Here is a 230,686-nt window from a genome sequence, read left to right as displayed (position 1 = left end):
TGCCGGCGCGATCGCAACATTTCCGGTACCTTGGCACCCCGCCACGGCAAGCGACAGCATCAGAGTCAAACAAAGCTTTTTGAACATGTGCCCCCCAATGGCTCAGATCAAACCAATTCCACCCGGTAATTCTCCACCACCGTATTGGCGAGCAGCTTTTCGCAGGCATCCTTCAGCACCGCTTCGGCCTTGGCCTTGTCGGTGGCGCCAAGCTCGATATCGAACACCTTGCCCTGCCGGACGCTCGCCACCCCCTCGATGCCGAGCGATTTCAGCGCCCCTTCGATTGCCTTGCCCTGCGGGTCGAGGACGCCATTTTTCAAGGTTACGGTGACACGGGCTTTCATCAAATTGCTCCAGAACGGCGGGATGCCCTCGCATAAACGGGAATCGCCGCGCGCTCAAGAACGCAAAAGCCCTTTATCCCGCCCGATGCCGCAATTGTGCCACTGGAAACCGGCAGGCTGCGTGTTAGGTTGGACTTGAAGCCAAAGGAAACGATTGGAGACCGGTGTGGGGTCAGGCGAGACGAGATCAAAAGCCGCGGATTTGCTGCGCAAACTCGCCCTGCGCGCCCATGTCGTCCTGACTTTTGAGCGCCTGTGGCCGCTCTTCGTGACCCTGACCAGCTGCGCCGTGCTGTTCGTGACGCTGTCCTGGGCAGGGCTGTGGCTTGCCTTGCCGGCCTGGGGTCGCATCGCCGGGGTCGCCCTGTTCGCGCTTTCTATCCCTTTGATTTTTTACATTTTCCTGCGATCTGGGTGGCCGACCTATACTCAGGCGCTGCACCGCATCGACCGCGATTCTGAGATCCCGCATCGGCCGGCCAGCACGCTCTCCGACCAACTCGCGAATCGCACCGACGACCCGGCGACCGCTGCGCTCTGGGCGCTACACCAGCGGCGGATCGCGATCGCCGCACAAAATCTCACCTTGGCGCCCCCCTCACCGCGCATGGCGCACAAGGATCGCTATGCGTTCCGCGCAATCCTGTTCGTGGCCCTGGCCGCCTCGGCCTTCCTCGCGGGGCCGGAGAAAGTGGACCGGATCGCTGCCGCCTTCGACTGGAGCGGCGACGCCGCCACGGCGGCAAGTTTCCGCTTCGACGCTTGGATCGACCCACCGCTCTATACCGGCAAGGCGCCGATTCTTTTGAATGATAAGCAGAGCCAGGCTGGCGCCTTGAACGCGCCGCGGCACCTGCAGGCCCCCGAGGGCTCGATCCTGGTCATCCGCTCGTCCGAGGCAAACGGGCTGAATGTGAGCCCGAGCGGCGGCGCCGTGACGGCTGCGGCAAAACCGGCCGATGGCAAAGCCGCACCGGCGGGCGAATATCGCTATGTGCTGAAAAGCGACGCCAAGGTTGGTGTGAAGCACGGATTTTCGACCCTCGCCGATTACGACATCGAGGTCATTCCCGACCACCCGCCGACCATCACCTTGCTCGGAAAGCCGGTGCCCGACCTGCATGGCGGGCTGACCGTGCGCTATAAGACGAACGACGATTACGGTGTCGTCAGCGCCGAAGCGCGGTTCAAGAACCCGATCATCGGCAACCGCAAGATCACCGGGCGGACCCTGGTGGATCCGCCGAAAGCGGATCTGGCCCTGCCGTCGGCGCCGGGCGGGCTGGGCGACGGCGAAACCACGATCAATCTGACCGATCACCCATGGGCCGGCGCGCGGGTGACCATGGTGCTGGTGGCGCGCGACGATCCGGGCCAGGAAGGCCGCAGCGAAGAAGTCACGGTGCAATTGCCGCAGCGCACCTTCACCAATCCCTTGGCCAAGGCGCTTGTTGAGCAGCGGCGCAATCTGATCCTCGATCCCGACAACGCGGCCCATGTCGGCAAGGCGATCGCCACCCTGATGCTGGCCCCGCGGGAAATGGGCACGACCAGCAGCATCTATCTCGGCCTTGCGACGGCGCAAACCCGCCTCGACCATGCCAAGACCGATGCCGATTTGCGCGATGTGGCCGATTTCCTCTGGGCGATGGCGCTCGATCTAGAGGGCGATTCCACCTCCTCCGCACTGCAAAACCTGCGCGCGGCCGAACAGGCCTTGCGCGACGCGCTGCAGAACGGCGCCTCGGACGAGGAAATCAAGCAACTGATGAAACAGTTGCAGGACGCCATGGACGCCTATATCGCGGATCTGAACCGGCGTCAGGCGAATGGCGAGAAATTCGACGATTCCGAACTGAAGAAGCAGCAGATCATCACCCAGCAGGACTTGAAACGGCTGATGGACCGCCTGCAGGAATTGTCGCAATCGGGCAACCGGGTCGATGCGCAGCGCATGCTCGACCAGATGGAAAACATGCTCAACAATCTGCGCGCCGCCGGCCCCGGCGCGCCGGGCGACAATATGGATCGCAACATGAACGAGGCGATGAACGACCTCGACAAGATGCTGCATGATCAGGAGCAATTGCGCGACGACACCTATCGCCAGGGCCAGCGCAACCAGAACCGCCAGGGCATGGGGCAAAACCCGTTCGGCATGCCCAACGGGCAGACTCCCAACGGCCAGGGGCAGCAAGGCAAAGGCCCGAACGGCATGGCCGGCAATTCCGGCTCGTCGGGTCAGCAAAGCCTCGACCAGCGCCAGCAGGATCTGCAGCAGCGGCTCGATGACCTGAAACGCAGGATGAAGCAATTGGGGATGAAGGGCGTGCCCGATTTTGACGAGGCGCAAAAAGGCATGGGCGACGCCGAGAACGCGCTGAAGGGCGGACCGGGCAACGAGCGCCAGGCGCTCGATGCGGAAGGCCGCGCACTCGATGCTTTGCGGCGCGGCGCGCAGGCGCTGAACGACCAGATGGAAAAGCAGAGGGAAGGCCTGAAAGACGGGCCGAACGGCCAGGGACAGCAGAACCAGAGCGCGAACGGCATGGACGGGCAAGGCAAACCGACCGACCCGCTCGGCCGCACCTTCTCGAAAGACGACATGTCGCGCGGGGTCGCGACCGGCAACGGCAATACGAGCGTCGAAGCGACGCCGGCGCAGCGCGCCATGAAAATCATCGAGGAATTACGCAATCGCCTCGGCGACCGCAGCCGGGCGCAGGAGGAACTCGATTATCTTGAGCGGCTGATGCAGCCGTATTAAGGATGGTGGCGTACCGTCGGCAGGAAGCTTTGGCGGCGAACGATAAAAAAGGCTCTCAGTGTCCCTGTTTTCCGGCAACGGCATCGTCGCGCTCGCGGTCTTCGCGGTCTTCTGCGTCCTCGTGATGGGCTTCATCAACATGTTCCGCGGCGGCAGCGCCAATACGTCGCAAATGCTGATGCGCTGGCGCGTCACCCTGCAATTCATTGCGATCATCATCATCGCCCTCGTCATCATGTTCCGTAAAAGCTAGGGCGCGCTGCCATGGTCAAGCTCAACCGGATTTACACGCGCACCGGAGACAAAGGCACCACGGGCCTCGGCGATGGGCAGCGGCGCCCCAAATACGATGTACGGGTTGCGGCCTTCGGCACGGTGGACGAGGCCAACGCCGCGGTCGGACTGGCGCGATTGTCGGTGACGCCGCAGGTCGATGCGATGCTCGCACGCATCCAGAACGACCTCTTCGATCTCGGCGCCGATCTCTGCACGCCCGACACGGGCGCGAAACTCGAGTATGAGCCCTTGCGGATCATCGACGCGCAGGTCGAGCGGCTGGAGCGGGAAATCGATGAATTGAACGGCGAATTGAAGCCGTTGCGCTCGTTCGTCCTGCCCGGCGGATCGCCAGCGGCGGCGCATCTGCATCTCGCCCGCACGATCGCGCGGCGGGCCGAGCGGCTGATGGTCGAGCTTGCGGCGCGGGAGAACGAGACCGTGAGCGCGCCGGCGCTGAAATACATCAACCGCCTCTCGGATTTCCTTTTCGTCGCGTCTCGTTATGTCAACGACAAAGGCGCCAAGGATGTGCTGTGGGTGCCAGGGCAGAATCGGTAGCGAGCCCATTCCACCTTTGCACTTGATATTGCGGGAGAGCCGTTTCGCGCATCGCGGCCGCCTTTTCTCCTTCCTGGTTTTAGCACAGGTGTGCCGGCGCACAGGAAAGCCCCTCCATCCAGTATAGCAATTCGGCCTTGGCAAACCGGCAATCCGGATACTGGAGGGAAACGATGACAGCAGCGACTTTTCTCGTGCGGGCGCGGAGCTTGGTGGGTGACGCTGACAACTGGCGCGACAGCGCTGAAAAGGTCCTCTTCTGGGCGCAATGCTCGCTGCGGCAGCCCGGCGTCAATTGGTACAATGACCAAGCTTTTGCTCTCGTCGATCGCTGCTTCAAAATCAAGGAGCACACATTCGATTTCATGATCCGCAGAGACCTCGATGCCATCAAGGTCGTCTATCGCCAAATCGCGGATTTCTACGGGACAGTGAAGGGTGGAACGGAATATCTCAACGTCGGCCCCGCCATCCGCCCCAACGACATGGCCTACGCCAATGTCGGTGGCTGGGCAAAGAAGGATAAGACGGGCTTGACCTTTGTGCTGGCGCGCTGCGACAATCCGCCGACGGACGATGAGACGCTCACCGACATCATCATGCACGAGAGCGTGCATTTTGCTGGCGGCATCGATCATTTCAACATCGGCGGTGATCCAAATAATCCTGCTTACGGGACCAAAGTGTTCACACTCAACAATAAGCAGGCTTTAAAGAACGCTTCGACCTATTCCTATTTCGCTTATCTGGCCCGCATGCCTAACATCCAGTGGGCGACTGCAACCTAGGTCGTGGTGACGAAGAACAGCCGGTAGCCCTCGAGTTGCGAAAGCGCCTGCACCCGTGCGACATTGCGGGGCTGACTTCGGGGGCTCGATGTTTCTTCCACTGCATGACAACGTGCCGTTGCGCCATGTGCGCGAACCTTTCGCCAACTGGGTGCTGCTGGCGTTGAACGTTGCGGTTTATGCCTGGATCGCCAGCGGCTATGCCGGCAGCAATACGCAGATCGACATGTCTTTCGGCATCATTCCGTCGGTGCTGCTCAATCACGCCGATCTCACCGGCGCGACCCTGCAGATGTCGCCCAAATGGACGCTGCTGACCAGCCTGTTCGTCCATTATTCCTTCTGGCATCTCGCCGGTAACATGCTGTTTCTTTATGTCTTCGGCGACAATATCGAGGACGCCATGGGGCCGTGGCGCTATCTGTTGTTCTACGTCGCTTGCGGGATTTCGGCGGGCCTCTTTTATGCCTGGTGGGAACCCGATTCCGATGCCCCCCTGATTGGTGCCTCGGGCGCGATTGCCGGCATCGTCGCCGCCTATCTCGTCCTCTATCCGCGCGTGCACGTGCTCGGCCTCGTGTTCAACTGGCTGCCGCTGTCCATTCCCGCTTGGCTCTGCCTCGGCTTCTGGATGCTGTTACAACTCGCCGAGGCGGTTTTGGGCCACGGGGACGAGGTCGGCTGGTGGGCGCATGTCGGCGGCATTCTAGCGGGTGTCGCGTTGATCGGATTGTTCAAGTACCGCGATGTGCCACTGTTCAGCCCCGAGGACGAATAGGGCCCGAGCGCATCGGTTTTTTGCGTGAACCGCAGGGCTGATCCATGCGGCGCGCTCCGTTGACTTGCGCGCAAGGCCCCATTACGGATTCTCCGGTTTTAAGGTTTCAGCGCGACAGGGAGCGCCCGCAATGAAGATTCTGGTGCCCGTAAAACGGGTCGTCGATTACAATGTGAAAATCCGGGTGAAGCCCGACGGCTCCGGCGTCGAACTCGCCAATGTCAAAATGTCGATGAATCCGTTCGACGAAATCGCCGTCGAAGAGGCGCTGCGTCAGAAGGAAGCAGGCAAGGCAACGGAAGTCGTCGTCGTGTCGATCGGTCCGGCGCAAGCCTCCGAGACGCTGCGCACCGGCCTCGCCATGGGCGCCGACCGCGGCATTCTGGTCAAGACCGACGCGGCGGTCGAGCCGCTCGCCGTCGCCAAGATCCTCAAGGGCGTCGCGGAAGCCGAAGGCCCGGGCCTGATCATCCTCGGCAAACAGGCGATCGACGACGATTCCAACCAGACCGGCCAGATGCTGGCGGCTCTGCTCGGCTGGCCGCAGGGCACCTTCGCCTCCAAGGTCGTGATCGAGGGGAGCAGTGTGGAAGTGACCCGCGAGGTCGACGGTGGTTCTCAGACCGTGGCGCTGAAGGGCCCCGCGATCGTCACGACCGACCTGCGCCTGAACGAGCCGCGCTATGCCTCGCTGCCCAATATCATGAAGGCGAAGAAGAAGCCGATCGATGAGAAAACCCCGGCGGATTACGACGTCGATGTCACGCCGCGCCTGAAAGTGCTGAAGACCACCGAACCCGCGACCCGCAAGGCCGGCAAGAAAGTCGGCTCGGTCAGCGAACTCGTTGCAAGCCTCAAAGAAGCGGGAGTGATTTGAATATGGCGACCCTCCTCCTCGCGGAACACGCCAACGGCCATCTCAATGATGCGACCGCCAAGGCTTTGACCGCCGCCGCCCAACTCGGCGCGCCGGTGCATATCCTGGTCGTCGGCCAGACGATCGGCGACATCGCCGCAGCCGCCGGCAAGCTCGCCGGCGTCGAAAAGGTGCTCGCCGCCGATGACGCCGCCTACGCGCATGACCTGGCCGAGCCGGTCGCGGCGCTGATCGTCAGCCTCGCGCCCGCCTATGACGCGATCATTGCGCCGGCTACCGTTTCGGCCAAGAACATCATGCCGCGCGTCGCTGCCTTGCTCGACGTGATGCAGGTGTCGGAAATCACCAAGGTCGAGAGCGCCGACACGTTCGAGCGGCCGATTTACGCCGGCAATGCGATCCAGACCGTGCAGGCGACCGACGCCAAGAAGGTCATCACCGTGCGCACCGCCGCCTTCCCTTCGACGGCCGAAGGCGGCTCGGCTGCTGTCGAATCGGTTGCGGCGGCAGCGAATCCGGGCATTTCGGAGTTCAAGAGCGAGGCGGTGGCCAAGTCTGACCGTCCCGAACTGACCTCGGCCAAGATCATCATTTCCGGCGGCCGCGCCATGCAGAACGCCGAGAATTTCAAGACCTATATCGAGCCGGTCGCCGATAAGCTCGGCGCCGCCATGGGCGCGTCGCGCGCCGCGGTGGACGCGGGCTATGCCCCGAACGACTGGCAGGTCGGCCAGACCGGCAAGGTGGTCGCGCCCGATCTCTATATCGCGGTCGGCATTTCCGGCGCCATCCAGCACCTCGCCGGCATGAAGGATTCCAAGGTGATCGTCGCGATCAACAAGGACGAGGAAGCGCCGATCTTCCAGGTCGCCGATTATGGCCTCGTCGCGGACCTCTTCCAGGCCTTGCCGGAGCTGAACGAGGTCCTGAGCAAAGGCTAAACCAAGAAGATGAATGGACCGCGGCCGGGATGTCACGGTCCATTCAAGTTAAGGCTTTACGGGCTGCGAACATGCCGTATGATCGCGGCCCTATTCTTGTATTAAAAAAAGTTGGGTTGGCAGGTTTCCATGATCGGCGAGATTCGCAAAATTGGGGTGATCGGTGCGGGGCAAATGGGCAACGGCATCGCGCAAGTCTGCGCGGCGGCCGGCTTCGAGGTGCTGCTGAACGATCTCACCGAGGAAAAGATCAACGCCGGGCTTGCGACGATCAACGGCCACATGGCGCGCATGGTCGCGCGCGGCCAGATGACTGAAGACCATCGCAAGGATGCGCTGGCCCGCATCCAGCCGGCGGCGGGCTTTGCCGATTTCGGCGATGCCGACCTCATCATCGAGGCCGCGACCGAGAACGAAGGGGCCAAGCGCAAGATCTTCCAGGCTCTGTGCCCCAATTTGAAGCCGACCGCGGTGCTCGCGTCCAACACCTCCTCGATTTCGATCACCCGGCTTGCGTCGGTTTCGGACCGGCCGGAGCATTTCATCGGCATTCATTTCATGAATCCGGTGCCACGCATGCAATTGGTCGAGCTCATCCGCGGCATTGCGACCGAGGATGAAACCTTCGACGCCGCCAAGGCCTTCGTCGCCAAGCTCGGCAAGACCGTCACGGTCTCCGAGGATTTCCCGGCCTTCATCGTCAACCGCGTGCTGATGCCGATGATCAACGAGGCGATCTATACGCTCTACGAAGGTGTCGGTTCGGTCGATTCCATTGATACGGCCATGAAGCTCGGCGCCAATCATCCGATGGGGCCGCTGCAGCTCGCCGATTTCATCGGCCTCGACACCTGCCTCTCGGTCATGCAGGTGCTGCACGAAGGCCTCGCCGATTCCAAGTATCGGCCCTGTCCGCTGCTGGTGAAATATGTCGAAGCCGGCTGGCTGGGACGCAAAACCAACCGCGGTTTTTACGATTATCGTGGCGAGCACCCCGTTCCGACCCGCTAACATATTGATATTAATATAATAATCGCTCTATTAGTTTGTTCCCAAAAAATTTTCGACCCGCCGCCTCCAGCGCCCGGATAGCAAAGCCCGCACGATTACCTTCCTACCGCCGCCGCAGCCGCAGCTGCTGCGCGCCAATCAGATGGAGCGGACCATGGGGTTGAACCCTTATCTCTGAATAGAACAGATAGAGAACTTTGTCCAGATTTTTCCGCAACCGGCCCTATCATCCGCCTCACGATTCATTTCGCGGCGGCGCCTCGACGACCTCGCCATCTTCCTTCACGAATCGGCCGATATGGGGATTGGGCAGGATGTCGAGCACCGCTTCCGAGGGCCGGCAGAGCCGCACGCCTTTCGCCGTCACGACGATTGGCCGGTTGATCAGGATCGGATGCGCCATCATGAAATCCAGCAACTCGTCATCCGACCATTTCGGGTCGGCAAGGCCAAGCTCCGCATAGGGCGTGCCCTTCTCGCGCAGCAGCGCCCGCACGGGAATGCCCATGGCGGCGATCAAGTCCTTGAGGCGCGCACGGGTCGGCGGATTCTGCAAATATTCGATGACCACCGGGTCTTCGCCGGCTTGGCGGATCATCGCCAATGTGTTGCGCGACGTGCCGCAGGCGGGATTGTGATAGATAGTGATCGTCATGGCTTGGCCTCGGCGTTAAGCGGCTGGGTGGCGTCAGATTGCTCGCGTAAGAGCCATCCGGCAAAAGCGAGTGCGCAGAGAGCCCCGAGCAATTGCGCGGCGATGAAGCCCGGCAGATCGGCGGGCCGGATGCCGGCAAAAGTATTGGTAAAGGCACGTGCGATGGCGACTGCCGGGTTGGCAAAAGACGTCGAGGCCGTGAACCAATATGCGGCAGTGATGTAGAGCCCAACCAACCATGGCACGGACGCTCGCGCAAAACGGAGGGCGGCGAGAATCGTAAAAACCAAACCAAAAGTCGCGACCCATTCGGCGAACCATTGCGCGCCGCCGGTTCGGATTTTCGTCGAGGCATCGAGAAGCGGCAGCGCAAACATGACGTGCGCGGCAATTGTGCCGACAATGCCGCCGACGATCTGAGCCAAGGCGTACATGATCGCCTCTTGCGCCGAAAGCTCGCGCCTGAACGCAAAGACAAGCGAGACGGCCGGATTAAAGTGCGCGCCCGATATCGGCGCGAGAATGGTGATCAAAACGACAAGGATGGCCCCGGTCGGAAGCGTGTTGCCGAGCAGCGCCAGCGCCGTGTCCTGCGTCAACGACGACGCCATGATGCCGGAACCGACCACGGTTGCGACGAGTAGCCCGGTGCCGAGCGCTTCGGCGGCAAGGCGTTGAGGAAGGCTGAACATGCTGCTTAGCCCGCCTTTGCTGCAACTGAAGTGGACCCTTTCGAGCGACCGATCTCGATCAGCCGCCTGCCGAGCGACAGTTTATCGATGCTCTCGATCGGCAAACTAAGGAAAATCGAAATGCGATTCTTAAGGTAGCGGAAGGCGGCGTTGAACTCGGCTTCCTTTTCGATATCGGTGCCGTTGACGGCGGCCGGATCCTCGATGCCCCAATGGGCAGTCATGGGTTGTCCGGGCCAGACAGGGCAAGCTTCGCCGGCGGCATCGTCGCAGACCGTGAAGACGAAATCCATCGAGGGCGCGCCGGCTTGCGCAAATTCGTCCCAACTTTTGGAGCGAAAGCCATCCACCGGATAGTCGTATGCGCGCAAGACTTTGAGAGCCAAAGGATTGACGCCGCCCTTGGGCACGCTTCCGGCCGAGAAGGCGTTGAACCGCCCCGCACCATCCTTGCGCAGGATGGATTCCGCGAGGATGGAGCGTGCCGAATTGCCGGTACAAAGAAACAAGACATTGTAAGCTTTATCAGTCATGAGCGGCTCCTTGTGGCGGGCAACAGGGAACGAGGTCGGCAATCAGCGGAGCACATAGATCCGGGCGGCCGTGACAGCAATCATTCACGAGGAACACCATGACCTCGCGGAAGCGGGCAAGATCGGCTCGGTAGATAATCGAGCGGCTCTGCCGTTCGCCGGACACGAGACCGGCCCGAGTCAGAACGGCAAGATGCGTCGACATGGTGTTTTGCGGAACGGCCATGAGGCGTGCGAGTTCCCCAGCAGGCACCCCCTCCGGCTCCCGGCGCACCAATTCTCGAAACGTCTCCAGCCGGGTTGGCTGCGCGAGCGCTGAAAGAGCGGCAATTGCTTCAGATGAATCCATATATCCAGAATAACAGATATATTGATGAAAGCAATCTCTGTGTCGATATAGCTATGCGCTCGCCATCCAGCTTGCCTACTATTTCTGGACGGTGGCTGTGCATTGACGGGCGCTGATGTCTCTTCGTTGCGCCTTCGCCGCACCGTCTAAATCCGCACGCCCTGCGGCGCGGTGAAATGCTCATCCACCACATTGCCCGTGTTCCGCACGCCCGCCGGCTCCAGAATGAGCACCTCGGCTTCCTCATCCGCCGCGGTGCGGTGTTCGACCCCGCGCGGCACGACGATCCCCTCGCCCGGGCCCAATTCGGCGACATGGTCGCGAAATTCGACCCGGAAGCGGCCGCGCCAGACCAGGAACAATTCGTCAACATCGTCATGGTGATGCCACGGAAAGACGCCTTGCACTTTGACAAGCTTCAGCTCCTGGCCGTTCAGTCCGGCCACCACTTTGGGGCGCCAATGCTCTGAAAAAGAAGCGAATTTTTCCCTCAAGTCGAATTTGTGCATACAGATCTCCGTAACGCGGCTTTTTGCTCCGGCAACGGTGCTAAATATCTCACACGTCTTGCACAATTTGCAAAATGCCGAGCCGCCGCCTTCACAAAGCCGTCATCCTCCCTATACATTATGCGCAGCAGGTAAAGGTGATGCTGCGAATCACTTCGCGGCCTTGGGGAAGCGATTGTTGTGACGGTGCATGTCCAACCCATGGTACCGCCGGAAGCTTGTCCGGCCCTCGTGCTCAACGCCGACTTCAGGCCGCTGAGCTACTACCCGCTGTCGCTCTGGTCTTGGCAGGACGCGATCAAAGCGGTGTTCATGGATAGGGTGAACATCGTCTCAGAATACGACAGGCGGGTGCATAGTCCCACATTCGAAATGCGCCTGCCCTCGGTGGTCTCCCTAAAAACTTACGTCAAACCGTCCCGATTTCCCGCCTTCACCCGTTTCAACGTCTTCCTGCGCGACCGCTTCTCCTGCCAATATTGCGGCGCCAAACACGATCTCACCTTCGATCACGTCATCCCGCGGTCCAAAGGCGGGCTCACCACCTGGGAGAATGTGGTCGCCGCCTGCTCCCCCTGCAATTTGAGAAAAAGCGATTTATTGCCCGCCCAAGCGAAAATGTGGCCGGCCATCAGGCCCTACCAGCCCAGCGTCAACGACCTGCACCAGAACGGACGCTCCTTCCCGCCGAATTACCTGCACGACAGCTGGCTCGACTATCTCTACTGGGATTCGGAACTGGAGCCGTAGGGTGGCTCAATCCGCGGCACCATAGGTCGCCGCCACATAGATTTCGGCCAAAGCCTCGATCCCGGCCTGATCCTCGCGATCGAAGCGGCCCGGCAGCGGGCTATCGAGATCGATCACGCCCAGGATGCGGCCCTCGTGCTTGAGCGGTACGACGAGTTCGGAGCGGGACGCATCATCGCAGGCGATATGGCCCGGAAACGCGTGGACATCCTCGACCAGCATCGTTTCTCCACGCGCAACGGCCGTGCCGCACACGCCGCGGCCGATCGCGATGCGCACGCAGGCCGGTTTGCCCTGGAACGGGCCGAGCACCAATTCCTGCTCCGTGTGCAGAAAATAGAATCCCGCCCAGTTCAAATCCGGCACCATCTGCCAAATCAGCGCCGACATATTGGCGGCATTGGCGATGGCGTCCCGCTCCCCGTGCAGCAGCCCGCGCGCTTGCCCGGCGAGGTCGCGATAAAACGCCGGTTTGTCGTCGTGCTGGATCGCTGTCGCGCGAAAGGACATGTCGAAACGAAGCTCCGAAACCGCAATGCTCGCATCCGCCGATCATGCGACCGGCGGATGCGTTTTTCTTAACCGAATGCCTTGGCCATCACGCGCGTCAGGCGCGTGGCGAAGGCTGCGGCATCCGCCGGCTGGTCGCCGTCGAGAATGCGCGCCTCGTCCATCAGCAGCCAGGCGGCATCGCTGATAAACTCCTGATCCGCGCCCTCGCCAAGACGCTTCGACAATTGCGCGATCAGCGCATGGGTCGGATTGATTTCGAGCACTGGCTTAGCGGCGAAAATCTTGTCCTGGCTGCTCGCCAGAATGCGCTCGAGCTGGCGGTCGTAGCCTTGCTCGCCGGCGACCAGGCAGACCGGGCTTTCCGACAGGCGGTCGGAAATGCGCACGTCCGAGACCGCATCGCCCAGCGTCTCCTTGACGAAGCCGAGCAATTTACCGACATCCGCCTCGGAGCCAGAGCTTTCGGGCGCCTTTTCGCCCTCCTTCAGCGGCACGTTCTTGATGTCGGCCGCGCCTTGGGTGATCGACTTGAACGGCTTGCCCTCGAAGCCCGCCGCCGTCGTCACCCAGAAGGAATCGACCGGATCGGACAGGAGCAGCACCTCGATGCCGCGCGCGCGGAAGCCTTCCAATTGCGGGCTCGAGGCGAGGCGCTTCGCATCGTCGCCGGTCAGATAATAGATCGCGGTCTGATTCTCGCGCAGGTCCTTCACATATTGGTCGAGCGTGCGTTTCTCAGATCCGGCGGTCGTGGTGAAACGCGCGAGCTTGAACAATTGGTCGCGCTTCTCGGGGGCCTCATAGAGCCCTTCCTTCAGGACAGCGCCGAAATTGTCCCAGATGCCGGCGAATTTCTCCGGCTCGTGCTCGGCCAGCTTGGTGAGCTCCTGCAGCATGCGATTGGTAACGCCGGTGCGGATCGCGTTGAACACAGCGCTCTGCTGCACCATTTCGCGCGAGACATTGAGCGGCAGGTCGGCGGAATCGGCGACAAGGCGCACGAAGCGCAGCCAGCCGGGCAAGAGATCGGCATCCTGGCTGATCAGGACGCGCCGCACATAGAGCTTGGCGCGGCCCTTGCGCTGCGGATCGAACAGATCGAACGGGCGAGAGCCCGGAATGAAGGCGAGCACCGAATATTCATGCCGGCCTTCCGCGCGCCAATGGACGGTGAGCGCCGGCTCGTCGAACTGGCGCGCAAGCTCGCGATAGAATTCGGTATATTCTTCCGCCGTGATTTCGGATTTCGGTTTGGTCCAGAGCGCGACGCCGTCGATGATGCGGCGCGGTTCGGCGCCGGGCGCGTCAATGAGTTCCACCGGCACGGCGATGGCGCCCGAATGCTCGCGCACGATCCGCTCGACCGTATTGGGTTCGAGATAGGCATCCGACTGCGCATTGAGATGCAGGATCACCTTGGTGCCGCGATCGAGCGCTTCGATCGGGGCCAAGGCTTCGGTCTCATAGGTGCCCTGGCCGTCCGAGGTCCAGCGCCAAGCCTCGGTATAGCCGGCGCGGCGAGTTTCGACCACAACCTTATCCGCCACCATGAAGGCCGAGTAAAAGCCGATGCCAAACTGGCCGATGAGTTCAGCCCCCTTGGCGGCGTCCTCGGCCGAGAGCCGATCGAGAAAGGCGCGGGTGCCGGAACTCGCGATGGTGCCAAGCGCCATGACGAGATCGTCATGGCTCATGCCGATGCCGTTGTCGGTAACGGTGAGAAGCCGCGCCTCCTTGTCGAGGCTGACTGTGATGACGAAGGGCCCCTCGGCGGCAAGGCCCGGATTGGCCTGGGCTTCGTAGCGCAGCTTCTCGCAGGCATCGGCGCTGTTGGAGATGAGCTCACGCAGGAAAATGTCGCGGTCGGAATAGACGGAATGCACCATCAATTGCAGCAGCCGGGCGACATCGGCTTGAAAAGCATGGGATTTTGCGGCGGTCATGGTCGCGTCGGTCACGAAAAGGGCCTCGTTTGACGAAAGATCGGATGCGACCCGTCATATCGCGGCTGCGCGACGCAGTTTCAAGCCTCAAGAGGCGTGGAAGCGCATAAAAAAGGACCGATGCGAGCGGGGGCTCTGCATCGGTCCGCGTTGTCTCGCCTTCGAGTGGCACTGAAAAAGCTAATGTGCTTTTTCTTGGCTCAACGCCCTTCTTCGGAGGGGCTGGGGGGCTGACGAATTCCGAAGAAGAATAAACCTGCCTTCGAGACAACTTGAGGGCATATAGCTCCCGCACTGGGGCGGGTCCTTGACCAGAAAAGGGCAAAACTAAGGTATTTACATTTTCCCAAAAACATTTGCCTTCCTATGATCGGGGGCCATGCTTTCGGGGAGTTTGGCCCGCAAAACACTCTTGCTGGGAATCGCTCTTGGGTTCATGATGCCGTCATAAATCCTCGATCAGGAGGCGCTTTTGAGCGATCTTGAACCGCCGTATCAGGATGTCCGGTCAGGGCCGGACGGGGCGAGGAGCGATGTCATTACCCCCTTCCCCACCCAAACCACGACACAGACCACTTTCGACCGCCGCGAACTGAGTGAAATCCTCAATATTTACGGACGCATGGTTGCGGCCGGTGAGTGGCGCGACTACGCCATCGATTTTCATCGCGACAAGGCTGTCTTTTCCATATTCCGCCGCGCGTCCGAAGTACCGCTCTATCGGATCGAAAAAAATCCCGCCCTCACTCGCAAACAAGGTGCCTATTCGGTCATCGCCGCGACGGGCCTGATCCTGAAACGCGGGCCGGATTTGGCCCGCGTGCTGCGTGTGTTGGATAAGTCGTTGAAACTGGTGGTGAGCTGAACCGACGCTGGATCGAAGGAACGGAGCGCGGCCTTCCAGGCTGCGCTCCGTTCAGCGCCTTTACACCGCCACCTGCGCACCAAGCTCCACCACACGATCGGACGGAATCGCGAAGAAGTCCGTCGCCGTTGTCGCTTGCTTCGACAACAGGATGAACAATTTATCCTGCCACAGCGGCATGCCGGAGGTGGGCGACGTTTTCAACGTGCGGCGGCCCAAGAAGAAGCTCGTCGTCATGATATCGAACTTCACGCCCGATTTGCGCAAGGAGGCGAGCGCGACGGGGATGCGCGGGCTTTCCATATAGCCGAAATGCACGATGACGCGAGAAAACTCGTCCGAGAGCTTTTCCATCTCGAAGCGGTTTTTCGGCGCGACGCGCGGATAGTTTTCGGTCCGCACCGACATCAGCACATTGTGCTCGTGCAGAACTTTGTTGTGCTTGAGATTGTGCATCAGCGCGGAGGGCGCAGCATCCGTATCGCTGGTCATGAAAATCGCTGTGCCGCGCACGCGCGGCAGTTTGGAACTTTCCAATTGCCGGATGAGATCCGCGATGCGGGTCGAATCGCGGTGGGTCTTCTGCTCCAGAAGATGGGTGCCGCGCGTCCAGGTCCACATCACCACCATGGCACCGGCGGCGAGGCACAGCGGCACATAGCCGCCATCGAGCACTTTCACCAGATTGGCGGCGAGGAAGGCGAGGTCGATCGACAGGAAGAAGGCGATGAACAGAATCGCGCTCCACAGTGGCCAACGCCACAATTTCCAGACCACCACGAAGGCGAGCGAGGTCGTGACCACCATCGTGCCGGTGACCGCGATGCCATAGGCATTGGCAAGACTGTCGGAGGTCTTGAACTGCAGGACCAGGAAGACCACGCCGATCAGGATGAGCCAATTGATCCGCGGCACGAAGATCTGGCCCTCCTGCGCCGCCGACGTGTGCTGGATTTCCATGCGCGGCAAGAGGCCGAGTTGGATCGCCTGCCGCACCAGCGAGAAGGCGCCGGTGATCACCGCCTGGCTCGCGATCACGGTCGCGACCGTGGACAGGATCACCATCGGGATCAGGAGTTGCGTCGGCGCCATGACGTAGAACGGGTCCGCCGCCGCTTCGGGATGGGCGAGCACCATAGCGCCCTGGCCAAGGTAGTTGAGCAGCAGCGCCGGCAGAACGAACACCAGCCAGGCGAATTGAATGGGCGCACGGCCGAAATGGCCCATGTCGGCATAGAGCGCCTCGGCCCCCGTCACCGCCAGAAAGACCAGACCGAGGGTCACGAAGCCCGTCGCGCCATTGCCGAACAGGAAGCGCAGGCCGTAGAGCGGATTGAGCGCGAGCAGGATGCGCGGATTGTCATAGGCGATGTGATACAGACCCAGCAGCGCCAGAACCGTGAAGAACACGAACATGATCGGCCCGAAAAAGGCCGCCACCCGGGCCGTTCCGCTCTTTTGCACCGTGAACAACAGGATCAAAATGGCCAAAGTAATGAGGATAATGTAGGAACGGTCGAGATCCGGCGACACTTCGGTCAGCCCTTCGACCGCCGAGAGCACCGAAATCGCCGGCGTGATGATCGCATCGCCGGAAAACAGGGCCGCGCCCGCGACGCCCAGGAGAAAGATCGTGCGCCCCCGCTTGCCGAGCGCCTTTTGCGCCAGCGCCATCAGCGACAAGGTGCCGCCTTCGCCCTTGTTGTCGGCGAGCATCAGGAAGAACACATATTTGATCGTGACAGTGAAGACCAGCGCCCAGACCAGCAGCGACACGATGCCGATGACTTCCGTCTCCAGCACCCCGGTGTTCTTGGCGTGATCGAGCGCCGCCTTCATGGCATAGAGCGGGCTCGTGCCGATGTCGCCGTAAACGACGCCCATCGACCCCAGAACCAGCATCCAGAAGCTCGCCTTATGATGGCCGCCATGCTCGTGATGATCATGGCCGTTTTGGGAATGGTCGTGGGCGGGATGTTTGCCGGGTTTGGCGGCTTTGGCCGCGATCTCCATATTGCTGGCCGGAGTGACGGACGTCTGTTCGCCAGAATACGCCATATGTACCTGTCCTTCCCAGAGGGAAGCCTTCTGTGAACCCCAACTGCGCGGCAGTGGGCGCGCGGATATACTCCTATCGCAGTTGCGAGAAAAGGGGGTGCCCGAATTTCGTCGCATTCCCCGCAAGCATGCCAGATTGCGCAAAAGCCCCCTGGCTTTCCGCGCGCGACCGGTCCAAAAGACATTGGGGCGCTTTTAACCGTCAAAGTCAATGTCTAACAAATTATTCCTGCTGCCGCTGGTCATCGCCGCCGCGCTGTTCATGGAGAATATGGATTCGACCGTCATCGCCACGTCGCTGCCAGCGATCGCGGTCGACATCGGCGTCAATCCGATCTCTTTGAAACTGACCTTCACCGCCTATCTCTTGTCGCTCGCGGTCTTCGTGCCGATCAGCGGCTGGACCGCCGACCGCTTCGGCGCGCGGCTGGTGTTTCGCGCGGCCATCCTGGTTTTTACAATCGGTTCAATCGCTTGTGCTTTTTCGAGCACCCTGCCCGGCTTCGTTCTGGCGCGGACGGTGCAAGGCCTGGGCGGCGCCATGATGGTGCCGGTCGGCCGGCTCGTGATCCTGCGCTCGGTCCCCAAAAGCGACCTGGTGCGGGCGCTCTCCTATCTGACGATCCCGGCGCTGATCGGCCCGATCGTCGGCCCGCTGATCGGCGGCTATATCACCACCAATTTCCATTGGCGCTGGATCTTCTGGATCAACGTGCCCTTCGGCGTCGCCGCGCTCATCCTGGCGACAATTTTCCTGCCCGATCTGCGCGAGGACAACCCGCCGCCGCTCGACGCCAAAGGCTTCGTCCTCTCAGGAATCGGCCTCTCGACCTTCGTTTTCGGCCTCTCGACCATGGCCGAGCGCGACCTTCTGTCGCCCCCCGCGGTCGCCGGCCTCCTCGCCGTCGGCGCGGCCTTTCTCACTGCCTATGCCCAGCATGCCCGCGTGACGCCGCATCCGATCATCGATCTCTCGCTTCTCGCGGTCCCGACCTTCGGCACGTCGACCGTCGGCGGCTTCCTGTTCCGCACCGGCATTGGCGCCACGCCGTTTCTGCTGCCCTTGCTGCTGCAGCTCGGCTTCGGCCTTTCGGCGTTCCAATCGGGCGAAATCACCTTCGTGACCGCGGCCGGCGCGTTTCTGATGAAATTCACCGCCCAGCCAATTTTGCGTCGGATCGGTTTTCGCAAGGTACTCATCGTCAATGCGCTGGTCAGCTCGCTATTCCTCGGCGCGACGGCTTTGTTCACGCCGCAGACCTCCGTGCCGGTCATGCTCGGCGTGCTGTTTGCCGGCGGCTTCTTCCGGTCGCTTCAATTCACCAGCCTCAATGCCATCGCCTATGCCGAAATCGGCCAGGACCGGATGAGCAGCGCCACGAGTTTCGCCAGCGTGGTGCAGCAATTGTCGGGCGCGGTCGGCGTCGCCTTTGCCGCGCTGGTGCTCGAAATCACGCAATGGGCGCATGGTGGTGCGGCCCTCGGCATCGCCGATTTCGCGCCCGCCTTCGTGGCCGTCGCGCTGGTGTCGGCGGCCTCGGTGCTGTTCCACCGGCTGTTGCCGAAAAACGCCGGCGAGGAAATCTCCGGTCACCACAAGAAAGCCGGCACCGCATCGCTGCTGGCGATGCAGCGCGGCGAAGGCGGTGCGGATCGCCTCGAGCCTGCCGGCTCTGGGCCGGACGGGCACTGAGTTCGGAAGGGCGCAACCGGCCGCCGAAAGATAGCGGCTGGGTTTCGGCGCAGGGCGTTAGATCCGCCCCTCCAGCCCCTCCGCCTCCGGCCAGTATTTTTTGACGAGGGCCAGGAGGTCGATCAGGAAGTCGTCGCGGCGGCGCTCCAGCGCCTTGATGCCGCGGCCGGCGGCCTGGTGTTCGCAGCCGTCCGCGACCTTGTCGATCAGCTCGTCGGTGAGTTCGGGCGCCACCAGTTTCGTCCACGGCAGTTTCAGTGCCGGGCCGAATTGGTGCAGCATATGGCGCATGCCGCCTTCGCCACCGGCGAGGTGGAAGGTCAGGAACGTGCCCATCAGCGACCAGCGCAGGCCGCAGCCGTAGACGACCGCCGCGTCGATCTCCTCGGTCGTGGCGATGTCGTCATTCACCAGCCACAAGGCTTCGCGCCACAGCGCCTCCATCAGGCGGTCGGCGACGAAGCCTTCGATCTCGCGTTTCAAGGGCAACGGCCGCATGCCGATGGATTTGTAGAAGGCCTTGGCGCCTTCGATCGTCTGGGCGCTCGTCTTTTCGCCGCCGACGATTTCGACGAGCGGCAGGAGATAGACCGGGTTGAACGGATGGCCGACGACGAGCCGCTCAGGGTTCTGCATCTTGGCCGCGAGGCGGGTCGGCAGCAGGCCGGAGGTGGAGGAGGCGATGATCGCGCCGGGCTTGGCATGCGCATCGATGTCGTGAAGCAGGTTTTGCTTCAGTTCCTCACGCTCGGGGGCGTTCTCCTGAATGAAATCCGCATTGGCGATGGCGTCCGGCAAGGACGCGACGACGCGCAGCCGCTGTTCGCTGGCGCCCGGCGCGAGGCCCTGTTTGGTCAGGGCCGGCCACGCATTGGCGACCGCCGCACGAAGCTTGGCTTCGCCGTCGGGCGCCGGATCGAAGGCCACCACATCGAGCCCTGCCGCAAGGCAACGCGCCGCCCAGCCTGCACCGATCACGCCCACACCGACGATCGCCACCTGTTTCACCGCATCCGACATCTCGTTCTCCTCATTCGTTTCGTTTGATTTGGTTTATGCCGCCACATTCGGCGGCTGCGGCTTGGCGCCGGCATAGGCCATGGCAATGACGGCGATCAGAATGATCACGCCGCCGACCAGCGTCGCGTCGGTCGGTCGCTCGCCGAAGATCAGCCAGACCCAGATCGGCCCGAACACCGTTTCGGTCTGCGCCAGAACGGTTTGCCCAACCGCCGGCACATGCTGCGCGCCCCGCAGGAAGAAGCGAAAGCCCAAGCCCATCACGATGAAGCCGGCGGCGAAAGCCGCAAGGATTTGCGGCAGCGGCGGCAGCAGCGTGGTGCCGTGCGCAACACACATGGACGCCGCGAACAGCGCACCCATCACGCCATAGCCGAAAATCGACGGCAGAAAATCGAGCGTCTGTGCGGAGCGCATGCCGAGACTCGCCAAGGCGAAACCGACCGCGCACACAAAGGCGCAGATATTGCCGGCAAGATTGCCCGCCTCGATGCCGCCGCCCATGATTACGGCGAGGCCGATGAAGCCGAGGATCACCGCGCCGAGTTGCAAGCCGTTCAGCTTCTCGCCCAGCACGAAGCGTCCTAAGACCGCCGACAGAATGGGCGAACAGGATGACAGAAACAGTGCATTGGCCACCGTCGTCGTCTTCATCGCGACGATGAAGCAGGTCGCCGAAACCGCAAAGGCGAGGCTCACGAGAAGGCCCATCCAGCCGAGGTGGAAGAAGCGCATCACGATCGACCCGTGCCCCTGCAGCCGGTTGATCAGCACGAAGACGAGCGCCGTGCCGATGCAACGGTAGGTGAGGAACTGCCACGCATCGGTATCGGGCGCGAGATGGGTGAAGATGCCGGTAAAGCTCCATGTCAATCCGGCGGCGAGCACGAAGAGCGCGCCGATCAGATAGGCGTTGGCCGGAGCGCTGGTGTTTGCGGAGAGGCTCATCAGCGTCCCTTCCATTCCGGTGCGCGCTTTTCGGCGAAGGCGCGCGGGCCCTCCTGCGCATCTTCCGAGGTCAGCATCGCGTGATAGATGGGTGCTTCGCCGGCGAGCATGGCGGCATAGGTTTCGCGCACCGAGCGGCCTTCGCCGAGGCGTGCCACCGCCTTGCTGGTGCGGATGGCGAGCGGCGCATGCGCGGCAATCTGCGCCGCGAGCGCATGGGCCGTTTCAAGGAGCGAAGCGCGTGGCGCGACGCGATTGACGAGGCCGAAGCGATGCGCCTCCTGCGCGCCCATCCGCCGCCCGGTGAGCAGCATTTCCATCGCGATCGGCTGCGGCAGACGGCGTGGCAGGCGCTGCACGCCGCCGGATTCAGCGACGATCCCGAGCGTCACTTCGGGCAGCGCGAATTCCGCCTCTTCGGCCGCGACGATCAGATCGCAGGCCAAGGCAAGCTCGAACCCGCCGCCCAGAGCAAGGCCATTGACCGCCGCGATCACCGGCTTGTCGAGATCCCAAAATTCGGTGAGGCCGGCAAAACCGCCCGGCCCGAAGTCGGTATCGACAGCCTCCTGCGCCTTCAAGTCCCAACCGGCCGAAAAAAAGCGCTCGCCGCCGCCGGTGAGGATGGCGACACGCAAATCACAGTCATCCTGGAACGCGCGGAACACGTCATACAAAGCACGGCTGGTCGCGACATCGATCGCATTGGCCTTCGGCCGGTCGAGAACGACCTGCAGCACGCGGCCGTGACGCGAAATGTGGAGAGGATCAACCATCGTGCCCTCCATGCAGCCGGATCAGCGCATCGACCGCCACCGCACCGTCCGGCAAAGCCAGAAGCGGATTGACATCAAGTTCGACGAGATCGGCGAGATGCGCTTGCGCATAGGCGGCAATGCTTTCGATGGCGCCGACGAGCGCGTCGAAATCGGCCGCCGGCTTGCCGCGATAGCCGCGCAGCAGCGCTGCGATTTTCAAGCCTTGTAAGGCGCGCAGGATTTCGGCGCGAGAGGTCGGCAACAGCAGCGTTGCTGAGTCCTGCATCAGCTCGACGAGAACGCCGCCAGCACCGATGGTGAGCGCCTGGCCGAATTGCGCGTCACGGGTGACGCCGACGATCAGCTCGGCAACCGCGCCGCTCACCATGCGCTCGACCAACAGATGCGGTGCGAGATGCGCCATCTCTTTTGCGGCTGCGGCCACCTCCGCCGCTGAGTGCAGGTTGAGCCGCACGGCCCCCGCCTCGGTCTTGTGGGTGATGGTTTCGGACGACGCTTTGAGCACGACGGGAAGGCCAAGCGCAGCCGCCGCTTCGGCCGCTTCATGCGGCGCGACGATCCTGCGCTCGGGCGTGACGAGGCCAAAGGCGGCGAGCGCGTCCTTGGCGGCAGCTTCCGTCAGCGCAGCGGCATGCGCCGAATCCTGCTGCGGTGCCGGCCTGACGTCGATTTGCTCGGCGCGTGCCCAGGCCTCACCGACACCGGCGCTCAGACGAATGGCAGTCAACGCCTCATGAAAGCCGCTCAAAGGCACGATGCCGCACGCGAGCGCCTTATCGGCGACATGTTCGGGCAGCGACTCGGTCAGCGATGCGACCAGCCCGGCGCAGGCGCCGGTTTTGGCGCGCGCAGCCGCGAAGGCCTGCAAGGTGACATCCCAATCGCTGCTTTTGCAGCGATCCTCGCGCGGCAAATCGATGACGAGCAGATTGATGTCGTAACCCGCCTGCAGCATCGCGGTGAAACAGGCGGTGCTGGCGTCGAGATCGCCCCAGATATAGGTGTGATAATCGAGCGGATTGGCAACGCTCACCTTCGGCCCGAGCACGGCGGCGAGCTCGTCTTTTGCCTGCTGCGGCAGCGGCGGTGTCGTGAGCCCATAGGTCTCGGCGAGATCGGCGATCAGTGAGGCTTCGCCCCCCGAGCAGCTCATCGACGACAGCCGCCGCCCGGCCAGGGGACCGACGACATGCAGCAGCTTGAGCGTTTCCAAAAGGCTCGACAGATCCGGCGCGCGGGCGATGCCGAGCCGGGCGAAGAGAGCGTCGTAGAGCTTGTCGGGCCCGGCGAGCGAGGACGTGTGCGACATGGTCAGAGCCGCGCCCGCCTGCGAGCGGCCGGTCTTGACCACGACGATCGGAATGCGCTTCGCGCGGGCCGCTGCGGTCGCACGGGCGAAAGCGGCGACATCGCCGAGCCCTTCGAGGTGCAGCCCGATCGCGGTGACGCGCTCGTCCTGCAGCAGCGCCTCGATCCAATCGCTGATATCGCCCTTCGCCTTGTTGCCGACGGCGATGAGATAGGCGAGCGGCAGGCCGCGTTGCTGCATGGTGAGATTGAGGCCGATATTGCCCGATTGCGTGATGATGGCAACGCCGCGGTCGAGGCGCGTGCCGCCATGCTGATCGGGCCAAAGCGCGGCGCCGTCGAGATAATTCAGCAAACCGTAGCAATTGGGGCCGGCGAGCGCCATCGCGCCCGATTGCGCGACAAGCTTGTCCTGTAGGGCCGCGCCGGTCTCATCATATTCGGCAAAGCCCGACGCGTAGCAGACCGCACCGCCGGTGCCGCGCTGCGCGAGGTCAGCAATCGCGGCAACGCTGGCCTCACGCGGCACCGCGATGAAAGTGGCGTCGGGCGTGCCGGGAATGTCTGCGATCGAGGTGAAGCACGCGATGCCGTCCATCTCCTCGCGCTTCGGATTGACCGGCCAGATCGGACCGGAAAAGCCGATCCGCCGGCACTGACGCACCACCTCCTCGGCCTCGCGCCCGCCGATCACGGCGATACTGTGCGGCGCCAGAAGGCGGGAGAAATTGCTGCGCGTCATGAGTTCAGCATCCGAGCGGGCGCAGCATCGCGCGCGATATGATGTGCCGCTGAATCTCGCTCGTGCCGTCCCAGATGCGCTCGACCCGCGCATCGCGCCACCAGCGCTCGAGGGGCAGCGAATTCATCAGGCCCATGCCGCCGAAAATCTGCAAGGCCTTGTCGGTGACGCGCGCCAAGGTTTCGGAGGCGAACAGTTTCGCCATGGCGAAATCCTGATCGCCCGCGCGACCCTGGTCGAGCGCATGCGCCGCCGAGAGAGTGAGAAGATCCGCGGCCTCGATTTCTGTCGCCATATCGGCGAGCTGGAACGACACGCCCTGGAAACGGCCGATCTTGTCGCCGAACTGCTGCCGCGTCGCCGCCCAATCGAGCGCGGTGTCGAGCACGCGGCGGGCGCGGCCGACGCTGGTCGCGGCGACCGACAGGCGCGTCGCGCCGAGCCATTCGTTCATCAAGTCGAAGCCCTTGCCTTCTTCGCCCAGCAATTGCGATTCATGCACGACGCAATCGTCGAAATAGAGCTCGCATTGATGATAGCCGCGATGCGACACGCAGTGCGGGCCGCGGCGCATGGTGAATCCGGGCGTGCCCATATCGACAAGGAAGGACGAGATCTTCGCCTTGCGGCTCTTGGTATTCTCTTCGACGCCGGTCGCCGCGAACAGAATGACGAAATCCGCCTTGTCGGCATGGCTGATGAAATGCTTTGAGCCGTTGATGACATAGGTGTCGCCGCGCTTCTCGGCCCGCGTTTTCATCGCGCGCACATCCGATCCCGCGCCCGGTTCGGTCATCGCCAGGCAATCGTGCCGCGTGCCCTTGATGGAGGGAACGAGATAGCGTTCGATCTGCTCGCCCTTGCAACCGCGCAAGATGTTGCTCGGCCGCGCGACACACATATGCAGCGCATAACCGGCGCGGCCGAGTTCGCGCTCCAGCAGCGCGAAACTCAAGCCGTCGAGATCCGCGCCGCCATATTCGGCCGGCATGTTGGCGGCGTAGAGGCCGAGCGCGATCGCCTTGTCCTGGATCGATTGCGCCAAATCGGGCGGTATGTCGTCGAGTTGTTCGACGAGATCTTCGTGCGGATAAAGCTCGTTCTCGACGAAGCTGCGCACGGTCTCGACCAGCATCGTCTGTTCTTCGGTCAAGGGGAAACTCATGACCCTGTCCTTTTCAGCCCGATCGTCGTGCCGAGCATGGGATGACACGGCAAATGTGCATGCGCCGCCCGAATGGCGGCAAGGCGCGCGTAAAGATCTGGCGGCAATTTGCACGACCGGCCTTCACGCATATCCACATGCACGAGAACCTGCTCTGCCACAGCGAGTTCCGCGCCTGTCGCGCCATGTTGCATGCGATGGAAAATATGCAGGCGCTTCTCGTCGAGATCGACGAGTTCGAGCGTCAGGCGCAGCGGCTCGCCTTCCGACACCTCGGCGAGATTGCGGATGCGCGTATCGATCGTATAGAGCGAAAAGCCGCTGTCCCGATAGGCTTCGTCAATACCGAAGAAGCGAAAGAACGCGTCCGACGAATTGCCGAACACATAGAGATAGATGCTCTCGCTCATATGGCCGTTGTAATCGGTCCATTCGGGCACAACCGCGCATTCATAGAGCGCCAGCGGCGCTGGGATGGGTCGCGACGCGTCCCATCCTTGAAAGGCAATACCTTCGTAGGGCGAGGTGACGCGCGCAATCTCAGTCATGCAAAGCCATTTTCATCTCGCGCCGGATGGCGTGGTTGCGCTCTTGCTTGCTCAGCTCACTTCTGTTTCTTGAGCTGCAATTTCGCGCGCGCCTCGGCGGGGTTCAGCACGCGTGCGCCCATGCGCTCCAGGATTTCCTTGGCGCGCGTCACCAATTGGCCATTGGTGGCATGCACGCCGCGGTCGAGCCAGATATTGTCTTCGAGGCCGACGCGCACATTGCCGCCGAGCAGCGCGGCCTGCGCGACGAACGGCATCTGCATGCGGCCGATGGCGAAGGCCGCCCAATTGGCGCCATGCGGCAGATGATTGCGCATCGCGACAATGGCTTCGGTCGTCGCTTCCGCGCCCCACGGAATGCCCATGCACAATTGGAACATCGGCGGCGCGTCGATCAGCCCTTCGTTGATGAGCTGCTTGGCAAGCCAGATATGGCCGAGCTCGAAACATTCGATCTCGGGCTTCACGCCAACCGCCTGAATGCGTTTCGCCATGTCGCGCAAGAGGTCGGCGGTCGCGAGAAACGCGCCGTTGCCGAAATTGAGCGAGCCGCAATCGAGGGTGCAGATCTCGGGGCGCATTTCCTCGACATGCGCGACGCGTTCGGCCGCATTGGCCATATCGGTGCCCGGACCGCCGGTTGCGGGATGGTCCGGATCGAAGAAGAAGTCGCCGCCCATGCCGGCCGTGACATTGATGACCACATCGACGCCGGACTCGCGGATGTAATTGATCGTCTCTCGATAAAGCGCCGGATCGCGCGCGGCCTTGCCGGTCTTGGGGTCACGCACATGCAGATGGGCGATGGCCGCGCCGGCGTGCGCCGCCTCGATGGCGGCGTCCGCGATCTGTCGCGGCGTTACCGGAATGGCCGGATGCTTGCCGACTGTGTCGCCCGCGCCGGTCACGGCACAGGAGATAATAACCTCGTGATTCATCGCACTCCCCGAAACTGATTATGCGATGATGTTAGGGGCGCCGACGCCCCTCTTTTGATCGCAGGCGACATTCCGATGTCTAGGAGCGACAGTATTAAACTTGGCCGAATTAAACCTCACCAAGCGCTTCGCGCCGGTGACGGTCGAGCTCGGCGCTGTAACGACGCAGGAGATGCTTCTCGCTGACGAGGCCAATGACGAGGTGGGTGTCGAGATCGTCGACCACCACCAGCATGTCGGTCTCCAGCCGGTCGAATTCGAGCGCCGCCTCCTTGGCATTCATGCCGGGGGTCAACATCTCATGCGGGTGCTCGGCGAGATCGATCACGACGATCGCATCGCCCGCGCTGTCATATTCGGGATTGTGCGCCGCCGCCACGTCGATCAGCCCGGCATAGCTGCCCGAATCGTCCACCGCGACGACAACCCGCTCGGTGCCGAGCGGGAAGCGGCCACGGAACTGATCGAGGCGCATGTCATGCCGCACGGTGAGCGGATCGTGCCGCATGAGCTTGTCGACCGTGAGCGAGCGGATCCAGCCGACGTCATGGGCGCTGCGGATGCTCTCGCCGCGCAAGTGAAAGCGCCAGGTCGCGAAGGAATAGCCGAAGGTGGCGCGCGCGGTGACCGACGAAGCAAGCACGCCAAGCATGACGATGCCGCTGATATTGAGGCTGCCGGTCGATTCGAGCGCCAGCAGGATCATCGTCAGCGGCGCACCGATGACCGCGGCCGCCATCGACCCCATCGCGACGGCGACAAAGAGCGAAACCGCGTGGCCGCTCGAATAGCCGAGTGCCATGAGCAGCAGCGCGAACAATTTGCCGACCAGGCCGCCGATAAACAGCGAGGCGAAGAACAGGCCGCCGCGAAAGCCGGCGCCGATCGAAATGGCGGAGGCGAGGACCTTGCACACGAGGACGATGAGCAGGGCCCACCAGATCTGTTCCGTGTGGCCCAGAAGATGCAGCGCGCCATGGCCGGCCGACAGGGCTTGCGGCGACACGAGGCCAAGGAGGCCGACGAGGGCGCTGCCGACCACGGGGCGCACCTCCGCCGGCAGCCATGGCTGGCGCGCGGCGCGCTCGAAATAGGTGACGAGCTGCATCACCAAAACGCCGATGCCGGCGCAGATGACCCCGAGGATCAAGGCGAAAGGATAGTCGGCAAGATCGATATCAGGCACGCTGATCGCCACGATGAACCCTTGCGTCCCCAGAATCTGCGCGATCAGATTGCCGGTAAAGGCAGCGACTGCGATCGGCGCGAGCGTCGCGATCGTATAGACGCCCATGACTAGTTCGAACGCATAGGCCGACCCGGCGAGGGGAGCGCCGAAGGCGGCGGCAATCGCCCCCGCGGCGCCACAGCCGACAAGGGTGCGCAAATCGGCGCGGCGGATGCCGAGGTAGCGCCCGAGCCACGAGGCGACGCCGGAACCGATCTGGGTGTAGCCAGCCTCCAGGCCGACCGACATGCCGAAGCCGTTGGAAATGATGTTCTGGCCAACCAGCGCCGCGCTTTCGGCGAGCGACATGCGGCCGCCGTGTAGGGCATTGGCTTCGATCGGGTCGACCGGCACGCGGTCGCGCCATTTCTGATAGAGCTTGATGCTGACGCCGGCGCAGATGCCCCCGAGCACCGGCCCGCCGACCGTCGCGATCGGGCTGATTCCCGGCATACCGCTCACCCCGGTGAAGCTGCGGGCATTGAACAGAGCAAAATGCATGAAATGGGTGATGCCGGTGACGATGCTGACGATCACGCCGGCGCAGAGCCCGATGACGGCGGCGAGCAGGGTCAGGCCGAGTTCGTGATTGCGGATGAACAGGCGCAGCCGCACGAGCTGGTGCCGCAGCCAATCGGCCTCGCGCGTAAATCGCCCGCCCAGTTCCTCGGAAGGGGCGACGGTCGGAAAGGCATCGGGTGCGGACTGTGACGACATCGGGTTCAACATGCAAAAGCGGACCGCAATGCGCCGTTTATGCAGCGCATCTCAACTTACCGCCAATTTCTAAACGACTCTTTCTGAACCGTTGCCGTACCCGATCAATTATTTTGACTTATTTTGTAACAATCGGGCGTAGACCTCGAGGGTCGAGGCGCACATCTGCTCGAGCGAGAACAGGGATTCCACATGGATGCGGGCGCGATAGGCCATCGCCTCGCGCATGGACGCTCCGAGACCGAGGGCCCTCTGGATGGCCTCGGCCAAAGCGGTTGCATCGCCCGGCGGCACCCGCCAGCCGGTGCGCTGTTCGTCTGGCACTTCCGGCGGCGCCAGGACGGTTTCGGGCATGGCGCCGAGGTCGGACACGACCACGGGCACGCCCATGGCCTGCGCCTCGGCCGAGGTCCGCCCGAAGGCTTCCGGCTCGGTGGACGGCACCACGACCACGGCGGCGGCCATATAGGCGGCGGGCATATCGGCGCAATGGCCGATCCTTTTGACGATGCCGGTCAGCCCGCCCTTGGCGATGAGCTGGTCGAGTTCCTTGGCATAGCCCGTGCGGCCCTGCTCGTCGCCGGCGAGGATGAAATGTACCCCGCTCAAGCCTTGGCGCATCAATTGTTCGGCGGCGGCGATCAGGACGCGCTGGCCTTTCCAGCCCGTGAGTCGGCCCGGCAACAGCACGATGCGCTCGCCCTCCGCGCCCCAGGCCTTGCGCAGGTTCGCCACCCGCTGCGGATCGACCGCCGTCGGGCGGAAAGCGCGGAAATCCGTGCCGCGATGGATGATGACGGTGCGCGCCGCCGCTTGCGGATAGTTCCGGGCGATCAGGCTCGCCGTATAGGCGGAATTGGCGATGACCGCATCGCCGCGCGCCATGACGGAATTATACCGTAATTTCAGGCTCGATTTGCCGGAATAAGCGCCATGATAGGTGGTCACGAAGGGCGTGCCGGTGCGCCGCACCGCGCCGAGCGCGACCCAGGCCGGCGCACGCGACCGGGCATGCAGGATATCGACGCCCTCCTGCCGGATAAGATGCATCAATTTGCGCACGTTGAGCGCCATGGCGATCGGATTTTTCGATTTGGCCGGAAACGGCAACCAGGTTCCGCCCTTGGCCTGCAATTCGCTCACGAGCCGTCCGCCAGTGCTGGCGACCAGTGCCCGGGCGCCGACTTCGGCGAGGGCCGCCGCCATATCGACCGTGGTGCGCTCGGCGCCGCCGGCGTCGAGCGCTGGAATGATCTGCAAAATCGTCCGTCCCGCCAAAGTGGCCCGCACATCGGCGACCGACAGAGTGGCCGGCCGGCTGGGTTCTGGGTCGTGGGCAAGATCGAACGATGACACGGGCGGAATGGCACCTGATGCGAGGGCTGCTAACATGATGTCCAAATTATCGGCATAAATCTAAATATTTCATGTCGCCGATGCGCAATCCTTCCACGCGCGGGCCTGCGTGGACTTGCAAGGCGCCTTTGGCTTAACATCATTTTACCAACATATGCAGGGCGGGGCAGAGGATGGTCGATCGTACGGACACGCAAACGCCGCAGGCAGCGACATCGCGCAAACGCGGATCGCGCTGGATTTTCGCGCTGTTGCGGGTTGCCTTCGTGGTGCTCGCCGCCTGGCTCGCCTGGTATACTGCCGGGCATTGGAACCGCTGGACCGGCGCGGCGCGGCTCGAATCCACCGACGATTCCTACGTCACCGGCGACGTGACGCCGCTGTCGGCCCGCGTGTCCGGCTATATCGCCAGCGTGGCGGTGCAGGATTACCAGACCGTGCACAAAGGCGATTTGATCGCCGAAATCGACCCGTCCGATTACAAGGCGCAACTTGCGCTGGCTGAGGCCAATCTTGCCGCCGCGCAAGCGAGCCTTGCCAATCTTGCCAACCAGAAATTGGTGCAAAACGCGCTGATCCGCCAGGCCAGCGCCAATATCCAGGCAGTCGAGGCCGATGTGCAGCGCTATGAGCTCGAGGACGAGCGGCAGCACAACCTGCTCAAGACCGGGGTCGCCGGCACGCAGCAATCGGTCGAACAGGCCGATGCCAATGCCAAGCGCTCGCTCGCCCAAAAGAGCCTGAACGAAGCACAGCTCGACCAGCAAAAGGCCCTGCTCGCCAGTCTCGACACCCAGCAAAAGGAGATCGAGGCCCAGATCGAGGCGGCGCAGGCGCAAGTGACGCTGGCCACCAACAATCTGAACTATACGCGCATCGTTGCGCCGGTCGACGGCACCGTCGGCCAAAGGCAGGTGCGGCCGGGGCAGTTCGTCAACGTCGGCACCCAGGTGATCGCCGTGGTGCCGCTGCCCAATATCTGGGTGATCGCCAATTACAAGGAGACCCAGATCACCCATATGCGGCCGGGGCAAAACGCGCGGATCACGGTCGACGCCTATCCCGATCTCGCGCTCACCGGTCATGTCGAAAGCTGGTCGCCGGCAACGGGCAGCACTTTCGCCCTGCTGCCCGCCGACAATTCGACCGGCAATTTCACCAAAGTCGTGCAGCGCGTGCCGGTGAAGGTCGTGCTCGACCCCCATCCGGCACTGGGCACGCTGGTGCGCCCGGGCCTCTCGGTCGAGGCGACCATCGACACCAGCACCGGACCGGATGACGGCGCCGCTGCGGCCAAGCCATGATCCGCCCGCTCGCGCCCATCTCGTCCGCCGGCGCGGCGCTACATGGCGTCGCCGAGGCGCATCCGCGGCTCAGCGCCGACACATTGCGCCCCTATATCGGCATTCTGGGCGTCCTGTTCGGCGCGATCATGTCGACGCTGGGCAGCCGCGTCACCAGCTTCGGCATTGCCGATTTGCGCGGCGGCCTGCATTTCAGCTTCGACGAAGGCGCCTGGATGACCACGAGCTTCGGCATCGGCCAGATGCTGATCGGTGTCGCCTGCCCCTATCTCGGCGCGATTTTCGGCGTGCGGCGCGTTCTGCTACAGGGCATTCTGCTCTTCTTCACCGCCAGCCTGCTGGCGCCGCTCTCGCCCAATCTCAGCGCGTTTCTCGTTGCCCAATTTCTCTGCGGCGTCGGGTCGGGCACGTTCATCCCGCTGACCATCAGCTTCATCGCCCGCAGCCTGCCGACCCGGCTGATCGCTTACGGCATTGCCGTCTATGCGATGAATTCCGAATTGTCGCAGAATGTCGCGGCCTCGCTCGAAGGCTGGTATTCCGACCACCTCTCCTGGCGCTGGATCGACTGGCAATATTGCCTCATGATGCCGCTGATGTTCGCTTGCGTGTGGTACGGCATTCCGCGCGAGGACATCAAAACCGAATTGCGCGCGCAGCTCGACTGGCCGGGCATCGTCTATGCCGGCCTTGGCTTCAGCCTGCTTTACGCCGGCCTCGACCAGGGCAATCGGCTCGATTGGACCAATAATGGCCTGGTGAGCGGCCTCCTGCTGTCGGGCGGCCTCGTCACGCTCGCCTTCGTCGTTCGCGAATTGTGGGTGACGCACAGGCCGTTCCTCAACCTGCGGCTGCTGCTGCAGCATGATCTCGTGTTCATCTTGATCATTCTCGCAGGCTTTCGCTTCATCATCCTCTCGACCGCCTATATCATCCCGAACTACCTGCAGAGTGTGCAGAATTTCCGCGAATTGCAGGTCGGTTCCGTCCTGCTGTGGATCGCCTTGCCGCAATTGGTGATCGTCCTGCCGCTTGGCTATTTGCTGAGCCGGGTCAGCGGCCGCTGGATCCTATGTTTCGGGACCGCGATGGTCGGCACCGCCTGCCTGATGGCGACGCAACTGACCAGCGCCTGGGCGACGAATGATTTCCTGACCTCGCAGATCATCCAGGCCATCGGCCAATCTTTCGCGCTCACCGCGCTCGTCTGGCTCGCCGTTCAGGCGATCAGCCCGGCCGACGCGCTGACCATCGGCACATTGCTGCAGGTGAGCCGCATGTTTGGCGGCGAAATCGGTACCGCCTTTATGCAGACCTTCGTGCGGGTGCGCGAGCAGGTGCATTCCAACCTGATCGGCCTGCATGTCGACGGGCTCGCGAGCCTCACCGCCGACCGCCTGGCCGCCTATCGCGCCGCGCTCGCGACCCACACCGCCGATCTCGTCGTCACGACGGAACGCGCAACCGGCCTGCTCGCCCAGGCGATCGCCAAACAGGCGGCGGTGCTCTCCTATATCGATGGTTTCCAGGCGGCGGCGGTTGGTGCGCTGATGTGCATGATATTGGCCGTGGCGTTGCCGAGTCCCGAGAAGACACGGGCATGAAAAAGGCGGCGAGCTCGCGCCGCCGCCTCTCTTACCTATCGCAGTGAAGCCGCGCTTATGCTGCCTTCTGCTTCGGCGCGATCAGGCGGCGGTTGAGCAGCACTTCGGCGATCTGCACCGCGTTCAGCGCCGCGCCCTTGCGCAGATTGTCCGACACGCACCAGAAGCTGAGGCCGTTCTCGACGGTCGCGTCCTCGCGGATGCGGGAAATATAGGTCGCGTCCTCGCCGGCCGATTCATGCGGCGTGATGTAGCCGCCGTTTTCGCGCTTGTCGATGACGAGACAGCCGGGCGCCTCGCGCAGGATGTCGCGCGCCTCGTCGGCGGTGATCGGATTTTCGAATTCCACATTCACCGCTTCGGAATGGCCGATGAACACCGGCACGCGCACGCAGGTGGCGGTCAGCTTGATCTTGGGATCCAAGATCTTCTTGGTCTCCGCCATCATCTTCCACTCTTCCTTCGTGTACCCGTCTTCCATGAACACGTCGATGTGCGGAATGACGTTGAAGGCGATGCGCTTGGTGAACTTCTTGGTCTCGACCGTGTCGGAGACGAAGACGGCGCGGGTCTGGGCGAACAATTCGTCCATGCCTTCCTTGCCGGCGCCCGACACCGATTGATAGGTCGAAACCACGACGCGCTTGATCTTGGCGACATCGTGCAGCGGCTTCAGCGCCACGACGAGTTGCGCGGTCGAGCAATTCGGATTGGCGATGATGTTCTTCTTGGTGAAGCCGGCGACCGCATCAGCATTCACTTCCGGCACGATCAGCGGCACGTCGGCGTCATAGCGCCAGGCCGAGGAATTATCGATGACGACGCAGCCCTGCGCGCCGATCTTGGGCGAGAACTGCTTCGAAACTTCTCCGCCCGCCGACATCAGGCAGATGTCGGTATCGGAAAAGTCGTAATTTTCGAGAACTTTGCACTTGAGCGTCTTGTCGCCGAAGGACACTTCCGTGCCCAGAGAGCGCGAGGAGGCGAGCGGCACCACTTCGCTGACCGGAAACCGGCGCTCGGCCAGGATATCCAGCATTTCACGGCCCACGTTCCCAGTGGCGCCGGCAATTGCGACCTTAAAACCCATGATGTGAAGTCCTTCAATACGAGGCGAGAGCCCCTGGTCTCCCCCGGCGGTCCGATCCTTAAGGCCTGATATCCTTTAAGGATTTTGCCCTCTCATCCACCGGAGGAGGGCCCGGACATGAGGACAAACGTCAGCGCAGCGTGCCGCCCGTTTTGGGCGTCGCCTTTTTAGCCGTCGGTTTGGTCGTCATGACAAAACGCATCGTCTGCCCGAAAAGCAAAGGAAGTGGGCCTCCAGAAGCATGATTTAAGGTGAAGTGTCAATAGGCGTCCCGGCGGCGCCCGCCGGGTGTCGGCTTCCGCTCCGCTCTATCACTCGCCCACTTCGACGATCATCTCGACCTCCACGGCACTGTTGAACGGAAGTCCGGCCATGCCGACGGCCGAGCGCGCGTGCCTGCCCGCATCACCGAAGACATCCACCATCAAATCGGAAAACCCGTTGATGACCTTCGGCTGATCGCCAAACCCTTCGGCCGAGTTCACCATGCCGAAGACCTTGACCACGCGTTTCACGCGATCGAGGCTGCCGAGCGCGACACGCACTTTCGCCAGCATGACCAATGCAACCTGGTGTGCCGTGTCATACCCTTCTTGCACGGAGAGGTCCTTGCCCACTTTTCCTTTGTACTTCCAGTCGGCGCCGGCCGTGTTGCCCGAAAGGAACAACAGATTGCCGACCCTGACCGCATCGACATAATTGGCGACCGGAGGCGGCACGACCGGCAGCGTGATACCGAGTTCCTTCAGCCGCGCCTCGGCGGACGGCGGGCTCTGCGCCATGGCGCCCACCGAAGCCGCAATCCACATCACGAATGCAAGCGCGCAGGCGCCCAGGCCTGAGGTAAGTCTCATCGTGCCGAGAACATGACTCATCATCGCCTCCCAAGAAACGTTCACAGCTTCCAGTGATGGCAAGAGCGCCCCGGCAGCCTTTGTCGCGCCCCATTCCCCGAGCTTCGGCACGCTGCCGTTAGAAGCTGCGACGATCGAATTTACACTGCCGGTGCCGGCGCATGAAGGGGCCGGCAGCTAACAAGTAAGAACTAATCCGGCCACCCGGCGGTTTGAGGCAAAGCGCACGCGCTTCGCGGCCACGTCGAATCTCGCGACGCGAGAATGCGCGAGCTAATCTTCTTCCTTCGCACACCCCTGCAAAAAAACCTGAACGCACCGGCGCGCGCGGGCGATGATTTCCTCCCTCGTCGGCGCCGGCGCGTGCCGCAGCATGGCGGCGCGCTGCGGCTCCATCACCATCATGCCGCGCAGCATCCCCGCCGCCTCGTGCGGGTCGTCGAGCCGGATCGAACCGAGTTCGCAATTTTTGCGCAAGTAGCGCTCCACCGCCTCGTAGGTCCTGTCGATGGCCAACGCATAGAAACTGGTCGCGAGTTCGGGGAATCGGTCGCTTTCGGCGATCACCAGCTTCAAAATGGCGATCGTGTCGCTGGATAGGGTCAGCATGCCGAACTCGATCATGATGCGCTCAAGCCCGGCCGCGACATCCTGCCCCTTCGTTCCTTCTGAATCCGCCGCCAGCATGAATTGCTCGATGCGGTCCACGACCGAAATCTGAAACAGATCGGCCTTGGTCGGCACCAGGCGGTAAAGGGTCTTTTTCGAAATGCCGGCGCTTTTCGCCACATTGTCCATACTGGTTCTGGCATAGCCCTGCGCCATGAACTCGGCCCGCGCCGCGTCGGCGATGAGGTGGCGGGTATCGTGATCGGAGCGGACCTGGGGACGTCCGCGCGACCGTTTTTCCCTTGTGTCGGCCAGCGTCATCATTTTCTGAACTCCCCTCTTGACAACATCACTTTACGCGATATTTTGGAAAACATCAAGTTTCCTATTTCAGGGCAACGCCGAAAATCGTCCCTGGGGAGTATGAAAATGACCCGGCATCCTGGTTCCCTGGAGATCGATCGCGCCATCTCTGCAACAGAGGCGCTCGGCAGCGCTTTGACGGAAAGCAAATCGCCCGTCCTGCCGGCCGCGGCTCACGCCGCTGCACCGGCGGCAAAAAAGCACGTTCTGCGCCGGCTGCTCTTGGTGTGCGTCGGTTTGGGCGCGCTTGCCGCCGCCGGTGTTTACGCCCGCGACTATTGGACGGTCGGCCGCTTCCAGATCGAGACCGACGACGCCTATGTGCAGGCCGACACGACCACGATCGCCCCGAAAGTGCCTGGCTATATCGCGCAGGTTCTGGTCGGCGACAACGAGCCGGTGAAGGCCGGCGCGGTTCTCGCCCGGATCGACGATCGCGACTATAAAGTCGCGCTGCAGCAGGCCGAAGCCGATGTCGCCGCCGCCAAGGCCGCCATCGCCAGCAAGCAAGCCGCGCTGGAGACGCAAGCTTCCGTGATCGATTCGGCCAAAGCCACGGTGGCGGTCGATGCGGCCAACGAGACATTCGCCGAACAGGACGACAAGCGCTATTCGGGTCTGGCGAATGCCGGCATCGGCGCGGTGCGCGATGCCCAGTCGGCCGTTTCGCGCGTCGCGGCGGCCCACGCCAGCGTAGAGCGCGACCAGGCCTCCCTGACTTCGGCGACCAAGCAGGTCGACCAGCTCAAGGCCGAACTCGCCCAGGCGCAAGCCTCGCTCGCCCGCGCGCAAGCAGCCGAAGACCAGGCCAAGTTGAACTTGAGCTACACCAATATCGTCGCGCCGGTTGACGGCGTCGTCGGCAACCGCACCCTGCGCACCGGACAATATGTGCAGGCCGGTACGCAATTGATGTCGGTGGTGCCGGTCTCTGCAGCCTATATCGAGGCCAACTATAAAGAAACGCAATTGACCGACGTGCACCCGGGCCAACCGGTCGACATTCGCGTCGACATGTTCCCCGACCGCGTCTATCACGGCCGTGTCGACAGCCTCTCGCCGGCGAGCGGCCAGAGCTTTGCTCTGCTGCCCCCGGACAATGCGACCGGCAACTTCACCAAAGTGGTGCAGCGCATCCCGGTCAAGATCACACTGGACGATCTCAGCGCGGCCGATTTGCGCCCCGGCATGTCGGTGATCCCGAGCATCGACACGAAAGCCTCCGCGGCGACAAAGACCGTGCAGGCGAACGTCAAACAGAACGATCTTTAGCATCGATAAGGACTGCGGCCACTAAGGCCGCAGGTCCAGTTGCTGCTTCGGGCTGCGGAATAGCCGCCGCCTCAGGGAGGACATCTCATGTCCACGCAACAGAGCGAAGGCGCCAGCCTCAAAAATTGGATCGCGGTTCTCGCCGGCATGATCGGCGCGTTCATGGCGGTGTTGAATATTCAGATCACCAATGCCTCGCTGCTCGACATAGAAGGCGGCATCGGCACGGGCGTCGACAATGGCGCCTGGATCTCGACCTCCTACCTCATCGGCGAAATCATCGTCATCCCGCTCAGCGATTATTTGAGCCGGGTCTTCTCGTTTCGCCGGTATCTGCTCGTCAATGCGATCCTGTTCGCGCTGTTCTCGATCTCTTGCGCCTTCGCCCGCGATCTGCCGACCATGATCGCGCTGCGCGGCCTGCAGGGTTTTGCTGGCGGCGTCCTCATTCCCATGGCCTTCACCATGGTCCTGACCAAGCTGCCGAAACCGCAGCAGCCGATCGGCCTCGCCATTTTCGCGCTGTCAGCCACATTCGCGCCGGCCATCGGCCCGACGATCGGCGGCTTCATGACCGAAAATTACGGCTGGCAGACCATTTTCTTCATCAATACGGTGCCCAGCATCGCGATGGTGACGGCGCTGTGGTTGACACTTGACCGCGAGCCGATGCGCCTTGACCGGCTGCGCGACGGCGATTGGCTCGGCATCGCGACAATGGCTGTCGGCCTCGCCGCCCTGCAGACCGTGCTGGAGGAAGGCAACAAGGACGATTGGTTCGCCTCGCCCTTCATCCTACGGCTTGCGATCATCGCCGCCGTCTTTCTCAGCGCCTTCATCGCGATCGAATTGCGCGTGGCGAAACCTTTGGTCAATCTGCGGCTGATGAAACAGCGCAACTTCGCCATCGGCATCATCGCCAATGTCCTTGTCGGCTTTGCGCTCTATGGCTCGGTCTATGTGCTGCCGCAATATCTCGGCCAGGTGCAGCATTACAACGCCGAGGACATCGGCAAAGTGCTCGCCTGGACCGGCCTGCCGCAACTCGTGCTCATCCCCCTGGTGCCGATGCTGATGAAGCGCTTCGACGTGCGCTATCTCGCCGCCGTCGGCATCGCCATCTTCGCCGTGAGCTGTTTCATGAATACCACCTTGTCGCTCGACTCGGCCGGAGACCAGTTCTTCATCCCGAACATCGTGCGCGCGCTCGGCCAGGCCGTCGTGTTGGCCCCGGTCAGCGCCGTCACGATCGCCGGCATCGCGCCGAGCGACGCGGGTGCGGCATCGGGCCTTTCGAACATGCTGCGCAACCTGGGCGGCGCGGTCGGCACCGCGACGCTGGCAACCCTGCTCACCAAGCGCGAGCAATTCCATTCCAATATCATCGGCCAGTCCATCACCCTGACGAATGAGATCGTGCGCCAGCGCATCGACCAGATGACCGCCTATTTCATGGCCCATGGCGTGTCGGATCAGGCTGCCGCGACCCACCAGGCGATTGTCGCGCTCGGCAGTTCTGTGAAGCGCCAGGCCCTGATCATGGGCTTCAGCGACACGTTTGCCGTGATCGGCATGCTGCTCGCGCTCGCCGCCATCGTGGTGCTGTTCGCGCGGAAGGTCGCGTCCGGATCCGGCGCCGCCGGGGCGCACTGAACGGACGGGACCGGAAGCGGCGCGCGACCCGCCGCACGCGGCCTGAGGTCGCGTGCGGCGGATTAGCCATGAGTGAGCTACCTCTCTCGACATTTGCCCGCTGATCCGAATTAATGGAGGGCGACGGAGGCGCCGCAGAACGGTGCACGGGACAGAAGGAAACGTCGCATGGCTATCGCACGGCAAGTGATCACCTCATTGCAGAGAGACGGCACCGATATGCTCGGAACGCGCGGCGTCGCGATCAAGATCGCCGACGACAGCATCGTGTCGGGATCGCTGCTGACGGTCGAGAGCAATCATTTCTGCGTCCTGAAATCGCGCGGCGCGGTGCTGAACGTCTATGAGACCGGGCAATATGCGCTGACGACACCCGACAAGCCGCTGATCGGCTCGATCGTGCAGGGCTTTTTCGGTGGCACCTCGCCCTGGGTCTTCGAGGTGATCTATATCAACCGCGCCAAGCTCCTGGTGCGCAATTCCGGCATCGCCACCAGCGCCGAAATGGCGGAAATGGCCTATCAGGTGGATTATTACATCCATGTCGACACGAAGGAGGCAGCGCTCGACCTCATCACGCACCTGCCCTTCAACGGCAATGTGATCGACACGAACGAAATCGCGGCCTATGCCGGCCCCGCCATCGAGCAGGCGATCAACCAGGTGGTGCAAGTCACCAAAATGGAACATATCAACGAACGCATCAACGATATCCGCGAAGGGGTGAAGGCGCATCTCGCCGACTTCCTGAAGATCTACGGCATTATGCTGAACGATCTCAAAGTGCTGATCCTGCCGAAGGACGAGCGCATGCGCGAACTGATCTCATTGCAGGCGCTCGGCCTCACGCCCATCGAGGCCGTGCGCTATTATCTCGCCTTGCGCATGGCGGAAAAGGGCCTGGTCTCCGCACCCAACGCCGCGGCGGGCCTGCCGTTCTCGATCGGCGCGCAACCGATCGGCACCATCGGGCTTGGTCCCGACGCCGGGCTTTCGGGGGCGAAAGGCGGGTCATGAGCGCGTCCGCCTTCTATGACGCCGGCGCGCTGAAGCAGCTTGCGATCAACCTCTTCTATGGTTGGGGCTACAACTTCTACCGCACGGAAAATCAATTGCGCGCCGACGACCTAATGATCCGCGCCAAGGTCGGCTGGCTGCTTGGCCAGGCGCGCGCCAGCGTCGAGAGCGCGGAAAGTGCGTACCGGCACCAGTTTCTGCCGCCGCCGACGCGCGCCCAGCCTTTTCCCGACGCGAGCGCGGTGTCCGGCGCCCAGGCCCTCGAGCGCCTGTCCAAAACCATTGGCAGCCTCGAGGGGCAGATTCGCGCGCAGCCCGTGCCGGAAAACGACCGGATGATGCAACGCTACCGCCAGGAAGCGCAGGCCCTGGCGGCGCTCGCCGCCTGTGACGAACGGCTGGTCGGCCAGGCCGAAACGCTTCGCGCCCTGCTCGACGGCCGCGCGGGTGTGTGGATCATCGAATCGGAACCGGAGATCGCCGACGGGCTGAAGGCGATCAGCGAGACGCTGCGCAACCGGCAGGCTGTGCTGCAGGTGTGATGCATTCCAAATGTTGAACATTCGCCCCTTCGCCGCATCGGACATTGACGCGCTCGCCGCACTCATTGCCGAAATGCAGGATCATTACGGCGTCTTCTGCCCGCCCTTGCCGCAGATCGCGAACGGCCTTCGCCGCCTTCCCGACGGGGTCGAAATTCTGATGGCGGAGACGGATAGCATGATCGGTTTTGCCGCCTTCGCGACGGTCTTTCCCGGCCCGGGCATACGGGCGGGTCTCTTCCTGAAAGAGCTGTATGTGGCGAAGGCGGCACGCGGCACTGGCGTTGGGAGGGCACTGATGCGCGCGCTCGCGGCGCTCGCCCTCGAGCGCGAGCTTGGGCGCATCGACTGGACGGCCGATGCGAAAGACCACGCCCTGAATACGTTTTACGAGAGCCTCGGCGCGCGCGCCATGCCGGAAAAGGTCTTCTTCCGCCTGGCGAGCGACGATCTTGCCGCCTGCGCCGCCCAATCCCACCTGGTCTCGACAAAGGCGGAATGACGGCACTCTTATCGGCCGGTCGGGACCGGCACAGTCACCTCGTCCTTGACCAGTTCGATGGCGACAAAGGAATGGGTCTGCTGAATATTGGGGAGCCGGCCGATATGGTCGCCTAGAACGGCGCGATAATGCGCGACGTCCTTGGTCCGCACCTTGAGCATATAGTCGAAATTGCCCGCCACCATGTAGCAGCACTGGATTTCGGGAATGCGGCGTATCGCGTCGTTGAAGCGCTCGAGCGCATCGTCGCCGGTCTTGTCCAGGGTGACAAGGACGATCACCACATGGCCGCAATCGAGAAGCTCGGGATCGAGATCCGCCCGGTAGCCGCGAATGACCCCGGCATTTTCGAGGCGCTTCACCCGTTCGGTGCAAGGCGTCTTCGTCAGGCTGACGCGATCCGCCAATTCGACCATCGCCATACGCCCATCCGCCTGCAATTCGGCGAGAATACGCCGATCGATCCGATCCATTTCAAGTCTCCGCCACACTAATTTCCTAGAATAACCCCCTTTTTTAGGAATTTCATCTCTTCTTGGATGCGCTTCCCGGCACCGCCCAAAACGTCCCCCTTCCCAAAATTTGTGCTATGCAGCAAAATAAGCTGAAATGCATGATTTAAGAGGGATGGGACGATGAGCGAAACAGGGACGATCCGGGACAAGCCGTGGATTTTCCGCACCTATGCGGGCCACTCGACCGCCGACGAGTCCAACAAGCTCTACCGCGCCAATCTCGCCAAGGGGCAAACCGGCCTCTCCATCGCCTTCGACCTGCCGACCCAGACGGGATATGATTCCGACTCTGCTCTTGCCCGCGGCGAAGTCGGCAAAGTGGGCGTGCCGATCTCGCATTTGGGCGATATGCGCGCGCTGTTCCGCGACATTCCGATCGCCGAGATGAACACCTCGATGACGATCAACGCGACGGCGCCCTGGCTGCTCGCGCTCTATATCGCCGCCGCCGATGAGCAAGGCGCACCGCGCGCGAAACTTAACGGCACGACGCAGAACGACATCATCAAGGAATATCTCTCGCGCGGCACCTATGTCTTCCCGCCTGCGCCCTCCATGCGGCTGATCAAGGACGTGATTCTGTTCACGACCAAGGAACTGCCGAAATGGAATCCGATGAATGTGTGCTCGTACCATCTGCAGGAAGCAGGCGCGACACCGGTGCAGGAATTGGCCTACGCGCTTGCGACCGCGATCGCCGTGCTCGACACGATCAAGGCCGCGGGCGATGCCTCGTCGCCCGCGTTGGGCGATGTGGCGCAGCGCATATCCTTCTTCGTCAATGCCGGCATGCGCTTCGTCACCGAACTATGCAAGATGCGCGCCTTCACCGAATTATGGGACGAAATTCTCAGCTCGCGTTACGGCGTCGCGGACGAAAAGCAACGTCGCTTCCGCTATGGCGTGCAGGTGAATTCGCTCGGCCTCACCGAGCAGCAGCCGGAGAACAACGTCTATCGCATCCTCATCGAAATGCTCGCGGTCGTGCTGTCGAAAAACGCCCGCGCCCGCGCCGTGCAATTGCCGGCCTGGAACGAGGCGCTCGGCCTGCCGCGCCCGTTCGATCAGCAATGGTCGCTGCGCATGCAGCAGATCATGGCCTATGAAACGGACCTGCTCGAATATGGCGACATTTTCGACGGCAGCACCGAGATCATGCGCAAGGTCGATGAGCTCAAAGAGCAAGCGCGCGCCGAACTCGCGGCCATCGATGCGATGGGCGGCGCGATCGCGGCGATCGAAACCGGCTATATGAAATCGAAGCTGGTGGAATCGAACACGCAGCGCCTGGAGAACATCGAACGCGGTGCGCAAGTGGTCGTCGGCGTCAACCGTTTTATCGACTCTGAACCCTCGCCGCTCACGGCCGGCGAAGGCGCGATCATGGTCGTGCCGGAACATGTCGAAGCCGAGCAGATCGCGCGGCTCGACGACTGGCGCAAAGCGCGCGACCAGGCGGCGGTGAGCGCGGCGCTCGCCGATCTGCGCGACGCGGCGCGCTCCAACCGCAACATCATGGAGCCGTCGATTGCGGCGGCCAAAGCCGGCGTCACCACCGGCGAGTGGGGCGCCGTGCTGCGCGATGTGTTCGGCGAGTTCCGCGCGCCGACCGGCGTCGGCCGCAGCGCGCGGCAGGTGGCGGACGGCCTCGACGATGTGCGCGCCGAAGTCGAGCGCGTCTCGAAGAAGCTAGGCCGCCGCGTGAAGTTTCTCGTCGGCAAGCCCGGCCTCGACGGCCATTCCAACGGAGCCGAGCAGATCGCCGTGCGCGCCCGCGACGCGGGCATGGAAGTCGTCTATGAAGGCATCCGCCTCACCCCGGCGGAAATCGTCAACGCGGCGCTGGAAGAAGGCGTGCATTGCGTCGGCCTGTCGATTCTGTCGGGCTCGCACGTGCCGCTCGTCAAAGACGTGATGGCGCGGATGAAGGCTGAAGGACTCGACGACGTGCCCGTGGTAATCGGCGGCATCATTCCGCCGGAGGATGCGAAAGTGTTGAAGGAAGCCGGCGTCGCGGCAGTCTACACACCGAAGGATTATGAATTGAACACGATCATGGCGGATATCGTGCGGATCGTGGAGGCGCGAGCTTGATGCGCGTCCAGCAAATCCGAGGCATTTTTCATGTCCACGCGGGCGGCTTGCTTGCAGAGTCCGACACGGATTCATGTCAAACATTCCGCCTTGACTTCCCGCACTCAACTCGCCAGTTAGAGGCCTCTTTCCGGCCGTTCTGGTCATTCATTTAAAGGCGTTGCATGCCCTCTTATCTCGATTTTGAACGGCCCATTGCGGAGCTGGATGCGAAAGTCGATGAATTGCGCGCCGTTGCGGCCAAGGGCGGGGCGGTCGGGATCGGGGAGGAACTGACCCGGCTCGAAGCGAAAAACGCCAAGGCCCTCAAGGACCTCTATGCCCAGCTCACCCCCTGGCAGAAGACGCAAGTTGCCCGCCACCCGGAGCGGCCGCATTTCACCAATTACCTTGCCCGCCTGATCAGCGATTTCACCCCGCTCGCCGGCGACCGTGCCTTTGCCGAGGACGAGGCGGTGATCGGCGGCTTCGGCCGGTTCGCGGGTCAATCGGTCTGCGTGATCGGCCAGGAGAAGGGCCACGACACCGAAAGCCGCCTGCGGCACAATTTCGGCATGGCCCGGCCGGAGGGCTACCGCAAGGCTATCCGCTTGATGGAACTCGCCAATCGGTTCGGCATTCCGGTTCTCTCCTTCGTCGACACAGCGGGCGCCTTCCCGGGTGTCGATGCCGAGGAGCGCGGCCAGGCCGAGGCGATCGCCCGCTCCATCGACGCCTGTCTGATGCTGGACGTGCCCAATGTCGCGGTGGTGATCGGCGAAGGCGGCTCGGGCGGCGCCATCGCCATCGCAAGCTGCAACAAGGTGCTGATGCTGGAACACGCCATCTACACGGTGGCATCGCCCGAGGCCTCGGCCTCGATCCTGTGGCGCGATTCCGCCCGGGCCCAGGACGCCGCGACCAATATGAAGATCACCGCCCAGGACCTTTTGAAATTCGGCATCATCGACGCCATCATCCCGGAGCCGATCGGCGGCGCGCACCGCGATCCCGAGGCCATGCTGGCCGCAACCGGCAAGGCGATTTCGGGCGCTTTCGCCGATCTTGCCCATCTCCCGCCCGCAGAATTGCGCGAAGCGCGGGCCGAGAAATTCCTGAAAATGGGCAGAAAATAGGCAGTCTGGCCTTTGCCGAAGACATCCGCCGCAAAATCGTCTAAATTAACGATAAGTAGAGTGTGGGGCTTTACGCGATCCCTTAACGGTTTGTTCACCGTGCCGCCAAATTGAGTCCGGCCGCAGTAAGGGCTGCGTAACCATGTGAGCTATAAATCATAACGAGATGTCCGGCCCGATGCTGGGCACGGACAATAAGAGCTTGGGATTTATAAAGTCATGCGGACATCCAACCTTTTGCGGACGCTCGGTGGTCTTCTCGTCGCTGTGTCCCTTTCGGCGCTTGTTGCCGGTTGCGACGATGACGATGTGAATGGGCGCGCCTATAAAGCGATCTCGCCCGAAACCCTGCAGCTCATGTCCGAAAAAGGCACGAACCAGAACGCCCCCGTGCTGATCCGCACCTATAAGCAGGAAGCGGAGTTCGAAATCTGGAAGATGAAATCGGACGGGCAATATACGCTGTTGAAGACCTATCCAATGTGCCGCTGGTCCGGCCAGCTCGGTCCCAAGACCCGCGAGGGCGACCGTCAGGTGCCGGAAGGCTTCTATACGATCACCCCTGGGCAGATGAACCCCAATTCCAATTACTACCTGTCGTTCAACGTCGGCTACCCCAATGCCTATGACCGGGCGCACGGCGCCTCGGGCGGCCTGATCATGGTGCACGGCGCCTGCTCCTCGGCGGGCTGCTTCTCGATGACCGACCGGCAGATCGGCGAGATTTACGCCATCGTGCGCGAGGGCTTCAACGGCGGCCAGAAAGCCGTGCAGATGCAATCCTATCCGTTCCACATGTCGGCGGAAAATCTGGCCAAGCACCGTAGCGATCCGAATATCGCCTTCTGGAAGCAGCTCAAGAACGGCAGCGACCATTTTGAGGTGACGAAGCAGGAGCCGAGCGTCGGCGTCTGCGGCAAGCATTACGTCTTCGACGCGACCCCGGCCGGCGGCATGGACGCCAGTAGCCCCTGCCCGGACTTGAGGACCAATGAAGAAGAGGAAGCAGCGGTTGCCGCCAAGGCCACGCGCGACGATCAGCAGGTCGCCGAACTCGTGCAGCGCGGCGTGAAGGCGGTCGAGTACGTCTATTCCGACGGCGGCCAGAACCCCTATTTCCGCGACCTGCATCAGGATCACGGCATGGAGGTGAGCCGGACCGAGGCTTTGGCCGCGGAACCGACCGAAATCGTGCTGGATGACAGCAGTAAGCCGCAATCGCCCGTCGTGCAGGTTGCCGCCAACAAGACCGATGCCGTGATCGCCGCCAAGGAGACCGGCGGCAAGCCCACCACTCCTTCGGTTGCAGCCCCAGCCCCGGCTCCGACCCCGGTCGTTGCCGTGGCGACGACGCCGGCCGCTCCGGCCCAGGCGCCGGTTATGGCGAGCGCGACGGCCTACGCCCCAGTCGATACGGTGCCGGCCAAGGCTGAGACACCCTTCTACAAGCGCTGGCTGGGCTTGAACGACGACACGACCTCGGCCCTGCCGGTTCCGGCGCAACAGCCTGCAGCCACGGCTGAGGCGCCGGCCACAGCCCCCGTGCCGACCGTCACGCACAAAACCGCGCAACTCGCCGCAAAGCCCGTCGCCAAAGCGAAGCCCAAGCTGCAAAAGCCGGCAGTGGTGCCACAGGCCGACAAGCCGCAGGCCAGCCTGACCCGGCGCAAGCAGCCCGCCGGCAAGATGCTCGCGGGTGGCGCAACCACCCCGACGGTCGCCGTGGGGTTCAACGCTCAGGACGCGCAATAAGCGTCTTGGCAATTATCCGATAAAGCGAGCGCGGCCTCAGGGGACTGAAGCCGCGCTTTTGTTTTGCGGATCCTGTTGTTCAAGACAAAGAAAAACCCCGGACAAAGCCGGGGCTCTTCAATCGCGCTAGGCGATCGCGATCATTCGCAGACGCGCACCACGCGATAGCCGGCGAAATTGCCATAGCCGTCATAGACTGGCGTCCGGGCCGGATGGCACGGGCCATCATAATAATAGCCAGGGCCGGGGCCATAATAGGGACGCGAATTTGCAATGGCGCTACCCACGACCAACCCGCCGAGCACGCCCGCAGCGATAGCCGGGCCACCCCATCCCCAGCCGCCGTGGCGCCACCAAGCGGCCGCCGGCGTTGCGCTCATGGTCAGCGCGGTGATCAAGGTCAGACCGGCAAGGCCGCCGGCGAGGCTCTTCTTGAGGGTCAATGCCATAGTGGGTCTCCAATTTCTCAGAACTTGCACGAGACGTGCCGAAGGTTCGCGCAAGTCTCTAACTTAGCCACCATATTAAGCGGACGCACTGAACCCAACCTGAATGAAATATGGCGGGATTGGGGTATTTGCACCAATCCCACAGAAAGAGACAGGTTAGGGATTACAAACGGTTAATACCAACGGCCACGAGGGTGACCGTTGGTTCCTTACTTCATTTTTCACCTTTTCAAGGCCCTAGCGAAAAATAATGAAGAGCGGTCCAAAGGTCGCCGCTAGCGACCTTGGGTATAAGCTCCCCGGTTAAACCAGCGCACCGTGACAATGTTTGAACTTCTTGCCCGAACCGCAGGGACAAGGCTCGTTGCGCCCGACGCGGCCCCAGCTTGACGGATCGTCCGGATCGCGCAAGGCGGGCGGCGCGGGCGCAAATTCGCCTGCCAGCGCCGGCGCGGCAACCGCGAGCGCCGAGAAATCGCTTGACGCGACACTGGCATTGAGCCGCGCCAACTGCTCGTCATCCTCGCCGGTCTGCGGGTCGAAATGATGCGCCTCCATGGCCGGCGCGGAATTTTCCGGCGCCTGGAACATCACTTCGACACGCATCAGATGGCCCGTCACGGTCTGATGCCAATGGTCGATCAGGCTCTTGAACAATTCGAAGGCTTCGGACTTGTATTCGTTCAGCGGGTCGCGCTGGGCGAGGCCACGCCAGCCGATCACCTGGCGCAAATGGTCCAGTGTGATGAGATGCTCGCGCCATAATTGGTCGAGCACCTGCAGGATCACCTGCTTCTCGACATAGCGCATCACGTCCGGCGTGTTCTTCTCGACCCGTGCCGCATAGGCGTCGTCGGACGACTTGGTCAGGCGCTCGATCATTTCCTCGTCGGCAATGCCTTCTTCCTTGGCCCAATCGGCCACCGGCACGTCGAGATTGAGGAAGTTCCGTACCTGATCGTGCAGACCGGTCACGTCCCAGGCATCCGGATACGCGCCTTCGGGAATATGTTTCATGACCAAATCGTCGACGACGTCGTGCCGCATGTCGTGCACCGACTCCTCGAGCGAGTCCTGCGCCATCATCTTGCGGCGGTCTTCGAAAATGACCTTGCGCTGGTCATTCATCACGTCGTCGTATTTGAGAATGTTCTTGCGAATGTCGAAGTTGCGCGCTTCGACTTTCTGCTGCGCCTTTTCCAGCGCCTTGTTGATCCAGGGATGGACGATAGGCTCGTCTTCCTTCAAGCCGAATTTCTGCAGCATCGAATCCATGCGCTCGGAGCCGAAAATGCGCATCAGATCGTCCTGCAGCGACAGGAAGAATTTCGAGCGGCCGGGGTCGCCCTGACGGCCGCCGCGACCGCGCAACTGATTGTCGATGCGGCGGCTCTCGTGCCGCTCAGTGCCAATGATATAGAGACCGCCCGCGGCGAGCGCCTTTTCCTTGAAGCCGGCCACTTCAGCGCGGATCGCCTGCTCTTTCTGCTGCCGCGCCGCCGGATCCTCGATGCCGGCACATTCGGCGGCGATGCGCATCTCGACGTTGCCGCCGAGCTGAATGTCGGTGCCGCGGCCAGCCATATTGGTAGCGACCGTGATTGCGCCCGGCACGCCGGCTTCGGCCACGATATAGGCTTCCTGCTCGTGGAAACGGGCGTTCAGCACGGCAAATTGCTTCGCCGAGACGCCGGACCGTGCGCCGGCATAGAGCTTGTCGATCGCGCCGGGCTGCTCGAAATCGATCTGCTTGAAGCCTTGCGTCTTCAGGAATTCCGCCAGCGCTTCCGATTTCTCGATCGACGTCGTGCCGACGAGCATCGGCTGCATCTCGGTGGCCGCCTCTTGGATTTCCTTGACGATCGCTTTGAGCTTTTCCTTCTCGGTGCGATAGACTTCATCATGCTCGTCGATGCGCTGCACCGGCCGGTTGGTCGGGATTTCGACCACGTCGAGCTTGTAGATCTCGGCGAATTCATTGGCCTCCGTCGCCGCCGTACCGGTCATGCCGGCGAGCTTCGCGTAGAGGCGGAAATAATTCTGGAAGGTGATGGAGGCGAGCGTCACGTTTTCTGGCTGCACCGCCACATGTTCCTTGGCCTCCAGCGCCTGATGCAGGCCTTCCGAATAGCGACGTCCGCGCATCATGCGGCCGGAGAATTCGTCGATGATGATCACCTCGCCGTCCTTGACGATGTAATCCTTGTCGCGTTGGAACAACTTGTGCGCTTTCAGCGCCTGCTGCACGTGGTGCACGAGCGTCGCATTCGCCGCCTCATAGAGCGAGCCCTCGGTGAGGATATTCGCCTCGCGCAGCAATTGTTCGATATGCTCGTTGCCGACCTCGGTGAGATGGACGCTGCGCTGTTTTTCGTCGATCTCGAAATCTTCCTTCACCAGCACCGGGATGAACTTGTCGATGGAATTGTACAGGTCGGACTTGTCGTCGGACGGGCCGGAAATGATCAGTGGCGTGCGCGCTTCGTCGACCAGAATCGAGTCCACTTCGTCGACGATGGCGAAGGCGTGGCCGCGCTGCACCATCTGCGCCAACTCGTATTTCATGTTGTCGCGCAGATAGTCGAAGCCGAATTCGTTGTTCGTGCCGTAGGTGATGTCGGCCGCATAGGCCTGGCGGCGCTGATCGTCGTCGAGCCCGTGCACGATGACGCCGACGCTGAGGCCGAGGAAATTGTAGATCCGGCCCATCCATTCGGCGTCGCGGCGAGCGAGGTAGTCGTTGACTGTCACCACATGGACGCCCTTGCCGTTGAGGGCGTTGAGATAGGTCGCGAGGGTCGCGACCAGCGTCTTGCCTTCACCGGTGCGCATTTCGGCGATCGCGCCTTCATGCAGCACCACGCCGCCGATCATCTGGACATCGAAATGGCGCTGGCCGAGCGTGCGCTTGGCCGCCTCGCGCACGGTTGCGAAAGCGGGGGCAAGAATGTCGTCGAGCGTCTTGCCCGACTCAAGCATGTTGCGGAATTCTTGGGTGCGCGCCTTGAGCTGTTCGTCGGTCAGGGACGAGACTTCCGGCTCAAGCGCCGCAATGGCGGCGACTTTCGGCCGGTAGGTTTTGAGGCGGCGGTCGTTTGCGGAGCCGAATATTTTCTTTGCCAGAGCGCCAAACATCAAAAAACCCTTCGATATCGCCAGAAAACCGCAAAACCGGGCAACTGGTGTTCAGGTTCCCGGCGCGCCCCGTCTCGGCGAACCTGCTACGGACGGACAGCCCGCAGGTCCCGCTCGTTCAGCGTGAAAACCCGCAAAAGCCGGCCAAAATGCCGCGTGACATGTAGGATTGCCCCCCTCCCTTGTCAATGCGAGGAGACGACAAAGGGCGAAATGCCAAAAAGGACCGCCGCTTTTGGGGCGGTGGTCCTCCGGGAGCCTCGAAGGCCGCGGGTCGTTCGAGAATATTACTGCAAATCCAACGCGTTGGTCATGTCATTGACCGCCGCGTCGCGCGTGCCGAGCGGTACCAGGCCGTACCGCGTCTCGATCAGTTTCAGGATCGAGGTCGTGTCGTATTCGGTGTGATCGACGAAGCCTTTCTTGGCGAGCGGCGAAATCAGCAAGGTCGGGATGCGCGTGCCCGGGCCCCATTTGTCGGTCTTGGGCGGCGCGACATGATCCCAAAGACCGCCGTTTTCGTCATAGGTGACGATGATCACGCTGTCGTTCCAAGCCGGGGTCGCTTGGATTTTCTCGATCAAATCAACGACATGCTGGTCACCGTCGAGCACGTTGGCATAGCCGTTGTGCTCGTTCAGTTCGCCGATCGGCTTATAAAAGACAACCTGCGGCAGGGTATTGTTGCGAATATCGTTCACCAGGTCGAGGTAATCCTTCAAATGGGCGGCGCGGCCCGGCGTGCCGTCACCGTAATTCTTGAAATAGGCGAACGGCTGGTGGTGGAACTGGAACAAAGGCGCCGGATGGCCGGCCACCGCGTCGTTCCAGCCACCCGAATACCAGGCCCAGGACACGTTCTTTTCCGACAGCCGGTCGCCGATGTTCGGCATGTCCTGCGGCGGCACCAACTGGCTCTTGTCGGCATCGAATTTCGCCGGATGCGGCTGGTAGACTGAGAACGAGGTATTGACCGCGTATCCGTCGGGCGTCACCTGGCCGTCCGAGATCAGGTTGCCCTTGTCGTCGAGCTTGGCGACGAATTTATCTGGCGCATTGTCCCAGCGCGGCGAGCAGGCGCAGACCAGCCAGAAATGGTTCAGGAACGACCCGCCGAAGGCGGCGTGGAAGAAATTGTCCATCAGGACATATTGCTTCGCATAATTCCACAGCGGCAATTTCGAGCCGTCGTAATAATTCATGACGAGACTTGAGGCGTCGGAATAGGCGACATATTTGTCCATCTTGCCGCCGTCGATCTGCAATTGCTCATTATAGAAGCGGTGGACGAGATCGCCGGTCTTTTCCTCCACCGAGACGATATCGTTGACCTTGAAGGGGCCGTTGGGCAGATCGGCAGGAAAGCGCGGGTCGGGCTTGGGCGGGTTGGTGCTCGTATCGAGCACCGGCGGCAATTTGTCATAGGGCTTGCCGTCTTTATCCACCTGGGTCGCCGCTGCGCCGGCATTGGCGAGGCCGTTCGCGCCCGGAAACAAACCATAGAGATTGTCGAAGGCGCGATTCTCCAGATAGAAGACGATGATATGGCCAACTTTCTCTATCCCCGGCTTGGGAGCGACGGGGGTCTGCGCCAGGGCCGTCGAGGCGAGCAGGGAGCTGAGGCCAAACAGAGCGGCAAGTCTTGTCACTTTCATCGGCTGTCCTTTCGGCCCGCGACCAGGAACGGGCGCATGGTGGATAAAATTTAACCAAAATCGTGAGGCATAAGAATCTAACGTATTCCGGGTTGCCCTAGAACCGTCAATCGGTCAGTTTACGCGCCGACTCAAGATCCCCCATGCTGCTGGCGCGAAACGCCGGCCGACCCTGGAGCTAGTTCGTATGTCGCAAGTTTCTAACGCATTCATGACGTCCGCCAGCCGTAAGATTCTCGTCGGTGCGGCTTTTGCCGTCGTGGCCTTTGGCACCCTGTCGCCCGCCTCGGCAAAAGTGTTGGCCAAAGTGAATGGCGTGGAGATCACCGATGAGGACGTGGCGACCGCCGAAACGGAACTGGGGAGCAGCCTGCCCTCGAGCCTGGATGGGGCCGAGAAAGACAAATACGTGCTCGAATACCTTATCGACGCGAAAATCATGGTGCAGAAGGCCGAGGAACAAAAGCTCGGCGACACGCCGGAATTCGCCCGCGCGCTGGCTTATTACCGGGAAAAGATTTTGACCGACAAATTGATGGCCGACATTGCCAAGACGGCCGTTACCGACGAGGCGATGAAGAAAGTCTATGACGAGGCCGCCGCGAAGATGAAGCCGCAGGAAGAAATTCATGCGCGCCACATTCTCGTGGCCACCGAGGACGAAGCCAAGGCCGCGCTGAAGCGCATTCAGGCCGGCGAGGATTTCGCCAAGATCGCTGACGAACTGTCCAAGGACCCGAGCGGGAATGGCGGCGATCTTGGCTGGTTCACCAAGGATAAGATGGTGCCGGAATTCGGCGAGGCGGCATTCAAGCTCGACAAGGGGCAGGTGTCGGAGCCGGTGCACAGCAACTTCGGCTGGCATATCATCAAGGTCGAAGACAAGCGGATGACCAAGTTCCCAGCCTTCGAGGACGTGAAGGACCAGGTCGCCCGCTATGTCGCGCAAAAGGCGCAACAGGACGCCGTTGCCGACATGCGCAAGAACGCCAAGGTCGAACGTTTCGATGCTCCGCCCGCGCCGGCCGACAATACGGCCCCTGCCCCCGCGGCTCCCGCCAAGCCGTGACGCGCCCGCGCGTTCTCGTCGCCACTTTCGGCGCGGCACATGGCATTCGCGGCGAGGTCAGGGTGAAGAGTTTCACCGCTGATCCCGCCGCTTTCGCCACTTATGGACCGCTGCAGGCCGAAGGCGGCACGCAGATGTTCGAGATCGCCGGCGCCCGGCCGCTCAAGGACGATCTGTTCATCGTCCGCATCAAGGACGTGAACGACCGCACCGCCGCCGAGGCGCTCAACGGCACCGGCCTCACGGTGGCGCGCGAACTTTTGCCGCCCGCGCAGGCGGGTGAATATTACTATTCCGATCTCGTTGGCCTGAAAGCCGTGACGGACGATGGCGCGGCGATCGGCACGGTCGTCGCCGTGCAGAATTACGGCGCCGGCGACATTCTCGAAATCAAACCTGAGGCGGGCGGCGACACGCTGCTGCTGCCGTTCCTGGACGCAGTTGTCCGCTCCGTCGACCTCGACGCGGGCAGGATCGTCCTGAACTTGCCGCAAGAGGTTGCGGGGGAGCCTGACGCCTCTCATTCATAAGGCGGGCCGGCAAATCGTATCGAGGCCGGCCGGATTGCCTGTTGGACGTTTATTGCCTATGCGCAGGAGATGACCAGATCGATCCTCTCCCCGCGAGCGCCGACATGACGGATACGCCGGCTTGGGCCGTCACGCTCTTCACGCTCTATCCCGACATGTTTCCCGGACCGCTTGGCCAATCGCTTTCCGGCGATGCGCTGGCGCGCGGGCTCTGGTCGCTGGAAACGCGCAACATTCGCGACCATGGCCTTGGCCGTCACCGCGCCGTGGACGATACGCCGGCTGGCGGCGGGCCCGGCATGGTGATCCGCGCCGACGTGCTGGCGGCGAGCTTGGATGCTGGCCTTTCGGCCGATGATACGCGGCCGCGCCTGCTGATGAGCCCGCGCGGCAAGCCTTTGACCCAGGAGCGCGTGCGCAGCTTGAGCGAAGGGCCTGGTGTCGTCCTGATCTGCGGCCGGTTCGAAGGCGTCGACGAACGGGTCATCGAAGCGCGCGGGCTCGAGGAAGTGTCGATCGGCGATTACATCCTCTCGGGCGGCGAAATCGCCTCGATCGTGCTGCTCGACGCCTGCGTGCGCCTGTTGCCGGGCGTGATGGGCAAATTGGAATCGGGCTCGGAAGAAAGCTTCGAAAACGGCCTGCTCGAATATCCGCATTACACCCGCCCGCGCGAATGGGAAGGACGCACCATTCCCGACGTGCTGCTGTCGGGCGATCACGCGAAGATCGCGCGCTGGCGGCGCGAACAGGCGGAAGCGATCACGCAGACCCGGCGGCCGGATTTGCTTAAGCGCTAAAGAGCATAACGATGTTGACGCGTGTCAGACCCGTCACATCCCGCCGCCGCCATTGCGCAATGTCACCGTATCGAAAATCGTCTTCGGCGCCCCAAGCACCTGGCCCGCCGCGTCGAGAACGAATCCGCCGACGCTCGTGGGCGCATTCGATTTCTCCTGCACGCCATTGAGCTGCCGGCCGATGTTCTGGATGATCGCCGGCGACTCGGCAAATTTCGAATGGTTGAGCGCATCGTTCGAATCGACCTTGGTCATGTCGATGACAATCATGCCCGCCTGTTGAATGGCCTTTTGCGCTTGCGGATTGTCGATCACCGCGGCCCCGGCACGCACCCGTCCGGCGAGGCGTTCGGAAACTTGCAGTGCGTAATCGTTGCGCGAGACTAGCATCACGATCGGCGGCTTGCGCGGGCCGATCAGGAATATGTCCTTGCGAAACACATCCAAATCGACGTCGGGAGACGCGAGAATGACTTGGCCCAGCTTGCCGCCGAATTCCACGTCGCCGCGAATCCGTGCCTGCCGCAGCATCTCGACCGTGAGCCAATTACCCATGGAATGCGCGAGCAGGTTGATCTTCTTCACGCCCGGAGTCGCCGCCAGCACGTGGATCGTGTGTTCGAGCTGATCGCGCGAATAGGTCGAGCTTTCGCGATCATACAGATAACCGGACAATTCGCCCTGCGAGGGCCAGGAGAACAGCACCGAGGCGCCGCGATAACCTGAATCGTTGGTGATCTGCGCCATCCGGAACACGGCTTCCTGATGGGTCGTGTTATAGCCGTGAATGAAGACCAAAACCTCGCCGCTCTTGCCGAGATGCTTCGTGACCTCGGCGCGAAACTCCGCCTCGCTCAGGTCCCGATTCTGCGTCGTGACGAAATTGCGGCTCGGATCTCCCGGCAATTCCTCGGGCGCCTCGAGCGCGCCGTCCTTGTGATTGGGCGGGATCGACACATCGACCTTCTGAAACAGCAGCCCGTCGCCGCGCTTGGTCGAGAAGGCGTCGGTGGCCGGATCAAATTCGCGCGTGGTCGCGACGATCACGTCGACCTGTTTGGCCTGCGGATCCGTCTGCGCCACGGGAGTGAGAATGCCTGGCGGCGGCCGCCCGCCGCACGCGGATAGGATCAGGCACAGCGCCAAAGCCGGCGCGGCGATCAAAGCCCGCCACCCGCATCCGCGACCTGAAGTTTTCCCGTTCTGCGCGATCACATCTGCCCCCAGAGAGGGGGAGGATTGCGATGATCGCAGCCAAAGTCAATCGTCTTTGGCAGAACCGCGGCTCGGCTGCGGCCGTTATGCCACATGTGCTGCGCTTCGTGCCGTCTTGCAAAAATAGCAGGCGCGCGATATCGCTTTTTGCTGTATGAAGGCGGTCCCTCGATCAAAGAGGGTCTCATGTTCACGCGCTCGCGCCAACCTGGAGGGTCGAATGGTAAATTTGCTTTCGTTCATTCACCCGGCGACCGGTTGGCTCATGGGTTTGTCGCGCTGAGTTTTCGTCTTTCGCTTCCTTAAATTTCGCGTCCATCGCCGCGTTTTCGTCGCCTTGATCCGCCAGTTTGCATTTGCGCCGCTGGCTGATGGACGCTCCGCCTCTTGGATTCGCCATGTTTGCCTTTTTTGAAAAACTGATCGACCCATTTGCGCCGCACGACGAGTCGATGCCGCCGCGAAAACTGGTGCCCTTCATCCTGCGCTACGCCAAACCGGTGTGGCGGCAGGTGCTGTGGCTCATGCTCATCGGCTTGATCGTCTCGCTCATCGAAGTCGCATTGCAGCAAGGAATCGGCCGTCTCGTCGACGCATTGAACGGCACCAATCCGTCGCGTGTTTTTGCCGACCATCTGTTGATCATCATCGGCGGGGCAATCGTTCTCGTCGGCCTGCGGCCGTTCGCGTCCTTCCTGCACGATGCATTCGTGGGACAGGCCTTCACGGCCGGCCTCACCAACCGCATCCGCTGGCAGAATCACCGCTACGTGCAACGGCAATCGGTGAACTTCTTCGCCAATGATTTTGCCGGCCGCATCGCCTCGCGCATCGTGCAGACGGGGCCGGCGGTGCGCGAGACCGTGGTCAAGTGCGTCGACGCATTCTGGTTCGTCGGCATCTATTCGGTCAGCGCCACCGTCATCTGCTTCAGCATCGACTATCGCCTCGCGATTCCGATGATCTTTTGGAACATCGGCTTCGTGTCGGTGCTGCGGTATTTCGTGCCCAAGATCGGTGCCTGTTCGGTCAACGTCTCGCATATGCGCTCGTTGCTGACCGGACGCGTCGTCGATGGCTACACCAATATTCAGACCGTAAAACTCTTTGCCTCGCCCGAGCGCGAAGACAATTACGTGCGCGAAGCTCTGGTGCGCCACACCGGCTACCTGAAGGCCGAAATGCGGCTGATCTCGTTGCTCAACCTGAGCATCAATCTGTTGAACGGCGTCATGATCTTCGCCACCGGCACGCTCGCCATCTGGTTCTGGTCGAACGCGCAGATCAGCGTCGGCACGGTTGCGATCGCGTGCGGCCTGACCTTGCGCGTCAGCAACATGTCGAGCTGGATCATGTGGGAGGCGATCAACATCTTCGACAATCTGGGCCAGATCCAGGAAGGCATGGAGACGATCTCCAAACCCAACGAATTGATCGACAGGTCCGGCGCAATCGAGCTTGCCGCGCCCCGCGGCGAAATCCGCTTCGAGCATGTGCGCTTCCACTATGGCAAGAAGGGCGGCGTGATCGATGATCTGTCGCTCATCATCCGCCCGGGCGAGAAGGTCGGATTGGTCGGGCGTTCGGGTGCGGGCAAATCGACCATCGTCAATTTGCTGTTGCGCTTCTACGATGTGGAGCGAGGCCGTGTGCTGATCGACGGGCAGAATATTGCCGATGTGACGCAACATTCGCTGCGCCAGCGCATCGGCCTCGTGACGCAGGACACGAGCCTGCTGCACCGCTCGATCACCGAGAACATCCGCTACGGCCAGCCCGAAGCGACGATGGAACGGGTCAAGGCGGCGGCGCGCCAGGCGCATGCGCACGAGTTCATCCAGACGCTCACCGACCCGTACGGCAATGTGGGCTATGAGGCGCAAGTGGGCGAGCGCGGGGTCAAGCTTTCGGGCGGCCAGCGCCAGCGGATCGCGATCGCCCGCGTGCTCCTCAAGGACGCGCCGATCTTGGTGCTGGACGAGGCGACCTCGGCGCTCGATTCGGAAGTCGAAGCCGCGATCCAAGAGAGCCTCTATGCGCTGATGAAGGGCAAGACGGTGATCGCCATCGCCCATCGCCTGTCGACCATCGCCGCCATGGACCGGCTGATCGTCATGGACCAGGGCGAGATCGTCGAAATGGGCACGCACGACGAACTGCTGCGCCGGGACGGCCTCTACGCCGGCCTGTGGCGCCGCCAGTCGGGCGGGTTCCTGGATTTGGAGGCGGCGGAGTAGAGGGCGGTGCCGATTGGGTGCAGGCACGGCGGCGAGGCGGAAGGCGGCACCAGACTTTCCGCCTCGGGCCGTGCGGAGCGTGGCGCAACAATCCGGCCAACATAGCCGCCCTCATTTGTGAGGCAGATTACGAAGCGGGTGGCGAGATGGCGCTTAAATGCGGCTTGCGTCAGCAATATCTGGCTGGGCGAGTCCGTCATGACCGATGCAGTGTCCAACTTGCGCAAGTGGTTAAGTTCGCCTCCCGCGGCGCATCAGCGCGACGAGAATCGTGACACACGCCGGTGGCTTATGAACGAGCAGCTACAGAGCGTGGAATGGGTCGCGAGTTGGATGGCGTTACTGCTATTCGCGGTCGTCGCAGTTTATAGTCTCGCTGTGGGCGGTAGCGATCCATCGATGGGCTATTCGTGGCGCGCATTCTACGTATTCGGGGTTTTCGTCGCGGCCGGCGTGGCCGGTGTCATATTTGGCGGATTTATGGGTTTTATATTCGGCATCCCGCGCATCTTGCGACAGGGTTACGATCAAACTCCGAAGACCTCTGGCACCGAACCGAGCGGCACAGGCAGCCAGGGCAACAACAATCGCGCGCTACCAGCCTTTGCGGGAAACACCAATCTCGAAGAGATTTCCGACTGGCTGACCAAAATCATCGTAGGCTTAGGCCTCACCCAGGCCCTCAACATATATCATGAAGTGTTGACGCAGGCGTCCGCATTCCAACACAGCGCAATGCAAGGTGTCCCCGGCGCCAGCGCCTTCTTGCTTATTATCGCGACCTCGACACTGGTCGGAGGATTCCTATTTTTCTACCTCGAAACACGCACGCGCGTCATGCTCTTGTTATCGGACTCCGATGCCGCACTATCCTCCTTCGCCGTCGATCAGAAATCCGTCGACTTATCTCTCGATGCACCAATCGGCACTGACCATGTGGTCGAGGCGAACCCATCGACCCCGCCCATTCCGGCTAAAGCCCTGTCCGACGCCGATAAGAAATTACTGGATATTCCTTTCAACGATTTGAATTCTGACGTGGAATTTGCAGCCTGGGCCGGAGCGCAGGCGAGAGCCAGGAACTATCAGGCTGCCATTCGCGCCATTCTCGAGGCCATTGGGCGCGATAGCGGCAATCGCAGATATCTCATCATGCTTGGGGAAATCCGCCTGCAACAGGGCAACGCGCAGGCGGCGGTCGACGCTTATTCCGAGGCGAGCGACAAATATCCCGATGATCCCGGCATTCTGAGACGGGAAATGTATGCGTCGCTTTATGTGCCCGCTCCCACAGGTTTCGAGCGCGCACTGCAAATAGCGAGCAAACTTCAAAAAATCGACCCGCGTTCTCCTGATCCCATGGTGCAGGTGTGGCTTGCCGCCGCCTATGGGCAACAGTTTACCTGGCTGGAACAAAACAATGGGAGCGATGCGGATAAGTCGCAGGCGCGAGAACACGCGCTTGCCGCCGTACGCGAGGCGATCGGCACGCAGCAGAACGCAGGTGGCTCGATCCGAGCCTTGCTTCGCGGAATGCTCGATTCTTCGCACCCCGACGCCGCGCCCGGAGACGATGACCTGAAGTCTTTTGCCAGCGATCAAGAGTTTCGGAATCTCATCTTCGGACCCTAAATTCTTGGCGCCGCGATATCGCGCGACAATTGACTTGCAGCCGCGAGGCCTTGCCGTTCGGGCGCGGGCAAATCGACGATCGTCAATTTGCTGTTGCGCTTCTAAGACGTGGAGCGGGGCCACGTGCTGATCGATGGGCAGAATATTGCCGACGTGACGCAACATTCGCTGCGGCAGCGCGCCAGGCCCATGCGCATGACTTCATCCAGACGCTCACCGGCCCTTACGACAACGTGGGCTATGGTGCGCAAGTGGGCGGGCGCGGCGCGAAGCTCTCGGGCGGCCAGCGCCAGCGCATCGCGATCGCGCGCGTGCTTTTGAAGGACGCGCCGATCCTGGTGCTGGACGAAGCGACCTCGGCGCTCGATTCGGAAGTCGAAGCCGCGATCCAGGAAAGCCTCTATGCGCTGATGAAAGGCAAGACGGTGATCGCCATCGCCCATCGCCTCTCGACCATCGCCGCCATGGACCGGCTGATCGTCATGGACCAGGGCGAGATCGTCGAAATGGGCACCCACGACGAATTGCTGCGCCGGGACGGCCTCTACGCCGGCCTGTGGCGGCGCCAGTCGGGCGGGTTCCTGGATCTCGAAGCAGCGGAATAATCGGCCGGGGCACGCGCCCCGGCCGATCACCGCAAATCGACCTAAAATGAAGGACGCGTCTTGAACCGATTCCCCCATCACGTTCGACGCGCATTCACACTTACTTTGCCTGTTGCCGCTATCTCATATGGGACGCAACATGATGAGGCGTCCATGGAAACCATGCTCTATCAACCGGTCAAAGCCTATCTCGAAGGCTTGGGCTTTCAAGTGAAAGGCGAGATCGGCGGTTGCGATCTCGTTGGGTTGAATGGCGACGATCCACCCGTGGTGGTGATTGGCGAGTTGAAACTCAGCTTCAATCTCGAACTCGTGCTGCAAGGCATTCACCGCGCGACGGCCGGCGATGAAATCTGGCTCGCGGCGTGTCTATCGGCTCGCGGCAAGGGACGCGAGGCCGATGCCCGTTTTCGTAATCTATGCCGACGCCTCGGCTTTGGCATGCTCGGAGTGGATGCGCAGGGCGGCGTCCATGTGCTGGTGAGCCCGCAAGCGCCAAGCCCGCGCCGCAACCCCAAGCTGCGCTCAAAGCTCGTGAAGGAGCATCAAAAACGCCGGGGCGACCCGACCCAAGGCGGCAGCACGCGCGAACCGGTCATGACCGCCTATCGCCAACAGGCACTCGCCTGCGCTGGCGCCCTCGCCACCGGGCCACAGCGATTGCGCGATCTCAAAGCCCAGGTCCCCATCGCCGCCTCGATCGTCGGCAGCAATTTCTATGGCTGGTTTGAGCGGGTAGAGCGCGGCATCTATACCCTTACCGACGCTGGCCAGGCCGCTCTCAAGCGGTGGCCGGAGGAGACGCCACCAGCGCCAAAGGTGCGTCGAGAGGCGAAGCACAACGCAAAAAGAACCTCCGCCACGCGTGCTGTCCTAGTCTGAGGAGGATCCATCAGAGACAGACGGCAATCGTGTCCGCGCCGCGCGGCGGCCAAATCGCTCCAGCGCGAACTCCACGAACATGCGGATCTTGGCGGTCGGGCGCCGGTGCCGGAATGTCATCAGATGCATGGGCTTGGGCGTCGGCAGGTAATCGGCCAGGATCGGGATGAGCCGGCCCGCCGCCACGTCGCCGTTCAGCAGCACTTCCGGCTGCATAATGATGCCAAGGCCACTCAAGGCCGCGGTCCGCAACGCCTCGCCATTGTTGATGGACATGGCCAGCGACACCGGCACATGGATCATCCCGTCCGGCCCCCGCAATCGCCATTCACGGCTTGCGATCGGATGGGCGAGGCCAAGGCAAGTGTGGTGTGAAAGGTCCGTGGGATGGAGCGGCGTGCCCCGCTTCGCAAAATAATCGGGCGACGCGCAGATGATCGAGGCATAGGGATCGAGGGGCCGGGCGATCAGCGCGGAATCCGGCAGATCGCCAATGCGGAAGGCGATATCGAAGTCCTCGTTCACGAGATCGGCGAGCCGGTCGCTCACGACGAGATCGACAGAAACGGTCGGATACTTTGCAATGAACTCGGCGCAGGCCGGGGTCAGGGCATGCACGCCGAAGGACACTTGCGATACGATTTTCAGCCGCCCTTTCGGTATCGCTTGCAGATCGGCGACGTCAAGTTGCGCATCCGTCACCTCGGCCAAGATCTTCTTGCAGCGCTCGTAATAGAGACGGCCGGCCTCGGTCAGGCTCTGCCGCCGCGTCGTCCGATTGAGCAATTTCGTGCCGAGGCGATCCTCGAGGGAACGCACATGGGTGCCAACCATCGTCCCGGTGAGGCGAAGCTCCTGCGCGGCCGCAGCGAAACTGCCCCGCTCGACGGCTTTGACGAAGACCGAGATGCTTTCAAGCTGACCCATAATTGGCAGGTTTTATTTGGCAAAGATCGAAAATAATCGGTCTTTATCAGAAAATAGCTCTCATTCACAAGTCGGACCGCGGCCGTGAACGGCCAAGTGAACAGGAGCCGAATATGTTTGTCTCAAACCCGGAATTGCGTGCACGGGGTCTCGCGGTCTTCGAAGAGCTTTTTGGCGGCGAAGCCATGGCGGCGGTCAAGCGCGATATGGACGGGGTCTGCCCCGATTTCATCGACATGACCATCGAATGGGCCATGGGCGGCATCACCGCCCGTCCCGGCCTCGATCTCATCACCCGCGAACTCGTCGTCATTGCCTCTTGCGTGACGCTTGGCCACACGGTCACTCAATTGCGCGCCCACACCCAGGCGGCGCTCGAGGCCGGCGCGACGAAGGAGCAGATCGTCGAGGCGATCCTGCAAATCCAATTCTATGCCGGCGGCGCCTCGGTCCGGAATGCGCTTGCCAATGTGAAGGACATCCTGCAGGCGGCGGCGTGAGGCGAGGCCAACGGCCCGCGTTTCGCGCAGGAGAATTGCGTTCGCCGGCCTTTGCGCCGGCGGGCGAGCTTTGCTAAAAGGGCGCCAGACAGGTTTTTCGTGAAGCTCGGAACAAAAATGGACAAGTTCACCACCATCACCGGCGTCGCCGCGCCGCTCAAGATCATGAACGTCGACACCGACATGATCATCCCGAAGCAATATCTCAAGACGATCGCCCGCACCGGCCTCGGCAAGGGTCTGTTCGCTGAGATGCGCTACAATGAAGATGGCGGCGAGAACAAGGATTTCGTGCTGAACAAGCCCGGCTACCGGCACGCCCAGATCCTGGTGGCGGAAGACAATTTCGGCTGCGGCTCGTCGCGCGAACACGCGCCCTGGGCGCTGCTCGATTTCGGCATCCGCTGCGTCATTTCGACCAGCTTCGCCGACATTTTCTTCAACAATTGCTTCAAGAACGGCATCCTGCCGATCCGCGTGTCGCCGGAAGACCTCGCCAAGCTCATGGACGATGCCGACCGCGGCTCCAATGCGACGATCACGATTGATCTCGAAAACCAGGAGATCCGCGGGCCGGACGGCGGCACGGTGAAGTTCGACGTCGATGCCTTCCGCAAACATTGCCTGATGGAAGGGCTCGACGACATCGGCCTCACCATGGTCAAGAGCAAGGCGATCGACACCTATGAGGCGAAGGCCGCCAACGAGCGGCCCTGGCTGTAAGACGAGGCTGTTCTAAGCCTCTTTTAACCATATTATTGCCTCATGGGGTCTGAAGATTCGCCCCATGAGGATAAGTATGTCCGCCCGCACCGTCCGTCTCTCCGCCTTGGCCGCGGTCGTCCTTTTTGCGGCGAGCACACCAGCGCTCGCGGATTTCGATTCCTGCCTTGCCTCGCTCCGCCCGGCCGCGCTGGCGAGCGGCGTCTCGGCGGAAACTTTTGACGGTGCGACGAGCGGCCTTGAGCCCGACATGAAGGTGCTCGACTTCCTCGATTATCAGCCGGAATTCAAGGCGGAGATCTGGCAATATCTCGCTGCGGCGGTGGACGACGAGAAGATTGCCGACGGCCAAGCCGAGATGCGGCAGTGGAGTTCGGCCTTGAGCGCCGCCGAAAGCCGCTTCGGCGTCGACCGCTATATCATCGCCGCCTTCTGGGGCATGGAATCGGATTATGGCCGCTCGATGGGCAAGCGGCCCCTGGTGCGCTCGCTCGCGACCCTGTCCTGCTTCGGCCGCCGCCAGGCCTATTTCCGGGGCGAGTTCAACGCGACACTGAAGATTCTGGAGAGCGGCGACATCGCCGCGGACCGGCTCAACGGCTCCTGGGCCGGCGCCTTCGGCCAGACCCAATTCATGCCATCGAGCTTCCTGAAACTCGCCGTCGACATGGAAGGCAATGGCCGCCGCGACATCGTCGATTCGGTGCCTGACGCGCTAGGCTCGACCGCGAATTTTATGCACCGCGCCGGCTGGGAGCCCGGCATGACATGGGGGTTCGAGGTGATCCTGCCGGCCTCCTATTCGGGTCCAAGCGGCCGCTCAGCGAAAAAGCCGGCGTCCTTCTGGGAGGGACACGGGCTTCGGCGCGCCGACGGCCGCTCGCTGGGCTCGGGCGAATATGGCCTGTTTCTGCCCATGGGGCGTGAGGGGCCGGCCTTTCTCGTCACGCGCAATTTCGATGCGATCTACCATTACAACAATGCCGATTCCTACGCGCTCGGTGTCGCCCTTCTGTCCGACCGCCTGCGCGGCGGCGGTCCGCTCGTGACCCCCTGGCCCACCGACGATCGCGGCCTGTCGCGCGAGGAGCTGAAACAGGTGCAGGCGCTGCTCAACCAGCACGGCTACGACGTGGGTGACCCGGACGGCGCGATTGGCACGAAGTCGCGCGAGGCCATCGCCGATTTCCAATCGCGGCACGGCCTGGACCGCAACGGCCAGGCCACCGGCAAATTGCTCGACGCGCTGCGGGCGAACTAGAAACTGAAGATGATAAACGTCAACATCGGCGTGATCGCGAACACACGCGGCGTCACCGCAACGTGATTGGCCCGTGACGACCATTTCCATTTAATGTGCGCTCAAGATCGTTGAGCGAGGCTCGTATGTTGTGTTTCATGAACATCCGAAAAGAGCTGCGGCGCGTGTGGTTGGGTGTCGGCGGCAGCGCGCTCCTCGCGGCCGCGTTTTTTGCGCCTTATGTGCAGGCCGGTGACGCACCGCGTGCCGTAGTCGAACTCTTTACCAGCCAGGGCTGTTCCTCGTGTCCGCCGGCCGACCGTCTGATGGGCGAATTGGCCAAGAACCCGCAATATGTCGCCATGTCCTGGCCGGTGGATTATTGGGACTATATGGGCTGGAAGGATACGCTCGCCTCGCCCTTGTTCACGGGCCGCCAGAAAGCCTATGCCGAGGCGCGCGGCGACGGGCAGATCTACACGCCGCAAGCGGTCATCGACGGGCTGACCCATGTGGTCGGCTCGGATTCGGGCGCCATCCAATCCGCCGGCACAGCGCTGCAAGGCCAGCACGGCGCGTTGAGTGTCGCGATGACGCTGAGTGAGACCCCGAACGGCCTGCACGTGATGGTCGCGGGCGCGACAGCCGAAAGCGGCACTAGCGCGAGCCTCTGGTTGCTGCACATCACGAAATCGAAAGCCGTGGCGATCGGGCGCGGCGAGAACAGCGGCCACACCGTCACGTACACGAATGTCGTGCGCGCGTTCGCGAAAATCGGCGATTGGACCGGGGCACCGGCAAGCTACACGATTCCAGCGGCGCAGCTCAAAGCGCCCGACGCGGAAGGCTATGTGCTGCTGCTGCAAGCCGGCGCGCCGACAAGCCCCGGCGTCATTCTCGCGGCGGCAAAGAGCGCGAATTTGTGAGGCTGGATTCCCTTCTCCCGCAGCGGAGCTGGGGGAGAAGGTAGCAAGCTACGCCTCATCCTCTTTCAATTCATGCTTCATCAGCAGCGGCACCTGCGTCATCATGAAGAGAAAGATCAGGATCGGCACACCCGGGAATTTGAAATAGATCCAGTAATTCTTGGTGAAATGATCGCGCCAGATCACTTCGTTGAGCAGCGCGAGCGTGAGGAAGAACAGGCCCCAGCGCAGCGTCAATTTGCGCCAGCCCGCCACATCCAAATTCAACGCGCCATCGAAGAGAACCGGCAGCAGCACTTTGCCGAACCCAAGGCCGCCGAGCAGAAAGCCGCTGAACAAGAGATAGATGATCGTGACCTTGATCTTGATGAATTTCGCATCGTGCAGGAACAGCGTGAGGCCGCCGAAAAGCCCGACCATGATCGCCGTCACCCACAACATCACCGGCGTGCGGCGGAAGACGAAATAGCTCGCGGCGAGCGCAACGGCGGTTGCGATCATCAAGACGGATGTTGCGATGAACATCTCGGGCCGATCGCCGATGTAGAGGCTCGGCGGCAAGACCGCGCGGAACAACGCCGGCTTGTTATAGGCCAGCAGGAACAGGGCCAACGGACCGTAATCGATCAGAAGCTTGACGCCGGTATTCGATTTGCCTGCCGTGACGCTCACATCACTCATACCTTAAAGCCCTGCAATGGCCTGCGCGAAGTCGCGCGCCTCGAACGGTTCGAGATCGTCCGCCGTCTCGCCGACGCCGATGAAATGGATCGGCAGCTTGAACTTGTCGGCGATCGCCACAAGAATGCCGCCGCGTGCCGTGCCGTCGAGCTTGGTCATCACGAGGCCGGTCACGCCCGCGACCTTGCCGAAGATTTCGACCTGGTTCAGTGCGTTTTGACCCACTGTCGCGTCGAGCACCAGAAGCACCGCATGCGGCGCTTGCGGATCGACCTTCTTCATCACGCGGATGATCTTCTCGAGCTCCGCCATCAGCTCGGCGCGGTTCTGCAGCCGGCCGGCGGTGTCCATGATCACCACATCGGCGTCGTTGGCGCGCGCTTCGCTCACCGCCTCGAACGCCAGACTTGCGGCGTCCGAGCCTTGTGGACGCATGGTGACGGCCGCGCCGGTGCGCTCGCCCCACATGTGCAATTGCTCGATCGCCGCCGCGCGGAACGTGTCGCCGGCGGCAAGCTGCACCTTGCGGCCCTCGGCGCGGAATTTGGCCGACAATTTGCCGATCGTCGTTGTCTTGCCGGCGCCGTTCACGCCGACCACCAGGATGACGAAGGGCTTTTTCGCCGTGTCGATCACGAAGGGCTTTGCCACCGGTTCCAGCGTGCGCTGCACCTCGTCGGCGAGTAGGCTTTTGACCTCCTGCGGGTCGATCTGCTTGTCGTAGCGGTTCTTGCCGATGAGGCCCGTGATGCGGCTCGCCGTCGCGACACCGAGATCCGCCTGGATCAGCACGTCCTCCAGATCCTCCAGCGTCGTCGCATCGAGCTTGCGCTTGGTGAAAATGTCGGAAATGCCTTGGCTGATCGCCGAGCTGGACCGCGAAAGGCCGGCGCGCAGCCGCTGCAGCCAGGAGCGCTTGGGCGGGGCCGGGGGTGGCGGAGGCGATGGGGGCGCGGCTTCGGCTTCAGCGGCGGGTGCAGGCGCGGGCTTTTCGCCGCGGCCGAACATGCGGCCGAAGAAGCCGGGCTTCTTTTGGGTCTCTAGGGGATCGGACATGTCGGCCTTGAGATAAGCGCTTTTTCGCGATCGCACAATGGTATGCTAGACGAACGCATGACCGAAGAAGACCTCCTCGCCCGCCTGATTTACCGCGACGGGCTCATGCTCATCCTCAACAAGCCGTTCGGCATCCCCGTCCATCGCGGGCCGAAGGGCGGCGAATTCCTGGAGGGCGCGTTCCATCATTTGCGCTTCGGCCTGCCGCGCAACCCGGCGCTCGCCCATCGGCTCGACAAGGACACGTCCGGCTGCCTGGTGCTGGGGCGGCACCATAAGGCCTTGGAAAAGCTCGGTGTTCTGTTCAAGGCCGGCAGTATCGACAAGACCTATTGGGCGGTGGTCGAGGGTGGGCCGGCGGAGGCGCAGGGCCTGATCGACTTGGCCTTGGTGCGGCGGGACGCGACGCGCGGCTGGTGGATGAAGGTGGACCCGCTCGGCGCCCCGTCGCAGACCCGGTGGACGGTGCTCGGCCGCGCCGACGGGCTGACATGGCTCGCATTGGAGCCCCTCACCGGCCGCACCCACCAATTACGGGTCCATTGCCAGGCCATGGGCTGGCCGATCCTGGGCGACCCGATTTACGGCACCGCCCCACGTGACGGCGGCCCCGGCCTCCACCTGCACGCGCGGGCGATCGCGGTGCCGCTCTATAAGAACAAGGACCCGATTCAAGCCGAAGCGCCGCCGCCGGAGCACATGCTGGCGCACCTCGCGGCCCTGGGCTTTGCAGGGGACCCGCCACCCCGTGAACAGGCATAATACTCTGAAATGATTAGAAAATATTTTCTATCAGTTCGTTCCCAAAAATCGTTCACACCTTAACGTTGCAGCTTTTCTTCCAGCATCGCCTTCACCTGCGGCCATTCGTCGTCGATGATGCTGTAGCGCACCGAATTGCGCTTGCGGCCATCGGGCATGATGCGCTCGTGCCGGATAATACCCTCCTCCTTGGCCCCGATGCGCAGGATCGCCGCACGGGACTTTTCGTTCAATTCGTCGGTGGTGAATTGCACCCGCACGCTGCGCAAGGTCTCGAACGCATAGGTCAGCAGCAGATATTTCGCCTCCGTGTTGGCGCCGGTGCGCTGCATCGACGCACTCAGCCACGTATGGCCGATCTCCAATTTGCGGTTTTGGCGGTCGATTTTCCAAAAGCGCGTGCTGCCGACCGGCGCGCCGGTCGCGCGGTTCAAAATGACGAACGGCATGACCGTGCCCGCCCGTCTGCCATGCAACGCAATCGCAAGGTAATCGGCTACCGTGTCCGGCCCTGGGACAACGGTCACCTTGAGCTCCCACAGAGTCCCGTCAGCCGCAGCCTGCAGCAGGCTGGGCGCATCGTTTTCCGTCATGGGCCTGAGTGCGACGATGGCGCCATGCAAGGTCGGTTGAACGAGATCGGAAGAAGCGTTGGCCATGGAATCCATCAAATGTTCTTATTACGTTCTTATCACAGAGCAGACATCCCGTCCAGCCGCCCGGCGGCGGGCGCAGGGCTCCGAACTCAGATTAACAAAATGTAAAATCGCTGCATGAGCATGACCAAAAGCGACGTCGGACAATCTTCAGATGCATGGCTGGTGCCGAAAATCGCAATGGTCCGTGAGCAACGGCTCCAATTTTGGCCAAGGTCAGAATCAAAGCGTCGCTAATATTTAGTGCCTCCTAACCTGTGTACGGAGCCCTGGGTCGAGACCGCGATCGGCAGCTATAAAGCCTTGATCGGCTGGCGACTGCGCGCCTGGCCGTTTCCTGCGCCGCAGGTCGAGGGTGCCATCGGGTGTAATGTACTCAACCGCATGCTGGCATGCGCCCGTCCGAAATCCGCTTGCCGGATCGTGAAGTTTGCATAGGCGACATCATCAAAGACCAAATCGTGCCCAGCAGCGCACCCGTACAACAACGCCCTGTGTCGTAGGCCATCACGACGATATCGTGCTGGCGGTAACAGCCGGGCAGTCATGCCTAGCAGACCAAGTCAGCTCAGCAACTTACGCCTCACCCCCATCAACGTCTGGGAATATATACGGCGTGGAAGAATTGGCATTGCATCGCTGTCTATCCGCTTCGCCCTCGATAGATCCCTGCTTCGCCCACCTCTTGATCCCGAAATCCGGCGGATAGGGGCGACTGCCCGGCTTGAGCGCCATCGATTTCAAATCCCTATCACCACGGGCAATCGCGTCGCGCTTCTTGTTGTCATACATGTCGATGACCATGTCCATTTGTCCGATGGAGGCTTTGGCTGCGCAAACATGGAAGCGCGCCAACATGTAATGCGCAGCCGCCGCAAGGCTTGAGTCCAACGACGCTCCCGGCTGGGCGCGCCGCTTGCCTACCAACACCTTGTTCCAGGCGATACAAGCTTCGCCGCAGCAGCGATTCTCATCGCCGCCGAGCGTCGCATATTCGGTACCTTTGTCGCCATTCTTGATGGCTGCTCGTGCCTGATCCAGGGCCTTGATTATTTCGGCACGCACCTCGCTGTCCACGAGCCTCGTACATCCGAGAAACACGCGGCCATCATTCACCTGGTTGTCGTCGTTCAGGCCAAAATCACTAATCTCGCGCTTCTCAATAACCGTTACAGCGAATTTCAGGCGTCGCCACGAAATGTCACCAAGACGTCCCTGGTTTTGAATGAGATTGGCCGCGGAGATGAGTTTCGCGCGATCGAGGCCGCTCAGTTCATCCAAAACAGGCAGCATATCGAACATCGCCAGGCGGAAAAGCGGCGTTAGTACCGGCGCCCAATCTTCGAATACCCAGGCTTTCTTGACTTCTATAACGGCATCACGAAATTGCTTGCGATCAATTTCACCCATGGTGAGCCTCCAGAATACCAGATCGGTGAGACAAAAACCGGCTTGCTTGCGTGTTGCGCCAATCCATCGACCCAGGAGCGTTGCGCCCAGACGCAGCATCGCGGCGTTGAAATGATTTGAGCGTGCGTGCCTCGACAGCCGCAAACTGCCGCTCCCCCGCGGCAGTCGTCACGCTAATCGGCATCACTATCTCATTGAGTTTTCAAATGCGGCACTTCCAAGTTGTACTCGCGACAAAAGTGACCGTCTATTCGTCTCTTTTGGGGGGGCGTCATGACCGGACTTGACCCGGTCTCCACGTCTTTACCGAACTCCGGGTGCAGGAAGAAAGAAAGAGGCTCCTTTACATTTTGTTAATCTCAGTTCGCAGCCCCGGCAGCGGGCGGCGGCATTGACCGCAGGCGATGCGGTTCGGTTACGCACCGACAATTCCGCAGCCCACAAGGTCCAAAATTCAGAGAATTTTTTTGCAAAATGTGAGATTGTTCACAAAATGCCCTCCTTTGATTCCGCCTGGTCTCCTGAGGAAATGCCACGGATGCAGGACACGCAAACGAACAGCGCCGCTGCAAAAAAGATCGATCCCGCTGCCGCCGACGTCACGGACCGTTCTGGCCGGTACGCTTCCGCGATGGCGGAATTGGTCGGCGTCGTGCAGGAACTCTCCCTGGCCCGCGACCTTGCCGGGGTCATGGCCATCGTGCGGCGCGCGGCGCGGGACCTGACTGGCGCGGACGGCGCCACTTTCGTCCTGAAAGATGGGGACGAATGCTACTACGCCGAGGAAAATGCCATCAGCCCGCTCTGGAAGGGCTCCCGCTTTCCGCTGGAGACCTGCGTCAGCGGCTGGGTCATGATGAACCGGCAATCCACGGTGATTGAGAACATATTTCAGGATCCGCGCGTTCCGGTCGATGCCTATCGCCCGACCTTCGTGCGCAGCATGGCCATGGTTCCGATCCGCACGCGCGATCCCCTTGGCGCAATCGGCAATTATTGGGCCAAAGTTTACCGCCCGCCGGCGGAGCAGATCGCCATTCTGCAGGCGCTGGCCGACACGACCGCCGTCGCCATGGAACATGTGCAATTGTTCGCCGAGTTGGAACAACGGGTGGACCACCGGACGGCTGAATTGGCCGAAGCCAATCGCCAACTGCACCACGAAGTGCAGGAACGCAAGAAGGCGGAGGAAGAGGTCCGCCGCCTTTCCCTGACCGACGACCTGACGGGACTGCACAACCGGCGCGGGTTCATGACGTTCGGCGAACACGATTTCCGCGTCGCGGCCCGGTCGCGGCAGCCGGTCATGATGCTGTTTGCGGATTTGGACGGTCTCAAGCGCGTGAACGACACGTTCGGGCACCAGGCCGGGGACCGGCTGATCAGAGGTGGCGCGAGAGCGCTCAGAGCCAGCTTCCGCGCGACCGACACCGTCGCCCGCCTGGGCGGGGACGAATTCGCCGTGCTGGTGACGAATTACGAAGGCGGGATCGAACAGCTGCGCAGCCGCCTGCAGGCGAATATCGAACGGATCAGCCGGGAAGAGAATATCGATTTGGCGATGAGCATCGGGATCGTCGCGTGCACCTGGGACGGCGTGCACTCGTTCGAAGGGTTGTTGCAGAGAGCGGACGAAGTTATGTATCTCGAAAAGAACAAGAAAAAACTTTAGGGTCTGGCCGAGCCGAGATCACGACGTCAATCAGCGCGCTGTTCGCCGCGGAACGTCATCCCGCTTCAAAGATCTGTGGCATAATAATCAGCGCCACGCCGTTGCCTCCGATGTCGCGGCAATGTAGCAAGCGGTCTTCGAATCAGCGTCAGGAACATGTCCGCTTCGCGCCCACCCTATCCACTTGCGATCGCTTCGCCTCCGAAGCAGACGTTGCAATACGCGGCTGCGGCGCCGTTCCCCGCATCGAGCCCAATGTTGCTCCCTCCTGCGGCAACTTGTCGTCTAATTGTCACAAAACTCGCCAACTAATCACGGCCAACATCTACGGGGCCAGCATGGACTACTTCAGGCGCTTTACCTTTCTGTTCGCGACACCAAACTTCGAGGCCGACGATCTCGAAGGGATCCGGTACAACCAGATCATCGAAGAAATCGAGCGGTCGGGCTTCGAGGTCGTCAAGGCCCGCAAGCTCGAAGACGCCGAAATTGCGGTCAAGACCGACGCCGCCATCGGCTGCATGGTGGTCGACTGGGGCAAGAAGGGGCTGGAAGGCAAGACAGCTTCGCTGATCAATCTCATGCGACGGCGCGGCCTCGACTTCCCGATCCTTCTGCTGATCCGGCGCAAGCGCTTCGAGGACGTGCCGGTCGAGGTGCTCGACTTCATCGACGGCTACATCTTCCTGTCGGAAGAAACGCCGCCCTTCATTGCCAAGAGCCTGATCAGCCGGCTGAAGCAATATGCCGAGACGCTGAAGACGCCGTTCTTCGGCGCGCTGGTCGATTATGCCGAGGAAGGCAACCATCTGTGGACCTGCCCGGGCCACAACGGCGGCGTGTTCTACAGCCGCAGCCCGATCGGCCGCGTCTTCATGGAGCATCTGGGCGAGTCCGTCTTCCGCGACGACCTCGACAATTCGGTGCTCGATTTGGGCGACCTTTTGACCCATGAAGGGCCAGCCCTGAAGGCGCAGAAGGAAGCGGCACAGATCTTCGGCGCGGAAAAGACCTATTTCGTCCTGAACGGCACTTCGACTTCCAACAAGGTGGTGCTCGCCGCGTTGGTCACCGACGACGACCTCGTGCTGTTCGACCGCAACAATCATAAGGCCGCGCATCACGGCGCGCTGCTGATCTCCGGCGGCATTCCGATCTATATCCCGACGGCCCGCAATGCTTGGGGCCTCATCGGCCCGATGCGCTGGGACACGTTCGACGAGACGGCCCTGCGCGAGCGCATCCGCACCAATCCCCTCGTCAAGGACCCGGACGCCTGGAAGAAGCCGCGCCCGTTCCGCGTCGCCGTCGTCGAGCAATGCACCTATGACGGGACGATCCACAATGCGCAGATGATCCTCGATCGCATCGGACACCTGTGCGAATATATCCTGTTCGACGAAGCTTGGGCCGGCTTCATGAAATTCCACCCGCTCTATGCGGGTCGCTTCGCGATGGGTCTCTCGAACCTCGGGCCCGATTCGCCGGGCATTATCGCGACCCAATCGACGCACAAGCAATTGGCCAGCTTCTCGCAAGCGTCGCAGATTCACATCAAGGACCGGCATATCAAGGGCCAGAAGCGCCGCGTCGAGCACCGGCGCTTCAACGAGAGCTTCATGCAATATGCCTCGACCTCGCCGTTCTATCCGCTGTTCGCGTCGCTCGACGTCGGCGCGCAGATGATGAAGGGGCGCTCCGGCGAAGTGCTGTGGGACGATACGATCCGGCTCGGCATCGAATTGCGCAAGAAGATCCGGGCCGTCCGCCGCGAATTCGAGGAGCGCGAGACCCGGCCCGAGCGGCGCTGGTTCTTCGAGCCCTTCGTGCCGGACCGGGTGACGATTTCGGACGCCTCGCACGAAGGCGCGGTCCACGACGTCGCCTGGGAGATGGTTGCAACCGACCAGCTTGCGAGCAATCCGACCTATTGGCAATTCGCGCCCGACGCGGGTTGGCACGGCTTCACCCAGATGGAGCCGGGCTTCGCCATGACCGACCCCAACAAGCTGACCCTGCTGACGCCGGGCTTCGATCGCGAGACCGGCACCTATGCCGACCACGGCATCCCCGCCCCGGTCGTCGCCCAGTTCCTGCGCGAGAACCGGATCGTCGCCGAAAAGAACGACCTCAACTCGCTCCTGTTCCTGCTGACGCCGGGCGTCGAGGCCAGCAAGGCCGGCACGCTGATCAGCGGGCTCGTCGCGTTCAAGAAGCTGCACGACGACAATGCGTTGCTGGAAGAGGCGATCCCAGAATTCTATCGGCGCCGGCCGGGTCGTTATGCCGGCGTGCGGTTGCGCGATCTGTGCGGCGACATGCACCGCTTCTTCCGCGATCACGACATCAGCGGCCTGCAGGCCAGGCAGTTTTCGGCCGAGCACCTGCCGGAAATGGCGATGTCGCCGCATGATGCGGCGCGCTGCCTCGTGCGCAACGACGTCGATTATCTGCCGATCGACGCCATTGCGGGCCGTATCGCCGCGACGCCCTTCGTCGTCTATCCGCCCGGCATCGCCACCATCGTCCCTGGCGAGCGGATCACCGATCGGGCGAAACCGATGATCGCCTATCTGCAGATGTTCGAAGCGTGCTTCAACACGTTCCCCGGCTTCGACGTGGAAATCCAGGGCCTCTATCGCGAGACCGATTCGACTGGAAAGGTGCGATTGTTTACTTACGTCGTCAGCGAACAAATACAGGGTTGAGGATCGCGACGACAAATGGACACCGAACTACCTATCCTCATCCGCCCCTCGCGGGATACCGATGTCGAGCCGATGCTCGCCATCTATCGCCACCATATCCGCCGCGGCATCGAAGCCCATGTCGCGGACATGGGGGCGCCGCAACCAGACGACCTGCGCGACCGGCGCAAGAACCTGCGCGACCGCAAGCTGCCGCATCTCGTGGCGACCCGCGGCGGTATGGTCGTCGGCTATGCTTATGTCGTGTTGTTCCGCAAACGCCCGGCCTACCGGTTCACGGTGAAGCACTCGATCTATGTGCATCACGACCACTTGGGGCGCGGCGTCGGAAGGTTGCTGATGCAGGAACTGATCGGCGCCTGCGCCGCCGCCGGATTCCGGCAAATGATCGGCTATATCGATGCCGAGAACAAGGCGTCGCTGGGGCTGCACGAAAGCTTCGGCTTCGCCCGGGTCGGGCTCCTGCCGGGCGTGGCCTATCGCTACGGCAAATGGTCGGACAGCGTCATGGTCCAGCGCTCGCTCGGCCCCGGCGCGACCTCACCGATCGGGCCGAACGTGTAGAGCATCTTCTTAACCGAAAAGTCGCGCAACTTTTCTGGAAAATGCTCTAACTACGCGGCCACATGCGGCGCGCCGATCAGCGGGCCCGCCTCGAGTGCATTCACGCGCAGGGTGCGGTTTTGATTATTTTTGCTGGAGCGGATCTGTTCAACTCAAATCGCCTCCACTTGCTCATCAGCGGCCTGTATCTCCTCACTGCCGGCGCTGATGAGATAAGCATGGAAATGATGCGGAAAAATGCGAATAACTTTTCCAGATTTGCCTTCGTGTGGCCCTGCGACTACCCGCAGATCTACGCCTTCGCGAAAGCGGAGCTTATCTAACGCTGCCTGCTCTAGCGCCCGCTTCCAAATGGCCTCATGCCGCACATATTCATCCGACCCCCATCCAAACAACGCCCGTGATATTATCCATGATCGCCGCAAAGGTTCGACGGCGGCGGCGGCCTGCCCATCGTTCAATAAAGTTTCGCCCACAGAGCAAAGCCTCTGCATGTCCGCATGTAGCTTTTCATCATCAAAAGTATAAGAAAAATCGACCCAGTCGGAGATGTACCCCTCGGGACTCCGCACGCAAAATTCCATTCGACGCCATGAAACTGGACCATCTACCTCAGTACTGGCCGCAAGTTCCAGATAATCGCCGAAACAAATGTTTGGTTGCTGCCAAATATTGCTGGCGTCCGGAGCACCGTTAGTCGGGGCACCTTTGACACGATGCGCAATTGTAACACCCGGGGCAAAGTGGCTACCCGTGAAAATCAAACCCGCGTGATAACCTCGATGGAGTCCACCTTCGCTATACGCGAGTAGCGACCATGTTACCCGATCCAAAATAGGCTTATGCCGCATGCTGCAATGATAGCCGCGAAGAGCAATCTCAGTGGCGTTATGAAAAGGAACTCGGCCGGGCTGTTTTGGCACTAATGTTGTCCTAACAACATGTAGCCATCGGATGTCGCGAGCGGCTACTATGTTGAGCATCGCCTGCGAAGCCTCTGCTTGTTTACTCAAAGATATCAATTGCTCTTGGAGGTGTTCTCTCTCTGTTTGCAGGCGACGGCACTCCTCGACCAATTTCCTGATCGTTACCTCGTCTGGAACAGGCATCGGCTTGGAAAAAAAATCGATATCCGAGAATCCAAATGCACTAGCGAGCGCGCGCCTAGTGTCGACACTGCTCGGCTGACCGTCTTCCACACGCTGAATTGTCCTTACATTAAGGCGGGATATTTCAGCGAGCGTCTCTTGAGACCAGCCATTTGCTTCGCGCTGCGCCCTTACAAAGTTGGCGATTTCTGCAATGGTAAGCGGCCGCGCGTGATCATCGATGGCTTCCGAATGTCTTGGGCCCTCATCGGAGTTCATTGTCGTACCTTTCACCGAATCGTTTTCGTGCCCAAATTTGATGCGATTCGAAATAAAGATCCACGACAACGACCCGACAGTGTCATCAACCTATTGATTAATCTAAAATTTCAACTTCCTCTAGATGGCGCGGCTCTCACGGCCGGAGGTAGATACTAGATGCGCCACAGGAGCTCCCAATAATTTGCCGTTTCGCAGTGACAAGATTTGTGTCAACAACAACTCGCCGGCCTGCGCCTCTTGCACCTGGACCGGCGTGAAATCCTCCATGCGGCCCGTGCCACCGCGCTCCATCAGCACCGCCACCGTGCGGCCGACCTGGGCGGCAAGATGCCGGCCCATCGCCGCCTCGCCCTGGGCGCGCAGGCGGCTGGCCCGCTCCTTGATCAAGGGGCGCGGCACTTGCGGCATTTTGGCGGCCGGCGTGCCGCGGCGCGGCGAATAGGGGAAGACGTGCAGGTGGGTGAGGCCGCACTCATCAATTAGCGCCAGCGATTGCGCGAACATCTCCTCGCTCTCGGTCGGAAAACCGGCGATGAGATCGGCGCCGAAGACGATATCGGGCCGCAATTTACGGATCCGCTCGCAAAAGCGCACCGCATCGGCGCGGCTGTGCCTGCGCTTCATGCGCTTCAGGATCAGATCGTCGCCCGCCTGCAGCGAGAGATGCAGATGCGGCATCATGCGCGCATCGTTTGCCAGCGCATCGATGAGATCGTCATCGGCCTCGACCGAATCGATCGAGGAGATGCGCAGCCGCTGCAGGTGCGGCACCTGCCGCAGGATATGTTTGACCAGACGGCCGAGTTTCGGCGCGCCCGGCAGATCGGCGCCATAGGAGGTGATGTCGATACCGGTGAGCACGACCTCGCGGTAGCCGCGCTCGACCAATCGCGCGATTTGCGTCACTGCATCGCCCATCGGCACCGAGCGCGAATTGCCGCGGCCGAACGGAATGACGCAGAAGGTGCAGCGATGATCGCAGCCCGTCTGCACCTGCACGAAAGCTCGGGTATGGCCGTCGAACCCTTCCAAGAACGGCGCGGCGGTTTCCCGCACAGCCATGATGTCGTTCACCCGCACACGCTCTTGCGTGTCCGTGCCGAAATCGCGGGCCCAGGTCTCCGGCTTGAGTTTCACGTCGTTGCCGATCACCTGCGCGACTTCCGGCATGGCGGCAAATGTTTCGGGCTCGGATTGCGCGGCGCAGCCGGTGACGATGATCTGCGCTTGCGGCTGGTCGCGGTGCGCGCGGCGGATAGCTTGTTTTGCCTGCCGCACCGCCTCGGCGGTGACGGCGCAGGTATTGATGACCACGAGATCGTCGCGCCCGTGGGCCTCGAGCGCCTGCCGGATCGTTTCCGTCTCGATCATATTGACACGGCAGCCGAAGCCCTGCACCGCGGGAGCGCGCGGCGCGCTCACACCATTTCGTCCGCAAACAGGGCGGGATCGAACGTGCCCTCGAATTCGAGTTCGACCGGGCCGGTCATCATCACATGGTCGTCGGCACGCCAGTCGATGAGAAGATCGCCGCCGGGCAGCGTCACGCGCACTTCGCGTCCCGTGACGCCGTTGCGCGCCGCCGAGACCGCCGCGGCACAGGCCGCCGAACCGCAGGCGCGGGTCAAGCCGACGCCGCGTTCCCAGACCTTCAGGACGATATGGTCGCGGCTCACCACATGGGCGAGCGAGATATTGGCCTTTTGCGGAAAGATCGGATCGTGTTCGAGCTTCGGGCCGAAGGCGGAGAGATCATAGGCTTCGACATCCTCGACCCAGAAAATCGCGTGCGGATTGCCCATATTGGCGACGGACGGATTTTGCAAAATCTTGCCGCCGATCGGGCCGCAAGTCAGATCGATCGCCTTTGCGTCGGGCTCGGGCCGGCTCAGCGGGATCTGCTGCCACTCGAAGCGCGGCAGGCCCATGTCGACGGTGAAGGACCAATCTCCCTCGCGGGCGCATTCGAGCAGGCCGGCGACCGTCTCGACCGCAAAAGCGCGGGTTTGCGTGCCGGGCGTCATCACCCAGGCGACGCAGCGCGTGCCATTGCCGCAGGCTTCGGCTTCCGAGCCGTCGATGTTGTAAATCTTGACGAAAGCCTCGGCGCCCGGGGTACGGGAATCGTGGATCACCATCAATTGATCGAACAGGAGTCCCGGCCCGCGGCCGATGGCGCGCGCCTCATGCGGCGCAACGGTGAGATTGGTGCCACGCAAATCGAGCACGACAATTTCGTTACCGGCACCATTCATCTTGTAAAACGGGCGGCCCGCGAGCGGACTGGACATGTTAAAACCTATTCGAACGCGACATGTGCGAAGGGGATATGGCGCGTCTATAGCGGATTTCCAAGGCGAGGACCAGTTTGACGCGGACCTCGAACCGGGCCGCCCCTTGGCTTTCCGATGCAAAAAGGTCAAATAGATATGAGAGATTCGTCCGTGGGGCGCGGTGGATTAAGGAATTTGGAGCTTACTGATGGCCTTTGTCACATCGCTCAAGCAAATCGGCCGCATGGCCATTCTCGGCCTGTGCTTGAGCCTCGCCGCCCCAATCGCCCAGGCACAAACGACGACCGATAATCCGGCCGCCACCCCTGCGACGCCGGCTCCCGCGACACCAGCCCCCGCCGCGCCCGCAACCCCGCCGGCGGCGGCCACGACGACGCCTCCTGCCCAGCCGACCCCGGCCCCGCCGGTGACGATCGCGCCGACGACGCCGAACGATTCGGCCAAAGTGCCGCAGCAGCCCGCAGAAGATCCGAACAAGGCTGCGAGCGACGCCTCGGCCGTGCAAAGCATCACCATGGCCGAGCAGCCGATGGCCTATGTCTCCGGCTCGGCCACCTGGGACGAGGGCTACACCAAGCTGCAGGACGGCTTCAAGCAGGTACGTGGCGAACTCGACAAGGCGGGCTTGAAAGCGATCGGCCGGCCGATGGCCCTCTTCCTCGACACCGACGACAAAGGCTTCCGCTACGAGGCGCTGATCCTGCTCGAATCGGCGCCCGAGGGCAAAACCGAACTGTCGCCGGACGTGAAGATCGGCAAGACGCCGGCCGGCAAGGTGCTGAAATTCCAGCACCACGGCGCCTATGACGAAATCAGCTCGACCTACGAGGCGATCGCCGCCTATCTCGACGAGAAAGATCTCGAAGCGCAGAACCTACTGATCGAGGAATATGTCAACGACGTCAGCGGCTCGGACGACGTCAATCTGGACGTGAATATTTACGTTTATATTAAGTAGCGGCCGGTTGTTCCCTTCTCCCACAGCGATGCTGTGGGAGAAGGTGCCGAGCAAATCGAGCGGATGAGGGCGATGCGACCGGGCGAGCGGCTCCGGTGCAAGATAGCCCGCAATCGCAGATACTTTAACCCATATTTCCCCTTCCCGCAGTGCGGCGTCGAGTTTTGCCGCCACGCCCACAAACGACATCGCCGGTGTTTGGGCAACGGCCTCGAGCAGCGCTTCGACTCGGTCTGCGGCCTCACGCCCAGCGCGCAACGCGGTCGAATAGCCGATCTCTTTAGCGGCAGCATCCCAACGCGCCTGATGCGCCGCAAAATCGGTCTCAGCTTTCGCGCGGGCAGCGAGCATCCTCTGAGCCAACGTTCGGCCCTTCGCGAAGCGCCTTAACTTGGATATTTCGGTTGAGCGGTTGATCGCTAAGGCATCGAGGCTCTGAATTGAATGCGCCAATGGGTTGTGGGTCATTTCACTTCGAGCCTTGGGCCAACCCGCACAGGCGTATCACGCTTGCCAAATTCGTAGCGCGGCAGGTGGTCGGCAATTTCGATCCACGGGAGCTGCTCGTCGGCTCGGACGTGCATCGTAGGGGCCACCTCGTTCGGATCATCGAGAGTGCAGGCATAGACAGCCAGTTCGCTCTTGTTCTCATACGAGATCGGCGCTCCGCACCGCCCGCAGTGGCCGCGTTCGACACCAGGCGAGGAAACATAAATCACAGGCTTTCCACTCGTGTATCGGAACGACGTCCTGTCGACGACGATATAAGTGACGAACGAACTCGACGTGTGCCGCCGACAGCTTTCGCAGTGGCAGTGCCCCGTTTCGAGAGGCGGGCCGCGGAATTCATAGCGGACATCACCGCACATGCAGCGGCCAGTGGTCACGTCATCTTTGGCTGAATTCATTTTGCCACTCCCTCCACTCACGCATTTTAGCGAAGTTTGGTCGAGCATAGCACCGTGAGGGCCGAAGCATAATGCGGGTTTAATAGTCACCCAGCCGCCTCTCCCTCAGCCGTCATGCATATGAACTTGGCCTTGGCCAAGTTCATCATTCTTGATGATCAAACTGGGTATACCCGGTTTGATATATGCCACTTTACCCCGCAGCTCCGCCTCGGCACAAGGAAATACCGGGCAGTCACTCCGGCACGTCGAACACGCCGCCCGGCCGGCGCACCTGAAACAGCTCCTTTGCGAGGCCTGCCGCGGCAAGCGCGCGCTGGAGATCGCGCGGCGGCGTGTCGATCGCCTCGTCGGTCAGCGGAAACGTGCCCCAATGGTGCGCCAGCGCGAATCGCGCGCCGCAATCCTGGAAAATTCGCACCGCCTCGGCCGGATTGACATGCAGGTCGCGCATCAGCACGCGCGGCTCGTATGCCCCAATCGGCAAAATCGCGAGGCGCAGGTCGCCGAAACGCGCGCCGATCTCGCGGAACAGCGCACCGTCGTGATAGGCGGTATCGCCGATATAATAGATCGCGCCCGCCGGCGTCTCGATCACGAAAGCCGCCCAGAGCGCCATGCGCCGGTCGTTGAACCAGCGCGCCGACCAATGATAGGACGGCGCGAGATGCACGCGCACATCGTCGGACAAGGGCAGAATTGTGCCCCAATCATGCGCTTCCGCGCGCACAGCCGCATCGCGGCGATGCAAAATCACGTCATTGCCGAGCCCGGTGATGATCCGCGCGGCGGGATGGCGCGCGCGCAACGCCTGCAGGGTCGCGACATCCATGTGATCGTAATGATTGTGGCTGACGAAAATCGCATCGAGCGGCGGCAGATCCTCCATCGCAATGCCCGGCGCGTTGACGCGTTTGGGGCCGGCGAAGCGGAACGGACTGGCGCGCTCCGACCACACCGGATCGAACAGCAGATTGAGCTCCTGCGTCTGCACGAGCACGCTGGCATGGCCGATATAGCTGACACGCAAGGCCCCGCCCTCGACGCAGCGCGGTGGCCGATCGACGGCGGCCGGCGCCTCGCGCGGCCAGGGGTTTTTGCGCCGATTGAGCCGCCATTTCAACAACTCGCGCTTGCGCAGCAAGCGAATGCGCTGGCCGGGCGTGAAAAAGCGGATACCGTCGAAATGATCGGTTACGGGGCCGGAATAGTAGGGGTTCGAAATTGTTCGAGAACGGGCCACGGATGCAAATCTCACAAAATTCGATTCTTCTGACCTCTCATATAGATCTTATAGCCAGGGACCCAAATACAAGTTTCTTTCGACGGCAACTTGGCACTTCTTGACGCGTTGCGTTGGCAACTATCACCTTAACGCAGCTGCCCAAAATGTGGAGCCGGATATAAGTGTAGCGATCAGCGTTTCCGCCTTGAGAGATCTCTTTCCGCCGGGGCTTAAGAAGTTTTTTTTGCAGTTCGAATACGGTCGAGCGCCTGCTGAATATGGGGCTGACTGCATAGTTGGTGGTATCGTTGAGCACGGAATTGCGCTCCGCCAAACTGATCTCGCCGAGCAAAAAGATAACCTCTAAAAGATCCAAGTTGATTATAAAATTCTTCGATTTCCTGAGCTATTCGCTCCAAGGTACCAAGCTCATAGACAAATTGCTTTTGTCTAAAAGTGCTCATGGCTAGTGGGTCGTGATCAACGGCTGCAGTGAACGCGATAAAATCAACTTGGGATACCCAAATAATGTCGTTTGGGATGGCGACAGATACACCGAAGCACCCATGTGCAAGATCGTTTCGTTCTTTTTCAAGTGACGCTCGACGCGCCATGTGCGCGGCAAACAACTCATAATCCCTGTCTTCAAGGACTGTCTTTGCTGCGGCGTCTAGCGCGTCACTTTGGGCTCGGCTGCTTTTTAAAGAGGCGAAGACGGCGGCGGCGGCTGGAATATTTGTGCCCATAAGCTCGGCCAGAAGCCTAGCGCATTGAATTTCAATATCCGCCCATGCGGTAATGATTCTTGCGATTATCGCTGCAGCACGCGGTCGATCTTCTACATATCCAACGCCGAATGTAGCGTGTGCCTTCGAATGCGACTTTAGAAGTGGCTTTCTGGATGAATTGGAAATTGGCACGCGAGGAGGACGACCGCCGTCCACATTTTCGCTAGCCTGAACCGATTTCATGGACGTCGCCGGATACAACGCTTCATGCGCGCAGTACGGGCATCCGACACTGATTTCACCGTCTCCGCTGATCTTTGGTGGATTCTGCCCGTTTGTGACGTCGTCGAGTAAATGGATTTGGCGACCGCATCCGCCACATGTGACGGTGAAGTACCAGCTCCCGGCAAATATCGGATCGCGCCTGTAAAGTCCGTATGACATGGTGAACGAACCACAACGAATAGCATCGCCGGATGCGCAATCATCCGACACAAATCAGTGGTCGCGATCTGAACGCGCCTTTAACGCGGCAGTCAAGTCGGGGGCCGAAGCATAAGAGCGCACCGGTCCCAAAGCCGAACGCCCCGCCTCGCGAGCGAGGGCGCGTCCATAAAAGCAAGACTCGGCATTAGCCATTCAGTGCACGGCCTGCACCTGAACGACACCCTTGTTCAAGAAACACGCCTTGTCGAACAATTTCAAATCGAGAGGATTCGGCAAGCGGACGTCGCGCAAATCGGGAAGCTGTTTCTTCGACGCCTCAAACGCGCGATCGATTTGTGCGATGAAGACGAGGATGAGGCCGCGCTCGCGGGCAAAGTCCCTCAGTGCACGGATTTGCGTCTCGAGCGCGGGCGTGTCGCGTTTCTGATCGAGCAGTTGCAGATAATCGACGATGGCGAGCGTGCCGCGCGGCGCCGATGCCAGGGTCAGCATGATGTAATCCGCGCTGATGGCGTCGGAGCAATCCGCAGTGAACAGCAGATTGCCTTGCATCGTCCCGGCGCCGATGGCCCGCAACCGTTCCTGCACGTCCTTCGCGGTATATTCCAGAGTGAAGAACACGCCGCGCCGGCCGGTTTTCGCGGCCTCCAACGCGAGTTCCAGGCTGAGCAGCGTCTTGCCCTGGCCGGGTCGGGCACCCAGTAGCACCATGTCGCCATGGGCGAGATGCGAAAGCAATTGATTGGCCGGCGAGTGTTTGGATGCTTTGGCCGCGAGCACGCTCCAGCCGCTCTGGCCTTCCTCCGCGGCAATCTGATCGAGTGCGGCGTGCAGGGGGATATTTTCGGTGCGGGAAACGCGCTTGGCTTGGCGCTTCAAACGGGAGATGGGCGCGGATAGTTTCATGAAAACCTCCTATCGCGAGCCATTTTTGCAACCCCTCCTTATGCCGCGGGCTCGAACAGTCGGTCTGATCGCTCAATCGTCCTGCAGGAAACATGCTTTCCCGAATGGAGGGGGGAGGCGTGGACGGCGCCGGGGTTGGATCATATCGTGATTCGGCTGAAACTGGAATTGCACGGGACCGACGGGCTCCAGGATCAGGACCTGAGCATGCGGCCTTAGGGGCGGCTTTTCCTTGACTCCGCCCCCCAACCCGCCTAAAAGCCGCGCAACTCTCTCAACCGAGTGTCCATTGCTAGCCGCCGACGTGGCCCCATGAGGCCAGCGGTCCCCGCCCGACAGCGATATTCGCCCTCGGGCGCGCTTTGCTTTGGATATGCGGTTTGAGGTTAGAGCAATTTTCCGTTCTTCCAAAACCGGGAAATTTCTCTAAGTTATTGTTTTGTCGCATTTTCTTAACCGAAAAGTCGAACAACTTTTCTGGAAAATGCTCAACAAATTGGAGCACCGCCATGTTCGAGGGCCTTTCCGAAAAGCTCTCTGGCATATTCGATAGTCTGACCCGCCGCGGCGCTCTCACCGAGAACGACGTGAATGCGGCCATGCGCGAAATCCGCCGGGCCTTGCTCGAGGCGGACGTCGCGCTCGACGTCGTGCGCTCCTTCACCGACAAGGTGCGCGAGCGGGCGATCGGCGCCAATGTCGTCAAATCGGTCACGCCCGGCCAGATGGTCGTGAAGATCGTCAACGACGTGCTGGTCGAAACCCTCGGCGCCGATGCCGATCCGATCAATCTCGACGCCAATCCGCCGGTCGCGATCATGATGGTCGGCCTGCAGGGCGCCGGTAAGACGACCACCACCGCCAAAATCGCCAAGCGCCTGACCGACCGCTTCAAGAAGCGCGTGCTCATGGCCTCGCTCGACGTGAAGCGCCCGGCCGCGCAGGAACAGCTCGCCGTGCTCGGCCGCCAGACCGGCATCGACACGCTCCCCATCGTCGCCGGCCAGACGCCGGTGCAGATCGCCCGCCGCGCCGAGGAGACCGCGCGTCTGCAGGGCTATGACGTGGTGATGCTCGACACCGCCGGCCGCACCCATATCGACGAGCCGCTGATGGTCGAGATGGCGGAAATCAAGGCCGTCGGTCGGCCGCACGAGATCCTGCTCGTCGCCGACAGCCTGACCGGCCAGGACGCGGTCAATCTCGCCAAAAGCTTCGACGACCGCGTCGGCATCACCGGCATCGTGCTGACCCGCGTCGACGGCGACGGCCGCGGCGGCGCCGCGCTCTCGATGCGCGCCGTCACCGGCAAGCCGATCAAGCTGATCGGCACGGGTGAAAAGATCGATGCGCTCGAGGATTTCCATCCGGCGCGCATCGCCAACCGCATTCTCGGCATGGGCGACATCGTCTCGCTGGTCGAAAAGGCGGCGGCGACGCTGGACGCGGAAAAGGCGCAGAAAATCGCCGAGCGGATGCGCAAGGGCAAGTTCGACCTCGCCGACATGGCGGAACAGCTCGCGCAGATGGAAAAACTCGGCGGTCTTGGCGGCGTGATGGGCATGCTGCCCGGCATCGCCAAGATGAAGGAGCAGCTCGCCAAGGTCGACGACAAAGTCATCAAGCGCCAGCGCGCCATCATCCTGTCGATGACGCCGGAAGAGCGCCGCAACCCCGACGTCCTGAAAGCCTCGCGCAAGAAGCGCATCGCGGCCGGTTCCGGCATGAAGGTCGAGGACGTCAACAAGCTCCTGAAGCAGCACCGCCAGATGGCCGATATGATGAAGGCGCTCGGCGGCGCGAAAAAAGGCCCGCTCGCCAATATGGCGCGCGCCTTCGGCCTCGGCAGCGGCATGCCGCAGCCGACCCCGGAACAGCTCGAAGCCTTGCAACAGCAGATGGGCGGCAAAATGCCCGACATGCCGAAGCTCCCCGACGCACCGCCGCCCGGCGCGTTCGCGCCGAAGCCCGGCCTGCCGGGTTTGGGCACAAGCAAACTCCCCGGCCTTGGCGGTCTGCCTGGCCTCGGCGGGTTCAACCCGTTCGGCAAGAAGAAGTGAGGTGCCGGTGATTACCTGCCATCTGCGCTATGTGATCGATCCGTATAAATTGGCGGAGTTCGAAGCTTACGCCAAAATGTGGATTCCGCTGGTCAGTCGCCTTGGCGGCGAACACCACGGCTATTTTCTGCCCGCCGAAGGCGCCAACAATATCGCCTTCGCTTTGTTCAGTTTTCCGAGTTTGGCGGCTTACGAAACGTACCGTCAGAATATGGCAAATGACCCTGAGTGTCAGGCCGCATTTGCATTTGCCGAAAGCAACCGCTGCATCGTGAGCTACGAGCGCTCATTCCTGCGGCCTGTCCTCCAGTAATCTCTTATCGAAAGGAAAATACATGTCCCTGAAAATTCGTCTCTCCCGCGGCGGCGCCAAGAAGCGTCCATTCTACCGCGTCGTTGTCGCCGACTCGCGCATGCCGCGCGACGGCCGCTTCATCGAGAAGCTCGGCACCTTTGACCCGCTGAAGGCCAAGGAAGATGCGGCGCGCCTCGTGCTCGACGTGGAAAAGGCCAAGGAATGGATCGCCAAGGGCGCCCAGCCGACCGACCGCGTCACCCGCCTGCTCGACGACCTCGGCGTGTTGAAGCGCGAAGCCCGCAACAATCCGGAAAAGGCCAAGCCGAAGAAGAAGGCGCAGGAGCGCGCGGCTGCGGCGGCCAAGGCGGCGGAAGCTGCTGCGTAAACAACAGCCAGGTCAGCTCTCAAAGCTCAAAAAAATGCCCGCTGAACAGCGGGCATTTTCGTTATGGCAACGTCTTCGCGCTTAGACGAAGAAGGCGAAGCGGATGACGAACAGGACAGCGACCAGACCGGTTGCCAGATGCAGCTCACGCGGCCGGCCCGTCAGCGCTTTCATAACCGCATAGCTGATGAAGCCGAAGGCGAGGCCGTTGGCGATCGAATAGGTGAAGGGCATCATCAGGGCGGTCAGCGCGGACGGCGCCGCCTCGGTAATGTCCTGCCAATCGATCTCAAGGAGTTCGCGCATCATCAGACAGGCGACATAGAGCAGCGCAGGCGCGGTCGCATAGACCGGCACGGCCCCCGCCAGCGGCGAGAAGAACAACGAGGCGAGGAACAGCACGCCGACGACGACGGCCGTCAATCCGGTGCGCCCACCGGACTGCACGCCCGACACGCTCTCCACATAGGCGGTCGTGCTGCTGGTCCCGAGCAAGGAGCCGGCGACGATCGCGCTGCTGTCGGCGAGCAGGGCCTTGCCGAGATTGTTCGGCTTGTCGTCGGCGATCAGGCCGGCGCGCTTGGCGACGCCGATCAGCGTCCCCGTGGCGTCGAACACTTCGACCAGCACGAAGACCAGGATCACGTTCAGCCATCCGCCATGCAGCGCGCCGGGAATGTCGAGTTGCAGGAAGGTCGGCAGAATGCTCGGCGGCGGCGAGACGATGCCGCCGAACGTGCTGACGCCGACAATCATCGACAGCACGGTGATGAGCAGAATGCCGATCAGGATCGCGCCGCGTACTTTCAGTGTGTCGAGCGCGGCGATCACGAAGAAGCCGAGGATGGCGAGCAGCGTGCCGGGCTGGTTGAGCTTGCCGAGTGTCACCAAGGTCGCCTGGTTGCCGACGATGATGCCGGAGCTCTTCAGCGCGATAATGCCAAGAAACATGCCGATACCGGCTGCAATCGCACTTCGCATAGAATGCGGAATGCCGGCGACCAGCCAGCGGCGCACGCCTGTCACGGTCAGAACGAGAAATACGCTGCCGGAGATGAAGACCGCGCCCAAGGCCTGCTGCCAGGTAAAGCCCATGGCGCCGACGACACCGAAGGCGAAGAAGGCGTTGAGGCCCATGCCGGGCGCCATGCCGATCGGCCAATTGGCAAACAGGCCCATGATCAGCGATCCGGTTGCGGCGGCAAGACAGGTCGCCACGAACACCGCATTCCGGTCCATGCCGGTCGACGACAGGATCTCCGGATTGACGAAGATGATATAGGCCATGGTCAGGAAGGTCGTGATCCCCGCGATCATCTCCGTCCGGACCGATGTCCCCTGTTCCTTCAGTTTGAAAACTGCCTCCAGCACGTCGCTTCTCCTCCCTCGGTTCCGAGTGAGCCGCGCCCATCCGCGCGAACGACCGTGCCCGCAAGCTCATGCAGCCTGCGCGTCTCGGTGATCGCTGTGCTTGGCGTTGCTCCCCAAATCATTGGCCGACAGGCCATTCCGGTGCGCCTTGCAATTGCGGCGGCTGTATTTTCCGGACCCGTCCATGACAGGCAGGCAAGCTTGGGGCGATCGGTCGCTTTGCACAAGCGTCCAGACGCCCATGCGGCGTTGAAGGTCTTTCAAAGGAATTTGGAAAGCGGCGGGCGACGGGGCAGCCGGTGATTTTCATTTTCCATGCGAAAATCCTTCGTCTCCCGCGCGTCTATTCCTTGCCCCCGATTTGGGGAATAAACTTTTCCATTGCGCAATCGAACCAGTAGGGAGGCTCGTTTGACTGAGACGCAAGCACAAGGATTGGACGCGTCGCGCCCGGAGGACGGGCATCTCGGCATTTTCGCTAACCTTGCCTATGGCTTTCAGCACGTTCTGACCATGTATGGCGGCATTGTCGCCGTCCCGCTCATTCTGGGCCAGGCCGCCGGCCTCTCGCCCGCCGACATCGGGCTCCTGATCACCGCATCGCTCTTTGCCGGCGGTCTGGCCACGATCCTGCAGACGATCGGTATTCCTTTCTTCGGTTGCCAATTACCACTGGTGCAAGGCGTTTCCTTCGCCGGCGTCGCCACCATGACGACGATCGTCGCTGCAAAGGACGGCGGCGGCTTGCCGGCGGTGCTGGGCGCGGTGATGCTGGCATCACTCTGCGGCTTGCTGATCACGCCGGTCTTTTCGCGCGTCATCAAGTTCTTCCCGCCGCTCGTCACCGGCATCGTCATCACTACGATCGGCCTGACACTAATGCCGGTCGCCGCCCGCTGGGCGATGGGCGGCAACAACAACGCGCCAGGGTTTGGCAGCGTCGCCAATATCGGCCTCGCCGGGATGACCCTGGCGTTCGTTCTCATCCTGAGCAAGGTCGGCAGCGCCGCCATCTCGCGCCTGTCGATTTTGCTATCCATGATCATCGGCACGATCATCGCCACATTTCTCGGCATGGCCGATTTCTCCAAGATAACTGAGGGACCGATCTTCGCGCTGCCGACGCTGTTTCACTTCGGCCTGCCGAGCTTCGGTGCGGCCGCCACGATCTCCATGGTGATCGTCATCATCGTCACCTTGGTGGAAACCTCGGCCGACATTCTCGCGATCGGCGAAATCATCGGCACGAAAGTGGATTCGCATCGGCTCGGCGACGGCTTGCGCGCCGACATGCTCTCCAGCCTGATCGCGCCGATCTTCGGCTCGTTCACCCAAAGCGCCTTCGCGCAAAATGTCGGCCTTGTCGCCGTGACCGGCGTGAAAAGCCGCTATGTCGTCGCCTGCGCCGGCCTGATTTTGGTGACGCTCGGCCTGCTGCCTGTCATGGGCCGGGTGATCGCGGCGGTGCCCGCTTCGGTTCTCGGCGGTGCGGGGCTCGTTCTGTTCGGCACGGTGGCGGCGAGCGGCATCCGGTCGCTGTCGAAGGTCGAATATGCCAACAACATGAATCTCGTGATCGTCGCGACCTCGCTCGGCTTCGGCATGATCCCGATTGCCGCGCCGCAATTCTACGAACATTTCCCCGCCTGGTTCAGCACGATCTTCCATTCCGGCATCAGCTCGGCGGCCATCATGGCGATTGCGCTGAACCTGCTGTTCAACCATCTCAAACTCGGCAATTCCGACCAGCAATCGGTGTTCGTCGCGGCCTCGGAACGCATCCTGCGCTACCAGGACGTGGCCGGCTTGCACGAGGGCGATTATTTCCTTGACGGCCAGCTCTACGACGCGAAGGGCAAGCCGGTGCAGATCGTGCACGACGCACACTGAGACGACGGATCCGACGCGAAACGACAGGACGCGATCAGAATTGTGGCGGCTGCCCTTCGGACAAGGGCAAGCCGCCACATGCTTTTGTAGCCTGATCCTGACGTCTCTTCCAGAGCGGGCGTAGCTAGGCCGGCGCGCCTTCCCCTTGCCGGCCGTCGCCCTATTTCCTCCCGGACCGCATTTCCGTTCACGATCCGCGACGGGCGCCCTCACACAGAGCCATATGGGCGCGTCAAAATTTGGCTTGGCATCGTCATTCAATTTCAATAAAGTAATTCTATAAAATATATAATATTATATCACAGCGCCATTCAACTGAATGGCGACGCGACAGATTTGCCAAAGGAGCCAGGCACTTGAGGTATTCGACAGGGATCCGCCAACTCGCCGCATCGACCGCCCTCTTGGGTGCACTGGCTCTCGCCGCAACCGTCGCCCGCGCGGAGGACGCGCCGGTCAAGGGCGGCACGCTGATCTATCTGGAGCAGCAGCCGCACACCAATCTCTACCCGCCGGCCGGCGGCTTTTATCCGAACGGCGGCGTGCTCAATCAGATCACCGACAAGCTGACCTATCAGGACCCGAAAACCCTCAAGATCGAGCCGTGGATCGCCGAATCCTGGACGGTGAATGCGGATGACACCGAATATACGTTCAAGATCCGCGACGGCGTGACCTTCTCGGACGGAACCCCGCTCGACGCCAATGCAGTGGCGAAAAACTACGACACGTTCGGCCTCGGCAATCCGGCCCTCAAGCTGCCCGTCTCGGAAGTGATCAACAATTACGATCACAGCGAAGTCATCGATTCCCGCACGGTGAAATTCACTTTCAAGAGGCCCTCGCCGGGCTTTCTGCAGGGCACGTCGGTGATCGGCTCGGGCCTCGTCTCGCTCGCGACCCTCGCGCGGCCGTTCGACGAGCTTGGCAAGGCGACCAACATCGTCGGCTCCGGGCCTTTCGTGGTCAGCAACGAGACCCTGGGCAAGGAACTCGACCTGAAAGCGCGCAAGGATTATGCCTGGGGGCCGAAAACGCTGGCGCATCAGGGCCCGGCCTATCTCGACGGCATCAAATACATCATCACGCCGGAGGACAGCGTGCGGATCGGCTCATTGCTTGCAGGCCAGGCCGATTTCATGCGCCAGTTGCAGGCCTATGACGAGAAGCAGGTTTCGGCGCAGGATTTCCCGATCTATGCCGCGCCGACGCGCGGCGTGAACGACGGTGTCGCCTTCCGCCCCGATAACGCGCTCGTCGCGGACCTGCGCGTGCGCCAGGCTTTGCTACATGCAACCGACGCCAAGGAAATCGTCGCTACCCTGTTCTCGGCCAATTATCCGCAAGCGACCTCGGTCATCTCGTCCAAAGCGGCCGGCTATGTCGATCTCTCGGCGAAGCTCGCCTATGATCCGGACGCCGCGAAGAAATTGCTGGACGATGCCGGATGGGCCCTTGGACCCGACGGCCTGCGGCACAAAGACGGAGAAACCCTGTCGCTGAGATTGTATGAATCGCCGCCACAGCCACAGAACAAGGCCGTGCTGCAATTGCTCGGCCAGCAATGGGCGAAGGTCGGTGTCAAGGTGAACGTGCTGCCGGGCAACGCCGCAAGCGCGGTCACCGATAATCTCGACCCCCAAAAAACGCCTGCGGTCGTGGTGGAAGTCGGTCGCGCCGACCCTGACGTCATCAAGAGCCAATTCTATCCGAAGAACCGCGACGTGCTGCTGCAAAAGGACGGCCAAAGCGCGAAGGTGCAAAACTTCATCGACCCGACCCTGAACGGCCATCTTGAGGCTGTCGCAGCAGAGACCGACAGCGCTAAGCGCCTCGCCGATGCCGGCACCGCGCAGAACTATCTGATCGACCAAGCCTATGTGGTGCCGATTTTCGAAGAGCCGCAGGTCTTTGCCGGCGCGCCCTATACGAAAGGCATCGCCTTCGAAGCCGTGGGCCGGCCGAGTTTTTATAGCGTCTGGCTCGACAAGCATTGAGACGTGAAAAACCTTCTCCTGCGCGATGACGCGCGAGAAGGGTTCGCTCCGTTGGCGTAACCCCGTCTGCCGCGCGCAGACCGATACGAGAACCGCGATGTTGCATTATGTGGCAAGCAGATTTGGGCAGGCGCTGTTCGTGCTGTGGGCGGCGTTCACCGTTTCCTTCATCCTGCTGCAGGCGATGCCGGGCGATGCGATCATGATCAAGTTTCAAAATCCGGATCTCGGCTTGAGCCCCGAGCAGATCGCTGCCATCCGCGCCTCCTATGGGGCCGATAGCCCGTTGTGGCAGCAATATCTGCACGCGATCGGCAATATCATGACCGGCAACTTAGGCTATTCGATTCAAGACGGCGTGCCGGTCAGCGAACAACTTGCCACGAACCTCCCCGTCACCTTGCGCCTGACCGCTCTCAGCTTTCTCCTCGCGGTGATTTTCGCCCTCGCCATTGCCTTTGCAGCCCATCTGACCGAATGGGCGTGGCTGCGCTCGACCCTCGCCGCGCTGCCGGCGCTGTTCACCTCGATCCCGTCCTTCTGGCTCGGCATCATCCTCATCCAGATCGTATCCTTCCGCCTGAAGCTCATTCCGGTCATCAATCCGGGCGAATGGCAGGGCTTGATCCTCCCCGTCCTCACCGTCGCCGTGCCGATTTCGGCGCCGCTCGCGCAAATTCTGCTGCGCAGTATCGATGACGTGAAGGCGCAGCCCTTCGTGGCGGTGGCGCGCGCCAAGGGTGCTTCGCATAGCCGCGTGTTGTGGCGGCATATCGCGCGCAATGCCATTCTCCCCGCCCTCACCATCGCGGGCATTCTGCTTGGGCGGCTGCTCGTCACCGCCATCGTCACCGAAACGGTCTTCGGCCTCGACGGCCTCGGCACATTGACCGCGAAAGCAGTGCTGAACGAAGACACATCGGTGCTGCAGGCGATCGTCCTGCTGTCAGCTTTGGCTTTCGTTCTCATCAATCTCCTCGTCGATGTGATTTTTCCGCTGCTCGATCCGCGCCTCGGCCGGAAGATCGGAGCGACGCCATGAGCGTGTTGCAAAGCGATCTTCGCGCGCCGGCCTTTCGGCGCCCAAGACTTCAGCCTGGTTTGATTCTTGCCTGGCTCGTCGTTGCCATCGTGGCGCTGTGGGCCATCGTGCCTTGGGCTTTCACGCCCTATAGCGGCACGGAAGGAATCGCCGGCCAGCAGCTTCTGCCACCGAGCGTGGCGCACCCGCTCGGCACGGATCAAATCGGTCGCGATGTTTTGGCCCGCATCATCTACGGCGCCGTTCACTCACTCGCCGGCGCTTTTCTTGCGGTTGCGGTAGGATCGATTTTCGGCACGCTGCTCGGCCTTCTCGCGGGCTCGCTCAACAATCGCATCGACGACGCGATCATGCGGCTGGTTGACGTGCTCCTGGCCATCCCCGACCTGCTGCTCGCCATGAGCCTCATCATCTTTCTCGGATTTGGCACCCTTCAAGTCGCACTCGCAGTCGGTGCAACCTCGATCGCCCATTTCGCCCGCCTCGCGCGCTCGGAAGTCATGCGCGTGCGGCGCAGCGATTATGTTGAGGCTGCGTTCGGCAGCGGCGGCACGTTCGGCAAAGTATTGTGGCGGCACGTGCTGCCCAATTCCCTTACCGCCGTGATCGCCTATGCGGCGTTGCAATTCGGCACGGCGATCATCCTGACCGCGACCTTGGGCTTTCTCGGCTATGGCGCGCCGCCGCCGACGCCCGAGTGGGGCCTCTTGGTGGCGGAAGGGCGCAACTACATCTCGACGGCCTGGTGGCTGACGACCTTTCCAGGCATTGCTATCGTGTTGCTCGTGCTGTCCGCAAACCGGATAAGCCAATCCATGCGCAAGAGGACGGCATGAGTAACAACGCGACAACACCACGCCCGCCGCTGCTGGAAGTGAGCGATCTGGCTGTTTCCTACCGCAGCGACGAAAACGATACGCAGGTCGTGCGCGGCGTATCCTTCGCCATCCAGCCCGGCGAGATCGTCGCGCTGGTCGGCGAATCCGGATCTGGCAAGACCACGACGGCGCAAGCGATCATCGGCCTCTTGCCGAGCAACGGCCGCCTCGACCGCGGCACGATTCGCCTGAACGGCAACGATATTTCCCGCCTGCCGCAACGAGAGCTCAATGCCATCCGCGGCGCGCGCATCAGCCTCATTCCGCAGGATCCGGCAAGTTCGCTCAATCCCGTCGTGCCGATCGGCAAGCAGATCGCCGAAATCATGCAGATCCACGAACGGGCGCGCTCGGCCGTCGTCGAAGCGCAAGTGGTGAAACTGCTCGCGCGCGTCGGGTTGTCGCAGCCCGAATTGCGCGCCAAACAATTTCCGCATGAGCTTTCGGGCGGCATGCGCCAGCGCGTCCTGATCGCCATCGCCATTGCCATGCGGCCGGCGCTGATCATCGCGGACGAACCGACGAGCGCGCTCGACGTCACCGTGCAAAAGCGCATTCTCGATCTCATCGACGATCTGCGACGCGCCTATGGCACGGCGGTTCTTCTCGTTACCCACGATCTCGGCGTTGCCGCCGACCGGGCCGACCGCCTGATCGTGCTGCAAAATGGCGAGATTCGCGAGCAAGGCGCAACCGGCGCGATCATCGCCGCGCCGTACAGCGCCTATACTGAACAATTGCTCGCCGATGCGCCGTCGCTCGCCCGCGCCGTCAACCGCCCGCCGCGCCCGCCCGTGTCGCAAACGGCCGGTAATGCGATCATCGTCGAGCATCTGGTGCAAGACTTCGTCGTCGAGCGGCGTCGGGCCTTTCGCGCGGTGGACGATGTATCGCTCACCGTGCGCAGCGGCACGACCCACGCCATCGTCGGCGAATCGGGCTCGGGCAAAACGACGATCGCGCGCAATGTCGTCGGCCTGCTGAAGCCGACCGCAGGGCGCATTCTCGTCGACGGCACGGACTGGACCAGTTTGCGGGGCGAAGCGTTGCGCCAGTTCCGGCGCAAGATTCAACTCGTCTATCAGAACCCTTACAATTCCCTCGATCCGCGCCAGACGATTTTTCAGATCATCGAGGAACCGCTTTTGAATTTCGCTCTCGGCGACAAGGCCGAGCGGGAGCGCAAAGTGGCCGGGCTCATCGAGCGCGTCGGTCTTCCTTCAAGCCTCCACAATCGTACGCCGCTTGCCCTGTCGGGCGGTCAGCGCCAGCGCGTCGCCATTGCCCGCGCACTCGTGCTCGAACCACAAATCCTCGTGCTCGACGAAGCGGTATCGGCGCTCGACGTGACCGTACAGGCACAAATCCTCACTTTGCTCGACGAATTGCAGCGCGCGCTCGGCCTCACCTATCTCTTCGTTTCGCATGATCTCGCGGTCGTGCGCCAGATCGCCGATACGGTTTCGGTCCTGCACAACGGGCGTGTGATGGAAAGCGGCAAGGTCGAGGACGTATTCGCCCATCCCGCAAGCCCTTATACGCGCACGCTGCTCGAAGCGATTCCCGGACAATCCTTCAGAGCGCCCGCGGCGCCCGGCGAAGGCCCGTCTCTGATGGCGTTTGAACACGGCTCAACCGCAAAGGCCTATACGTTATGAGCGCCAAACGACTTGGTTTTTTCACGCGGCTTCTCGATGACGTGGATGCGCAGGAGCGCTACCGCCTCGCCACGGAGCAGATCGTCACCGCGGAACGATTCGGCTTCGACAGCGCGTGGGTCGCGCAGCATCATTTTGATGCGGATGAGGGCGGGCTACCCGCACCGCTGGTGTTTCTGGCGCAGGTCGCGGCGCAAACCTCGCGCATTCGCCTCGGCACCGGCATCATCACGCTGCCGCTCGAAAATCCCGTACGCGTCGCCGAAGACACGGCCGTGCTCGATCTTCTGTCCGGTGGGCGGCTCGAGGTCGGCATGGGCACGGGAGGCACGCCGTCCGCCTTCACCGCCTTCGGTCTCGACAGCGCGCAGCGGTCGGAGATTTTCGGCGCGCATTTGCGCATCGTGCTCGACTCTTGGACCGGCCGGCCGCTCGGCGGCGCGAACGGCCCACGCCTCTATCCCGCCGCGCCGCATCTGATCGACCGGGTGTGGCAGGCGACGTTTTCTGCAGCGGGCGGTGCGCGCGCCGGTGTCGCCGGCGACGGTTTGATGCTGTCGCGCACCCAGCCGCGCGGCCAGGACGCGCCGCAGGCCACCCTTGCCGATCTGCAAAACCCGATCATCGATGCCTATCTCGCCGCGCTGCCGCCCGGGCGGGCGCCGCGCATAGTGGCGTCGCGCAGCGTGTTTGTCGCCGACAGCCGGGCCGAGGCCCGGCGCTACGCCGAGATCGGCCTCAGGCGCATCGCGGCTCGTTTTGCCGCGATGGGCCAGATCATGCCTGGCGACACGCTCGACGATTTCATCGCTGGCATGGATGTGCATCTCGGCACGCCAGACGAGGTGATCGAGTCGCTTGCAACCGACAAAACCCTGTCCCGCGTGACCGACCTCGTCTTCCAGGTTCATTCGGTCGACCCGCCGCATCCCCTGATCCTGCGGTCGATCGAACTCGCCGCCCGCAAGGTCGCCCCGGCCCTCGGCTGGCCTGGTCCAAGCCCAACAACCCCTGCACCGCACGTCGCGCTCCCCGAGAAGGAAACCGCATGAGTGAACCCATTGCCGATGTGATCGACCATCTGACCGGCATCGCCGCGGACTCGCGGCTCGACGCGATCCGGCGCCACCGGCCCGAGGCGCGCGAGAACGCACAAAAGAGCTATCTCGCGTTGTTCGAACCGCGGGACGCGGGCACGCTCGCGTTGCGCGAGCGCTTCGCCGTCGCGACCTTCGTCGCCGGCTTGCACGGCGCGGACGATATTGCCGCCTTCTACCGCGACGGGCTGCTGCATCATAGCGCGGCGCCAGAATTCGCCGATCTGATCGACCGCGAAGCTGTGCGCGGCACCGCACAGGGACCTTATGGCCATTATCCCTCCGGGCCGCTTGTCCGCGAGAACAAGAACGGCCCGCACTATCGGGTCCTGCCGACGCACCAGGCACTCCTCGGCGCGCGCCTGGCCGCCGCACTCGAACACGCGCATCTGCTGGTGTTTCATCCGCGCGATGCGAAGGCCGCGTCGCTCCACGCGCTGCTCGACGTCAAATTTTCCGAAAATGACATCGTCACATTGTCGCAGCTCGTGAGCTTCTTGAGCTTTCAAATTCGCGTCGTAGCCGGATTGCGGGCCCTTCGCGCAGCGTAAGGATGAAGGAGGCAGAAATGGCAAAGGTTGCACCTCGCAAGGTCGTCGCCGACACGGAGCCCGTGGCCTTCACGCAAGACGAACTCGGCTGGGAGCCGTGGCTCGAACCGTTGCAGGAATCCGATTTGACCGACCGCCATTGGGCCGGCCTCGTCGATGCGTCACGGGCCAAATCGGCCTATTTCATGCTGCTCGCCCGCGACCCGGATATTTTGCAGGCGCGCACCAAAACCGACAAGGACATTTTCTACAATCCGAAAGCCGGACTGCCGCGCGCCGAGCGCGAACTTGCGGCAACGGCGACGTCGCGCTTCAACGGCTGCATCTTCTGCGCGTCAGTGCATGCGCGTTTCGCCACGCAATTCTCGAAGCGCAGCGAGGATGTGCAGCGCCTGCTGGACGAAGGCGTCGGCGCGCCGATCGATGGACGGTGGGACGCGATTGTCGCGGCAGCCGTGGCGCTTTCGGCGACACCTTCAACATTCGGCTCGGACCATGTCCGGCGCTTGCGCGACGCCGGCCTCGATGGCGACGCCATCAGCGACGTGATTCACAGTGCGGCGTTTTTCAACTGGGCCAACCGGCTGATGCTGTCGCTCGGCGTGCCGAAGATCAAGCACGCGTGACACGCATACCAGGGCGGCGCCAAGCCTGCGCATCCATTGCGCATCGGATCGTCGCCCAGGGGGACTGGAAATCGTGGCCGGGCGCGCCAGAATCCTGATCAAACGAGCGAGCACGGAGGAGGCTGTCGTGGGAAAGGCTATGAGACATGAGCCGACAAGACGAGCATTCGATCGCTTGGGCCCTTGGCCGAAATTAACATTGGCAACTTTGATCGATCTGGGCCTCAGCGACGAAAATATTGCACGCTATTTGGCAATTCAAGGAACATGCGTCACCGATTTTCGTAAGAAATACGGCACGTCGGCCGACATTCTGATCGCGGAGCGACCGGAACCGTTGTGCTGGCATTAAGGTCTGGCGAGGCGATGCAAAGGCCGCCCGTCGGCTTTGCTCATGGCACTTATCGCCGTGGAAGCTCCAGAGGGCTTGACCCGAGCAAGAGCTCTCAACCGTCGCTACCCGCTTCAAGACGTATCGCACCATAACCGTTCGTGCGATTCAGCTACCTCCGCGACGATAATCGGCTTCGCTCGATCTACCCGTCGATCAATTTGCGCCATTGTTTCAGGAAGGCCTCGCGTTTGGCCTGGTCCAAATAGACGAGGAGATCGATGTTCATGGCGATGGGCCTGAGCGCAGACGCGTCGACAGGAACGGAAATATCGGGGAATTGCAGCCCATCCCGCACCCGGCCCAGGCCGTCATGGGCAAGCCGCGTCTGCCCGTCCTCCGAAAGCAGATAGTCCAGGAAACGCTTGGCCGCCTCTTGATTGCGCGAGGCTTTTGAGATGAGCGCAACCCGGGACATCAGCAACGTATAGTCGCTCGGCCACACGACCCCCAGATTGGGGTCATGCTGCATCCGCTTCATGGCATAGGAGCCGAGCACATTGTAGGCGATCAGCACGCGGCCGGACGACACGTCGTCGATCATGCCGGCGGAAGTCGGATAGAGCCTCACTTTGCAATGGCCCATGGCCGCGACGAGATCCCAGGTTCGCGCGGTGACGGCGAGGTCTTGCGTGACGAACAGGAGGCCCGTGTCGCTGACCTGCGGATCGTAGGTGCCGACCTTGCCGCGGAAGAGCGCCTGATTTTGGTCGAGCGCCTCCGTCAACTCTGCATGGCTGTGCGGAACCTGCGCTTCGCTCAGGAGCCGCTTGTTGTAGACGATCACCACGGGCTCGGCGGTGATGCCGTAGGCGATGTCTTTCCAGTTCAGCTGCGGCGGCAGGTGGTCGAGTTCGGAAGGCTCGTATTGCAGCGCATAGCCGTCGTTGGCCAGTTTGATCTGCCGATCCATGGCCGAACTCCAGATGATGTCCGGCATTTTCTCCGGGGCCTTGCGCCGAATCATGGCATTGTAAAGCGGGCCGGTTTTCACCTCGAGATATTTGACCGCGATGTCCGGATTGAGATGGGTAAAGCCGGTCAGAACGTCACGGACCCGCGCCAGCGGCGCCTGCGCATAGACTGTCAGCGTGGTCGTGGCATTGGCGGTCACAAGCGAGGGCGCGATCCGCTCCTGGGCGGTGGCACGGGGCGCAAGAAACAGCACCAGCATTATCAGGACGAATATGCTGCTGGTACGGCGAACGAGGGACATTTCCGGGTTCGGCGTTTCCATCCGGCAACCATTCTTGAAGCACATGGGAGATGTGATAATTTCCCATTTCATTTGTCAACACCACCGGTACGGGCGGGCGCGTTGCGGATTTTAATGATTGAGGACGATTCCTCGTTGGTGTCGGGCGTGCGAAAGGCCCTCGCCCCCGAAGGATTCGCCATCGACTGGGAGGAGGATGGCGCGCACGCGTTCGACGTGGCGATCCCCGAGGATTATGGCGTCATCGTCATCGATCTGGCGCTGCCGGGCCAGGGCGGCGACGAGGTGCTGCGGCAATTGCGCCGCCGCGGATCGAATGTTCCGGTTCTGATTCTCACCTCGACACAATTGACCAGCGAAAAGGTACGCTGCCTCAATCTCGGCGCCGACGATTATTTGACCAAGCCGTTCGAGATCGACGAGTTCGAAGCGAGGTTGCGCGCCTTGGCGCGCCGGAAGACAGGGAAGTTGGCTCCGATCCTGACCTGCGGCCCCCTGATGCTCGACACAGCCGCCTCCGGCGCAACCCTCCACGGAATCCCGCTTGCGCTGCGACGGCGTGAACTGGCGGTTCTCGCCGTTCTGATGGCCCATGCCGGGAAGCTTGTGCGCAAAGAACGGCTGATCTCGGAAATCTTCGGTTTCGACGAGCCCGTCGCGCCGAATGCGGTCGAGCTTTATGTGGGACGCTTGCGGCAGAAGCTGGGTCCGGACGGGCCTAAAATCCGGACGATCAGGGGCTTGGGCTATCTTTTGGAGACGAAGTGACGCGCCGTTCGACCTCTCTTCGGCGCGCCCTGCTGGTCAAACTGCTCTTTCCGACCAGCGCGCTGGCGATTGTCCTCGGCGCGGGCGGCGCGCTTTTGATCAACCGGACGGTCGAGGCGGCGCATGATCGCGTTCTCGATGGTTCGGTCCGCGCGATCGCCGAACGCGTCGCGGTCGAGGATGACGACATCGTCGTCGATCTGCCCGCGATCGCACTGCGCATGCTCGAAACCCCGGCAGCAGACAGCATTTACTACCGCGTCTCCTATCAGGGCAAACCGGTCACCGGTTATACCGACCTTCCGAGCATGAACGTGACGGCCATCGAACCTGGGACGGTCGGTTACGCCGATCTCACCTATTTGGGGCGCTCCATTCGCCTCGCCGCCCTGCCCGTCCTCATCTACGGAAAGCCGGGACCCATCGTCATCGAAGTCGCCGAGACCCGGCTGGCGCGCCGGGAAACGGAACGCCAGCTCTACATGGCCCTGGCCGGGTTGGAAGCCCTTCTCATCCTGACCGCCGCAATCTTCGGCTGGTTCGCGGTCGAGCGCGGGTTGAGCCCGCTCGCCGCCCTCAGCCACGAGATCGATGCGCGCGGCGTCGGCATGAACGTAGATTTGCAGCCCTTGGACACAAGCGAGATCCCGGATGAGGTCATGTCGCCGGTTCGGGCGATCAATCTCCTGTTCGGCAGATTGGATCGCGCCTTTCAGCTCGTCCGCGATTTTACTGCCAATGCGTCGCATCAGATGAAGACGCCGTTGGCCTCCCTGTGGGTGCATTTGCGGCTGCTGCAGCGCCCCGGCCTGCAGCAAGAGACAGCGACGCAGGCCATTACCGAAATCGAGCGGTCGGCGATTCATCTGGAGCGTCTCATCACCCAGCTCATCGCGCTCGCCCGCGCGGACCAGGTAGCTGTCACCCATGAAGACACGCACAGTTCGCGCACCAACCTGGCCGATGTCGCGGCGGACGTGGTGGCTCAGCTCTCGCCGATTGCGGCGCAGCGGGACGTCGATCTCGATTTTCAGGCCGAGCAGAGCGAAACCGATGTGGCGGCGAATGCCGGCATGATCCATGAGATCCTGCTCAATCTGGTCGACAATGCGATCCGCTATAACGAGGCGGGAGGACGGGTTTCGATCCGGGTCTCGAACGCCGGCGATTGGCGCTCCGTGGCCGTCATTGACGACGGGCCTGGGATTCCGCCGGAGATGCGCGCACGCGTCTTCGACCGCTTCTATCGCATCCCGTCCAAAGGCAAGGCGTCGGGTGCCGGTCTCGGCCTTTCCATCGCCCTGCTGCTGGCCGAACAAAACGGGGGAACCCTGACGCTGGCCGACGGCGAAGGCGGCAAGGGCCTGACGGCATTGCTGCGCTTCCCCCTGGAAGCCGCGCACCCGCCAGCGTGACGCCGTAAAGCGCACAGCGTACGGCCATCTGGCGACCACCGCTCCGTGACAGCGTTTTGACAGGTTGATGGTTTATTTTCCCGACGATCAAACGAGAGCGGCCCGAATGGGCGCCGCTCGGCGCCGACATGACCGCTTCGTCCCTGAGATGAGAGGGATCGCAGACGGGGGCTCGGGCAACAGAGGGAGGAGAAGCCGATGGCAGAGGGAGCGCCTGCGCTTGGTGGGGTAACGTTTGAGGGGGTGAGCAAAAGGTTCGTGTCGCCGGTGGGCGAGACCATGACCGCCTTGCGCGATGTGACCCTCGAGATCCGGCCGGGCCAATTCTGCGCCATCGTCGGGCCGACGGGTTGCGGCAAGTCGACCACCTTGACCATGGCGGCGGGGCTCGAGCGTCCGAGCGAGGGGCGCGTCAGCGTCTCCGGCCAGCCGGTCAACGGCATCACCAAGGGCACGAGCTTCATGTTCCAGCAGGACGCGCTGCTGCCCTGGCGCTCGGTTGTCGCCAATGTCGCCCTCGGGCCGATCTTCAACAAAGTGCCGCTCAAGGACGCGCTCGCCATGGCGCGCGATTGGATGCGCACCGTCGGCCTCGCCGGCTTCGAGAACCATTATCCGCACCAGCTCTCGGGCGGCATGCGCAAGCGCGCGAGCCTCGCCGCGGCGCTCATCAACAAGCCCACGATGCTGCTGATGGACGAGCCCTTCTCGGCGCTCGACGTGCAGACCCGCGCCATCATGTCGAACGAATTATTGTCGCTGTGGGAAAAGACCCGGCCGTCCGTGCTGTTCGTCACCCACGACCTCGAGGAAGCGATCGGCCTTGCCGACAAGGTGGTGGTGATCACCGCCGGTCCCGGCACGGTCAAGGCGGTGTTCGACATCGATCTGCCGCGCCCGCGCGGCCCGCTGCAGGAAATCCGGTTCACGCCGCGCTTTCTCGAATTGCACCATCAGATCTGGGAGGCCTTGCGCGACGAGGTGCAGCGCACCTATGCCCGCCAATCGGCTCCCGCCGCCGCAGGGAAGGCAAAGCCATGAGCGAGATCACCTCATCCGCACCCGCCGCGAAAAGCCCGGCGCAAAGCCGGCGCCAGAAGGTGCTGATCGGCCAGGTGGCCGTGTTCGTGCTCTGGATGGCGACCTGGCAGATCCTCTCCTATTTCGAAGTGATCGATCCGTTCATTTCCGCCTCGCCGAGCAGCGTCGTGGTGCGCCTCGTCGATTGGCTTATCAACGGCACGGCGCTCGGCTCGTTCTGGTACCAGGTGCTGGTGACCCTGTGGGAGGCGGCGGTCGGCTTCGTGCTCGGGGTCGTCGGCGGCGTGTTCTTCGGCATTCTGCTCGGCCAGATCGACTATCTCGCCGACGTGTTCAACCCCTACATCAAGTTCTTCAACGCGGTGCCGCGCATCGTGCTCGGCTCGATCTTCGTCATGTGGCTCGGTCTCGGCCTGCCGGCCAAGGCGCTGCTGGCGGCGGTGCTGGTGTTCTTCGTGGTGTTCTTCAACGCCTTCCAGGGGGCGCGCAGCGTCGATCCGAACCTCGTCAACAACATCCGCATCCTGGGCGGCTCGCGGCTCGATGTGGTGCGCAATGTCGTGCTGCCGTCGGCGCTGACCTGGATCATCGCCAGCCTGCATGTGGCGCTCGGCCTTGCCATCGTCGGCGCCATCGTCGGCGAGATCCTGGGGGCGCAGCATGGCCTCGGACTGCTGATCAAGTTCTCGCAGAACAATTTCGACTCGCCGGGCGTCTATGGCTGCATGTTCGTGATCGGCGCCATCGTGCTGAGCGTCGAGGCGATCATGGCGCGGGTCGAGAAGCGGCTGCTGGCCTGGCAGAAGCCGAAATCCTCGAACGCCGCGCAGGACGCTTGAGAGGCAGAAGAGTTTTTATCCCGCCGCGGCATCCAAGAAGCCGCCGCGGCTCAGGTTCAATGTGGAGGAACGAGAAAGATGAAACAGGATTTTCGCAATTGGCTGTTCGGCGCCGCGGCCGTGGCCGCGCTTGGCACCGGCCTGATGGGCGCGGCGCAGGCCGCGGACCTCAAAGTGTCGATGATGGTCGGCGGCATCGATAAGCAGATCTATCTGCCCTATCAGCTGGCGCAGAACCTCGGCTTCTTCAAGAAGCACGGCATCGAGATGGAACTGTCGACGGAGAACGACGCGGTCGGCGCGGAAGACGCGATGATCTCGGGCCAGGTCGACATGGCCGGCGCCTGGTACAATCACACGATCGACTTCCAGCTGAAGGGCAAGAAGGTCGTCGACATCATCCAATTGTCGGGCGCGCCGGGCGAGCGGGAAATGTGCGCCAAGGATTCGAACGTCAAGACGCCGGCGGATTGGAAGGGCAAGACGGTGGGCGTGACCGACATCGGCTCGGGCACCGACGCGCTGACCCTCTATCTCGCCGCGCGCAGCGACGTGACCTCGGACCAGTTCAGCCGGCTCGGGGTCGGCGCCGGGGCGACGCTGATCGCCGGCCTGCAGCACGGCCAGATCGTCTGCGGCATGACCACGCAGCCGACCGTGACGGCGATCGAGAAGAAGGGCATCGGCTATTCGGCCTTCGACCTTGCCACCACCGAGGGCACGAAGAAATGGCTCGGCGGCACCTGGCCGACCGCCTCGATCATCGTGCGCGCCGATTGGGTGGAAAAGCATCCCGAAGAGACCCAGCGGGTGGTGACCGCCATGGTCGAGACGATGCACTGGATCGCGACCCACAGCGCCGCCGACATTGCCGACAACATGCCGAAGGACTTCGTCAGCAACCAGCTCATCACCAAGCAGGATTACATCGACGCGCTGACCAAGGACAAGGACCAGTTCCTGCCCGACGGCATGATGCCGGAGGACGGCCCCAAGACCGTGCTCGACGTGCTCACCAAGGCCGGCAAGATCAAGGGCGAGGTCGATCTTTCCAAGACCTATACAAACGACTACGTCATCAAGGCCAATAAGGAATTGGGCTTTACCAAGTAAGTCGCTTTAAGCCCTTCTCCCGCAGCTTCGCCGCGGGAGAAGGTGACCCGATTTGGTCGCTAAAGCGAGAAGAGTGCCGAGAGGTTGTTGCTGACCGATTCCGCAGCGACCAACCAGCTCAAAGTGCTGCTTCAGATGAACGTGCCTTTTCCCGCACCATGAAGACCCAACACAGCAACAGCGCCGCGACGACTGCAATGCCTCCCAGCGAAAGCGGCTGCCATTCTCCGAGTTTGCTCTGGGACAGGGGAGTTGACATTAACTTTCCATGGATAAGGTCAACCGTGACAACTCCCAGACTCCAAGCGGACGAAAAAAAGCACAGCGCATAAAGAACGATCTGCTCGAATGTCGTGACGACCTTCTTGATATCCGGCATGAGCAGCGCAAGGCCGATGCCAAAAACGGGCAAATCGTAATCATATATGTAGGGGCTGATTGCCGCCGAGGAGATTGCCGCCAACCCCAGCGCAACATTGAGTTGAAAGCGCCGACTCGCAAACCACACCCCGACGATCGCGCAACACGCCACAACAAGCTGGACCAACGCGGCGATGGTGACAGGCACGCCGAAGGTGAAAAGCGCCGCATAAATCGATACCATGCGAAAAAACGGGTAATCGCCGCGCGCCAGGCCATTTCGGGCTTCCCCAACACTGGCGATGAAAGCCATCCAAATCGATGGTCCCATCAGGAGCGTCGAGACGAGACTTAAAAGTATGATTGTTGTCGCGGCAATAAAAATGACCTTCCAACGCCGGCTTACGATCGCATAAAGTCCGATCCCGATCGCAAGATGCGGTTTTATCACCATGATACCAAGCGGAACGCCTGCCCAGGACCGATTGGACTTCAATCCGAGGCAAGCCAAACCGACCAGCGCTCCGGTCAGAAATCCGTTCTGACCGGCTCCGATCATGATGGAAATCGCCGGACAGATCAGGACAAGGACCCAGAATAAATTCTCTTTTGCGATTTTTTTCAGAACGATCAAATAAGCGGCAAATGTTGACGACATGAAGATCGTATACGCAAAGCTGACCGGCACTAACGCGAGCACGGCAACGACCAAATCGAATATCGGCGGATAGGTCCAAGGCAAATGTATATCTTTGTCCCAGGCCGCCTTCTGCGCTTTGGCCATCCAAACAGGATCATATGCTTGCATAATATCGCCACGCCAGACGGCCTGACCGACGAGATGAAAATCGTCGAAATCGGCCGGCCCTCGAGGTTCCACGGATAAGGGCGCGCCAAAATATCTTGCCGCCATCAGAGCCAACTGAAGGACAAAGATGAGCGTAAGGAGCAGTTCCGGCCTGACGCCTTTCGACGCCGATGCGCCGTTCTGCCTAATCGCTTCGCCAACGGACATTCAACTGCCTTCCCCTTGTATGTCACCGCACAAGCATCCCGATCGCCGACCCGATGGAGTGTGAACACCCCCACGAACAGTCAAATGTTCAACCGGTTGAACACGAATATCGGTAGATGTCTGATAACCAACATGATCATGCGCCAAAACCCGGGCGCGTAAATAACCGGCCCGCCGCGTTGCGCTGCCTTGGCGATGATTGCGGCAATCTTGTCCGGCTTGGACCAAAGCGGGCCCTTCCTTTGCATGGACGCTGTCATCGCCGACTCGACAAATCCAGGCTTAATGATCACCGCACGCCCCCCCACGGGCGCGAGTTTATGCGCAAGTCCTTCGACCAGGCGCGCAAGTCCGCCTTTGCAGGCGCCGTATAGAAAATTGGACCGCCGGCCGCGATCGCCGGCAACCGAGCCGATGACGAGAAGCGTTCCCGAACGCTGGCGTTCAAAAATGGCGCCAGCGGCAATACACCACGCGGCGGCACTGGCAAAATTGGTTTGGATAAGCTCTTCGGCTGCAGCCGGATGACGATCCAGATCAGCCGTATCACGGAGTACGCCGTAAGCGACCAGCACAACATCCAGACCGCCGAACATCTCGGCCATTTTGCCGAGTTCCTTGGCTGCATCGGCCCGAGCGCAATCAAGCGTGACCGTCCGGACTTCGCCCGCCCCAAGATTTTTCAAATTCAAGGCGATCGCCTCGAGTTGCACGGGATCGCGGGCCACCAGAACAAGTCGCGCGCCGTCGCGCGCCCAGATCCGCGCCGTCGCCTCTGCAATCGCCGACGCCGCACCAAGAATGACGACGCGCTTCCGCTCCTCACGCATTTTGGGCGACCCTTTGCCAGAAATCGGAGCTCATCCCATGGTCTCTCAATGCACAGAATTCGTTCCATCTCGAAAACGAACGGCGGAACATATCCGAACTCATCCGCCCGTCCTTGGCGGGATAAAGAGCTCCCCCAGCTTCCGCGACAATGACGTCCAACTCCGAAAACAGAGAGAGCGTTTGCGGACCGCGATTGGGAAAGTCCAGAGCCAATGTCGTACCTGGCCGAGGAAACGACAGCATCCCTGGCGATGAACGATCGCCGAAGGACTTCAGGACACCCAGAAACGACGGATGACGAGATCGGATGACGGCCTTCAACAGGCGTTCAATGGCGCTCCGCGCGACATTGGGCGGGACAACACACTGATATTGGAAAAACCCGCGCGATCCATACAACCGATTCCAATTGTGAACGGCGTCCAGCGGATAGAAGAAAGACGAATAATGTTCCCGGCGGGCGCCGGATTTGCCGCGATTGACGCGACAATAAAGTTCGTTGAAGGCATCAACGGTGAAAGAGTTGATCAGGAATGAGGGGGCCTCGAACATCACATTCAGCCCCCGACTTGAATCGCGCACCTCATACACGTCGTCCTTGCGCCAATTGGCCCGCGAGAAAAGGCCGCGGCCGAATTTGCGTGGCGACGCAGCCGTGTCGATCCAGGCTACGGAATGCTCGAAATTTTGGCTGTCCTGTTCGAGACTCCAATATTCGTCGAGCTGACCGAAGGGCACGATTTCAACGTCGAGATATGAACTCGGTATCCTTTTAAGATCGATCTCGACCCAATCGATGATGCCCGTCAGCCCGAGACCTCCAATCGTTGCGGCAAACAAGGGCGCATGATCGCCTCGCGCCACTGTCCCGCAAAAGCCGTCCCCGCGCACGAGCCCAAAGCTCCGTACATGACAACCAAAGGTCCCCGCCCGATGGTGATTCTTGCCATGCACGTCATTCGCAACCGCCCCTCCCAGCGTAACAAACTGTGTTCCCGGCGTCGTCGGCACAAACCAGCCATGGGGCACAATTAATTCGAGTATCTGCGTAAGCGACGCTCCGGCTTCAGCCCGTAAAATCCCGTTCTGCGGATCAAACGCCATGAACCGGTCGAGATTGCGCATGTCGATCAGCTCGCCCTTGCGGTTTAGGCAGGAATCTCCATAGGAGCGTCGCAGCCCCGCCGCGAGACGGGGGCCGGCATGGGAAGATCCCATCAGCGCGGGAAGTTCGCTGCGGAATCGGGGAGCAGCGACATGTTGCGGTTCGCGGTCTATTCGCCCCCAGGAAAGAACATTGCGATCCAATGTAAAGCTTCCGACAGCCACCCTAAGCCCCGCACCTACAGAACAGCCGCGACGAAGATAGCGCCAACCATCGCGGCATAGAACAGGCTCAAGCGATCCTTCAGGGCAAAGGCAACCGGATCATCGTCCAACTGGCCTCTGTGACACAGCAGCCAAATCCGCGATAACCACAGAAACATGATGACGGCGATCCCCCAAAGCAGTTCGGGATGTGCATAGAAGCCGAACGGAAACGCGTCTTCAATGAGGTAAATAACCAGAACGAGCACCGCCGCGATCATCGCCGCGACGCCCATCGTCAGCACAAGCGGACCATCGCTGGCCCTATAACCGCGGCCCGGCATGAACTCTTCGCCGCGCATGAGCAGGCGCGCAATCTCAGTCTGTCGTTTCGCAAGGGAAAGCGACAAGAAAATAAAGATCGAGAAGACGAATAACCACGGCGAAAACCTAACGTTCGTGGCAACAACTCCAAGACCAAGACGCAAAGTATACAGCGCCGAGAGAATAAAAACGTCGACAATCGGCTCGCGCTTCAGCCAGAAAGTGTAAACAAGACTAGCGGCTAAATAAATTGCCAGTATTTCGACGCATCCCCACCCGGCAATGAGTGCCGTCGCCGCCGCCCCCAGGCAACATATGACTATGAGCTTTCTGCCATCGGCGACAGACAATTCGCCGCTTGCAAGCGGCCGGCGCCGTTTTGACCAGTGCTGTCGGTCGACCTGCAGATCCCGAATATCGTTCATGAGGTAAACGGCGGACGCAAGCAGGCTAAAGGCCCCGAAAGCTTCGATCGCATGAAGCCATACGTTGGCTTCGGTCGACCGTCCGCCGAGAACCAATGGGACAAATATGAGAAGATTCTTGGCCCACTGGTGTGCCCTCATCGCCCGCCACAGGACAGCGGTTCTGAGTGCGCGTCGGGAAATGGTTATCATCACCTCGGTAGGTTCCTTCCCCTCGGCAGCCGCGCTTGGCCTTTACCCCAACGTCCTTTCGGAATCCCGCTGACCACAATCATTGCATCGGCGATTGTTTATATTGGCTTATATTGACGCGCATGACACGCACCCATATCGACGATGGCAAGTGATTTGCTGGCAAGCTTCTCGCTGCTTTGCGACGAGCCCGCGATCGAATCGTCAATAACGATCACAGCCACCGCCCACCTGATTTTGCATCATTTTCTCGGCACAAACACGCATACGCGCGTCAGCCATAAGACTGACGCGCGTACCCCCGCCCTCTGCACCTGCTTTGCGAGCGACATTAGTTCGCGCTGGTCAAACCGTTATTCACCGACGCCCATTCGGAGGAAACCCACCCACCAACCGCAAGAATCGTCAAAATGACGCCGGTGATCAGGATGGTAATCAATACGGTATATTCCACGAGCGAGGCGCCGCATTCGTCCCCATGTACGCCCTTTAGCAGCACCAAAAATCTGGACAAGATGTTATCCCCCCGCCAAACGAAGTCCCGACGCTTTCATTCAAGCGTCGCGACGCGCCATACCGACAATTACCCCACACCACCAACCTGTTTCTGAACACCGGCAGTCCCGGATCAGCACAACATTGATCAAGCGGCGGCAGCTCAGTTCGTGGACGAGATCCCCGAACTGAGAGCTGCCCATTGGGCGGAAATCCATCCCCCTACGGTAACGATCGTTGCAATAACGGCGACGAGCAAGATGCCAAGCAATACGGTATATTCCACAAGCGCGGCACCGCTTTCGTCCCGATATGCGTCTTCGAGAAATATCAAGAATCTGGACACGATCGGCCCCCCGATCAAAGCGAGATTCTCGGCGCTCTTGCTCAAGCGCCGTGACGACCCATACCGACAATCATCACCACACAACCAGCACTTTCCTCAACACCGGAAACCCCGGAATCAAGAGAGTGCTGATCGAGCGTTGGCAACTTAGTTGGTAGACGAGATACCAGAGCTGAGAGCTGCCCACTTGGCGGAAATCCACCCGCCGACCGTAACGATCGTTGCGATCACGGCCACCAGAAGAATGCCGAGCAGCACAGTGTATTCCACCAGTGCGGCACCATCTTCATCTTTTCCAAGCTTATTCAGAATCGCTACTGCTTTCGACATATTATCCCCCTATCGGATTGGCCCCAGAAAAAAGCCTAACATATCCTTAGCTATTGAACTCTTTTAACGATAGACCCTTCAAATTCTTTTTCTTTTCCCCTGCCCTCATTTCGACGCGGCAAGCGCACGTACGAAATTAAAAATCGGAGCAACTATTGAGCGGCGTTCCAAAGAATCTGCGCATAGTTGCCGGATGCGAAAGTAAAAATAAGCGCTCCCGCCACGACCGGCGCAAGTGGCATCCACGTTCCCCGGTCACTTTGATCGACGCTTGCCCACCCCAGTTTTACGCTCCCCATATAGATACCGACGCCAATCAGCATGAAAACCGCAAAATTCACCGCCAACCACGGACCTGTCCATAGAAACGCCACCGCCAGCAACTTGACATCCCCGCCCCCCATCAGCCGCTGCGCATAAGCCCACAACATCCCGGCAAACACGACGAGCGCAAACCCGGTGTGCCACAATGCATCGCCCAAACGGCCCGCAGCAAGGACATAAAGAAAGTAGAGGACACCCAATATCAAAACCAATTGGTTGGGTATCTTGCGCTGCCGCAAATCCGTCATAGCAGCCCAAACGAGAGTCCAACCGGCAACCAGGAGTATGGACCGAGCGACAAATAGCTGCGGCAAATATGGCCCCCTAATTGCAATATATTGATAAGAGTAGCGCGGTTTGATTTGATTGGGAAGTAATTCTTTTGGGGGTTTCTGTGTATCCTTAACGACAAACACCGGGACCTTGCCGCCTTGAACATAGCCCCGCAGAGATGCCATCCTGACGCGAACCATCGGAGCACTGGGGTGCTCTTTCATTCGCCCGAGTTTCGGCCATGTCGCCGCCTATTCTAGCCTTCATCTACACGCATCGCCGTGCAGTAGCGGCCGGCCTGCTGCTATGGAGCGCCTTTATTCTCTGGCGCACTGTTGCGGAGCCACTTTTGGCGTCCCGGCGTGTCGATCGGCTCTTCGAGAGTTTGCACCGCGACCCCGTCTTAATCGACGCGCTGCGCGAGCAAAACGCCCGGCTGGCAGACAAGGATCGGGATTGGGCCGAGGCACAAGATGCGGCATGGCACGCAGAACGCCTCAATGGCACCGGGCCTCTGCAAAACGCCGCCATGGCGACGCCGGCATCCCAGCACTTGCGCGCTTTGGTTTTTGCAAGCGGCACGCTAGTCAGCCATGCCTTTCTCATCGACGCAAAAGGGCGGATGACCGCCGAACCTTTTCCCTCAGCCAACTTTTGGCAATATCCCAAGCCGAAATTCCAATATACGTTCCCAAAAGGGGAAGGCGCGCGCGATACAAGCTGGATCGAGCGCTCCTGGGACGGGTCGCACCCCGTCTGCTGGCGCTCGGAAACCATGACTGACCCCCAAACGGGCCAACCCATCGGGGTGCTCGCGCTCGAAGTGAATGACGAGATCGTCGGCCATTTTGGCTGCCGGGAGGCGCCGCTGCATAGCGACTACGAACGAGCAACCAATCACGTTGAAACACTTGGCGTCAATGCCCGCTAGAGCATTTTGCGTTCTTTCAGAATCGCAAAATTGCTCTCCATCTTTGTTTTGTCGCATTTTCGCTACGCGGACCTGTGGTTCCCAACCGAAAAGTCGTCCAACTTCTCTGGAAAATGCTCTAGGTCTTGGAGACTTGGCGCGGCTTGCCTACTTCGGCCGGCGGTGCCACGGCCCTGCCCTTGGCGCGAACCAAGCGCCACGCCTTGACGAATGGCAGGAAATATAAGGCGCGCACAGAGTGATACTCCGGCTCCTCGCGCCCATTCATGCCGATTTCGAACTCTTCCCGCTGATCCACCGCATAGAGCGTGCCAAACATGCCGTCCCAAATCGCGAACATGAACCCGAGATTCTTGTCCCAGTGGCGTTCCGCTTTCGAATGGTGGAGTTGGTGGTGCGCCGGCGAGACGAAGAGGCGCCCCAGCCAGCCCTTGTAAGGCAGCCAGATATGAGAATGGCGCAGATGGAAACCGGCCGCGTAGAAAATCGACGTCAATATATTGAGTTGCAAAACGCCAAACATCTGTGGCTGCGGCGCAAGCAAGTAATAGCAGACCCCGCTCGCGATTCCGCCCAGAACACCGCCAAGGAGGCCTGTGAAAATATCGTCCAGCGGGTGCATACGCCCCGCCGTGAAGGGGGTCAGCACCTCGGCAGAATGATGCACCTTATGGAATTCCCAAAGGATTGGCACCTTATGCATCAGATAATGGCCGAGCCAGAGGCCGAAATCTATTGCCAGGATCCAGATGAGCGTCGTCGACAGCGTCGCAAGCCAAACCGGCAATGCAAGCTCCGGCGACTTTGCGATCGCCCCCAGACCCTGGACGGTTCCGCTCTGAGCCCAGCTACTGACCACGACAAGCTCAGAAAAAACGAGTACAAACAGCAGCTTATTCAATGCAAAATAATAATAGTCGGCAATTGCAGATTTATGCGCATAGATCTTTTTGGGAAACAAATGACGCCACAGCCCTTGTGCCAAAACGTCAGGGTCGCGCCGCGCTTCCCATAGAAAGACGGCGAAGGCGATCAGAAACGAGCAGACGAGGTAAAGCGCGAACCAACGGTCCAGCGGATCGGCGAACATGTCGACGAAACGCGGCACCGGATTGAGACCTGATAGGGCGTCGAACATGTCAGCGGTCCAAACTGGCCAGCGGGAATACGGACGGTGCATAAGCTCAACCGCCCTTGAAAAGCGGCACGGAACCCCAAAGATGTCAAGTCTCCAAAAAGTCAACATTGACATGGTTTTTCAACAGCTTTATTTCACACATAGTAGAGCAATGTCGTGATTCGGGGGGCCGTGCCGACATTTAGCCCCTAAATGCGGTGGACCGATGCGGGCAGGCAACTTACTCGTGTTGCTTTTAGCAATCGTTATGGGCGGAGTGGCCGCATTCATGGCGCGCGACTGGCTGATCAGCCATACGACCGCCGCTGCTGCACCGGAGGACATGGCCACCGTCGTGGTAGCGAGCGAGCCGATTAAGTTCGGTGGAACGCTAGGACCGGACAATCTCACCGAAGTGCCCTGGCCGGCGAGATCAGTGCCCGAAAATACGTTCGCCCATGTTAAAGACCTCACGAAGGATGGCAGCCGCGTAGCACTGGCCTCTTTCGTTCGCAACGAGCCGATCGTCGCCGGCAAAGTCACCCTGCCCGGACAGCGCGCCTCCCTTTCGACGACAATCGAAACGGGCAAGCGGGCGGTCGCCATCGCAGTGGATGACGTGCGCGGCGTGGCAGGCTTTATCTTTCCTGGCGACTATGTAGACGTGGTGCTGACCCGCTCCAACAATGGCAATGACGAGCAAAAGGATTTCTCGGAAGTCATTTTGCAGCACGTGAAGGTTCTTGCTATCGATCAATCCGCTTCGGACCGGCCGGAAAAGCCGACGATCGCGAAAGCGGTGACCGTCGAGGTCACGTCCGAGCAGGCCCTCAAGGTTCTGTTGGCATCCAATTCCGGTCGGCTGTCGCTGATCCTGCGCCACGCGGCGGAAGAGCCCAATGAACCAAATCTAAAAGTGACCCAGGGCGATCTCTTTACCGACGCGGCCACGCCGCCGCTTCCCGTAGAGCAACCCGTTGCAGCCGCGCCGCCGCCGCCACCACCGCCAACTCCGGTCGCAGCAGAGGCACCGCAGCCATCACCCGCTCCGGTCGCAGCAACGGCACCCTCGCCGCCGCCCCAGCCCGCGGCCTTGCCTGAACTGCCAGCAGCGGCCTCCGTAAATTTGCCTGCAGCTCCTTTGGAGTCGGAGGTGAGCCGTGCCGCAGCCGAGCCCGTAACACGGAAGGTGACGATCGTGCGAGGGATGAACAGAGTTGATTACGACGTTTTGAAACAGCCTTGATGTTGAAACCAACGGTGCTGATGCGCGTAAGCTGTACATGTATCGGTAAATAATACACAGTGTCAGGGCGCCGGGTCGCGCGCGCGATGCGATAAAGGCAAAGAAAATGGGGGCAGAATGTGGGGCCATCGAATTGAACCCAGAACAGCTCTGGGTTTAGGAGCGACAAAAGCGAGAGGTTTGCGTACCCGCTGGGCCGTACCGGTATTGACGGCTGCCTGCGTGTCAATGACTTGCCTCGTCGCCGTCGTCCCGAATGCCGCTGCACAACAGCCTGCCGGGCAAGCGCAATCGGAAACGCGGCCAGCGGTTTCGAGTCAGACGAAAGTCACGGTCCGGGCGATGCCGGTAAAAATGTCGGCGCCGCCAGCCAATGCGGATGACGACAGCGGGCCGGAGCCCGCGACGATGATTTCGACTGAAACCGGCGAAGTTCGCCAAGTCTCTGTCGTCCTCAACAAATCGCGCACGATCAAATTGAACCGTCCCTTCTCGACCGCCGTCGTCGGCCAACCCGAGATTGCCGACGTGATGCCGTTGACCGACTCTTCCATCTATATCCAGGGCAAGAAGGCCGGGACCACCAACGTCTCGATCTACGATCCGAAACAGAAGCTGATTGCGGTTCTTGACCTGAGTGTCGTGCCGGATACGGCGGGTTTGCACAGCAAGATCCAGGCGAGCACCGGTGGCCAGAATATCCATGTCAGCAGCGCCAATGGTGAGGTCGTGCTGAGCGGCGAGGCGGCGGATGCGGTCGCGGCGACCCGCGCCCTCGCCGTCGCCAAGGGCCTCTCGCCCGATTCGCCGGTGGTCGACGCGATGCAAGTCGCACCGACGCAGCAAGTCATGCTCAAGGTGCGGTTCCTGGAGGCGACCCGCGATGCCGGCCGCGACTTGGGTGTGAACTGGCTGGGGGCCGGGAAAAGAAGCAGCTTCTCAACCGGCTTGGGTTCTATAACCAATTCGACAACGTCGGGTCCGCTGGGCAGCGGCACCGACATATCAGGGACATTTGCCGGCGCGGCCACAGCCGCCCAACCTTTTGGGTCGCTGCTGGCGAGCGTGGTCAATTCCAAGAACCTCAAAATCGACGCCGTCATCACGGCGCTCGAATCGAAAGGCTTGGTGAAGCGTTTGGCGGAGCCCGATCTGATCGCCCTTTCCGGCGACACGGCGAGCTTCCTGGCAGGCGGCGAAATACCCATCCCGGTCGCCCAGAACAACAGCAACGGCGGTACGCCGACTGTGACGGTCGAATACAAGCCATTTGGTGTGCAATTGACCTTCATGCCGACGGTGCGATCGGATGGCATCATCAATTTGCGCCTAGCGCCGTCGGTGAGCGAAATCGACACGACCAATTCGGTTCAGTTCAACGGCTTTACTGTACCGACCCTGGTCAAACGCGAGGCCCGTACCACCGTGGAACTGCGCGACGGGCAGAGCTTCGCGATCGCGGGATTGCTGCAATCGGATAACGAGGCCGACATTTCGCAATTGCCTTGGCTCGGCTCGCTGCCTGTTCTCGGCGCCCTGTTCCGCTCCACGAGCTATCAGAAACATGAAACCGACCTTGTGATCATCGTGACGCCCCATCTCGTCAAGCCGGCCGCCCCAGGCACGGACCTGGCGACGCCCTACGATCAGTCTCTGCAAGGCAACGATGTGGATCTGTTTCTGAATGGGCAGCCCGAACGCAAAAAAGCGTTTTCCGACTATGTCACGGCGGGCGGCGAAGTGCAGGGTCCATACGGCGACATCGTCGACGCGCCCGCCACATATGTCAAAAAGAAAGGCCAGTGATGACGCGCGCGGTTCTTCTTCTTGCCTGCATGGCGTCATTGGCCGGCTGCGCCGACAATCCCCTGTTCGACGACCCATCCGGTCAATATCTGGATCGGATTCACACCGTCACACCCACGGCCGGGAATGCGATGAAAGCCAATGAGGTCGCGCAGGTGAACGATCCATGGCCCCGTTATGTGCACAACACGCGTATCCCGGGGGATAGCGCGCGGCTGACCAAGGCGATCGAACGGTACGAGAACCCGGATCTGCTGAAAAATGCGCCGCCGCCTATCGAGCCGATTTACGGGGGGTCGATCGGTGTGAAATCGGGCGGCGGCGGCTAAGCACTTATCCGCCGTCGTATAGCTCAAGACTCTCGCCCCGTCTGAGGGGAGGCGGAAGAATATGTGGAGTCAGGATAAGCCTTCGCCCACGAAGCGGCGGATTCCGCCCGAGCACCGCGGCGCGCGTGCCGCACGCATATGGGGAGGCTTTGCCGAAAGTGCTCGGGCGTTCGGCAAGGACACGCGCGGCGTCATCCTGCCCTATGTGACCGTCATGCTCTCCGTGATCGTCGGCGTGTCGGTCCTGGCATTGGACGGCGCGCGCTACACGTCGCTGCAAACACAGTTGCAAAAGGGCACGGACGCGCTCGCCATTGCGGGTGCGGCCGAACTAAACGGCCTTCCCGACGCGATCACGCGCGCCACGGCGGCGATCAACAATACGAGTGCAAACTGGGTCTCGAATTCCAGTATTTTCGGCAGCGCCGCGAATGCCAATGTCAACATCACGAGCATCACATTCTATAGCGGTCTCCCGGCAGGCACCGTCAACCCGATCCCCGCGAGCTATGTGACCACGGACCCGACCAAGGCACAGTATGTGCAGGTCACAGCGACGCCGACGACGATGACAACGATCTTGCCGGCATCGTTTTTCGGCGGGGCCACGTCCCTGACCACCAGCGCAACGGCGGTCGCAGGCCTGGGCGAGACGATCTGCGGTTCGCAGCCCATCTTCGTCTGCAACCCGTTCGAGACGAGCGGGATGACTTATTCGCAGGCAACGCAAGCCTTGCTGGATGCCGAGACCACGCTCGTTGGGCATCAGGTGCAGATCACGGCCTCCGCGGGAAGCTCCTATTCTCCGGGCAATTACGGCTGGCTTCAGCCCGATGTGCAAGGCACCAGCAACGAGACCTGCGGTCCGGGGGGACAGGCGACAGGCCAGGAACTCGCGGTCGGCGTTCCGGACAGTTGCACCAACGCGCGCTCGGTGAATCTGACGACCGGCGTCAAGACGCCAACCAACGACGCGCTCAACATCCGTTTCGATATTTACACCAACTCGTGGAAGAAATGCAGCAGCGATCCGAATTACGCCCCCGATCAGAACGTGCGCAAAGGCTATACCGGCAACGGCTGTAACGCGAGCGCCAACGGACCGTGGCCGCCGGGCTATACGGGCAAATCGCCCTACAGCGACCAGGCCGCCGCCGCGGAGCCGCTGGACAATTGCATCCTGGCGGGCACTTGCGGATCCAACCCCTATGGCGACGGCAATTGGGTGTGCGGCGATATTACCAGCGCGACGACGGCAACCAGTGTCGACGTGTCGGCGGGAAAAACGTCGACCATCACGCTCACGTTCGGCTCGACCACCGGGATTTTCACGGGCATGGGTGTCAACAGTACCCTCTTTCCGACGGACACCTATGTATCGGCAACGACATCGACAACAGTGACGCTCTCGAATCCTAATTCAAGCTTGGCCACCGTGGCCCTTGTCCCCTCCGGCACGTCGATTACCTTTGCCGGCTACTGGAGTACGGCACATCCGAACGCCGCGATGCCGACCGGATGCCAGGGCTCACCCTATTCCTCCATCACGCGCAACGCCGTCTATAATTACGAGATCGCCAATAGCCTCGTCGGCAATGCGTCGGCGGGCGGGGAGAGCGGCACGCCGTCATGCAGTTCGTCCACGCCGGATACGACAGGCCTACGCCGCATGCTCACCGTGCCGATCATCAACTGCCAAAGCAGCCCCGTGTCGATGAACGGAGCCGCTACCGGCGTCCCCGTCGTGAGCTATGGCAAGATCTTCATGACCCAGCCAGCGCCGAGCAATACATCAACTTTCGCCTACGGCGAATTTCTCGGACTTGTCCAGCCGGGTTCTGCCGGTCAGGGTAATTTGGTACAGTCAGTGCAACTCTACCGGTGAGCGGATGATCAGGATGAAGCGCCTGCTTTCTTTTTGGCACGACGAGCGCGGGACAGCCGTCGTCGAAGGCGCGATCGTGATTCCGGTCCTGATGACCTTGCTGTTCGGTGTGTATGAATTTTCCTGGTATTTCTATCAGCAGCAATTGATCACGACCGGCATTCACGACGGCGCGCGCTATCTCGCCCGCACCGACGACGCAACCAATGCCACCAATCAAGCCAATGCCAAAAGTATCGCCACCACCGGCGCCATCAGCGGCGGCACGGCGCGCCTCAACGGATGGACCTCGGCGAATGTCACGATCACCATACATAGCGACACGAATACCGGCAGCTCCACGCCGTGCGGCTCGTCCGCCTGCTACGGCAATTCGAGCGCTATTCAGGTGGTGGTCCTCTCGACCAGTTTTACCGATCCCGGCTTGGGCTTTTTCGGCTTCCTCGGCTTGACCGCCCCGACTATCCGCGTCTCCCATGCCGAGCGCGTCATGAACGACAGCGCCCCAGCCCTATAGCATAGGAGAAGACAGAACGGGTCAGTTGACGAAGTTTTGGGCTGAAAATTTAACCTTTCAGATGACCCGGACCGGCTTGCTTCGAACATACGTTACAATATCATTGCGAACACAAATGCGGAAATAGTCCCTTGAAGGCAAAAGAACTCATAGCGGAGACCGGCGGCAACGTGATTGTCGAAGCGACGGTGATGATGACAATGATTTTTGTCTTCGTCCTCGGCGGGATAGACTTCCTTTTCGCATTCTATCAATACAATTCCGCGGCAAAAGCGGTTGAATTGGGCGCCCGGATTGCGTCGGTCTGGGATCCTGTCGCGACCGGATTGAACAGTTTGAGCACCGCCGTCGTGACCAACAACACCGCGACCGCCGGCGATGAAATGCCGTCGTTCAGCGTGACGTGCAACGGCAGCACTGCCACGTGCACCTGCACGGGAACGTGTACAGGCGTGTCGGGCTATAATTCAGCCGCCATGAACACGATCGTTTACGGGCGCGGCAACAACGGCAGCTGCAATGCCCCGACCTCGCTTTATACCCTGGGCATGTGCTCGGTATTCTTTGGCGACACCGGCGCCCTTACCCCTGCGAATGTCATCGTGACCTACACCCAGACCGGACTTGGCTTTGCCGGAAGGCCGGGCGGACCTGTCCCGACGATCACGGTTCAATTGCAGAATGTGCCGTTTAAATTTTACTTTCTCGGCAGTCTCCTAAAATTTGGCAACGTCACCATGCCTCCCCTAACGACATCCGTAACGGGTGAATATTTGTCGTCGAGCGCACCTTCATGAAGGAACCAGCGTCTATTTTTCTTCTGAATGCCGGTATCGACGACGGACAGTTCAAGGATCTCGCGTCGCGTATTCAAGCGCGCCAAATCAAATTAACCGTCATCCAGAGCCTGGCCCCAATCAACGCTTTACGCCGCGGGGACAACCCCGTCTGGCTGCTTGTCGCCGCATCCTCCAGGGACCGGGCCGCTTTCCAGCGGGAGATCGCCGCCCTGACCCAATTGCCGGCCAGCGTCTTCTGCATCATGATCAGCGGCGAAATACCCGCGACCGACTACAAGGCGTTGCTGCAATCGGGACGCGCCGACTGGGTCCAGCTGGATACCGCGCCTCAGGACCTGGAACTCATTCTCCACACGCGCCGGGATCACTTCAGCACCCCTGCCGGAAAAGGCCCAACGGTCATTTCGCTGGTGCCCAGCGCCGGGGGCGTCGGCAACGCAACGATCGCCGCCGAACTTGCGATCAACCTGATCAGCCGCGGCAAGACCAAGAACCATCGCATCTGCATCATTGATCTGGATTTCCAGACAAGCCATATCTGCGACCATTTTGACCTGGAACCGCGCCTGAAGATCGATGAGATCGCCCATGAGCCAGAACGGCTCGACAGCCAGCTGTTGGACCTTTTCGCCAGTCGCCATACGTCCGGCGTCGACATTTTTGCCGTGCCGCGCAACAGATCGCAGCTCGCATCGATCGACCTGAACGTGCTCGATGCGCTGCTCGAATTGATCGCTCAAAAATACGATCTTATCCTGATTGACCATCCCGTCGGCTGGTCCAGTTGGACCGCCCACGTCCTTCAGGCCTCGCAGGACATACTCGTGACGGGTATCAACACGATTCCGGGCCTGCGGCAAATCGCGAACGTTCTCGAAGCTCTCCATGCGACACAGGCCTCGGCGTCGCGGATCGGAATAATCCTCAACCGCACCGAGATGACATTCCTGGGCAAGCCGGTTCAGCGCGATCATGTCGATGCGGTGTTCAGCAACGAGCGGGTATTTTATGTTCGCAACTCGCCCATGGCGGTGGAAAGCATCAATATCGGTCAGCCGATGAGCTTGCGGAGCAAGTCGCAGAAGACCGTGAAAGATATCGCTAAGGTCGCTGACTTTTGCCTGACCCAAAAGGGCGACGCCAAGTCATGAGGTGGGCGGTGAGATGGAAATCTTCGATAATTTGCAATGTCATGCTTGCAAAGCGAGCGCGAGAGACGCTCCATGCCTTATTCCGGAACGGGCAGGCCTAGGGTAAAATGCGTTGGTTCGCCAATGCGATCAGCAAAGGATGAGTCAGATGGCTTTCTTTGGGCTTCAGCAACAACGCCAGCAGAAGGCCGCCCCGGCCCCGGCGGCAGCAGCCGCTCCCGAGCCGCCGCAGGCCGCGGCACCCGAAACGCAGCCGCAGGACCTGCTGGGCCGCAAACCGGCTTTGCTCGAAGAAAAGCTGAAGCTGCACCAACGCATCATTGAGGAGTTCAATCTGGCACTGCTGGAAAAGCTGCCGCCCGACGAACTCGTCAAGCAGATCCGAACTTATGTCTCCAACCATCTACGGGCCGAGAATATCTCGCTCAATTCGGGCGAGTTGGAGATGTTTACCAATGAGATCGTGGCGGAAATGACCGGCTTCGGCCCGATCGAAACGCTCCTCAAGGACCCAACCATCAGCGACATTCTGATCAACACCCACCGCACATGCTTCGTCGAACGCTTCGGCCGCCTGACCGAGGTGAAGGTGTTTTTCAAGGACGAAGCGCATTTGCTGCGCATCATCAACAAGATCGTCGCCGGCGTCGGACGCCGCGTGGATGAATCGTCGCCGATGGTCGACGCCCGCTTGCCCGACGGTTCACGCGTGAACGTCGCCATTCGGCCCATCGCGGTCGATGGCCCGCTCGTGTCCATCCGAAAATTTTCGAAAAAACCCTTCAACATGGACCGCCTCATCGCGATCGGCGCGCTGCGGCAGCCGATGGTGGATCTGCTCATCGCCGCGGTGAAGGGACGCGTTTCGTCGCTGGTCGTGGGCGGAACCGGCAGCGGCAAGACAACCATGCTGAACGCTCTGTCCAGCTATATTCCGACGAACGAACGCCTGATCACGATCGAGGATGCCGCGGAGCTGCAATTGCAGCAACCCCATGTCGGCCGGCTCGAGACGCGGCCGGCCAATGTCGAGGGCAAAGGCGAAGTTCGGCAGCGCGATCTTCTGAAGAACGCCCTGCGCATGCGCCCGGACCGCATCATCGTCGGCGAGTGCCGTGGCGAAGAAGCATTTGACATGCTGCAGGCGATGAACACGGGCCACGAAGGCTCGATGACCACGATACACGCGAATTCGCCGCGTGAAGCAGTCAAACGCCTCGAACAGATGGTCGGCATGGCGGGCTTACCGATGACAATGCAGGCCATCCGCAGTCAAATCGCTTCGGCGATCACCCTCCTGATCCAATTGCAACGCATGCCGGACGGTCAGCGGCGCGTGATGAGTATCAGCGAGATCACCGGTATGGAGGGCGAGGTGATACAGATGCATGAGATCTTTCAGTTCGTGAAAGAGCGCACCGACGAGCAAGGCATGATCCACGGCAGTTTCCGCGCCACCGGCGTCCGGCCGAAGTTTATAGCCGGCTTGCGGGCCTACGGCCTGGAGATTCCGGCGAGCCATTTTGACCCGAACAAAGTTCTGTAGGAGATCGGCATGAGCGAGCCGCTTCTCATTTATGGCCTCGTCTTCATTGCAGGCGTTCTGGGCGTCGAGGCGCTTTACTGGCTGGTCTTTCGCACGCGCGGCGTCAAGCGCGCGCTCAATCGCCGCCTGGCACTCAGCGCGACGATAAAAAACAGCGAGCAGGTCCTCGACGTTCTCAGGCGAGAGCGCGGGTTCAAAGATTTTGACAGCTTGGGCTTGGCCAAATTCAGCGATTTCGTGCTGCAGACCGGGTTGCGCCTCACCTTGGGCAGCCTCGCACTCTGGACCGTGGTCGTTGTCCTCGCCCTTTTCGGCGCTGCGGTCTTTTTTCTTGGCCCACACCCGCTTGTCTTCTTGATCGCGGCGGCCGGCGGACCGGTGCTTGTCTACGGCTATATCTACCTCAAACGGTCCAAGCGCATCGCGCGGTTTGGTGAGCAATTCCCGGACGCCATCGAAATCATCGTCCGCGGCCTACGCGTCGGCCATCCCTTCGCGAGCGCTATCGCTCTCGTCGCCCGAGAAATGCCCGACCCGATCGGCTCCGAGTTCGGTATGACCGCGGACGAAATCACTTACGGTCAAAGCATCGTCCAGGCGCTCAACAATCTCTTTCGGCGCGTGGGGCAGCAGGATCTTCTCTTTCTCGTCGTCGCGGTGAGCATTCAAAGCGAAACCGGAGGCAATTTGGCCGATGTTTTGGCCCGCCTTGCGCGCCTCATTCGCGAACGGGTCAAGCTGCGGCTGAAGGTTCGCGCGCTCAGCGCCGAAGGACGCATGTCCGCGCTGTTTCTGACAATAATGCCCTTTGCCTTGTTTGGCGTCGTCTCGCTCATGTCGCCGAACTATTTCGACCAGGTACGCACCTCCGGATTCACCGTTCCGGCAGTCGCTTATGGCCTGATATCAATCGCCATCGGCAATTTCGTCATTTACCGCATGGTCAATTTCAAAGTTTAGGACTGCGCGATGGATATAAAGCTCATACTGATCCTCGCGCTGGCTTTCGCCTCGGCGGCGACTGTTATTATAATGATATCTCAAGCATATTTTTCACGAGCGCAGGTCAGAAGGCGCCTGCCGGGCAATCAGGTCCAAGCCATATCCGCGGACGGCAGTTCCAGCACATCCGTACAAGATTTTATCTCGGAATATTTCAGCAAAGAAAGGTTTGGCGTCGAAGGGCCCATACAAGCCAAATTGCGTTTGCAATTGCTGCGTGCGGGCTTCTTTCGCAGCGACGCGATCAGTTACTATATTTTTGCGCGCGTTTGCACGGTCTGCTCGGTGCCGATTTGCGTTTTCTTGCTCATTCGCCTTTTGCTGCCGAACACGGCATTCTTGGTGCAGATGGTTCTCGTTGCGGCCTCGACCGGAATTGCAATCCTGCTCCCCGACGCATTTCTCGCGCGGCGCCAGGGACAACTCGAGCATGAATACCGTTTGGTCTTCCCGGACATGCTAGATTTGCTCGTCGTCTGCGTCGGCGCGGGCCTCAGCATCGAAGGCGGATTCGAACGTGTTCGGGGCCAACTCCGGAAACAGAGCGCCGCTCTGGGTTTGAATCTCGATATGCTGGCAGCGGAAATGCGCGCGGGCCGACCGATGGTCGATGCGTTGAATTCGCTCGCGGACCGGCTGGCGATCGATGAAGCCGCATCCTTCGTCGGGGTGATTCGTCACTCTTACGAGTTGGGAGGCGACGTCGGCGGAGCGCTCCGGGTTTTCAGCGACGATATGCGGGACAAACGCCTGCTTCGGGCAGAGGAAATGGCGAACAAATTGTCGGTAAAGATCGTTCTGCCGCTGGCCTTGTTCATCTTTCCAGTTATCCTGACGATCATCATGTTGCCCGTGATCTTAAAGCTTCTCTTCGTTTTCAATCAACATTGAGTCGAAGTGATCTTTCGATAGATGACACGCTGTGGCACAATCGGACATGAATCGTCGGTGAGTTGCGGAAGTATCGCGTATCACATCCTGAATGTAGGGAGGCAAGGTTGCCGAATATCATACGTGTACTTCTTTTGCTGTCGGTCTGCGCAACGACGCCATACCTTGTCGCGTGCCAATCGGTGGAGGGCACCCCTGGAAGCGATAAAATAACCGGCTCCGATCCGCAGGATGTGCAATATTATCCCTCGGACGAGCCAGTGCGTCTCGGCAAGCAGCGTTTCAAAGAGGGCGCTTACGGCATTGCCGAGCACTATTTTCGTGATGCGGTTGAACGCCAACCGCGAGATCTGGAGGCTTGGCTGGGCTTAGCGGCGAGCTACGACCATCTTAGCCGCTTCGATCTCGCCGATCGCGCGTATGCGCATGCAGCAAGTCTCGGCGGCACGACGGCGCGCCTGCTCAACAATGAAGGATATTCCTTTCTCCTGCGAGGCGATCTGGAAAAGGCCCGGGCAAAGTTCGTGGCGGCTGCGCGGCTCGACCCGACGAATGTCACGATTGCCAATAATATTCGGCTCCTCGACGGGAGTCGGAAATATGTCCGCCGGGACGGAGAGCAAATTAACAGCGATACGCAATAGAGTATGTTGATTTTTAGCAGAATCGTACTGGACCGCGAGCTTGTCGCTCGCCAGTGCCGGTGCGAGCGACAAGCTTGCGATCCGGCTGCTCACAATGTGCGCAAGCGCTTCCATATAAAAACAGAATGCTCTAAATATCGCGGTCGCGCCTGATCAAGGGCCAACTCAATGGTCCGCGTAGCGCCGCGCGGATTTAGGATCGACCTTCGTCATCACGCTGCCGAGATAGAACGATTCGTCAAGATCGAGCGCCGCGAGGGCCGCGGAAATCTCGTTGGCGTTGGTATTGCCCCACTCGACCACGACGACGATGCCATCGAGAAGATGCATCGCAGCGTGCGCATCGGTCAACTGCGCGAGCGACGGCAGATCGATGACGACATAATCATAGGCGTCGCGCAGATTGGCGAGCAATGTGCCCGCGCGCTCGGATTGCGATAGGCGCCGGGCCGCGTGTTCCGCGCGGTTCGAGCCGGACGGCAGGAAACGCAGACCCGTCTGCACATCATGCCAGGTGACTTCGGGCAGGTCCTTGAAGCCCGATGCGACGTCGAGGAAGCCATCGTCCACTTTGCTGAGCAAAAGTTTGCTGAGCGAAGCCGCGCCGAAATCCCAATCGATCAGGGCCGTGCGAGAACTGCCATGGGCAAGAAAATGTGCGAGGTTGACCGCGACCGTCGTCGTGCCGGCGCCGGGGCGCACGGAAACGCAACCGATCAGCTTCGTGTCGCCGACCTTTTCCTGCTGACGCGAGATGCGGATGCCGACGGTGCGAATGGCCTGCGCGAAAGCGCTGTGCGGATAGTCGATGGCTTGGCGCAGGACTGGCGGCGGCGCCGGCAATTTGCGATCCGCCTCCGTCTTGGTTTTGGTCTTGGTTCGGTTGGAGATCAGCTTGACGGGCGTCGCGGGCAAGTGCGGCCGAGCACGGATCATTGGAACCCGTGCGATGAACGGCACGCCGGTTGCCGCCAGCAATTGCCCTTCGGTGTAGATGCGGCGGTCCATGATTTCGCGCATCAGCGCCAAGACCATGCCCAGCATCAAGCCAACGAGCGCACAAAGCACGAAGGTGACGGTGACTTTCGGCGAGCTCCTGACCAATGGCGGAGTCGCCGGCGTCACGATGCGCGCCTCCGGCACGGGGAAGGATTGGTCCTGAACGGTCTGCGTGTAGCGCTGCAGGAAGTTCTCGTAGAGCGAACGATAGATGTTGGCCGAGCTCTCAAGCGAGCGGTAGGTGACAAGATTTGCGTCGGTTTTCGCCGCGACATTCACGGTATCGTTGAGACGCTTTTGGATCGAGTCCTCGGTCGCGCGATTCACTTCGTAATCGCTCTTGTAGGTCTCGGCGATATGGCCGATCTCGTCGGCAATGGCGTGCTGGATGCTGGCCATTTCGCTTTTCAGATTCACGACGGCAATGTGCGTGGCGCCATATTTAGCGGCGAGATCGGAGACGCGGCTCGCATCGTCAAGATATTTCTGGCGCAGATTGTTGATGATTGGACTCTTCAGCGCATCCGTCACCGCGCCATCCGCGACACCGTCCACCACGCCAGTTTGCAAGATGCTTTGAATACGCTGCAATTTGGCTAAGGAATCGGCCGTCTTCGCGCGCGCGTCTTCCAATTGCGTGCTGAGCTCGATCAGCTGCTGCTGATCCATGAGGCCCTTGCCGGTGTCGACGATATTGTTCTGAATCTTGAAATCCTGAACGGCACGGTCGGCCTTCATCGCCTGATCGCGCAATTCGGTCAGCCTGTCCTCGAGCCACGTCTTGGTCTGATTGGTGGTGTCGGACTTCGCATCGAGCTCGTCGGCAATATAGGCCTCGGCAAAACCGTTCGTGAGTTTGGCGGCTTGCTCCGGATCCCCCGAGGTGACGCTGACACTGATCACATAAGTGAGGCCGACGCGATGCACGTTGATCATGCGCAGCAATTGCTGCGCGATCACCGAGTCAGGATCGGCGGCGGGAAGCGACTTCCCGCCAAGGAATTTGGTGAGGCGCTGCCGCAGCCGATCCATGAACCCGGGGCGCCAATTGGTGAAGGCCGGATCTTCGTTCAGCTTCAGGCGCTCGACGACTTTATGCGCCAACCCTTCCGACTGCAGCAATTCGACCTGGCTTTCGACCATCGCGTTGATCGTCTGCGAATCCTGAATGCCCTGCTGTTCTTTCAACAAATAGGTGCGGCGAATGTCGTAGAGGAGGTCGGCGCTTGCGGTGAACTGCGGCCGTGCCGTCGCGATATAGGCAGCGGCCAGCATCAGCATCAGGATCAACCCGAAGGCAATTACCTTCCACCGCCGGCCCCAGAACGAAAGCAATTGCCGCAACCAAAGAAACGGCTGCGGTTCCGCGTGATGTTGCGGTATTATCTCTTCTTGTTGCAGGGGCGGCTGCCGCCAGACGATCGACATCACATCACGTCCACGCATGAGCGGCCGCGCAAATCGGCACAACGTGGCATGCGCCAGTCAAAATGCGCCGGCAGATGGGTGAGGAAGTAATACGCCAACATGATATCGGTTCGTCCTGGAAAACAACGGCAATTTTACGAATGTGCGAAACGTGAAGCCGGACGTGATCCGGCTGCATTGGCGAATGTCCATTGCCCCGCTCATTCGGCCAACCCGCTCTTTCAATTAACATGCCAAGGAGTCCCGCGCAAAAAATAATCGCGCCGCTCAACATACCAATTGGGCTTAGTCCCGCAGTGGCGGCGCGCACAAATGCACTGTCCGCGCAAGCCGCAAGACATTGTGATCATTCACATATGTGAGGCGCTGCAGGCGGCTCGCAACTCATTCGCTGTGGCAATCGCTCGGTCGTCGCGCCACGTTCTCCCGCAACCCAAAAGGCCTCCCTTGGCCTGTTTCCGCAAGGCCTGTCACGCGTCTCACGCGTTGTTCCCGGACCCTTACTTGACTCATATATATCTCCCCAGTTATACGTTTAAATAATAACCAGGAAGTTATACGTTCAAGATGCCGAACGCCCACGATGTGCTTTTCAGAACGCTGGCCGACCCGACCCGTCGGGCCATCTTCGAGCGCTTGTGCCGCGATGGCGAACTGACGGTCCGGGCGCTGACAACGCAGGCCGGGGTCTCGCAGCCGGCCGTCTCGAAGCACCTTGGCGTTTTGAAGCAGGCCGGGCTGGTGCGCGACCGCCATGAGGGGCGCCAGACGCACTATAGCGCGCAGCTTGGAGCCCTGGCGCCGCTGATCGACTGGACCAGCCAAATGACCGGGTTCTGGGAGAACCGATTTGACGACCTCGAAAACCTACTGAAAAGGATGGATCAATGAACAATAGTGCGGTCGAAACGCGCTCCGTCGTTGTCGAACGGGAGATCCCACATCCGCCGGAGAAGATTTGGCGCGCGCTCACGCAGCCGCATCTGATCGAAGAATGGCTCATGAAGAACGATTTCGAGCCGGTCGTGGGGCACCGTTTCAACCTCCGCGGCGAGTGGGGCAGCGTGTTGGACTGCGAGGTTCTCGCCGTCGAGCCGGTCAAGACCCTGTCCTACACTTGGAATTATGCGCATGACGATGCGGCCTACCATCTTGAGAGCATCGTGACCTTTACCCTCACCCCGACGGACGGGGGGACCCACTTGCGTATGGAGCAACAGGGCTTCCGGCCAGGTCAGAAACAGGCCTACGGCGGCGCCAAGGTCGGATGGCAGAAGTTCTTTGCCAATCTGGAGGAGATTTTAGCGCGAAGCGCGTGAACTTCGGCGCTTCGGCTGATTTTCAAAGGAGACACCAATGAGCTGGAACATGTGGATTCGGCAGATTCATCGCTGGCTATCCATCGCTTTCACGGTGGCTGTTATTTTTAACATCGTCGCCATGGTGCGGCAGGACCAAGCCCTCTGGGTGGGCCTTTTGGCATTGTTGCCCCTTATCTTGCTGCTGCTGACCGGTCTCTACATGTTCGCGCTGCCTTATGCGGCCAAATGGTCCGGCGAGCGGCGCTCCGACGGATAAGAACGGAAACCGAATGCCGATGCGCGATACGCATGTGAAGAGGGCGAGGAAGAAGGCGGCAATGACGATGAAGACGACGAAGAGCGGCGCGACGGAACGAAAAGCCACAGAATCTCCCTCGCGGCTGATTGACGCGCGGATCGAGGAATTGGGCGATTGGCGGGGCGAGATGCTCAGCCGGCTCCGCAGCGTGATCAAGGAAGCCGACCCCGACATCGTCGAGGAATGGAAGTGGCGCGGCGTTCCGGTCTGGTATCACGATGGTATGATCTGCACGGGCGAGACCTATAAGAGCATCGTGAAGATGACATTCGCCAAAGGGGCCGCGTTGAAGGATCCGTCTCGTCTGTTCAACTCCAGCCTCGACGGGAATACGAGACGCGCCATCGACTTCCACGAAGGCCAGACGATCGACGAAGACGCGTTGAAGGCGCTTATTCGCGCCGCAATAACCTTGAACACGTCCAAGAGTTAAAGTCAGCATCGGACGAAAGATTTTTCGTCCCGCAGCCATACCCTCGTTTTTGCTCTGATGCGACGCGAACGCGGCAAGATGAACAACATCTACGCCGCGCTGCTTGCCGCTTCCTCTTTGCAGAAACGACGATATTTCATGGGCTGACACCGATAGCGTGCAAACGCAATATTTTATCGAAAGTCTAAATAATATGCTTTTAAATATGCAATGCCATTTTACATAATCGAAAGTAAAAACCTGTTGTTAAGTCGTGCCTGAATATAGTGGCGCGACATGGTGCCTTGTTATACACTCTTCATACAAAGTCTCGCTAAAGACAGCTGAAAGAATGGTCCACGGTTCGGCTCGATTCATCAAACGCTCCTCCGCTTCGCAACGTAGCGGGGACGAACAGGCCGTTACTCATTTTGTTCGCACGCGAGACGCCGACAGCGCGACCCACAAGCGGGGTGTGAATTGGCGGGCCGTAGGTTATATTTGCGTGATTGTGGCTTGCGGTATTTTTTGGACGGCTATCGCAATGATATGCTGGTATTTGTGGCATTGATTTTCGGCACATTTCAGACTCTTGCCCCGCAGAGCGAGGCTATATGAAAATCGCTTATTTTGTACACGACCTCAGCGATGCAGCTGTGCACCGCCGAATCCGGATGCTTGCACCCTTCGCCGATCTGGTCGTGCTGGGCTTTCGCCGGTCCGACAAGCCCGTGGCGACGATCGGGGGCATCACGCCCATCGATCTCGGCCGGACGGCAGATGGGCAATTTGCCCAAAGGATCCGGGCGGTCATGCGAGCGGCAGCGGCCCAACCGCGCTGGCTGCCGGCCCTGACCGGCGTCACGCATGTGATGGCACGGCAGCTCGAAACCCTGGCGCTGGCCGCGCGGGCGCGGCGGCGGATCGCGCCGCAAGCCCCGCTGATCTTCGAATGTCTCGACATTCATCGCTTGATGCTTGACGCGGGCCCCGTCGGCCTGGCGCTGCGCGGTCTCGAGCAGCGCTTGCTGCGTAAGTCTGGGCTTTTGGTCGTGAGCTCGCCGGCCTTCGTGGAGGCTTATTTCGCGCCGCGTCAGCACATCGCCTTGCCGGTCCATTTGCTCGAGAACAAGATGCTCGCCTCGGAGCTCGACGCCGGCTGGCCGGGAAATGTGGTGCCGCCGCCAGCGAAGCCGCCCTGGCGGATCGGCTGGTTCGGGCAGATCCGCTGCCGCCGGAGCCTGCTGCTGCTCGCCGAACTCGCACGGCAATTGCCAAGGTCCGTCGAGGTCATCATCCGCGGCCGCGTGAGCACCGATGTGATCCCTGACTTCGATGCCATCGTGGCCGCGACGCCCGGCCTCAGCTTTCACGGCCGTTATGATCGCGCCACCATGCTCGGCCGGATCTACGGCGAGGTGCATTTCAACTGGGCCATGGATTTTTTCGAGGCCGGCGGCAATTCGGAATGGCTGTTGCCGAACCGTCTGTATGAGGGCGGCGCCTTCGGCGTCGTGCCCATCGCCTTCGGCCGGGTCGAGACGGGCCGTTGGCTCGCGCGGCACAACGCGGGCGTGTTGCTTGATGAGCCGATCGAGCGGTCCTTGCTCGATTTCTTCCGCGCCTTGACCCCGGATGCCTACAGTACGCTGCGGGCTGCGGCGGCGCGAATCGACGCCAGCAATTTTGTCGACGATTCCGCGGCTTGCGCGCAATTTGTCCACAAACTTGCGTCCTTACGCGCAACCGCATAATCAACTCGCGATGAGACGTTTTGACCCACCGAAATTGACGGTCGCCGTCCCCGTCCTGAACGAGGAGCGCTACATCGCCGATTGTCTCGGCTCGCTCATGGCGCAGGAAGGGGTCAAGCCGTTCGAGATTATCGTTGCGGACGGTGGCAGCACCGACCGCACACGGGAGATCGTTGCGGCCCTGAGCGCCCAACATCCGAATATCCGTCTCATCGCCAATCCGCGGCGGCTGCAATCGGCGGCCATCAATCTTGCCGCGACCGAGGTCGCCAAGGGCACGAATATCCTGGTACGGGCCGATGCACATGCGCTCTACCCGCGCGATTTCCTGCGCAAATGCCTCGACGCGCTGTTGGCGAGCGGCGCGCAATCGGTGGTAGTGCCGATGCGCACGGTCGGCGCCCGAGGCTTTCAGCGCGCCATTGCCGCGGCACAGAACAGCCGTCTCGGCAACGGCGGCTCCAGCCACCGCGTCGCTGGCATGTCGGGGTTCGTCGATCACGGTCATCACGCCATGTTCGACTTAACGTTTTTCCGCCAGATCGGCGGGTACAATGAGACATTCAGCCACAACGAGGATGCCGAATTCGACATTCGGCTGCACCGGTTCGGCGGCCGCGTTTGGCTGTGCACGGAGGCGCCGGTCGCCTATTTTCCGCGCTCCAATCTGCGCGGCCTTGCGCGGCAATATTACCGGCACGGCGCCGGACGCGCGCGCACCCTGTTGACCCACAATATACGCCCGCGGCTACGCCAGATGCTTCCCGTCGCCGCGCTGGCAGGCGTTGTCGCCGGCGCCCTGTTATGGCCGCTGTCGCCGATCTTTGCCCTGATTCCGCTCCTCTATGTCGCCATTTGCCTGATCTGGGCGGCTTGCGCCGTGGTCCGTGCACGCGATCCGGGCCTGATCGGCATGGCGGCGGCGGCGATCACGATGCATCTTGCCTGGGCGGTCGGCTTTCTCAAATCGGTGATGCAGCATCAGGCGAGTTCGCGGCCTTAGGGCATTTTCCGTTCTTTCAGAAGCGGAAATGCTCTAAGTTCTTGTTCTGCCGCATTTTCTTAATCGAAAAGTCGAACAATTTTTCTCGAAAATGCTCTTGATCCTGACCCTAAGGATTATTGACCCTTCGGATAGGTACTGTCCGCGGACAAAACCGATTATATGCGAGGATCATTGTGCCGCCGGTACGGCAGGGCCGCGCGTGGGTTGTATTTTGAAGGACATTTGAAAGGCGTCGCTCTGATGGCTGAAATTGATGTCTGCGTCTGCACGTTCAGGCGGCCATCGCTTGCCGACACCTTGCGTTCGCTCGCCCTGCAAACGGCGCGGCAGCAACACACAATACGCATTGTCATCGCCGACAATGACGTCACCCGCGAGGCCGAGGCGGCGATCGTCGCGATCTGCCAGCAACTCGGCTTGCCCTTCACTTATGTCCACGCGCCGGCGCGCAATATTTCCATCGCCCGCAACGCCTGCCTCGATGCGGCACAGGCCGAATTCGCCGCCTTTATCGACGATGACGAGACTGCAGAGCCGAACTGGCTGGCCGATCTGCACGATTTCCTCGTGCAACACGAGGCCGATGTGGTGTTCGGTCCGGTCGACGCGATTTACCCGCCCGACACCGCACCCTGGCTGCGTCAATGGGCTTTCCATGCGTCCCAACCGGTTGTGCGCGATGGAAAACCGATCGAGACCGGCTACACCAGCAATGTCATCTTCCGGCGCGCGGTGATCGGCGGATTGCGGTTCGATCCGGCCTTCGGGCGCACCGGCGGCGAGGACACGATGTTCTTCCATGCGCTGTTTCAGCGCAGCGCAAGGCTCGCCTATTGCCCCGCGGCCCGTGTCCGCGAACCGGTGGCGATCGAGCGCACCCACATGTCCTGGATTTTGCGGCGCGCTTACCGCTCCGGCGAGACGCACGGGATCATGCTGACAAGCTATCGGCGCTGGTGGCTGCGTGAATTTGCGGTCGCCTCGGCGAAGGCGGGTTATTGTCTCGCCAATGTCGCGGTGAGATGGCCCCTGGGCGGAGCTTGGCAACGCTATTTGGCACGCGCGGCACTGCACGTCGGAGTTGCAGCCCGCACGCTCGACGGCAAGAAAGCGCCTACCTTGTCATGACGGCGCCGAATGTCAGCGTGATCGTCGCCGCGTGGAACGCGGCCGGCTTTATCGGCAACGCGCTGCGCAGCGCCCTGGCGCAGCAGGGTGTGACTCTCGAAGTTCTTGTGATCGACGACGCATCCACTGATGCGACGGTGCAGGTCGTCGAAGCACTGAACGATCAGAGGATACGGTGCATTCGCCTCCCCACCAATCAAGGACCGGCCGGGGCGCGCAACGCCGGTCTGGCGGCGGCGCAGGGCGAGTGGGTAGCGGTTCTCGATGCGGACGATACGATGCGGCCGCACCGTCTCGCGCAGCTTGTCGCTTTCGGCCGCGAGACAGCGGCCGATATTGTGGCTGACAATCTTTGGGTGAGTACAACGAACGCGTCGAGGCCGCCGCATCTGCTGATCGACGAGCCGCTCGACGGTGCCGCCTTGCCGGTTTCGTTACAGGACTATTTTCTCGATAATCTGCTGTTTGGTAAGGGCCGCGGGCTCGGGTATCTGAAACCGCTGTTTCGTCTCGAATTTTTGCGCGGCCACGCGCTTGCTTACGATCCGCACCTGCGCATCGGCGAGGATTTCCAACTTGTGGCCGAGGCTTTGGCGCAGGGCGCCAAATTCGTGCGGCGCCGATCGGCAGATTACGACTATCAGGTGCACACCGGCTCGATCTCGCATCGTTTGTCCGAAGCCAATGCGCAAGCAATGCTGCAGGCGGCCGACGGATTTTTGGCGCGATATGCAGCGCAACTCGCGACGGCCGATCGTGCGGCGGCTGAGGCCTATACGCGCAGCCTGCGCCAGGGCGCGGCTTTCGTCGCGATGGTCGCGGCGCTGAAGCGCCGGCGCGTCAATGATTTTCTGACGATCGCGGCCACCAACCCGGCGGCGTTGAAACATATGATGATGCCGGTGCAAGCGCGGCTGCAGCGGTTTTTCGGCCAGGGGCGGTAGCCCTGCGCAAGCGCTCCGTCATGAGTATCCTTACCGCGATTCGCGCGCCCATATTTGTATGAGCCGCTACAACTTGGGACGATCTGCTAACGACCGCCAACGCTCCATACCGTATCGTTTTTGCATTAGGGATAGCAGGCAAAATCGCACAGAACATGTGCGATCTCGTGATCTGCGAAACAATTTGAGAAGGACATTGTTCCGCAATGATCGATCAAGGAAAAATCGAACGCGAACGGCAATTTCATAACGAGCGCTTCATTCACGAAGCCGATCCCCGGCAGCATCTGGACAAGTGGTACGCATCGATCCGACATGGCGCCGAATGGCAGAATGAGCTGGTGCGTCGTTACGCCAATAATGCCGATGTACTCGAATATGGCTGCTCGACTGGCGGCCTTTCGATCGATGAATTGCGTTTGCCCGAAATTTGCCGCTCGTTCACCGGTATCGACATTTCCGATGTCGCAATCGCCAAAGCCAACCGGCATGCCGATGCGGCAGGCTTTACCAATGCCCGCTTTCTTGCCATGGATGCCGAGGCGATGAGCTTCGCCGATGGCAGCTTCGATCTGGTGTTTGGACGCGGTATCATTCACCATCTTGATATCGACAAAAGCTTCGGCGGCATCGCGCGCGTCCTGCGGAAAGATGGCGTCGCGATTTTTTGCGAGCCGATGGGGCATAACCCAATCCTCAATCTCTATCGCAAAACGACCCCCGACATCCGCACCATTGACGAGCATCCGCTGAAGATGGCGGATTTCGTCGTCGCGCGCCGCCATTTCGCGCGCGTCGAGACGAAGTTTTACGGCCTTTTTTCCGCGGCGAGCCGCTTTCTAGATCCGGCATCGAACCGGCTGCCATATCGTGCTTCGAAGGCTTTCGACAATTGGATATTGCGCGCGCCAGCAATCGGGCGCTACGCGTGGTATTGCCTGATCGTGTGCCATAAGGGCTGATCATCTCGGCGCGTATGGTATACAATAAGCGACGCGACCAAGCGGGCGCGGCTGATGTTGAACGCTTCCACTCTGATGGGCGCGCCTCTTCTTCGCTTATCTAGGTTCAGCCAGACCAGACTCTTATTCATGAGCCCAAGCAGCATGCTCGTGCCCTCGATATTCGTTTGAACAAAAAATTGTCGGAACAATATGTGCAAGCCTACCTGAAGGAGCGTCGACACGTGTCCGAGAATCGCGCCGGCGCTCAAGCTCTTGCGAGGAGAATGCGGCTTTGTCCCTCAAACCAGCAGTCCTGATCCTTGGTGCACTGTGCCTGTCCGTTGGCGCGGCCCATGCGCAAAATGCTGATAAAGCGACGCGATTGTCGGTCGCGGGCGCCACGATGACCTTGAATGCCACCTTCAGCGCGCCCGTCAGGTGGCGGCGCGGTGCCATTGATACGAATGCACGCCCAAAGCCGCTAACGGACCCGTCTTTCTCGTGGAAGGCGGGCTACATCTGGGATCATCCGATGCGAGGCGAGACAGGGGGCGACAGAGACGCCTTTCCGGCCTGGACGTCGAACGTGACGGCTGAAGCCAGTCCGAACGGAGATCTGATCGCCCGCCTTGGTCCGCAACGCAGCCCGATCTCGTTTGCCGGCGGATTGCGGTTGACGGCGCGACCGATGCCGCCGGACCTCGCGGCGACGGTGAGCGATTCCGATCCGCGCGACTACATCAGCGGCACGATCACCAGCTTCCCCTATGCGCAAACCTATGGCGTCTTCGCCATGTCAGCGAAAGTGCCGCGCGGAGCCGGATTGTGGCCGGCGTTCTGGCTCATTCCGGCTGACAATTCCTGGCCACCGGAAATTGACGTCATGGAAGTGGTCGGCCGCGAGCCGAGTACGGTCTACACGACGGTGCATACCAATGTACCCAATCGCGAGACCTCTATCGGCCACGGCACCGTGACCCATCTCGATTTGAGTGCCGCCTATCACGAATATGCCGTCGATTGGGGACCGGAGCGGATCGACTGGTATTTCGACGGCAAGCTGATCTTTTCGCGACCGACCCCGCCGGATCTGCACAAGCCCTGCTACATCATCGCCAATCTCTCTGTCGGCAAGCCGGACAGTTGGGATGGCGCCCCCGATGCGGCAACGGAATTTCCGGCGACGATGCAGATCGCCTATATCCGCGCGTGGCAACGCCCGGAATATGCCGGCGCCGCCCTAAAATGAGGCGTTCTTGCGACCTTCACGCAATCACAAAGCATTCAAAAGAACCGACCGGAATCGTTATTCTTCCTCGATTTATAGCGCTCGCGTTTTAGGCCGAGGCAAGTCCTGCGTGGTCGCGACTTCCAGCATTGGCATGTTTTGCGGCCGGCGCGGCGGCGTTGCGCCCGCTCTTGCCATGGGCTGCGGCGCGGTCGCATAGGTCCATCCGATCGCGAACAGAATCGGAGCGAGGTCGAATGGGCCCATCATCTCCACTTCCAGCCACATGCGCGCGAGGGTGAAGAGCGTGAAGCCGATGAAGAACGCCGTGCTCGGCGAAGGCTCGCGCAGCACCCGGATCAAACAGGCAATGACCGTCGAGGCCATGAACGTGCCCCAGACCAGCACGCCGACGAGACCCATCTCGACCCGCACTTCGTAATAGAGATTATGAAAATGGAATCCGGTGCGGGAATCGACATGCAATTGCCGCCACAATCCTTCCGCCTCGACAAAGCCTTGCCGCCAGAACGCATTGTAGCCGACACCGAGCAACGGATTGAGATGGATCATGTCCCCGGCGCGCTGCCACAGAATGGTGCGGCCAGTGAGCGAGCTGTCCTTGCCGACAAGCTCCAGGATTTGACCGAGTTGGGCACCAATCAGCAAAAATGCAAGCAATGTCGCGACCAGCATGACAGCGACCGAAGCGATGACCAACGTGCGAAACCGGCTCGGCAGCGTCGCGACGAAAATGAAGAACAACGCGACGGAAAAGCCGACCGCCAATGCGGCCAGCGCATCAAGCGACCGAGCCTGCAAAGCCAAAATCGGTCCGATCACCAATCCACCGGCTGCGACAAGGCGCACGAGCTGCGGCTGATTGCGTTCCGCCACTGTCGCAAGCGAAAGGAGCGAGCACAGCGCCGCCATATAGCCCATGAAGTTCTTCGAGCCGAAGACACCGACCAAAGCCTCATTGCCGGCGTAGAACATATCTTCGTGCCGGTTGAACACGAGCGAGGCGAGCATCTGCATCACGGTCGCCACGGTCAGTGCCGAGATGAGCTTGGCCGGAGCCATGCGATGGCCGATGTAAACGGCAATGACCATTACGATCAGGAATTCGGAGCCGATCTTGATGGTATAGGGGGCGTCGCGCGACCAAAGCGTCGATGCGCATGCAAGCAACGGCAAGGTCAGCGGCAAACGCGCCCGCACCACCTGCGCGATCGATTGCGTCGGATGCGCCATGGCTGTCAGCAGCCACAGCCCGAGGAAGATCGCCGGCGCGAGCACGCCCCCCATGCTCGAGAACAAGAGCCCCACCTGGGTGAACCCAAGGCTGGCGAAGGACACAAAGCATATCCACCACAGCCGGTCGTTCGGGAGCGCGGGCGAGCGGTTCGCATACGGGCGGATGCGCGCGACCGTATCGCCTCTCGCTCTTGTGCCATCTGCCAGCTTGGAACTCACCATAACTCCGCTCTTGCCCCTTATGCCTAGAGCGTTTCCCGTTCTTTCAGAACCGGAAATACTCTAGCGCGTGGCCGCCATCAAATTCGGCTCCTATGATGGACCGCCGAGCAGAACCACGCATAACGCCCGAGCGCGGCAGGGCGCAACATCGAATCGTCGACCGCGCGAATACGTACCGCGCACGCTGTTGGCATCCCAGCTCCAGCAAATGCCTTGAGGCGGAAAAAGGCCGCGGTTCGACGGCTCGAACGCGCGCCGCGTCACAATGCCGGTGGAGGGCCACACGCGCCATGTTCAGGCTCTTGTGCAAACGTCTCCAATCCATGCGTGCAGCTAGGCTACACGCCTGTTGGGAGAGCGCAAGGACGCCTTTCGGCGTAGGTCTTATTGCGTCGCCGTGCGGATGTTGGCGGCGGACTCGGTGCCCGGCAACACGATGTTGAGCAGCTTGGTCAAATCGGACGACGGCGAGTTCGAGACGAACAGAATATCCCTGTCGCGCATGTAGAACTTCGACGCGCGGAAATATCCCGACGGATCGGAGAGATCGACCGAGTAGATCGTCGGCACTTGCGCCGGCGCATCCGAAGGAATGCCAAGTGCGGTCAATGTGGAGCGCGGCTCGGTGCGATACACGAAGATCGCTTGAGCATGCGCGCGGTCGTCGTTCAGACCGCCGGCCTTACCGATCGCATCGGCGAGCGTGAGCTCCGTATCCTCGAAGGCGAAGCGCCGGTTGACCTGGCCGAGCGACGAACTCTGGCCGACGGCGCCAAGCGCCACGAAGAAGCGTTGCTCATGGGAGAGGAAAACCACGTCACCGGGCTGCAACTGAATATTCTGCTTCGGGTCTTGCGCCACGAGCGAGAGCAGAGCCTTCGATGCGCGCCCATGCCGCTGCAGCGTCACCATCGTTTCATAGGCAGGATATCTCGGCCCGCCGGCGCGGGCGACCGCTTCGAGCAGGCGCGAGCCGCCGGGATCGAGCGAGAAGCGCGTCGAAGTATAGACGTCGCCGAGCACGCTGACCGCGTCTGTCCCGCGATTGACAATGGTGACGACCACTTGCGGTTCCAGCGCGCGGGAAGAAAGGCGGCCTTGGATGGCTTGTTGAACGCTCTGCGCCGATTCGCCCGCCGCATGCACGACACCCGCGTAGGGTATTGTAATATTGCCGGCCGCATCGACCTGCTGCACCGGAATGGCAACGAAATTGCCGGGACGTGCCCCCGCGTCCTTGGGCATGAACAAGCCGCCGGAATCGGCCTCGAAAATCGTGACGCTAAGTTGGTCGCCGGGGCCGATCTTGCCGCTCGCCGCACCGACTCGCGTCGTCACACTAGAAAAGCCGGCCGAGACGTCTTTCGACGCAACGATCTTTACGGCCTCGTCAGTCAGGGGCACCAGCGCATAGGGCGTGGGGACGTCATTGACCAGTTTCGGGTGGAATTGCGCGCCCTCAACCACGGCCTCGCGCGTCGGCCCGCTCTCGGACAGAAAGGGCGAGGGATTGCTGCAACCCGCCAGAATGAGCGCAAGCGCCGACACGGCGGCGAAGCGGCGACCTGGGATTCTGTGCTGAACTGGCGTGACGCCCTCCCTCAGACGGGAGACCGTTGACGCGCGCGAACACAACTCACTCAACTGACGCAAAATACTCATTACTCAGGCCCTTTGCAGCCGCCCCTGCTGTTAGCGCCTTTGCGGTGGTTTGTTCAGGGACGCACCGATACGCGCCCCAACCGCACCTGCACGTCAGGAAAGTTTTTACTGTTTCCGTCTATCAATGGTTGTTTTGACTCTAACAAGTATTTTGCGAAGAAGGCCAGGGCGTAGGCTCGTAGAATCTCAAGATTCCTGCGCGGTGTGTTCTTGCTGCCACGCCCGGAAAAAAGCGAACGCAACCAGCTGCTTGGCTCGGCAAAATCAGCGTGATTGCTGTTCGCTACGGTCAGGGCATAGACATCGGGACGGGTCAAAGCGGTTTCGATCACCCGGAAATCGGCTTGGTTCAACCTGGACGTGTACCGTCGGGCCGGATCTTGTGCGTTCAAATCCGCCTCGGTCGGCTCCGGCGTTGCATCGTTGATGAGCATATAGGGGCAGTGCGTGCCGCTCTTCGCCGCCTCGCCAAAATGCCAACCGTCGATATTGAGCGCGGCCCGGAAACGCTGGTCGCTGGCACAAGCCTCCGCCGCCACGGCGCCGCCGAACGAATAGCCTAGGATTCCCGCGCGTGACGTATCAGTCAGGCTCGCAATGCCGGAGGAATCGACCCAGTCGAGCACGCGGGCAGCATCCTGCATCCGCGCATGCGCCCGGGCATTGGCGATCCGGACCGTGGCCTCGAAGGCAGCCTGCGAAGAAAAATCCATCGGCTCGCCGGAATTGGGATAGGTCACGGCCGCAATCACAAATCCATGACTCGTAAGATCTTCGAGCAATCTTCGGTTGTCGATTTGCGTGCCGTCCCAATCGGCGAAATAGACGAGGATCGGAAACCTGACGTCCGTCGGAGCCGAGGCCGGATAGAACAGCGTGACACGCGCCGTCGACTCGGCCACCGCCGACAAGGCCTCTGGCGCCAACTCCTTGACGGCGAAGGTTCCGCTCGGCGTAACGGCCCCGACGAGCATGCTTGTCATCCATATGCCAATGGCGACGGCCACGCAAAGAACGCCTCTGACCCTATTCGCGCGTGACAGCACGTTCGGACCCCAGCGCCGCAGCAATCTGCGTGACGGCGGGCACTTGCAACATCCCGGTGTGGTTCCCTGCTACCGAAATCAGGGATTTCGAACCTTGCAGGAGGTTTCCCCAGCCGAACAGCTTGTCCAATCCCCACCCCGCCGGGTCATGGCGGGCGCGCACGATCGTGGTGCGTCCCGCATAGGGGGGCGCTGCGTAGTCACGACTCAATCGCATCATGTAATTCTGCATCAACGCATCGTGCCGTTCTTCGTCGCTATGCGCTTCGTGCCGCTCGCGCGCCCACGTTTCCGCGTCGGGGACCAGGCCGAATATGCGCGCGATCTTGGCCAGTGTCGGCCGGCGTTCCAGATATTGGCGCCATGGCCGCCGTCCCTTGAGCAGATTTTTGGTCTCGCTCCCGACCGTTTGCAGGCGGAACGAATAATCGGCGATCTTAGCTGCGACAGGTGGCAGACGGCGCACGTAATATGGCTCCCACGACTGCAGCATCACGAGATGCGACACGTCGCGGCCACGCGCATTGAGCTGCTGGGCGACTTCATACGCCAAAACGCCGCCGACGCACCAGCCGATCAGGGTACACGGACCCTCAGGGTGCAAATGCTCGATCAGATCGACATATTCGGTGGCGAGCGCCTGGAAATTCGTCGGCAATGCCTCCTGTTTGCGCGACGGATCAATGACTTGCAGCGCAACCATCGGCTGCTCCTCGTCGATCGCTCGCGCCAGATTCTCGAAATAACCGGTATTGTGCACGACAATGATCGGCGGCTTCTTGCCGAGCGGCGAGAAGGTGACGATGCGGCGGAAATCGAGCGGACGCTCGGCGCCGATATCGAGCCAATGGGCAAGAACGCGCAATGTCGGCGCCTTGAACAGCATAGTGAGCGGGATTCTTCGGCCGAATTCGTCGGCGATTCTCGCCAGCAGCCGGGCCGCCAATAACGAATGGCCGCCGAGCCGGAAGAAGTTCGATTCCGGCGTGACTCCGCGCGTGTTGAGGACGGCCTCCCACAGCGGAATGAGCCGCTGCTCGGTCGGCGAGACCGGCCCTTCCTGCTCGCGCGGCACCGCCGCCACGGGCGCCGGCGCGGCGCTTGCGAGCGCCTTGCGGTCGATCTTGCCGTTGGGCGTGCGCGGCAAGGCTGCGGTCGTGAAGATGTTGGACGGAACCATGTAGGGCGGCAAACGATTGGCGAGCGCAGTGTGCAGAAAATCCAAGTCGAGCGGCTTGGCGTCCTTGGGCACGACGAGCGCCATCAGGGAATGGTCGCCCTCCGCGTTTTTCTGCACGAAAGCAGCGGCTTCGGCGATCGCCGGCAAGCGCTGCAGCGCCGCCTCTACCTCGCCAAGTTCGATCCGGAAGCCGCGCACCTTCACCTGATTGTCGGCGCGATGCAAATATTCGAAATTGCCGTGCACGTTCATGCGCACAAGGTCGCCGGTCCGGTACAGCCGCGCGCCCGCAACGTCACGGAACTTGTCGGGGACGAAGCGCTCTTGCGTGAGTTGCGGCAGATTGTGATAGCCGGCGGCAACGCCGTCGCCGCCAATGTACAATTCACCGATCGCGCCCGGCGGCGAAAGCTCGCCGCGGCCATCGAGGACATAGAACTGCGTATTCGCGATCGGCCGGCCGATCGAAATGCCCTTATCGCTCGATTGCACCTGATGGATTGACGACCAGATTGTCGTTTCGGTCGGGCCATACATGTTCCACAATTCGCCGCCGCAAAGCAGCAGCTTTTCTGCGAGCGCCGCTGGCATCGCCTCGCCGCCGCAAAGCATCTTGAGCTCCGGATCGCCGCGCCATCCGGCCAGCAGCAGCAATTGCCAAGTGGAGGGCGTCGCCTGTAGGCAGGACGCACGATGCTGCTGCATGAGACGCCACAATGCCCGGCCGTCAACGACATCGTCCTCGCGGGCGATCACCAGTTTGGCACCGGTCATGAGCGGCAGGAAAATTTCAAGCGCCGCAATGTCGAAGCTCACCGTCGTGACCGAGACCAGCGTATCGCGCGCCGTCAATCCGGGCGACTGCCGCATGGCGCACAACAGGTTGGTGAGCGCACGATGCTGGATCCGCACGCCTTTCGGCAGGCCGGTCGATCCCGACGTATAGATGACATAGGCGAGCGATTCGGGCGTCGGGCCGGAACCGGGTTCGGCCCGCCCCGAGACCGAAGCTTGCGTCAGCTTGTCAGTCAGAACCAGCGGCACCGGCACATCGATCCGGGACACGAGTTTCGAATGGGTGACCATCGCCATCAAGCCGGCATCGCGGACGACATGATCGAGCCGCTCATGTCCGAGCACCGGATCGAGCGGCACATAGGCGTTGCCGCTCTTCAAAACTGCCAGCAGTGCAACAACAAGATCACACGAGCGTTCGAGAAAGACGCCGATCTGCCCCTGTTTTCCGCCCGTCTGCGCCCGTAGCACGCCGGCGAGCAAAGTGGACCGCTCGTCCAGGCGCTGGAAGGTCATGTGCTCGTCGCCGCACACGATCGCGGTCGCATCGGGCGTTTTCTTCGTCTGCGCCGCGATCAAGTCGACAATCGTCAAATCGGCCGGATAGGCCATCTCCGTGTGGTTGTTTTCCACGACGAGCCGCGCGCGGTCGAGGCCGCTGATCACCGGAATGGTGGCGATGGGCCGCCCCGCGTCGCGGACGATTTCGCGTAAAATAATGTGGAAGCGGTCGAGCAATCCTGCGATCGTCGCCGGGGCGAACAGATCGGTATTGTATTCGCACGACAGTCGCCAGCCCTCATCGCGCTCCACCATGAAGAAATTCAAGTCGTAGAGCGCCCCGGCCGACATCGAGGGAATGCAATGGAAGGAGATGTCATCGAAGCGATGCACGCCGATGAACGCCTTCTGGAAAATGAAATTGACCGAGAACAGCGGGTTGCGACTGAGATCTCGTTCCGCGCCGGCAATTTCAAACAGGCGTTCAATCGGCAGGTTGCGGTATTCGAGTGCGTCGAACACCGTGTCGCGCACACGGTCGAGCAATTCGGTGAAGGAAGGATCGCCCGCAAGATCGCAGCGAATGACGATCGTGTTGATGAAAAGGCCGACAATATTCTCGACCTCCACATCGTCGCGACCTAGGATCTGCGTACCGACGGTAATGTCGTCTTCGCCGCTTTGTCGCTGCAGCAGCAGGGCCAGCGCGGCCAGAGACGTCATGAATAAGGTCGCGTCATGCCGGTGGCCCAAGTCAGTCAGCGCGTTGGTCAAGTCTTTGGCGAGCATCACCGACTGAATATGGCCGTTTACCGCCGGCGTCTTCGGCCGCGGAAAATCGGTCGGCAGTTCGAAGCGGCTGAAACGCGCGAGCTTCTCGCGCCAATAATCCGCTTCCGCTTCGAGCGGGTCGCTCAGCAACCATTCGCGCTGTTGCAGTGTGAACTCGCCATAGTCGAGTTCAAGCGGTGGCAAAATTGGCATCTTGCCCTTTTGCAGACCGGCGCACAGCTCGGCCATCTCATTCGACAGAATACCGATAGCCCAACCGTCGCAGACAATATGATGGACCGTGAGTAGCACCACCGATGACGCTGGGCCCAGCATCACCAGCGTCACTCGAATGAGCGGCGCAGACGATAGGCTGAACGGCGTCACCGCTTCGACCTTGCCGATTTGATCGAGCTTGATCTTGGCGTCCGCCGCGCTCAGGCCACTCAAATCGACGACCGGAATCTTCAAGCGCGCAAAATCGGTGACAATTTGCTGTGGCTCGCCATTGACCGCCTCAAAACAGGTCCGCAACGAGGCGTGCCGGGCGAGGAGAACCTCCCATGCCGCAGCAAGCTCTTCGCGCCGGAGAACACCGTCGACTTGCACGCGCACGGCGACGTTCAGCGCCGGGTTGCCCGGATCGAGCTGTTCCAGAAACCAGAATCGCTCCTGCCCCATCGAGCAAGGGTAGCGCTCTGAGGATTGACCCCAGTCACGGATCACCTGGAACTCCCCCACTTTCGATAACAATTCCATGCGACCACCATGCAAGCGGTATGATGTTCAACCGATAATTGTGCAGACACGGCATACCAGCGTTAGTATAGTTTTAAACGTAGATAGATAGTGTGTGAATTGCTTCACAAGAAACCGAACAATTCGCAGAGTCAAATTAGCGCGCCAGCGGTTTTAAAAACATCCTGTCCTTTTGGACTAAGTGTGAGGAAGGTGTTGAGCGATCAGGCCGACAAGCAATTAGATCTTGGGATATTGTTTCCGCCGCAGGTGGAAGTCGCGGTGCGGCGCGGTGCCGCCGCGGGCGAGCTTTATCCCGAAGAAGCTGCGTTGTGCGGGCGCTTTGCGCCAAAGCGCTTGCGCGAATTTGCCATGGGACGACTTGCTGCCCGGCAGGTTCTGGCACGGATGGGAATCGAACATTTTCCTCTTCTGAAGCGGCCTGACGAAACCGCGCTCTGGCCCGAAGGGATCACCGGAAGCATCACGCATACGGACGGAATCTGTCTCGTCGCAGCAGCGCGCGCGCCAATCGCGGCGCTCGGCATAGATGCGGAGATTGTCAGCCATGTCACGGCGGAACTCTGGCAGCAGATTTTCACACAGCGCGAGGCTGCACTTCTGCATCGCCTATCGGCTCGCCAACGTCAGCGTCACGCGGCAGCCATTTTCAGTGCCAAGGAAGCGTTTTACAAATGTCAGTACGTTCTCACCGGCGAATGGCTGGAATTCGAGGACATTGAAGTGGCCGTGACGGAGGAGAATGAGGCGTTCCTTCGTTTTGCCGTCCGGCCGCAGCGCACCCTCACGCTGCAGCAGCATTTTGCGCCGCTATGGCATGGCCGCGCGGCCTTTCCGGCCGAGGATCTGGTCGTCACCGGCGTCGTTCTCTCACGCACACTGTGATGCGATTACCGAGAATGTTCGAAAAGCGCGCGTACTGGAGCATTTTCCGTTCTTTCAGAATCGGAAAATGCTCTCGGTCTTTGCTTTGTCGCATTTTCTTAATCGAAAAGTCGAACAACTTTTCTGGAAAATGCTCTAAGCGCGCTTTTCGCCGTCGCCGAGATGCTCGGCAAGCGCCGCGATGGTGCGGTGCTGAATGAGCTCGCGCGCCGTCAAGCGAATCCCGAGCTTGCGCGCCCGTGCCGTGATTTTGAAAAGATGGATCGAATCGGCCCCGAGGTCGAACAGATCCTGATCGATGCCAATCTTCGGCAGTTGCAACACGTCTGCCCAGATGCCCGCAAGAGCGGTTTGGGTGGGCGTTACGGGGGCGGCGAAGGTTGCGGCGGCAGGCGCCGGGACCGCCAAGTCGGGCGCAGGCAATTGCCCGCGGTCGAGCTTGCCGTTCGGCAGCAAGGGCAAGCGCGCGAGCCGCACCCAAACTTGCGGGATCATATAATCGGGCAAGGTCTTGCGTGCCGCGGCCTCCAGCGACACGGTGGGCACGGTCACGCCGGATTGCTCGACGTAATAGCACACCAGCCGCGCCTGGCCGGCCTCATCGCGATGCACCTGCACGACGGCGGCATCCAGGCCCCCATGATGCAGCAAGGTGGACTCGATCTCGCCCGGCTCGATCCGGAACCCGCGCAACTTGATCTGCGCATCGATGCGGCCGAGAATTTGCATCTCGCCATTGGGGAGCCAGCGGGCGACGTCGCCGGTGCGATAGAGACGGCCGGGGCCGAACGGATTGGCGATGAATTTTTCCGCCGTCAGCTCCGGCCGGTTAACATAGCCGCGCGCGACGCCGTCACCGCCGATGTGCAATTGCCCGACCGCGCCGGGAGCAACCGGCTGGTCGTGTTTGTCGAGCACATAGAAGCTTGTGTTGGTAATGGGACGGCCCACGCTGATCGGCGCATCGGCATCGGTGATGCGGGCGCAGGATGACCAGATCGTGGTTTCGGTCGGGCCATACATGTTCCACAATTCGCCCTGCCCCGCGAGCAGGCGGCGAGCGAGATCGGGATTGAGCGCTTCGCCTCCGCACAGCATTTTGAAGCCTTGCGGCGCGGTGAACCCGCTTTCCAGCATGACCTGCCACAGCGAAGGCGTCGCCTGCATCATCGTCGCGCCAACCTCGGTCACGCGCTGCGGCAAGTGGACGCCATCCGCAAGATCCTCGTTTGTCGCAACGACCAGCGTGCCGCCAACCATCATTGGCAGGAACAATTCGAGTCCCGCAATGTCGAACGAGATCGTCGTGACCGCGAACAGAACGTCTTCAGCGCCGCAACCAGGCTCACGCGCCATGGAGCTCAGCAGATTGACTAAGGCACGGTGGCTGATTTCGACGCCCTTCGGCGTACCCGTCGAGCCCGACGTGTAGATGACATAGGCGAGATCTTCGGCCGTAACCGCGACCTGAGCGAGCGCGCCGCTCACAGGCATCTGCGCCATATCGATCACGATCATGTCGTCGGCATTGAACGAACTGCCCAAGGTTCCATTGACGATCAGGCCGCGCGCCGACGCATCGCCGACGATCTGACGCAGACGTTCCGCGGGATATTTCGGATCGAGCGGAATATAGGCGCAGCCGGCCTTCATGACGCCGAGAAGCGCGACCACGAGATCGACCGAGCGCTCCATCAGCACGCACACGAGATGCTTTGGCGCAACGCCATTTGCCTGCAGCGCCGCGGCAAGCGCATCCGAGCGCCGGCCGAGCTCGCCGTAAGTCATCCGCGTGCCGCCGCAGACGATCGCAACTTTGTTCGGATGCTCGGCCGCTCTGGCGCTGATCAGAGCCGGAAGACAGGTCTCCTTCGGATAGTTCTGCGCCGTATCGTTCAGGCTGCCCAGAAGCGCCGCGCGTTCCGCATCCGGCAGATAATTCGCCTGCACGACCGGGCACCGGGCGTCGGCGGCAATCGCCAGGAGCAGATGCTCATACCAATCCAGCCAGCGCGCGATCGTCTGCCGATCAAAGAGATCGGTGTTGTAATCGCAATCGAGCCGCAGGCCTGCGGGCGATTCGATGATGTTCAGGAACATATCATGCGTGACGAAGGCTTTCGCGTTCGGCGTGATGTCGAGCGCGAGATCCGGCGTCTGCAACGGTTCGGCGAGCCGCTCCAGATTGAATTGCAGATCGGTCAGCGGCAGGCGGTTGGCTTCGCGCGCCGGTGCAAGTTTGCGCACCAACGTGCCGAGCGTGTAATCCTGGTGCTCGTAGGCGTCGAGCACGCGTTGGCGCGTCGCCTTCAGCAGATCGGCAAGCGACGTGTCTGCGCTCCAGGTGCTGCGGACGGGCAGAAAATTCACGCAATGTCCGACGAGCGTTTCGTCTTTCAGCAAAGATTGTCCGGCGGTCGGAATACCGACAACCACATCCTTAGAGCTTGCGAGCCGGCCCATCAGCGCCTGGAATCCGGCGAGCAGCGTGGCGAACAACGTGCAGCCATTGCGCGCGCCCGCCTTCTTGATGGTCTGATAGTTCTCGGCGCCGATCATGCGGCTATAGGTGGCGCCGCTAAAGGTACGGCGCGGTCCGCGCGGACGGTCGGTCGGCAGATCAAGCGGTGCAGCGGGTGTTGCAAATTGCTGGAGCCAATAGGCTTCCTGTGACGCAAGGGCCGCGGCCGGCCGCTCGTGCTGGCGATGCGCGAATGTGCTGAAGGCGAGTGGTGCCGGCAGGCCATGCGCCCGCTGAGCGCGGTGCGCGGCATAGATCGTACCGAGCTCCTGCAGGATTACATTGACCGACCAGCCGTCGCACACGATGTGGTGCGCGGTCAGCACCAAAGCATGATCGTCCGGCGCGAGCGTGACGAGATGCGCGCGAATCGGCATGTCGCTGACGAGATCGAAGGGCGTGCGCGCTTCCTGGTCGGTAAGTGCGGCAAGCGCCCGTTCGTCGCCCTGCAGCGTCGCAACATTCAAGCGCGCCTGCGCGTTCACATGCGCCATTTCGCCGCCCGCATCGAATTGCAAGCGCAAGGCATCGTGCCGCTGCACGATCTCCTGCAGCGCCTGGGTCAGCATCGCCGTATCCAGCGCGCCGCGCAGCCGCAGCGTCACCGATTCGTTGAAGGCGCAGGACGCTTCATCACCCATTTGCGCCGACAGCCAGATTTCCGATTGCGGTTCGGTAAGCGGCACGTCGAGCGATTGTTGCGCCGCCGGCGCCAGAATGCCGACACTTTGCAATTCGTCGAGACTCTCGGCAAAAGCCGTGGCGATGGCCTCATAATCGGCATCCGAATGCGCCGTCGTCAGGAAGCAAGGGAATCCTTCCTGGATATAGATGCCGCGCAGCCGCAGGTGATAATAGAGCAGGCTTGCGAGCCGGTCCTCATGCGCGAGCGAGAAATAGAACAAGCTGCCGCAGGTCTCGATCCGGGCCGCGATGCCGCGCCGTTCGAAATCAGCATTAAGGCGCGCGACCAAAGCGACCGTGCGCGTGGTGAGCGCTTGCTGCAATTCGGGCCCTTCAGCTTTCAAATGCCGCAGCACCGCGCAGACAGCCGCCATCACCAGCGGATGGCGAACGAATGTCCCGGCGAAGAACGTGGGCGCGACTTCCGGATAAGAGTCGTCGCCATAGCGCCACATGCCGCCGTCGAGCGCGTCCATGAAGCGCTTTTTGCCGGTGAGAATGCCGACCGGCATGCCACCGCCGACCACCTTGCCATAGGTCGCCATATCGGCGGAAATGCCGAACACGGCCTGCATTCCGGCCGGATGCATGCGGAACCCGGTCACGACTTCGTCGAAGATGAGCGCGCTGCCCGAACCGGTCGTGATCTCGCGCAATGCCTGTAAGAACCCCTTGGGCTGCAGCCCCGGATGCCGACTCTGCACTGGCTCGACAATCACCGCCGCAAGCTCCTGCGCATTGGCGCGGATCCATTCGAGGCTTTCCGGCGTGCCATAGGGCAGCACCGTGACATTGCTGACCGATTCGCGCGGAATGCCGGGCGCCGCCGGCAACCCATTGGCCGAATTCCGGCCCGCCTTCACCAGCACTTCATCGAACTGGCCGTGATAGGCGCCGCCGAACGAGACGACTCGGTTGCGTCCGGTGACGGTCCGGGCAAGGCGCAGAGCCGCCATCACCGCTTCTGACCCAGTGTTGCAGAATGTCACGCGCTCGCAGCCCGTGAGCTCGCTCATCAGGGTCGCCGCTTCGCCCGCGAGTGGCGTTTGCGGGCCGATGGCAAAGCCGCGCTGGAGTTGCGCTGCAACCGCATCGACGACCGTCTCGAGCCGATGGCCGAAGGCCGTCTGGCCATAGCCATTGACGAGATCGATATACTCGTTGCCGTCGACGTCGACGATATGCGCGCCCTGCGCCTTGTCGCTGACGATCGGATAGACCATTTCCTTCCACTCGGCGCGGAAGCCGGCGGCGGCGCGCGGATCGGCGAGCACCGCGCGATAATCCTGGGTCATCTTCTTCGATGTCGGCGTACGCGCGACGGTGCGCGCGATCAGAGCATCGATATGCGCGCGCTGCGCGACCGTGGTATCGCCCTTGGCCGTATTTGCACCGGCGCGATAGACCTGGAATCGCGACGGCGCTTCTGCAACAGGCGGCGGCGGCAAAGTCGCCGCCGGCGCCGGTGCCGACGCGACAACGGCCTTGGCTTCCGGCTGCATAGTCTGCGCGGACCGTAGCGCATCCAGTTGCTGCTGCATCAATTGCTGCATGGTGCGCAACTGCTCTTGCATCAAGCGCTCGATCATCGAACCGGAGGCGGGCGCGGCTTGCGCAGCGATCGGCGCGACAGGCATTTGCAATGCAGGTGCGACAACAGGCTGTGGCGCGGCCTCGGCCGGCAATTGCTGCGCGGCATAATCCGTGAGCGCGGCGATCGAGGGCAAATCGCTGAGCAATTGCCGGAACGAGACATCGACACCAAGACGCGTCTGCATCTGCTGCACGAATTGGCCGAGCAGCAGCGAATCAAACCCGAGTTCCAGGAAGCTGCTGTGCGGATCCGCCTCGGCGATACTCTCGCCCGAAAGCTCTTCCAGCAACGCTACGATCTTCGCCTGCAGCGCCGTGGCGCGGCCATCGGCCGGCATGGCGGCGGCTTGGGGTGATGTCAACATACGTTCCTCCAAATTCACAGGCGCTGGTGCCGGGCCGGCTTGTGGTGTCGGCGCATCGATCCAATGACGCGCGCGTTCAAACGGGTAAGTCGGCAAGGACACGCGCCGACGCTGCGCCGGCCCGTGCACGGCCTGCCAATCCGGCTGCACGCCGGCGCACCACAATTGTCCGAGCGCATCCAGCATGGTTGCCAGCGCATCGCCATCCTGCTCCGCGGTGGGCAGCGAACCGGCGATGGCGATATTGGCGTGTTTCGCGGCAATGGTCCTTGCGAAGGTCGTGAGCGCCATACCGGGACCGGCCTCCAGCAGCACCGCCGCGCCGCCCTTGAGCAATGTCTCGAGACCGGCGGCGAAACGCACCGCTTCGCGGCTGTGCCGCCCCCAATACTCTGCCGAAGTCGCTTCCGCGGCTGTGATCCAATCGCCGGTCACGCAGGACACATAGGGAAGGGTCGGCGCGCGCAAGCTGATGCTCCGCGCGAGTTTGCTGAGTGGCGCGACCGTCGGCTCGACCATCGCCGAATGAAACGCGTGTGACGTATGCAACCGGCGATACCCTGTGCCACGCGCATCGAGCTGCTTTTCCAAAGCCTCGATCGCATCGAAGGGGCCTGCAGCGACACAAAAAGCCGGTCCGTTGATGGCGGCCAGACTGACATCAGGCGGGAGCAGCGGTGTCAGATCCGCTTCGCTCAAGCGTACGGCGAGCATCGCTCCGGGCGGCAAGTCCTGCATCAATTGGCCGCGCGCGGCGACCAGATTGAGCGCATCCTCGAGGCTCATCACATCGGCAAGACACGCGGCGACGAATTCGCCGACGCTGTGGCCGATCATCGCCGCCGGACGGATACCCCACGCGAGCCACACCTGCGCCAGCGCATATTCCACCGCGAAAATGGCCGGCTGCGCCAACCGCGTCTGGGTGAGCATATGCTGCTCTGCCGCAGCGCTTTCAGGATACAGCAGCGCGCGCAGATCTTCCTTCAAAATCGGTTGCAGGATCGCCGCACAGCGGTCGATCGCATCGCGGAACGCCCGGACATGGGTATAGAGCGCGCGGCCCATGCCGATATATTGCGAGCCTTGGCCGGGGAACATGAACACGACCGGCGGCGGCTCGCTTGCCGCGGCGCGCGCTTGCGCGAGCGGTGCGCGCAATTTCGCCATCGCTTCTTCGGCCGTCGCGGCGTTCAAGGCGCAGCGATAAGGAAAGGCTCGGCGACCGGCCTGCAACGTATGTGCCATGTCGGCGAGATTTTCGCCCGGCGTATTGCCCAAATGTCGAGCGAGCTGGGCGCGCGCGGCATTCAGCGCCGCTTCGCTGCGCGCGGACAGCACAAGCACTTGCCGCGGCAAGGCGGCGGGCTCGCTCGGCGTCTGCGGTGTGCCTGCGACGACGACATGCACATTCGTGCCGCCGACGCCAAAGGCGCTGACGCCAGCGACGCGGTCTTCCTCTGCTTCATGCCAATCCACGGGTTGCGCGGCAACATAGAACGGGCTCCGATCGAGCGCGATGGCGGGGTTCGGCGCCTTGAAATGCAGGGTCGGCGGAATCTTGCCGTGGCGGATCGACAGAGCCGTCTTGATCAGACCGGTCACGCCCGCCGCAATATCGAGATGGCCGACATTGCCCTTGACCGATCCGAGCGCGCAATATTGTCCGCGCTGCGCATCGGTCTCACCAAAAGCCTTGAGAAGACCGGAAAATTCGATCGGATCGCCGAGCGGCGTCGCCGTGCCGTGGCATTCAACATAGCGAATAGCATGTGGGTCGACATCCGCCATTGCATGCGCGGCGACGATCGCCTCCGCCTGCCCGTCGACGCTCGGCGCGGTATAGCCGACTTTGCCGGCGCCGTCGTTGGTCACGCCGAAGCCGCGGATCACCGCATAAATATGATCGCCGCTTGCCAAAGCATCGTCCAGGCGTTTCAGCAGCACCACGCCGCAACCGGCGCCAAACACCGTCCCGTTGGCACCCGCATCGAAGGGACGGCAGCGCCCGTCCGGCGACACCATGCCGCCGTCCTGGTAAAGAAAGCCGCGCTTTTGCGGGAAGGAGATCGAGACGCCGCCGGCGAGCATCATGTCGGCCTGGTACAGCATCAGGCTTTGACAGGCCTGCGCCACAGCGAGAAGTGACGTCGAGCAAGCCGATTGCACGGTCATCGCCGGACCGCGCAGATTCAATTTGTAAGCGACACGCGTCGCAACAAAATCCTGGCCGTTGCCGATCAGTGCCGGATAGCTCCCGACCTGATAATCGGAGGTGAACTGCTCCGACGCCTTGCGATCGCGCAGGACATGATGCAGGAAATACGTGTTGATGCTGCAGCCAGCCGTCACGCCGATCGCTTCGCGCACCTGCGCCGGATCATAGCCGCCATCCTCCAGCGCCTGCCAGCAGCATTCCAAGAAGACGCGCTGCTGCGGATCGGTGATGTCGGCTTCCCGCGCCTGCATGCCGAAGAAGCCCGCATCGAACATGTCGACGCCATCGAGAATCGGGCGTGCCTTGACGAAGTTTTTGTGCGCACGGATTTCAGGCGCGAAAGAATCCTCCATCTCGTCGTCGCGAAAATGGCGAATGCTCTCGACGCCATCGCAAAGATTGCGCCAGAAGGCGTCGGTATCCTGCGCGCCGGGAAACCGTCCAGCCAACCCGATGATTGCGATGCCGCCGCCATTGTCGCTCATGATACGCCCCTCATTCGCGCTGCGCGCATACGTGCCGCTGCCTCCTGCCCTCGCCGCGCCCGCACGGCGGCATCTTCTCGCACCACCGGCCCGGCGCTGTTCAGCGCGGTCAGGTGGCGCGTCAGCGCCGCTACATTGGAGTGGGCGAAAAGATCGGTGAGTTGCACCGATACGCCGGGCAGGCGCGCGATCTCGGCATGCGCCGCCATGACCTGCAGCGAGGTCGCGCCGAGATCGAAGAAATTGTCATCGCGGTCGATATGATCGCGCGCCAGAATGCGGCGCCAGACGCGTGTGATGTCCTGTTCGAGCGCGTTTCCCGGCGCCGCTGCGAGACGGATGGGCTGCGACGCCGCCGCACGCGGATCCGGCAAATGCTTGCGGTCGACTTTGCCGTTTGCCGTCAGCGGCAATGCGTCGAGCACCGTGATATGGCTCGGCACCATATAGGTCGGCAAGTGCCGCTGCAGCGCGGCGCGAATTTGCGCCACGCCATCCGCTTGCGGATTGAGGAGCGTGACATAGGCGGCGATGCTTTTCGCGCCGCTCCCGTCCTGCAGCACGATCGCGACGCCGTCGCGCACATTGGCCGTGTTTTGCAGGGCGGCTTCAATCGCATCGAGTTCGATTCGCTTGCCGTTGATTTTCACTTGCCGATCAATCCGTCCGGCAAATTCGATGACGCCGTCGGCCCGCCGCCGCGCAAGATCGCCGGTGAGGTAGAGGCGCTCGCCCGGCATGTGCGGCGGAGAAACGAACTTTTCCGCCGTGAGGTCCGGCCGATTGAGATAGCCCAAGGCGACACCGGCGCCGCCCGTGCACAATTGACCGAGTTCGCCGTCAGGGACCGGCTGCAATTGATCGTCGAGAATATGGACGCTCGTGCCGTTGATCGGCGTGCCGATCGGCACCGGGCCGCCGACATAATCGGCAGGAATCGTATAGCAGCAGGTGAAGGTCGTGTTTTCCGTCGGGCCATAGCCATTGATCAGGCGGCATCCCGGCAGTTGCCGCAGCGCGCGCTGCACATGGCTCGGCGACAGGACATCGCCGCCCGCGAGCAATTGCCTGAGTGGTTTCAGCGCGTCCAGCCGCTGGTCGATCATCACGTGAAACAGCCCGGCCGTGAGCCACAGGGTCGTCACGCGGTGCTCCGCGATGACATCGGCAATGTCATCGAGGCTCGGGTTGTCGCCCGGCACGAAAACGAGCCGGCCGCCGTTCAGCAGCGCACCCCAGATTTCAAGGGTCGAGGCATCAAAGGCGAGCGGTGCGAATTGCAGAATCGTCTCGTTCGGGCCGAGGTCGGCATAATCACAGCCGATCACGAGGCGAATGATGCCCCGGTGCGGAACGACTACACCTTTCGGCTGACCCGTGGAACCGGAGGTGTACATGATGTAAGCGGCGGCGTCCGCATGACCTGGCGAAGGAGAAGGATCGGCGCGATCGTCTGCACCCTCGCGCAGCAGATCGTTGTAGGAAATCGTACCGGACACGATCTGCGCAGAGCCTTCGGCGGCGACGATGAGGCGCGGCGCGCAATCGGCAATGATCGCGCGGATCTGTTCGGCAGGAAGGGCTTTGTCGAGCGGCACGTAAACAGCGCCGCAAAGCAGCGCGGCGAGCATGCTGACGACGGCTTCCGGCGCGCGCTCCATGATGAGCAACACACGGTCGCCTGGCCGCACACCGCGCCTACGCATCGCTGCGGCAAGAGACCGGCTGACGCTGTCAAGCTCGCGATACGAGAGAACATCGCGACCGCTGATCAGTGCCGGTGCATCAGGTGCCACATCGGTTGCATGAGAAAACAGGGACGCGATCGTGTGTCCCATATCACATGGCGCCGCGACGCAGAAAGACGGCAGGAATGGTCTTCAGCAAAACCACGATGTCGCCGAAGAAAGACCAGGTCCGAACATATTGCACGTCCATCCGCACGCGCTCGACATAAGTCGCGTCGCTGCGCCCGCTCACCTGCCATAGGCCCGTGATACCAGGCTTCATCGCATGATATTCGTCAATGGACGCGCCGTAACGCGAAATTTCGGCGTCGACGATCGGGCGTGGTCCCACCAAGCTCATGTCGCCGCGCAGCACGTTGATCAATTGCGGCAACTCATCGAGACTCGTACGCCGCAGAATGCGCCCGGCTTTGGTCACGCGCGGATCGTGACGCAACTTCTGTGCTTCGCGCCACTCCTTTGCAAGCCCTTCGTCGCTGCTCAACAAGCGCTGGAGGCGCACCTCGGCGTCGACAGCCATCGAGCGGAATTTCAAGCATTTGAATTTGCGGCCGCCAAGGCCAATGCGCTCATGCGCGAACAACGCCGGCCCCTCGCTGTCGAGACAAACCCAAATGGCGATCGCGACGAGGGCAGGAGCGAAGAAAATCAAGAGCAGCGAACTCGCAAGGACATCGACGCAACGCTTCAGGAACAAACCAAATGCATTGTCCGACCGGAAGCGCACGGCCACATGGTCGTGCTCGGACATACTGAAATCCGTGCAATGGCCAGTCGAGCGCGCGAAGAGGCGTCGCGTTGCCGACGTCGTAACTGCCCGCGAACCATAAGCCGCAGCGGGAAGCCGATCACCGTCGAGCTGTATTTTGCCGTTCACACTCATCTCAGACCCCAGCGCAATTCAATAAAAAACCGATCAGTCCCCCTAGACCCGTACTAACCTCGGCGCCCCAAGCGTCGCAAGCTACCCTTGTGGCTTAGGTTAGTAGGCGGAACCTTTTTGGTTGTTGCGAACCAATTCAGGGCACGGCCAACATTTTTTCTTGGCATATCGAAAGCCGCGCCGATTTTACTCGCGCAAGATCGGCATGAACATGCAATTACTGGCGCGCAACGATATCTTGCGCGCCGCATGTTTGGCTCGCGTATTCGATCGCGGTTCGGCCGCATCGGAAAAACGATGCTGCAGGCACTTGCAACGAAGAGACATCCATGACGGACGCCGCTCCAACTCATCGATGCGGTTGCATGCTCTCAGCGACGCGCAAACGCACATATTCAATGCGTCATGCACGGAATTTAAGCACGCGCAATTCGGTTGGCTAAAACGCCTGCGAACGGCATGCGTTTAGATCAAACCTGATAAACGGACCATGCAACCCAAGTATTCGAATTTGACGCTACGCAAGCTTACCTGTCTTGACGCGACAAAAAGGGAGATCACGACGATTCAGCGATCGGCGAACGTCATTGAGGGATGCACCCGACCGGACATGAATCATTCGAAGCTAAACCAGCTTTACGTAGGCAACAGATTCCGTAGAAACACCTCAGTAAAATATATGCTGAAACGTGACACAACGACCAAGCTGAAGGATAACTCCAACTATTCGATCTGTCTCGCAATAATGTGCCGTGATTAAGGCAATATCGTAAATAAATATTTTGTGTCTATAGTGTGCGAATACTGTTTGTCACACAAAGTAAAATCGGCTTCCGTGTCAACCCTTTATCCTACAAGGTATGGTTTGTCCGCGCGGGGACGAGACGTTTGCACATGCCATAAGCGGCCCCGCCGATCGGCTCCCTTGCGGCCATATCGGAAAAAAGGCGTAGGCTCACCGTTATGACCTTTCGAATCACCGCGCCGGGCAACGCCTTGACTATCGCGCGTCGCCGAAGCAATAGACGGTGGTCGCGCTCCGAACGGCGTCACGCCACCGCAGATGTGCGACGCTCGACAATGGCCAGCGCGGCGCGAAAGGCGTTTTCGACATCTAGCGCGCTCGTGTCGAGGATGGCAGCATCTTCGGCCGCTTTCAGCGGGGCCGCGCCGCGTTCCGAATCGCGGGCGTCGCGCTTGCGGATATCTTGCAGGATCGACGCGTAATCCACCTTTTGGCTGCGGCCCGCGAGTTCGATGGCGCGGCGGTTGGCGCGGGTTTCGGGACTTGCCGTCACGAAGATCTTCACCTCGGCATCGGGGCAGATCACCGTCCCGATATCGCGTCCATCGAGCACGGCGCCGCCATCGCGGGCGGCAAAGCGCCTCTGCACATCGACGAGCGCCGCCCGCACCTCGGGAAAAGCGGCGACCACGGAGGCGGCTTCGCCCATTTCGCGGGTGCGCAGGCGCGCCTCGTCAAAATCGATCAGGGCCAGGCCGCGCGCCGCCTCGACCGCCGCAACCGGATCGTCCACGCGCTTGCCGGCATCGAGCAGCGCGAGCGCCGTTGCCCGGTATAACAGCCCGGTGTCAAGATGCGGCAAGTGGTAATGCGCCGCCAAGCGCCGCGCGAGCGTGCCCTTGCCCGATGCTGCCGGTCCGTCAATCGCGATAATCATGCCGCCTCAAATTCTGTGCCGAACGTGCTCATCAGTATGTGGAAATCGGGAAAATTCGTGGCAATCGTTCCGCTATCCGCCACTGTTACCGGCTCCCGGGCGCCGAGACCGAGCACCAGAAGGCTCATGGCGGCGCGCGGATCGAGGGGCGCGCTGATGCAGGCGCCGCCGGACACCCGGCCGTCGCTCTCGATGATGAGATCGCTCCCCTCGACCCGGTGGGGGACGCCGGCCTGGGCCAGCCCGGCTACCATCTGCACCAGGACGGGCGATGCCGAGTCGCTGCGTTCGGCCGCGCCGCACAAGCGCATTTGCCCTTGGGCAAAGGCCGCGGCAGTCGCCAAGAGCGGATAACCGTCGCCGATCGCTCGGGAGCGGGCGGCGGGCACCTCAATGCCGCGCAGCACGGAATGGCGCACGCGAAGATCGGCCACATCCTCGCCATTTGCCTGCCGGGGCTTCAAAATGTCGATCTGGGCGCCCATGTCGCACAAAGTCATCAGCAGGCCGATCCGCAGGGGATTAAGGCTCACGTCCTCGATCACGATATCAGACCCCGGCACAATCAAGGCCGCAACCACCGCATATGCCGCAGCCGACGGGTCGCCGGGCACGTGAACCGGCGTGCCGCGCAAATCGGGCCGGCCGCGCAAGGTCACTTTGCGGCCCTCTTGGCCATAAGGTTTGCTCAAGACCTCTGCGCCGAAATGGCGCAACATGGTCTCAGTATGGTCGGCTGTGGCCCAGGCTTCCCGCACCGTGACTGCGCCCGGCGAATTGAGACCCGCGAGCAAGATGGCCGATTTGAGCGCTGCGCATGGGCGGGAGACCAGATAATCGATCGGCGCCGGTTCAGGCGTGCCGCGCAAAAAGACCAGGCAACGCTCCGGTTCGGCCTGGACGTTTGCTTCCGCTCCCATCCGCACCAGCCCGTCGAGGAGGCTGCGGAGCCGCGGCGCGGCGGCGCCGGTAAATGTCGCCTCAAACCCGTGGCCGGCGGCAATGCCCATAATCAGCTGGCCACCGATACCGCCAACCTCAAGCGGCGCGACCGGCGCGAGCAGTGATCCGATGCCGCAGCCCCATATGCTCCAGTCGCCAGGCCCATGCCGCAATGCACGCGCGCCGAAGGCTCGGATCGCCGCGACGGTGCCCAGCACGTCAGCGCTCTCCGCCAATCCCTCGATCCGGCTCTCCCCCGTGGCCAGCAGGCCGAGGATGAGGGCGCGATGCGAAATCGATTGGTCCCGCGGCGCACGCCCGCACCCACGCAACGGCCCGCGGACGCGCGCGGCCATCGGGCGCTGGACGGTGGGAGAAATGGACATTGCGGCCAAAACCTGCGATTCTCGTGCGTGAGCGGCGTTCTGGGCGGGCTCCTAGCACGCGGCTGCGGTTTCTGTCATCCGCGCCAAAACCGCAGAGACAAAAACTTCTATTTGACAGTCGGCGCGGAGCCGAATAACCCGACGCCTCAAAACATTTTGGGGGCCCTTGGCCCTCCCCCGCACAGGATCTCGCGACGTGGCAAAACCCGAACTTGGCATGAAGCACCAGTGCCAGAATTGTGGCACAAAATTCTTTGATCTCAACCGCACTCCCATCGTCTGCCCGAAGTGCGGAACGGTGTTTCAGGCGGTCCCTCTGCCCCGCTCGCCGCAGCGGCAGACGACAGCGGCAGACGATGACGATACGCCGGCCAATCCAGCCAATGTCGAACTCGTGTCGATGGAGGAGGCCGACAAGGACGCCGAGAAGGTCACGCTGGTTGAAGACGACGAACTCGAGATCGAGGACGATGGCGCCGACGACACATTCCTCGAGGAAGAGGAAGAGGATAGCGACGATGTGTCCGATCTGATCGACGGCGACATTGACGATGAGGAAGAAGCGTAAATAATAGAAAATAAGTGCTTGTATCGCCGCCAAGGTGCGGCTATACACGCGGCCGCAACGGTTCGGCGGCCCAACGCCGGACCTGTTTCGCTCAGAAAGTGAGCGGACGAACGAGATGGGGCCATAGCTCAGTTGGGAGAGCGCTTCAATGGCATTGAAGAGGTCGTCGGTTCGATTCCGATTGGCTCCACCAAATCAAATCATTGATATTATTGATTTTTGCTTTCGCGCGGGGCGACGGTGTACGCCGCGTGCCATTGGCGCGCCGCGGCCGCTGGCTATGGCACGTGCAACGCACTGGACCGCGACCGTCCCGGTCGCATGTGGCCGCAATACAGAAGATTGCATCGCGACCGGAACGGTCGCGGTCCTTTACGTCTCTCGGACATCGCAACTGTGCTTCGATCTAAAGTCAGCACGCTCTAATTTTTCGCACGTTGCAGCCCTCCACCACTCATTCCGGATATTTCCAGAGTGACGGCCAGGCCCCCGGTGTCGGCGATTGACGCGGTGACGCGGCCGCCGTGCCGCTCGACGGCCTGCTTGGTGATGGCGAGGCCGAGACCATATCCGCCGCGGACGACGGCATCCTCGCCGCGCGAAAACGGCTGGAAAATTCGCTCGAGCTCGGACGCCGGCACCCCAGGCCCTTCATCCGTGACCACGATGCGCAACGTGTCGTCCTTTACCCGCGTGCGAACCGAGACCTGTGAGCCGTCGGATGTGTATTTGACGGCATTGCGGATGACGTTTTCCAACGCCCGATAGATCAGCTCGCCGTTCACCTCGGCGACGAATGTCTGCACACCTTGCTGCGAAACATGGATCTTGCGCGCTTGTGCTTCGAAGGCCGCGTCGGCGACGATGTCGTTCAAAAGATCGATCACATCGAGCGTTTGTACCTCCAGTCCGGCGTTCGACCGATCCGTCAGCCGAGCGAGCGTCAGGATCTCGCCGATCAAGCCGTCTATCCGTTCGACTTCGCGAACCATGCGGTCCATCATAACGTCGAGCTTTGCGGGGTTCTGGTGCAGCACGCCGATCGCGGCCTGAAGGCGCGACAGGGGCGAGCGAAGCTCATGCGACACGTCGTGAAAAAGCCGCTGCTGCGATTTCTGAAACTCCTCCAAACGAGCGGCGCTGGCGTCGAAATCGTGAGCGAGCGCCGCGACCTCGTCTCTTCGGCCCTGCATTTTGTCGCCGATACGGATATCGAAGCGACCGGCGGCCAATGCGCTCAGGCCAATGCGAAGTTGCGCGACCGGCCGAATGAGGTAGCGCGCTACCCAATAGGCGGCGACCGCAGCGGCCAACAATGCCGACAGCCAGGGGACGAGCCTTGGCCAAGCTTCGGATACGAAACCGAATTCTTGCCGATGAAGGATAACGCGATAACAGTCGCCGCCGCTTTCGACCTCCCGCTGGTTCACGTCCGTTGTGAGGACGCAGCCACCGACGGGCGCGACCTGAGCAATCGTGAGGCTGATCGGCGTGGGCGGCTTGGCGGCTTCGGACGCGAATGCAACGGCGGCATCCTTTCCATGATGCGCCAGAAGCTGCGCCGCGACATTGAGTGCGAAGGCCTGGCGTTCGCGTTCGATCACGTGGGTCAGCGGCGCGATCTGGAAGAGGGCGCTCACAGCGAACAGCACCCCGATCGAGGCCACCATGGTGAGCCAGATGATCGTGAAAAACTTCCAGAACAGGCGCCGCATTATCGATCTCGCAAAAGCTGATAGCCTTGCCCCCGCACCGATTGTATCCAGGATTGCCCGTCGTCCCGTGCTCCGAGCTTGTGGCGGACACTGCTGATGTGAACGTCGATGCGGCGGTCGAACGGCGTCAAGGTTCTGCCGAAAGCACACTTGGAAATCTCCTGCTTCGATACGAGCTGGCCGACGTTGCGGGCCAGCACTTCGAGCAGACTGAACTCGGTCCCGGTCAGTTCGAGCGGTTTGCCGCGCCACTCGGCGATCCGGCTTGCGGGATGCATGACGAGATTGCCGGCCCGCAGCTCTTCCGGTGCGGGCGCTGCACGGCCCGATCGGCGCAGGATGGCGCGCAGCCGCGCCACGAGCTCGCCGGGCGAGCAGGGCTTTGGCACATAATCGTCGGCGCCGAGGTTGAGCCCGGCAATCCGATCGGCATCATCGCCCTTGGCCGTGAGCATCAAGACAGGCACAGTGCTCGTGCGCCGGATGCGCTGCAGCAGTTCGATGCCGTTCATGCGCGGCATCATGATATCGAGCACGACGATATCGACGGCGTGCGACGTCGCCAATCCGATCGCCGTGCGCCCGTCATGCGCGGTCGACACGTCGAAGCCCTCCTCAACGAGATATTCCTTGAGGAGCGTGGTGAGTTCCACATCATCGTCGACAAGAAGAACCTTTTCCATACTGAACGCCCATCATCCGTGCCACGAAGACATACAGAACGAAGGCAGGTCAGGCACGAGATTTTACCTATCTTAACGCACCTTTGACCGCACTTTACGTTCGATCCGCTAATTCCAACGCGTGTTCAGGAGATCGTAAAGGGCGGTGATGAGGCCGGCTGGTCGCTATATTGTTCGCTGCGGCGTTGTCGCTCTTGGTTTGATGCTTTCGGGTTGCGCCAGCTTCTCCGAGTTGCAGTCGGCCGACGCGAAGATTGCGACTGCCTGGCACGCGGCGCTGCCACATGACGGCCACGTGTCCAACCTCGAATCCTGGTGGTCGACGTTCAACGATCCGTCGCTGACTGCTCTCATCGGCCATGCGGAGGCTGAGAACCCTAGCCTCGATTCATCGATCGCCGATATCGAAAAGGCCCGCGCGACGTTAGCTTCTGCACGTGCGAGCCTGTTTCCGAGCCTCAGCGGCTCGGGCTCCGTCTCTGGGTCCGGCACCAGCGGCGATACGGTCAACCGTATTGAGGCGGGGACGACATCGAGCGGCGGCCTCGACGCCTCCTGGGAGATCGACCTGTTCGGCAAGAACCGGCAAAAGAGCGAAGCGGCCCGCCAGCGGATCGGCGAAGAGGTGGCCGATTGGCACGATGCACGCGTCTCCCTCGCCGCCGAAGTCGCCGATGACTATGTGCAGTACCGCGCCTGCCGCCAGATCGAGAACGCCTATAGCGTCGAACTTGCCTCGCAACGGGACACGATTCGCGCGACGGAAACGGCTGCCTCTTCCGGCCTGACCTCCACCTCCGATCTCGCCTTGGCACGGGCAAGCGCGGCCTCCTCCTCCTCCACACTGACGGAGCAGCGTGCCGAATGCGAGGTGCTGGTCAAGTCGCTCGCCGAACTCACCGGCGGCGACGAGATACGCGTCAGGCAGCTTCTCGCCAAGGGCAAGAACGACATCCCGACACCGAAGAATTTGCGCATTGCGGCAGTGCCCGCGGCAGCGTTGCGGCAGCGTCCGGACATCGGCGCCCTCGAACAGGAGGTTGCGGCAACCGTGGCCGATGTCGGCGCGGCAAAGGCCGATCTCTATCCAAGCTTGAGCCTCTCGGGATCGCTCACGGTCAGCGGTTCCACTGCGACCGGAGCATCCTTGCCTTGGTCCTTCGGTCCGTCCTTGACGATTCCCCTGCTCGATGGCGGATCGCGCAGTGCCGCAGTCGAAAGTGCGATCGCCGACTACAACAAGGCGGTCGCCAAATATAAGTCCGGCGTGCTGAGCGCGATCTCCGACATCGAGACCGATCTTGTGCGGGTGGACAGCACCCGCAAGCGCATCGGCGACGCCGCCACGGCGGCCAGCAATTACCGAACCTATTTCAACTCGATCGATACCAATTGGAAAGCCGGCGGCGCGAGCCTGCTCGACCGCGAAGAGGCGCGGCGCTCGGCGCAGTCAGCGGAAATCACGCTCATCGAAGTCCGACGCGATGCCGTGCGCTACTGGATCGCGCTTTACAAAGCTCTCGGCGGAGGCTGGGACCTTAAGCCGTCCGCACCGGCACCGGAAAAGACAAAAGCTCAAGGGACTCTTCTCTAATGCGGCTCAAGCTTCTTCTCATTGCCCTGCTCGCGGGAGCAGGCGCTCTTTTCCTTTTCGCCGATCCGCCCTCCCGTGGGGAGCAGGACGAGGCCGCAGCCGTCACCATGACGGTCACGAAGCCGGCTGCGCACCAACAGGTCGATGCGTCCGCCCTCACCGTCGCGATCGTGACGCCGGCCGAACGGCAATGGCCCGAATCTGTCCCTGCGACCGGCTGGCTGAAGCCCTGGCACGAGGCCATCATCGCGTCGGAGATCAGCGGCCTGCGCATCACGGAGGTTCTCGTCGACGTCGGATCGGTGGTCACGAAGGGCGAGCCCCTTGCCCGGCTCGCGCAGGACTCGGTGCTCGCGGACCTGCGCAAGGAGGAGGCTGCGCTGGAGACGGCGAAGGCCGATCTCGCCAAGGCGAAGACGAACGCCGACCGCGCGCGCAAGGTGCAGGCCAGCGGCGCGCTGTCGGACGAGAAAGTCGCGGAATACCTGGTCGCGGAGCAGACGGCGACGGCCGATCTCGAATCGGCGGACGCCGCATTGGCGAGCCAGAAGATCAAGGTCGACCAGACGACGATCACAGCGGTTGACGACGGTCTCATAACATCCCGCTCGGCGCAGCTTGGTGCTGTGGTTTCGTCCGGCACCGAAGTTTTCCGGCTGCTGCGGCAACAGCGTGTCGAATGGCAAGCCGAAGTGTCGGCGCGCTATCTCCCGCATATTAGGCAAGGTCTCACGGCCGAAATCGTCGGTCCCGGCAACACGCGTGTCGAGGGGAAAGTCAGACTGGTCGGCCCGACGGTGAATACCGATACAGGCCGTGCGATCGTCTATGTGGCGCTGCCGGCCGAGGCGCATTCACCCGTCGGCCTTTACGCGACCGGCGAGATCGAGCTGCAGACCACCAACGCACTTACCGTGCCGGAGACCGCCCTCGTCTTCCGGGACGGACTCAACTACCTCTTCACCGTCAATGCCGATCGGCATGTGACGCGCGTGCGCGTCGAGATCGGCCGCCGCAACGACGGCGAGGTGGAGATCCTGTCGGGCATCGACAAATCCGCGCGCGTCGTGAAAGCCGGCGGCGCCTTCCTCTCGGACAATGCCCAGGTCATGATTGAGGGAGATGCGCCATGAATTTGTCCGCCTGGTCGATCCGCAATCCCGTTCCCGCGATCCTGCTTTTCATTCTTCTGACCGTCGGCGGCCTTCTCGCCTTCCACAAGCTGGCGACCCAGAACTTTCCCGACATGGATCTGCCAACGATTAAAATCACCGCGACACTCGACGGCGCTGCCCCATCGTTGCTCGAGACCGAAGTCGCACGCAAGATCGAGGACAATCTCGCCTCGCTCAGCCTTCTCGATCATATCACCACGACGATCACGGACGGCTCGGTGTCGATCAGCGTGTCGTTCCAACTCGAAAAGAATAGCGAAGAGGCGCTGAACGAAGTCCGCAATGCCGTCGACAGCACGACCGCGGATTTGCCCTCCCAGATGGCAACGCCGAGCGTGACGAAAGTGACGGTGCAGGGGTCTCCGCTCCTGACCTATGCTGTCCGCTCCACCCGCCGCAACGAGACCGAACTTTCCTGGTTCGTCGACAATGACATGACCAAGGCTTTGCTTGCGGCCTCCGGCGTCGGCGAGGTGAGCCGGGTCGGCGGGATCGATCGCGAGGTGCATGTCGATCTCAACCCGCAAGTGATGGGATCGCTCGGGATCACGGCCGAAACCGTTTCCTCCCGCCTGAAATCGGTGCAATCGGACACGTCCGGCGGCCGCGCCGAGATCGGCGGCAGCAGGCAGACCATCCGTACGCTCGGCGCCGTCGCCTCGCTCGAGGAACTCAAGGCGATCTCGATTCCGCTGCCAAGCGGCAAGCTGGTGCGCCTTGACGAGATCGGCACCGTGACGGACAGTTTCTCGGATCGCTCGTCTCTTGCCACTCTCGACGGCCAGCCGGTGATCGGCGTTCAGGTGAAGCGTTCCAACGGCTTTTCGGACACAGGCGTTGCGGCCAATATCGAAGCCGCGATGAAGAAATTCGCGGCCGCCAATCCGGACGTGGAAATCGTCAAAGCCTACAGCACTGTCGGGCCGATCATCGACAATTACGACGGCTCGATGCACATGCTCTTCGAAGGCGCCTTGCTCGCCGTTGTGGTGGTCTGGCTCTTCCTGCGCGATTGGCGCGCGACCGTTCTGTCGGCCGTGGCTCTCCCGTTGTCGGTCATCCCGACCTTTCTCGCGATGTATCTGGCGAATTACAGCCTGAACACCGTGACCTTGCTTGCGCTCTCGCTCGTGGTCGGCATTCTCGTCGACGACGCGATCGTCGAGATCGAGAACATCGCGCGTCATTTGCGAATGGCGAAGTCGCCGATGGACGCCGCGCTCGAAGCCGCGAACGAGATCGGCCTCGCCGTCATCGCGACGACCTTCACGCTCGTCTCCGTCTTCCTGCCCACCGCTTTCATGAGCGGAATACCTGGCCTCATTTTCCGTCAATTCGGCGTGACGGCGGCCGTGGCAGTCCTCGCCTCTTTGCTGGTGGCCCGGCTGCTGACGCCCATGCTCGCGGCCTACACGATGAGAGCCCATCCGGCCAACGAGAAAGATGGCCTGATCATGCGGGTCTATATGGCAAGCGTGCGGGTCTGTCTGTATCGCCGCAAGCTCACCGTTCTTGCCGTTTGCCTGTTCTTCGCCCTGTCGCTCTCGGCGATCCCATTGTTGAGTTCGGGCTTCATACCGGCCTCCGACAATTCCCAGACGAAAGTCACTCTAACGCTGCAGCCCGGCAGCACCATCGGCCAGACGACTGCCCTCACGCGCCAAGCCACCGACTTCATTACGAAGGTGCCGCACGTGACCCATGTGTTCGCGGCGGTGGGCACCGCCTCGACCGGTGGCGGCATGGATTCGTCGACGACGGCCGACCCCACGACAGCATCGCTCGTCGTCGATCTGACGGATATCGGCAAACGCAGCCGCAAACAGGCTCAGATCGAAGACGATATCCGCCAGGCATTGGCCGTGTTGCCGGGAGTCAGGGTCGAAGTCGGGACCGGCGGCAATGGCACGACGCTCGAGATCACGCTGGCCAGCGATGACGCCAATATGCTCGATCAGGCGGGAAGCGCCCTGGAGGAACAATTGCGGACCTTGCATGGTATCGGGGCCGTGACGTCCAGCGCATCGCTGCAAGCCCCTGAGATTCAGATCACGCCCGATTTTACCCGCGCGGCCGCGCTCGGCGTCACATCAGACGCGATTTCCGAGGCGGTTCGTGTCGCTACGAACGGCGACTATTCCTCCTCGATGGCAAAACTCAATCTGCCGCAGCGACAAATCACCATCCGTGTGCGCTTCGATCCGCGCGCCCGGACGACACTGGACGATATCGCGAACCTGCGCGTCAGCGGCACGAATTGCAGCGTCGATCTCGGCTCGATCGCCGACATTCGGATCGGTGGAAGCCCGTCCAAGATCAATCGCATCGATCGGTCTCGCAATATCACGCTTTCGGTGGAATTGAACGGACGGCCCCTCAGTGAGGTCTACCAGGAAGCGAAGGCGCTGCCGGCGCTCAAGAACCTGCCGCAAGGGGTTCGGCTCGTGGAGCAAGGGGAACTGCAGCGCAGGTCGGAATTGTTCACAAGCTTTGGCACGGCAATGGCGATCGGCGTCTTCTGCATCTATGCCGTCTTGGTTCTGCTCTTCCATGATTTTCTGCAGCCCCTGACGATCCTCATGGCGTTACCGCTGTCGCTCGGTGGCGCCCTGCTGCCGCTGGTCGTGACCGGCACGAGCTTCTCCATGCCGGCGGTGATCGGACTGCTGATGCTGATGGGCGTGGTGACGAAGAACTCGATTCTGCTGGTCGAATACGCGATCATGGCGCGGCGCGGCGGGATGGCACGTTTCGATGCACTCATCGATGCGTGCCACAAGCGGGCGCGCCCCATTGTGATGACGACGATTGCCATGGGATGCGGCATGCTGCCGGTTGCTTTGAGCCTCAGCGGCGGCGATTCGAGCTTCAGGCAGCCCATGGCGATCGTCGTGATCGGCGGGCTGCTGACATCCACCTTCCTCAGCCTGCTTGTTATCCCCGTCATCTTCACCTTCATCGACGACGCGCTCGAACTGCTCAAGCGGCTCGTGCGCCGCTCACGTCGAACGGAGGGAGAAGTAAGGCCGCAAGCGCTTTTTGATGAGGGATGATCGTGGCGATCACAATTTAAAAGGGAAGCTCCGCGCAAGAGCCATGATCGCCTCGCCGATCTCCGGCGAGGCGATCATTCGTCTCAAGGATCACAGACCCTTGCCTTTGTGATTGCGACCGCTGGCCGCCGCCTTGCACATCGCCACAAGATTGTCGTCGTAGCTTGCCTGATCGGCGAGGATCTGCGGGCACATCTTCTTCATGGCAGCCGTCAGATGAATATTGCCGGCATTGCCTGTGCCCGTCGCACCGTCGGGGGCCGTGCCAACCCCGGGCGCACCAAATCCCAGCGCCCCGAGCAGTCCGCCATTCGTACCGGACGCACCGCCGCTGGACGCCCCCGAGCCGCTTGCCGTGCCTACACCCGATCCGCTCGAGCTGGCGGCTCCGCCTGCAGTATCAGTGCCGGAACCGCTGCTGCCGGCGCCCGTCCCCGTCCCGCCATCTGAGTCGCCAACGCCCACACCAGCGCCCGCTCCAACACTGGCGCCCGCGGAGCCAACACCAGTCGAAACGCCAGCGCCAGCGTTCACGCTGCCGGTGCCCGTACCTGCCCCCACGCCAGCCCCTGCACCAGCATTCACGCCACTCGATCCAACGCCAGCCCCGGCCCCGGCTTTCGCGCCAGCACTCGTGCCGCCGACATTCGCGCCGACGCCGGCACCAGCATTCGCGCCGCTCGAACCAACCCCGGTTCCGGCACCGGCGCCAACCCCGACACCGCCCACATTGGCACCTGCGCCAGCCCCAGTCCCGACATTCGCACCGCCCGACCCGACGCTGGTCCCGCCGCCCAAGCCGACGCCGACATGAACCCCGCCGGCACCGACGCTAGCCCCAGCTCCGCCCGTCGCCCCGGTGCTGCCGCCTTGGCCGCCTCCTGCGCTGAAAGCAGGATCAGCAACTAGCAACATCGTAGAAACGGCTGCGCAGCCCCACAAAAGGCGCGAACCGAATTTCCGTCCTTCAGGAGTATAAACTTTCTTCATCTGCTCCCCCAACACATTGCGCAAAATAGCGCCACGTCCCCGCACAATATAAACACATAAATGCGCGGAAGCGTATGCGAGAAATCACATACAAACACCCACCAAAGTGGTATGCGACAAGATTTCGGAAACCGCCAATTTGCAAAAATCTCGGCCCCAAGGACCAAAATCGTCAAAGAGAATTAGGCATATGGTTTCATATGCTTAAATAAGCGTCACACAGAATGACACATCATAAACATCAATGTCAGCGCACAATTGGCGGCCATAACTCTGCTAGCAAGACAGTTGCGACTTCAATTTGACACGAATTTCTTGCTCCACGACTTGGCCTCTGCATCGCCGCTCAGCTAGCCTTTGAGCTTCTGAGGCGGCTGCGCTCACGAAGGGCGTCAGGGTCGGGACCGTCACTGCTCACGCGGACACGCACCGGAATGGGGCAGACGACCGGCCCGTGCGCCCGGTCACACGTGCGGAAGCTTTACGTTGCGGCCACACCGACAAGGGGGCGGAGTTTGGCTGACGGCATCCATGGGGCGCTCTTCCGGCATTTGATTGCCATGGCGGATGTGCCTGGTCAGATGTCCCGATCGGTCTGCGCGTAGTTGAGAAAGTAGCCCGTAAACATTGTCAGGCCGAGGTATGCGAACGCCTCGACGAGCTGCTCATCGCTCCAGCCGCCTTGTTGAGCGGCCTTCCAGGTGACGTCGGCGACGTTTCCCGAATTGGCCGCCGCTTCCCTGACCACATTGGTCAGCGCGTCGATCTTGGCGTCGCCCGTCGTTGCGCCCGTCCGCAAAGCCGCGATCTGGGCTTCAGTCCAACCGCTCATGCCGGCGAAACGACTGGCGATACCAATCATATAGCCGTTGCCGACCGTGGCCGCCGTTGCGAGATTGAGCGCCCAGCTCACCTTCGGATCGAAGGTGCCGTGCTCGGCAGTCACGGCGCGCAAAGATGCATACGCCGCCAGCACCGCCGTAGAATGCGCCATCTGGGCATGCGCGTTCAGGGGGCGCCCCGTCGGCGAAGCCTGGGCAATCTTTTGCAGAAGCGGCCGCGACGCATCGGGTGCGTCCTCGACTGTGCGGGTAGGAATCCGGCTCATGTCAGTCTTTCCTTGTTGCTGCGTACTTTGATGCGCCTGACGTTATGAAATCATCTGGCGCGGCTCGCGTCGGCGATGTCACGTTAACTTTCGCGGGCGCACGAGTGTCACGGTGGTTGATTTTCAGGCTGCTGCAGCGGCGGACTTCCACTCCGTCATCGCCGTCAGGCGATGAACGTGGGTTGAGAGAGCGGAGCGTTGAGAGCGAGGCGGGACGAAATGGTTTCGGACGGCGGAAAACGTTGAGACGAACCGTTGCAATCCTGGCCATGATCGAAAGCCTTGCATAATTCGCTCGCGTTTTCGGATGGGAACATGGGAATTTTCCGCACGATTATTTAATCCCTTGTGCTGCCAATGATCGATATTCGGCATAACCTTGCGTCTGGCGGCGGAGTAGGAGCCGAGTTTGTCGGTCACGATCCGCTTCGGTGGTCGTCCTTGCTTGCGCAGCAGCCTTGTCAACAATCGCCGTGCAGCCTTTGTGTTTCGCTGAATTTGCAAGATTTCGTCGAGAACGTATCCTTCCTGGTCGACAGCCCGCCACAGATAACGTTTCTCGCCATTGACGGTGATGACAACCTCGTCGAGATACCAGATATCAAGGCGGCTTGGAGCCTTGCGCCTCAAGCGGCGGGCGTAGTCGGCGCCAAATTTGATCGCCCAGCGCCGGATCGTTTCGTAGGATACGACGATGCCGCGCTCGAGCAACATTTCCTCGACCAGACGCAAGCTCAACGGGAAACGGAAATAGAGCCAGACGGCGTGCGCGATGATCGTCGGAGGAAATCGATGCCGTTTGTAGCTCACAGGAGAATGGATCATGGCTGGTCAATATCAGCAGAAATGTTCGACCCAGTTAACGTGATATCGCCCGGCGGAGCCATGCGGTGCAATCAAGCGAGACGTCCCCCCTCAGCGGCTCACATCGATTTGTCTGCGTTGGAATCCGGAATTCCGGGGCAAGGCCAGAATGATATTTCGACCTGCGAATTGGCGCTTTTTATCTTCTCATCTGTAAACCAGCACCGGGATCTTCGAATGGGTTAAGACTTTTGCCGTTTCGCTGCCGATCACGAGGGCCGCGACACCGCGACGTCCATGCGAGGCCATGGCGATCAGATCGCAGCCTTTTTCCTGTGCGGTTTGGATGATCGCTTGATAAGGGTGCGGATGCTCGATCTGCACCACGTTGCACGCAACGGCGGCTTTCTTTGCCAGCTTTCCAGCGTCTTCCAAATGGCGCGCGGCCTCTTCACGCGCATAGCGTGTGTATTCGTCCTGCGTGCGAGCGAGCTGTTCGCTGTTGGTGGTCAGAATATTGAAAGGTTCGATGGCAGACACCAGCGTGACGCTGGCGCCGATATGGCGGGCAAATTCGATGCCCTTTTTGACCGCCTCCGTCGACAGGGGTGAACCATCGGTTGGAATCAAGATATGATGAAACATTGCCGCGCCTCCATGAATATCACCTAATGGGAGGCACGGCGTCGCGCTTTGATTCACATCAAGCGATCGCGCTCACCGCAGCAAATTGGTCTTCGCCACGTCGATCAGTTCGTCACCACGCCCGTTCATCACTGCTTTCAGCGCCCACAGGCTGAAGCCTTTGGCCTGTTCGAAGGTGATCGTCGGCGGCATCGAGAGTTCCTGCGTGTTCGTCACCACGTCGAGCAGCGCGGGGCCGTCGCGCGCCAGCATGTCCGCGATCGCCTTGCCGAGGTCGCCCGGATCGTCGACACGCGCTGCATGCACGCCGATGGCGCGGGCCATGGCCGCGAAATCCGGATTGACCAGCGACGTGCCGGTTTCCAGAAAGCCCGAGGCTTTCATTTCCATCGCCACGAACCCAAGCACGCTGTTGTTAAAGATGACGATTTTGACCGGCAGTTTCTGCTGGATCAGGGTTAGGAAATCGCCCATCAGCATGGCAAAGCCGCCATCGCCCGAGAGACTGATCACCTGGCGGCCCGGATAAGCGGCCTGCGCACCGATCGCCTGCGGCATGGCATTGGCCATCGAGCCGTGCACCAGCGAGCCGATCATGCGGCGCTTGCCGTTCATCTTCAGATAGCGCGCCGCCCAGACCGTCGGCGTGCCGACGTCGAAGGTGAAGATCGCATCGTCCGCCGCATGATGGCTCAGCAGCTTGGCGAGATATTGCGGATGGATCGGCTTGCGGCCGGGCACGCCGGTGGCGAGATCGTCAAGACCATCGCGCGCCTTCTGGTAGCGGGTCAGCGCCGCATCGAGATGGGTGCGGTCCTGCTGGACCTCGAGTTTCGGCAGCAACGCGTCGAGCGTCGCGCGCACATCGCCGATAAGGCCGAGATCGAGACGGGTGCGGCGGCCGAGATTTTCGGGGCGCAGATCGATCTGGGCGATTTTGGCATTGGCCGGAAAGAACTGCCGGTAGGGAAAATCGGTGCCGAGCATCAACAGTGTGTCGCAGCTCAGCATGGCGTGATAGCCGGAGCTGAAGCCGATCAGGCCGGTCATGCCGACATCGTAAGGGTTGTCATATTCGACATGTTCCTTGCCGCCGAGAGCATGCACCATGGGCGCCTTCAATTTCTCGCACAGGGCCAGAAGCTGCGCATGAGCGCCGGCGCAGCCGCGCCCGCACAGCAGTGTGACGCGCTCGCCGCCGTTCAAAAGCGCCGCCAGCGCGGCGATGTCCTCATCGCTCGGCCGCACGATCGGCGGTTTGACGGCGATCGACGCGCCGGCCGAAGGCGTCACATCCACACTCTGCAGGGCGACATCGCCGGGGAGCACCACGACCGCGACGCCGCGCTGGCCCACGGCGGCGCGGATCGCCGCTTCGAGCACGCCGGGAAGCTGCTCGGGGTGCGACACGAGTTCGCAATAATGGCTGCATTCGCGAAACAGGTTTTCGGGATGGGTTTCCTGAAAATAGCCGCGGCCGATTTCGGCGCTTGGAATATGGGCGGCAATGGCCAGCACCGGCACGCGCGAGCGATGGCAGTCGAACAGCCCATTGATAAGATGCAAATTGCCGGGGCCGCAACTGCCGGCGCAGACCGCAAGCTCGCCGGTGAGATGCGCTTCGGCGCCGGCGGCGAAGGCGGCGGTCTCCTCGTGCCGCGTGTGAATCCAGTCGATGTCGCCGCGCTGGCGCAGGGATTCGGTGATCCCGTTCAAACTATCGCCGACGATGCCATAGATCCGTCGCGCGCCGACCGAATGCAGAATCTCGGTCACAACATCCGCTACCTTACGCTTTGCCATGGAACCTCCGGAACAAGTTCGTGGACGAGGGGCTCGGTCTGTCGTATGAACAAAAAGTGAACATTTTGATTTGTGTGCTCAGTCTAGCCGAGCAGCCCGCCCTGTCACCCCCGTGCGCAAGATGGGGCGCGGGCTTTGAGGGCGGCGGCAAAATGCCGGGCCAAAGCCGGATCCGTGCGAAAATTTTTTTGGGATCAAACTAATAGAGCTATTATATTATTAGAATCATAGCCTTATCGTGTATCCTCGAGTATACTACTCGCCCGGCGCCTTGGCGATGATCGCGAGCGCATGCACGCCGCCGGCGAGTTCCGCGGTCAGCGCCTGGTTGATGAGCCGGTGCCGGTCCACCCGGCTCTTGCCGGAGAAGGCGGCCGACACCACATGCACCGTAAAGTGGGTCTCACCACCGGGGCGAGCGCCGGCATGGCCGGCGTGAAGATGCGAATCATCGATCACATCGAGAAAAGTCGGGGCAAGGGCGGTTTGCAGCTTTTCCCTTATCTGTTCTTGAACCTGTCCCATGGCATCCACTCTTTCATCACTGGGTTAAGCTTGCCAGAAAAGCCGCAGGTCTGCCATTCCCTTGTCGCAGGGCAGACCAAGGAATTTCTCGCCGACGCTTGGCACGGCAATCAATGTTGCGCATAATCGAAACGACCATGAACCTGAACTCGAGCCTTTTTGACCGCATTCGCATTAAGCGCGCTCCGCAAGCCGAACAAAGCGCATCCGGTCCAACCTGCAATCATCCCGGCTGTAAGGAGCTTGGGCTGTATCGCGCCCCCATGGGCCGCTTGCGGGAAGGGCAATTTTTCTGCTTCTGCCTCGAACACGTGCGCGAATACAACGCGTCCTATAATTATTTCAATGGCATGAGCGACGAGGCCGTTGCCAAATATCAAAAGGACGCGACGATCGGCCACCGGCCGACCTGGACGATGGGCGCCAATCGCGGCGCGCGCGCGCAAGGCTACACCTTTACCGATACGATCGGCCCCTATGCCCGCACCGGTTTTGCCGCGCCGCGCGAACCGCGCTACGGGCCGCTGGCCATGAAGGCGCTCGACGAGCTTGGCCTCGACGACAGCGCCGACGCCGGCCAGATCAAGGCGCGCTACAAGGAACTCGTCAAAAAGTGGCATCCGGACGCGAATGGCGGCGATCGCTCGTGCGAAGACAAATTGCGCGAGATCATCCGGGCCTATAACTATCTGCGATCCGCCAAACTGGCTTGAACGGGTGGTAGAGGAAACAGGCCTGCCGTAAGGTGTGCCTGATGGTGAAGTTTGCTCGGGCCGACGCAATTCCGCCGGCGGCCGGGCGGGCAATGTGAGGAATGATGCAAAGCGCGATAGCTCAGGTGCCGAATGATCCGTTGGTCAATATGCCCGATACGAAAGTTTCGGTGCGCAAGCTTTTCGGCATCGATTCTGATTTGGAAGTTCCGGCCTTTTCCCAAAGCGATCCGCATGTGCCGGACTTCGACCCGGATTATCTCTTCGACAAAGAAACGACCCTCGCCATTCTCGCCGGATTTGCCCGCAATCGCCGCGTCATTGTGACCGGCTATCACGGAACCGGCAAATCGACCCATATCGAGCAGGTCGCGGCGCGGCTCAACTGGCCGTGCGTGCGCATCAACCTCGACAGCCATGTCTCGCGTATCGATCTCGTCGGCAAGGATGCGATCGTGCTCAAGGACGGCAAGCAGATCACCGAATTCCGCGACGGCATTCTGCCCTGGGCCTATCAGCGCAATGTGGCGCTGGTGTTCGACGAATATGACGCCGGCCGCCCGGACGTGATGTTCGTCATCCAGCGCGTGCTCGAATCGTCGGGCCGCCTGACCCTGCTCGACCAAAGCCGCGTGGTGCACCCGCATCCGTCCTTCCGCCTCTTCGCCACCGCCAATACGGTGGGCCTCGGCGACACGTCCGGCCTCTATCACGGCACGCAGCAGATCAACCAGGCGCAGATGGACCGCTGGTCGATCGTGACCACGCTGAACTACCTGCCGCACGACAAGGAAGTCGACATCGTGCTAGCCAAGAACAAGCCCTTCCGCACCAAGGAAGGCAAGGATATCGTCAACAAGATGGTGCGGGTCGCCGATCTGACGCGTAACGCCTTTGCGGCAGGCGACATCTCTACAGTCATGTCACCGCGTACGGTGATCACCTGGGCCGAGAATGCCGACATCTTCAAGGACGTCGGATTCGCCTTCCGTCTTACCTTCCTGAACAAATGCGACGAGTTGGAACGCACGCTCGTCGCCGAGTTCTACCAGCGCTGTTTCGGGCAGGAATTGCCGGAAAGCGCGCTGAATGTGGTGATGAGCTAAAGGCAGTTGGCAATAGGGCTTAGGCAATCGACTGACGACTGCCTAAGCCCGACCGCCCTTTAACGATGCAGACGTCATGACCACCAACCGCAAACCGCCCGGCAAGACCGAAGCCCCGCAAGAACCCTTCCGCAAGGCGGTTGCCGGCGTCATGCGGGCGATGTCGGGCACCCATGAACTCGAAGTCACCTTCGCCCCGGAAAAGCCGGCGCTGATCGGCTCCGGCGAGGGCGCCAAGGTGCGCCTGCCCGAGCCGCCGCGCAAAATGTCGGCGCATGATGCGGCGATCCTGCGTGGCCATGCCGATTCCCTGGCGCTGCGGCTCGCCTGCCATGATGTCAACGTGCATCGGCGCCTCGTGCCGCAAGGGAGCCAAGGCCGCGCCGTGTTCGAAGCGGTCGAACAGGCCCGCTGCGAGGCGATCGGCTCGCGCCGCATGCAGGGGGTCGCAAGCAACATCGGCGCGATGCTCGACGAGCGCTACGGCAAGGGCGCCTATGCCACCGTCTCGGAACGCGCCGACGTACCGCTCGAGGACGCGGTCGCGCTCATGGTGCGCGAACGTCTGACGGGGCTCGAGACGCCGCCTTCGGCGAAAAAGATCGTCGATCTGTGGCGGCCCTGGATCGAGTCCCGCGCCGGGGAGGATCTCGATGCGCTCGACCGCTCGATCGAGGATCAGCGCGCCTTCGGCAAGCTCATTCACAAGCTGCTCGCCGATTTCGACATGGCGGACGACGCCAATCTCGACAACGAATCGAGCGAGGAGGACGAGAGCGAGGCCGAGTCCACCGACGAGGCGGACGAGGCTGAGGCCGAAGCCGGGGAAGACGATACCGGCGAAACCATGGAGATGCAGGAATCGCCCGATTCCACCGACGAAGCCGAAGAAGGCATGATGGAGGCCGAGGATGCTCCATCGGGCGAGTTTCCCGAAGATTCGGAAACCGGCGAGTCGGACGAGGCGGCCGAAAGCCGCCGCCCGCCGGACCATGGCCGCGAAGCCCGCAAGGGCCCGGACTACAAGGCGTTCACGACGAAATTCGACGAGGAGGTCAAGGCCGAGGACCTGTGTGAGCCGGACGAACTCGACCGGCTGCGCTCCTACCTCGATAAACAATTGTCGCATCTCTCGAGTGTCGTCGCGCGGCTCGCCAACCGCCTGCAGCGCCGCCTGATGGCGCAGCAGAACCGTTCGTGGGAATTCGATCTCGAAGAAGGCATTCTCGATCCGGCGCGGCTCGTGCGCATCATCATCGATCCGCAGCAGCCTTTGTCGTTCAAGCGCGAAAAGGACACGGACTTCCGCGATACGGTCGTGACCTTGCTGCTCGACAATTCCGGCTCGATGCGCGGCCGGCCGATCACGGTTGCGGCGACCTGTGCCGATATTCTGGCGCGCACGCTCGAGCGCTGCGGCGTGAAGGTCGAGATTTTGGGCTTCACCACCCGGGCGTGGAAAGGCGGCCAGGCGCGTGAGGCGTGGCTGCAGGCCGGCAAGCCGGCGAATCCCGGCCGGCTGAACGATCTGCGCCACATCGTCTACAAGGCGGCCGACGCCCCTTGGCGGCGGGCGCGGCGCAATCTCGGCCTGATGATGCGCGAAGGCCTGCTGAAGGAAAACATCGACGGCGAGGCGCTCGATTGGGCGCATCGGCGGCTGCTGCACCGGACCGAGCAGCGGCGCATTCTGATGGTGATTTCGGACGGCGCGCCGGTGGACGATTCGACCCTCTCCGTCAACGCCGGCAATTATCTCGAAAAGCATCTGCGCTACGTGATCGACGAGATCGAGAACCGTTCGCCGGTCGAAATCATCGCCATCGGCATCGGCCATGATGTGACGCGCTATTATAAGCGCGCGGTGACGATCGTGGATGCGGAAGAACTCGGCGGCGCGATGACGGAAAAGCTCGCAGAATTGTTCACCGAAGATTACGTGCCGCCGCCGGTCAGTCACGCGTTGCGCGGCAGCGCGCGACGCTGATCGAGTGGCGGCACGCGCAATGGGGGAGCTTGCGCATGTGGCCATTCTGCACCAAGGCGGTTGTGACTCTGGCGCTCGCGCTCGCCGTTATGAATGGTGCGCGGGCCGCCCCGAGTTTTGACTGCGCGAAAGCGAGCACGCCGGTCGAGCGTGCGATCTGCAGCGATCCCGATCTTGGCAATCTCGACGCAACGCTGGCGTCGGTTTTGAAAGAAGCTCTGGGTCGGGCGGGACCGAGCCGCGACGATCTGTTGCGGCAACAGCGTGAGTGGCTGGCGAGCCGCAATGATTGCGCGTCGGAAAAAACGCCGTTGAAGACTGCGATCTGCTTGCAAAAGAGCTATACGGAGCAGATCAACCAGCTCCGCCTTTTTGCAAGTCCACTCAAGGATGGCAGCGCGCCTCTGTGCCATGTCTTCGCTGAGCGCATTGAAGCGCTCTCTCAAGCCGATGCAAATATTTTTGCGCCAACCAGGAGCTCGTCTTGGTTTGGCCGCACGGCGCTCGACATCCTTGCCGACGACAAATCCAGCGAACTCATACTCAACAAAGACGCCTCGCATTATTCAACTGTGGCAGAGCTTCTTGCCGCTTTCGCCAAAGCTGCGCAGCCAGCGACTCTTTCGGATAAGACCAAGGCGGTCATTGATGAAGATTTTGCGGGATCCTCATATCTATATCTTTATCGTTTGCCGCAGAGCGATCTTTATGTTGTCGGCACGGTGCAAGGAACTCTGTCGTGCACGGTGCATGATTGGTTCGAAATACGCGACGGTCACATGGAACCCATGGATTCTCTCGATCCTGAGGACAAGCGCGATGACGGCAACATGTGTGGCGCTTTGGAGGATCGGCTCGGTGTTTTCAAAAACATTCCTGTTCGTTTGGCGCTGACCTGGCAGGCAACGCCGGACCTCCCGTCCGTCGTTGAGATCGAAGCTCGCGTGGGCGACGCCTGGGCGCCGGCATGTTCCGTTCGGTTCGAGTTTGCACCGACCTTCGACCTGAACCAGTCGCTCAATCAAGGCGAAAAAAGCTGCACGTTCCAAAACTGCTCCAAGCTTTACGATGAAGCACTGAGATTGGTCGTTGCGTTTCAGAATCGCCGCAGCGACCAAATCGGCACGATGTCGCAAGCCGAGCGGAATACATTCGACGCGATTCAGACCCTTTGGTCAAAAGATACTCCGGCACCGGACTTCGATCAGAATCGCGACCAAGCGCGACAGCCCGATACAGCGCTTGATACCAACCCGATGATTTTGCCGAGCGTGGTGGACGATAAAGTCTATCTCGTCACGCTCGGCCATCGCACCATCGGCTGGCGGATTTTCGGCGACTGGGAAGTCAAGTTCTGGTCGCTCGCAGGGGACCATCTGGAGAATGTTGCAACGACGACCGTTGGCATGGCGCGCGGAAAATTGCTGAACGTGAATGTCACCGAGCCGACGCAGTAGTTCGAGTAGGCTTCTGTCGATGGCCTTAGCCGCCGTTCGTCATACCAGTGGTCGTAAGCTTCGACCTATGTGCCGTCATTGCGAGCGTAAGCGAAGCAATCCATCCCCCGACCTATGGATTTTGGAGCAGGCCAAGCAACGCCTTATTCATGCAAGCTTAGGCGCTGCGGAATTCGTGCGGCAAAATTTTCAGGTGCGTGGATGGATTGCTTCGTCGCGTTGCTCCTCGTAATGACGGTGATGTATCAGCGTGAGCCCAATTGGCATTAACTTTTCAGACCAAGCGCGAACGGATTGGCGACGAATCGCTGATTGCTGGATCTTCCCGCTTCGTTCTCACCAGATGTTGTGTCCATCGCAGGCGACCTGGCGCAAATGGGAAGCGCGACATGGGGCCACCTAAGCGGCCTCGTTAACCTTTGCGTCTCATTTCGAGAATGGCTTCAAGCCCCTGCGCCGCGATCGTGACGAGCAGGCTGGCTTGCGCTTCGATCTCGTCGCGCTTCTGGCGGTCCTTGCGCGTGTCCATGCCGTCGACGACGATGCCGAGCAGCGCCGACCACAATCCGCGCGCGAGCCGGCTCGTTTCATGGCCGGCCGCTGCGTTCGGCTCTTCGGCGAGAATGATCCGCTCGATCATTGTCACCGGGCGGACGTGCAATGCGGCGTACCAATCGGGATAGGGTTTTTGCGCGCCGCCGCGATGGTCGTAGAGCGCTCGCCAGGCGGGCTCGAAGTCGTGAGCGAAATTCACGGTCGCGAGAGCGAGGGCGACCAATTGGGCCGTGCGTGTCGCGTGCGGCGGGAGCCGCTCAAGCGCCGTTCTTTGCTGCGCCAGCAGCCGGTCGAGCGTATCGACATTGGCGGTCAGGATCAGATCGTTGAGATCGGGAAAGACGTTGTAGATGGCGCCGACCGAGCAGCCCGCGAGCTGCGCCAGCCGCCGGGCTTGGACCGCGCCAAGACCCTCGCTGGCCATCAGGTCTTGCACCAATTGCACCAGCGTTTCGCGCAGCCGGGTGCGGCGGTCCTTGATGTGAATGACGGAGGCCATGCCCTTTCTTCGCATGAACGGAGTTCATGCGAAAGAATTGTGACGGCTCAAGCCATTCTTAGCTGTGCATAAACGAAAACGCGGACCCTAGCGGCCCGCGTCGGTTCATGACGGAAAAGCAACCGGAATTAAGCAGCTTCCTGCTGCTTCTTCTCGATTTCGCGCTTCAGGGCGAGGGCCCCCTTCGACAGGTCCTCGGCATGGGCCTTCACCAGGAAGGCGTCGAGGCCGCCGCGATGCTCGACCGTGCGCAGCGAAGCTGCGGCAACGCGCAGGCGCACCGAGCGCTGCAGCGTTTCGGAAATCAGGGTCACATTGCACAGATTCGGCAGGAACCTGGTCTTGGTCTTGCGGTTCGAGTGGCTGACCTTGTTGCCAACCTGGACGGCTTTGCCGGTCAGTTCACAGCGGCGGGACATATCGCATCCTTTCAACAAACAAAACGACATCCCTCAGCCGCCCGAATCGGGGAAATGCTGACTTTCGGGCACGCAAAAAGGCGCCCGCGATGCCGCAGGGAATTTCGAGACACGGGTCTATAGTGGAGGGGGGCCGATCCGTCAAGCAAAACCCATGGTCAAAAAACAGGGAAAATTGCCTATCCTGCAATTGTTAGAGCCTTCAAGGCCTGCAAGTCCCCCTCCACCCATTGCAGGTCCGCCTCGAATTTTTCAGCCGTCATGGCCGGCTGGCAGAAGATGGTCAGCATCACCTCGGCGCCGTCGCCATTGGCGAGCACCCGCATCGGGACGTAAACCGGCTCGCCCATCCCGGTGTCGACGGTGTGATCCATGATGCCGTAGGGGTTGTGAGCGCTGAAACGGATGCGGATCGGCCCCTCTGGGCCCTGCGCCCGCCATTGCTCACCGTCCCAGGTCAGCGCCGAGGAGCTGAGGCCGGACGCCCATTTCGGGAAGAATTCCGGCCGCCAGATCGCTTCATAGAGATCCTGCCAGGGGCGGGGGATGGAAATGCTCAATGTCTTGGCTTCGAGCATGGTCGAGGGCCTCATAAGCAATATATGCGCCAGTTGCATCAAATCTGCATGGCGCGCCTCAAGATCGTCAGAATTTGGCTCGACAGAAGGGTGCGATCTCGTCAGACTCCGCCATGATTCACTATTTGTTTGGATTGGTCGATGCCCTCGTCACGTCTTTTTACCACCTGTTGCGCGATTTTCGCGCTGCTGGCCAGTCCGGCCGGCGCCGAAACGCTCAAAGCGCGCTACACGCTCAGCTTAATCGGCCTGACCGTGGGCCAGGCCGGTATCAATGCCACGTTCACGCCGAGCACCTATAAGCTCGAAGGCAGTGCCCGCGTGTCGGGCATCGCGGCCATCGTATCGTCCAGCAAGGGGGCCGTGACAGCGACGGGGACGATCAACGGCACCCATCTGTCGCCCAACGCTTTCGCGGTCACGGCCGCCAACGCGCAGATGAGCCGGACGATCCGCATGGCCCTTGCGAGCAATGCCGCGAAAGCGATCGAGATCGAGCCGCCGTTCGACCCGAGCCCGGACCGGATTCCACTGAGTGCGGGCGACCAGCGCGGGATCGTCGACCCGATGAGCGCGCTGCTCATGCCCACGACGGACGGTGACGTGAATTCTCCCTCAGCCTGCAATCGGACCTTGCCGGTCTTCGACGGCGGCGCGCGGTTCGATATCACCATGACGTATAAGAGCACCGAACATGTCGAGGGCAACGGGTATAGCGGTCCGGTTGCCGTCTGCGCCGTGCGCTATACGCCGATCGCTGGCCACCGGCGCAACCGCAAGCCCACCCAATATATGGCCGATAACAAGGACATGGAGATTTGGCTGGCACCGGTCGGCAATACCCATCTGCTCATGCCCTATCACGCCGCGGTCATGACCATGGCCGGCCGCGCACAGATGGATGCGACGGAATTTTCTGTAAGCGGGGACGCCACCGCGAAAGGGAAGTAGGCGCGGGTTTTCCACCCGCGCCCCAAAAAGATCAGCCCTGTTTGAGAAAATCGGCCAGTTGATCGAGCGTGCCGCTCCAGCCCTGCTGCATGCTCGGGACCATCCCGATGAAGGTCGCCCGTTCCTCCTCGCTGGCACTGACGGGGCTGCTGCGCAAGGTGAAGGTGGTCCGGCCGTTGTCCTCAGTCAGGGTGAGGATGTTGAGCACTTCGAGCGGCCAGGTCTGGCTGAAGAAGCTGCGGATGACATTGCCCTCTGCATCGGCAAAGGCGTTGGTGAACACGAGCCGCGCCGGCGGGCTGATCTCGCGGTAGATGAATTTGCCCCATATTTCCGGGCCTCCATTGGGCATGGCCATGGAATAATGGAACTCGCCGCCTGGGCGCAGATCGAGATGGATCACGCGCATCTTGCACCCCTTCGGCCCCCACCAGTTTGCGAGATGCTCGGGCTTGGTCCAGGCCTGGAACACCAGGTCGCGCGGCGCGTCGAAAATGCGCGAAATGGTGAAGACCCCGTCGTCCGCCATGGTCATGAGCTGCTGTTCCAACCGGTTGAAGGTCTGCTTGCCGCCTTCGATCGCGCCATATTCGTGCGCCACGTGATCGCGGGCGGCGGCGGTCGGGAAGAGCATGCGCAGGGTGACTTGCGTCGTGTGCGGGCTTGTCGGCTCGAAGGTTGCGGTGGCGATGAAAGCCGCATCGTCGGGGCCACCTTCGCGGCCGCCGTGATGTTCGTAAGCGAGCCGCTCCGGTTTCGCCACTTCGGTGAACACGCTGAAATTGGGATATTTCGTGCCGTCTGGCCCGTGCATCACGAGATTCCAGGTGCCGCCGACCCGCACATCCATGACGTCGATCGTCGTGGTAAAGCCGTCCGGCCCCCACCAATTCACCAGCAGCTTCGGTTCGGTCCAGGCCTCCCAAACGAGGTCGCGCGGCGCGGCGAACAAGCGCGTGATCACGATTTCGCGGTCGGCGGTGGGTGAGGCAAAGGCGGCCTGACTAGTCTGTCCCATGGTCACTTCCTTCTGATTGCAATTGGCGCAGGTAATCTTCGAGACGATCCAGCCGCTGTTCCCAGTGCTGGCGGTATTGTTCGACCCAATCCGAGATCTCGCGCAGAGGCGCGGCGTCGAGCTTGCACGGACGCCATTGGGCGGCACGCCCGCGGGTGATGAGACCGGCTTTCTCCAAGACTTTGAGATGCTTGGTGATGGCCGGCGGGGTGATGTGGAACGGTTCGGCGAGTTCCTTCACCGACGCTTCGCCGAGCGCCAATCGGGCGAGCATGGCCCGACGGGTCGGATCGGCGAGGGCGGAAAAGGTGGCCGAGAGGTGGTCTTGCATTGTTAATACACCATTAGGTTAATTAACTAATAGGTGAAATATAGGATTTGCCGTTCCCTGTAAAGGGCAAAAATCCAACGCGATTGAATCGCGGCCATTCGTCACTTGTCCCGTTGACAAAATTGCGATTCGGAGTCCTTTCGTCGCTGCGGCGAGCCGCTGGCGGAAGCGCCCGGAAATAGGCCTGTTTTACAAGAATTAGGCTGCCCCAATCCAGCATGCACCACATGTTGCGATGAACAAAAAGTGACTCGGATCGAGTCGGTGATTCCTTCGCGATTCGTTCGTGCCCCGTTCGGAAGGTGAAGACGGTGCCGCTCAGACGTGCCATTTTGGCGCAATTGTCTTGGGATATTGCGGCGTAGCTCCCGCAAAATTGGCACTTTCGTTTCCCAAAAAGCCGGAGCGTGCCTATATAGGCGTTAACCTGTCACGGACATCGACATTTGATGAATATCGCCGTCCCGGCGCCACGTTCTTTGAAACCTGCCGACCGTTCGCTCACCGTCACCGCCATTCTCGGTCCGACCAATACGGGCAAGACCCATTATGCGATCGAGCGGCTGTTGGCGCATTCCTCGGGCATCATCGGGCTGCCCCTGCGGCTGCTGGCGCGCGAAGTCTATAATCGCGTCGTCGCGCGCGTGGGGGCGGAACGGGTTGCGCTGATCACCGGCGAAGAAAAGATCAAGCCGCGCAACCCGTCCTACTGGATTGCTACGGTCGAGGCGATGCCGCGCGATCTCGATGTCGCTTTTCTCGCCATCGACGAAGTCCAACTCGGCGCCGACCTCGACCGCGGCCACGTGTTCACCGACCGCGTGCTCAACCGGCGCGGCCGCGAGGAGACTCTGCTCATCGGTTCGGGCACGATGGAGCGGGTGCTGCGGGAACTCATTCCCGGCGTCAACATCATCAGCCGGCCGCGCCTCTCGACCTTGAGCTTTGCCGGCGACCGGAAATTGTCGCGCTTGCCGTCCCGGTCCGGCATCGTCGCCTTTTCGGCCGAAGATGTTTACGCCATTGCCGAATTCATCCGCCGCCAGCGCGGCGGCGCGGCGGTGGTGCTCGGGGCTTTGTCGCCGCGCACCCGCAACGCCCAGGTCGATATGTTTCAAAATGGCGATGTTGATTACATCGTCGCCACCGACGCGATCGGCATGGGGCTCAATCTCGACGTCGATCACATCGCCTTTGCCTCCGACCGCAAATTCGACGGCTGGCAGTTCCGCCGGCTCAACCCGGCGGAGTTCGGCCAGATCGCCGGGCGCGCCGGGCGGCATTTGCGGGACGGCACATTCGGCACGACGGGCCGTTGCCCGCCTTTCGACGAAGAACTGATCGAACGGCTTGAAAACCACGAGTTCGATCCAGTCTCTTTGTTGCAATGGCGCAATGCCGATCTCGATTTCAGCACTTTGGAAGGCCTGCAAGCCTCGCTCGACCGGCTGCCGAGCGAACTTGGCCTCACGCGCGCGCCGCTGGGCACGGACGTGCTGATCCTCGACATTGCGGCGCGGGACGAGCAAATCAAGCGGATCGCCGCGACCAGGGCCGACGTGCAGCGCCTGTGGGAGGCGTGCCAGATCCCCGATTACCGCAAGGTGAGCCCGAGCGCCCATGCGGAACTCACTATGGCCATCTTTCATTATATTGTGCGGGCGGGGCGCATTCCGGACGACTGGTTCGCGCGGAACCTCGATCTGAACGATCGTGTCGATGGCGATATCGACTCTTTGTCCAACCGCATTGCCCAAGTGCGTACTTTTACTTATATCGCCAATCGACCGGATTGGCTGCGCGACCCCGAACATTGGCAGGGCGTTGCGCGTCAGGTAGAGGACAGGCTGTCGGACGCTCTGCACGAGCGCCTGACCCAGAGATTTGTGGATCGCCGTCTCAGCGTGTTGCGGCGGCGTCTAAGAGAGAATGCGATGCTGGAAGCTGAAATCACGAGTACGGGCGATGTGTTGGTCGAAGGCCAGCATGTGGGCGGGCTGCAAGGCTTCCGCTTCACCCCCGATCCGCAGGCTGCGGGCGAGGCGGCAAAGACCCTGAATGCCGCCGCGCTGAAGGCTCTCGCGAGCGAGATCGAGGCGCGCGCCAACCGGCTGCACGAGGCGGTCGACGATGCGTTTGCCCTGGCGATGGACGGCACGATCCGCTGGCTCGGCGAGCCGGTCGCGAAGATTTCGGCGAGTGACAAGATTCTTGCGCCGCAGGTCCGGGTGCTGGCCGACGAGCATCTCTCCGGGGCGCTGCTCGAGCAGGTGCAGAAACGCCTCGATCTATGGCTGGCGCAGCATGTGAAAAAGCTGCTGGGGCCGCTGTTCGACTTGGAGACGGGCGAAGGCCTCGAAGGCATGGCGCGCGGTATCGCCTTTCTGACAGCCGAATCACTGGGTGTGCTCGATCGCGCCCGGATCGCCGACGAGGTGAAGGGCCTGTCGCAGGACGCACGCGCCGCTTTGCGCAAGCTCGGGCTGCGTTTCGGCGCCTATCACATTTACCTGCCGCAACTGCTCAAGCCCGCCCCGCGCTCGCTGGCGGCGCAATTGTGGACGCTGAAACACGGCGGTCTCGAAGAGGCCAAGGGCTTCGACGAAGTGCCGCACATGGCCTCGACCGGCCGGACCTCATTCCCGGCGAACAAGGAGGTGCCCGCGACCCTCTACCGCGTCGCCGGTTTCCGGCTGTGCGGCGAGCGAGCGGTGCGTGTCGATATTCTGGAGCGTCTTGCCGATCTCATTCGCCCGGCCATCAATTATCGCCCCGGCGTCACGCCCGGCGAGCCGCCGGCCGGCACGGCCGATGGCGACGGCTTTGTCGTGACCGTCGGCATGACCTCGCTCGCCGGCTGTTCGGGCGAGGACTTTGCATCGATTCTGCGCTCGCTCGGCTATGCGCCGGACAAGCGCCCCGGCCCTGCGATCACCGTGCCGCTGGTTCCGGCGGCACCGATGGAACCGGTCAAAGTCGCGCCGGCGGAAGCCGAGAGCAAACCGGAGGAGCAACTGGCCGAAACCGAGGCGGCAGCCGTCGTTGAGGCAGCGCCCGAAACCGGAGAGCTTGCAACGGCGGAGTCTACCGAAGCCGCTGCCGAGCCGCTCGAGATGGCGGCGCCGGTCGAAAGCACACCGGAGACGGCGCCTGAGCCGGTCGCTCATGTGGATGCGGCTCCGGCCGAAGAAGCTGCCGTGGCGCCGGCGTCCGAGCCGAAGACTGAAGCTGACGCCGTTGCCGAACCTGTGTCCGAGCAGCCTGCCGAAGCCGTCGCAGAAGTACAGGCGTCCGAACCGTCGGCCGCGGCCGCGGAGCCCACCGAATCGCCCAGCGCCGAGCCAGTCGTCGAAACGCCGGCCGAGGTGGTGCTGATCGAGGTCTGGCGGCAACAGCGGCAGCATCATCATGGCCATCGCAAGCCGCATCACGGCAAGGGCCATCAGCAGCAGCGCCGCGGCAAGCCGGCCGCCGCTGCGCCAAGCGCGCCGGAAGCGGCTGCGGCAGCGCCGGCGGAGCCACGGCCCGAGCAACAGCAGCAGCGGCAGGGGCAACGCCCACAAGGTCGGCAGGAAGGGCCGCGCGGCCCGCGCGACAATGCCCAGCGCGATCAGCACCGGCAGCGCCCCAACGGCCAGCGGCCCGACCGCCAGCGCGGCGACAAGGTTTTTGCCTCGACCGAGACGCGCGAGCGCGCCAGTAACAAAGCGCCGGATCCCAATTCGCCCTTCGCCAAGCTTTTGGCTTTGAAGGCCGAACTCGAGGGGAAGAAAAGCACGTAGGATGAGGGAAGCGGGGGCGGACAATGCGCGGCAGCGGCTCGACAAGTGGCTGTGGTTCGCACGCGTCGTCAAGACCCGCTCGCTGGCGGCCAAGCTCGTTACCGATGGGCACGTCCGGGTCAATTCGGTCAAGGTCGAGACGCCGTCCAAGGCGGTGCGGCAGGGCGATGTAATCACGATTTCGCTGGACCGAGCGGTACGCGTGCTGAAAGTGGTGCAGGGCGGCACGCGGCGCGGCCCCTATGAGGAGGCCAAAGGCCTTTTTGAAGAGCTTACCGATCCCGAACCGGCGGTCCAGGCCGGCGAGGTCCGCCCGCCTGGAGAGGGGCGGCCGACCAAACAGGACCGCCGGGCGATCGACCGGTTGAAAAACGGTTGAAGGCCGGCACGGGTATGCGCCCTTGCGACATTTTTCCAGATCCTGTTGTGCAACATAATCTTGCGCGCGGGCCGCAAAGACGTTAGCAAACCCGCGAACCGGATTGACCAGCCGCCCGTGTACGCTATGTGCAAGGGCGCCAGGAGCGTGAAATGACCTACGTCGTCGTCGAAAATTGCATCAAATGCAAATATATGGATTGCGTGGAGGTCTGTCCGGTCGACTGTTTCTACGAAGGCGAGAATATGCTCGTCATTCACCCGGACGAGTGCATCGACTGTGGCGTCTGCGAGCCGGAATGCCCGGCAGAGGCGATCAAGCCGGATACGGAAGCCGGCCTTGAGAAATGGCTGAAGTTGAACGCCGAATATGCCAAGACCTGGCCCAATATCACGCAGAAGCGCGAGCCGCCGGAAGATGGCAAGGAATTCGACGGCAAGGCAGGCAAGCTCGAGGCTTACTTTTCGCCCAACCCGGGCGAGGGCGATTAAGGCTCTTGCGGGCGCGTTATATCTCGCGCCCATCGAAATTTGATTTAACCATTGGTTGCGTGAAGGCAGCTTCGCGCACGCAATCCTTTGATTTTTGCGATTTTTGTGATATAAAGGCCCTGAACAGTCGAGATCTTCCCGTCAGTCTATGCTGCTCGGCCCTCCGAGCGGGCTGATTCTCATTGATTTGAGCGGTTTTACGTAACGCGGCTTTGCTGCCGATATCGTTTGCCCTTTGATGACGAGAATTGGGAGTAATCCGGACGTCCGGAACGACTGGGAGTGGGCCGCATCACAGCGGCTAACCCATTCCTCTTGACGGCTGCGACCAGAGTACCGGGTCGCGGTCGCCGCACGCCCCGTCTCCAAAGCGGGTGCATGACAGGAGTGTACCGAGTATGTCGTCCGTAAAAAAGACCGGGAAGAGCGCACCAACCAAGAAGAATGTCAAGAAGACCAAGTCAGCCAAAACCATAGTCAAGAAAGCCGTGGCCAAGGCGCCGGCACAAAAGAGAGCCGCAGCCGCCGCGCGCAAGACCGCAGCCAAGAAAACCAGTTCGGCGAAAGTCGTGACCGCCAAGGGCAAAGCAAAGGATAAAGCCGTGCTTGCCAAGGCAAAAGTTGCCGAGGCCAAGAAGGCCGAGGCCGCCAAGAAAGCGCGTGAGGCGGCGAAAAAGGCCGCAGCAGCCAAATTGGCGAAAGAAAAGGCCGCAAAGGCCAAAGTCGCAAAAGCGGTACCCCCTAAGGTCGAACTTAGGAAGACGACAGAAAAAAGCAGGACCCCCGCGCCGGCTCTGAAAAGTTCCGCGGCCATGAAAGGCGCGTTGAAGAAGAGCCCGGTAGAACTGAAGGGGCCGGTGAAAGTGGAAGCGCCCGTGCAGGCATCTGAGCCGATTTCGTCCATGCCCAAGACAGATGATAGGACCAAGGTGACTAAGAAAATTGAAAAAACTGGCGCCAGCGCGGCCGCCGCTCCGAAAGCTACGAAATCAGCGCCTGTTTCCAAAGCGCAAGCTGCCGCGGCGAAGCCTGCTGACGTCGCTGCGCCGCGCGCGCTGACGCCCGGCGAGAAGCTGGCCGCTGTGCGCGCCGCCGCGGCCAAGGAAGCTGCCGCCAAGGCCGCTGCCGGTGCGGCTGCGCCGAAGGTCGAACAGCCGGCTGCGCCTGCCGCCAAGCCCGCCGTGGCGCCGGTTGCTGTCAAGCCTGCCGCCAAGGCTCCGGCCGCACGTCATGGGTTTAAGACCAACGAATTCGTGGTCTATCCATCCCACGGCGTTGGCCAGATCCTGGCGATCGAAGAGCAGGAAGTGGCCGGCTTCAAGCTGGAACTGTTCATCATCAATTTCGCCAAGGACAAATTGACGCTGAAAGTGCCGCTGCCGAAAGTCACCAGCGTCGGCATGCGCAAGCTCGCCGACGATGCGACCGTCAAGCGCTCGCTCGACACGCTGACCGGCCGCGCGCGGGTGAAGCGCACGATGTGGTCGCGCCGGGCGCAGGAATATGAGGCGAAGATCAATTCCGGCGACCTGATTGCGATCGCCGAGGTGGTCCGCGATCTTTACCGGTCCGACGCTCAGCCGGAACAGTCCTACTCCGAGCGTCAGCTCTATGAAGCTGCGCTCGACCGGATGGCGCGTGAGATCGCAGCGGTCCAGAAACTCACCGAGACCGAGGCGTTGAAGGTGATCGAAGGCAACTTGCAAAAGGGCCCCCGCCGCGGCGCGAAAGCGGAAAGCGACGGGGATGCCGATCTCGACGCCGACAGCGACAACGACGGCGATATCGACGAGGCCGCATAAATCTCGACCTCGAGAGGCAAAACGAAAGGACCCGGTGCTAAACGCCGGGTTTTTTGTTAACTTTTATCGAATCAGGGTGCTGCCGCGGCCGATTTTCCCGTGCCGACGTCGCTTTCCCCAGCGTAAAATGGTGGCCAAAGCCCGGGTTGCCGCGAAATTGTACATTCCATTTGCACGTTTGCCAAAAAAGCGCTTCGATGGCCGCATGACCGAAAGGAGCGCTCTGCAAAAGAAGCCCCCTTCGGCACTTCCTCATACAGGGAGAAACGATCCGTTCCGCACGGGAACAGGGTCCAGATAAGGGGATAGAAATGAAATCGAAGATGCTGATTGGCTTGGGTTTGGCCGCGATGCTGTTGGGTTCGACAGCGGTGTCCGCCAAAACGCTGGTTTATTGCTCGGAAGGCTCGCCGGAAAATTTCTCGCAGGCGATCAATACGACGGGCACGAGCTTCGACGCCGCACGGCCGGTCTTTGACTGGCTGGTCGAATTCGAACGCGGCAGCACCAAGGTCGTACCGGGACTGGCAGAAAGCTGGGACGTGAGCTCCGACGGCCTCGTTTACACCTTCCATCTGCGCCATGGCGTGAAATTCGTGGGCGCCGGCGGCTTCAAGCCGACGCGCGACTTCAATGCGGATGACGTCCTGTTCGCGTTCAAGCGCCAGAGCGACCCCAACCATCCTTATGCGAAAGTGTCGGGCGGCAAATACGATTATTATTCCGACATGGATATGCCGACCTTGGTGAAGTCGGTCGAGAAAGTGGACGATTACACGGTCAAGCTGACTTTGAGCGCGCCGGATGCGCCGATTCTCGCCAATCTCGCCATGGATTTCATGGCCATCCCCTCCGCCGAATATGCGGATTATCTCCTGAAAGCTGGCAAGCCCGAGCAGTTCGATCAAGTTCCGGTCGGCACCGGCCCCTTCTCCTTCGTCGCCTATCAAAAGGACGCGATGATCCGCTACAAGGCCAATAAGGACTATTGGGGCGAGAAGGCGAAGGTCGACGATCTGGTCTTCGCCATTACGCCGGATCCGACGGCGCGCTATGCCAAGCTGAAGGCGGGCGAATGCCATTTCATGATCGGCCCGCGTCCGGCTGATCTGCCGGAAATGCAGAAAGACCCGTCCTTGAAGGTGATCAGCCAGGCTGGCCTGAACGTCGCGTATCTCGCCTTCAACACGCAAAAGCCGCCGTTCGACAAGAAAGAGGTGCGCCAGGCGTTCAATCTCGCGATCAACAAAGATGCGATCGTGAAGGACGTATATCTCGGCTCCGGCCAGCCGGCGAAAAACCTGATTCCGCCGACCATGTGGAGCTACAACGACTCGATCAAGGATTACCCCTACGATCCGGAGAAGGCCAAGGAGATGTTGACCAAAGCGGGCGTGACCACGCCGCTTGACATCGATCTTTGGTACATGCCTGTCACGCGTCCCTACAATCCGAACGGCAAACGCGTTGCCGAGATGATGCAGGCCGATCTCGCCAAGGTCGGCGTCAACGCCAAGCTCGTGACCTACGAATGGGGCGAGTACCGCAAGCGCGCGCAGCAGGGCGAGCCGATGACCTCGCAATTGGGCTGGACCGGCGACAACGGCGATCCGGACAATTTCTTCTTCCTGCGCGGCTGCGACGCGGCTCGTCCGGGCGGCCAGAATCTCACGAAATGGTGCAACAAAGACTACGACGATATGCTCAAGAAGGCACGGTCTTCGAATGATCAGGCGGAGCGCACCAAGCTTTACGAGCAGATGCAGGTGATCGAGCACGAAGAGGCGCCGGACTTCAAGATCGCCAATTCGACGGTCTATGAAGCGATGCGCGCCAATGTGGTCGGCTTCAAGCAGAGCCCGCTCGGTTCGCATGCCTTCCAGGGCGTCGACGTTCAGTAAGAGCGCGCATGTCCCCGGGCCGAATTCGGCCCGGGGAAACTTTTTGCGTTTCTGTGCGTGCGTGAGTAAAGAACGCCATGCTGAAATATTTCATCAAACGTCTGGCGCTGACGATCCCGACATTTTTCGCGTTGATGTTCGTCACCTTCATGGCCATCCGCCTGGTTCCCGGCGATCCGGTCGAAGTGCGTGTTGGCGAGCACGGCATCAGCCCGGAGCGCCTCGCCTATTTCCGGCACGAACTCGGCCTCGACCAACCGGTGTGGAAGCAATTCCTCGACTATGTCTGGAAACTGCTACACGGCGACTTCGGGGTCTCGTTGTCGACCAACGCGCCGGTCCTGCACGAATTTCTGACGCTGTTTCCAGCAACAATCGAACTGGCTTTTTGCGCCATGTTGTTTGCTGCGTGCATCGGCATTCCTGCCGGCGCCATCGCGGCCGTGAAACGCGGGTCCTGGTATGATCAAACCATCATGGCGCTGTCGGTCACCGGCTTTTCGATGCCGATCTTCTGGTGGGGCCTGGTGCTGGTCATGGTCGTTTCGGTCGATTGGGGCTTGATGCCGGTCTCCGGCCGTATCGATCCCATTCAGTATTATTTCGAGCCTGTAACCGGCTTCATGACGATCGATGCATGGCTTTCGGGACAAGACGGCGCAGTTGGCGACGCGCTGCGCCATCTCGTCTTGCCGGCGATCGTGCTTGGGACAATACCTCTCGGCGTCATCGCACGCATGACGCGATCCTCGATGCTCGAGATTTTGAACGAGGATTATGTGCGTACCGCCCGCGCAAAAGGTCTTTCGCCCTTGCGGGTTTTTGGCGTGCACGCGCTGCGCAATGCCCTCATTCCGGTCATTACCGTGATCGGCCTGCAGGTCGGAACATTGATGGCCGGCGCGGTGCTGACCGAGACGATCTTCTCGTGGCCGGGCATCGGCAAATGGCTCATCGAATCGATCAACCGGCGGGATTATCCCGCTCTGCAAGGCGGCGTCATGCTGGTGTCAACAGTCATCATCCTCGTCAACCTATGCGTCGACGTGCTCTACGGCGTGATTAATCCGAGGATTCGTCATGGACATTAACGCTTCCGCCGCCATGACTGCGGCCGCTTACAGGCCGCCTGGCCAGTTGGCGGCTTTTTGGGCCGCCTTTCGCGAAAACAAGGGCGCGATGTTCGGGCTCGTGGTGATCACGCTCATTGTTCTGATGGCGATCTTCGCCAACTTTCTCGCGCCGTACAATCCGGATAGCCAGTTCGTTCCGGGCACCGACACGCGCGAACCCAGCCTGCTGGCTCCGGTGTGGAGCAGTGGCGGGGCTTGGGCGCATATTCTGGGCACCGACGCTGATGGCCGCGACATCCTCTCGCGCATCATTTTCGGCGCCCGGATTTCGCTTTTTATCGGTATCGCCGTGATGAGCGTGTCCTTCGTCATCGGCATTGTGCTCGGACTCGCTTGTGCATTCTTCGGCTATACGACCGACATGATCATCACCCGGATCATGGATTTGATCATGGCGATTCCGAGCCTGGTGCTCGCGATCCTGGTCGTCGCGGTTTTGGGACCGAGCCTCATCAACACGATTGTCGCCGTCACCATCGTCTATTTGCCGCAATATGTCCGCCTTGTGCGGGCGTCGGCGATGGCCGAACTCACCAAGGACTATGTGACGGCGGCCAAAGTGGCTGGCGTCGGACGGTTCCGTTTGATGTTTTCGACCGTCCTGCCAAATTGCCTGGCGCCACTCATCGTGCAGGCGGCGCTTGGTGTTTCGAATGCGATATTGGAGGCTGCGGGACTGGGCTTTCTCGGGCTCGGCGCGCAGGCGCCGACGTCCGAATGGGGCACGATGCTCGCCGATGCGCGCGAGTTCATCAATTCCAATCCCTGGCAGGTAACGCTTCCCGGCCTTGCCATTCTCATCACCGTCGTCTCGATCAATCTCTTCGGCGACGGCTTGCGCGATGCGCTCGATCCGAAAATGCGGAGGTCGTGATGGCATTGCTCGACATTCGCAATCTCTCGGTTTCTTTCGCGACGCGCGGCGGCGGGTTCAAAGCCGTCGATGGCGTCGATCTCTCGATCGATCCGAACGAGACTTTGGCCATCGTCGGCGAGTCGGGATCGGGCAAATCCGTGTCCATGTTGGCGCTGATGGGGCTTCTGCCCTGGACCGCGACGATCACGGCCGATGTGATGAGTTTCGACGGCAAGGATTTGCGCGCGCTCGCGCCAAAGCAGCGCCGGCAGATCATCGGCAAGGACATTGCGATGATCTTCCAGGAGCCGATGTCGTCGCTCAATCCGTGTTTCACTGTTGGCTTCCAGATCGGCGAAGCGCTGAAAGCCCATCTGGGTCTTGGCAAGGCGGCGCGGCGCGCCCGCACCATCGAGCTTCTGGAACTGGTCGGTATCACCGATCCCGTGCGGCGCGTGTCGGCCTTTCCGCACCAGCTCTCAGGTGGCATGAGCCAGCGCGTGATGATCGCCATGGCCTTGGCCTGCAATCCGAAGCTGCTGATCGCGGACGAGCCGACCACCGCGCTCGATGTGACCATTCAGGCGCAGATCCTCGATCTTCTCACCAAGCTGCGGCGCGAGAACGGCATGGCGCTCGTGCTGATCACCCACGACATGGGCGTCGTCGCCGAAACGGCCGATCGGGTCGTCGTGCAATATACCGGCCAGCAGGTCGAATCGAACACCACGAAAGAACTCTTCGCGCGGCCGCACCACCCTTACACCTATGCGCTTCTGTCCGCGCTGCCTGAGCGCGCCAACCAGCGGCGCTTGCCGGCTATTCCCGGCATGGTGCCCGGCCAATTCGACCGGCCGCGCGGCTGCCTGTTTTCGCCGCGCTGCGGATTTGCGACCGAGCTCTGCCACTCGACTCCGCCGCACCGCGCGAATAGCGAACTCGGCCGTGCATTGTGCCATACGCCGCTCGTGAACGGCGTGCCGCAAGAAGGAGTGCCGGCATGAGTGCGCCGATCCTGGAGGCGCGGGATCTGCGCCGAGACTACGAGGCCAAGCGCGGGCTCTTTGCGTCCACCGCGACAGTGAAGGCGCTTGCCGGCGTGTCGTTCACGCTCGAGGCCGGCAAGACGCTTGCTATTGTGGGGGAATCGGGTTCCGGCAAATCGACACTGGCGCGGCTTCTCACCTTGATCGAGGAGCCGACCGCGGGCCAATTGCTGATCGACGGGAAAGATGTCGCGCATGTCGATGCGGCAGCGCGCCGGCAATTGCGGCGCGAGGTGCAAATCGTCTTTCAGAATCCCTATGGTTCGCTCAATCCGCGCCAGACCATCGGCTCGATCCTGGAAGAGCCCTTGCTGGTCAATACCAAGATGCCGGCCAATGAGCGCAAGGAAGTGGCGCGCGCCATGATGCAGCGTGTGGGGCTACGGCCGGAATATTACGGCCGCTATCCGCATATGTTTTCCGGCGGCCAGCGCCAGCGCATCGCCATCGCGCGGGCACTGATGCTGCGGCCGAAAATTCTGGTGCTCGACGAGCCGGTCGCGGCGCTCGACGTGTCGATCCGCGCGCAAGTGCTGAATCTTCTCGCTGAGCTGCAGGAAGAATTTCACCTCGCCTACGCCTTCGTCAGCCACGATCTTTCGGTTGTGCGCCACATTGCCGACCGGGTGATGGTGATCTATCTCGGCCACGCGGTCGAGACTGGCACGCGCGATGCGATCTTCGACAACCCGCAGCATCCCTATACGCGCGCGCTGCTGTCGGCGACCCCGATCGCAGATCCTTTGGCGAAGAAGGAGCGGATCATCCTGAAAGGCGAATTGCCGTCGCCCTTCAACCCGCCGTCGGGCTGCGCCTTCCATCCGCGTTGTCCTTTGGTGATGGACCGCTGCCGGATCGAGGACCCCTTGAACGAAACGAAGCAGGGGCGCCAGGTGGCCTGCTGGGCCGTTCAATCGTAGGGAACCAAAATGGCAGAAGCCGCCGCCTATGATTACATCGTCGTTGGCGCGGGCTCCGCGGGTTGTGTTCTTGCCAACCGCCTCTCTGCCGATCCGCGCAACAAGGTGCTGGTGCTGGAGGCGGGCGGCAACGACAATTGGATCTGGTTCCACATTCCGGTCGGCTATCTGTTCGCGATCGGGAATCCGCGCGCCGATTGGATGTTCAAGACGCAAGCCGTTCCGGGCCTTAACGGGCGCGTGCTGAATTATCCGCGCGGTAAAGTCATCGGCGGCTGTTCGGCGATCAATGCGATGATCTACATGCGCGGCCAGGCGCAGGATTACGACGGCTGGCGGCAGGTGGGGCTGGCCGGATGGGGCTGGGAGGATGTGCTGCCGCTGTTCAAGGCGCAGGAAGATCATTTTGCTGGGGCGAGTGCTTTGCATGGCGCCGGCGGCGAGTGGCGTGTGGAAGAGCCGCGCATTCATTGGGAGATTCTCGATGCCGTGCGTGATGCGGCGGCAGAGATCGGCATCGCCAAGGTCGACGATTTCAACAGCGGCAACAATGCAGGCAACGCCTATTTTCAGATCAATCAAAAGCGCGGCCGCCGCTGGAGCGCCGCGCGTGGATTTTTGAAGCCGGTTTTGAAGCGGTCGAATCTGACGCTGATGACGCGCGTGCATGTGCAGCGCGTCATCATCGAGAATGGCCGCGCGACGGGCGTCGAGATCTTGCGCGACGGCGTGTGCGAAGTTGTGCGGGTGCGCGGCGAGATCGTGTTGAGCACGGGTGCGGTCGGCACGCCGCAACTACTCGAATTGTCCGGCATCGGCGACGGCGCGCGCCTTGCCGCGCTCGACATTCCGGTGGTGCAGCATGCGCCCGGCGTCGGCGAGAATTTGCAAGACCATTTGCAGATCAGGCCCATTTACAAAGTCGCCAATACGCGCACGCTGAATGTCGACTATCAGTCGTTGCTGAAACGCGCGAAAATGGGGCTCGATTATGCCCTGTTCCGGCGCGGTCCGCTCACCATGGCGCCGTCGCAGCTCGGCATCTTCGCGAGATCGAACGAGACCTATGCGACGCCGAATGTGCAGTTCCATATCCAGCCGCTCTCGCTCGATAAGTTCGGCGACGCGATGCACGATTTTGCTGCGATCACGGTGAGTGTGTGCAACTTGCGCCCGTTGAGCAGGGGCCACGTGCACGTGGTGAGCCCTGAGGCGCAGGCACAACCTGAAATTCAGCCGAATTATTTGAGCGCATCGGGCGATCAGACGGTCGCGGTCGAGTCCTTGCATCTTGCCCGCAAACTCTGCGCCGCCAAGGCCCTCGCGCCATTCATTCGCGAGGAATTTCGCCCCGGCGCGAATTTGGCGAGCGACGAGGACCTCGTTCGCGCGGCGGGCGATCTCGGCACGACGATTTTTCATCCGGTCGGCACGGCGAAGATGGGACGTGCGGACGATCCTTCTGCGGTGCTCGACGAGCGTCTGCGGGTGCGCGGCGTCAGTCATCTGCGCGTCGCCGACGCATCGGTCATGCCGACGATCACATCGGGCAACACCAATTCGCCGACGATGATGATTGCCGAAAAAGCCGCGCAAATGATGTTGATGGATGGCGCTTACGGTTAAGGCGAATGGACCGCGCGCGAGACGCTCGCGGTCCCAGTTCATTCAATCCTCAATCGGCCGTGCTTCGTCGGGCAGCATGATCGGGATGCCGTCGCGGATCGGATAGGCGAGTTTCGCGTCGCGTGAAATCAGTTCCTGCTTCTCGGCATCGTAATCGAGCGGCCCCTTGGTCAGGGGACAAACGAGAATTTCGAGCAGGCGCGGATCGATCCGGGTCGGCTCCTCGGCCGCGGCGGGAAGATGGGGATCCGACATGGTTTCCTCGCCTTATTGCAACGTGCGGGCGGAGGGTTGGCCGCGCGCCAATTCGATTTCGGCGATCGCCACCAATGTCTCTGCGCGCAGTTTCAAGTCCTTGGCTTCGAGCAGCGCCTGCTTTTCCTTCGGTCCGAACGGGCTCATCATGGCGAGCTCGTTGACCAAGGGCTCGTTCGGCGTCTTTTCGATGCTCTTCCAATCGATTTTCAGGTCGTTGGCTTTGGCGAAATTGCGCAGCGTCCGCAGAATGTCGTTGCGATTCACATCCTGCTCGCCGGCGCTCGGCACGAAATCCACGCGATAATCGTCATAGGACACATGGCACTGGCGGTAGGACGTGAGGCTGTTCAGTTCCTCCATGACTTTGAAGCGCGCGACGCCGGTGAGCGCGACGAGATAGCGGCCGTCGCCGGTCTCGGCGAATTGCGTGATCCGCCCGACGCAGCCGACCGAATAGAGATCGGGATGGGTCTTATGCTCGTTCTCGCCAGCCTCCGGCTGGATGATGCCGATCAGCCGGTGGGATTTCAGCGCGTCGTCGAACATGTCGAGATAGCGTGCCTCGAAGACCGTGAGTGGCAAGGAGACGCGCGGCAACAACAGAACACCGGCGAGCGGAAACACCGGCAGCACGTCCGGTAATTCGTCAGGGCTCTGATAGGGTTTGTTGATACTCATTCACCGCGTTCCAACATCACGAGAACAGCATGGCCGACAATTTGCGGCGCGCCTGAATGGTCGCTTCGTCCATCGGTCCCCAGGCTTCGAAGAATTGTATCAGTTGTTTGCGGGCGCCGTCATCGTTCCATTTGCGGTCACGCTTGATGATCGCGAGCAATTGATCGGCGGCTGCTTCCCGCTGGTTGCGCCCGTTCAAGGCAATGGCAAGGTCGAACCGGGCCTGGTAATCGGCCGGGTTGTCGGCGATGGCCTTTTCCAGCGAGCCAAGATCGCCGAGCGCGGCGGCCTGTTCGGCCAGTTCGAGCGCGGCGCGGGCGGCGCTGATCGCGGCATCGTCCACCTTCTCGGCCGGTGCCTGCGCAAGCGCGTCGCGTGCGGCCTCAAGCTCGCCCGCAGACACGAGGACGCGCACAAGCCCGCCGATCGCCTTCAGATGGGCGGGATCGCTGGCAAGCACGCTCGTGAACAGATCGGCGGCCGTCTGGGTATCGCCTTCGGACAAGGCCGCTTCGGCTTCAGCGAGGATTTCTTCCGTGCCATCGCTCACCGGGCCGACCAGGCGCTCGATGAAGCTCTTGACCTGGCTCTCCGGCAATGCCCCCATGAAGCCGTCGACCGGCTGGCCCTTTTGAAAGGCGATGACCGCTGGAATCGACTGGATGCCGAGCTGACCGGCGATTTGCGGGTGGTCGTCGATATTCATTTTGACCAGCCGCACCTTGCCGCCCGCCGCCTTGACCGCTTTTTCGATCACCGGGGTCAATTGTTTGCACGGGCCGCACCAGGGCGCCCAAAAATCCACCAGCACCGGCTGTTTCATCGATTCGGCCAGCACGTCCTGGCGGAAGGCGGCGGTCGTGGTTTCCTTTATCAAGGCCGCTTCGGGCGTCGCCTGATCGTTGCTCAAATCAACCATTGTCCAGAAATCCTATTGGGTTTGCCCTCAAGATGGGGTGGCGGTCGCGATTTCGCAACATTTTACACAGGCGCGGGCGCGGGAAGGGCGGCAATGAGCGGTTCGTGCCCCGTCGCGCGCAGAAAGGTGACAAGCCCCTCGGAAGAGATGCCGGTGGTCATCGTATTGATCAACGGGTGGAAATTGAGCCGCCCCAATTTCATCATTTCCGCGTCGAGGACCACCGTAACGCGATGGGTCTTGTCATTGATCGCGCCGAAGGGCGTGACCGAGCCCGGCTTGACGCCCCAGACCTCTTCCAAAAGCTCGCCGGAGCCGAAGGACACGCGGCCCTGGCCGCCGATGACCTCGTGCACGCGCTTCAAATCGATCCGGGTTTCCTCCAGGGCGACGATCAGAAACAGCCGGCTCTTCTTGTCCTTCAGGAAGAGATTCTTGGTGTGGCCGCCGTCGATCGGTCCGCGCAATTGCTTCGATTCCTCCACCGTGAAGACGGCGGGATGCTCGAACGTGTCGTTGGCGATCTCGTTTTGATTGAGGAAGGCAAACAGATCTTGGGGCGAAGCGTTCATTGGAAAACCTAACATTTTACAGCTGCCCGCTCTTAAAGCATTTTCCTTGAAAACGGAATGGAGGCGTAAACCATTCGAAAATATCGCAAAATGGCGATGTAACAATTTTGTGCGAAAAATTCGTCGAGGAGGTTGCAATGCCGGACGCTTTACGGCATAAGGCAGCTCTCGCCGCCGCAATGCCCTGGCGCCGAGCACCGGATGCGGGTGTAGCTCAGGGGTAGAGCACAACCTTGCCAAGGTTGGGGTCGAGGGTTCGAATCCCTTCGCCCGCTCCAAATTTCCTAAAATGAATCAATCGTTTAAATGACCTCTTTCGGGAGGTCTTTTGCTTACAATGCTTTTTTGGCGGTTTTGTAAGCACTTTGTAAGCATCCGACATCAAAATTGTGGATATGCTGGCGGGTTATTGGCGGAATTGTCATTGTATGAGGTTGCATGATGCCATCTCACCGAAATGGATAGGTTGAGCGAAGTGGCCTCGTCTATCGACGGCTCGTCCAACACGATCTGGCGGGCCGGCCGGTCAATCGGCGCTTTAATTGTGGATTGTTGTCAAGCTGCCATTCCTTCTCTCCAGTTGCACGCCGGTAGCGATCGCTCCGTCGGAGCTGGGCACGATTGCGGAGACGGAGCAATCGCGGATGGCGAACGAAAGAACCGAGACGAGCCGGCTTGATCTGGCCGCCCGATCAGGCGGTCCGCCGGCTGGTGTTCTCGGAGCGAAAGGCTATTTGCCGGCCATGTGATTGGCCAATTCCTGGGCCTGCTTGAGAAGCGCCGGAAAGACAGGCTCATGCGGTAGGCGTTCGGCCACGCAGGCGCGATAGTCGCGATCGCCCTTGTCTTGCGCCGCGCTGGCAGCTGCGAACGCCTTCTGGTTCTTGAGGCCGGAATCCTGATAGATCTTCTCGAACTTTTCGGCCGTGGCATTCGCCGAAGTCCACAAGGCCTTGCAATCGGCGATTTCGGGAATCGGCGGTGTTACAGGCGCGTCGGCAATCATGATGCTTTGGCCCTTCACGATCGCGACGACAATATGTTGATCGGGATTTGGTCCAGTCTCCTGCGCCCAGCCGCCGAGCCGTCCAAGCGCCATGTCGGCACCAGCAGGCTTCTCGAGCGGAAAGTCGAGCGTCGTCGAGAAGGCGGAGTCGCTGCCGATGGCGTACGTATAGAAGTTGTCTGACTTGAGTGCTTGATCGATATCTCCGGGCACCCGAGACTGTGCGTCCTTTTCGCTCGCCTTGGGCTTAAGCCACCGTTCGACAAGGCCTCGCGTGGTGGCAAGGACGCTCGGGCCGTCCTCGCTCTGGGCGTGCCTGAGCCCGTCAAGCATTCCGAAACCGACGTCCGAGCGGCTGAGGCTTTCGAGATTGATCTTACCGGTGGTGGGGAAGCCCACGATCGCGAAGGGACCGAGAATCATGGAGAGGCGGGTTTCGAGATCGGCGCGTGCCTTCGCATCGACCGCGTCGATGGAGTCCTGCTTGGCCTTCGACTTATAGAGCCGCTCGATCGTAGAAACTGCCTTGTCGCGCGCGGCCATGTAATCGTCTTCGGGTGAGGCGGCGAGCGCGGCGCCGCTCGCAAGCAAAAATAGGATCGTCCCAACCAATCGCATGCCCTGACCTCCGTGTTTTTTGGTTTCCCCCGCAGGCAGCCATGCTCGCAATAATCTCCGGGACCATCGCCATCTAAGAGCTCATTGCAGTGCCATCAGTGCGTTTCCACACAACTGGACTTCACAGTCACCCAAGTGCTCGGCCGCGCACAGCCAGTCTGAAAGTCGGTTGCGATCGCTGGCATTCACATTTCAGATTACGACGGAGTTGGCGGCCGATCGCTCACTACGCGAGAGGGCGCGCTCATGACGCCGGCAGCTGTTACGAAACTAGCGGGCCGCGCGCGATATACGTCGCGCTCGAAAGAGTGAAGCCGCCTCCGGCGGCTCAATATTTCTCTAGCGAGCAACGGCGTAGAAATGGCGCGCCGTAGAATATAAAGATGAGCACCGGACAATCAGGCTCATAACCTGAAGGCCGCAGGTTCAAATCCTGCCCCCCGCAACCAAATCTCAAGCCGTTGAAACCAAACTTTTCCGAGGGCTTCTTGATTCTGGAAATCCGCCCGCCCCAGACCCCCCGTGGAAGCGCTTTGTCGACCAGCGAGACAGGGCCAAAACATTCAACTTGGTGAGCGGGTTACATCCCTGACGCAAAACCGCTCTCCGGGGCGATGACTGGTGACGCCGGTCCAGTATGGCATGTATGGACTATGCACCAACCACAATGGCACCGCCGGTCAGGCCGGCGCCAGCGGCGGCGAGCAACAATTTCTCGCCCGGTCGGAACGGCTCAACCTGATGCGCAATCGACAGCGACAGTGGAATGGTCGCGGCTGACGAATTGCCGTACTCCGCGATCGTCTTGACAATGCGGCCATCCTCGATGCCAAGCGATTTGCCGACCGCGTTAAAGATGCGGGCATTTGCCTGATGGGGTACGAAACGGTCGATGTTTCGAGCGCTTAGTCCGGCGTTGGCAAGCGCTTCCGTCGAGCAACCGCTCATGATTTCGACCGCTCTGGTAAACACCGCGCGGCCATTGGTGATCGTCATACGCGTTTCGGCAATATCGAGTTCGTCGGAGAAGGGGCGGCTGCTGCCGCCTGCCGGGATGTGGATGAGTCCGTAGCCCGTCCCGTCGGTGGCGACAGACGCGCCGAGGATGCCGTGGTCAGGATTTTCGGAAGGGCCAAGCACCACTGCACCCGCCGCATCGGCGAAGAGCACCGCGCTCGCCTGTTCGGCCGGATTGATCCGGCGGCTCAAAATATTAGCGGCGATGACGACGGCCGGCTTGTTGTGCAGCCGCACAAAGCCGTCCGCAAAGATCGCCGCATAGATGAAGCCCGAGCAGGCGCCAGCAAGGTCGACCCCGCCGACATTTGCGAGACCGAGTCGATGCGCCACCAGCGGAGCTGTCGGCGGCAGCAAATGGTCCGGCGTCGAGGTGGCGAGCAGGAGCAGGCCCACATCGTGGCGCGCGATCCCGGCTGCCTTGAGGGCCATGTCGCCGGCGCGTGCGGCGAGTTCTGACAACGTATCGCCGGCTTCAGCCCAATAGCGCGACAGGATACCCGTACGCGCTTCAATCCAACCGGCCTCGAGCCCGAGGCTCGCCTCGATTTCCGCATTTGCGACCTTGCGGGCCGGGACGTGATGGCCAAAGCCCAGGATGCGCGCCGTGCGGTTCATGGCGCACCTCGCGCGAATTCTCCGGCCTCGTCGATCGCGTCGTAAAGCCGGTCGAGCTCCGCCGACGTGACGCAATAGGGTGGCAGCACATAGATGACATTGCCGAGCGGCCGCACCAGCAGGCCGCGTTCGAGGAAGAAGGTGCGCAGCTTAGGCCCAACATCCGCAAGATATCCGGCGTTGCCGACATGCAGGTCGAGCGCGGCGATGGTTCCGGTCATCCGCACATTCTCGAAACGAGGATCGTTATTAAAACGGCCAATTTTGTCCGCCTGCATCCGCGACAGTGCCGCCACATGTTCGATGACTGGCTCGTCGCGCCAGATGCCGACATTGGCGAGCGCGGCCGCGCAGGCGATGGGGTTCGCCGTGTAGGAACTCGAATGAAAGAACGTCTTCTCGCGATCCTGCGAGAAATGCGCGCGGAAGATCGCATCGGTGGCGAGCGTCGCGGCAAGCGGCACCGATCCGCCCGTCAGGCCCTTCGAGGTGCACAGGATGTCTGGCGCAATGCCGGCCTGCTCGCAGGCGAACAGAGTACCGGTGCGACCCCAACCGGTCATCACCTCGTCAGCGATCAGCAGCGTGCCTGATCGCTCGGCGATGCGCTTGAGTTCGGCAAGCACCCAGGCGGGATACATCAGCATGCCGCCGGCGCCCAGCACCAGCGGTTCAACGATGAGCGCTGCTGCCTCACCCTGGTGCGCAAGCTGCTCGAAACAGTCAAGCGCTTCCTGCTCGCGGCCGGCGGTAGGAAAAGGAATGGTGTCGACCTGGAACAGCAACGGCTCGTAGGCGGCATTAAAAACGCCACGTGCGCCAACGCTCATCGTGCCGATCGTGTCGCCGTGATAGCTGTGTTCCATAACGGCGACGCGCGTACGGACTGCGCCGTTGTTGCGATGGAACCCCAGCGCCATCTTCAGCGCCACCTCGACACTGGTCGAGCCGCTGTCAGAATAGAAGACCCAGTCGAGACCCGCCGGCGCCATGTCCACCAATGCCGACGCCAGTTGCTCCGCCGGTTCATGGTTCAATCCGGCGAAGATGACCTGGTCGAGCGTTTCCGTCGCCTCCCGGATCGCTCGCATGATCCGCGGGTGCCGGTGGCCGTGGGTGATGACCCACCAGGACGAGATCGCGTCGAGGATGCGCCTGCCGTCGGCAGTCTCGACATACGCGCCGTCGGTGCGCGCGATGGTCGGCGGCACGGGTTCAATGGCGTGCTGGGTGAAGGGATGCCACACGGCAGAGCGACTCATAGTTTGGTTTCCATAAAGTCGGCGGGATCGAATGAAGCCTGCATGGCTGCCGTGAGCGTGTCGTGCGTGAGCGGGTGGAGGCGTGGCAGGCGGCCAAGGATTCGCACTCTAGCCATATCCGCAATCGTTCGCTGCGTGTCGGGCATCTCGTCGCCGATGAAGACGACGCCGATAAGAGGGATCGATCGGTGGCGCAGTGCCTCGATCGACAGCAGCGTATGATTGATCGTTCCGAGCCCGGTTCGGGCGCAGAGTACGACTGCCGCGTCCCAACGGGCAAAGAGGTCGAGATAAAGCGTCTTCCGGTTGACCGGAACCATCAATCCGCCGGCGCCCTCGATGATAAGGGGTCGTTCGGTTTTCGGTGGCTGAAGTCTATCGGCATCGATCTCGACCCCGTCCAGTTCCGCGGCGCGGTGGGGTGAAAGCGCGGCGGTCAAGCGCCAAGCCTCCGGCAGGACTCGATCGGCAGGCAAGCGCGAAAGCCGCTTCACGATCTGGCTGTCGGTTTCGTCGTCCAGGCCCGATTGGATCGGTTTCCAATAAACGCCGCCGAGCATGCTGATGAGGCCCGCCGAGATCACGGTTTTGCCGATCCCGGTGTCGGTTCCTGTGACGATGAAACGTGGACTCATGTGACGCGGGCCCATTCGTCGGCGAGCGCCGCAAACAAAGCTGCGATATCGGTCTCCGAGACATTGAGCGTGAGTGAGATCCTGAGTCGGGCCGTGCCTTCCGGCACGGTCGGCGGTCGGATGCCGCGCACGTCGAAGCCGCGCTGCTGCAACCCCGCCGCGAGGGCCATCGCGCGCGCGTTGTCCCCGACGATGATCGGCAGGATCTGCGATCCGCTCGGCTCGATTCCCATTGTTTTTGCATGCCCCTCGGCGCGCGTGACGAGCCGAATCAGGCCCTGTCGCCGCTCGGGTTCGTCCCGAGCAATCGCTAGCGCCTCCATCGTGGCAACAGCCATCAGCGGCGAGGGCGCGGTGGCGTAAATGAAAGGCCGGCAGCGATTGACGAGAAAATCGCACAGGACTGCCGGGCCGGTGACCAGCGCTCCCGACGCACCGAGAGCTTTCCCGCAGGTATGCAGCCCGACGACATTGTTACGGCCTTCGAATTCATGGGCGAGACCGCGGCCATCGGGGCCATAGACGCCGGTCGCGTGGGCTTCATCGACCAGCATGAAGCCGTCGTGGCGGTCAGCCACGGCCATCAGATCGTGCAGCGGAGCGCGGTCACCGTCCATGCTGTAGAGGCTTTCGACGACGATCCACGGCCGGCCAGCTCCACCTTTCGCGCGCCAGGACTGGATCGCATCGTCGAACATCGATGCGTCATTATGCGCGGCTTCCGCCACATCGGCACGCCCGGCACGGGCGCCCTCATGCGCGCTTGCATGGATCAGAGCATCGAGAACGACGAGGTCGCCCTTCTGCGGCAGCGTCGTCAGCAGCGCAAAATTGGCGACATAGCCACCGCCAAAGAACAAGGCACGTTCGGCGCCGAAGAAGGAAGCAGCCGCCGCTTCCAGCGCTTCATGTTCAGGCGCGTTGCCGCGCAGCAGACGCGAGCCCGTAGCGCCGATTGGTGTGCCATTGCCGAGGGCTGTTGCGACAGCATCTGCCATGCGCTTGCAGCCCGCGAGGCCAAGATAGTCGTTCGATGCAAAGTCCAATCCTTCGCGCGGCGCGAGTGTGCGCAACCGGTTCTTTCGGGCGAGGCCACGCAGGCTCGCCTCGTAGCGACCGAGCAGGGTTTTGCCGCTCACTCTGCGTCGCGCTTCATAGGCTGGATGCCGAGGCGGCGGAACAAGGCGTTGTCCTTGTCCTCTTCCGGATTGTCCGCGGTGAGCAACGTGTCGCCGACGAAGATCGAGTTGGCGCCGGCAAAGAAGCATAGCGCTTGCATCTCGTCGCTCATTGCCGTGCGGCCGGCCGATAGGCGCACATGCGACTTCGGCATCATGATGCGGGCGAGCGCGATGGTGCGTACGAATTCGATCGGCTCAATCGGTTCGGCCTTGCCGAGCGGGGTGCCGGGGATGGGGATCAGCATGTTGATCGGCACGCTGTCAGGATGTTCCGGCAGATTCGCGAGCGTGACCAGCATGTCGACACGGTCGGCCTTTTCCTCCCCCATCCCGACAATGCCGCCGCAGCAGACCTTGATGCCGCTGGCGCGCACATTGGCGAGCGTGTCGAGGCGGTCGGCGAAGGTCCGGGTGGAAATGACCTGGCTGTAGTAGCGCTCCGAGGTATCGATGTTGTGGTTATAGTAGTCGAGACCGGCCACTTTCAACCGCTGCGCCTGGTCGAGATCGAGCATGCCGAGCGTCATGCAGGTCTCCATCCCGAGCGCCTTCACACCTTCGACCATTGCAACGACCGTATCCATGTCACGCGCCTTGGGGCTGCGCCAGGCTGCGCCCATGCAGTAGCGTGTGGCGCCCGCGTCCCGCGCCTTCTTCGCCTCGGCGATGACACGTTCCACTTCCATCAGCTTCGAAGCCGTGAGACCGGATTCATGATGCGCCGATTGGCTGCAATAGCCACAATCTTCCGGACAACCGCCGGTCTTGATGCTGAGCAGACGCGACAATTGCACCCTGTTCGGATCGAAGTGCCGGCGATGGATGGTTTGCGCGCGGAAGATAAGATCGTTGAACGGCAGGTCGTAGAGTGCCTGAGCGTCCTCGCGGGTCCATTGGGTGTGCACCCGGTCGAACGCCTCCTCGGCCGAATTCAGGTGCATTTCGGCGATCATGTTTTCTCCCTATTTGATAGATGGCATGCAATGTGCTGACAGCCGCCACTCAACTGGTTTGATCTCAGTTGTTGCCATGAAAAGAATGCGTCTTATTGGGTCCACGCGAGCGGACAATCAGGGGGGGTTGCACACAGGTTTTGAGCCGCAATACTGTAGAGGCGGTCGTTGGTACCGTCAACGTAATCGACAATCACCGGCGCGCTACCTTATGTCGGCCGATAACCTGCAGGCCTCGGCTGGTTGCCCATGCGCCCATATTTGGAGGGCCGCGTTCAACCCGGCCTTCGAGCTCCTGGCCATTGGGCTCCGGTATCGCCCCGGCCGCGCGGCTGCATTGGAAAGTATCAAAGAGTTGGGGGTGCCCTTCCCCTTGCTGTCCTTGTTCGGCACGTCGAGGCTCCCGAAGGATTGCAGACGGCCATAATCGGATCGAGGGCCATAGTGCCAATGCCCAATCGTGCGTTTCCACCCCCAGCTTTATTGTGCTCCGCTATCCGGCATCTGAGTGGGTGTGCGTGCAATGCTGATCGGATATGCCCGCGTATCGAAATCGGACGGCAGCCATTTGCTGGACTTGCAGCGCGACGCGCTTGTTCGCGCCGGCATCAATGGCAACCTCCCCCTCTGAAGCGGATGGCGCCGCGCATCACGGCAGCGGATCAAATCGGATCTCACCCGCGACCGAGATGGTCAACACGGAGTTGACCACCAGGTCGTGCGGACGTTCGCCGCCCTCCTTCTTCAAGTGTGCGATCACTAGGTCCATGAGCCGTTCGGCCTTCGCGCGCGACCGATGGCAAGATGATCAAGCCGGGATGAAGATCGACGGCGCCGGCGAGCTTCCTGAAATCATCGGCGTTCTCCGTCACGATAATCCGATCTTCGTCGATGGCGCGAGCGAAGACGACGTGATCGGGATCGCGCAGCCGACTGCGATCCCTCGGGTGGATCACGTCGTGCAGGCCCTTCTGGTTAAGATGCTGGCTCAGCGTGGGCGAAATGCACTCGTCGATGAAAAATCTCACGCTGCCGATCCTCGGCGACGAAGCACCGGTCGGCCGACCTGCGGATGGGTTTGCGCATAGAGGAGCGCCGCCTCGAAGGCCCGACGCGGAATATCGGGATGGTCGTCCATCAGAGTTTCGATTGTGTCGCCGGAGGAGAGGCGGCCATGGATCGCGCTTACGGTGAGCCGGGTGCCCTTAATGACCGGGCGCCCGCCTTGCACGCCTTCGGCAACCTCGATGAAGGCATCCCGGTCGGCCGCATAGCGCTCGGCGGCGATATCACGTTAACTGGGTCGAACATTTCTGCTGATATTGACCAGCCATGATCCATTCTCCTGTGAGCTACAAACGGCATCGATTTCCTCCGACGATCATCGCGCACGCCGTCTGGCTCTATTTCCGTTTCCCGTTGAGCTTGCGTCTGGTCGAGGAAATGTTGCTCGAGCGCGGCATCGTCGTATCCTACGAAACGATCCGGCGCTGGGCGATCAAATTTGGCGCCGACTACGCCCGCCGCTTGAGGCGCAAGGCTCCAAGCCGCCTTGATATCTGGTATCTCGACGAGGTTGTCATCACCGTCAATGGCGAGAAACGTTATCTGTGGCGGGCTGTCGACCAGGAAGGATACGTTCTCGACGAAATCTTGCAAATTCAGCGAAACACAAAGGCTGCACGGCGATTGTTGACAAGGCTGCTGCGCAAGCAAGGACGACCACCGAAGCGGATCGTGACCGACAAACTCGGCTCCTACTCCGCCGCCAGACGCAAGGTTATGCCGAATATCGATCATTGGCAGCACAAGGGATTAAATAATCGTGCGGAAAATTCCCATGTTCCCATCCGAAAACGCGAGCGAATTATGCAAGGCTTTCGATCATGGCCAGGATTGCAACGGTTCGTCTCAACGTTTTCCGCCGTCCGAAACCATTTCGTCCCGCCTCGCTCTCAACGCTCCGCTCTCTCAACCCACGTTCATCGCCTGACGGCGATGACGGAGTGGAAGTCCGCCGCTGCAGCAGCCTGAAAATCAACCACCGTGACACTCGTGCGCCCGCGAAAGTTAACGTGACATCGCCCTCCGCCGAATGCCGGGGTAAGGCCAGAATGACAAAGAGATCGACTTTGGCAGGCGTTTTCGATGAAAATACTCAGCTCACTTGGCCCGCCGCCAACGTCACATCCGCATCTCGCTTCAAGCAGGTTTCAACCGTCACGCGCAACGCGCGCGCAACCGTATCGATGCTCATCGACGCGTGGCCCGCGTGATGCGCAGCCTGTTCGGGCGAAAGCGGAACATGGATGAACCCGGCTTTGCGCAAACCATCATAGCGCGTCGCCCGCAAATGGCAGGCGGCGTAGAAAAGGTGGTTGCACACGTAAGTCCCCGCCGTTTGCGACATGGAGGCAGGAATGCCGGCGGCGCGCACCGCTTGGACGATGGCCTTGATCGGCAGACTTGAGAAATAAGCGGCCGGCCCATCGGCAACGACCGGCACGTCCACGGGCTGGCGGCCGGCATTGTCGGGGATGCGCGCGTCGTCGATGTTGATGGCAATGCGCTCAACCGAAAAGTCGCTTCGGTTCGACGCCTGGCCGACGCAGATCACGATCTGCGGCGCGACCTCGCGCAACGCCGCGGCAAGAGCGTCATAGGCCGCGCCGAAGACGCAAGGCATCTGCCGCGCAACGACTTTCGCGCCCTGGTAGACCCAGCCGTCGAGCTGCCGCGCCGCCTCCCAGGACGGGTTGATCGTCTCGCCGCCGAAAGGCTCGAAGCCGGTAACGAGGATCGTCCGATACGGGGAAGAAGGCTGCGTGTGCTGCATCGTCGTCTCTTTTGTGCCCCGTCATTTCATGTCATCGCGTGCTCGTCAGCAGTGAACGGACCACAGCCTGCGAGGCCACATTGCGGCGTCTTGGTACGCGATTATACGGTGCGGTCCGCCGCGGCTGAAATTCCCCTACGGCACATGCCGTGGCCGTGTCGCTTTGCCTGTTTCGCATCCGAACATTATCCGTTGCGCGAAGCAAGGGTCGCATATGAAGTATTCCCGCGCATGCTTGCGCAGGTAGTAGTTCATTTGTCTTAGGCAATATTGCCCAGTTGTGAATGGCCTCGGATTCCCGCCAAATTCCCTCGCCGCATCTCCAAGCCTCATCTGATCCGTCGCAGCAATCAACTGTGCGGATGTCAGGCGACGGGACAATAAACTTCGGATGATCGACCGGCTGCGACGATTGATTGACTGCGATAATCTTTAACGCCCTCGCCTGTCAGGTTGGTGGGCGCGTCGGAGCCTGCGGCAATGCATCCGCAGCAGGAGCTAAGCATATGGCTGAACAGACGCCTCTCACCTCCGCATTCTCCAAGCCGTTAAATTTCAAAATGCACGAAGTGACCCATCCCAACCTCGGGTTGGTCGGCCTCGTGGCCCCGCCGCCCGCGATCGCGCCCAACCTTGGACCGCTGAGCGCTTTCGTCGGCACCTGGACCGGGCGTGGATTCAATACGATCTTCAGGCCCGACAATCCGAAAACGCCGACGCCTTTCACGCCGCCGATCACATCGGACAATGTCCTCGAACTCAATTTGACCGAGGAGACATTGTCTTTCGAGACGAGCCTCGGCTCGATTCCCAACCGCGGCACCGATCCGCAGGGCGATATTTTTCTCAACGGCGTCCCGTATTTGCAGACCATCAACGACGTGACGACGCTTCCGGCGACGGGTATTCACTTCGAGCCCGGCCTGTGGCTCAGCGTGCCGGCGACGACCACGCCGAACGAACCCCAGACCGTCGCGCGTATGGCCTCGATTCCGCACGGCACCACGATTGTCGCGCAAGGAACCGTGGTCGCGGCGGTGGCCGGTCCGCCGAAGATCGACCCGGTGGATATCACCCCCTTTGCCGGCGGGAAGCCGCTGAACAAGATCAGGTTTGCAAGTCAGACCGCGACCAATGCGGCAACGCCGCGACTGCCGCAGAATCTAGCGCCCTTCATCGCCGCCGGCACGATCACCCAAGCCATGCTGGACGACCCCAACACGGTGCTGCGCGACCAGATCCAACATCAAACCATTACCGAAACAATCGTCATCGGCATCTCGACCAATACGGCCGCGCCGCTGTTCGGCGGCCCGTTGCGCGGCGGCGCGACGCCCACGACTCCACCGCCGCCGATTACCCCGGACTTCGGCGGCGGCACCGATAACATTGCCTTCCTGCAAGGTGTTCCCAATCCGCCGCCCAGTGCCGTCGGGCCCAACGCGCAATCGCTGCAAATGGACGCGGTATTCTGGATCGAAACGGTCGAATACGAGATTGACGTGCCGGAACTCTTGGCGGGATCGCCGCCTGTCGTGCTCCAGCCGATCGCGACGGTCCCGAAGGTCCCGCTGACGCCGAGCTTTGTCGCTTCAGTGCCATTCATTCCCGGCAAACGCTTTCCCGGCGGCAAGATCAAGATGAAGACGACGCAGATTCAATACACGCAGAAAGTGATCTTGAATTTCGCCGCATTGAGCTGGCCGCACGTGTCGGTGGCAAGCCTGGTGCCGTCAAGTCCGATCGAGATTCCGGACTATCTGCTGCCGCTGGTGTGAGCGGCGCCGGCTTCCACACGCCGAACAAAAAGGAAGCCCGAGCCAGCTTTGCCGGCTCGGGCGCCAAGGCGCAGATTCGATATGGGTTTCTTGCCTCAGGGTGTCTGACCGGGGATCGTCAACCCGCGTTCGACCGCAGGACGCGCGAGGGCGCGTTCAAGCCATTGCGGCACACGCTTCAGCTTGTCGTAATGGACGATCTCCCGTGCGCCGTAAAAGCCGACGAGATTGCGCACCCAGCCGAGCGAGGCAATATCGGCGATCGTATAATCCGTGCCCATGATCCACTCGCGGCCTTCGAGCTGCGTCTCGAGCACGCCGAGCAGGCGCTCGGATTCGGCGCGGTAGCGTTCGAGCGGCCGTTTGTCCTCGATCTCGCGGCCGGCGAATTTGTAGAAATAGCCGACCTGGCCGAAGATCGGGCCGATCGACGCCATCTGAAAGAACACCCATTGAATCGTCTGGTAGCGCGCCGCCGGATCGTGCGGCAGCAAGCGGCCCGTTTTTTCGGCGAGATAGAGCAGGATCGCACCGGATTCGAACAGGCCGAGCGCCTTGCCGCCGGGCCCATCGGGATCGATGATCGCCGGAATCTTGCCGTTGGGGTTGAGCGCTAAATATTCCGGGAGCCAGCTTTCGTTCTTGCCGATGTCGATGCGATGCGGCTCATACGGCAGACCGATTTCCTCAAGCATGATCGAGACTTTCACGCCATTGGGCGTCGGCAACGAATAGAGTTGCAAGCGGTCGGGATGTTCTGCGGGCCAACGCTTGGTGATGGGGAAATGCGAAAGGTCTGCCATGAGGGGTCCGATGGTTTGGTGGGAAAAAGTCTGGCGAAAGACGCTGGAGAGATGCCAAAAGGCGCAGGAGAATTGACGACTAGGTGAACCGTCATTGCGAGGAGCGCAGCGACGAAGCAATCCATCCACCGGCGAACTGTCTGCGCACGCCGGCCTCATGCGACTAGATTGGATAGAATGGGAGATGGATTGCTTCGCTTCGCTCGCAATGACGGACGTACCCCGTCGCTTCTTCCTTCCTAAATCATTCCGTTAGCGCAACCGCTCCAGAATGCTCACGTAATTGGCGACCGCCGCGCCGCCCATGTTGAAGATGCCGGCGAGCTTGGCTTGTGGCACCTGCATGTCGCCCGCCTCGCCGCAGAGCTGCATGGCCGAGAGCACATGCATCGAGACGCCGGTCGCGCCGATGGGATGGCCCTTGGACTTCAACCCGCCGGACGGATTGATCGGCAGGCGGCCCTGCATCGATGTCGTGCCATCCTTGATCACGTCGGCGCCACGCCCTTTCGGCGCAAGGCCCATCGCCTCGTATTCGATCAGTTCGGCGATGGTGAAGCAATCGTGCGTCTCGACGAAGGAGAGGTCGTCGAGCTTGAGGCGCGCCTGCTCCAGCGCCTGGCGCCAGGCAACCGCACAGCCCTCGAAATCGAGGATGTCGCGCTTCGACATGGGCAGGAAATCTTGCGCGTGCTGGTTGGCGCGGAACATCACGGCGCGTTTGGCTTGAAGCGCGGTATCGATGTCGGTGAGCACGAGGGCCGCCGCGCCGTCCGAGACCAGCGAGCAATCGGTGCGCTTCAGGGGCCCGGCGACATACGGGTTCTTGTCGCTTTCCTGGCGGCAGAAGTCATAGCCGACGTCGCGGCGCATCTGCGCGTAAGGATTGGCGACGCCGTTCTTGTGGTTTTTCGCGGCGATCATCGCCAGGGCGTCGGACTGATCGCCGTAGCGCTGGAAATATTGGCCCGCGATCTGGCCGAACACGCCAGCAAAGCCGCCCGCGATGTCGCCGTCCTCGGGCAGATAGGAGGCTTTGAGCAGGTTCTTGCCGATTTCGGGGCCGGGCGTCTTGGTCATCTGCTCGACGCCGACCACCAGAACGCGCTTGGCGCGGCGCGCATCGATCGTCTTGATCGCCTGCGCCACGGCAGCGCTGCCGGTCGCACAGGCATTTTCGACCCGCGTCGCCGGCTTGAAGCGCAGGGCCGGATTGGCCTGGAGCACCAGCGAGGCGGTGAAATCCTGCGGGCTGAAACCGGCGTTGAAATGGCCGAGATAGATCTCGTCGATGTCGTCGGCCGCGACTTCCGCATGGGCCAGAGCCTGGTCCGCAGCCTTCACGATCATGCTCTCGACGGTTTCATTCTCGTGCTTACCGAATGGCAGATGGGCCCAGCCCGTGATCGCGACGCTCATGAAATCCTCCGTGGTTTGCCCTTCATTATAGGGAGCCTTGGCGATTTCGCATCTGCCTTATGCGGCCAATTCCTACTGCCTCGTGCCGCCAAATTGCCCCATTTGGCGCGCAAGACGCCTTAAAACCGCCTTTCCTTTCGGGCCTTCGCCCTGTAACACGGACGCCAAGGGCTATCGATGTCGGCTGATTTCTGGGGTATTCACGCATGATCCGCGCCTTGCTGCTGCGCCTTTCCGTTTCCGTTGCCGCACTTGCCGCAGTGTCCGTCCCCGCGCTCGCCAATCCCGCTGTTGTCGTCGATGCCGATTCCGGCCAGGTCCTGTACAGCCAAGACGCGACACGGCCCTGGTACCCCGCCTCCATCACCAAGCTCATGACCGTCTATGTCGCGCTGAATGCGGTGCGCGAAGGGCGGATGACCATGGATACGCCGATGATCGTCTCGGCCCGCGCCGCGCGGATGCCGCCGTCGAAAATGGGCTTCAGACCGGGCACCGAAGTCACACTCGACAATGCGCTGAAGATGCTGATGGTGAAATCGGCCAATGATCTTGCCATTACGGTGGCCGAAGGCGTCGACGGGTCGGTCGAGGGCTTCGCCGGCGAGATGAACCGGACCGCCGCAAAGCTCGGCATGCAGGATTCGCATTTCGTCAATCCGAACGGCCTGCCGGCAGCGGACCATTACACCTCGGCGCGCGACATGGCGATCCTTGCCCGCGCGCTCTATGCCGACTTCCCCGACGAAGCGGGGCTTTACGACATCGGCGCGCTCGAACTCAACGGCCGCATCATTGCCAATCACAATGGCCTGCTCGGACGCTATCCCGGCGCCGACGGCATGAAGACCGGCTTCACCTGCGCCGCCGGCTTCAATGTGGTGGCGAGCGCTACCCATGGCAGCCGTCACCTGATCGCCGTCGTGCTCGGCTCGCCCTCGGCCAAGGAACGCAATGCCCGGGCGGCGGATTTGCTCGAAAATGCCTTTGGCTCGTCGAGCGGCAGCGGGTCACTCGAGAGCCTGAGTCCGGTCGGCGGGTCGCCGCCGGATATGCATGGCACGGCCTGCGCCGGCCATCACGGCAATTATGTCGCGGATCTCGAGGATGACTCGGCCGCCATCAACGTCTCCGGCAGCGACAAGACCGGCGGCCGCAACTTCTTCCTGTTCGGCGGCACCCAGTCGTCCGGCGCCAGCGGAATGGAAATCGCCAGCCGCGAGCGCCCGGTCTTCACGCCGGAACATGTCTATATCGGCCCGGCACCGGGCTGGACCGGCGCTGTCGCCGGCGCGAGCCCAGGCACGAAACGCGGCAAGACGGATGCGAATGCGGAACCGGCGGCCACCACCGCCTATGCGCAGCAAAAGGCCAAGATAAACGGCAACCCGCTCAGCGCCGAGGATCCGTACGCCCAGCCGCTGCGGCTCGTCGAGGAGCCCGCGAAGAAAGGCGCGAAGGCGAAGGTGGCGCATGTCAAACCGCATACCAAACTCGCCCAGAGCGAGGCTAAAGCGCCGCAGCCGCCGGTGAAGCCGAAAGGCAAGATCAAGCCGAAGAAGCCCGCGACCAATCCGTGAGCACCGCCGAAGAGGCGGCAGCGCGCGCCTCCGCCTCGAAGGGCAAAGGCATGGCGCTGATTTTCGGCGCGGCCCTGTGCTACGGCACGAATGCTCCCTACGCGCGGGAGGCCTCTTTCGGCGGCGTCCGCGGCCCCGATATTGCCGCGCTCCGCGTCTTCATTGCCCTCGCCCTGATCGCAGCTGCCGCCTGGAGCACGCGGACGCCGCTCGGCATTGCCCGCCGCGAGCGCGCCAAACTCATCGGCCTCGGTATCGCCTCCGCGCTTGTCGGCATATGCTATCTGTCGTCGGTCGCCTTCATCCCGGTCGGCGTGGCGGTGATGATTTTCTACACCTATCCGACGCTCGTTCTCCTCCTCAGCCCGCTGATTGACGGCACCAGGTTGCGGCCGCTCACGCTCGTGGTTTTCGCCCTTGCCTTTGCCGGCATCGCCTTAGCCGTCGGCCCATCGTTTCAATCGTTGGATTGGCGCGGCCTGACGCTCGCGACCCTCGCCTCGGGCGCGGCCACCGCGCAGATGTTTTTCGCCGCTCGCGCGCCGGGCGGCGGCGGCCTCGCGACGATGTTCTGGGTGCAGGTCATCATTCTACCCGTGGCCTTGCTGATCGCGGCCTCGACCGGCCGCTTGCCCACGCCTGCCGCATTCGCCGCCGCCTGGTGGCCGAGCGCCATGACGATCCTGCTCTATCTGTTCGGCTTTGCCTTCCAGATCCGCGGCGCGCGGCTGATTCCGGCGGCGCTGATCGGCCTGATCTCGTGTTTCGAACCGGTGACGGCGACCCTCGCGGCGGCGTGGCTGCTCGACGAGCGGCTGGGCCTTGCGCAATATGCGGGCTCGGCGCTTGTCATCGCCGCCGTCGCGCTCAATATCTTGAGCGATCGCACCAGAGAGATTTGAGAGACCGCATGACCGCCGTTGCGCCGCGCGCGCCCATCCCGCTCAACATCGTGACCGGCTTCCTGGGCGCGGGCAAGACCACGCTGCTCAATCGCCTGCTGAGCGATCCGGCGCTGCGCGACACGATGGTGCTGATCAACGAATTCGGCGAAATCGGCCTCGACCATCTGCTGATCGAAGCGGTCGACGGCGACATGGTTCTGCTCTCCTCGGGCTGCCTGTGCTGCACGATCCGCGGCGATCTCATCGATATGCTCGCGGATCTGGTCAAGCGGCGCGACGCCGGCACCATCGCGCCGTTCCGCCGCATCATTATCGAGACCACGGGCCTCGCCGATCCGGCGCCCGTTCTGCACACGATCATGTTCCACCCGCTTTTGATGCTGCGCTACCGGCTCGACGGCGTCATCACGCTCATCGACGCGGTGAACGGCGCAACGACCCTCGACGCGCATGAGGAAGCGGTGAAACAGGCCGCCGTCGCCGACCGCCTGGTGTTGACCAAGACCGATCTCGCGCCGGAAACGGCAGCGTTGCGCGCGCGACTTGCTCGTCTCAATCCGGCCGCAAGGATTCTCGACGTGCGCGAGGCCGATGCGGCGGCGCTGCTGGATGCGGGGCTCTATAATCCCAACACCAAGAGCCCCGATGTCGCGCGCTGGCTCAATGCGGAAAGCGTCGAAGCACACCATCACGACCACGATCATCACCATCACGAGCAGGACGTGAACCGGCACGATGCGCGGATCCAGGCCCATTGTCTGCGCAGCGCAACACCGATCGCGCCCGGCGGCTTCGACATGTTTCTGGAATTGCTCCGCGCCGCACACGGACCGAACCTCTTGCGCGTGAAGGGCATCGTCGCCTTGAGCGACGACCCGTCGCGCCCGGTGGTGCTGCACGGCGTGCAGCATGTCTTCCATCCGCCCGTGCGCCTCGATGCCTGGCCGGATGGCGATCATACGACGCGCATGGTGTTCATCCTGCGTGACTTGCAGGCGGAGTTCGTCGAACGTCTCTGGACCGCCTTCACCGGCGCTCCGCGCATCGGCGCACCGGAGAGCGAAGCGCTGCAACACAACGCGCCATAGCGGTTAATCGTGCTCTTCAACATCCTCCTCTTCTTGAAGTCTCTCCCTTAGCGTTGCCACGACGCGCTGCGCCGTTTTGATGTCCGCGAGCGGGAGCCCCGCGGCGAGCACGTTGACCTTCGGATTGTAGGCCGCGATCGCGGCCTCGAAGGCCCGCCGTCCCTTGTCGGTCAGCACGACAAGCTGAGCCCGCCTGTGATGCGGGTTGGGCTCGAACACGACGAGCCCCTCCTTGTGCAGATCGTTGACGATGCGCTGCACGTTCTGCCGGTTTGCCCCCAGATCGCGGGCGAGCCACGCCACCGGCTGCGGCCGATCCGTCAACACGATTGCGCCGAGGATCTGCCAGCGGGCGCTGGTGAGCCCAAAGGGCGCCACGAGCATGTCTCCCCAGGCGAGGGTCAGATTGTTCGCCCGGAACAGGCTGAGGATCAGTTCGGTCAAGGCTTCGCCTGCCTCGGTTCTGGCCGCTTCGTTCATTTGTCACCATAAATCAATATTGACATCATAATGTCAATTACGATATGACCACATCATATCAAATTGACATCATACATACAACATGAACGGAATCACACATGTCCCACATGAAGCCCCTGGACGAAAATTTTCCCATTCAACGCCAGCTTGCGGTCGACGCCACTCCGGTCGTTCTCGTCAACATCTTCACGCTCGATCCCGCTGACGAAGCGCGGTTTCTGCAAGTCTGGTCGTCCGATGCCGCGTTCATGAAACGCCAGCCGGGCTTCATCTCGACGCAGCTCCATCGCGCCATCGGCGAGAGCCCGACCTACCTGAACTACGCCGTTTGGGAATCGACGGAGAGGTTCCGCGCCGCGTTCGTGCATCCCGAGTTCCGTGCGCAACTCGCGGCCTATCCGTCTTCCGCGGTCGCCAGTCCGCATCTGTTCCGGAAGGTGGGCGTCGCCGGCATCTGCACGGCCTGACATCCCGATGCGCTGGTCGAGCACGCCCGACGCGAGCGTCACGGGCTGGCACTGTACGGCTCGGCGCTTCGCCTCGCATCGGGCCTTGCCCTTGGCGACTGGGTTTCTGCCGCGCAACTCCCAGGATCATCCATGGGCCGCTCGCTCAGTTGGACTCCTTGTCTCTCGAAAGCGAGTCAAGCAGTTCTCTAGCGCCCGCGAGATCGACCGTATCAAATCCCTCTGTGAACCAGCCGTAGACAGAACCCAGCGTCGCACGCGCCTCATCGCGTCGGCCCCGCGCATCGAGCAGCCGCACCAAGCTCACTGCCGAACGCAGCTCGTAGGATCTTTCTTCGCGTTCGCGCGCGATCTCGATCGAGCGCCGAAAGTGCCGCTCGGCATCTTCGATCGCCGGATCGGCCTGTGCGAGGCAGAGCCGGCCTTCGATGCGTTCGATCTCGGACGCGTACATTGCAGAGCGCTCGCGCGGCGCAATGCGCTCGAGCAGTTCACGCGCCCGGTCCGGCCGGCCACACGCCACGCAGAGTTCCGCGAGGGTCGCAAGACCGAAGGTCCGGCGCCACGCGGTGGCCGCCTGCGTCGCTCGCTCCAGTTCTGCGATGCGCTCAGGAGACGGCGCTTGTCCATCTGTCGCGCAGTCGATCACCTCGGCCGTCATTGCCCAACCAGCGAATGCATATCGCTCGCATAGAGTGATTACCGTCCTCGCGTGCGCCTTGGCGGCTTGCCGGTCGCCGCGCTGGAAGTGCACCCACGCGGCGAACAGCGACGTATCGACATCGGACAGCGGGCTCCGAATCTCCGCGCCCAGGCGCAATGCGTCCTCCAGCGCCGAAACTGCGCGGTCGGGATAGCCGAGCGTCCACTGCGTCAAGGCGAGATGGATGCGGCAGCACATACCAGGGTCGTGGCCGCTGTACAGCGCGGCCAGCGAGCCATGCCGCCGGCGGTCATAGAGCGCGATGCCTTGCTCGATGTGTGCAAGCGCCCGTTTCGCCTGCCCCATGCTCGTGAGTGTGGGCCACAGCGTATGATGCGCTTCGACCAGTTGGCCCGAGTCCGCGCCGCGTTGCGCCGTCTCGAGCAGTCGCTGGCCGCGCTCGTAGGCCTCCTCGAATCGTGCGCCCGCAAACGCCGCTCGCCAGCCACCCCACAACACGGGGAAACGGCGCGGCCCTTCGCCGAGTCGTTCCACCGACTCCTGCATGCGCAGGTACAAGGCCTCGATTTCCGGTGCGTTTTCGCCCTTGAGCGCCCCGAGCGCCGGGCCGAGCGCCATGCGGATATCGAGCGCCTGGCTCAAATGCTCCGGCGTCTCGGGCATGTCAGCGAGTAGTGCCAGCGCCTGTTCGAGGTACGCCACCGCTTCCCGGTTGGCCGCGCGCGCAGCGGCCTTCGCCGCAGCCAGGCTCAAGTAGCGCAACGCTTGGGCGGTGTTTTCGGCGCGCACCGCATGATACGCCAGCCGCTCGACGAACTGCGCGCGACGCTCGGCGTCGAGCTGTTGCTCGACCGCCTCGACGATCGCGCCATGCAGCGCGCGCCGGCGCTCGCCGAGCACGCCGCGGTAGGCTACATCGTGCGTCAGTGCATGCTTGAAGGTGTACTCCAGGTCCGGAAAGAGCCGTGCCTCGTAGACGAACTCGGCCGCCTGTAGCCGGGCCAGCCCGCCGCGCAACTCATCCTCGTCCACACTGGCGATGGCGCGCAGCAGGACATAGGGGACGTCCATGCCGACCACCGCGGCGGCTTGCAGCAGGCGCTTGTCGTCGGGCGGCAGGCGATCGATACGTGCGGCGAGGATCGCCTGCACGCTGGCCGGCATGCCGAGCGCGTCGATGCCGCGCACCAACCGGAGCTTGCCGCGCGCTCCGGACAGTGCGCCGGTCTCGACCAAGGTCCGCACGCTCTCTTCGATGTAAAGTGGGTTGCCCTGCGTGTGCTCGGCGAGCTTGCGCTTCAGCGACGCGAGGCCCGGGTCGCTGCCGAGCAGGTCGCGCAACAGTTGCTCGGTGCTCTGTTGCGGGAGCGGATCGATGCGCAGTTGGCGGTAATAGGACTTGCCGGCCCAGCCGTGACGGTACTCCGGCCGGAAGTTGACGGCCAACAGCACCGCCGCACCGCGCAAGCTGTCGGCGAGCAGGTCGAGAAATGCCTGCGTCTCCGCGTCGATCCAGTGCAAGTCCTCGAACATCAGTATCACCGGCTGCACCTGGCTCTCGCGCAGCAGCAACCGCTTCAGCGCGTCCATGGTCATGCGTCGGCGCTGCGACGAATCCAGATGCGCGAACGGGCTGTCCTCGGGCAGCGCGTCGAGCAGCCACAGCGCCGCGGGCACTGCGTCGCGCAACGCTTCGTCCAGGGTCAGGATCGCGCCGGTGACCTTAGTGCGGATCGCGCGCAGGTCATCGCGCCGGTCGATCAGGAAGTAGCCGCGCAGCAGATCGGCGAGCGGCAGGAAGGCCATGGCCTTGCCGTATGACACCGAACTCGCCTCGATGACGCGCCAGCCTTCGACGTGGTGCGAGTGGGTGAACTCGAAGTACAGGCGCGACTTGCCGACCCCGGGCTCGCCGATCACGGCAACGATCTGGCCGCAACTGCACTTTGCCTGCTCGGCTGCGCCGCACAGTTGCTCCATTTCGGCGTCGCGCCCGACGAAGCGTGTCAGCCCGCGTGAGCGCCGCGCCTGCAGCCGTGTACGTGCGTCGGCGGCGCCGAGAAGCTCGAACGCTTCGACCGGCTCCGCGATGCCCTTGACCGGGATCGGGCCGAGCGGCTTGACGTCGATGTAGCCCTCGGCCAGAGCGAGCGTTGCCGCACTGAGGCGCGTCGAGCCGGGCGGCGCCAGCTGCTCCATGCGCGCCGCAAGATGGGTCGTCTGGCCGACAGCGGTGTAGTCCATGCGCAGGTCGCTGCCGATCGAGCGCACGACGACTTCGCCGGAGTTCAGGCCGACCCGCACCTGCACCTCGACGCCGTAGGCGCGCCGGGCCTCGTCGGCGCCGCGCCGGATCGCCTCTTGCAGCCGCAGCGCCGCATAACAGGCGCGCACCGCGTGATCCTCCTGAGCGAGCGGCGCGCCGAACAGCGCCATGACGCCGTCGCCCATCACCTGATTCACGGTGCCTTCGTAGCGGTGCACGGCTTCCATCATGCGTTGCAGCACGGGGTCGATGATTCTGCGCGCCTCTTCGGGGTCGCGGTCGGCCAGCAGTTCGGTCGAGCCCTTCAAGTCGGCGAACAACACCGTGACCTGCTTGCGCTCACCCTCCATGGCCGCGCGCGATTCGAGGATGCGCTCGGCCAGATGTCGCGGTACTGCGGGCTGCGGTGCATCGACGCGATCGAGCGACGGTCCGGTGGGGCGGGCACACTCTGGACAGAATTTGGCCGCGGGCGGCAGCTCGGTTCCGCAGCCGACGCAAACTTGCGCAAGCGGCGCAGCGCACTCGATGCAGAATTTGGCCCTCGGCGGGTTGTCGCGTCGGCACTTCGGGCATTGCATGATTCGACCCCTCGCTTCGCGGCGCGCCAGGGCGGGCGTGAAGAATTGTGCCTCTAACGAGCAGCGTCAAGCTCTCATCGCACCGCCGCCTGGCCCTCTTCCTTGAACTGCGCACCAACGTCGATGAGGGAGCTTCGACCGGGTGAGTTGTCCTTTCTCAAATATCGCTGCGCTGCAGGAGTTTTAGGGCTCACCCACGCGAGCCACCCTCATCCGCTCTTAGATATGAACTTGGGCTTGCCCAAGTTCATCGTTCTCAATGATCAGATCGGGTATACCCGATCCGATTGCAAGGCCAGCTTCTCCGACAGCTTCGCTGCGGGAGACGGAATTACGGCGCCACCTTCTCAATCACGAAATGCAGCTCCGCGCCGTCCTGCCGCTGTTCCACCAGCCTATCGCCGGTCTCCTGAACGAGATGCGGAATGTCGATCGCCGCCATCGGATCGGTCGCGATCACATGCAGCCGCGCACCTTGCGGCAGCGACGCCAAGGCTTTGCGCGTCTTCATCGCGGGCAGGGGGCACTTGAGCCCTTTGAGATCAAGGCTTGCGGCGGGTTCAGCGTCCAATATGGTTCCTTCATTTGGCCAGGCTGCGCAAATCCTTGCGCAGGATCTTGCCGACATTGCTCTTCGGCAGATCGTCGCGGAACTCCACATATTTCGGCACTTTGTAGCCGGTGAGATGTTCCTTGCAATAGGCGCGCACCGCTTCCGCGGTCAGGCCTGCCTCGGATTTCACGATAAAGGCCTTCGGCGCTTCGCCCGAGGCTTCGTCGGGCACGCCGACGACGGCGCATTCCTTCACGCCGGGCATGCGCGACAGCACGTCTTCGATTTCGTTCGGATAGACGTTGAAGCCCGAGACCAGAATCATGTCCTTGCTGCGGTCGACGATGCGGAAATAACCGCGCGCATTCATGGTCGCGATGTCGCCCGTCAGCAGCCAGCCGTCGCGCAGCACTTTCTCCGTCTCGTCCGGGCGGTTCCAATAGCCCAGCATGACCTGCGGCCCACGTGCGGCAAGTTCGCCCGGCTCGCCGAGCGGCACGGAGTTGAAATTCGCATCGACGCATTTCAACTCCGTCGAGGGGAGCGGCACGCCGATGGAGCCGATCTCGCCGCTGCCGAACGGATTGAAGGTCAGCACCGGCGACGCTTCGGTAAGGCCATAGCCTTCGTAAACATTGGTGTTCGTCACCTTGGCCCAACGTTCGGCGACGGCCTGCTGCAGCGCCATGCCGCCCGCGACCGAACATTGGAGGCTCTTGGGCGGCGCATCACGGAACCATTGCTCGTTCATCAGGCCGTTGAACAGGGTGTTCACGCCGGACAAGAACGTGATGTTATATTTGTCGAAGGCCGGCTTCATATTGATGAGCGGGCGCGGATTGGGGATCAGCACGTTCAAACCACCAACAAAGCACATGCCGAGGAAATTCACCGTGAAGGCGAAGATATGATAGAGCGGCAAGGCCGTCAGGATCACGGTGGACTCGTTCAAGACGCCGGTGGAGAAGGTCAGGAACTGCACCGTGTTGAAGATGAGATTGCTGTGGGTCAGCATCGCCGCCTTGCTGACGCCGGTCGTGCCGCCGGTATATTGCAGGCAGGCGATATCGTTCGGTGATGCTTTCGCCGTATAGGCCTTGATATCCACACCCTTCTGCACGCGCACCTGGCCGCGCCGGATCGCTTCGCTGAAGCGCATATGCGAGAAACTGGGGGTCGGAACCTCCTTGCGCACATATTTCTGCACGACGCCGATCAGCGTCCGGTGGAAGGGTGCAAAAAATTCGGCGGCGGAGGAGAGAACCACATGCCGCACCGGATGCGCCTGCAGCGCCCGCGCCAGCTTTTCGGCGAAGACATCGATGACGACCGCGACGCTCGGCTGCGCATCGGCGAACATCTTCGCCATTTCGTCGGCGGTATAGAGCGGATTGACGTTGACCAGAATGCAGCTCGCCTTGAACACGCCGAAGGCGACGATCGGGTAGGTCAGGCCATTGGGGATCTGCAAGGCGACGCGATCGCCCGATTTGAGGCCAAGATCCTCGCGCAGCCACGCGGCGAAGGCGTCCGACAGCCGGTCGACATCGGCATAGGACAGGCTGCCGGCCATGCCGTTGGGCAAAACGCAGGTAAACGCTGTCTTGCTCGCGAATTTTTGCGCCTGCGCGGTCGCGATCTCTCCCAGCATTCTGAACGCCGGCGCCGCAACCTCAGCCGGGATCCCGTCCGGATAATGGGCGAGCCACGGGCGCGAATTCATCTGGATGTCGTCCACAGCATTTCCTCTTGCCGATCATCCAGCCAAAGGCGCGGAGGCGGCTGGAGAATCGCACATTATAATTGAAGTTCATCTACATAGCGCAGCTTGTCATCATGGCGCGAATTCGCGTTTTTGAACATACAAACTTGAAGATGGTTCATATATTAACTTTCTGCCGAATGCAATCGCCGGCAGGTTTCCGCATGAAACGGTCGACCGCGATGGACGCCATTCTGTTTGTATGCGAGCGATGAGTGGCGCGGAGGATGACAATATTCGGAGAAAATACCTTCGGCTTTCCCGGCTTTTGCAAGAGTGACGCCCGCAGGCGGTATCGACCGCGCCCTTTGCTTCCTCAGCCGGACGCCAGCATCACCTGCGCCGGGCCGCCATTGAGGATTTGCGTCTGGCCGGGTCCCGGGCCCCTGGTCGGGATTTTCTGACGATCTATCTTGCCCGCCAGAGCGTAGCTTAAATCTCGCAGGAAGAGCCGATCGGTAAAGTACCAGGAATGCGTGAGCCCCGGATACTCTAGCGTGCCCGCCTGGGCGCCATACGTGGTGTCGAACCAAGCCGAACAATCGACATTGCAACTGCTGCTCGGTGCCGTATCCGGCAGGCCGACGCGCCCGACGCGCGGCTCCACGCCGAAGCGCTTGGCGTTGGAGATTTGCAGAATCTCATCGTAGCGGTTGAAATAATTGGTGAAGCGATAGCAATGTCGATACATGCTCTCTGTATCGGCGTCGCCTTCGGCGAAGCTTGGCGCATCGACATCGCCGGCAAACATCACGAGCTGACCGACCGCCCAATTGCTGCTCGCGGCCGCGCCATCGTCAGCATGATCGAAAGCCTCGCGCAGCACGAAGCAGCCCATGGAATGACCGATGGCATGGACCCGCACATTGCAATTTTTCGCAAGTGCCGCGAGAAATGGCTTGATCCCGGCCTTGACGAGACGAATGGCCGTGGTCCGAGCGTGATCGAGATCCCGCAAATAAGCAAAGGCGCTGTCGCCTGACGGCCAGTCGAAGGCGACGACCTGACAGCGAAAATCGTTGTCGGACAGCCCGCGTGACAGCTCGTTCTGTGCCGCGTCGATCGTCGCCACCGTGGTGTTGTAGCCATGCGCGAAAAACACAACGTCGCCTGTCGCCACCGGACTGCGGTCGACGGGGCTCGGCTGGAGCGGAAATGACGCGATCAGATCTTTTATCCACTGGCTCACGCCAATCGCGTGATGCGGCATAGGCGTTTCACCATCAGGCACCTTGAGATAACGCGTTGCGCCAAGATCTATGTCGTCGGTAAAATTATCGCCCCTGACGGCTCGCAGGCTGATCCAATATTTGGTCATGACGCGCATCCTGATGGGAACAAGGAATGGGCGCTCGCCAGATATGGCGCGCAGCGAGCGGAGTGATCAATTGTCGCGCCGAGCACGACATGCCCTGTCGCGCTCGCCATTTGTTCTCGGCAATGGAAAGCCTCGGCAAAGACCTATGATTTTGGCCATCGCAGCCCCCGATATCGATGAACGATGCCATCTCCTAGGGTAGCGGCCGCCGCCATTTTCGTGTGTGCTTTACGCCACAATAGCAGAAAAATCCTGAGCCGCAGTCGAACACGCCAAGCCATCTATGTTGTGCGCAAGAGGATACGGGCGCCTCTTTCTCATGTGGCCCAGCCTGCTTTATGCTCGCAAGAGGAGATCAACTCTCGCGCAACCTCATGCGAAACCATGCAGGCTCACTTGCGCGGCGCGGGCGCCGTCACGTCAGGAAACTGATTTCTCTTATTATCATTGAGTCTTTTCGTTGAATGGGGCCGCATCTCGATGTGGAATCGCGCCGCACATTTGCGCGGCACGATCGCCTCCCTTACGCCCGCGCGAGCTCCTCAGCGATCCCCGCCGCCACGATCAACCGCGACACGGTGAGCCTTGCGCCGGCCGCCTCGTTTATCGCCTGAACCTTCGCGTTGATCGCCTCGCCATGCAGGCCGGTCCAATATTGCACCTGCGCCGCACCGGGCACGACGCCTTGAGGCGCGGCGGCGATGATCTTGGCGGTGAGTGCGCGCCGGGCCACTTCGATCTGGCCGACGGCGTGATCGAGCGCCAGCCGGTCGTATTCGTCGGCGACTTGCGTGCCGCGGCTGGCGCTGATCAAGGTACCAAAACCGAACGCCTCGTCGGTCGCGAAGAATGTGGCCGCGACATCGCGCACGCTGGCGCTGCTCGCTTCGCTGACCAGCACGATGTCAGGCCCGCTCGCCAATCCTTCGAGCGCGGCGAGGCGTGCGCTCAACTCGGCCGGCACGCCTTGCTGCTGATGCGCCGTGGCGCTTGCCTGCATCGCCGCGCTCAGCGCCGGCGGGCTCACCTCGTGAATGCAGGCGGCCAATTGCTCGATCCCGGTGTGGAAGCGCGTCACGATGGCGAGCAGGCCGGCCGAGAAATCGACATTGCGCAGGAACCAGACGAGGCGCGAGAGCAAGAGCTCCTGCACGATGGCATAGAGGTCGAGCTGCATCGCACCGCCGATGCGCGTGTCGAGCGCATCGATCGCCGCCCAGAGCGGCGTCAGCGAGAAACTGTCGCGCACGGCGGCAAAGCTATGAGCGATCGCCCCGGCATCCGCGCCGGTCTCGTCGGTCATGCGGCTGATCACCGTCGGGCCGCCGCGATTGATGATCGCATTGGCGAGTTGCGTCGCGACGATCTCGCGGCGCAGCCGGTGGGATGCGATCGCATCGGGATAGAGCTGCGTCAACGCCTGCGGGAAATAATGGGTCAGCTCGGTCGCAAGATACGGATCGTCCGGCACGCTGCTCTCGAGCAGCTTGTCGTAGAGCGCGAGCTTGGCATAGGCGAGCAGCACGGCAAGTTCGGGCCGCGTGAGGCCCTGGCCGCTGCGCGCGCGCGTTTCGATCGCCGTATCGCCGGGCAGGAATTCGACGGCGCGGTCGAGCCGCCCTTCCTTTTCGAGCCTGTGCATCATGCGGCGCTGGAAGCCGGAATCGCCCGCGCCCAAACGCTGCGTCAGCGACAGCGCCAGCGTTTGCAGATAATTGTTGCGCAACACCAGAAGGCCGACCTCGTCGGTCAGCGACGCGAGGAAATCGACACGGCTTTGATCGTTGAGCCGGCCGTCGCGCACCGGGGTGGAGAGCGCGATCTTGATGTTCACCTCGACGTCCGACGTGTTCACCCCGGCCGAATTGTCGATTGCGTCCGTATTGAGCCGCACGCCGCGCGAGGCCGCCTCGATGCGGCCAAGCTGGGTCGCGCCCAGATTGGCGCCTTCGCCAATCACCTTGCAGCGCAGATCGGTGCCGGTGATGCGGATCGCGTCATTGGCGCGGTCGCCCGCGGCTTCATCGCTCTCGGACGATGCGCGAATATAGGTCCCGATGCCGCCGAACCACAGAAGGTCGACCGGCGCTTTCAGAATGGCGCTCATCACATCCTGCGGCGAGGCCTTGTCCTTGTCGATCTGCAGAATGCTCCGTACCTGCGGCGAGAGCGGGATCTCCTTCAGGCTGCGCGAGAAAATGCCGCCGCCCTCCGAAATGAGGCTCTTGTCGTAATCCTGCCAGCTCGAGCGCGGCAGGGCGAACATGCGCACGCGCTCGGCGTGGCTGCGGGCGGGATCGGGGTTGGGATCGAGAAAAATGTCGCGATGGTCGAAAGCGGCGACGAGCTTGATCGCCGGCGAGAGCAGCATGCCATTGCCGAACACGTCGCCCGACATGTCGCCGACACCCGCCACGGTGAAGGGCGTCGTCTGAATGTCGATATCCATCTCGCGGAAATGGCGCTTCACCGCCTCCCAGGCGCCGCGCGCGGTAATGCCCATTTTCTTGTGGTCATAGCCGATCGAGCCGCCGGACGCGAAGGCGTCACCAAGCCAATGGTGATGGTCGAGCGAAAGGCCATTGGCAATGTCCGAGAAGGTCGCCGTGCCCTTGTCGGCGGCGACGACGAGATAGGGATCGTCGCCATCGATGCGCACCGTGTTTTGCGGCGGCACGATATGCGGGCCATCGATATTGTCGGTGAGATCGAGCAGCGTGCCGACGAACAGCTTGTAGGCCGCAATGCCTTCGTTCATCCAGGCCTCGCGGTTGCTCGGCGGCGGCAGGAGTTTGGGCACGAAACCACCCTTGGAGCCGACCGGCACGATCACCGCATTCTTCACCTGCTGCGCTTTCACAAGTCCCAAAATTTCGGTGCGGAAATCCTGCGGCCGGTCCGACCAGCGCAGACCGCCGCGCGCGACCTTGCCGAAGCGCAAATGGATGCCTTCGACGCGCGGCGAGTAGACCGTGATCTCATAGAGCGGCCGCGGCAAAGGCATGCCGTCAACTTTCTGGCTCTCCAATTTGAAGGCGATCGCCGGACGCGGCTGACCGTTTTCGCCGACCTGGAAGAAATTGGTGCGGATCGCCGCCTGGATGAGGTTGAGGAAGCGGCGCAGAATGCGGTCCTCATCGAGGCTCGTGACGGCGGTGAGCAACGCCTCGATACCGGCGACGATCTTCGTCTCGTTGGCGCTGCGCTCGGCCGCATCGATATTCAGCCGCGGATCGAACCGCGCATAGACAAGGTCGACGAGCCTTTGTGCGACGCCGGCATGTTTGGTGAGCGTTTCCCACATATAGTCCTGCGAGAAGCGCACGCGGATCTGCCGCAGATAGCGCGACAACGTGCGCAGCAGCGCGATATCGCGCCAGCTCAAGCCCGCATGCAGCACGAGCGCGTTGTAGCCGTCGCTCTCGGCGTCGCCGCGGAAGACGGCGGCCAAAGCTGATTCGATTTTCGGGCCGGACTCCGCCACATCGATCTCGCCGCCCGCGCTCTTCTCCAGCAGCATGTCGTGCAGCCAGACATTCGGCTCGTTGGCCGCGATCTCATAGGTCTGCTCGCTGACGACGCGGAAGCCCATATGTTCGAGCAGCGGCACGCGTTCCGACAAAGGCATCGGCCGGCCGTGCGAAAAGACTTTCAGGCTGGCGCGCGTCAGGTCGGCGCCCGCGGGGCGGTGCATCACCACGGTGCGCGGTCGCGCCTCCGACAGGCGCTCGGCAATGGCGATGTCGCTCATCGCTTCGGTCGCGGTGAAGGCTTCCATATAGGCGGCGGAAAAGGCGCTGCCGTATTTCTTGGCCAGAACCCGGCCGTTGTCGCCCTGCGCGCCTGCGAGCACATCGGCCAAGGCATCGGCCCAGGTGGTGATGATCTCGGAGACGGCCTTTTCCAATTCCTCCTGCGGCACAACGGGCGTCACGCCTTCGTCGCGTCCCACGATATAGTGGGTACGCACCAGCGGCCCTTCGGGGTAATAGGGATAAAGCGCCGACAGGCGGCCGTTGAACACTTTGACGAGATAGTCGGCGACCCGCAGGCGCACACGCGTATCGTAACGGTCGCGCGGGATGAAGACGAGGACCGACACGAAGCGGTCGAAGCGGTCGGATCGCGCGAGCACGCGCACCCGCGGCCGCTCCGTGAGCCCCGCGATCTGGCTGCCGAAATCCAGCAGCGTCGGCACGTCGATCTGGAACAATTCGTCGCGCGGATAGGATTCGAGGACGGTGGTGAGCATCTTGCCCGAATGGCTCGCCGGATCGAGATGGGCGGCGCTCAACACGCGCGATACCTTGTGCCGCACATAGGGAATGACCTGCACCGAGCCCATATAGGCGGCCGAGGTGAAGAGGCCGACGAGGCGCAATTCGCCCTCGAGACTGCCGTCGGCGGAAAACATCTTGATGCCGATATAATCCATATGCACGGGGCGATGGACATGCGATTTGACATTGGCCTTGGTGATGATCAGCGCATGCGGCTCGCGCAGGAATTCCAGGACTTCCGGCGTCACGGTCACGAGTTCGCGGCCGCGGCGCAGCACGCGCACGTTCGGGTCACGCAAGGTGCCAAGGCCGGAGCCGGGAACGGCTTCGAGATTGAAGGAATCGCTGCCATCGGCGCTCGACTGCAGGCGATATTCGCACATGCCGAGGAAGGTGAAATTATCGGCCGCGAGCCATTCCAGGAAATGGGTCGCCTCCGCCACTTCGTCGCTCTGCAGCGGTGGCGGATTGGTCTTGTAATCGGCGATCGCCACGGCGATACGGGTGCGCATCGCGCGCCAGTCGCCGACCGAGAGACGCACGTCGGCATAGGTCTTGGCGAGGCCCCGCTCCAGGCTTTCGCGCTGCACCGCGCTGGCGATCCGGTCGACATGGACGTGAATGAGGCTCTCGCGCTTCATGGTCGCGGGGGCGGTGCTGGCATCGCCGATCATATGGACGAGCGCCCCGCTCGCATCGCGCTCGACAGCGAAGATCGGATGGGCGACGAGGTGCAGTTCCAACCCTTGTTCGGAGATTTCCGCCAAGGTCGAGTCGAGCAGGAACGGCATATTGTCGTTGACGATTTCGATAACCGACACCGCATTCTTGCCGCTCGGCAGATCGCTGATGCGCCAATGCGGCTGGCCGGGGGTACGTGGCGCCGCAAGATGGGTGTAGGCGCTGTCGGCGAGAGCAGCCAGCGTTGTGGCGTCATATTGCGCCATGTCCTCTGGCGCCGAGCGGCCGAACAGAATTTCGAGGAAGCCCGCGGGCGCCCCCTTCACAAGATGAACAGCATCAGCGATCAGGGAGCTATGGGTGTCGTTCATGACGTCCTGTCCTCGGGGAGGAAAAAGAGAGCGCGGTTTGTCCGTCTTCTTGAAATTTGGCGGCAGGATGGGCTGCGCCGGGGGAGATCACAATACGCCTGTTACGGTAGACGGGCGACGCAATTTCAGAGACTTTAAGCAAAAATTTTGCGAATTTTGACGTCGGAACGGTGATAATTGCGAAAATCTTAGGCAAAAATGTCGGATTCGGGAGAAAACGGGGAGCCGGCGGGCGGGTGGCGAATTCGCCTGCCGGCTGTCGACTTTTCGGCTCCCGCGGAGTGCCGCAACGAGTTAGGTGCTACGCCACTGGTCATGGTCGACATGCGTCGTTTCGGCAGCGCGAGTCAGGAAGAGGTGTTCGAATGAGGTGCCTGCGCATCTATGCCACTCCGGACGGCGAGTCGCATTTTGACGAAGTCGAAATGCCGACGACGAAGATGTCGGTGCACCCGGACGCCACGCCGTTCGAGGTTTCGGCCGGTTATCCGGCGTCCCGCGTCCGCGTCACCCGTATCCCGGCGGGCATGCGCGAGGTTGCTTGGCATACGGTCCCAGAGCCAAATCTTGCGGTCAGGCTGGACGGTTCGGTCGAATACGAGACGAGCGACGGGGAGGTGCGCCATGTTCCGGCGGGGCGCTTCGTTTTGGTGGAAGACACGCACGGCAAGGGCCATCTCTCACGCCATTCCGCAGAGGCGCAAACCGTCATCTGGATAACATTGCCGAACGGCCTCGATTTGCCGCCCGCCTAGCCGGTCCGGGCACGCCGGCACACAAACACTTATCCAATTAGAAAACTATTGTTGACGGATGCCCGCCGCGCATCTATTGTTAGCTATATGGCTAACTATTCCCCTCATCTCGACAACGTGTTCGGCGCGCTCGCCGATCCGACGCGGCGCGCAATCATTGTGCGGCTCTCGCAAGGCGAGGCATCCGTGGGCGAACTTGCCCAGCCTTTCGGCATGGCGCTGCCGAGCCTGTTGAAACACGTCCGTGTGTTGGAAACCGGTGGCCTCGTCGAGTCGCAGAAGCATGGCCGCGTCCGCACATGCCGCCTGATGCCAGGCGCCATGAAGGGGGCCGAGAACTGGCTCGCCGAGCAGCGCGCCATCTGGGAAGCCCGCCTTGACCGGCTCGAGTCTTATGTCGCGACGCTTGAGAAGAAGCCGCCAAAGAGAAGGCGTCGCGACTGATGCGCCCAACCACACTGCATCCTCAAAAGCACAGGAAATCGCCATGACCTCAACTCCGGACGCCGCCCTCGCACACTGGGATATCGAGCGCGAAATCGTTCTCTCGCGTGTCATCAAGGCAAAGCGCGATGTCGTCTTTGCT

At 61.6% G+C, this 230,686-nt stretch carries 198 protein-coding genes, 3 tRNA genes and 3 pseudogenes (2 of these 204 only partly in view); 110 read left to right on the top strand and 94 right to left on the bottom strand.

The genetic code is table 11. The annotated features are described in order from the left end of the window. Together V9T28_RS01250 and purS are read right to left on the bottom strand one after the other, a co-directional pair. On the bottom strand, nucleotides 1-87 hold the beginning of the coding sequence (locus V9T28_RS01250; RefSeq protein WP_116400413.1) for a hypothetical protein. 477 nt of this gene lie to the left of the window's left edge; the window shows 87 of its 564 coding nt (coding positions 1-87); the start codon lies at nucleotides 85-87; the stop codon falls past the left edge of the window. 20 nt (nucleotides 88-107) lie between these two features. Beyond that, nucleotides 108-347, bottom strand: coding sequence for a phosphoribosylformylglycinamidine synthase subunit PurS (purS, locus tag V9T28_RS01245; protein ID WP_116400412.1), 240 nt, complete (start codon nucleotides 345-347; stop codon nucleotides 108-110). Nucleotides 348-513: 166 nt separating this feature from the next. On the opposite strand from purS, the gene V9T28_RS01240 reads away from it, so the two are divergent. From V9T28_RS01240 to V9T28_RS01205, 8 genes are all read left to right on the top strand, one after another. Beyond that, nucleotides 514-3,114: a TIGR02302 family protein gene (locus V9T28_RS01240; RefSeq protein ID WP_158554768.1), complete on the top strand. Its 2,601-nt coding sequence runs from the start codon at nucleotides 514-516 to the stop codon at nucleotides 3,112-3,114. A gap of 58 nt (nucleotides 3,115-3,172) precedes the next feature. Next, nucleotides 3,173-3,367 (top strand): twin transmembrane helix small protein, encoded by a 195-nt coding sequence (locus V9T28_RS01235; RefSeq protein WP_116400410.1) that lies wholly within the window; start codon nucleotides 3,173-3,175, stop codon nucleotides 3,365-3,367. Nucleotides 3,368-3,378: 11 nt separating this feature from the next. Continuing rightward, on the top strand, nucleotides 3,379-3,951 hold the full coding sequence (locus V9T28_RS01230) for a cob(I)yrinic acid a,c-diamide adenosyltransferase (protein ID WP_116400409.1): 573 nt from the start codon (nucleotides 3,379-3,381) through the stop codon (nucleotides 3,949-3,951). 173 nt (nucleotides 3,952-4,124) lie between these two features. Further along, nucleotides 4,125-4,739, top strand: coding sequence for a hypothetical protein (locus tag V9T28_RS01225; RefSeq protein WP_116400408.1), 615 nt, complete (start codon nucleotides 4,125-4,127; stop codon nucleotides 4,737-4,739). A gap of 88 nt (nucleotides 4,740-4,827) precedes the next feature. Then, complete coding sequence (locus V9T28_RS01220; protein WP_116400407.1) at nucleotides 4,828-5,517, top strand: rhomboid family intramembrane serine protease; 690 nt, start codon at nucleotides 4,828-4,830, stop codon at nucleotides 5,515-5,517. Between the two features lie 130 nt (nucleotides 5,518-5,647). After that, nucleotides 5,648-6,394, top strand: a complete 747-nt coding sequence (locus V9T28_RS01215; protein ID WP_116400406.1) for an electron transfer flavoprotein subunit beta/FixA family protein — start codon at nucleotides 5,648-5,650, stop codon at nucleotides 6,392-6,394. A gap of 2 nt (nucleotides 6,395-6,396) precedes the next feature. After that, on the top strand, nucleotides 6,397-7,335 hold the full coding sequence (locus tag V9T28_RS01210; protein WP_116400405.1) for an electron transfer flavoprotein subunit alpha/FixB family protein: 939 nt from the start codon (nucleotides 6,397-6,399) through the stop codon (nucleotides 7,333-7,335). Between the two features lie 129 nt (nucleotides 7,336-7,464). Beyond that, complete coding sequence (locus V9T28_RS01205) at nucleotides 7,465-8,346, top strand: 3-hydroxybutyryl-CoA dehydrogenase (RefSeq protein WP_116400404.1); 882 nt, start codon at nucleotides 7,465-7,467, stop codon at nucleotides 8,344-8,346. 235 nt (nucleotides 8,347-8,581) lie between these two features. Here the strand turns inward: V9T28_RS01205 and arsC are convergent, their stop codons facing one another. The 5 genes from arsC to V9T28_RS01180 form a co-directional block, all read right to left on the bottom strand. Beyond that, a complete protein-coding gene (arsC, locus tag V9T28_RS01200; RefSeq protein WP_116400403.1) occupies nucleotides 8,582-9,001 on the bottom strand; it encodes an arsenate reductase (glutaredoxin) in 420 nt (139 codons plus the stop codon). Beyond that, a complete protein-coding gene (locus tag V9T28_RS01195; RefSeq protein WP_116400402.1) occupies nucleotides 8,998-9,693 on the bottom strand; it encodes an aquaporin in 696 nt (231 codons plus the stop codon). Before V9T28_RS01195 ends, arsC begins: the two co-directional genes overlap by 4 nt. 5 nt (nucleotides 9,694-9,698) lie before the next feature. Beyond that, the gene (locus V9T28_RS01190; protein ID WP_116400401.1) at nucleotides 9,699-10,226 is read right to left on the bottom strand and encodes an arsenate reductase ArsC; all 528 of its coding nucleotides are present in this window, start codon (nucleotides 10,224-10,226) and stop codon (nucleotides 9,699-9,701) included. After that, nucleotides 10,219-10,575, bottom strand: coding sequence for an ArsR/SmtB family transcription factor (locus V9T28_RS01185; RefSeq protein WP_116400400.1), 357 nt, complete (start codon nucleotides 10,573-10,575; stop codon nucleotides 10,219-10,221). The genes V9T28_RS01190 and V9T28_RS01185 overlap by 8 nt, the downstream gene beginning before the upstream one ends. A 146-nt stretch (nucleotides 10,576-10,721) precedes the next feature. After that, on the bottom strand, nucleotides 10,722-11,084 hold the full coding sequence (locus V9T28_RS01180; RefSeq protein ID WP_116400399.1) for a cupin domain-containing protein: 363 nt from the start codon (nucleotides 11,082-11,084) through the stop codon (nucleotides 10,722-10,724). A gap of 201 nt (nucleotides 11,085-11,285) precedes the next feature. On the opposite strand from V9T28_RS01180, the gene V9T28_RS01175 reads away from it, so the two are divergent. Then, nucleotides 11,286-11,834: an HNH endonuclease gene (locus tag V9T28_RS01175; protein ID WP_116400398.1), complete on the top strand. Its 549-nt coding sequence runs from the start codon at nucleotides 11,286-11,288 to the stop codon at nucleotides 11,832-11,834. 6 nt (nucleotides 11,835-11,840) lie between these two features. On the opposite strand, the gene V9T28_RS01170 is transcribed toward V9T28_RS01175, so the two are convergent. Both V9T28_RS01170 and htpG read right to left on the bottom strand, forming a co-directional pair. Further along, nucleotides 11,841-12,344: a GAF domain-containing protein gene (locus V9T28_RS01170; RefSeq protein WP_116400397.1), complete on the bottom strand. Its 504-nt coding sequence runs from the start codon at nucleotides 12,342-12,344 to the stop codon at nucleotides 11,841-11,843. A gap of 68 nt (nucleotides 12,345-12,412) precedes the next feature. Continuing rightward, nucleotides 12,413-14,290 carry a molecular chaperone HtpG gene (gene htpG, locus V9T28_RS01165; RefSeq protein WP_116400733.1) on the bottom strand — a complete coding sequence of 626 codons (1,878 nt, stop codon included), beginning with the start codon at nucleotides 14,288-14,290 and terminating at the stop codon, nucleotides 12,413-12,415. Between the two features lie 538 nt (nucleotides 14,291-14,828). Here htpG and V9T28_RS01160 point away from each other — a divergent pair. Further along, nucleotides 14,829-15,155: a DUF2794 domain-containing protein gene (locus V9T28_RS01160; RefSeq protein WP_445242176.1), complete on the top strand. Its 327-nt coding sequence runs from the start codon at nucleotides 14,829-14,831 to the stop codon at nucleotides 15,153-15,155. Nucleotides 15,156-15,215: 60 nt separating this feature from the next. Here the strand turns inward: V9T28_RS01160 and V9T28_RS01155 are convergent, their stop codons facing one another. Beyond that, nucleotides 15,216-17,213 (bottom strand): potassium transporter Kup, encoded by a 1,998-nt coding sequence (locus tag V9T28_RS01155; protein WP_445242140.1) that lies wholly within the window; start codon nucleotides 17,211-17,213, stop codon nucleotides 15,216-15,218. 211 nt (nucleotides 17,214-17,424) lie between these two features. Between V9T28_RS01155 and V9T28_RS01150 the strand changes: the two genes are divergently transcribed. Then, complete coding sequence (locus V9T28_RS01150) at nucleotides 17,425-18,906, top strand: DHA2 family efflux MFS transporter permease subunit (RefSeq protein WP_116400395.1); 1,482 nt, start codon at nucleotides 17,425-17,427, stop codon at nucleotides 18,904-18,906. A 57-nt stretch (nucleotides 18,907-18,963) separates the two neighbouring features. Here the strand turns inward: V9T28_RS01150 and V9T28_RS01145 are convergent, their stop codons facing one another. From V9T28_RS01145 to V9T28_RS01105, 9 genes are all read right to left on the bottom strand, one after another. Continuing rightward, nucleotides 18,964-19,926 (bottom strand): L-carnitine dehydrogenase, encoded by a 963-nt coding sequence (locus V9T28_RS01145; RefSeq protein ID WP_116400394.1) that lies wholly within the window; start codon nucleotides 19,924-19,926, stop codon nucleotides 18,964-18,966. A 33-nt stretch (nucleotides 19,927-19,959) separates the two neighbouring features. Then, nucleotides 19,960-20,874: a DMT family transporter gene (locus tag V9T28_RS01140; protein ID WP_158554767.1), complete on the bottom strand. Its 915-nt coding sequence runs from the start codon at nucleotides 20,872-20,874 to the stop codon at nucleotides 19,960-19,962. Then, on the bottom strand, nucleotides 20,874-21,650 hold the full coding sequence (locus V9T28_RS01135) for an enoyl-CoA hydratase-related protein (protein WP_116400392.1): 777 nt from the start codon (nucleotides 21,648-21,650) through the stop codon (nucleotides 20,874-20,876). The genes V9T28_RS01140 and V9T28_RS01135 overlap by 1 nt, the downstream gene beginning before the upstream one ends. After that, nucleotides 21,643-23,703, bottom strand: a complete 2,061-nt coding sequence (locus tag V9T28_RS01130; RefSeq protein ID WP_116400391.1) for an acetate--CoA ligase family protein — start codon at nucleotides 23,701-23,703, stop codon at nucleotides 21,643-21,645. The genes V9T28_RS01135 and V9T28_RS01130 overlap by 8 nt, the downstream gene beginning before the upstream one ends. A 4-nt stretch (nucleotides 23,704-23,707) precedes the next feature. Then, nucleotides 23,708-24,868: an acyl-CoA dehydrogenase family protein gene (locus V9T28_RS01125; RefSeq protein WP_116400390.1), complete on the bottom strand. Its 1,161-nt coding sequence runs from the start codon at nucleotides 24,866-24,868 to the stop codon at nucleotides 23,708-23,710. Continuing rightward, complete coding sequence (locus V9T28_RS01120; RefSeq protein WP_116400389.1) at nucleotides 24,865-25,416, bottom strand: thioesterase family protein; 552 nt, start codon at nucleotides 25,414-25,416, stop codon at nucleotides 24,865-24,867. Before V9T28_RS01120 ends, V9T28_RS01125 begins: the two co-directional genes overlap by 4 nt. Before the next feature lie 56 nt (nucleotides 25,417-25,472). Next, nucleotides 25,473-26,354 (bottom strand): 3-keto-5-aminohexanoate cleavage protein, encoded by an 882-nt coding sequence (locus tag V9T28_RS01115; protein ID WP_116400388.1) that lies wholly within the window; start codon nucleotides 26,352-26,354, stop codon nucleotides 25,473-25,475. 109 nt (nucleotides 26,355-26,463) lie between these two features. Further along, on the bottom strand, nucleotides 26,464-28,299 hold the full coding sequence (locus V9T28_RS01110) for a chloride channel protein (protein WP_116400731.1): 1,836 nt from the start codon (nucleotides 28,297-28,299) through the stop codon (nucleotides 26,464-26,466). A gap of 108 nt (nucleotides 28,300-28,407) precedes the next feature. Further along, nucleotides 28,408-29,691, bottom strand: coding sequence for a glycosyltransferase family 4 protein (locus tag V9T28_RS01105; RefSeq protein WP_116400387.1), 1,284 nt, complete (start codon nucleotides 29,689-29,691; stop codon nucleotides 28,408-28,410). Between the two features lie 137 nt (nucleotides 29,692-29,828). On the opposite strand from V9T28_RS01105, the gene V9T28_RS01100 reads away from it, so the two are divergent. Continuing rightward, nucleotides 29,829-30,959: an HlyD family secretion protein gene (locus tag V9T28_RS01100; RefSeq protein WP_116400386.1), complete on the top strand. Its 1,131-nt coding sequence runs from the start codon at nucleotides 29,829-29,831 to the stop codon at nucleotides 30,957-30,959. Continuing rightward, nucleotides 30,956-32,563 carry an MFS transporter gene (locus tag V9T28_RS01095; protein WP_116400385.1) on the top strand — a complete coding sequence of 536 codons (1,608 nt, stop codon included), beginning with the start codon at nucleotides 30,956-30,958 and terminating at the stop codon, nucleotides 32,561-32,563. Before V9T28_RS01100 ends, V9T28_RS01095 begins: the two co-directional genes overlap by 4 nt. A gap of 55 nt (nucleotides 32,564-32,618) precedes the next feature. On the opposite strand, the gene V9T28_RS01090 is transcribed toward V9T28_RS01095, so the two are convergent. The 3 genes from V9T28_RS01090 to V9T28_RS01080 form a co-directional block, all read right to left on the bottom strand. Beyond that, nucleotides 32,619-33,653: an aspartate-semialdehyde dehydrogenase gene (locus V9T28_RS01090; protein WP_116400384.1), complete on the bottom strand. Its 1,035-nt coding sequence runs from the start codon at nucleotides 33,651-33,653 to the stop codon at nucleotides 32,619-32,621. 311 nt (nucleotides 33,654-33,964) lie between these two features. Continuing rightward, a complete protein-coding gene (locus V9T28_RS01085) occupies nucleotides 33,965-34,528 on the bottom strand; it encodes a RidA family protein (protein WP_339071805.1) in 564 nt (187 codons plus the stop codon). A gap of 252 nt (nucleotides 34,529-34,780) precedes the next feature. Beyond that, complete coding sequence (locus V9T28_RS01080; protein WP_116400383.1) at nucleotides 34,781-35,437, bottom strand: TetR/AcrR family transcriptional regulator; 657 nt, start codon at nucleotides 35,435-35,437, stop codon at nucleotides 34,781-34,783. Between the two features lie 108 nt (nucleotides 35,438-35,545). Here V9T28_RS01080 and V9T28_RS01075 point away from each other — a divergent pair, with 108 nt between their 5' ends. From V9T28_RS01075 to V9T28_RS01055, 5 genes are all read left to right on the top strand, one after another. After that, nucleotides 35,546-36,751, top strand: a complete 1,206-nt coding sequence (locus tag V9T28_RS01075; RefSeq protein ID WP_116400729.1) for an HlyD family secretion protein — start codon at nucleotides 35,546-35,548, stop codon at nucleotides 36,749-36,751. 87 nt (nucleotides 36,752-36,838) lie between these two features. Continuing rightward, entirely contained in the window at nucleotides 36,839-38,404 is a 1,566-nt protein-coding gene (locus V9T28_RS01070; RefSeq protein ID WP_116400382.1) for a DHA2 family efflux MFS transporter permease subunit, read from the top strand. A 168-nt stretch (nucleotides 38,405-38,572) separates the two neighbouring features. Continuing rightward, nucleotides 38,573-39,421 carry an SPFH domain-containing protein gene (locus V9T28_RS01065; protein ID WP_116400381.1) on the top strand — a complete coding sequence of 283 codons (849 nt, stop codon included), beginning with the start codon at nucleotides 38,573-38,575 and terminating at the stop codon, nucleotides 39,419-39,421. Next, the gene (locus V9T28_RS01060) at nucleotides 39,418-39,963 is read left to right on the top strand and encodes a hypothetical protein (protein ID WP_116400380.1); all 546 of its coding nucleotides are present in this window, start codon (nucleotides 39,418-39,420) and stop codon (nucleotides 39,961-39,963) included. Before V9T28_RS01065 ends, V9T28_RS01060 begins: the two co-directional genes overlap by 4 nt. 10 nt (nucleotides 39,964-39,973) lie before the next feature. Then, nucleotides 39,974-40,465, top strand: coding sequence for a GNAT family N-acetyltransferase (locus V9T28_RS01055; RefSeq protein ID WP_116400379.1), 492 nt, complete (start codon nucleotides 39,974-39,976; stop codon nucleotides 40,463-40,465). Nucleotides 40,466-40,473: 8 nt separating this feature from the next. On the opposite strand, the gene V9T28_RS01050 is transcribed toward V9T28_RS01055, so the two are convergent. Beyond that, nucleotides 40,474-40,938, bottom strand: a complete 465-nt coding sequence (locus V9T28_RS01050; protein WP_116400378.1) for an Lrp/AsnC family transcriptional regulator — start codon at nucleotides 40,936-40,938, stop codon at nucleotides 40,474-40,476. 162 nt (nucleotides 40,939-41,100) lie between these two features. On the opposite strand from V9T28_RS01050, the gene V9T28_RS01045 reads away from it, so the two are divergent. The 3 genes from V9T28_RS01045 to V9T28_RS01035 all read left to right on the top strand — a co-directional run bounded on the left by V9T28_RS01045 (nucleotide 41,101) and on the right by V9T28_RS01035 (nucleotide 45,941). Beyond that, on the top strand, nucleotides 41,101-43,074 hold the full coding sequence (locus V9T28_RS01045; RefSeq protein WP_116400377.1) for a protein meaA: 1,974 nt from the start codon (nucleotides 41,101-41,103) through the stop codon (nucleotides 43,072-43,074). Nucleotides 43,075-43,238: 164 nt separating this feature from the next. Then, nucleotides 43,239-44,189 carry an acetyl-CoA carboxylase carboxyltransferase subunit alpha gene (locus V9T28_RS01040; protein WP_116400376.1) on the top strand — a complete coding sequence of 317 codons (951 nt, stop codon included), beginning with the start codon at nucleotides 43,239-43,241 and terminating at the stop codon, nucleotides 44,187-44,189. A 219-nt stretch (nucleotides 44,190-44,408) separates the two neighbouring features. Then, complete coding sequence (locus tag V9T28_RS01035) at nucleotides 44,409-45,941, top strand: L,D-transpeptidase family protein (protein ID WP_245424059.1); 1,533 nt, start codon at nucleotides 44,409-44,411, stop codon at nucleotides 45,939-45,941. A 140-nt stretch (nucleotides 45,942-46,081) separates the two neighbouring features. Here V9T28_RS01035 and V9T28_RS01030 read toward each other — a convergent pair whose 3' ends face one another. The 3 genes from V9T28_RS01030 to V9T28_RS01020 form a co-directional block, all read right to left on the bottom strand. Continuing rightward, nucleotides 46,082-46,390 carry a hypothetical protein gene (locus tag V9T28_RS01030; RefSeq protein ID WP_245424058.1) on the bottom strand — a complete coding sequence of 103 codons (309 nt, stop codon included), beginning with the start codon at nucleotides 46,388-46,390 and terminating at the stop codon, nucleotides 46,082-46,084. Nucleotides 46,391-46,693: 303 nt separating this feature from the next. Beyond that, a complete protein-coding gene (gene secA, locus V9T28_RS01025; RefSeq protein ID WP_116400375.1) occupies nucleotides 46,694-49,525 on the bottom strand; it encodes a preprotein translocase subunit SecA in 2,832 nt (943 codons plus the stop codon). A gap of 287 nt (nucleotides 49,526-49,812) precedes the next feature. Next, nucleotides 49,813-51,180: an alkaline phosphatase family protein gene (locus V9T28_RS01020; protein ID WP_116400374.1), complete on the bottom strand. Its 1,368-nt coding sequence runs from the start codon at nucleotides 51,178-51,180 to the stop codon at nucleotides 49,813-49,815. A 187-nt stretch (nucleotides 51,181-51,367) separates the two neighbouring features. Here V9T28_RS01020 and V9T28_RS01015 point away from each other — a divergent pair, with 187 nt between their 5' ends. The 3 genes from V9T28_RS01015 (at nucleotide 51,368) to trmD (ending at nucleotide 53,579) form a co-directional block, all read left to right on the top strand. Further along, nucleotides 51,368-52,249, top strand: coding sequence for a foldase protein PrsA (locus V9T28_RS01015; RefSeq protein ID WP_245424057.1), 882 nt, complete (start codon nucleotides 51,368-51,370; stop codon nucleotides 52,247-52,249). After that, nucleotides 52,246-52,779, top strand: coding sequence for a ribosome maturation factor RimM (rimM, locus tag V9T28_RS01010; RefSeq protein WP_116400372.1), 534 nt, complete (start codon nucleotides 52,246-52,248; stop codon nucleotides 52,777-52,779). The genes V9T28_RS01015 and rimM overlap by 4 nt, the downstream gene beginning before the upstream one ends. 104 nt (nucleotides 52,780-52,883) lie before the next feature. Continuing rightward, entirely contained in the window at nucleotides 52,884-53,579 is a 696-nt protein-coding gene (gene trmD / locus V9T28_RS01005; RefSeq protein WP_116400371.1) for a tRNA (guanosine(37)-N1)-methyltransferase TrmD, read from the top strand. Between the two features lie 33 nt (nucleotides 53,580-53,612). On the opposite strand, the gene V9T28_RS01000 is transcribed toward trmD, so the two are convergent. Beyond that, nucleotides 53,613-54,743 carry an alpha/beta hydrolase gene (locus tag V9T28_RS01000; protein WP_158554766.1) on the bottom strand — a complete coding sequence of 377 codons (1,131 nt, stop codon included), beginning with the start codon at nucleotides 54,741-54,743 and terminating at the stop codon, nucleotides 53,613-53,615. 449 nt (nucleotides 54,744-55,192) lie between these two features. Here V9T28_RS01000 and V9T28_RS00995 point away from each other — a divergent pair, with 449 nt between their 5' ends. From V9T28_RS00995 to V9T28_RS00980, 4 genes and pseudogenes are all read left to right on the top strand, one after another. Continuing rightward, nucleotides 55,193-57,031 carry an ABC transporter ATP-binding protein gene (locus V9T28_RS00995; protein ID WP_116400368.1) on the top strand — a complete coding sequence of 613 codons (1,839 nt, stop codon included), beginning with the start codon at nucleotides 55,193-55,195 and terminating at the stop codon, nucleotides 57,029-57,031. A 198-nt stretch (nucleotides 57,032-57,229) separates the two neighbouring features. Next, the gene (locus tag V9T28_RS00990; RefSeq protein ID WP_147306424.1) at nucleotides 57,230-58,663 is read left to right on the top strand and encodes a tetratricopeptide repeat protein; all 1,434 of its coding nucleotides are present in this window, start codon (nucleotides 57,230-57,232) and stop codon (nucleotides 58,661-58,663) included. 57 nt (nucleotides 58,664-58,720) lie between these two features. Beyond that, a pseudogene (locus tag V9T28_RS00985) lies at nucleotides 58,721-59,268 on the top strand (ATP-binding cassette domain-containing protein); the annotation flags it as partial. 153 nt (nucleotides 59,269-59,421) lie between these two features. Then, a complete protein-coding gene (locus tag V9T28_RS00980; protein ID WP_116400366.1) occupies nucleotides 59,422-60,150 on the top strand; it encodes a DUF2161 domain-containing phosphodiesterase in 729 nt (242 codons plus the stop codon). Here V9T28_RS00980 and V9T28_RS00975 read toward each other — a convergent pair. Further along, nucleotides 60,142-61,077 (bottom strand): LysR family transcriptional regulator, encoded by a 936-nt coding sequence (locus tag V9T28_RS00975; RefSeq protein ID WP_116400365.1) that lies wholly within the window; start codon nucleotides 61,075-61,077, stop codon nucleotides 60,142-60,144. The genes V9T28_RS00980 and V9T28_RS00975 overlap by 9 nt on opposite strands. Nucleotides 61,078-61,190: 113 nt before the next feature. Here V9T28_RS00975 and V9T28_RS00970 point away from each other — a divergent pair, with 113 nt between their 5' ends. The 4 genes from V9T28_RS00970 (at nucleotide 61,191) to V9T28_RS00955 (ending at nucleotide 64,466) form a co-directional block, all read left to right on the top strand. Further along, nucleotides 61,191-61,577, top strand: coding sequence for a carboxymuconolactone decarboxylase family protein (locus V9T28_RS00970; protein ID WP_116400364.1), 387 nt, complete (start codon nucleotides 61,191-61,193; stop codon nucleotides 61,575-61,577). A gap of 117 nt (nucleotides 61,578-61,694) precedes the next feature. After that, nucleotides 61,695-62,300, top strand: coding sequence for a 3-isopropylmalate dehydratase small subunit (gene leuD / locus V9T28_RS00965; RefSeq protein ID WP_116400363.1), 606 nt, complete (start codon nucleotides 61,695-61,697; stop codon nucleotides 62,298-62,300). A 76-nt stretch (nucleotides 62,301-62,376) separates the two neighbouring features. Continuing rightward, nucleotides 62,377-63,561, top strand: a complete 1,185-nt coding sequence (locus V9T28_RS00960) for a lytic murein transglycosylase (protein WP_116400362.1) — start codon at nucleotides 62,377-62,379, stop codon at nucleotides 63,559-63,561. A 137-nt stretch (nucleotides 63,562-63,698) separates the two neighbouring features. Then, entirely contained in the window at nucleotides 63,699-64,466 is a 768-nt protein-coding gene (locus tag V9T28_RS00955) for a DUF1223 domain-containing protein (protein WP_116400726.1), read from the top strand. A gap of 48 nt (nucleotides 64,467-64,514) precedes the next feature. Here the strand turns inward: V9T28_RS00955 and V9T28_RS00950 are convergent, their stop codons facing one another. Beyond that, nucleotides 64,515-65,147: an inner membrane-spanning protein YciB gene (locus V9T28_RS00950; protein WP_116400361.1), complete on the bottom strand. Its 633-nt coding sequence runs from the start codon at nucleotides 65,145-65,147 to the stop codon at nucleotides 64,515-64,517. A gap of 3 nt (nucleotides 65,148-65,150) precedes the next feature. Further along, nucleotides 65,151-66,203, bottom strand: a complete 1,053-nt coding sequence (ftsY, locus tag V9T28_RS00945; protein ID WP_116400360.1) for a signal recognition particle-docking protein FtsY — start codon at nucleotides 66,201-66,203, stop codon at nucleotides 65,151-65,153. Between the two features lie 57 nt (nucleotides 66,204-66,260). On the opposite strand from ftsY, the gene V9T28_RS00940 reads away from it, so the two are divergent. After that, nucleotides 66,261-66,965 (top strand): RluA family pseudouridine synthase, encoded by a 705-nt coding sequence (locus V9T28_RS00940; RefSeq protein ID WP_116400725.1) that lies wholly within the window; start codon nucleotides 66,261-66,263, stop codon nucleotides 66,963-66,965. 59 nt (nucleotides 66,966-67,024) lie between these two features. Here V9T28_RS00940 and V9T28_RS00935 read toward each other — a convergent pair whose 3' ends face one another. Further along, nucleotides 67,025-67,624: a GNAT family N-acetyltransferase gene (locus V9T28_RS00935; RefSeq protein WP_116400724.1), complete on the bottom strand. Its 600-nt coding sequence runs from the start codon at nucleotides 67,622-67,624 to the stop codon at nucleotides 67,025-67,027. A gap of 270 nt (nucleotides 67,625-67,894) precedes the next feature. Here V9T28_RS00935 and V9T28_RS00930 point away from each other — a divergent pair. Continuing rightward, nucleotides 67,895-68,059, top strand: a pseudogene (locus tag V9T28_RS00930) (IS5/IS1182 family transposase); the annotation flags it as partial. Between the two features lie 138 nt (nucleotides 68,060-68,197). Here V9T28_RS00930 and V9T28_RS00925 read toward each other — a convergent pair. Next, complete coding sequence (locus tag V9T28_RS00925; RefSeq protein ID WP_147306423.1) at nucleotides 68,198-69,031, bottom strand: hypothetical protein; 834 nt, start codon at nucleotides 69,029-69,031, stop codon at nucleotides 68,198-68,200. 538 nt (nucleotides 69,032-69,569) lie between these two features. Between V9T28_RS00925 and V9T28_RS00920 the strand changes: the two genes are divergently transcribed. From V9T28_RS00920 to V9T28_RS00910, 3 genes are all read left to right on the top strand, one after another. Next, nucleotides 69,570-70,703, top strand: coding sequence for a GGDEF domain-containing protein (locus tag V9T28_RS00920; RefSeq protein WP_199500085.1), 1,134 nt, complete (start codon nucleotides 69,570-69,572; stop codon nucleotides 70,701-70,703). Nucleotides 70,704-71,041: 338 nt separating this feature from the next. Next, nucleotides 71,042-73,411, top strand: a complete 2,370-nt coding sequence (locus V9T28_RS00915; protein WP_116400358.1) for an Orn/Lys/Arg family decarboxylase — start codon at nucleotides 71,042-71,044, stop codon at nucleotides 73,409-73,411. Nucleotides 73,412-73,426: 15 nt separating this feature from the next. After that, nucleotides 73,427-73,975 carry a GNAT family N-acetyltransferase gene (locus V9T28_RS00910; protein WP_116400357.1) on the top strand — a complete coding sequence of 183 codons (549 nt, stop codon included), beginning with the start codon at nucleotides 73,427-73,429 and terminating at the stop codon, nucleotides 73,973-73,975. Between the two features lie 152 nt (nucleotides 73,976-74,127). Here the strand turns inward: V9T28_RS00910 and V9T28_RS00905 are convergent, their stop codons facing one another. The 3 genes from V9T28_RS00905 to dapF all read right to left on the bottom strand — a co-directional run bounded on the left by V9T28_RS00905 (nucleotide 74,128) and on the right by dapF (nucleotide 77,636). Further along, the gene (locus tag V9T28_RS00905; RefSeq protein ID WP_245424056.1) at nucleotides 74,128-75,357 is read right to left on the bottom strand and encodes a helix-turn-helix domain-containing protein; all 1,230 of its coding nucleotides are present in this window, start codon (nucleotides 75,355-75,357) and stop codon (nucleotides 74,128-74,130) included. A gap of 105 nt (nucleotides 75,358-75,462) precedes the next feature. Continuing rightward, the gene (gene mtaB, locus V9T28_RS00900; RefSeq protein ID WP_281024250.1) at nucleotides 75,463-76,767 is read right to left on the bottom strand and encodes a tRNA (N(6)-L-threonylcarbamoyladenosine(37)-C(2))-methylthiotransferase MtaB; all 1,305 of its coding nucleotides are present in this window, start codon (nucleotides 76,765-76,767) and stop codon (nucleotides 75,463-75,465) included. Continuing rightward, on the bottom strand, nucleotides 76,764-77,636 hold the full coding sequence (gene dapF / locus V9T28_RS00895; RefSeq protein ID WP_116400355.1) for a diaminopimelate epimerase: 873 nt from the start codon (nucleotides 77,634-77,636) through the stop codon (nucleotides 76,764-76,766). The genes mtaB and dapF overlap by 4 nt, the downstream gene beginning before the upstream one ends. Nucleotides 77,637-77,826: 190 nt before the next feature. Between dapF and V9T28_RS00890 the strand changes: the two genes are divergently transcribed. Beyond that, nucleotides 77,827-78,597 (top strand): GyrI-like domain-containing protein, encoded by a 771-nt coding sequence (locus V9T28_RS00890; RefSeq protein WP_147306422.1) that lies wholly within the window; start codon nucleotides 77,827-77,829, stop codon nucleotides 78,595-78,597. Here V9T28_RS00890 and V9T28_RS00885 read toward each other — a convergent pair. From V9T28_RS00885 to V9T28_RS00865, 5 genes are all read right to left on the bottom strand, one after another. Beyond that, nucleotides 78,514-79,065 carry a hypothetical protein gene (locus V9T28_RS00885; RefSeq protein ID WP_147306421.1) on the bottom strand — a complete coding sequence of 184 codons (552 nt, stop codon included), beginning with the start codon at nucleotides 79,063-79,065 and terminating at the stop codon, nucleotides 78,514-78,516. The genes V9T28_RS00890 and V9T28_RS00885 overlap by 84 nt on opposite strands. Next, nucleotides 79,062-79,505 (bottom strand): GFA family protein, encoded by a 444-nt coding sequence (locus V9T28_RS00880; RefSeq protein ID WP_158554765.1) that lies wholly within the window; start codon nucleotides 79,503-79,505, stop codon nucleotides 79,062-79,064. The genes V9T28_RS00885 and V9T28_RS00880 overlap by 4 nt, the downstream gene beginning before the upstream one ends. A 235-nt stretch (nucleotides 79,506-79,740) precedes the next feature. Then, on the bottom strand, nucleotides 79,741-80,748 hold the full coding sequence (locus V9T28_RS00875) for an MBL fold metallo-hydrolase (RefSeq protein WP_199500083.1): 1,008 nt from the start codon (nucleotides 80,746-80,748) through the stop codon (nucleotides 79,741-79,743). 212 nt (nucleotides 80,749-80,960) lie between these two features. Next, complete coding sequence (locus tag V9T28_RS00870) at nucleotides 80,961-81,701, bottom strand: hypothetical protein (protein ID WP_147306420.1); 741 nt, start codon at nucleotides 81,699-81,701, stop codon at nucleotides 80,961-80,963. A 396-nt stretch (nucleotides 81,702-82,097) separates the two neighbouring features. Continuing rightward, entirely contained in the window at nucleotides 82,098-82,811 is a 714-nt protein-coding gene (locus V9T28_RS00865) for a DNA helicase (RefSeq protein ID WP_116400350.1), read from the bottom strand. 509 nt (nucleotides 82,812-83,320) lie between these two features. On the opposite strand from V9T28_RS00865, the gene ffh reads away from it, so the two are divergent. The 3 genes from ffh to rpsP are packed head-to-tail and all read left to right on the top strand — an operon-like array spanning nucleotide 83,321 to nucleotide 85,554. After that, the gene (gene ffh, locus V9T28_RS00860; RefSeq protein ID WP_116400349.1) at nucleotides 83,321-84,871 is read left to right on the top strand and encodes a signal recognition particle protein; all 1,551 of its coding nucleotides are present in this window, start codon (nucleotides 83,321-83,323) and stop codon (nucleotides 84,869-84,871) included. 7 nt (nucleotides 84,872-84,878) lie between these two features. Next, entirely contained in the window at nucleotides 84,879-85,184 is a 306-nt protein-coding gene (locus V9T28_RS00855; RefSeq protein WP_116400720.1) for an NIPSNAP family protein, read from the top strand. 22 nt (nucleotides 85,185-85,206) lie between these two features. Beyond that, on the top strand, nucleotides 85,207-85,554 hold the full coding sequence (gene rpsP, locus V9T28_RS00850; protein ID WP_116400348.1) for a 30S ribosomal protein S16: 348 nt from the start codon (nucleotides 85,207-85,209) through the stop codon (nucleotides 85,552-85,554). A gap of 81 nt (nucleotides 85,555-85,635) precedes the next feature. On the opposite strand, the gene V9T28_RS00845 is transcribed toward rpsP, so the two are convergent. Beyond that, nucleotides 85,636-86,925, bottom strand: a complete 1,290-nt coding sequence (locus tag V9T28_RS00845) for an NCS2 family permease (RefSeq protein ID WP_199500082.1) — start codon at nucleotides 86,923-86,925, stop codon at nucleotides 85,636-85,638. A 411-nt stretch (nucleotides 86,926-87,336) separates the two neighbouring features. On the opposite strand from V9T28_RS00845, the gene V9T28_RS00840 reads away from it, so the two are divergent. The 8 genes from V9T28_RS00840 to V9T28_RS00805 all read left to right on the top strand — a co-directional run bounded on the left by V9T28_RS00840 (nucleotide 87,337) and on the right by V9T28_RS00805 (nucleotide 96,664). After that, complete coding sequence (locus V9T28_RS00840) at nucleotides 87,337-88,815, top strand: nucleobase:cation symporter-2 family protein (RefSeq protein ID WP_116400347.1); 1,479 nt, start codon at nucleotides 87,337-87,339, stop codon at nucleotides 88,813-88,815. 404 nt (nucleotides 88,816-89,219) lie between these two features. Next, a complete protein-coding gene (locus tag V9T28_RS00835; protein ID WP_245424076.1) occupies nucleotides 89,220-90,812 on the top strand; it encodes a TIGR04028 family ABC transporter substrate-binding protein in 1,593 nt (530 codons plus the stop codon). 97 nt (nucleotides 90,813-90,909) lie between these two features. Further along, nucleotides 90,910-91,854, top strand: coding sequence for an ABC transporter permease (locus V9T28_RS00830; RefSeq protein WP_116400717.1), 945 nt, complete (start codon nucleotides 90,910-90,912; stop codon nucleotides 91,852-91,854). Continuing rightward, on the top strand, nucleotides 91,851-92,690 hold the full coding sequence (locus V9T28_RS00825) for an ABC transporter permease (RefSeq protein WP_116400346.1): 840 nt from the start codon (nucleotides 91,851-91,853) through the stop codon (nucleotides 92,688-92,690). Before V9T28_RS00830 ends, V9T28_RS00825 begins: the two co-directional genes overlap by 4 nt. Continuing rightward, the gene (locus V9T28_RS00820; protein WP_116400345.1) at nucleotides 92,687-94,390 is read left to right on the top strand and encodes a dipeptide ABC transporter ATP-binding protein; all 1,704 of its coding nucleotides are present in this window, start codon (nucleotides 92,687-92,689) and stop codon (nucleotides 94,388-94,390) included. Before V9T28_RS00825 ends, V9T28_RS00820 begins: the two co-directional genes overlap by 4 nt. Further along, on the top strand, nucleotides 94,387-95,442 hold the full coding sequence (locus V9T28_RS00815) for a putative FMN-dependent luciferase-like monooxygenase (protein ID WP_116400344.1): 1,056 nt from the start codon (nucleotides 94,387-94,389) through the stop codon (nucleotides 95,440-95,442). Before V9T28_RS00820 ends, V9T28_RS00815 begins: the two co-directional genes overlap by 4 nt. Then, on the top strand, nucleotides 95,439-96,038 hold the full coding sequence (locus tag V9T28_RS00810; RefSeq protein ID WP_116400343.1) for a CMD domain protein: 600 nt from the start codon (nucleotides 95,439-95,441) through the stop codon (nucleotides 96,036-96,038). The genes V9T28_RS00815 and V9T28_RS00810 overlap by 4 nt, the downstream gene beginning before the upstream one ends. 17 nt (nucleotides 96,039-96,055) lie before the next feature. Continuing rightward, nucleotides 96,056-96,664: an alkylhydroperoxidase domain protein gene (locus V9T28_RS00805; RefSeq protein WP_116400716.1), complete on the top strand. Its 609-nt coding sequence runs from the start codon at nucleotides 96,056-96,058 to the stop codon at nucleotides 96,662-96,664. Nucleotides 96,665-97,200: 536 nt separating this feature from the next. On the opposite strand, the gene V9T28_RS00800 is transcribed toward V9T28_RS00805, so the two are convergent. Then, nucleotides 97,201-98,292: an ABC transporter substrate-binding protein gene (locus V9T28_RS00800; RefSeq protein WP_158554764.1), complete on the bottom strand. Its 1,092-nt coding sequence runs from the start codon at nucleotides 98,290-98,292 to the stop codon at nucleotides 97,201-97,203. A gap of 93 nt (nucleotides 98,293-98,385) precedes the next feature. Between V9T28_RS00800 and V9T28_RS00795 the strand changes: the two genes are divergently transcribed. From V9T28_RS00795 to V9T28_RS00775, 5 genes are all read left to right on the top strand, one after another. After that, nucleotides 98,386-99,039, top strand: coding sequence for a response regulator transcription factor (locus V9T28_RS00795; RefSeq protein WP_339071803.1), 654 nt, complete (start codon nucleotides 98,386-98,388; stop codon nucleotides 99,037-99,039). After that, nucleotides 99,036-100,454, top strand: coding sequence for a sensor histidine kinase (locus tag V9T28_RS00790; protein WP_116400340.1), 1,419 nt, complete (start codon nucleotides 99,036-99,038; stop codon nucleotides 100,452-100,454). The genes V9T28_RS00795 and V9T28_RS00790 overlap by 4 nt, the downstream gene beginning before the upstream one ends. Before the next feature lie 198 nt (nucleotides 100,455-100,652). After that, nucleotides 100,653-101,495: an ABC transporter ATP-binding protein gene (locus V9T28_RS00785; protein WP_339071802.1), complete on the top strand. Its 843-nt coding sequence runs from the start codon at nucleotides 100,653-100,655 to the stop codon at nucleotides 101,493-101,495. Beyond that, on the top strand, nucleotides 101,492-102,334 hold the full coding sequence (locus V9T28_RS00780) for an ABC transporter permease (RefSeq protein WP_339071801.1): 843 nt from the start codon (nucleotides 101,492-101,494) through the stop codon (nucleotides 102,332-102,334). Before V9T28_RS00785 ends, V9T28_RS00780 begins: the two co-directional genes overlap by 4 nt. 78 nt (nucleotides 102,335-102,412) lie before the next feature. Then, nucleotides 102,413-103,447 carry an ABC transporter substrate-binding protein gene (locus tag V9T28_RS00775; protein ID WP_339071800.1) on the top strand — a complete coding sequence of 345 codons (1,035 nt, stop codon included), beginning with the start codon at nucleotides 102,413-102,415 and terminating at the stop codon, nucleotides 103,445-103,447. Between the two features lie 118 nt (nucleotides 103,448-103,565). On the opposite strand, the gene V9T28_RS00770 is transcribed toward V9T28_RS00775, so the two are convergent. The 7 genes from V9T28_RS00770 to V9T28_RS00740 form a co-directional block, all read right to left on the bottom strand. Next, nucleotides 103,566-104,822 (bottom strand): glycosyltransferase family 87 protein, encoded by a 1,257-nt coding sequence (locus V9T28_RS00770; protein ID WP_116402638.1) that lies wholly within the window; start codon nucleotides 104,820-104,822, stop codon nucleotides 103,566-103,568. 80 nt (nucleotides 104,823-104,902) lie between these two features. After that, nucleotides 104,903-105,652 (bottom strand): SDR family NAD(P)-dependent oxidoreductase, encoded by a 750-nt coding sequence (locus V9T28_RS00765; RefSeq protein ID WP_116402639.1) that lies wholly within the window; start codon nucleotides 105,650-105,652, stop codon nucleotides 104,903-104,905. Beyond that, entirely contained in the window at nucleotides 105,645-106,961 is a 1,317-nt protein-coding gene (locus tag V9T28_RS00760; protein ID WP_245424234.1) for an FAD-binding oxidoreductase, read from the bottom strand. Before V9T28_RS00760 ends, V9T28_RS00765 begins: the two co-directional genes overlap by 8 nt. Nucleotides 106,962-106,996: 35 nt before the next feature. Continuing rightward, the gene (locus V9T28_RS00755) at nucleotides 106,997-107,902 is read right to left on the bottom strand and encodes a UbiA family prenyltransferase (protein ID WP_116402641.1); all 906 of its coding nucleotides are present in this window, start codon (nucleotides 107,900-107,902) and stop codon (nucleotides 106,997-106,999) included. Nucleotides 107,903-108,233: 331 nt separating this feature from the next. Beyond that, nucleotides 108,234-108,416: a Flp family type IVb pilin gene (locus V9T28_RS00750; RefSeq protein WP_245424236.1), complete on the bottom strand. Its 183-nt coding sequence runs from the start codon at nucleotides 108,414-108,416 to the stop codon at nucleotides 108,234-108,236. Nucleotides 108,417-108,890: 474 nt separating this feature from the next. After that, on the bottom strand, nucleotides 108,891-109,073 hold the full coding sequence (locus tag V9T28_RS00745) for a Flp family type IVb pilin (RefSeq protein ID WP_245424238.1): 183 nt from the start codon (nucleotides 109,071-109,073) through the stop codon (nucleotides 108,891-108,893). Nucleotides 109,074-109,225: 152 nt separating this feature from the next. Further along, a complete protein-coding gene (locus V9T28_RS00740) occupies nucleotides 109,226-109,894 on the bottom strand; it encodes an A24 family peptidase (RefSeq protein WP_116402642.1) in 669 nt (222 codons plus the stop codon). A 17-nt stretch (nucleotides 109,895-109,911) separates the two neighbouring features. On the opposite strand from V9T28_RS00740, the gene V9T28_RS00735 reads away from it, so the two are divergent. After that, nucleotides 109,912-110,601 carry a hypothetical protein gene (locus tag V9T28_RS00735; protein ID WP_116402643.1) on the top strand — a complete coding sequence of 230 codons (690 nt, stop codon included), beginning with the start codon at nucleotides 109,912-109,914 and terminating at the stop codon, nucleotides 110,599-110,601. 118 nt (nucleotides 110,602-110,719) lie between these two features. Here the strand turns inward: V9T28_RS00735 and V9T28_RS00730 are convergent, their stop codons facing one another. Next, nucleotides 110,720-111,739, bottom strand: a complete 1,020-nt coding sequence (locus tag V9T28_RS00730; RefSeq protein WP_158554899.1) for a sterol desaturase family protein — start codon at nucleotides 111,737-111,739, stop codon at nucleotides 110,720-110,722. 268 nt (nucleotides 111,740-112,007) lie between these two features. Here V9T28_RS00730 and cpaB point away from each other — a divergent pair, with 268 nt between their 5' ends. The 11 genes from cpaB (at nucleotide 112,008) to V9T28_RS00675 (ending at nucleotide 123,535) form a co-directional block, all read left to right on the top strand. Next, nucleotides 112,008-112,964, top strand: coding sequence for a Flp pilus assembly protein CpaB (cpaB, locus tag V9T28_RS00725; RefSeq protein WP_245424240.1), 957 nt, complete (start codon nucleotides 112,008-112,010; stop codon nucleotides 112,962-112,964). Between the two features lie 228 nt (nucleotides 112,965-113,192). Continuing rightward, nucleotides 113,193-114,770 carry a type II and III secretion system protein family protein gene (locus V9T28_RS00720; protein WP_245424246.1) on the top strand — a complete coding sequence of 526 codons (1,578 nt, stop codon included), beginning with the start codon at nucleotides 113,193-113,195 and terminating at the stop codon, nucleotides 114,768-114,770. Continuing rightward, a complete protein-coding gene (locus tag V9T28_RS00715) occupies nucleotides 114,770-115,099 on the top strand; it encodes a hypothetical protein (protein WP_116402646.1) in 330 nt (109 codons plus the stop codon). Before V9T28_RS00720 ends, V9T28_RS00715 begins: the two co-directional genes overlap by 1 nt. A gap of 61 nt (nucleotides 115,100-115,160) precedes the next feature. Continuing rightward, a complete protein-coding gene (locus tag V9T28_RS00710; RefSeq protein WP_116402647.1) occupies nucleotides 115,161-116,984 on the top strand; it encodes a Tad domain-containing protein in 1,824 nt (607 codons plus the stop codon). Between the two features lie 13 nt (nucleotides 116,985-116,997). After that, complete coding sequence (locus V9T28_RS00705; protein ID WP_158554900.1) at nucleotides 116,998-117,501, top strand: TadE/TadG family type IV pilus assembly protein; 504 nt, start codon at nucleotides 116,998-117,000, stop codon at nucleotides 117,499-117,501. A 131-nt stretch (nucleotides 117,502-117,632) separates the two neighbouring features. After that, entirely contained in the window at nucleotides 117,633-118,298 is a 666-nt protein-coding gene (locus V9T28_RS00700) for a TadE/TadG family type IV pilus assembly protein (RefSeq protein ID WP_245424242.1), read from the top strand. After that, nucleotides 118,295-119,452 carry an AAA family ATPase gene (locus V9T28_RS00695; RefSeq protein ID WP_116402649.1) on the top strand — a complete coding sequence of 386 codons (1,158 nt, stop codon included), beginning with the start codon at nucleotides 118,295-118,297 and terminating at the stop codon, nucleotides 119,450-119,452. The genes V9T28_RS00700 and V9T28_RS00695 overlap by 4 nt, the downstream gene beginning before the upstream one ends. Before the next feature lie 148 nt (nucleotides 119,453-119,600). After that, nucleotides 119,601-120,998: a CpaF family protein gene (locus V9T28_RS00690; RefSeq protein ID WP_116402650.1), complete on the top strand. Its 1,398-nt coding sequence runs from the start codon at nucleotides 119,601-119,603 to the stop codon at nucleotides 120,996-120,998. A 9-nt stretch (nucleotides 120,999-121,007) separates the two neighbouring features. Further along, a complete protein-coding gene (locus V9T28_RS00685; protein WP_116402651.1) occupies nucleotides 121,008-121,958 on the top strand; it encodes a type II secretion system F family protein in 951 nt (316 codons plus the stop codon). 9 nt (nucleotides 121,959-121,967) lie between these two features. Then, entirely contained in the window at nucleotides 121,968-122,891 is a 924-nt protein-coding gene (locus V9T28_RS00680) for a type II secretion system F family protein (RefSeq protein ID WP_116402652.1), read from the top strand. A gap of 107 nt (nucleotides 122,892-122,998) precedes the next feature. Beyond that, a complete protein-coding gene (locus V9T28_RS00675; RefSeq protein ID WP_116402653.1) occupies nucleotides 122,999-123,535 on the top strand; it encodes a tetratricopeptide repeat protein in 537 nt (178 codons plus the stop codon). A gap of 165 nt (nucleotides 123,536-123,700) precedes the next feature. On the opposite strand, the gene V9T28_RS00670 is transcribed toward V9T28_RS00675, so the two are convergent. Next, a complete protein-coding gene (locus tag V9T28_RS00670; protein ID WP_116402654.1) occupies nucleotides 123,701-125,980 on the bottom strand; it encodes a GumC family protein in 2,280 nt (759 codons plus the stop codon). Nucleotides 125,981-126,529: 549 nt separating this feature from the next. Here V9T28_RS00670 and V9T28_RS00665 point away from each other — a divergent pair. The 10 genes from V9T28_RS00665 (at nucleotide 126,530) to V9T28_RS00620 (ending at nucleotide 135,019) form a co-directional block, all read left to right on the top strand. After that, nucleotides 126,530-126,853: an ArsR/SmtB family transcription factor gene (locus tag V9T28_RS00665; protein ID WP_116402655.1), complete on the top strand. Its 324-nt coding sequence runs from the start codon at nucleotides 126,530-126,532 to the stop codon at nucleotides 126,851-126,853. Continuing rightward, entirely contained in the window at nucleotides 126,850-127,281 is a 432-nt protein-coding gene (locus V9T28_RS00660) for an SRPBCC family protein (RefSeq protein ID WP_116402656.1), read from the top strand. Before V9T28_RS00665 ends, V9T28_RS00660 begins: the two co-directional genes overlap by 4 nt. Nucleotides 127,282-127,318: 37 nt before the next feature. Next, entirely contained in the window at nucleotides 127,319-127,540 is a 222-nt protein-coding gene (locus V9T28_RS00655; protein WP_116402657.1) for a hypothetical protein, read from the top strand. Between the two features lie 61 nt (nucleotides 127,541-127,601). Beyond that, a complete protein-coding gene (locus V9T28_RS00650) occupies nucleotides 127,602-128,015 on the top strand; it encodes a DUF1801 domain-containing protein (protein ID WP_245424244.1) in 414 nt (137 codons plus the stop codon). A 593-nt stretch (nucleotides 128,016-128,608) separates the two neighbouring features. Then, entirely contained in the window at nucleotides 128,609-129,748 is a 1,140-nt protein-coding gene (locus V9T28_RS00645; RefSeq protein ID WP_116402658.1) for a glycosyl transferase family 1, read from the top strand. A 10-nt stretch (nucleotides 129,749-129,758) separates the two neighbouring features. Beyond that, complete coding sequence (locus tag V9T28_RS00640; protein ID WP_158554901.1) at nucleotides 129,759-130,751, top strand: glycosyltransferase family 2 protein; 993 nt, start codon at nucleotides 129,759-129,761, stop codon at nucleotides 130,749-130,751. Nucleotides 130,752-130,994: 243 nt separating this feature from the next. Beyond that, a complete protein-coding gene (locus V9T28_RS00635; RefSeq protein ID WP_158554902.1) occupies nucleotides 130,995-131,882 on the top strand; it encodes a glycosyltransferase family 2 protein in 888 nt (295 codons plus the stop codon). After that, nucleotides 131,879-132,826 (top strand): glycosyltransferase family 2 protein, encoded by a 948-nt coding sequence (locus tag V9T28_RS00630; protein WP_158554903.1) that lies wholly within the window; start codon nucleotides 131,879-131,881, stop codon nucleotides 132,824-132,826. Before V9T28_RS00635 ends, V9T28_RS00630 begins: the two co-directional genes overlap by 4 nt. Before the next feature lie 206 nt (nucleotides 132,827-133,032). After that, on the top strand, nucleotides 133,033-133,788 hold the full coding sequence (locus tag V9T28_RS00625; RefSeq protein ID WP_116402662.1) for a class I SAM-dependent methyltransferase: 756 nt from the start codon (nucleotides 133,033-133,035) through the stop codon (nucleotides 133,786-133,788). A gap of 274 nt (nucleotides 133,789-134,062) precedes the next feature. After that, the gene (locus V9T28_RS00620) at nucleotides 134,063-135,019 is read left to right on the top strand and encodes a glycoside hydrolase family 16 protein (protein WP_116402663.1); all 957 of its coding nucleotides are present in this window, start codon (nucleotides 134,063-134,065) and stop codon (nucleotides 135,017-135,019) included. A 72-nt stretch (nucleotides 135,020-135,091) separates the two neighbouring features. On the opposite strand, the gene V9T28_RS00615 is transcribed toward V9T28_RS00620, so the two are convergent. The 4 genes from V9T28_RS00615 to V9T28_RS00600 all read right to left on the bottom strand — a co-directional run bounded on the left by V9T28_RS00615 (nucleotide 135,092) and on the right by V9T28_RS00600 (nucleotide 143,191). Further along, entirely contained in the window at nucleotides 135,092-136,477 is a 1,386-nt protein-coding gene (locus tag V9T28_RS00615) for an O-antigen ligase family protein (protein WP_116402664.1), read from the bottom strand. A gap of 384 nt (nucleotides 136,478-136,861) precedes the next feature. Next, nucleotides 136,862-138,139 (bottom strand): polysaccharide biosynthesis/export family protein, encoded by a 1,278-nt coding sequence (locus tag V9T28_RS00610; protein ID WP_116402665.1) that lies wholly within the window; start codon nucleotides 138,137-138,139, stop codon nucleotides 136,862-136,864. Between the two features lie 53 nt (nucleotides 138,140-138,192). Next, nucleotides 138,193-139,122 (bottom strand): alpha/beta hydrolase family protein, encoded by a 930-nt coding sequence (locus V9T28_RS00605; RefSeq protein ID WP_147306519.1) that lies wholly within the window; start codon nucleotides 139,120-139,122, stop codon nucleotides 138,193-138,195. Between the two features lie 43 nt (nucleotides 139,123-139,165). Next, nucleotides 139,166-143,191, bottom strand: a complete 4,026-nt coding sequence (locus tag V9T28_RS00600; protein ID WP_116402667.1) for a non-ribosomal peptide synthetase — start codon at nucleotides 143,189-143,191, stop codon at nucleotides 139,166-139,168. Nucleotides 143,192-143,386: 195 nt separating this feature from the next. Between V9T28_RS00600 and V9T28_RS00595 the strand changes: the two genes are divergently transcribed. Continuing rightward, complete coding sequence (locus tag V9T28_RS00595; protein ID WP_116402668.1) at nucleotides 143,387-144,076, top strand: 4'-phosphopantetheinyl transferase family protein; 690 nt, start codon at nucleotides 143,387-143,389, stop codon at nucleotides 144,074-144,076. Nucleotides 144,077-144,211: 135 nt separating this feature from the next. Here the strand turns inward: V9T28_RS00595 and V9T28_RS00590 are convergent, their stop codons facing one another. From V9T28_RS00590 to V9T28_RS00570, 5 genes are all read right to left on the bottom strand, one after another. Then, on the bottom strand, nucleotides 144,212-151,942 hold the full coding sequence (locus V9T28_RS00590; RefSeq protein ID WP_116402669.1) for a non-ribosomal peptide synthetase/type I polyketide synthase: 7,731 nt from the start codon (nucleotides 151,940-151,942) through the stop codon (nucleotides 144,212-144,214). Beyond that, the gene (locus V9T28_RS00585; protein WP_116402670.1) at nucleotides 151,939-153,780 is read right to left on the bottom strand and encodes a non-ribosomal peptide synthetase; all 1,842 of its coding nucleotides are present in this window, start codon (nucleotides 153,778-153,780) and stop codon (nucleotides 151,939-151,941) included. The genes V9T28_RS00590 and V9T28_RS00585 overlap by 4 nt, the downstream gene beginning before the upstream one ends. 1 nt (nucleotide 153,781) lies before the next feature. Continuing rightward, nucleotides 153,782-154,441, bottom strand: coding sequence for a sugar transferase (locus tag V9T28_RS00580; protein WP_158554904.1), 660 nt, complete (start codon nucleotides 154,439-154,441; stop codon nucleotides 153,782-153,784). A 1,181-nt stretch (nucleotides 154,442-155,622) separates the two neighbouring features. Continuing rightward, on the bottom strand, nucleotides 155,623-156,255 hold the full coding sequence (gene cmk, locus V9T28_RS00575) for a (d)CMP kinase (RefSeq protein WP_116402672.1): 633 nt from the start codon (nucleotides 156,253-156,255) through the stop codon (nucleotides 155,623-155,625). After that, complete coding sequence (locus V9T28_RS00570) at nucleotides 156,252-157,583, bottom strand: 3-phosphoshikimate 1-carboxyvinyltransferase (protein ID WP_116402673.1); 1,332 nt, start codon at nucleotides 157,581-157,583, stop codon at nucleotides 156,252-156,254. Before V9T28_RS00570 ends, cmk begins: the two co-directional genes overlap by 4 nt. A 196-nt stretch (nucleotides 157,584-157,779) precedes the next feature. Between V9T28_RS00570 and V9T28_RS00565 the strand changes: the two genes are divergently transcribed. Beyond that, entirely contained in the window at nucleotides 157,780-158,151 is a 372-nt protein-coding gene (locus V9T28_RS00565; protein WP_116402674.1) for a TIGR02300 family protein, read from the top strand. A 117-nt stretch (nucleotides 158,152-158,268) separates the two neighbouring features. Continuing rightward, nucleotides 158,269-158,344, top strand: a tRNA-Ala gene (locus V9T28_RS00560). Between the two features lie 229 nt (nucleotides 158,345-158,573). Here V9T28_RS00560 and V9T28_RS00555 read toward each other — a convergent pair. Then, on the bottom strand, nucleotides 158,574-159,866 hold the full coding sequence (locus V9T28_RS00555) for a sensor histidine kinase (protein ID WP_116402675.1): 1,293 nt from the start codon (nucleotides 159,864-159,866) through the stop codon (nucleotides 158,574-158,576). Further along, nucleotides 159,866-160,549, bottom strand: a complete 684-nt coding sequence (locus V9T28_RS00550; RefSeq protein ID WP_116402676.1) for a response regulator transcription factor — start codon at nucleotides 160,547-160,549, stop codon at nucleotides 159,866-159,868. The genes V9T28_RS00555 and V9T28_RS00550 overlap by 1 nt, the downstream gene beginning before the upstream one ends. A gap of 148 nt (nucleotides 160,550-160,697) precedes the next feature. Here V9T28_RS00550 and V9T28_RS00545 point away from each other — a divergent pair, with 148 nt between their 5' ends. The 3 genes from V9T28_RS00545 to V9T28_RS00535 all read left to right on the top strand — a co-directional run bounded on the left by V9T28_RS00545 (nucleotide 160,698) and on the right by V9T28_RS00535 (nucleotide 166,371). Next, nucleotides 160,698-162,143, top strand: coding sequence for an efflux transporter outer membrane subunit (locus tag V9T28_RS00545; protein ID WP_116402677.1), 1,446 nt, complete (start codon nucleotides 160,698-160,700; stop codon nucleotides 162,141-162,143). A 107-nt stretch (nucleotides 162,144-162,250) separates the two neighbouring features. Next, on the top strand, nucleotides 162,251-163,276 hold the full coding sequence (locus V9T28_RS00540; protein ID WP_116402687.1) for an efflux RND transporter periplasmic adaptor subunit: 1,026 nt from the start codon (nucleotides 162,251-162,253) through the stop codon (nucleotides 163,274-163,276). Continuing rightward, entirely contained in the window at nucleotides 163,273-166,371 is a 3,099-nt protein-coding gene (locus V9T28_RS00535) for an efflux RND transporter permease subunit (RefSeq protein WP_116402678.1), read from the top strand. The genes V9T28_RS00540 and V9T28_RS00535 overlap by 4 nt, the downstream gene beginning before the upstream one ends. Nucleotides 166,372-166,461: 90 nt before the next feature. Here V9T28_RS00535 and V9T28_RS00530 read toward each other — a convergent pair whose 3' ends face one another. The 6 genes from V9T28_RS00530 to V9T28_RS00505 all read right to left on the bottom strand — a co-directional run bounded on the left by V9T28_RS00530 (nucleotide 166,462) and on the right by V9T28_RS00505 (nucleotide 172,246). Beyond that, on the bottom strand, nucleotides 166,462-167,361 hold the full coding sequence (locus tag V9T28_RS00530; protein ID WP_147306521.1) for a hypothetical protein: 900 nt from the start codon (nucleotides 167,359-167,361) through the stop codon (nucleotides 166,462-166,464). 577 nt (nucleotides 167,362-167,938) lie between these two features. Then, entirely contained in the window at nucleotides 167,939-168,469 is a 531-nt protein-coding gene (locus V9T28_RS00525) for a carboxymuconolactone decarboxylase family protein (protein ID WP_116402680.1), read from the bottom strand. Nucleotides 168,470-168,592: 123 nt separating this feature from the next. Beyond that, on the bottom strand, nucleotides 168,593-169,294 hold the full coding sequence (locus tag V9T28_RS00520; RefSeq protein ID WP_339071785.1) for an IS6 family transposase: 702 nt from the start codon (nucleotides 169,292-169,294) through the stop codon (nucleotides 168,593-168,595). 186 nt (nucleotides 169,295-169,480) lie between these two features. Continuing rightward, a complete protein-coding gene (locus V9T28_RS00515) occupies nucleotides 169,481-169,975 on the bottom strand; it encodes a universal stress protein (protein ID WP_339071799.1) in 495 nt (164 codons plus the stop codon). A gap of 15 nt (nucleotides 169,976-169,990) precedes the next feature. Continuing rightward, nucleotides 169,991-171,721, bottom strand: coding sequence for a ubiquinone-dependent pyruvate dehydrogenase (gene poxB / locus V9T28_RS00510; protein WP_116402795.1), 1,731 nt, complete (start codon nucleotides 171,719-171,721; stop codon nucleotides 169,991-169,993). A 255-nt stretch (nucleotides 171,722-171,976) separates the two neighbouring features. Further along, a complete protein-coding gene (locus tag V9T28_RS00505; RefSeq protein ID WP_116402794.1) occupies nucleotides 171,977-172,246 on the bottom strand; it encodes a BolA family protein in 270 nt (89 codons plus the stop codon). A gap of 137 nt (nucleotides 172,247-172,383) precedes the next feature. Here V9T28_RS00505 and V9T28_RS00500 point away from each other — a divergent pair, with 137 nt between their 5' ends. The 4 genes from V9T28_RS00500 (at nucleotide 172,384) to V9T28_RS00485 (ending at nucleotide 177,509) form a co-directional block, all read left to right on the top strand. Beyond that, a complete protein-coding gene (locus tag V9T28_RS00500) occupies nucleotides 172,384-172,959 on the top strand; it encodes a J domain-containing protein (protein WP_116402802.1) in 576 nt (191 codons plus the stop codon). A 104-nt stretch (nucleotides 172,960-173,063) separates the two neighbouring features. After that, nucleotides 173,064-174,065 carry a cobaltochelatase subunit CobS gene (gene cobS, locus V9T28_RS00495; protein ID WP_116402801.1) on the top strand — a complete coding sequence of 334 codons (1,002 nt, stop codon included), beginning with the start codon at nucleotides 173,064-173,066 and terminating at the stop codon, nucleotides 174,063-174,065. A 76-nt stretch (nucleotides 174,066-174,141) separates the two neighbouring features. Then, on the top strand, nucleotides 174,142-176,052 hold the full coding sequence (gene cobT / locus V9T28_RS00490) for a cobaltochelatase subunit CobT (RefSeq protein WP_116402793.1): 1,911 nt from the start codon (nucleotides 174,142-174,144) through the stop codon (nucleotides 176,050-176,052). Between the two features lie 35 nt (nucleotides 176,053-176,087). Beyond that, a complete protein-coding gene (locus V9T28_RS00485) occupies nucleotides 176,088-177,509 on the top strand; it encodes a lysozyme inhibitor LprI family protein (protein WP_116402792.1) in 1,422 nt (473 codons plus the stop codon). Nucleotides 177,510-177,921: 412 nt separating this feature from the next. On the opposite strand, the gene V9T28_RS00480 is transcribed toward V9T28_RS00485, so the two are convergent. The 3 genes from V9T28_RS00480 to V9T28_RS00470 all read right to left on the bottom strand — a co-directional run bounded on the left by V9T28_RS00480 (nucleotide 177,922) and on the right by V9T28_RS00470 (nucleotide 179,560). Then, on the bottom strand, nucleotides 177,922-178,563 hold the full coding sequence (locus tag V9T28_RS00480) for a TetR/AcrR family transcriptional regulator (protein WP_116402791.1): 642 nt from the start codon (nucleotides 178,561-178,563) through the stop codon (nucleotides 177,922-177,924). A gap of 128 nt (nucleotides 178,564-178,691) precedes the next feature. After that, the gene (gene rpmB / locus V9T28_RS00475) at nucleotides 178,692-178,982 is read right to left on the bottom strand and encodes a 50S ribosomal protein L28 (protein WP_116402790.1); all 291 of its coding nucleotides are present in this window, start codon (nucleotides 178,980-178,982) and stop codon (nucleotides 178,692-178,694) included. Between the two features lie 179 nt (nucleotides 178,983-179,161). Continuing rightward, nucleotides 179,162-179,560, bottom strand: coding sequence for an SRPBCC family protein (locus tag V9T28_RS00470; RefSeq protein ID WP_116402800.1), 399 nt, complete (start codon nucleotides 179,558-179,560; stop codon nucleotides 179,162-179,164). A 141-nt stretch (nucleotides 179,561-179,701) separates the two neighbouring features. Here V9T28_RS00470 and V9T28_RS00465 point away from each other — a divergent pair, with 141 nt between their 5' ends. Continuing rightward, a complete protein-coding gene (locus V9T28_RS00465) occupies nucleotides 179,702-180,511 on the top strand; it encodes a DUF3108 domain-containing protein (RefSeq protein WP_147306525.1) in 810 nt (269 codons plus the stop codon). A 31-nt stretch (nucleotides 180,512-180,542) separates the two neighbouring features. On the opposite strand, the gene V9T28_RS00460 is transcribed toward V9T28_RS00465, so the two are convergent. Together V9T28_RS00460 and V9T28_RS00455 are read right to left on the bottom strand one after the other, a co-directional pair. Continuing rightward, nucleotides 180,543-181,529: an SRPBCC family protein gene (locus tag V9T28_RS00460; protein ID WP_199500295.1), complete on the bottom strand. Its 987-nt coding sequence runs from the start codon at nucleotides 181,527-181,529 to the stop codon at nucleotides 180,543-180,545. Beyond that, nucleotides 181,516-181,860, bottom strand: a complete 345-nt coding sequence (locus V9T28_RS00455) for an ArsR/SmtB family transcription factor (protein ID WP_116402788.1) — start codon at nucleotides 181,858-181,860, stop codon at nucleotides 181,516-181,518. Before V9T28_RS00455 ends, V9T28_RS00460 begins: the two co-directional genes overlap by 14 nt. A 449-nt stretch (nucleotides 181,861-182,309) precedes the next feature. Here V9T28_RS00455 and V9T28_RS00450 point away from each other — a divergent pair, with 449 nt between their 5' ends. From V9T28_RS00450 to V9T28_RS00405, 10 genes are all read left to right on the top strand, one after another. Beyond that, the gene (locus V9T28_RS00450) at nucleotides 182,310-185,642 is read left to right on the top strand and encodes a helicase-related protein (RefSeq protein ID WP_116402787.1); all 3,333 of its coding nucleotides are present in this window, start codon (nucleotides 182,310-182,312) and stop codon (nucleotides 185,640-185,642) included. 1 nt (nucleotide 185,643) lies between these two features. After that, on the top strand, nucleotides 185,644-186,021 hold the full coding sequence (locus V9T28_RS00445; RefSeq protein ID WP_116402786.1) for an RNA-binding S4 domain-containing protein: 378 nt from the start codon (nucleotides 185,644-185,646) through the stop codon (nucleotides 186,019-186,021). 152 nt (nucleotides 186,022-186,173) lie between these two features. After that, entirely contained in the window at nucleotides 186,174-186,512 is a 339-nt protein-coding gene (gene fdxA, locus V9T28_RS00440; RefSeq protein WP_116402785.1) for a ferredoxin FdxA, read from the top strand. A 398-nt stretch (nucleotides 186,513-186,910) separates the two neighbouring features. Next, nucleotides 186,911-188,314, top strand: coding sequence for a CarD family transcriptional regulator (locus tag V9T28_RS23330; protein WP_116402784.1), 1,404 nt, complete (start codon nucleotides 186,911-186,913; stop codon nucleotides 188,312-188,314). Between the two features lie 311 nt (nucleotides 188,315-188,625). Next, nucleotides 188,626-190,215: an ABC transporter substrate-binding protein gene (locus V9T28_RS00430; protein ID WP_245424261.1), complete on the top strand. Its 1,590-nt coding sequence runs from the start codon at nucleotides 188,626-188,628 to the stop codon at nucleotides 190,213-190,215. A 77-nt stretch (nucleotides 190,216-190,292) separates the two neighbouring features. Beyond that, nucleotides 190,293-191,306, top strand: coding sequence for an ABC transporter permease subunit (locus V9T28_RS00425; RefSeq protein WP_116402783.1), 1,014 nt, complete (start codon nucleotides 190,293-190,295; stop codon nucleotides 191,304-191,306). Further along, nucleotides 191,296-192,222: an ABC transporter permease subunit gene (locus V9T28_RS00420; protein WP_116402782.1), complete on the top strand. Its 927-nt coding sequence runs from the start codon at nucleotides 191,296-191,298 to the stop codon at nucleotides 192,220-192,222. Before V9T28_RS00425 ends, V9T28_RS00420 begins: the two co-directional genes overlap by 11 nt. Beyond that, entirely contained in the window at nucleotides 192,222-193,208 is a 987-nt protein-coding gene (locus tag V9T28_RS00415) for an ABC transporter ATP-binding protein (RefSeq protein WP_116402781.1), read from the top strand. The genes V9T28_RS00420 and V9T28_RS00415 overlap by 1 nt, the downstream gene beginning before the upstream one ends. Beyond that, nucleotides 193,205-194,170 (top strand): dipeptide ABC transporter ATP-binding protein, encoded by a 966-nt coding sequence (locus V9T28_RS00410; protein ID WP_116402780.1) that lies wholly within the window; start codon nucleotides 193,205-193,207, stop codon nucleotides 194,168-194,170. The genes V9T28_RS00415 and V9T28_RS00410 overlap by 4 nt, the downstream gene beginning before the upstream one ends. 9 nt (nucleotides 194,171-194,179) lie before the next feature. Next, entirely contained in the window at nucleotides 194,180-195,796 is a 1,617-nt protein-coding gene (locus V9T28_RS00405) for a GMC family oxidoreductase (protein WP_116402779.1), read from the top strand. 42 nt (nucleotides 195,797-195,838) lie between these two features. Here V9T28_RS00405 and V9T28_RS00400 read toward each other — a convergent pair whose 3' ends face one another. The 4 genes from V9T28_RS00400 to V9T28_RS00385 form a co-directional block, all read right to left on the bottom strand. Further along, nucleotides 195,839-196,051, bottom strand: a complete 213-nt coding sequence (locus V9T28_RS00400; protein ID WP_116402778.1) for a Trm112 family protein — start codon at nucleotides 196,049-196,051, stop codon at nucleotides 195,839-195,841. Nucleotides 196,052-196,063: 12 nt separating this feature from the next. Beyond that, nucleotides 196,064-196,732, bottom strand: a complete 669-nt coding sequence (locus V9T28_RS00395) for an LON peptidase substrate-binding domain-containing protein (protein ID WP_116402777.1) — start codon at nucleotides 196,730-196,732, stop codon at nucleotides 196,064-196,066. A gap of 16 nt (nucleotides 196,733-196,748) precedes the next feature. Continuing rightward, nucleotides 196,749-197,651, bottom strand: a complete 903-nt coding sequence (gene trxA / locus V9T28_RS00390) for a thioredoxin (RefSeq protein WP_116402776.1) — start codon at nucleotides 197,649-197,651, stop codon at nucleotides 196,749-196,751. Nucleotides 197,652-197,713: 62 nt separating this feature from the next. Next, nucleotides 197,714-198,223: a prolyl-tRNA synthetase associated domain-containing protein gene (locus tag V9T28_RS00385; RefSeq protein ID WP_116402775.1), complete on the bottom strand. Its 510-nt coding sequence runs from the start codon at nucleotides 198,221-198,223 to the stop codon at nucleotides 197,714-197,716. A 203-nt stretch (nucleotides 198,224-198,426) separates the two neighbouring features. Between V9T28_RS00385 and V9T28_RS00380 the strand changes: the two genes are divergently transcribed. Beyond that, nucleotides 198,427-198,501: transfer RNA gene (locus V9T28_RS00380), tRNA-Gly, on the top strand. Nucleotides 198,502-198,953: 452 nt separating this feature from the next. On the opposite strand, the gene V9T28_RS00375 is transcribed toward V9T28_RS00380, so the two are convergent. After that, nucleotides 198,954-199,847, bottom strand: a complete 894-nt coding sequence (locus tag V9T28_RS00375) for a hypothetical protein (RefSeq protein WP_116402773.1) — start codon at nucleotides 199,845-199,847, stop codon at nucleotides 198,954-198,956. A 365-nt stretch (nucleotides 199,848-200,212) separates the two neighbouring features. Between V9T28_RS00375 and V9T28_RS00370 the strand changes: the two genes are divergently transcribed. Further along, a tRNA-Leu gene (locus V9T28_RS00370) sits at nucleotides 200,213-200,292 on the top strand. A 206-nt stretch (nucleotides 200,293-200,498) separates the two neighbouring features. Here V9T28_RS00370 and V9T28_RS00365 read toward each other — a convergent pair. From V9T28_RS00365 to bioB, 5 genes are read right to left on the bottom strand one after another with little or no spacing between them, the layout of a single operon-like run. Continuing rightward, complete coding sequence (locus tag V9T28_RS00365; protein ID WP_116402772.1) at nucleotides 200,499-201,482, bottom strand: beta-ketoacyl-ACP synthase III; 984 nt, start codon at nucleotides 201,480-201,482, stop codon at nucleotides 200,499-200,501. Next, the gene (locus tag V9T28_RS00360; RefSeq protein ID WP_116402771.1) at nucleotides 201,479-202,744 is read right to left on the bottom strand and encodes an adenosylmethionine--8-amino-7-oxononanoate transaminase; all 1,266 of its coding nucleotides are present in this window, start codon (nucleotides 202,742-202,744) and stop codon (nucleotides 201,479-201,481) included. Before V9T28_RS00360 ends, V9T28_RS00365 begins: the two co-directional genes overlap by 4 nt. Further along, on the bottom strand, nucleotides 202,741-203,379 hold the full coding sequence (gene bioD / locus V9T28_RS00355; protein ID WP_116402797.1) for a dethiobiotin synthase: 639 nt from the start codon (nucleotides 203,377-203,379) through the stop codon (nucleotides 202,741-202,743). The genes V9T28_RS00360 and bioD overlap by 4 nt, the downstream gene beginning before the upstream one ends. Beyond that, a complete protein-coding gene (locus V9T28_RS00350) occupies nucleotides 203,376-204,518 on the bottom strand; it encodes an 8-amino-7-oxononanoate synthase (protein ID WP_116402770.1) in 1,143 nt (380 codons plus the stop codon). Before V9T28_RS00350 ends, bioD begins: the two co-directional genes overlap by 4 nt. Next, on the bottom strand, nucleotides 204,515-205,513 hold the full coding sequence (bioB, locus tag V9T28_RS00345) for a biotin synthase BioB (RefSeq protein ID WP_116402769.1): 999 nt from the start codon (nucleotides 205,511-205,513) through the stop codon (nucleotides 204,515-204,517). The genes V9T28_RS00350 and bioB overlap by 4 nt, the downstream gene beginning before the upstream one ends. 523 nt (nucleotides 205,514-206,036) lie before the next feature. Here bioB and V9T28_RS00340 point away from each other — a divergent pair. Next, nucleotides 206,037-206,123, top strand: a pseudogene (locus V9T28_RS00340) (recombinase family protein); the annotation flags it as partial. 64 nt (nucleotides 206,124-206,187) lie between these two features. On the opposite strand, the gene V9T28_RS23325 reads toward V9T28_RS00340, so the two are convergent. Together V9T28_RS23325 and V9T28_RS23320 are read right to left on the bottom strand one after the other, a co-directional pair. Next, complete coding sequence (locus V9T28_RS23325) at nucleotides 206,188-206,541, bottom strand: DUF5615 family PIN-like protein (protein ID WP_158554913.1); 354 nt, start codon at nucleotides 206,539-206,541, stop codon at nucleotides 206,188-206,190. Continuing rightward, nucleotides 206,538-206,744, bottom strand: a complete 207-nt coding sequence (locus V9T28_RS23320; protein WP_158554912.1) for a DUF433 domain-containing protein — start codon at nucleotides 206,742-206,744, stop codon at nucleotides 206,538-206,540. Before V9T28_RS23320 ends, V9T28_RS23325 begins: the two co-directional genes overlap by 4 nt. On the opposite strand from V9T28_RS23320, the gene V9T28_RS00330 reads away from it, so the two are divergent. Then, nucleotides 206,688-206,849, top strand: coding sequence for a hypothetical protein (locus tag V9T28_RS00330; RefSeq protein ID WP_199500299.1), 162 nt, complete (start codon nucleotides 206,688-206,690; stop codon nucleotides 206,847-206,849). The genes V9T28_RS23320 and V9T28_RS00330 overlap by 57 nt on opposite strands. Further along, nucleotides 206,846-207,547: an IS6 family transposase gene (locus V9T28_RS00325; protein ID WP_339071785.1), complete on the top strand. Its 702-nt coding sequence runs from the start codon at nucleotides 206,846-206,848 to the stop codon at nucleotides 207,545-207,547. Before V9T28_RS00330 ends, V9T28_RS00325 begins: the two co-directional genes overlap by 4 nt. A 124-nt stretch (nucleotides 207,548-207,671) precedes the next feature. On the opposite strand, the gene pcp is transcribed toward V9T28_RS00325, so the two are convergent. Further along, complete coding sequence (pcp, locus tag V9T28_RS00320) at nucleotides 207,672-208,349, bottom strand: pyroglutamyl-peptidase I (RefSeq protein ID WP_116402764.1); 678 nt, start codon at nucleotides 208,347-208,349, stop codon at nucleotides 207,672-207,674. A 506-nt stretch (nucleotides 208,350-208,855) separates the two neighbouring features. Between pcp and V9T28_RS00315 the strand changes: the two genes are divergently transcribed. Next, a complete protein-coding gene (locus V9T28_RS00315; RefSeq protein WP_116402763.1) occupies nucleotides 208,856-210,127 on the top strand; it encodes a heme-binding protein in 1,272 nt (423 codons plus the stop codon). Nucleotides 210,128-210,222: 95 nt separating this feature from the next. Here V9T28_RS00315 and V9T28_RS00310 read toward each other — a convergent pair whose 3' ends face one another. Further along, on the bottom strand, nucleotides 210,223-210,930 hold the full coding sequence (locus V9T28_RS00310; RefSeq protein WP_116402762.1) for a glutathione S-transferase N-terminal domain-containing protein: 708 nt from the start codon (nucleotides 210,928-210,930) through the stop codon (nucleotides 210,223-210,225). A gap of 252 nt (nucleotides 210,931-211,182) precedes the next feature. Then, entirely contained in the window at nucleotides 211,183-212,349 is a 1,167-nt protein-coding gene (locus V9T28_RS00305) for an acetyl-CoA acetyltransferase (protein ID WP_116402761.1), read from the bottom strand. Between the two features lie 206 nt (nucleotides 212,350-212,555). Here V9T28_RS00305 and V9T28_RS00300 point away from each other — a divergent pair, with 206 nt between their 5' ends. From V9T28_RS00300 to V9T28_RS00290, 3 genes are read left to right on the top strand one after another with little or no spacing between them, the layout of a single operon-like run. Next, entirely contained in the window at nucleotides 212,556-213,929 is a 1,374-nt protein-coding gene (locus tag V9T28_RS00300) for a D-alanyl-D-alanine carboxypeptidase family protein (RefSeq protein ID WP_116402760.1), read from the top strand. Beyond that, on the top strand, nucleotides 213,926-214,831 hold the full coding sequence (locus V9T28_RS00295) for a DMT family transporter (protein ID WP_116402759.1): 906 nt from the start codon (nucleotides 213,926-213,928) through the stop codon (nucleotides 214,829-214,831). The genes V9T28_RS00300 and V9T28_RS00295 overlap by 4 nt, the downstream gene beginning before the upstream one ends. An 8-nt stretch (nucleotides 214,832-214,839) precedes the next feature. Beyond that, nucleotides 214,840-215,922 carry a CobW family GTP-binding protein gene (locus V9T28_RS00290; protein WP_116402758.1) on the top strand — a complete coding sequence of 361 codons (1,083 nt, stop codon included), beginning with the start codon at nucleotides 214,840-214,842 and terminating at the stop codon, nucleotides 215,920-215,922. Nucleotides 215,923-215,925: 3 nt separating this feature from the next. Here V9T28_RS00290 and V9T28_RS00285 read toward each other — a convergent pair whose 3' ends face one another. Continuing rightward, entirely contained in the window at nucleotides 215,926-216,402 is a 477-nt protein-coding gene (locus V9T28_RS00285) for a MarR family winged helix-turn-helix transcriptional regulator (protein WP_116402757.1), read from the bottom strand. A 98-nt stretch (nucleotides 216,403-216,500) separates the two neighbouring features. Between V9T28_RS00285 and V9T28_RS00280 the strand changes: the two genes are divergently transcribed. Next, nucleotides 216,501-216,869 carry an antibiotic biosynthesis monooxygenase family protein gene (locus V9T28_RS00280; protein ID WP_116402756.1) on the top strand — a complete coding sequence of 123 codons (369 nt, stop codon included), beginning with the start codon at nucleotides 216,501-216,503 and terminating at the stop codon, nucleotides 216,867-216,869. Between the two features lie 145 nt (nucleotides 216,870-217,014). Here the strand turns inward: V9T28_RS00280 and V9T28_RS00275 are convergent, their stop codons facing one another. From V9T28_RS00275 to V9T28_RS00255, 5 genes are all read right to left on the bottom strand, one after another. Beyond that, complete coding sequence (locus tag V9T28_RS00275) at nucleotides 217,015-220,380, bottom strand: adenylate/guanylate cyclase domain-containing protein (RefSeq protein WP_116402755.1); 3,366 nt, start codon at nucleotides 220,378-220,380, stop codon at nucleotides 217,015-217,017. Between the two features lie 331 nt (nucleotides 220,381-220,711). Further along, entirely contained in the window at nucleotides 220,712-220,891 is a 180-nt protein-coding gene (locus V9T28_RS00270) for a sulfurtransferase TusA family protein (RefSeq protein WP_245424259.1), read from the bottom strand. A gap of 70 nt (nucleotides 220,892-220,961) precedes the next feature. Further along, nucleotides 220,962-222,671 (bottom strand): AMP-binding protein, encoded by a 1,710-nt coding sequence (locus V9T28_RS00265; protein WP_245424257.1) that lies wholly within the window; start codon nucleotides 222,669-222,671, stop codon nucleotides 220,962-220,964. A 340-nt stretch (nucleotides 222,672-223,011) separates the two neighbouring features. Continuing rightward, the gene (locus tag V9T28_RS00260) at nucleotides 223,012-224,013 is read right to left on the bottom strand and encodes an alpha/beta hydrolase (RefSeq protein ID WP_158554911.1); all 1,002 of its coding nucleotides are present in this window, start codon (nucleotides 224,011-224,013) and stop codon (nucleotides 223,012-223,014) included. Between the two features lie 523 nt (nucleotides 224,014-224,536). Beyond that, nucleotides 224,537-229,345, bottom strand: coding sequence for an NAD-glutamate dehydrogenase (locus V9T28_RS00255; protein WP_116402752.1), 4,809 nt, complete (start codon nucleotides 229,343-229,345; stop codon nucleotides 224,537-224,539). Nucleotides 229,346-229,710: 365 nt separating this feature from the next. Here V9T28_RS00255 and V9T28_RS00250 point away from each other — a divergent pair, with 365 nt between their 5' ends. The 3 genes from V9T28_RS00250 to V9T28_RS00240 all read left to right on the top strand — a co-directional run. Continuing rightward, nucleotides 229,711-230,100 (top strand): hypothetical protein, encoded by a 390-nt coding sequence (locus V9T28_RS00250; protein ID WP_116402751.1) that lies wholly within the window; start codon nucleotides 229,711-229,713, stop codon nucleotides 230,098-230,100. Nucleotides 230,101-230,187: 87 nt separating this feature from the next. Then, on the top strand, nucleotides 230,188-230,544 hold the full coding sequence (locus V9T28_RS00245) for an ArsR/SmtB family transcription factor (protein ID WP_116402750.1): 357 nt from the start codon (nucleotides 230,188-230,190) through the stop codon (nucleotides 230,542-230,544). A gap of 43 nt (nucleotides 230,545-230,587) precedes the next feature. Continuing rightward, on the top strand, nucleotides 230,588-230,686 hold the start of the coding sequence (locus V9T28_RS00240; protein ID WP_116402749.1) for an SRPBCC family protein. It continues 393 nt past the right edge of the window; 99 of the gene's 492 nt are visible here — the first part of the coding sequence; the start codon lies at nucleotides 230,588-230,590; its stop codon lies beyond the right edge, outside the window.

This window comes from Methylovirgula sp. 4M-Z18, from assembly GCF_037890675.1.
In the GTDB taxonomy this organism is placed as follows: domain Bacteria; phylum Pseudomonadota; class Alphaproteobacteria; order Rhizobiales; family Beijerinckiaceae; genus 4M-Z18.
This window is presented reverse-complemented; position numbering and strand designations above follow the sequence as displayed.

Bases quoted from the DNA above. Each gene is read 5' to 3' on its own strand.
- purS (WP_116400412.1), bottom strand. From the start codon at position 347: ATGAAAGCCCGTGTCACCGTAACCTTGAAAAATGGCGTCCTCGACCCG.
- V9T28_RS01230 (WP_116400409.1), top strand. From the start codon at position 3,379: ATGGTCAAGCTCAACCGGATTTACACGCGCACCGGAGACAAAGGCACC.
- V9T28_RS01225 (WP_116400408.1), top strand. From the start codon at position 4,125: ATGACAGCAGCGACTTTTCTCGTGCGGGCGCGGAGCTTGGTGGGTGAC.
- V9T28_RS01220 (WP_116400407.1), top strand. From the start codon at position 4,828: ATGTTTCTTCCACTGCATGACAACGTGCCGTTGCGCCATGTGCGCGAA.
- V9T28_RS01215 (WP_116400406.1), top strand. From the start codon at position 5,648: ATGAAGATTCTGGTGCCCGTAAAACGGGTCGTCGATTACAATGTGAAA.
- V9T28_RS01210 (WP_116400405.1), top strand. From the start codon at position 6,397: ATGGCGACCCTCCTCCTCGCGGAACACGCCAACGGCCATCTCAATGAT.
- V9T28_RS01205 (WP_116400404.1), top strand. From the start codon at position 7,465: ATGATCGGCGAGATTCGCAAAATTGGGGTGATCGGTGCGGGGCAAATG.
- arsC (WP_116400403.1), bottom strand. From the start codon at position 9,001: ATGACGATCACTATCTATCACAATCCCGCCTGCGGCACGTCGCGCAAC.
- V9T28_RS01195 (WP_116400402.1), bottom strand. From the start codon at position 9,693: ATGTTCAGCCTTCCTCAACGCCTTGCCGCCGAAGCGCTCGGCACCGGG.
- V9T28_RS01190 (WP_116400401.1), bottom strand. From the start codon at position 10,226: ATGACTGATAAAGCTTACAATGTCTTGTTTCTTTGTACCGGCAATTCG.
- V9T28_RS01185 (WP_116400400.1), bottom strand. From the start codon at position 10,575: ATGGATTCATCTGAAGCAATTGCCGCTCTTTCAGCGCTCGCGCAGCCA.
- V9T28_RS01180 (WP_116400399.1), bottom strand. From the start codon at position 11,084: ATGCACAAATTCGACTTGAGGGAAAAATTCGCTTCTTTTTCAGAGCAT.
- V9T28_RS01175 (WP_116400398.1), top strand. From the start codon at position 11,286: ATGGTACCGCCGGAAGCTTGTCCGGCCCTCGTGCTCAACGCCGACTTC.
- V9T28_RS01170 (WP_116400397.1), bottom strand. From the start codon at position 12,344: ATGTCCTTTCGCGCGACAGCGATCCAGCACGACGACAAACCGGCGTTT.
- htpG (WP_116400733.1), bottom strand. From the start codon at position 14,290: ATGACCGCCGCAAAATCCCATGCTTTTCAAGCCGATGTCGCCCGGCTG.
- V9T28_RS01155 (WP_445242140.1), bottom strand. From the start codon at position 17,213: ATGGCGTATTCTGGCGAACAGACGTCCGTCACTCCGGCCAGCAATATG.
- V9T28_RS01150 (WP_116400395.1), top strand. From the start codon at position 17,425: ATGTCTAACAAATTATTCCTGCTGCCGCTGGTCATCGCCGCCGCGCTG.
- V9T28_RS01145 (WP_116400394.1), bottom strand. From the start codon at position 19,926: ATGTCGGATGCGGTGAAACAGGTGGCGATCGTCGGTGTGGGCGTGATC.
- V9T28_RS01140 (WP_158554767.1), bottom strand. From the start codon at position 20,874: ATGAGCCTCTCCGCAAACACCAGCGCTCCGGCCAACGCCTATCTGATC.
- V9T28_RS01135 (WP_116400392.1), bottom strand. From the start codon at position 21,650: ATGGTTGATCCTCTCCACATTTCGCGTCACGGCCGCGTGCTGCAGGTC.
- V9T28_RS01130 (WP_116400391.1), bottom strand. From the start codon at position 23,703: ATGACGCGCAGCAATTTCTCCCGCCTTCTGGCGCCGCACAGTATCGCC.
- V9T28_RS01125 (WP_116400390.1), bottom strand. From the start codon at position 24,868: ATGAGTTTCCCCTTGACCGAAGAACAGACGATGCTGGTCGAGACCGTG.
- V9T28_RS01120 (WP_116400389.1), bottom strand. From the start codon at position 25,416: ATGACTGAGATTGCGCGCGTCACCTCGCCCTACGAAGGTATTGCCTTT.
- V9T28_RS01115 (WP_116400388.1), bottom strand. From the start codon at position 26,354: ATGAATCACGAGGTTATTATCTCCTGTGCCGTGACCGGCGCGGGCGAC.
- V9T28_RS01110 (WP_116400731.1), bottom strand. From the start codon at position 28,299: ATGTCGTCACAGTCCGCACCCGATGCCTTTCCGACCGTCGCCCCTTCC.
- V9T28_RS01105 (WP_116400387.1), bottom strand. From the start codon at position 29,691: ATGTTAGCAGCCCTCGCATCAGGTGCCATTCCGCCCGTGTCATCGTTC.
- V9T28_RS01100 (WP_116400386.1), top strand. From the start codon at position 29,829: ATGGTCGATCGTACGGACACGCAAACGCCGCAGGCAGCGACATCGCGC.
- V9T28_RS01095 (WP_116400385.1), top strand. From the start codon at position 30,956: ATGATCCGCCCGCTCGCGCCCATCTCGTCCGCCGGCGCGGCGCTACAT.
- V9T28_RS01090 (WP_116400384.1), bottom strand. From the start codon at position 33,653: ATGGGTTTTAAGGTCGCAATTGCCGGCGCCACTGGGAACGTGGGCCGT.
- V9T28_RS01085 (WP_339071805.1), bottom strand. From the start codon at position 34,528: ATGAGTCATGTTCTCGGCACGATGAGACTTACCTCAGGCCTGGGCGCC.
- V9T28_RS01080 (WP_116400383.1), bottom strand. From the start codon at position 35,437: ATGACGCTGGCCGACACAAGGGAAAAACGGTCGCGCGGACGTCCCCAG.
- V9T28_RS01075 (WP_116400729.1), top strand. From the start codon at position 35,546: ATGACCCGGCATCCTGGTTCCCTGGAGATCGATCGCGCCATCTCTGCA.
- V9T28_RS01070 (WP_116400382.1), top strand. From the start codon at position 36,839: ATGTCCACGCAACAGAGCGAAGGCGCCAGCCTCAAAAATTGGATCGCG.
- V9T28_RS01065 (WP_116400381.1), top strand. From the start codon at position 38,573: ATGGCTATCGCACGGCAAGTGATCACCTCATTGCAGAGAGACGGCACC.
- V9T28_RS01060 (WP_116400380.1), top strand. From the start codon at position 39,418: ATGAGCGCGTCCGCCTTCTATGACGCCGGCGCGCTGAAGCAGCTTGCG.
- V9T28_RS01055 (WP_116400379.1), top strand. From the start codon at position 39,974: ATGTTGAACATTCGCCCCTTCGCCGCATCGGACATTGACGCGCTCGCC.
- V9T28_RS01050 (WP_116400378.1), bottom strand. From the start codon at position 40,938: ATGGATCGGATCGATCGGCGTATTCTCGCCGAATTGCAGGCGGATGGG.
- V9T28_RS01045 (WP_116400377.1), top strand. From the start codon at position 41,101: ATGAGCGAAACAGGGACGATCCGGGACAAGCCGTGGATTTTCCGCACC.
- V9T28_RS01040 (WP_116400376.1), top strand. From the start codon at position 43,239: ATGCCCTCTTATCTCGATTTTGAACGGCCCATTGCGGAGCTGGATGCG.
- V9T28_RS01035 (WP_245424059.1), top strand. From the start codon at position 44,409: ATGCGGACATCCAACCTTTTGCGGACGCTCGGTGGTCTTCTCGTCGCT.
- V9T28_RS01030 (WP_245424058.1), bottom strand. From the start codon at position 46,390: ATGGCATTGACCCTCAAGAAGAGCCTCGCCGGCGGCCTTGCCGGTCTG.
- secA (WP_116400375.1), bottom strand. From the start codon at position 49,525: ATGTTTGGCGCTCTGGCAAAGAAAATATTCGGCTCCGCAAACGACCGC.
- V9T28_RS01020 (WP_116400374.1), bottom strand. From the start codon at position 51,180: ATGAAAGTGACAAGACTTGCCGCTCTGTTTGGCCTCAGCTCCCTGCTC.
- V9T28_RS01015 (WP_245424057.1), top strand. From the start codon at position 51,368: ATGTCGCAAGTTTCTAACGCATTCATGACGTCCGCCAGCCGTAAGATT.
- trmD (WP_116400371.1), top strand. From the start codon at position 52,884: ATGACGGATACGCCGGCTTGGGCCGTCACGCTCTTCACGCTCTATCCC.
- V9T28_RS00995 (WP_116400368.1), top strand. From the start codon at position 55,193: ATGTTTGCCTTTTTTGAAAAACTGATCGACCCATTTGCGCCGCACGAC.
- V9T28_RS00990 (WP_147306424.1), top strand. From the start codon at position 57,230: ATGACCGATGCAGTGTCCAACTTGCGCAAGTGGTTAAGTTCGCCTCCC.
- V9T28_RS00980 (WP_116400366.1), top strand. From the start codon at position 59,422: ATGGAAACCATGCTCTATCAACCGGTCAAAGCCTATCTCGAAGGCTTG.
- V9T28_RS00975 (WP_116400365.1), bottom strand. From the start codon at position 61,077: ATGGGTCAGCTTGAAAGCATCTCGGTCTTCGTCAAAGCCGTCGAGCGG.
- V9T28_RS00970 (WP_116400364.1), top strand. From the start codon at position 61,191: ATGTTTGTCTCAAACCCGGAATTGCGTGCACGGGGTCTCGCGGTCTTC.
- leuD (WP_116400363.1), top strand. From the start codon at position 61,695: ATGGACAAGTTCACCACCATCACCGGCGTCGCCGCGCCGCTCAAGATC.
- V9T28_RS00960 (WP_116400362.1), top strand. From the start codon at position 62,377: ATGTCCGCCCGCACCGTCCGTCTCTCCGCCTTGGCCGCGGTCGTCCTT.
- V9T28_RS00955 (WP_116400726.1), top strand. From the start codon at position 63,699: ATGAACATCCGAAAAGAGCTGCGGCGCGTGTGGTTGGGTGTCGGCGGC.
- V9T28_RS00950 (WP_116400361.1), bottom strand. From the start codon at position 65,147: ATGAGTGATGTGAGCGTCACGGCAGGCAAATCGAATACCGGCGTCAAG.
- ftsY (WP_116400360.1), bottom strand. From the start codon at position 66,203: ATGTCCGATCCCCTAGAGACCCAAAAGAAGCCCGGCTTCTTCGGCCGC.
- V9T28_RS00940 (WP_116400725.1), top strand. From the start codon at position 66,261: ATGACCGAAGAAGACCTCCTCGCCCGCCTGATTTACCGCGACGGGCTC.
- V9T28_RS00935 (WP_116400724.1), bottom strand. From the start codon at position 67,624: ATGGCCAACGCTTCTTCCGATCTCGTTCAACCGACCTTGCATGGCGCC.
- V9T28_RS00925 (WP_147306423.1), bottom strand. From the start codon at position 69,031: ATGGGTGAAATTGATCGCAAGCAATTTCGTGATGCCGTTATAGAAGTC.
- V9T28_RS00920 (WP_199500085.1), top strand. From the start codon at position 69,570: ATGCAGGACACGCAAACGAACAGCGCCGCTGCAAAAAAGATCGATCCC.
- V9T28_RS00915 (WP_116400358.1), top strand. From the start codon at position 71,042: ATGGACTACTTCAGGCGCTTTACCTTTCTGTTCGCGACACCAAACTTC.
- V9T28_RS00910 (WP_116400357.1), top strand. From the start codon at position 73,427: ATGGACACCGAACTACCTATCCTCATCCGCCCCTCGCGGGATACCGAT.
- dapF (WP_116400355.1), bottom strand. From the start codon at position 77,636: ATGTCCAGTCCGCTCGCGGGCCGCCCGTTTTACAAGATGAATGGTGCC.
- V9T28_RS00890 (WP_147306422.1), top strand. From the start codon at position 77,827: ATGGCCTTTGTCACATCGCTCAAGCAAATCGGCCGCATGGCCATTCTC.
- V9T28_RS00885 (WP_147306421.1), bottom strand. From the start codon at position 79,065: ATGACCCACAACCCATTGGCGCATTCAATTCAGAGCCTCGATGCCTTA.
- V9T28_RS00880 (WP_158554765.1), bottom strand. From the start codon at position 79,505: ATGAATTCAGCCAAAGATGACGTGACCACTGGCCGCTGCATGTGCGGT.
- V9T28_RS00870 (WP_147306420.1), bottom strand. From the start codon at position 81,701: ATGAAATCGGTTCAGGCTAGCGAAAATGTGGACGGCGGTCGTCCTCCT.
- V9T28_RS00865 (WP_116400350.1), bottom strand. From the start codon at position 82,811: ATGAAACTATCCGCGCCCATCTCCCGTTTGAAGCGCCAAGCCAAGCGC.
- ffh (WP_116400349.1), top strand. From the start codon at position 83,321: ATGTTCGAGGGCCTTTCCGAAAAGCTCTCTGGCATATTCGATAGTCTG.
- rpsP (WP_116400348.1), top strand. From the start codon at position 85,207: ATGTCCCTGAAAATTCGTCTCTCCCGCGGCGGCGCCAAGAAGCGTCCA.
- V9T28_RS00830 (WP_116400717.1), top strand. From the start codon at position 90,910: ATGTTGCATTATGTGGCAAGCAGATTTGGGCAGGCGCTGTTCGTGCTG.
- V9T28_RS00825 (WP_116400346.1), top strand. From the start codon at position 91,851: ATGAGCGTGTTGCAAAGCGATCTTCGCGCGCCGGCCTTTCGGCGCCCA.
- V9T28_RS00820 (WP_116400345.1), top strand. From the start codon at position 92,687: ATGAGTAACAACGCGACAACACCACGCCCGCCGCTGCTGGAAGTGAGC.
- V9T28_RS00815 (WP_116400344.1), top strand. From the start codon at position 94,387: ATGAGCGCCAAACGACTTGGTTTTTTCACGCGGCTTCTCGATGACGTG.
- V9T28_RS00810 (WP_116400343.1), top strand. From the start codon at position 95,439: ATGAGTGAACCCATTGCCGATGTGATCGACCATCTGACCGGCATCGCC.
- V9T28_RS00805 (WP_116400716.1), top strand. From the start codon at position 96,056: ATGGCAAAGGTTGCACCTCGCAAGGTCGTCGCCGACACGGAGCCCGTG.
- V9T28_RS00800 (WP_158554764.1), bottom strand. From the start codon at position 98,292: ATGGAAACGCCGAACCCGGAAATGTCCCTCGTTCGCCGTACCAGCAGC.
- V9T28_RS00795 (WP_339071803.1), top strand. From the start codon at position 98,386: ATGATTGAGGACGATTCCTCGTTGGTGTCGGGCGTGCGAAAGGCCCTC.
- V9T28_RS00785 (WP_339071802.1), top strand. From the start codon at position 100,653: ATGGCAGAGGGAGCGCCTGCGCTTGGTGGGGTAACGTTTGAGGGGGTG.
- V9T28_RS00780 (WP_339071801.1), top strand. From the start codon at position 101,492: ATGAGCGAGATCACCTCATCCGCACCCGCCGCGAAAAGCCCGGCGCAA.
- V9T28_RS00775 (WP_339071800.1), top strand. From the start codon at position 102,413: ATGAAACAGGATTTTCGCAATTGGCTGTTCGGCGCCGCGGCCGTGGCC.
- V9T28_RS00770 (WP_116402638.1), bottom strand. From the start codon at position 104,822: ATGTCCGTTGGCGAAGCGATTAGGCAGAACGGCGCATCGGCGTCGAAA.
- V9T28_RS00765 (WP_116402639.1), bottom strand. From the start codon at position 105,652: ATGCGTGAGGAGCGGAAGCGCGTCGTCATTCTTGGTGCGGCGTCGGCG.
- V9T28_RS00755 (WP_116402641.1), bottom strand. From the start codon at position 107,902: ATGATAACCATTTCCCGACGCGCACTCAGAACCGCTGTCCTGTGGCGG.
- V9T28_RS00745 (WP_245424238.1), bottom strand. From the start codon at position 109,073: ATGTCGAAAGCAGTAGCGATTCTGAATAAGCTTGGAAAAGATGAAGAT.
- V9T28_RS00740 (WP_116402642.1), bottom strand. From the start codon at position 109,894: ATGAAAGAGCACCCCAGTGCTCCGATGGTTCGCGTCAGGATGGCATCT.
- V9T28_RS00735 (WP_116402643.1), top strand. From the start codon at position 109,912: ATGTCGCCGCCTATTCTAGCCTTCATCTACACGCATCGCCGTGCAGTA.
- V9T28_RS00730 (WP_158554899.1), bottom strand. From the start codon at position 111,739: ATGTTCGACGCCCTATCAGGTCTCAATCCGGTGCCGCGTTTCGTCGAC.
- cpaB (WP_245424240.1), top strand. From the start codon at position 112,008: ATGGCGCGCGACTGGCTGATCAGCCATACGACCGCCGCTGCTGCACCG.
- V9T28_RS00720 (WP_245424246.1), top strand. From the start codon at position 113,193: ATGACTTGCCTCGTCGCCGTCGTCCCGAATGCCGCTGCACAACAGCCT.
- V9T28_RS00715 (WP_116402646.1), top strand. From the start codon at position 114,770: ATGACGCGCGCGGTTCTTCTTCTTGCCTGCATGGCGTCATTGGCCGGC.
- V9T28_RS00710 (WP_116402647.1), top strand. From the start codon at position 115,161: ATGTGGAGTCAGGATAAGCCTTCGCCCACGAAGCGGCGGATTCCGCCC.
- V9T28_RS00705 (WP_158554900.1), top strand. From the start codon at position 116,998: ATGAAGCGCCTGCTTTCTTTTTGGCACGACGAGCGCGGGACAGCCGTC.
- V9T28_RS00695 (WP_116402649.1), top strand. From the start codon at position 118,295: ATGAAGGAACCAGCGTCTATTTTTCTTCTGAATGCCGGTATCGACGAC.
- V9T28_RS00690 (WP_116402650.1), top strand. From the start codon at position 119,601: ATGGCTTTCTTTGGGCTTCAGCAACAACGCCAGCAGAAGGCCGCCCCG.
- V9T28_RS00685 (WP_116402651.1), top strand. From the start codon at position 121,008: ATGAGCGAGCCGCTTCTCATTTATGGCCTCGTCTTCATTGCAGGCGTT.
- V9T28_RS00680 (WP_116402652.1), top strand. From the start codon at position 121,968: ATGGATATAAAGCTCATACTGATCCTCGCGCTGGCTTTCGCCTCGGCG.
- V9T28_RS00670 (WP_116402654.1), bottom strand. From the start codon at position 125,980: ATGCGTGGACGTGATGTGATGTCGATCGTCTGGCGGCAGCCGCCCCTG.
- V9T28_RS00665 (WP_116402655.1), top strand. From the start codon at position 126,530: ATGCCGAACGCCCACGATGTGCTTTTCAGAACGCTGGCCGACCCGACC.
- V9T28_RS00660 (WP_116402656.1), top strand. From the start codon at position 126,850: ATGAACAATAGTGCGGTCGAAACGCGCTCCGTCGTTGTCGAACGGGAG.
- V9T28_RS00655 (WP_116402657.1), top strand. From the start codon at position 127,319: ATGAGCTGGAACATGTGGATTCGGCAGATTCATCGCTGGCTATCCATC.
- V9T28_RS00650 (WP_245424244.1), top strand. From the start codon at position 127,602: ATGACGATGAAGACGACGAAGAGCGGCGCGACGGAACGAAAAGCCACA.
- V9T28_RS00645 (WP_116402658.1), top strand. From the start codon at position 128,609: ATGAAAATCGCTTATTTTGTACACGACCTCAGCGATGCAGCTGTGCAC.
- V9T28_RS00640 (WP_158554901.1), top strand. From the start codon at position 129,759: ATGAGACGTTTTGACCCACCGAAATTGACGGTCGCCGTCCCCGTCCTG.
- V9T28_RS00635 (WP_158554902.1), top strand. From the start codon at position 130,995: ATGGCTGAAATTGATGTCTGCGTCTGCACGTTCAGGCGGCCATCGCTT.
- V9T28_RS00630 (WP_158554903.1), top strand. From the start codon at position 131,879: ATGACGGCGCCGAATGTCAGCGTGATCGTCGCCGCGTGGAACGCGGCC.
- V9T28_RS00625 (WP_116402662.1), top strand. From the start codon at position 133,033: ATGATCGATCAAGGAAAAATCGAACGCGAACGGCAATTTCATAACGAG.
- V9T28_RS00615 (WP_116402664.1), bottom strand. From the start codon at position 136,477: ATGGTGAGTTCCAAGCTGGCAGATGGCACAAGAGCGAGAGGCGATACG.
- V9T28_RS00610 (WP_116402665.1), bottom strand. From the start codon at position 138,139: ATGAGTATTTTGCGTCAGTTGAGTGAGTTGTGTTCGCGCGCGTCAACG.
- V9T28_RS00605 (WP_147306519.1), bottom strand. From the start codon at position 139,122: ATGACAAGCATGCTCGTCGGGGCCGTTACGCCGAGCGGAACCTTCGCC.
- V9T28_RS00600 (WP_116402667.1), bottom strand. From the start codon at position 143,191: ATGGAATTGTTATCGAAAGTGGGGGAGTTCCAGGTGATCCGTGACTGG.
- V9T28_RS00590 (WP_116402669.1), bottom strand. From the start codon at position 151,942: ATGAGCGACAATGGCGGCGGCATCGCAATCATCGGGTTGGCTGGACGG.
- V9T28_RS00585 (WP_116402670.1), bottom strand. From the start codon at position 153,780: ATGGGACACACGATCGCGTCCCTGTTTTCTCATGCAACCGATGTGGCA.
- V9T28_RS00580 (WP_158554904.1), bottom strand. From the start codon at position 154,441: ATGTCCGAGCACGACCATGTGGCCGTGCGCTTCCGGTCGGACAATGCA.
- cmk (WP_116402672.1), bottom strand. From the start codon at position 156,255: ATGATTATCGCGATTGACGGACCGGCAGCATCGGGCAAGGGCACGCTC.
- V9T28_RS00570 (WP_116402673.1), bottom strand. From the start codon at position 157,583: ATGTCCATTTCTCCCACCGTCCAGCGCCCGATGGCCGCGCGCGTCCGC.
- V9T28_RS00555 (WP_116402675.1), bottom strand. From the start codon at position 159,866: ATGCGGCGCCTGTTCTGGAAGTTTTTCACGATCATCTGGCTCACCATG.
- V9T28_RS00550 (WP_116402676.1), bottom strand. From the start codon at position 160,549: ATGGAAAAGGTTCTTCTTGTCGACGATGATGTGGAACTCACCACGCTC.
- V9T28_RS00545 (WP_116402677.1), top strand. From the start codon at position 160,698: ATGAGGCCGGCTGGTCGCTATATTGTTCGCTGCGGCGTTGTCGCTCTT.
- V9T28_RS00540 (WP_116402687.1), top strand. From the start codon at position 162,251: ATGACGGTCACGAAGCCGGCTGCGCACCAACAGGTCGATGCGTCCGCC.
- V9T28_RS00535 (WP_116402678.1), top strand. From the start codon at position 163,273: ATGAATTTGTCCGCCTGGTCGATCCGCAATCCCGTTCCCGCGATCCTG.
- V9T28_RS00530 (WP_147306521.1), bottom strand. From the start codon at position 167,361: ATGAAGAAAGTTTATACTCCTGAAGGACGGAAATTCGGTTCGCGCCTT.
- V9T28_RS00525 (WP_116402680.1), bottom strand. From the start codon at position 168,469: ATGAGCCGGATTCCTACCCGCACAGTCGAGGACGCACCCGATGCGTCG.
- V9T28_RS00520 (WP_339071785.1), bottom strand. From the start codon at position 169,294: ATGATCCATTCTCCTGTGAGCTACAAACGGCATCGATTTCCTCCGACG.
- poxB (WP_116402795.1), bottom strand. From the start codon at position 171,721: ATGGCAAAGCGTAAGGTAGCGGATGTTGTGACCGAGATTCTGCATTCG.
- V9T28_RS00505 (WP_116402794.1), bottom strand. From the start codon at position 172,246: ATGGGACAGGTTCAAGAACAGATAAGGGAAAAGCTGCAAACCGCCCTT.
- V9T28_RS00500 (WP_116402802.1), top strand. From the start codon at position 172,384: ATGAACCTGAACTCGAGCCTTTTTGACCGCATTCGCATTAAGCGCGCT.
- cobS (WP_116402801.1), top strand. From the start codon at position 173,064: ATGCAAAGCGCGATAGCTCAGGTGCCGAATGATCCGTTGGTCAATATG.
- cobT (WP_116402793.1), top strand. From the start codon at position 174,142: ATGACCACCAACCGCAAACCGCCCGGCAAGACCGAAGCCCCGCAAGAA.
- V9T28_RS00485 (WP_116402792.1), top strand. From the start codon at position 176,088: ATGTGGCCATTCTGCACCAAGGCGGTTGTGACTCTGGCGCTCGCGCTC.
- V9T28_RS00480 (WP_116402791.1), bottom strand. From the start codon at position 178,563: ATGGCCTCCGTCATTCACATCAAGGACCGCCGCACCCGGCTGCGCGAA.
- rpmB (WP_116402790.1), bottom strand. From the start codon at position 178,982: ATGTCCCGCCGCTGTGAACTGACCGGCAAAGCCGTCCAGGTTGGCAAC.
- V9T28_RS00470 (WP_116402800.1), bottom strand. From the start codon at position 179,560: ATGCTCGAAGCCAAGACATTGAGCATTTCCATCCCCCGCCCCTGGCAG.
- V9T28_RS00465 (WP_147306525.1), top strand. From the start codon at position 179,702: ATGCCCTCGTCACGTCTTTTTACCACCTGTTGCGCGATTTTCGCGCTG.
- V9T28_RS00460 (WP_199500295.1), bottom strand. From the start codon at position 181,529: ATGGGACAGACTAGTCAGGCCGCCTTTGCCTCACCCACCGCCGACCGC.
- V9T28_RS00455 (WP_116402788.1), bottom strand. From the start codon at position 181,860: ATGCAAGACCACCTCTCGGCCACCTTTTCCGCCCTCGCCGATCCGACC.
- V9T28_RS00450 (WP_116402787.1), top strand. From the start codon at position 182,310: ATGAATATCGCCGTCCCGGCGCCACGTTCTTTGAAACCTGCCGACCGT.
- V9T28_RS00445 (WP_116402786.1), top strand. From the start codon at position 185,644: ATGAGGGAAGCGGGGGCGGACAATGCGCGGCAGCGGCTCGACAAGTGG.
- fdxA (WP_116402785.1), top strand. From the start codon at position 186,174: ATGACCTACGTCGTCGTCGAAAATTGCATCAAATGCAAATATATGGAT.
- V9T28_RS23330 (WP_116402784.1), top strand. From the start codon at position 186,911: ATGTCGTCCGTAAAAAAGACCGGGAAGAGCGCACCAACCAAGAAGAAT.
- V9T28_RS00430 (WP_245424261.1), top strand. From the start codon at position 188,626: ATGAAATCGAAGATGCTGATTGGCTTGGGTTTGGCCGCGATGCTGTTG.
- V9T28_RS00425 (WP_116402783.1), top strand. From the start codon at position 190,293: ATGCTGAAATATTTCATCAAACGTCTGGCGCTGACGATCCCGACATTT.
- V9T28_RS00420 (WP_116402782.1), top strand. From the start codon at position 191,296: ATGGACATTAACGCTTCCGCCGCCATGACTGCGGCCGCTTACAGGCCG.
- V9T28_RS00415 (WP_116402781.1), top strand. From the start codon at position 192,222: ATGGCATTGCTCGACATTCGCAATCTCTCGGTTTCTTTCGCGACGCGC.
- V9T28_RS00410 (WP_116402780.1), top strand. From the start codon at position 193,205: ATGAGTGCGCCGATCCTGGAGGCGCGGGATCTGCGCCGAGACTACGAG.
- V9T28_RS00405 (WP_116402779.1), top strand. From the start codon at position 194,180: ATGGCAGAAGCCGCCGCCTATGATTACATCGTCGTTGGCGCGGGCTCC.
- V9T28_RS00400 (WP_116402778.1), bottom strand. From the start codon at position 196,051: ATGTCGGATCCCCATCTTCCCGCCGCGGCCGAGGAGCCGACCCGGATC.
- V9T28_RS00395 (WP_116402777.1), bottom strand. From the start codon at position 196,732: ATGAGTATCAACAAACCCTATCAGAGCCCTGACGAATTACCGGACGTG.
- trxA (WP_116402776.1), bottom strand. From the start codon at position 197,651: ATGGTTGATTTGAGCAACGATCAGGCGACGCCCGAAGCGGCCTTGATA.
- V9T28_RS00385 (WP_116402775.1), bottom strand. From the start codon at position 198,223: ATGAACGCTTCGCCCCAAGATCTGTTTGCCTTCCTCAATCAAAACGAG.
- V9T28_RS00375 (WP_116402773.1), bottom strand. From the start codon at position 199,847: ATGCGATTGGTTGGGACGATCCTATTTTTGCTTGCGAGCGGCGCCGCG.
- V9T28_RS00365 (WP_116402772.1), bottom strand. From the start codon at position 201,482: ATGAACCGCACGGCGCGCATCCTGGGCTTTGGCCATCACGTCCCGGCC.
- V9T28_RS00360 (WP_116402771.1), bottom strand. From the start codon at position 202,744: ATGAGTCGCTCTGCCGTGTGGCATCCCTTCACCCAGCACGCCATTGAA.
- bioD (WP_116402797.1), bottom strand. From the start codon at position 203,379: ATGAGTCCACGTTTCATCGTCACAGGAACCGACACCGGGATCGGCAAA.
- bioB (WP_116402769.1), bottom strand. From the start codon at position 205,513: ATGATCGCCGAAATGCACCTGAATTCGGCCGAGGAGGCGTTCGACCGG.
- V9T28_RS00330 (WP_199500299.1), top strand. From the start codon at position 206,688: ATGGATCGCGCTTACGGTGAGCCGGGTGCCCTTAATGACCGGGCGCCC.
- V9T28_RS00325 (WP_339071785.1), top strand. From the start codon at position 206,846: ATGATCCATTCTCCTGTGAGCTACAAACGGCATCGATTTCCTCCGACG.
- pcp (WP_116402764.1), bottom strand. From the start codon at position 208,349: ATGCAGCACACGCAGCCTTCTTCCCCGTATCGGACGATCCTCGTTACC.
- V9T28_RS00315 (WP_116402763.1), top strand. From the start codon at position 208,856: ATGGCTGAACAGACGCCTCTCACCTCCGCATTCTCCAAGCCGTTAAAT.
- V9T28_RS00310 (WP_116402762.1), bottom strand. From the start codon at position 210,930: ATGGCAGACCTTTCGCATTTCCCCATCACCAAGCGTTGGCCCGCAGAA.
- V9T28_RS00305 (WP_116402761.1), bottom strand. From the start codon at position 212,349: ATGAGCGTCGCGATCACGGGCTGGGCCCATCTGCCATTCGGTAAGCAC.
- V9T28_RS00300 (WP_116402760.1), top strand. From the start codon at position 212,556: ATGATCCGCGCCTTGCTGCTGCGCCTTTCCGTTTCCGTTGCCGCACTT.
- V9T28_RS00290 (WP_116402758.1), top strand. From the start codon at position 214,840: ATGACCGCCGTTGCGCCGCGCGCGCCCATCCCGCTCAACATCGTGACC.
- V9T28_RS00285 (WP_116402757.1), bottom strand. From the start codon at position 216,402: ATGAACGAAGCGGCCAGAACCGAGGCAGGCGAAGCCTTGACCGAACTG.
- V9T28_RS00280 (WP_116402756.1), top strand. From the start codon at position 216,501: ATGTCCCACATGAAGCCCCTGGACGAAAATTTTCCCATTCAACGCCAG.
- V9T28_RS00275 (WP_116402755.1), bottom strand. From the start codon at position 220,380: ATGCAATGCCCGAAGTGCCGACGCGACAACCCGCCGAGGGCCAAATTC.
- V9T28_RS00270 (WP_245424259.1), bottom strand. From the start codon at position 220,891: ATGAAGACGCGCAAAGCCTTGGCGTCGCTGCCGCAAGGTGCGCGGCTG.
- V9T28_RS00260 (WP_158554911.1), bottom strand. From the start codon at position 224,013: ATGACCAAATATTGGATCAGCCTGCGAGCCGTCAGGGGCGATAATTTT.
- V9T28_RS00255 (WP_116402752.1), bottom strand. From the start codon at position 229,345: ATGAACGACACCCATAGCTCCCTGATCGCTGATGCTGTTCATCTTGTG.
- V9T28_RS00250 (WP_116402751.1), top strand. From the start codon at position 229,711: ATGAGGTGCCTGCGCATCTATGCCACTCCGGACGGCGAGTCGCATTTT.
- V9T28_RS00245 (WP_116402750.1), top strand. From the start codon at position 230,188: ATGGCTAACTATTCCCCTCATCTCGACAACGTGTTCGGCGCGCTCGCC.